The sequence below is a fragment of the bacterium (Candidatus Blackallbacteria) CG13_big_fil_rev_8_21_14_2_50_49_14 genome, from assembly GCA_002783405.1.
In the GTDB taxonomy this organism is placed as follows: Bacteria; Cyanobacteriota; Sericytochromatia; order UBA7694; family UBA7694.
Window position 1 is genome coordinate 1 of sequence record PFGG01000075.1, and the last position, 230686, is coordinate 230686.

185 protein-coding genes, 1 tRNA gene, 1 other RNA gene and 3 pseudogenes (1 of these 190 cut by a window edge) are annotated in these 230686 nt (G+C 48.8%); 94 read left to right on the forward strand and 96 right to left on the reverse strand.

Translation table 11 applies throughout. The annotated features are described in order from the left end of the window. Positions 1-682: 682 nt before the first annotated feature. Together COW20_21440 and COW20_21445 are read left to right on the forward strand one after the other, a co-directional pair. Positions 683-766: pseudogene (locus COW20_21440) on the forward strand (septum formation protein Maf). Positions 767-990: 224 nt separating this feature from the next. Then, the gene (locus COW20_21445) at positions 991-1245 is read left to right on the forward strand and encodes a hypothetical protein (GenBank protein PIW44927.1); all 255 of its coding nucleotides are present in this window, start codon (positions 991-993) and stop codon (positions 1243-1245) included. Between the two features lie 199 nt (positions 1246-1444). Here COW20_21445 and COW20_21450 read toward each other — a convergent pair whose 3' ends face one another. The 18 genes from COW20_21450 to COW20_21535 all read right to left on the reverse strand — a co-directional run bounded on the left by COW20_21450 (position 1445) and on the right by COW20_21535 (position 23431). Next, positions 1445-2281 (reverse strand): hypothetical protein, encoded by an 837-nt coding sequence (locus tag COW20_21450; protein ID PIW44928.1) that lies wholly within the window; start codon positions 2279-2281, stop codon positions 1445-1447. Between the two features lie 26 nt (positions 2282-2307). Next, positions 2308-4020, reverse strand: a complete 1713-nt coding sequence (locus COW20_21455; GenBank protein ID PIW44929.1) for a hypothetical protein — start codon at positions 4018-4020, stop codon at positions 2308-2310. Further along, entirely contained in the window at positions 4010-4816 is an 807-nt protein-coding gene (locus COW20_21460; GenBank protein ID PIW44930.1) for a hypothetical protein, read from the reverse strand. The genes COW20_21455 and COW20_21460 overlap by 11 nt, the downstream gene beginning before the upstream one ends. A 1-nt stretch (position 4817) precedes the next feature. Beyond that, the gene (locus COW20_21465) at positions 4818-5501 is read right to left on the reverse strand and encodes a hypothetical protein (protein ID PIW44931.1); all 684 of its coding nucleotides are present in this window, start codon (positions 5499-5501) and stop codon (positions 4818-4820) included. Positions 5502-5505: 4 nt separating this feature from the next. Next, entirely contained in the window at positions 5506-8484 is a 2979-nt protein-coding gene (locus COW20_21470) for a hypothetical protein (GenBank protein ID PIW44932.1), read from the reverse strand. Then, complete coding sequence (locus COW20_21475) at positions 8475-9707, reverse strand: hypothetical protein (GenBank protein PIW44933.1); 1233 nt, start codon at positions 9705-9707, stop codon at positions 8475-8477. Before COW20_21475 ends, COW20_21470 begins: the two co-directional genes overlap by 10 nt. Before the next feature lie 358 nt (positions 9708-10065). Then, positions 10066-11397, reverse strand: a complete 1332-nt coding sequence (locus COW20_21480; protein PIW44934.1) for a cell division protein FtsZ — start codon at positions 11395-11397, stop codon at positions 10066-10068. 232 nt (positions 11398-11629) lie between these two features. Then, positions 11630-12457, reverse strand: coding sequence for a hypothetical protein (locus COW20_21485; protein ID PIW44935.1), 828 nt, complete (start codon positions 12455-12457; stop codon positions 11630-11632). 5 nt (positions 12458-12462) lie between these two features. Further along, complete coding sequence (locus tag COW20_21490) at positions 12463-13392, reverse strand: UDP-N-acetylenolpyruvoylglucosamine reductase (protein ID PIW44936.1); 930 nt, start codon at positions 13390-13392, stop codon at positions 12463-12465. Beyond that, complete coding sequence (murC, locus tag COW20_21495; GenBank protein PIW44937.1) at positions 13331-14812, reverse strand: UDP-N-acetylmuramate--L-alanine ligase; 1482 nt, start codon at positions 14810-14812, stop codon at positions 13331-13333. The genes COW20_21490 and murC overlap by 62 nt, the downstream gene beginning before the upstream one ends. Then, on the reverse strand, positions 14806-15918 hold the full coding sequence (gene murG / locus COW20_21500) for an undecaprenyldiphospho-muramoylpentapeptide beta-N-acetylglucosaminyltransferase (protein PIW44938.1): 1113 nt from the start codon (positions 15916-15918) through the stop codon (positions 14806-14808). Before murG ends, murC begins: the two co-directional genes overlap by 7 nt. Beyond that, on the reverse strand, positions 15915-17225 hold the full coding sequence (gene ftsW / locus COW20_21505; protein ID PIW44939.1) for a putative lipid II flippase FtsW: 1311 nt from the start codon (positions 17223-17225) through the stop codon (positions 15915-15917). Before ftsW ends, murG begins: the two co-directional genes overlap by 4 nt. Next, positions 17155-18519 (reverse strand): UDP-N-acetylmuramoyl-L-alanine--D-glutamate ligase, encoded by a 1365-nt coding sequence (gene murD, locus COW20_21510; protein PIW44940.1) that lies wholly within the window; start codon positions 18517-18519, stop codon positions 17155-17157. Before murD ends, ftsW begins: the two co-directional genes overlap by 71 nt. Beyond that, positions 18519-19517, reverse strand: a complete 999-nt coding sequence (locus tag COW20_21515) for a phospho-N-acetylmuramoyl-pentapeptide-transferase (protein PIW44941.1) — start codon at positions 19515-19517, stop codon at positions 18519-18521. The genes murD and COW20_21515 overlap by 1 nt, the downstream gene beginning before the upstream one ends. Before the next feature lie 95 nt (positions 19518-19612). Continuing rightward, on the reverse strand, positions 19613-20170 hold the full coding sequence (locus tag COW20_21520) for a hypothetical protein (GenBank protein ID PIW44942.1): 558 nt from the start codon (positions 20168-20170) through the stop codon (positions 19613-19615). Positions 20171-20174: 4 nt separating this feature from the next. Continuing rightward, complete coding sequence (locus COW20_21525) at positions 20175-21767, reverse strand: hypothetical protein (protein PIW44943.1); 1593 nt, start codon at positions 21765-21767, stop codon at positions 20175-20177. A gap of 9 nt (positions 21768-21776) precedes the next feature. Next, positions 21777-22490, reverse strand: a complete 714-nt coding sequence (locus COW20_21530) for an ABC transporter permease (GenBank protein PIW44944.1) — start codon at positions 22488-22490, stop codon at positions 21777-21779. Continuing rightward, positions 22487-23431, reverse strand: coding sequence for an MFS transporter (locus tag COW20_21535; protein ID PIW44945.1), 945 nt, complete (start codon positions 23429-23431; stop codon positions 22487-22489). Before COW20_21535 ends, COW20_21530 begins: the two co-directional genes overlap by 4 nt. A gap of 245 nt (positions 23432-23676) precedes the next feature. Between COW20_21535 and COW20_21540 the strand changes: the two genes are divergently transcribed. Continuing rightward, positions 23677-24858, forward strand: a complete 1182-nt coding sequence (locus tag COW20_21540) for a hypothetical protein (GenBank protein PIW44946.1) — start codon at positions 23677-23679, stop codon at positions 24856-24858. Positions 24859-24904: 46 nt separating this feature from the next. On the opposite strand, the gene COW20_21545 is transcribed toward COW20_21540, so the two are convergent. The 4 genes from COW20_21545 to COW20_21560 form a co-directional block, all read right to left on the reverse strand. Further along, complete coding sequence (locus COW20_21545; GenBank protein ID PIW44947.1) at positions 24905-27391, reverse strand: ATP-dependent Clp protease ATP-binding subunit ClpC; 2487 nt, start codon at positions 27389-27391, stop codon at positions 24905-24907. Positions 27392-27579: 188 nt separating this feature from the next. Next, positions 27580-28167, reverse strand: a complete 588-nt coding sequence (locus tag COW20_21550) for a hypothetical protein (protein PIW44948.1) — start codon at positions 28165-28167, stop codon at positions 27580-27582. A gap of 196 nt (positions 28168-28363) precedes the next feature. Continuing rightward, positions 28364-28657 (reverse strand): 4a-hydroxytetrahydrobiopterin dehydratase, encoded by a 294-nt coding sequence (locus COW20_21555; protein PIW45131.1) that lies wholly within the window; start codon positions 28655-28657, stop codon positions 28364-28366. A 229-nt stretch (positions 28658-28886) separates the two neighbouring features. After that, positions 28887-30098 (reverse strand): hypothetical protein, encoded by a 1212-nt coding sequence (locus tag COW20_21560; protein ID PIW44949.1) that lies wholly within the window; start codon positions 30096-30098, stop codon positions 28887-28889. 411 nt (positions 30099-30509) lie between these two features. Between COW20_21560 and COW20_21565 the strand changes: the two genes are divergently transcribed. The 4 genes from COW20_21565 (at position 30510) to COW20_21580 (ending at position 38601) form a co-directional block, all read left to right on the forward strand. Further along, on the forward strand, positions 30510-35150 hold the full coding sequence (locus tag COW20_21565) for a hypothetical protein (protein ID PIW44950.1): 4641 nt from the start codon (positions 30510-30512) through the stop codon (positions 35148-35150). Position 35151: 1 nt separating this feature from the next. After that, a complete protein-coding gene (locus COW20_21570; GenBank protein ID PIW44951.1) occupies positions 35152-36048 on the forward strand; it encodes a hypothetical protein in 897 nt (298 codons plus the stop codon). A 52-nt stretch (positions 36049-36100) separates the two neighbouring features. Continuing rightward, positions 36101-36673: a glutathione peroxidase gene (locus tag COW20_21575; protein ID PIW44952.1), complete on the forward strand. Its 573-nt coding sequence runs from the start codon at positions 36101-36103 to the stop codon at positions 36671-36673. 563 nt (positions 36674-37236) lie between these two features. After that, positions 37237-38601, forward strand: a complete 1365-nt coding sequence (locus COW20_21580) for a hypothetical protein (GenBank protein ID PIW44953.1) — start codon at positions 37237-37239, stop codon at positions 38599-38601. Here the strand turns inward: COW20_21580 and COW20_21585 are convergent. Genes COW20_21585 through COW20_21600 form a run of 4 tightly spaced genes read right to left on the reverse strand, consistent with a single transcriptional unit; the run spans position 38595 to position 42317 of the window. Then, positions 38595-39860, reverse strand: a complete 1266-nt coding sequence (locus COW20_21585; protein PIW44954.1) for a serine hydroxymethyltransferase — start codon at positions 39858-39860, stop codon at positions 38595-38597. The genes COW20_21580 and COW20_21585 overlap by 7 nt on opposite strands. Continuing rightward, complete coding sequence (rpiB, locus tag COW20_21590) at positions 39850-40299, reverse strand: ribose 5-phosphate isomerase B (protein PIW44955.1); 450 nt, start codon at positions 40297-40299, stop codon at positions 39850-39852. The genes COW20_21585 and rpiB overlap by 11 nt, the downstream gene beginning before the upstream one ends. A 9-nt stretch (positions 40300-40308) precedes the next feature. Continuing rightward, entirely contained in the window at positions 40309-41433 is a 1125-nt protein-coding gene (locus COW20_21595; protein PIW44956.1) for a hypothetical protein, read from the reverse strand. Between the two features lie 20 nt (positions 41434-41453). Further along, the gene (locus COW20_21600) at positions 41454-42317 is read right to left on the reverse strand and encodes a hypothetical protein (protein PIW44957.1); all 864 of its coding nucleotides are present in this window, start codon (positions 42315-42317) and stop codon (positions 41454-41456) included. A gap of 125 nt (positions 42318-42442) precedes the next feature. Here COW20_21600 and COW20_21605 point away from each other — a divergent pair, with 125 nt between their 5' ends. The 4 genes from COW20_21605 to COW20_21620 all read left to right on the forward strand — a co-directional run bounded on the left by COW20_21605 (position 42443) and on the right by COW20_21620 (position 44611). Beyond that, a complete protein-coding gene (locus COW20_21605; GenBank protein ID PIW44958.1) occupies positions 42443-43291 on the forward strand; it encodes a hypothetical protein in 849 nt (282 codons plus the stop codon). 112 nt (positions 43292-43403) lie between these two features. After that, complete coding sequence (locus COW20_21610) at positions 43404-43670, forward strand: 30S ribosomal protein S20 (protein PIW45132.1); 267 nt, start codon at positions 43404-43406, stop codon at positions 43668-43670. Positions 43671-44020: 350 nt separating this feature from the next. Then, complete coding sequence (locus tag COW20_21615) at positions 44021-44284, forward strand: hypothetical protein (GenBank protein ID PIW44959.1); 264 nt, start codon at positions 44021-44023, stop codon at positions 44282-44284. A 39-nt stretch (positions 44285-44323) separates the two neighbouring features. Further along, on the forward strand, positions 44324-44611 hold the full coding sequence (locus tag COW20_21620; GenBank protein PIW44960.1) for a DUF370 domain-containing protein: 288 nt from the start codon (positions 44324-44326) through the stop codon (positions 44609-44611). A 35-nt stretch (positions 44612-44646) separates the two neighbouring features. Here the strand turns inward: COW20_21620 and COW20_21625 are convergent, their stop codons facing one another. From COW20_21625 to COW20_21640, 4 genes and pseudogenes are all read right to left on the reverse strand, one after another. Next, positions 44647-45522: a cation transporter gene (locus tag COW20_21625; GenBank protein ID PIW44961.1), complete on the reverse strand. Its 876-nt coding sequence runs from the start codon at positions 45520-45522 to the stop codon at positions 44647-44649. Between the two features lie 55 nt (positions 45523-45577). After that, positions 45578-45973, reverse strand: a transfer-messenger RNA (tmRNA) gene (ssrA, locus tag COW20_21630). Between the two features lie 45 nt (positions 45974-46018). Then, a complete protein-coding gene (locus COW20_21635) occupies positions 46019-46777 on the reverse strand; it encodes a hypothetical protein (GenBank protein PIW44962.1) in 759 nt (252 codons plus the stop codon). 398 nt (positions 46778-47175) lie between these two features. Next, positions 47176-48258: pseudogene (locus tag COW20_21640) on the reverse strand (transposase). Between the two features lie 205 nt (positions 48259-48463). On the opposite strand from COW20_21640, the gene COW20_21645 reads away from it, so the two are divergent. The 5 genes from COW20_21645 (at position 48464) to COW20_21665 (ending at position 55395) form a co-directional block, all read left to right on the forward strand. After that, a complete protein-coding gene (locus COW20_21645) occupies positions 48464-48781 on the forward strand; it encodes a hypothetical protein (protein PIW44963.1) in 318 nt (105 codons plus the stop codon). After that, a complete protein-coding gene (locus COW20_21650; GenBank protein PIW44964.1) occupies positions 48781-50004 on the forward strand; it encodes a DUF4032 domain-containing protein in 1224 nt (407 codons plus the stop codon). The genes COW20_21645 and COW20_21650 overlap by 1 nt, the downstream gene beginning before the upstream one ends. A gap of 389 nt (positions 50005-50393) precedes the next feature. Beyond that, complete coding sequence (locus COW20_21655; protein PIW44965.1) at positions 50394-52583, forward strand: sodium-translocating pyrophosphatase; 2190 nt, start codon at positions 50394-50396, stop codon at positions 52581-52583. Between the two features lie 7 nt (positions 52584-52590). Then, the gene (locus COW20_21660) at positions 52591-52791 is read left to right on the forward strand and encodes a hypothetical protein (GenBank protein PIW44966.1); all 201 of its coding nucleotides are present in this window, start codon (positions 52591-52593) and stop codon (positions 52789-52791) included. A gap of 18 nt (positions 52792-52809) precedes the next feature. Continuing rightward, positions 52810-55395, forward strand: a complete 2586-nt coding sequence (locus COW20_21665; protein ID PIW44967.1) for a hypothetical protein — start codon at positions 52810-52812, stop codon at positions 55393-55395. On the opposite strand, the gene COW20_21670 is transcribed toward COW20_21665, so the two are convergent. Together COW20_21670 and COW20_21675 are read right to left on the reverse strand one after the other, a co-directional pair. Further along, complete coding sequence (locus tag COW20_21670) at positions 55392-56567, reverse strand: hypothetical protein (GenBank protein ID PIW44968.1); 1176 nt, start codon at positions 56565-56567, stop codon at positions 55392-55394. The two genes, COW20_21665 and COW20_21670, sit on opposite strands and share 4 nt — an antisense overlap. Before the next feature lie 121 nt (positions 56568-56688). After that, positions 56689-57585 carry a hypothetical protein gene (locus COW20_21675; GenBank protein PIW44969.1) on the reverse strand — a complete coding sequence of 299 codons (897 nt, stop codon included), beginning with the start codon at positions 57583-57585 and terminating at the stop codon, positions 56689-56691. Positions 57586-57806: 221 nt separating this feature from the next. On the opposite strand from COW20_21675, the gene COW20_21680 reads away from it, so the two are divergent. Then, entirely contained in the window at positions 57807-59192 is a 1386-nt protein-coding gene (locus COW20_21680; protein PIW44970.1) for a signal recognition particle protein, read from the forward strand. After that, positions 59192-60142 carry a formylglycine-generating enzyme family protein gene (locus tag COW20_21685; protein PIW44971.1) on the forward strand — a complete coding sequence of 317 codons (951 nt, stop codon included), beginning with the start codon at positions 59192-59194 and terminating at the stop codon, positions 60140-60142. The genes COW20_21680 and COW20_21685 overlap by 1 nt, the downstream gene beginning before the upstream one ends. Positions 60143-60146: 4 nt before the next feature. Here COW20_21685 and COW20_21690 read toward each other — a convergent pair whose 3' ends face one another. From COW20_21690 to COW20_21710, 5 genes are all read right to left on the reverse strand, one after another. Further along, the gene (locus tag COW20_21690; GenBank protein PIW44972.1) at positions 60147-61700 is read right to left on the reverse strand and encodes a hypothetical protein; all 1554 of its coding nucleotides are present in this window, start codon (positions 61698-61700) and stop codon (positions 60147-60149) included. A gap of 220 nt (positions 61701-61920) precedes the next feature. Further along, positions 61921-62478 (reverse strand): hypothetical protein, encoded by a 558-nt coding sequence (locus tag COW20_21695; protein ID PIW44973.1) that lies wholly within the window; start codon positions 62476-62478, stop codon positions 61921-61923. 123 nt (positions 62479-62601) lie between these two features. After that, on the reverse strand, positions 62602-63444 hold the full coding sequence (locus tag COW20_21700) for a hypothetical protein (GenBank protein PIW44974.1): 843 nt from the start codon (positions 63442-63444) through the stop codon (positions 62602-62604). Beyond that, on the reverse strand, positions 63434-63802 hold the full coding sequence (locus COW20_21705; protein PIW44975.1) for a hypothetical protein: 369 nt from the start codon (positions 63800-63802) through the stop codon (positions 63434-63436). Before COW20_21705 ends, COW20_21700 begins: the two co-directional genes overlap by 11 nt. Positions 63803-63857: 55 nt before the next feature. After that, positions 63858-65255 carry a hypothetical protein gene (locus COW20_21710; GenBank protein ID PIW44976.1) on the reverse strand — a complete coding sequence of 466 codons (1398 nt, stop codon included), beginning with the start codon at positions 65253-65255 and terminating at the stop codon, positions 63858-63860. A gap of 181 nt (positions 65256-65436) precedes the next feature. Here COW20_21710 and COW20_21715 point away from each other — a divergent pair, with 181 nt between their 5' ends. Continuing rightward, on the forward strand, positions 65437-66579 hold the full coding sequence (locus tag COW20_21715) for a cystathionine gamma-synthase (protein PIW44977.1): 1143 nt from the start codon (positions 65437-65439) through the stop codon (positions 66577-66579). A 3-nt stretch (positions 66580-66582) separates the two neighbouring features. On the opposite strand, the gene COW20_21720 is transcribed toward COW20_21715, so the two are convergent. The 4 genes from COW20_21720 to COW20_21735 all read right to left on the reverse strand — a co-directional run bounded on the left by COW20_21720 (position 66583) and on the right by COW20_21735 (position 70316). Continuing rightward, a tRNA-Leu gene (locus tag COW20_21720) sits at positions 66583-66663 on the reverse strand. A gap of 32 nt (positions 66664-66695) precedes the next feature. Next, on the reverse strand, positions 66696-67640 hold the full coding sequence (locus tag COW20_21725) for a hypothetical protein (GenBank protein PIW44978.1): 945 nt from the start codon (positions 67638-67640) through the stop codon (positions 66696-66698). Positions 67641-67827: 187 nt separating this feature from the next. Further along, complete coding sequence (gene feoB, locus COW20_21730) at positions 67828-70029, reverse strand: ferrous iron transport protein B (GenBank protein ID PIW44979.1); 2202 nt, start codon at positions 70027-70029, stop codon at positions 67828-67830. Then, positions 70026-70316 carry a hypothetical protein gene (locus COW20_21735; GenBank protein ID PIW44980.1) on the reverse strand — a complete coding sequence of 97 codons (291 nt, stop codon included), beginning with the start codon at positions 70314-70316 and terminating at the stop codon, positions 70026-70028. The genes feoB and COW20_21735 overlap by 4 nt, the downstream gene beginning before the upstream one ends. Positions 70317-70873: 557 nt before the next feature. Between COW20_21735 and COW20_21740 the strand changes: the two genes are divergently transcribed. The 6 genes from COW20_21740 (at position 70874) to COW20_21765 (ending at position 81027) form a co-directional block, all read left to right on the forward strand. After that, on the forward strand, positions 70874-71218 hold the full coding sequence (locus COW20_21740; protein PIW44981.1) for a hypothetical protein: 345 nt from the start codon (positions 70874-70876) through the stop codon (positions 71216-71218). A 3-nt stretch (positions 71219-71221) separates the two neighbouring features. Then, positions 71222-72382: a hypothetical protein gene (locus tag COW20_21745; GenBank protein PIW44982.1), complete on the forward strand. Its 1161-nt coding sequence runs from the start codon at positions 71222-71224 to the stop codon at positions 72380-72382. Between the two features lie 217 nt (positions 72383-72599). Further along, positions 72600-74279 carry a hypothetical protein gene (locus COW20_21750; protein PIW44983.1) on the forward strand — a complete coding sequence of 560 codons (1680 nt, stop codon included), beginning with the start codon at positions 72600-72602 and terminating at the stop codon, positions 74277-74279. A 158-nt stretch (positions 74280-74437) separates the two neighbouring features. Then, positions 74438-75532, forward strand: a complete 1095-nt coding sequence (gene rseP, locus COW20_21755; protein PIW44984.1) for an RIP metalloprotease RseP — start codon at positions 74438-74440, stop codon at positions 75530-75532. A 7-nt stretch (positions 75533-75539) separates the two neighbouring features. Next, positions 75540-76526, forward strand: coding sequence for a hypothetical protein (locus tag COW20_21760; protein PIW44985.1), 987 nt, complete (start codon positions 75540-75542; stop codon positions 76524-76526). A 4-nt stretch (positions 76527-76530) separates the two neighbouring features. Next, the gene (locus tag COW20_21765) at positions 76531-81027 is read left to right on the forward strand and encodes a hypothetical protein (GenBank protein PIW44986.1); all 4497 of its coding nucleotides are present in this window, start codon (positions 76531-76533) and stop codon (positions 81025-81027) included. A gap of 100 nt (positions 81028-81127) precedes the next feature. Here the strand turns inward: COW20_21765 and COW20_21770 are convergent, their stop codons facing one another. After that, a complete protein-coding gene (locus COW20_21770) occupies positions 81128-81757 on the reverse strand; it encodes a hypothetical protein (GenBank protein ID PIW44987.1) in 630 nt (209 codons plus the stop codon). Between the two features lie 311 nt (positions 81758-82068). Here COW20_21770 and COW20_21775 point away from each other — a divergent pair, with 311 nt between their 5' ends. The 3 genes from COW20_21775 (at position 82069) to COW20_21785 (ending at position 86912) form a co-directional block, all read left to right on the forward strand. Then, a complete protein-coding gene (locus tag COW20_21775; GenBank protein ID PIW44988.1) occupies positions 82069-83784 on the forward strand; it encodes a hypothetical protein in 1716 nt (571 codons plus the stop codon). 147 nt (positions 83785-83931) lie between these two features. Then, positions 83932-84561: a hypothetical protein gene (locus COW20_21780; protein ID PIW44989.1), complete on the forward strand. Its 630-nt coding sequence runs from the start codon at positions 83932-83934 to the stop codon at positions 84559-84561. Then, positions 84558-86912 carry a DNA internalization-related competence protein ComEC/Rec2 gene (locus tag COW20_21785; protein ID PIW44990.1) on the forward strand — a complete coding sequence of 785 codons (2355 nt, stop codon included), beginning with the start codon at positions 84558-84560 and terminating at the stop codon, positions 86910-86912. Before COW20_21780 ends, COW20_21785 begins: the two co-directional genes overlap by 4 nt. 65 nt (positions 86913-86977) lie before the next feature. Here the strand turns inward: COW20_21785 and COW20_21790 are convergent, their stop codons facing one another. Further along, entirely contained in the window at positions 86978-87607 is a 630-nt protein-coding gene (locus COW20_21790; GenBank protein ID PIW44991.1) for a hypothetical protein, read from the reverse strand. A 346-nt stretch (positions 87608-87953) separates the two neighbouring features. On the opposite strand from COW20_21790, the gene COW20_21795 reads away from it, so the two are divergent. The 4 genes from COW20_21795 (at position 87954) to COW20_21810 (ending at position 92256) form a co-directional block, all read left to right on the forward strand. Next, positions 87954-89744 carry a hypothetical protein gene (locus COW20_21795; protein ID PIW44992.1) on the forward strand — a complete coding sequence of 597 codons (1791 nt, stop codon included), beginning with the start codon at positions 87954-87956 and terminating at the stop codon, positions 89742-89744. Positions 89745-89775: 31 nt separating this feature from the next. Beyond that, the gene (locus COW20_21800; protein PIW44993.1) at positions 89776-90366 is read left to right on the forward strand and encodes a hypothetical protein; all 591 of its coding nucleotides are present in this window, start codon (positions 89776-89778) and stop codon (positions 90364-90366) included. A gap of 312 nt (positions 90367-90678) precedes the next feature. Further along, positions 90679-91419 (forward strand): hypothetical protein, encoded by a 741-nt coding sequence (locus COW20_21805; protein PIW44994.1) that lies wholly within the window; start codon positions 90679-90681, stop codon positions 91417-91419. A 645-nt stretch (positions 91420-92064) separates the two neighbouring features. Further along, complete coding sequence (locus COW20_21810) at positions 92065-92256, forward strand: hypothetical protein (protein PIW44995.1); 192 nt, start codon at positions 92065-92067, stop codon at positions 92254-92256. Between the two features lie 47 nt (positions 92257-92303). On the opposite strand, the gene COW20_21815 is transcribed toward COW20_21810, so the two are convergent. Further along, positions 92304-94193, reverse strand: a complete 1890-nt coding sequence (locus COW20_21815; GenBank protein ID PIW44996.1) for a hypothetical protein — start codon at positions 94191-94193, stop codon at positions 92304-92306. 20 nt (positions 94194-94213) lie between these two features. After that, positions 94214-95371: a hypothetical protein gene (locus tag COW20_21820; protein PIW44997.1), complete on the reverse strand. Its 1158-nt coding sequence runs from the start codon at positions 95369-95371 to the stop codon at positions 94214-94216. Positions 95372-95441: 70 nt separating this feature from the next. Here COW20_21820 and COW20_21825 point away from each other — a divergent pair, with 70 nt between their 5' ends. The 6 genes from COW20_21825 to COW20_21850 all read left to right on the forward strand — a co-directional run bounded on the left by COW20_21825 (position 95442) and on the right by COW20_21850 (position 102560). Continuing rightward, positions 95442-95666, forward strand: a complete 225-nt coding sequence (locus COW20_21825) for a hypothetical protein (protein PIW44998.1) — start codon at positions 95442-95444, stop codon at positions 95664-95666. Positions 95667-95671: 5 nt separating this feature from the next. Continuing rightward, positions 95672-96067, forward strand: a complete 396-nt coding sequence (locus COW20_21830; GenBank protein ID PIW44999.1) for a hypothetical protein — start codon at positions 95672-95674, stop codon at positions 96065-96067. Then, positions 96067-96444 (forward strand): hypothetical protein, encoded by a 378-nt coding sequence (locus COW20_21835; GenBank protein PIW45000.1) that lies wholly within the window; start codon positions 96067-96069, stop codon positions 96442-96444. Before COW20_21830 ends, COW20_21835 begins: the two co-directional genes overlap by 1 nt. A 79-nt stretch (positions 96445-96523) precedes the next feature. Then, on the forward strand, positions 96524-98251 hold the full coding sequence (locus COW20_21840) for a glycoside hydrolase (GenBank protein PIW45001.1): 1728 nt from the start codon (positions 96524-96526) through the stop codon (positions 98249-98251). Between the two features lie 212 nt (positions 98252-98463). Continuing rightward, a complete protein-coding gene (locus COW20_21845; GenBank protein PIW45002.1) occupies positions 98464-101190 on the forward strand; it encodes a hypothetical protein in 2727 nt (908 codons plus the stop codon). Positions 101191-101315: 125 nt separating this feature from the next. Further along, on the forward strand, positions 101316-102560 hold the full coding sequence (locus tag COW20_21850) for a hypothetical protein (GenBank protein ID PIW45003.1): 1245 nt from the start codon (positions 101316-101318) through the stop codon (positions 102558-102560). Between the two features lie 48 nt (positions 102561-102608). Here COW20_21850 and COW20_21855 read toward each other — a convergent pair whose 3' ends face one another. Genes COW20_21855 through COW20_21865 form a run of 3 tightly spaced genes read right to left on the reverse strand, consistent with a single transcriptional unit; the run spans position 102609 to position 106786 of the window. Continuing rightward, a complete protein-coding gene (locus COW20_21855) occupies positions 102609-105479 on the reverse strand; it encodes a hypothetical protein (protein PIW45004.1) in 2871 nt (956 codons plus the stop codon). A gap of 2 nt (positions 105480-105481) precedes the next feature. Next, entirely contained in the window at positions 105482-106408 is a 927-nt protein-coding gene (locus COW20_21860; protein ID PIW45005.1) for an ABC transporter ATP-binding protein, read from the reverse strand. Beyond that, complete coding sequence (locus COW20_21865) at positions 106409-106786, reverse strand: GntR family transcriptional regulator (GenBank protein ID PIW45006.1); 378 nt, start codon at positions 106784-106786, stop codon at positions 106409-106411. Between the two features lie 116 nt (positions 106787-106902). Here COW20_21865 and COW20_21870 point away from each other — a divergent pair, with 116 nt between their 5' ends. Next, complete coding sequence (locus COW20_21870) at positions 106903-107646, forward strand: hypothetical protein (GenBank protein PIW45007.1); 744 nt, start codon at positions 106903-106905, stop codon at positions 107644-107646. A 31-nt stretch (positions 107647-107677) separates the two neighbouring features. On the opposite strand, the gene COW20_21875 is transcribed toward COW20_21870, so the two are convergent. After that, the gene (locus tag COW20_21875; GenBank protein ID PIW45008.1) at positions 107678-109462 is read right to left on the reverse strand and encodes a hypothetical protein; all 1785 of its coding nucleotides are present in this window, start codon (positions 109460-109462) and stop codon (positions 107678-107680) included. Between the two features lie 322 nt (positions 109463-109784). Here COW20_21875 and COW20_21880 point away from each other — a divergent pair, with 322 nt between their 5' ends. The 5 genes from COW20_21880 to COW20_21900 all read left to right on the forward strand — a co-directional run bounded on the left by COW20_21880 (position 109785) and on the right by COW20_21900 (position 115311). Further along, positions 109785-110195 carry a DUF2147 domain-containing protein gene (locus COW20_21880; protein PIW45133.1) on the forward strand — a complete coding sequence of 137 codons (411 nt, stop codon included), beginning with the start codon at positions 109785-109787 and terminating at the stop codon, positions 110193-110195. Positions 110196-110396: 201 nt separating this feature from the next. Next, complete coding sequence (gene raiA, locus COW20_21885; GenBank protein ID PIW45009.1) at positions 110397-111038, forward strand: ribosomal subunit interface protein; 642 nt, start codon at positions 110397-110399, stop codon at positions 111036-111038. A 17-nt stretch (positions 111039-111055) separates the two neighbouring features. Then, on the forward strand, positions 111056-112894 hold the full coding sequence (locus COW20_21890) for a long-chain fatty acid--CoA ligase (GenBank protein ID PIW45010.1): 1839 nt from the start codon (positions 111056-111058) through the stop codon (positions 112892-112894). 108 nt (positions 112895-113002) lie between these two features. Next, complete coding sequence (locus COW20_21895; GenBank protein PIW45011.1) at positions 113003-114127, forward strand: hypothetical protein; 1125 nt, start codon at positions 113003-113005, stop codon at positions 114125-114127. After that, positions 114124-115311: an MBOAT family protein gene (locus tag COW20_21900; GenBank protein ID PIW45012.1), complete on the forward strand. Its 1188-nt coding sequence runs from the start codon at positions 114124-114126 to the stop codon at positions 115309-115311. Before COW20_21895 ends, COW20_21900 begins: the two co-directional genes overlap by 4 nt. 118 nt (positions 115312-115429) lie before the next feature. On the opposite strand, the gene COW20_21905 is transcribed toward COW20_21900, so the two are convergent. The 4 genes from COW20_21905 to COW20_21920 all read right to left on the reverse strand — a co-directional run bounded on the left by COW20_21905 (position 115430) and on the right by COW20_21920 (position 118774). Next, positions 115430-116347: a hypothetical protein gene (locus COW20_21905; GenBank protein ID PIW45013.1), complete on the reverse strand. Its 918-nt coding sequence runs from the start codon at positions 116345-116347 to the stop codon at positions 115430-115432. 78 nt (positions 116348-116425) lie between these two features. After that, entirely contained in the window at positions 116426-116746 is a 321-nt protein-coding gene (locus COW20_21910) for a cupin (GenBank protein ID PIW45014.1), read from the reverse strand. 4 nt (positions 116747-116750) lie between these two features. After that, a complete protein-coding gene (locus COW20_21915) occupies positions 116751-117572 on the reverse strand; it encodes a hypothetical protein (protein ID PIW45015.1) in 822 nt (273 codons plus the stop codon). Further along, entirely contained in the window at positions 117569-118774 is a 1206-nt protein-coding gene (locus tag COW20_21920; GenBank protein ID PIW45016.1) for an anhydro-N-acetylmuramic acid kinase, read from the reverse strand. The genes COW20_21915 and COW20_21920 overlap by 4 nt, the downstream gene beginning before the upstream one ends. Before the next feature lie 142 nt (positions 118775-118916). Here COW20_21920 and COW20_21925 point away from each other — a divergent pair, with 142 nt between their 5' ends. Then, positions 118917-121115, forward strand: coding sequence for a cyclic nucleotide-binding protein (locus COW20_21925; GenBank protein ID PIW45017.1), 2199 nt, complete (start codon positions 118917-118919; stop codon positions 121113-121115). On the opposite strand, the gene COW20_21930 is transcribed toward COW20_21925, so the two are convergent. Further along, entirely contained in the window at positions 121112-121678 is a 567-nt protein-coding gene (locus COW20_21930; protein PIW45018.1) for a glutamate synthase, read from the reverse strand. The genes COW20_21925 and COW20_21930 overlap by 4 nt on opposite strands. A 326-nt stretch (positions 121679-122004) precedes the next feature. On the opposite strand from COW20_21930, the gene COW20_21935 reads away from it, so the two are divergent. After that, positions 122005-123096, forward strand: coding sequence for a hypothetical protein (locus tag COW20_21935; GenBank protein PIW45019.1), 1092 nt, complete (start codon positions 122005-122007; stop codon positions 123094-123096). Positions 123097-123202: 106 nt separating this feature from the next. Here COW20_21935 and COW20_21940 read toward each other — a convergent pair whose 3' ends face one another. Continuing rightward, positions 123203-126517 (reverse strand): hypothetical protein, encoded by a 3315-nt coding sequence (locus COW20_21940; protein PIW45020.1) that lies wholly within the window; start codon positions 126515-126517, stop codon positions 123203-123205. Positions 126518-126653: 136 nt separating this feature from the next. Between COW20_21940 and COW20_21945 the strand changes: the two genes are divergently transcribed. From COW20_21945 to COW20_21990, 10 genes and pseudogenes are all read left to right on the forward strand, one after another. Next, complete coding sequence (locus COW20_21945) at positions 126654-127019, forward strand: hypothetical protein (GenBank protein PIW45021.1); 366 nt, start codon at positions 126654-126656, stop codon at positions 127017-127019. A 2-nt stretch (positions 127020-127021) separates the two neighbouring features. Beyond that, positions 127022-128053 (forward strand): hydrogenase expression/formation protein HypE, encoded by a 1032-nt coding sequence (gene hypE, locus COW20_21950; protein ID PIW45022.1) that lies wholly within the window; start codon positions 127022-127024, stop codon positions 128051-128053. 80 nt (positions 128054-128133) lie between these two features. Beyond that, entirely contained in the window at positions 128134-128604 is a 471-nt protein-coding gene (locus tag COW20_21955) for a hypothetical protein (protein ID PIW45023.1), read from the forward strand. Continuing rightward, positions 128570-129121: a 16S rRNA processing protein RimM gene (gene rimM / locus COW20_21960; GenBank protein PIW45024.1), complete on the forward strand. Its 552-nt coding sequence runs from the start codon at positions 128570-128572 to the stop codon at positions 129119-129121. The genes COW20_21955 and rimM overlap by 35 nt, the downstream gene beginning before the upstream one ends. Further along, positions 129121-130269, forward strand: coding sequence for a hypothetical protein (locus COW20_21965; protein PIW45025.1), 1149 nt, complete (start codon positions 129121-129123; stop codon positions 130267-130269). Before rimM ends, COW20_21965 begins: the two co-directional genes overlap by 1 nt. Beyond that, complete coding sequence (locus COW20_21970) at positions 130218-130892, forward strand: thioredoxin (GenBank protein ID PIW45026.1); 675 nt, start codon at positions 130218-130220, stop codon at positions 130890-130892. The genes COW20_21965 and COW20_21970 overlap by 52 nt, the downstream gene beginning before the upstream one ends. A 67-nt stretch (positions 130893-130959) precedes the next feature. Further along, the gene (locus COW20_21975; protein ID PIW45027.1) at positions 130960-132696 is read left to right on the forward strand and encodes a hypothetical protein; all 1737 of its coding nucleotides are present in this window, start codon (positions 130960-130962) and stop codon (positions 132694-132696) included. A 2265-nt stretch (positions 132697-134961) separates the two neighbouring features. After that, positions 134962-135066 (forward strand): annotated as a pseudogene (locus tag COW20_21980) (endolytic peptidoglycan transglycosylase RlpA). 132 nt (positions 135067-135198) lie between these two features. Next, positions 135199-136269: a UDP-N-acetylglucosamine 2-epimerase (non-hydrolyzing) gene (locus tag COW20_21985; GenBank protein PIW45028.1), complete on the forward strand. Its 1071-nt coding sequence runs from the start codon at positions 135199-135201 to the stop codon at positions 136267-136269. Beyond that, the gene (locus tag COW20_21990) at positions 136266-137321 is read left to right on the forward strand and encodes a hypothetical protein (protein ID PIW45029.1); all 1056 of its coding nucleotides are present in this window, start codon (positions 136266-136268) and stop codon (positions 137319-137321) included. Before COW20_21985 ends, COW20_21990 begins: the two co-directional genes overlap by 4 nt. A 71-nt stretch (positions 137322-137392) precedes the next feature. On the opposite strand, the gene asnB is transcribed toward COW20_21990, so the two are convergent. The 4 genes from asnB to COW20_22010 form a co-directional block, all read right to left on the reverse strand. Continuing rightward, positions 137393-139249, reverse strand: a complete 1857-nt coding sequence (gene asnB, locus COW20_21995; protein ID PIW45030.1) for an asparagine synthase (glutamine-hydrolyzing) — start codon at positions 139247-139249, stop codon at positions 137393-137395. Positions 139250-139680: 431 nt separating this feature from the next. After that, positions 139681-141270, reverse strand: coding sequence for a hypothetical protein (locus COW20_22000; protein PIW45031.1), 1590 nt, complete (start codon positions 141268-141270; stop codon positions 139681-139683). Between the two features lie 65 nt (positions 141271-141335). Next, positions 141336-142121 carry a crotonase gene (locus tag COW20_22005; protein ID PIW45032.1) on the reverse strand — a complete coding sequence of 262 codons (786 nt, stop codon included), beginning with the start codon at positions 142119-142121 and terminating at the stop codon, positions 141336-141338. 8 nt (positions 142122-142129) lie between these two features. Further along, positions 142130-144094 (reverse strand): hypothetical protein, encoded by a 1965-nt coding sequence (locus tag COW20_22010; GenBank protein PIW45033.1) that lies wholly within the window; start codon positions 144092-144094, stop codon positions 142130-142132. 36 nt (positions 144095-144130) lie between these two features. Between COW20_22010 and COW20_22015 the strand changes: the two genes are divergently transcribed. After that, on the forward strand, positions 144131-144901 hold the full coding sequence (locus COW20_22015) for an rRNA methyltransferase (GenBank protein PIW45034.1): 771 nt from the start codon (positions 144131-144133) through the stop codon (positions 144899-144901). After that, positions 144898-145668: a twin-arginine translocase subunit TatC gene (gene tatC / locus COW20_22020; GenBank protein PIW45035.1), complete on the forward strand. Its 771-nt coding sequence runs from the start codon at positions 144898-144900 to the stop codon at positions 145666-145668. Before COW20_22015 ends, tatC begins: the two co-directional genes overlap by 4 nt. Positions 145669-145674: 6 nt before the next feature. Here tatC and COW20_22025 read toward each other — a convergent pair whose 3' ends face one another. Together COW20_22025 and COW20_22030 are read right to left on the reverse strand one after the other, a co-directional pair. Next, positions 145675-146436 carry a hypothetical protein gene (locus COW20_22025; protein PIW45036.1) on the reverse strand — a complete coding sequence of 254 codons (762 nt, stop codon included), beginning with the start codon at positions 146434-146436 and terminating at the stop codon, positions 145675-145677. Continuing rightward, positions 146415-147476, reverse strand: coding sequence for a hypothetical protein (locus COW20_22030; protein PIW45037.1), 1062 nt, complete (start codon positions 147474-147476; stop codon positions 146415-146417). The genes COW20_22025 and COW20_22030 overlap by 22 nt, the downstream gene beginning before the upstream one ends. A gap of 82 nt (positions 147477-147558) precedes the next feature. Between COW20_22030 and COW20_22035 the strand changes: the two genes are divergently transcribed. From COW20_22035 to COW20_22060, 6 genes are all read left to right on the forward strand, one after another. After that, a complete protein-coding gene (locus COW20_22035; GenBank protein ID PIW45038.1) occupies positions 147559-147870 on the forward strand; it encodes a hypothetical protein in 312 nt (103 codons plus the stop codon). Between the two features lie 44 nt (positions 147871-147914). After that, positions 147915-152069: a hypothetical protein gene (locus COW20_22040; GenBank protein ID PIW45039.1), complete on the forward strand. Its 4155-nt coding sequence runs from the start codon at positions 147915-147917 to the stop codon at positions 152067-152069. 1 nt (position 152070) lies between these two features. Then, entirely contained in the window at positions 152071-153669 is a 1599-nt protein-coding gene (locus COW20_22045) for a sodium transporter (GenBank protein PIW45040.1), read from the forward strand. 120 nt (positions 153670-153789) lie between these two features. Beyond that, on the forward strand, positions 153790-155223 hold the full coding sequence (locus COW20_22050) for a voltage-gated chloride channel (GenBank protein ID PIW45041.1): 1434 nt from the start codon (positions 153790-153792) through the stop codon (positions 155221-155223). Between the two features lie 2 nt (positions 155224-155225). After that, entirely contained in the window at positions 155226-155531 is a 306-nt protein-coding gene (locus tag COW20_22055; GenBank protein ID PIW45042.1) for a DUF4286 domain-containing protein, read from the forward strand. A gap of 37 nt (positions 155532-155568) precedes the next feature. Continuing rightward, positions 155569-155907 (forward strand): hypothetical protein, encoded by a 339-nt coding sequence (locus COW20_22060; GenBank protein ID PIW45043.1) that lies wholly within the window; start codon positions 155569-155571, stop codon positions 155905-155907. Here COW20_22060 and COW20_22065 read toward each other — a convergent pair. Then, positions 155894-156310 carry a hypothetical protein gene (locus COW20_22065; protein PIW45044.1) on the reverse strand — a complete coding sequence of 139 codons (417 nt, stop codon included), beginning with the start codon at positions 156308-156310 and terminating at the stop codon, positions 155894-155896. The two genes, COW20_22060 and COW20_22065, sit on opposite strands and share 14 nt — an antisense overlap. 222 nt (positions 156311-156532) lie before the next feature. On the opposite strand from COW20_22065, the gene COW20_22070 reads away from it, so the two are divergent. Continuing rightward, positions 156533-157522: a malate dehydrogenase gene (locus tag COW20_22070; protein PIW45045.1), complete on the forward strand. Its 990-nt coding sequence runs from the start codon at positions 156533-156535 to the stop codon at positions 157520-157522. 60 nt (positions 157523-157582) lie between these two features. Here the strand turns inward: COW20_22070 and COW20_22075 are convergent, their stop codons facing one another. The 6 genes from COW20_22075 to COW20_22100 all read right to left on the reverse strand — a co-directional run bounded on the left by COW20_22075 (position 157583) and on the right by COW20_22100 (position 163062). Next, positions 157583-158278, reverse strand: a complete 696-nt coding sequence (locus COW20_22075) for a hypothetical protein (GenBank protein PIW45046.1) — start codon at positions 158276-158278, stop codon at positions 157583-157585. Between the two features lie 137 nt (positions 158279-158415). Next, on the reverse strand, positions 158416-159399 hold the full coding sequence (gene holA, locus COW20_22080) for a DNA polymerase III subunit delta (GenBank protein PIW45047.1): 984 nt from the start codon (positions 159397-159399) through the stop codon (positions 158416-158418). After that, positions 159396-160835 (reverse strand): TIGR00159 family protein, encoded by a 1440-nt coding sequence (locus tag COW20_22085; GenBank protein PIW45048.1) that lies wholly within the window; start codon positions 160833-160835, stop codon positions 159396-159398. Before COW20_22085 ends, holA begins: the two co-directional genes overlap by 4 nt. Positions 160836-160926: 91 nt before the next feature. Further along, the gene (locus COW20_22090; GenBank protein PIW45049.1) at positions 160927-161463 is read right to left on the reverse strand and encodes an inorganic pyrophosphatase; all 537 of its coding nucleotides are present in this window, start codon (positions 161461-161463) and stop codon (positions 160927-160929) included. 4 nt (positions 161464-161467) lie between these two features. Then, entirely contained in the window at positions 161468-162181 is a 714-nt protein-coding gene (locus COW20_22095) for an NAD-dependent protein deacylase (protein ID PIW45134.1), read from the reverse strand. Positions 162182-162222: 41 nt separating this feature from the next. Next, entirely contained in the window at positions 162223-163062 is an 840-nt protein-coding gene (locus COW20_22100) for a purine-nucleoside phosphorylase (protein PIW45050.1), read from the reverse strand. A gap of 138 nt (positions 163063-163200) precedes the next feature. On the opposite strand from COW20_22100, the gene COW20_22105 reads away from it, so the two are divergent. The 4 genes from COW20_22105 to prmC are packed head-to-tail and all read left to right on the forward strand — an operon-like array spanning position 163201 to position 166662. Further along, positions 163201-164433, forward strand: a complete 1233-nt coding sequence (locus COW20_22105) for an MFS transporter (protein ID PIW45051.1) — start codon at positions 163201-163203, stop codon at positions 164431-164433. A gap of 24 nt (positions 164434-164457) precedes the next feature. Beyond that, complete coding sequence (locus tag COW20_22110; protein PIW45052.1) at positions 164458-164643, forward strand: hypothetical protein; 186 nt, start codon at positions 164458-164460, stop codon at positions 164641-164643. Then, positions 164640-165788: a UDP-N-acetylglucosamine 2-epimerase (non-hydrolyzing) gene (locus tag COW20_22115; protein ID PIW45053.1), complete on the forward strand. Its 1149-nt coding sequence runs from the start codon at positions 164640-164642 to the stop codon at positions 165786-165788. Before COW20_22110 ends, COW20_22115 begins: the two co-directional genes overlap by 4 nt. Beyond that, positions 165694-166662, forward strand: a complete 969-nt coding sequence (gene prmC, locus COW20_22120; protein ID PIW45054.1) for a peptide chain release factor N(5)-glutamine methyltransferase — start codon at positions 165694-165696, stop codon at positions 166660-166662. Before COW20_22115 ends, prmC begins: the two co-directional genes overlap by 95 nt. A 36-nt stretch (positions 166663-166698) precedes the next feature. Here the strand turns inward: prmC and COW20_22125 are convergent, their stop codons facing one another. Then, positions 166699-167751, reverse strand: coding sequence for a hypothetical protein (locus COW20_22125; protein ID PIW45055.1), 1053 nt, complete (start codon positions 167749-167751; stop codon positions 166699-166701). A 222-nt stretch (positions 167752-167973) separates the two neighbouring features. Between COW20_22125 and COW20_22130 the strand changes: the two genes are divergently transcribed. From COW20_22130 to COW20_22145, 4 genes are all read left to right on the forward strand, one after another. Continuing rightward, entirely contained in the window at positions 167974-169395 is a 1422-nt protein-coding gene (locus tag COW20_22130) for a hypothetical protein (GenBank protein ID PIW45056.1), read from the forward strand. A 22-nt stretch (positions 169396-169417) separates the two neighbouring features. After that, positions 169418-171067, forward strand: coding sequence for a hypothetical protein (locus COW20_22135; GenBank protein PIW45057.1), 1650 nt, complete (start codon positions 169418-169420; stop codon positions 171065-171067). 47 nt (positions 171068-171114) lie between these two features. After that, the gene (locus tag COW20_22140) at positions 171115-171627 is read left to right on the forward strand and encodes a DUF1993 domain-containing protein (protein ID PIW45058.1); all 513 of its coding nucleotides are present in this window, start codon (positions 171115-171117) and stop codon (positions 171625-171627) included. A gap of 84 nt (positions 171628-171711) precedes the next feature. After that, entirely contained in the window at positions 171712-172026 is a 315-nt protein-coding gene (locus tag COW20_22145) for a hypothetical protein (GenBank protein PIW45059.1), read from the forward strand. Positions 172027-172083: 57 nt separating this feature from the next. Here the strand turns inward: COW20_22145 and COW20_22150 are convergent, their stop codons facing one another. Continuing rightward, on the reverse strand, positions 172084-174603 hold the full coding sequence (locus COW20_22150; protein PIW45060.1) for a hypothetical protein: 2520 nt from the start codon (positions 174601-174603) through the stop codon (positions 172084-172086). A gap of 100 nt (positions 174604-174703) precedes the next feature. Here COW20_22150 and COW20_22155 point away from each other — a divergent pair, with 100 nt between their 5' ends. Together COW20_22155 and COW20_22160 are read left to right on the forward strand one after the other, a co-directional pair. Beyond that, entirely contained in the window at positions 174704-175612 is a 909-nt protein-coding gene (locus COW20_22155; GenBank protein PIW45061.1) for a hypothetical protein, read from the forward strand. After that, complete coding sequence (locus COW20_22160; GenBank protein ID PIW45062.1) at positions 175609-176055, forward strand: hypothetical protein; 447 nt, start codon at positions 175609-175611, stop codon at positions 176053-176055. The genes COW20_22155 and COW20_22160 overlap by 4 nt, the downstream gene beginning before the upstream one ends. A 5-nt stretch (positions 176056-176060) precedes the next feature. Here the strand turns inward: COW20_22160 and COW20_22165 are convergent, their stop codons facing one another. The 3 genes from COW20_22165 to COW20_22175 are packed head-to-tail and all read right to left on the reverse strand — an operon-like array spanning position 176061 to position 178921. Next, the gene (locus tag COW20_22165; protein ID PIW45063.1) at positions 176061-177185 is read right to left on the reverse strand and encodes a hypothetical protein; all 1125 of its coding nucleotides are present in this window, start codon (positions 177183-177185) and stop codon (positions 176061-176063) included. 45 nt (positions 177186-177230) lie between these two features. Continuing rightward, on the reverse strand, positions 177231-178235 hold the full coding sequence (locus COW20_22170; protein PIW45064.1) for a hypothetical protein: 1005 nt from the start codon (positions 178233-178235) through the stop codon (positions 177231-177233). Beyond that, positions 178232-178921, reverse strand: coding sequence for an N-acetylmannosamine-6-phosphate 2-epimerase (locus COW20_22175; protein PIW45065.1), 690 nt, complete (start codon positions 178919-178921; stop codon positions 178232-178234). Before COW20_22175 ends, COW20_22170 begins: the two co-directional genes overlap by 4 nt. 119 nt (positions 178922-179040) lie before the next feature. Between COW20_22175 and COW20_22180 the strand changes: the two genes are divergently transcribed. Further along, positions 179041-180354 carry a hypothetical protein gene (locus COW20_22180; protein ID PIW45066.1) on the forward strand — a complete coding sequence of 438 codons (1314 nt, stop codon included), beginning with the start codon at positions 179041-179043 and terminating at the stop codon, positions 180352-180354. Between the two features lie 44 nt (positions 180355-180398). After that, a complete protein-coding gene (locus COW20_22185; GenBank protein ID PIW45067.1) occupies positions 180399-181922 on the forward strand; it encodes a hypothetical protein in 1524 nt (507 codons plus the stop codon). Positions 181923-181924: 2 nt separating this feature from the next. Here COW20_22185 and COW20_22190 read toward each other — a convergent pair whose 3' ends face one another. From COW20_22190 to COW20_22200, 3 genes are all read right to left on the reverse strand, one after another. Next, entirely contained in the window at positions 181925-182305 is a 381-nt protein-coding gene (locus COW20_22190; protein ID PIW45068.1) for a hypothetical protein, read from the reverse strand. A 142-nt stretch (positions 182306-182447) separates the two neighbouring features. Next, positions 182448-183446, reverse strand: a complete 999-nt coding sequence (gene menC, locus COW20_22195; GenBank protein PIW45069.1) for an o-succinylbenzoate synthase — start codon at positions 183444-183446, stop codon at positions 182448-182450. Positions 183447-183505: 59 nt separating this feature from the next. Next, positions 183506-185524 carry a hypothetical protein gene (locus tag COW20_22200; GenBank protein ID PIW45070.1) on the reverse strand — a complete coding sequence of 673 codons (2019 nt, stop codon included), beginning with the start codon at positions 185522-185524 and terminating at the stop codon, positions 183506-183508. A gap of 413 nt (positions 185525-185937) precedes the next feature. Here COW20_22200 and COW20_22205 point away from each other — a divergent pair, with 413 nt between their 5' ends. Beyond that, positions 185938-186294: a hypothetical protein gene (locus tag COW20_22205; GenBank protein ID PIW45071.1), complete on the forward strand. Its 357-nt coding sequence runs from the start codon at positions 185938-185940 to the stop codon at positions 186292-186294. Here the strand turns inward: COW20_22205 and COW20_22210 are convergent. Then, positions 186291-186890: a hypothetical protein gene (locus COW20_22210; GenBank protein ID PIW45072.1), complete on the reverse strand. Its 600-nt coding sequence runs from the start codon at positions 186888-186890 to the stop codon at positions 186291-186293. The two genes, COW20_22205 and COW20_22210, sit on opposite strands and share 4 nt — an antisense overlap. Beyond that, on the reverse strand, positions 186890-188098 hold the full coding sequence (locus COW20_22215) for a nuclease (protein PIW45073.1): 1209 nt from the start codon (positions 188096-188098) through the stop codon (positions 186890-186892). Before COW20_22215 ends, COW20_22210 begins: the two co-directional genes overlap by 1 nt. Positions 188099-188533: 435 nt before the next feature. Here COW20_22215 and COW20_22220 point away from each other — a divergent pair, with 435 nt between their 5' ends. The 6 genes from COW20_22220 to COW20_22245 all read left to right on the forward strand — a co-directional run bounded on the left by COW20_22220 (position 188534) and on the right by COW20_22245 (position 198821). Next, complete coding sequence (locus tag COW20_22220) at positions 188534-189019, forward strand: hypothetical protein (GenBank protein PIW45135.1); 486 nt, start codon at positions 188534-188536, stop codon at positions 189017-189019. A gap of 415 nt (positions 189020-189434) precedes the next feature. Beyond that, the gene (locus COW20_22225; GenBank protein ID PIW45074.1) at positions 189435-189875 is read left to right on the forward strand and encodes a 50S ribosomal protein L13; all 441 of its coding nucleotides are present in this window, start codon (positions 189435-189437) and stop codon (positions 189873-189875) included. Between the two features lie 16 nt (positions 189876-189891). Beyond that, positions 189892-190290, forward strand: a complete 399-nt coding sequence (locus COW20_22230) for a 30S ribosomal protein S9 (GenBank protein ID PIW45075.1) — start codon at positions 189892-189894, stop codon at positions 190288-190290. A 190-nt stretch (positions 190291-190480) separates the two neighbouring features. Beyond that, a complete protein-coding gene (locus tag COW20_22235; protein PIW45076.1) occupies positions 190481-192661 on the forward strand; it encodes a hypothetical protein in 2181 nt (726 codons plus the stop codon). A 142-nt stretch (positions 192662-192803) separates the two neighbouring features. Then, positions 192804-197573: a hypothetical protein gene (locus COW20_22240; GenBank protein ID PIW45077.1), complete on the forward strand. Its 4770-nt coding sequence runs from the start codon at positions 192804-192806 to the stop codon at positions 197571-197573. A gap of 171 nt (positions 197574-197744) precedes the next feature. Continuing rightward, a complete protein-coding gene (locus tag COW20_22245) occupies positions 197745-198821 on the forward strand; it encodes a type IV pili twitching motility protein PilT (GenBank protein ID PIW45078.1) in 1077 nt (358 codons plus the stop codon). A 95-nt stretch (positions 198822-198916) separates the two neighbouring features. On the opposite strand, the gene COW20_22250 is transcribed toward COW20_22245, so the two are convergent. Beyond that, entirely contained in the window at positions 198917-199675 is a 759-nt protein-coding gene (locus COW20_22250) for an NUDIX hydrolase (protein ID PIW45079.1), read from the reverse strand. Between the two features lie 8 nt (positions 199676-199683). Here COW20_22250 and COW20_22255 point away from each other — a divergent pair, with 8 nt between their 5' ends. Then, positions 199684-202281, forward strand: a complete 2598-nt coding sequence (locus COW20_22255; protein PIW45080.1) for a hypothetical protein — start codon at positions 199684-199686, stop codon at positions 202279-202281. On the opposite strand, the gene COW20_22260 is transcribed toward COW20_22255, so the two are convergent. Further along, entirely contained in the window at positions 202278-203156 is an 879-nt protein-coding gene (locus COW20_22260) for a hypothetical protein (GenBank protein PIW45081.1), read from the reverse strand. The genes COW20_22255 and COW20_22260 overlap by 4 nt on opposite strands. 97 nt (positions 203157-203253) lie before the next feature. Between COW20_22260 and COW20_22265 the strand changes: the two genes are divergently transcribed. Next, positions 203254-205047, forward strand: a complete 1794-nt coding sequence (locus tag COW20_22265; GenBank protein PIW45082.1) for a hypothetical protein — start codon at positions 203254-203256, stop codon at positions 205045-205047. Here COW20_22265 and COW20_22270 read toward each other — a convergent pair. Both COW20_22270 and COW20_22275 read right to left on the reverse strand, forming a co-directional pair. Then, positions 205029-206198: a hypothetical protein gene (locus COW20_22270; protein PIW45083.1), complete on the reverse strand. Its 1170-nt coding sequence runs from the start codon at positions 206196-206198 to the stop codon at positions 205029-205031. The genes COW20_22265 and COW20_22270 overlap by 19 nt on opposite strands. Further along, positions 206198-207379, reverse strand: coding sequence for a hypothetical protein (locus COW20_22275; GenBank protein ID PIW45084.1), 1182 nt, complete (start codon positions 207377-207379; stop codon positions 206198-206200). The genes COW20_22270 and COW20_22275 overlap by 1 nt, the downstream gene beginning before the upstream one ends. 331 nt (positions 207380-207710) lie before the next feature. Here COW20_22275 and COW20_22280 point away from each other — a divergent pair, with 331 nt between their 5' ends. The 4 genes from COW20_22280 to COW20_22295 are packed head-to-tail and all read left to right on the forward strand — an operon-like array spanning position 207711 to position 211356. Then, positions 207711-208643 carry a hypothetical protein gene (locus COW20_22280; GenBank protein ID PIW45085.1) on the forward strand — a complete coding sequence of 311 codons (933 nt, stop codon included), beginning with the start codon at positions 207711-207713 and terminating at the stop codon, positions 208641-208643. Positions 208644-208652: 9 nt separating this feature from the next. After that, positions 208653-209411, forward strand: a complete 759-nt coding sequence (locus COW20_22285; protein ID PIW45086.1) for a hypothetical protein — start codon at positions 208653-208655, stop codon at positions 209409-209411. Beyond that, positions 209408-210523, forward strand: coding sequence for a hypothetical protein (locus COW20_22290; GenBank protein ID PIW45087.1), 1116 nt, complete (start codon positions 209408-209410; stop codon positions 210521-210523). The genes COW20_22285 and COW20_22290 overlap by 4 nt, the downstream gene beginning before the upstream one ends. Beyond that, positions 210514-211356, forward strand: a complete 843-nt coding sequence (locus COW20_22295; GenBank protein ID PIW45088.1) for a hypothetical protein — start codon at positions 210514-210516, stop codon at positions 211354-211356. Before COW20_22290 ends, COW20_22295 begins: the two co-directional genes overlap by 10 nt. Here the strand turns inward: COW20_22295 and COW20_22300 are convergent. The 3 genes from COW20_22300 to COW20_22310 all read right to left on the reverse strand — a co-directional run bounded on the left by COW20_22300 (position 211305) and on the right by COW20_22310 (position 214601). Continuing rightward, complete coding sequence (locus COW20_22300; GenBank protein ID PIW45089.1) at positions 211305-212489, reverse strand: hypothetical protein; 1185 nt, start codon at positions 212487-212489, stop codon at positions 211305-211307. The two genes, COW20_22295 and COW20_22300, sit on opposite strands and share 52 nt — an antisense overlap. 64 nt (positions 212490-212553) lie before the next feature. Continuing rightward, the gene (locus tag COW20_22305) at positions 212554-214002 is read right to left on the reverse strand and encodes a hypothetical protein (protein PIW45090.1); all 1449 of its coding nucleotides are present in this window, start codon (positions 214000-214002) and stop codon (positions 212554-212556) included. Further along, the gene (locus COW20_22310; protein ID PIW45091.1) at positions 213999-214601 is read right to left on the reverse strand and encodes an RNA polymerase sigma factor RpoE; all 603 of its coding nucleotides are present in this window, start codon (positions 214599-214601) and stop codon (positions 213999-214001) included. The genes COW20_22305 and COW20_22310 overlap by 4 nt, the downstream gene beginning before the upstream one ends. A gap of 37 nt (positions 214602-214638) precedes the next feature. Between COW20_22310 and COW20_22315 the strand changes: the two genes are divergently transcribed. Further along, positions 214639-216909, forward strand: a complete 2271-nt coding sequence (locus tag COW20_22315) for a hypothetical protein (protein ID PIW45092.1) — start codon at positions 214639-214641, stop codon at positions 216907-216909. Beyond that, positions 216854-217882, forward strand: a complete 1029-nt coding sequence (locus tag COW20_22320; GenBank protein ID PIW45093.1) for an alpha/beta hydrolase — start codon at positions 216854-216856, stop codon at positions 217880-217882. Before COW20_22315 ends, COW20_22320 begins: the two co-directional genes overlap by 56 nt. A 5-nt stretch (positions 217883-217887) precedes the next feature. Here the strand turns inward: COW20_22320 and COW20_22325 are convergent, their stop codons facing one another. Both COW20_22325 and COW20_22330 read right to left on the reverse strand, forming a co-directional pair. Then, positions 217888-219570 (reverse strand): hypothetical protein, encoded by a 1683-nt coding sequence (locus COW20_22325; protein PIW45094.1) that lies wholly within the window; start codon positions 219568-219570, stop codon positions 217888-217890. Beyond that, positions 219563-220606 (reverse strand): hypothetical protein, encoded by a 1044-nt coding sequence (locus tag COW20_22330; GenBank protein ID PIW45095.1) that lies wholly within the window; start codon positions 220604-220606, stop codon positions 219563-219565. Before COW20_22330 ends, COW20_22325 begins: the two co-directional genes overlap by 8 nt. Positions 220607-220734: 128 nt before the next feature. On the opposite strand from COW20_22330, the gene COW20_22335 reads away from it, so the two are divergent. Continuing rightward, the gene (locus COW20_22335; GenBank protein PIW45136.1) at positions 220735-221208 is read left to right on the forward strand and encodes a hypothetical protein; all 474 of its coding nucleotides are present in this window, start codon (positions 220735-220737) and stop codon (positions 221206-221208) included. 78 nt (positions 221209-221286) lie between these two features. On the opposite strand, the gene COW20_22340 is transcribed toward COW20_22335, so the two are convergent. From COW20_22340 to COW20_22380, 9 genes are all read right to left on the reverse strand, one after another. Next, entirely contained in the window at positions 221287-222408 is a 1122-nt protein-coding gene (locus tag COW20_22340) for a hypothetical protein (GenBank protein PIW45096.1), read from the reverse strand. Between the two features lie 3 nt (positions 222409-222411). Beyond that, entirely contained in the window at positions 222412-222717 is a 306-nt protein-coding gene (locus COW20_22345; protein PIW45097.1) for a hypothetical protein, read from the reverse strand. 100 nt (positions 222718-222817) lie between these two features. Continuing rightward, positions 222818-223540 (reverse strand): hypothetical protein, encoded by a 723-nt coding sequence (locus tag COW20_22350; protein ID PIW45098.1) that lies wholly within the window; start codon positions 223538-223540, stop codon positions 222818-222820. Between the two features lie 9 nt (positions 223541-223549). After that, positions 223550-223909: a hypothetical protein gene (locus COW20_22355; GenBank protein ID PIW45099.1), complete on the reverse strand. Its 360-nt coding sequence runs from the start codon at positions 223907-223909 to the stop codon at positions 223550-223552. Between the two features lie 12 nt (positions 223910-223921). After that, positions 223922-225085: a hypothetical protein gene (locus tag COW20_22360; protein PIW45100.1), complete on the reverse strand. Its 1164-nt coding sequence runs from the start codon at positions 225083-225085 to the stop codon at positions 223922-223924. Positions 225086-225101: 16 nt separating this feature from the next. Further along, entirely contained in the window at positions 225102-226253 is a 1152-nt protein-coding gene (locus COW20_22365; GenBank protein PIW45101.1) for a hypothetical protein, read from the reverse strand. Between the two features lie 87 nt (positions 226254-226340). Continuing rightward, positions 226341-227807 (reverse strand): hypothetical protein, encoded by a 1467-nt coding sequence (locus COW20_22370; protein PIW45102.1) that lies wholly within the window; start codon positions 227805-227807, stop codon positions 226341-226343. A 65-nt stretch (positions 227808-227872) separates the two neighbouring features. Next, positions 227873-228934, reverse strand: a complete 1062-nt coding sequence (locus tag COW20_22375) for a hypothetical protein (GenBank protein PIW45103.1) — start codon at positions 228932-228934, stop codon at positions 227873-227875. After that, the gene (locus COW20_22380) at positions 228931-230130 is read right to left on the reverse strand and encodes a hypothetical protein (GenBank protein ID PIW45104.1); all 1200 of its coding nucleotides are present in this window, start codon (positions 230128-230130) and stop codon (positions 228931-228933) included. The genes COW20_22375 and COW20_22380 overlap by 4 nt, the downstream gene beginning before the upstream one ends. A gap of 221 nt (positions 230131-230351) precedes the next feature. Here COW20_22380 and COW20_22385 point away from each other — a divergent pair, with 221 nt between their 5' ends. Then, positions 230352-230686, forward strand: partial view of a threonine--tRNA ligase gene (locus COW20_22385; GenBank protein ID PIW45105.1) — the beginning only. The gene runs 1423 nt beyond the window's last position; only the first 335 of its 1758 coding nucleotides appear in the window; the start codon lies at positions 230352-230354; its stop codon lies beyond the right edge, outside the window.

Genomic DNA, 230686 nt, shown 5'->3' on the forward strand with positions numbered 1-230686 from the left:
TGTCAAAAAACTTAAATCGCACCCCGAATCTCGTGATTCAAGGTGCGAAGAACTTTCATTCTGAACTACTGAACCAAAGCAAACACGATAAAATTCATAAAATGAAAATTTAAATTAAATTATATTTAAAAATTAAAGCATATGGCTAAAAATGAAAAAATGCCCCAGGTATTTTACCTGGGGCTTTCAACAGGGTGTCTAAATCAAAGGCAAAACGCCTTATTATTAGCTATCTTTAGAACCGGAATCCTTGGAGCCACCATCTTTGGAACCACTGTCCTTAGAACCGGAATCCTTAGAACCGGAATCCTTAGAACCGGAATCTTTGGAGCCACTGTCCTTGGCGGCAGGAGTGGGTGTCGGTGTAGGAGCTGCTGCAGGAGGTGTGGCAGTAGCGGGATAACCGCGATAGATGATTGCTTCAAAGGTTTTCGCTGAACGTGCAGCTGCTTTATTGGGAACATAAGCAGTCACACGCAGTTTCAAAGCATTTGAATCTTGGCCAGGGGCAGTACCCGCAACCGTTGGGTTGGCAACAGAAGTCTGAAGTTCAAACTGGCCTGCGCCGTCAGCGGTATCGTAAAGGGCCCCACCTTTTGTTACTTTGGTTTCTCTCCAGGAGACAACCTTTACACCATAACCCGCAGTACTGGTAGAAGGCGTGGTCACAGCAGGGGGAGTACAACCTGAACTGGTGCCACCATCTTTAGAGCCACCATCTTTAGAGCCACCATCTTTAGAGCCACCATCTTTAGAGCCGCCGTCTTTACCGGCAGCACAGGGGTCGACCACAGGAGCGCAAGCACCCAGGGTATCACCGGCATGGCCATCGTGTCCATTCCAGCCAGCAGCAGCCACTTCAAGGGTTTGTGCATTTGCAGGATTTCCAGGGGGAACATGGCAAATGGTGACTTTCGCACCACCGTCTTTAGAGCCACTGTCTTTAGAGCCACCGTCTTTGGAGCCGCTGTCTTTGGAGCCGCCGCCCCCTTGAACAGCAGAGAAACTTTTAAAACCAGAAATTTGCTTCGCATCCGCTTCCTTCTCAATCAAGAACTCGGCATGAGCATCAGCTGCAAGTTGAGCGGTTGGATTATTTTTTTTGTACACAAGACCGACATACTTAGAGAGACCTTCTTCAGCAACACGAACGGCATCTCTGCTGCGGGTATCATGCGCAATATCTTTGGTACCACCAGAAATCTGATAGACCAGTACGCCACCAGCAATCAAGACAACAGCTGAGAGCGCAACAGCTGTTACCAAGGCAAAACCTTTTTGAGACTTTCTTTTACTTACCATACTAACCTACCACCTTTTGGATTTCATCTTTACGTTCTAATCATATGATCTAAAACACAAAAATAGAATATAACCAGGGTTATAGATTGGGGTATATATTGAGCATTCAATACAGCTATAACCCTGGTATAGATCCAAAAAACTAAACCAACGGAGGGGGGGAGTCAAGGTTCTCTGCACTTTCTGGAAAAGCTGATGAAACAACACGAACAGACCAATTTCCAGCCTGGCTGGTCAACTGTTTCAAAAATGCCAGCATAATCAGGGTATTGCCAAACATCTCACTGCACTCTTCAATCAAAATCGACAGGTGACTGATCACATAGGTTTTTACCCCCAGAGAAGCAGCCAGATGGGTATAGATACTTTCCACCCCTTCAATAAAGTCAAGCACCACAGCAAAACCATAAAGTGAAAGCCCTAAAAACAAAAGAATCTTTTGCTCACGGCTATTCAGGTTTTTCCACATAAACCACATCACAAAAAAGCCAATGCACACCAAAGCAGGTACAAAAACCAACTGCCAATGAAAACTGGGAAAATGTTTGACCAATTCAGAAAAAAAGCCGCCCCCAGAAGCGCCTCCTCCTTTAAAGGTTTCTTCAACAGCGGTACCAATCCGCTCATGCAGACGGGAACCATCGTCCAAGGCCAGATAGCTGAAAAAACTGGCAATAAAACCCCAGCCCCAGAGCACAAAACGTTTCAGGGTCTGCTTTTGTGTCAGCAGAACAGCAAAAACGCCCCAAAGCACAAGCGCAATACAAAACAACTGTATACTCGAAAACCAGTTCACCAGACCATCATCCTGAGAAACATTGACCAGGCGTTGCAGGGCCCCAATCGAGGTCCATTCCAGATAGTTCAGAAAAATATCCAAAAGCGCAAGAACCACAATCACCCCCCCCCAAAGCCCGGCCAAAGCATTGAGTACCCAGGATTCTTGAATACAAAAACTTATTTTCTCAACCGGTTTCATAGTTTCTCCCTCTTGAACTTCAGAATTTAATGTAAACGGGCTAGATCTTGAGGGCCTACCTCAAGATTGCGGGAATAACGGTGAGGCAAAAAAAATGTAAACTGACTGCCCTTGCCCTCTTCACTGACCAAACGAAGCCACCCTCTGTGCGCTTCAATAATCTGACGACAGAGATAAAGCCCCAAACCCGTGGATAAATCTGCCTGGGCATTGTCTTTGATCAAACGATTGTTGCGGTTATAAAAATCAAAAATGGTGGTTTGCAACTCTTCGGGAATGCCTTGTCCATTGTCTCGAATGACAACCTCTACCCCCTCAGAACTAAATTTGCTGTGAATGGATATCACGCCATTGTTTTGGGTATATTTGATCGCATTCGCTACCAAGTTTTTCAAAACACGCGAAATCTCCATCCGATCAAACATCAACGGTGCAGGATTTTTATCCAGTGCCAAAGCAATTTCAATTTGTTTGGCCTCAGCTAAAGGACGCAAACCTTCAACAGACTCAGAAAGCAAGCCATTGAGATCATCTTTCGCCAAAAACAAATTGATCTTCCCCAATTCATATTTTTGAACATTGAGCAGGTTGGTAATCAAATTGAGCGAGTTATTACAATGTTTAAGCATCATATTGATCAAGGTAATGCGTTGTTCCCTTGAAATATGATCCTGATCGCGAATATTTTCAAGCGTACGAGAAATAGCGATCAAGGGGGTTTTTAAATCATGGGCAATCAGCGAGTGAACCTTTTCTTTTTGTGCCTGTTGAGAATAGAGGTCATCCATGATTTGCCAAAACTGAATGGCGATATCACCCACTTCATCCTTGCGCTCAAGTAAGTCTGTAATATTTTCTTTGTTGCGCTTCAGGATGGCATCCATCAAACTTTGAAAGGGTGAAATAATATTTTTTGAAATATAATAACTAAAAATCAAAAGAATAAGCAAAAAGAAAACAGAAAATACGGCTAAATTGACAACCATCTCTAAGATAATCTGTTTTTCAAAATCTGTGGGTTGTAAAAGCAAAATTTTCAATTGTCCATTGCGAAAGTCAATGCTGCGATAATTGGCTTTAAACTCTTGGTTCTGGCCTTTCAGAATAAATAAACCGGAGCTGACCAAATTCGAAATCAAACGGTTAATCGAAACTTCAAAATCAATTTTTTGAAGACTTTTGATCAAATCGGGATCGCTTGAATACAATTGATGGGTATTCAAATACAATAAAACCGCCTGCCCATTCTCGTGATACAAACTATTGAGTACAGGATTCAATAATTTTCCTACCACCCATTCTCTTTTCGAATCAAGCACCCTGCGTGTAAAAATAAAAAAATCTGTTCCCGCAGCAAGCAGAAAAACCTCACCAGGCTCCAAGGACGGTATTTGATGGGCTTGAATCTGCGTGTAGGAGGTCTTCACCCGATCTGCTTGATTTTGTTCTTGAAGCATGATCCAATCAAAGCTTTGATTCTTGAGCAAAAGCGCCATCTCCTGCTCTAGCTGAACAGAAGACAAGGAATTCAAGATTTCAAGACGCTGTGTTTCATTTTGAAATTGCTCAAGAAAATTTTTCAAAATCAAATAATTGGTATTTAGACCAGAGTCTAAGGTCTGCTCCGTTTGTTTATAGACAATTTTTTGCACACCCAAACTGGAAATAAAATAATTAATAAAGAGCGAGAACAAAGTGATCACAACAAAAACAATAAAAAACTTATATCTAATTTTCATGATTTTTCTGACACGGTCCTTGAGGTAAAAAACAACGCAAGCTAAAATAATGGGAACAAAAGGCCCGCTCAATCTGTTCTGCAGGTTGACCTGCAAAAAGCGCGCCGGAATAGAGCAATTGAATCAAACGCCGATCCTGTTCAGAATATTTTTGCACCTGTGTCCAACGCGCTTCAAAAATACTCTCAGGCTGATCTCGGGTATCATTGAACAATCCCAAACTCTGGGTCAGTTCTTCGCGAATTAAATGATTTCGCTCTGCCTGGCTAATTTTATTGGTCGAAATTAAAATTCGGGCAGAATAGAGGCGATCATCCTCTTGTTCCACACTAAAAAAACCTTTGTTATGCGCAATATAATAGGGATCCAAAAACTGAAAACGACGGTAAGGCGCAAAGATAATTTCAAGATTGTCTTGTTCAGAGGGTTCAGAGCCTGGTTGCAGCGTCAGTTTAATCTTTTGCTGAAGCTGATTCAATTCATTCACCACCGCTTGCAAAACCTGTAAATCTTCAGCAGTGGGCGAGCCTTTAATACGAATAAAAATATCTTGCTCCCAAAGCATCAACTTTTTCAGAGGTTCTCCAAATTCAAGCCCCAAAGCAATTTTCTGAAGACGCTGCAGATCCTCACAGGGAAATTTTTCTTTGGCCTCTAAAAGCATGAAGGCAGAAGGAATAAAAAAACTCAAACACAAAACAAAAAAACAAAAGACAAGCACAAAAGCAAGCGTAAAAATTCGGGTTGAGCCCCTCGAAAACTGGCTAAATGCCGAAATTTGAAAGCGCGGCTTCATTCTAGGCTGAAAGAAGATTACTGGCCATCGCTTTGACAATCGCTTCACTGCGATTCGATACGCTCATTTTTCTGAGAATATTATTCACATGCACTTTCACCGTGCCCTCAGATATAAACAGCTGATCTGCAATATCCTTATTCTTATACCCTTTGGCTATCAAGGTTAAAATTTCAAGCTCACGTTCTGTCAAGACTTCTTTCAAAGGAGAAGTCGTTGAAAATTTAAGCGGAACGGTGTCTGCAGGACTCTTTTCATCCTGTTGCAATTCAGTCAAAACATATTTGGCAACCGTAGGTTGCATCAGGGTTAAGCCATTGGCAGCCATTTTAATCGTTGTATAAAGTTCTGCTGGGGGAATATCCTTCATGGTATAGGCATTGGCTCCCGCTAAAAAGGCACGGTAAAGCGATTGATCGTCTTCGATCGAAGTAAGAATGACCACATGGCTGGGAAGCCCCCGATCCTGAATCGCCTGGGTAATTTCAATCCCGCTCATCCCAGGAACACGGATATCCAACAAAGCGACATCGGGCCGATGTTTGGTGATCAAATCCATTCCCTCTTGGCCATGGCCTGAGGTTGCCAAAATTTCAAGATCTGCATAACAGGACAATGCGCCACTGATACCAGCCAGCATGAGTTCATTATCCTCAACAATCACCAAACTAATTTTCTTTTGCATTTTCTCAGATCTCGCTCAGGATAGATTTTTTTAACCATTTCAAAGTTTCTTTACTCTCAGGATCTTGTTTTAAAGAACGCTCAAAATAAGACTTTGCTGCTTTATATTCTTTTTGGGCAAACAATGAACGCCCCATCCAATAGGTATAAAGCTCATTTTCTTTTTGAAAAGACAAGGCTTTTGCAAAGGACTTTTCTGCCCTATCAAAATCCTCTTGAAAATAATAAAGACGCCCCAATCGGTACCTTGCCTGGTGATAAGCCGGCGCCTGCTTCAAGAGCGTCTGCAATTGCTCTTCACTGTCCAGAAATCTGTGCTGCTCAAAATACATTTCAGCCAAAGTATAGCGATAATCCTGATTATCAGGTGATTTATCAAGTGCTTTTTTCAAATACAGCTCAGCATTTTGAATATCGTTTTCTTCTCTAAATAATTTCGACATTTTATAATATACATAGCCTTCTTCTGGAAAAAGCGTAAACATTTTACGCCAGACCTGATTGGCCAAAACCTTTTTGCGGTAACGTTCCAACCACTGTGCATATTGTTTTCCAGTTTCAAGACTGGGATGTTGTTCCCAAGCCAATTGATACTCTCGCAATAAACGCGCTTCGAGCGGCTGACCAAGTTTGGGATCCGCCTGATAGGCTTGGCGAATAAAACTTTTGATAAAGGAAGAATTGCTCTGAAGCTGGGTAAAGTGGGTTGCTAATTTTAAAGGATCCGCAGGGATTTGCGCACGCATCTGCTCAATGGAATAATTTTTTTCAAGGTAATGTTTAAACGGATCTATATTCGCGTCAGGGGAAAGTGCCGACATGGCAAACTCTAAATTGGGCTTATCGATTGAATTTAAATCTATATTTTGAGTTTCTGAATGTTCATCCAAAAAACCAAAGGTATCCGTTGATACAATCGCATACTTAATGCTGTCAAGGCTGCGCCCATGCTTATTCATAAAAAATTCTTTCAAAACCGTGTTCTTTTCAATTGCTTCCTGTTGGTGCAATGCAATCGGTTGATTGGAACAAAGCAAAAGAAAATAGGAAGAGCGAATCATCGCTGTCCAGGCATATTTGAACTCCGAATGCAAAGATTTTAAAATAATTTTAAAACCCTCTTCGCCAATGCGATTGTCAATCCAAGTGGTATAAACCCCATCGGGCTTTAAACGGCTTTTGATATGACGAAAAAAATCAACTGTATAAAGCTTACTTGAACTGAAATAAAGCGGAGAAGTGACCGTATTCAAGATCAAATCGTATTTTTGTGGCGTGTTTTTGAGATAGCGAATGCCGTCATCCAAAATAATCTGCGCGCGCGGATCGTGGGCAATATTAAAATTATGTTCCTTCATATCGTCTTGATGTTCGACAATCACAGGGTTGATCTCGACAATATCCGTCTTATCAAAGACCTGGGTCACAGTACTGCCTGTGGAACCACTGCCCAAGCCCAAAACAAGCGCATGTTGTGTACGGGGAGAAACCAGGCTGGAAAGCGTTCCCACCATATATTCAGCCGCAGAATTCAAGGCCATGCTGATATAGCCATTTATAAAAAAGAATTCCTGATCTCCCACCTTGTTGATTGAAAATACATCTTCATATTTGCGGTACTGACTGCCCCATTTGTATTCCCCCATTTTTTGGCGCAGGGTATCCTCACGGCTAAACGCTTTATAACTGAGATACAAGAGATTTTCATTCCATAAAGAAAGGTAGGCACCCAACCCTAAAAACAAAGCAATACTTACCAAAACCATATTTTTTCGGTTGGGCCAATCATAAATCACAGCGGCCAAAGCCAAAAGCGAAAGAATAATCAATAAAATTTGACCATAATTAAAATGGCTATGAATATACAAAACCATCAAAAGATATCCAAAAGCATTGGCAAGACTTGAAACAAAAAGTAAATGACCTGATTCTTTCGCAACTTCCGATTCATCAGAAGTCAGAAGGGAAGGTATTGCTGCACCAAAACCAATCGAAAGCCAAAGCATGAAACAGGCCAAAATCAACATTTTTAAAACAATCAGCGTAGACTCACTGAAGTGAGCATAAAACGCAGCATAGCGAAACACCAAGGGCTGAAAAAGCGCAAGAATCAAGACCAAGAAAAAAGTGCTGCTGATCGTAAAAAAACCAAAACTCAATTTCAAATAGCGGCTGAGTAAACTGCCCAGGGCAATGCCCAAAAGCACCAAACTGACCACCATGGCAAAGGTTTCATGAAAAGGGCCAAAAATAAACTCTGCGATTTTAATCGCCAACAATTGAAAAATGGCACTGGCGATACTGAGCAAACACAGTGCAGCCAGCAAACGCGGAGGAAAAGAAATAGAATCCTTTAGCTCTCTGACAGTCTTGGATTTTCTAAAGAAGCCAACCAAAAGCAAACCCGAAAGAAAATTCAAACACAGAATAATCGCAAGCGTCTGCATAATGCCATAGCTTCTGATTAAGTAGAACTCAATCGCAAAGGCCGTTACCGATGCACCAAAATTATAAATCATATAACTCAGGTCAAAAATTTTACCTGGAATCATTTCTTGAAATAAATCAGCAAACAGCGGCAAACTACAGCCAATCAAAACCGTGGGAATACACAAAAGCAAAGCACAAGCCAAAATCGTTAAAAGAATATTTCCTGCGGGCAAAACCTGATAAAAAAAGGCATCAAGACTGGGATAGAGGGCTATAAAAAGCAAAGCATAAAGTCCGATTGAGGCTTCAATCAGCCATAAATAGCCTTCCAGTTTATGCGCAATTTTTGTGCCGATGCCAATGCCCAATAGAAACATAATCAGAATAGAGGCATTCAATACAAAACTATTGCCAATAATATTGCCCAAAGCACGGGAATAAAGAATTTCATATGAAATCCCACAAAACCCAGAAATAAAAAGCGTTAAAATAAAAATAAATCTTTTAATTGGAAAAGCTGACTCTTTCGAAAAAGGAAGGTCTGCTATCCCCATACTAGAAACCTGTCGGGTCCTATTTTAGCCAAGGGCAATGCCAAAGTCTCCATTTTATCTGACTCGGGCTGATACACAATCAGACCACGGCCAGAGTCCAAGATATAAAAAGAACGTGAATGGGGATCATAAACCATATCTTGAGCGGCAGAGCCCCCGGTTTCAATTTTAGGCCCCCAGTTTTTGGTATAAAGATTGTATTGACGCAAATGATCAGCAAAAAGCACATAGAGTTTTGCATTCTGCAAAGGGGCCAAAACTTTAATCGGTTCACCTTCGGTTTCAAGCCGTTGTTCTTTTTCTTTTGATTGCGGGTCATACAGATAGAAATGATTCCCCACCAAGGAATGAATCAAATATTGACGAACCGAGTTCAGCCAGACTAAATGCGCACGTCGATACGTTCGCCCCAGTGGATAGGTGCTGATCAAAGCAGTTCCTGAAGTTTCATAAATCGCATTTTTGCCAAGAATATCAAAATGCCCGGTGTCTCGATTTTTAATCACCGTCACAGGATCTTTGAGTTCATCAGGATTAAAACAAGGGCTCGTGATTTGCCTGCGTGAAAGATTGATACAGATCAGGGTATTTTTTTCATCATTGACTGAAATTAGCTGATCCTCGCGCCGAGAGAGCGCCAAAGCCGTAGGCTTGGAAGTCTCTTGAAGCGGAATACGATGATCTAAACGCATTTGATTTAAATCAAACACTGCAATTTCATTTTTTTCTGGCAAACTGAGATACAAATGATGGTCATCCTCATCAAAAGCCATTTCCTTGGGGCTGGCTTCAAGTTCCACAATCTGCCCCCAGTTTCCTGATTTAAGGTTTAAGGTCGACAATAATCTGCTTTGTGAATTCAGCAGAATAAAATTAGTCCCTTCGTGACTGACGGGCTTTGTCTCTGGCACCATCGCAAAATTGAGTTTTAAAGTTTTGCCCTTTTCAATTTGCAAAGGTTGGGTGAGCTCTTCAAATCCATTTTTTTTCAATTTCAAAATATGCTCACCTGGGGCCACGTTATGAATTAAGAAATTGCCTGTTAAGGGCTTACTGGTCGCAACGGAAACCCCATCTAATTCAACAGCGACATCTCCAACCACAACCTTATTATCAGAAACATAGGTAATTTTCCCTTGAACCTCAGATTTGTTTGAGCAAGAAAAAAGACTTAATGTAAAAAAAAGAGATATAATAAAAAAGAATTTATTTGAATTTCTCATACTACTCATTAAAAATCAATAATACGTATTATTGATAAAAAATTTTGCTAGAATCTAAAAACCAAGATTTCAGACATAAGCAATTATTGTATTCAATTCGTTCAATGAACAATCAATCAACAGCTTTTAAAAAGAATCAAATACACCCTCGAAACAACAACGACGCTGCAAAAAATTACACCCTCAGTTTTGATTATATCAATCCACATTATAATTTCGAATAAATTGTTAGAATAAATAACGCTCGCATTTTGAGTCTGAAATACAAATATTAAGAAATATTAAGTATCCTCCATTGCGCAAATGAAACAGCCCCATCAGCCATGAGCTGATGGGGCTTGTTTAAAATGAACGCATTTTAGCGATGGGGGCGAAGAAAAGGAGGCAACTCCAAAGGGTCATGGGCTGGCGGTGGCGCAGCGGCAGCAGGAGGAACAACAGCAGCCGGAGGAGCCGACGCGACAGGGGGAACGGCCACAGGAGGCGGAGCAGCAGGAGCTGGCGCAGGGGCAGCAGCCTGAGGAGGCGGAGCAGCAGGAGCTGGTGCAGGGGCAGCAGCCTGAGGAGGCGGAGCGACAGGAGCTGGCGCTGGCGCAGGGGCAGCGGCCTGAGGAGGCGGAGCGACAGGAGCTGGCGCAGGGGCGGCAGAAGGCGCTTGATAGGCCGGTGCTGCCGGTTTATGTACAGGCGCGGTATAGCGGGCTTCCTGTTGCTGGCGTCGCACCCCTGGCCGTTGACCATTGTTAAAACCTGTTGCAATCACGGTGATTTGAATCTCACCCTGAATCCGGTCATCAATCACAGCACCAAAAATAATATTGGCATCAGGACTGGCGACCCCATAAATGACTTCAGCTGCCTCATTGACCTCATACAGGGTCAGGTCAGCACCCCCGGTGACATTGAAAATAATTCCGCTGGCCCCCTCAATCGAGGCTTCCAAGAGAGGACTGGAGATTGCGGCACGAGAAGCCTCAATCGCACGTCCTTCACCGCTGGCGTGGCCAATGCCCATCAGAGCAGAGCCTGCATCTGCCATAATCGCTTTAATATCAGCAAAGTCGACGTTGATCAGACCTGGGATGGTGATAATATCAGAAATACCCTGGACCCCCTGGCGCAGAACATCATCAGCGACCCGAAAAGCTTCTTGAATAGAGGTGCGTTTTTCAACCACAGAAAGCAATCTGTCGTTGGGAATCACAATCAGGGTATCTACTTTTTCACGGAAATTGTTGATCCCATCTTCAGCCTGTTGCCAACGTCTGCGTCCTTCAAAGGTAAAGGGCCGTGTCACCACCCCAATGGTTAAAGCATTGTTCTGACGTGCAATTTCCGCAACAATCGGTGCGGCACCAGTCCCAGAACCACCGCCCATACCACAGGTAATAAAAACCATATCAGCACCCTCAAGTGCTGCTGCAATATCATCACGGCTTTCTTCTGCCGCTTTCGCGCCAATCGCAGGGTTACCACCAGCCCCTAAACCTCGGGTGACTTTTCCACCCACGGCAATGCGCTTTTCAGCCTGTGAAAAAGAGAGGGCTTGCGCATCAGTATTGATTGAAATAAATTCAACACCATTTAAACCAGAGGAAATCATCCGGTTAACGGCATTGCCGCCACCGCCCCCTACACCTATAACTTTAATATCTGCGACAGATGAGAGTTTTTTTCTTGCTGCTTCCATGGTTTTACGACCACCTTTACTTCCTTGGCTGGGGGAAACTTTCCGGTATCTTCTTCACACTCCAGATCTGTCCTAAGCCCTGATTTCACAAGGGCCAAGTATTCGTCATAACGTGTATTCATTCAGATACAAACGGACAAAGCTATTTAAGCCTGTATATTCAGACATTTTAACATACCATGACCCCGTTTAAAGTCTGGATTGTCAGGACATTTACAGCAAAACAAGACTTTCACTCAGGAAGCACTGAAGAAGGAACTTTGGTCTTAATCACGGGATGTTTCCAAAAGCGCAAATCAATCGATTCTACCAATTGTGACTGTTTGGCCGTAATTTGAGTCAGAGAAGGCAAAAGCCCCAATTTAAGAGAAAGCTGTTCAGGTTTTCCCAACCAAATAGGGGAATTGATTTCGGGGGTACGTAATATAATATTCTCAGGATTGGAGAGATTATAAACGCCCTGGATCGGGAGTTGCTTTTTCTGATAAAGCCCATTGAGCAAATTCAGAATATTCAACTGCGTCTCTGGCAGATGCCCCATTTTCAAGATTTTCTTGTCTACGCTCGCCAAAACAGTATGGGCAGGCGTACTGGTATCCGGAATATTCAGTAAAACCCCTTCTTCATCCATCAGCGAGGAGTGTTCAGGCGTGTACACCTGTGCATTAGGACGTTCAAAAAACAATCTGTAAGTAGGTTTGCGCTCAATGACAAAGATATTGACAACGGTCGGAAAAAGCGAACGCTCCACATTCACAGATTTGAGCAAGGGGTAATCCATCAATTCTTTCTGTAGAACCAAAGGATTGACCTGCAGCAAATGCTGGCCCATCAAATGTTTGCCGTCAAGATAACTCAAAACAAAACGGGTGGAATAATGGCTCAATCCATGGGGTCTGACCTCTTGAATCTGCCAAAGCGAAGAAGTCCAAATCTGCCACAAAATACTACTTAAAAGCATCGCAGCCATGATTCGCCAATAATCCGGCACACGCTTTTTGCGTTTTCTTGAAGGGTAGGCTTCAACGGGCTCAGAAAAGGGAAGTTCCGGAGAGGCCACGGGGTTCAGAATTCGCCCAAAAAAATCACTTCAGGCTCCAATTGAACCTGATAGTGTTCCCAAACTTCAGCCTGCAGAGATTGAATCAATCGACAGGCATCCTGGGCCGTAGCCTTGCCCAGATTGACAATAAAATTGGCATGGTCAGGAGAAACCTGTACCCCACCAGAAATACGTCCTTTGGCTCCCAATTGCTCAATCAAGCGACCCGCAAAATTATTCGTCGGGTTGCGAAAAATACTGCCCGAATTGGGCAGTCGAATATTGTGCTGGGGCTGGCGGCGCTCATCCGCCCGCTGAAAGTTTTCAGCGATCAAGGCAGGGTCTGCCGGTGTGAGTTTCAATTCTGCTTCCAGCACGATTTCACCATTGTACTTATAATCGCTCCAACGGTAGCCATGTTCAATTTGGGCCTTGGTACGCACCACGCGTTGTCCCAAAGGCGTTAAACTGGTCACACTTTCTAAAACATCAAAGGTTTCTGTATGACAGGCCCCTGCATTCATGACCACCGCCCCTCCCAGGGTACCGGGTATCCCCCAAAGCTTTTCAATTCCCATCAAGTTCATACTCATGGCTTTGCGTATCAGCGTTCCCAGACGGGTTCCCGCTTTAACGCGCACACGACCTTCAGGGTGAATTTCAAAACCCGAAAAACGATGGGTAATATGCATAACAATGCCCGGCAAGCCCTGATCAGAGAGCAAGACATTGGAACCCCCTCCCAAAACTGTCAGCGGAATGCTTTGAGACTGGGCAAACTGTACGATTCTTAAAATTTCAGCTTCACTGGCAGGCGCCACATAAAACTCTGCAGCGCCGCCTATGCGCCAGGAGGTATAAGGCGCAAGCGGTTCTTGTTCACGAAAAGTTTCAGACAACTTTTCGTTCTTGATGCGTACGGCGGACAGGTGCATAGACAATCTTCTGCTCATTCATTTTTTCAATCGAATCGGAAGACTTGGCTTGTAAGTTTCCCACCAGGTCATACGATAAATCGGTAATATTTCCAGCGCCAATGGTCAGAACCATTTCATCTGGAATCAGGTTTTCAAGCAAATAGGTCTTGATTTCAGGCAAAGAAGCAAAATAAAGCACCTCTTTGTCAGGATAAGTCTGGCGAGTCTTTGCAACCAAATCCAGAATTGAAACCTGAAAATCTTCAGGGCGCTCAGAAGCCGCGTAAATATCTGTCAAAATCACCCGATCGGCCAATTCAAAAGAATCAGCAAAGTCCTGAAGCAAGGCCTGGGTCCGACTGTAGCGATGGGGCTGAAAAGCAACGCTGATATGACGGTTCTGTAATTTAGCCGTGCTGAGCGTGGCCCGAATTTCAGAAGGGTGGTGCGCGTAATCGTCAATCACCGAAACCGTATCCAGCATGCCTATCAATTGAAATCGCCGTTTGACCCCTTGATAAGAGGCCAAAGCGGTTCGGATAGCCTGAGCAGAAACAACGCCCAGACTGTGGGTGGCACTCAAAGCAGCCAAGGCATTGTAGATATTGTGAATGCCCGGAATTTTCAAATCAAACCAGCCCAGAGATTCGCCCCGAACTTCAACTTCAAAGCGAGATCCTGTCGGTGATAATTCTTTCTGAACCACGCGGTAATCCGCATCAGTGGCTTCAAGTGCAAAACCAAGGGTACGCAAACGCATCGACTCGGGCAAACGCTCAAGCAAAAGACGCACCCCTGCATCATCTAAATTCACGACCAAACGCCCGTTTTCAGGCTGACGGCTGACAAATTCTGCGACAGCCTCAATAATCTCATCCAGACCCTGGTAGTGATCCAAATGGTCAACTTCCAGATTGGTAATCACAGCCACTTCACTGCTCAGACGGCGCAAAGACTGATCGCTTTCATCTACTTCGGCCACAATAAACTCACCTTGGCCAGCCAGGGCATTGGTGCCCAATTGGGGGACTTCGCCGCCAATCACCACAGTGGGGTCGAGCCCCTGCTCGACCAGAATCAGCGAAGTCAAAGCCGACGTGGTGGTTTTGCCGTGTGTGCCTGTGATCGAAAGACTGCGTGAGGTCTGCAAAAGGTAATTTAAAACCTCAGAACGGTGAATGATCGGAATATGCCGTGCACGGGCTTCCTGAATCTCAGGGTTTTCTTCAGAAATAGCCGTAGAAACGACCACATACTCTGTTCCTGCGGGCACATGCTCAGCGTGGTGGCCCACCGCAATTTGAGCACCCTGTGCTTCTAAACTTTGGGTCAGGGCATTGTGCTTTAAATCGGAACCACTGACCTGTTTTCCGCGGGCGGCCAAAATTCGGGCCAAACCACTCATGCCAATGCCCGCAATGCCAATAAAATGAATCTGTTCAAAATGCTTCAACATGCAAAAGCCTCTTCTTTGGGGGTGGAAATCATCTCAAGTACCAGCTGGGCAACTTTCTCTGCGGCAAGGGGGGAGTTCAGCCGACTACAATTTTCGCGCATTTTGCCCAATCTTTCTGTATCTGTAATTACATCCCGAATCACGGTTCCCAGGGCGCCTTGCTCAAGTTGTGCTTCCGAAAAAAGAATCGCGGCACCCGCCTGGTCCAAAACCTGCGCATTGTCCAACTGGTGGCCCCCACCAAAGGAACCGGGAATCAGAATAGAAGGGATCTGACACGCCAAAAGCTCCGCAATACTTGAAGCACCCGCTCTGGAAATCACCAAATCGGTGCATGCCAGCAAATCTGGCATATCGTCTACATAGTTTAACAAACGGTAACGGGGGTGAATAGCATACTCACCGGCAGCTTCACGCACTGCCGCTTCATTGCTGGCCCCACAGACATGTACAATCTGAAGGTTTTCAAGCGCCAATAGCTCAGGCAAAGCCCGAAGCAAGGCCAGATTCAATCTTTGCGCGCCTTGACTGCCGCCAATCAAACTCACGGTTTTGCAGTGGGCATCCAACTGAAAACGCTTGAAACCCGCTTCGCGGGAACCCTCTAAAATCTCAGGCCGAATCGGGCTGCCCGTCACACGGCTCAGGGGGCCTGCGGGAAGATACTTCTCTGTTTCAGCATGTGCCAAAGCAACGGCCTTGGCAATCCGTGCCAAATACTGATTGGCTTTACCAGGCACCACATTGGTTTCCAATAAAATCACAGGAATTTTTTCCTGCCAGGCCGCCACAATCGCAGGCACGGTGATATAGGAGCCCAAGCCCAAAACGGCAACCGGCCGCTGTTTGCGAAGATTCTGGCGCGCCATACGGATACAGTTCCAGAGCATTTTCAAGCTGCGAACAGGCTGATTTTTTCGCAGTTGCTGAACCGGCAAGCCGACAAAAGCAAAACCTTCAGCGGGAATTTTGTCTTTTTCCATGCGTGAATCTGAACCCATAAAACGAATTTCACAGCCCTGAGCCTGCAGCATACGTCCCACCGCTAAACCTGGATAAATATGCCCGCCCGTGCCCCCGCAGGTAATCAGAATCTCGGGTTTCATGAATTTTGTGCCGCCTGTAGGTTTTTATCCGTCTGACGGGCGGGAGGCTTCAGTGCACTGGGCACATAGCGGGAGATATTCAAAAGCAGACCCATCGCCGCCAAATTTACAATCATCGAAGAACTGCCAAAACTGATAAAGGGCAAGGTCAAGCCGGTGGTCGGAATCGAGCCACTGACCACCGCCAGATTGACCCAGGCCTGCATCACGACCATGCAGGCCAAACCCATGGAGAGAATTTTCAAATAGGGCGTGGGCGCTTTGACGGCAATGGCCGTCCCCCGTTGTGCCAAAAGAATAAACAAAAGCAAAAGCAGGCAAACCCCGACAAAGCCAAATTCTTCAGAAATCACAGCAAAAATAAAATCGGTATGCTGCTCAGGCAAGTAGAATAATTTTTGTACACTTTGGCCAAATCCATTGCCAAAAAAACCACCGGAGCCAATTGCGATTAAAGACTGAATCAGGTGAAAACCTTTCCCCTGAGGATCCGACCAGGGGTTGAGCCAAGAGGTAATGCGCGCCTGTTGGTAGGGGGTACTCCAACTCATAATAAAAAACCCCAGCCCCCCTGAAATGATCAGGGCGGCGACTTTCCAAAACTTCATCCCCGCAGCGATATAGAGAATTAAAACAGTCCCCGAAACCACAATCGTGGTGCCCAAATCGGGCTCAGTCAAAATAATCATTAAGATCGCTGCGACAGGTGCTAAGATTTCAAGTTTTTCACGTCGTCTCAAGCTTTGCGCCATGGGATGCCCCAAAATCGCAGCCAGGTACATCACCAAGACAGGCTTGGCAATCTCAGAGGGCTGAAACACCAACCCCATCAGATGAATCCAACGGGAAGAACCTTTACTGGTAATGCCGATACCTGGGATATGCGTTGCCAGCAGCAAAAGGATGGAGGCAACCATCAAAGGCTTGATATAGCGCGGCAATTTATAAATATCGATTCGAATCGCAAAGAACATGGCCACCAGCCCCAAAGCCACCCCAACCAACTGCTTTTTAAAATAATAGCTGGCATCTCCCATCTGAGCCTGGGCAACATGCGCACTGGCACTGAGAATACTGACCAACCCAATTGCAATCAGAATCACAATAATATTCAAAAGCGCATAATCAATATGGTGATTGGGGCCCTGTTCCTGCAAAATCTGGTTGGCCAGGGCAGAAACAGGCTCAGATTTCATCCGTCGGGCGCGTTCTTGGCGTTTCATGTTTTGTTTGGTTTTAGGGGGTGAGCGAAGCAACACAGGCTTTAAAACTCTCCCCTCTTTTTTCAAAATTGGCGAACATATCATAACTGGCACAGGCGGGAGAAAGCAGAATATGATCACCCGGCTGAGAAAGTTCCCAAGCCTTCTGAACGGCATCCTGCAGGGAAGTCGCCATGCTGATTTGATTATACTCCGTTTTATGAAGTTCCTGGGCAAAATGCGAGGCCGCTTCACCCAGCAAAATAACATGTTTGACACGGTTCTGAATCACCTGGGCCAAAGGGCAAAAATCCCCCCCTTTGTCACGGCCTCCCGCCAAAAGAATCAAAGGGGGCTCCAGACTTTCAAGCGCCTTGATTGTGGCGAGATAATTCGTGGCCTTGGAGTCGTTGATAAAAACACGCCCTTGCAAATCTGCAATTTTTTCAACCCGATGGGGAATGCCCTGAATCCGTTGAATCGCGCTGAGCACTGCCGCCTTCGGAATCTTCAGCAAGGCGGAAACAGAAAGCAAAGTCAAATAATTTTCATGGTTGTGGCTGCCCAAGAGAGGCAAATCACGCAAAGCGATCACCGCTTCAGGGCCCTGTTCTGTCTGGCGGTAAAGTTGTCCGTCCTGAATCCAGGCCAAAACATCGGGCCCCGGATGCAGAGAAAACCATTGAATATTTTTCTGAAGTGTTTCAGGTATTTCCTGACACCAATCATTGTCCCAATTGCTCAAAGCGAAGTCTTCTGCCTGTTGAGCCTGAAAAATACGGCATTTTAAAGCAAAATAATGCTCCATGCTTTCATGGCGATCGAGATGGTTGGGGTAGAGATTTAAAAGAATACCGATTCGAGGACGAAAACTGTAAGTGGTTTCAAGCTGAAACGAACTCAATTCAGCCACCACCCAATCCAATGGCTGATCGACAAAAGAAATCAAAGGCGTGCCGATATTGCCTCCCAAAGCGGTGCGAAAACCAGCCTCTTCAAGCAAAGCGTGAATCAAGGTCACGCTTGTGGTTTTGCCATTGCTGCCGGTCACGGCAATCACGGGAACCTGCAGAAACTGGCCTGCCAGCTCAATTTCGCTGATCACAGGAATACCCTGCTCTTTGGCCACACAAAAGGGATAAGCGCTTAAGGGAATGCCAGGACTGGCAATCATGGCTTCAGCAGATGAAAGCAAGGCCGCACTGTGCCCACCTTCTTCCCAGGCAATCCCCAGCGAATCCAGCTCTGCTTGAAGGGTTTGAGGAATCAAACCCTGGTCACTGACGCTAACCTGATTGCCCAGCCCCTTGAGAAAACGGGCAGCCGCAATGCCACTGCGGGCAGCCCCCAAAACGACCACCCAGCGATTTTTCCAAAAACTTGCTTGACAGGCTTTCATCAGGGCAACCCATGTGTTCCGTAATAGCCAATAAACGAAATCAGGCAAAAGAGAACGGCGACAAAGCTGAAACGGTTTACCACCTGGGTTTCTTTCCAGCCCCCCAATTCAAAATGGTGGTGCAAAGGGCTCATGCGAAACAGACGTTTGCGCGTTTTTTTGAAATAGGTCACTTGAAGCACCACGGAAAGTGCTTCTGCCACGAAAATAATCCCCACCAGTAAAAACCAAAGCTCAAGATGCCCCAAAACTGCCATCACGGCAATAATTCCGCCCAAGCCCAAAGATCCCGTATCCCCCATAAAAACCTGGGCCGGATGGCTGTTATACCAGAGAAAGCCCAAACAACCCCCAATTGTAGACAGCCCCAAAATAACCCCAGGCAGCATCAAGGGGTCGTTTAACCCGCCCTTTAAAATCAAAAGGGCTGTCAAGGTCGCCAAGGTGACCAAAGCCACGCTCGAAGCCAAGCCATCCAAACCATCGGTTAAGTTCACGGCGTTGGTGGTTGAGACAAAGAAAAGAATCACAAAGGGTACAAAGAGCCACCCCAAAGGCAGATCTGCCCCCAAAAAAGGCAATTCAGTATAGGGTGCATGCTGCGGGGGGCCCCATTGCAAATAAGCCCCCAATAAAAAACCCACAAAAATCTGGCCCGCCAGTTTTTGTTTCGGGGTAATGCCCTTGTTGTTCTTCAACCAAATTTTTTGAAAATCATCAATAAATCCCACAGAGGTGGTTAAAACCACCAAACCTATCAAAATCAGGGTATGGGGGGTGGGGCGGGAAAAGAAAAAAGTCACCAACAGCAGGGGAATCAGGAAAATAATACCGCCCATGGTGGGCGTTCCCCCCTTGCTCAAATGAGACTGGGGGCCTTCTTCACGAATATGTTGCCCCAGTTTAAGTCGGCGCAAGATTTCTACCGCATAGCGGCCAAAAAATACAGCTAAAAGAGCTGTTAAAGGAACAGTGCTTAATGCCAGGAGGGTTTGCATGCCAAAAGAATCGCTTCCGCAAGGTCGTCTTCTTCATGATAGACCACCCCCCTGACCAGCATCTGTGATAAAAGTGCCCCCGGCACAAAAAATATTTATTTTTGTGCCGGGGGGCTGGGAGAAGCACTGGGCACAGGAGGATGCGCCAAAAGCCGCTCCATTTCTTCAGGCAGATTGACATAGCTCAGCAAAAGCTGCTTTCCATCTTCAGAAAGCACATAATACCCCGAGTTAATCGGGGTTTTATTGCCAAGCAAAAACTGGCGTACTCCCTGCGAAGTTTTGAGTTCAAGCTTGAGTCGCGGGGGCTCCAGGCCAAAGTCTTTTTTTTCTGAAGCGTTCAAATTCGGTTCTACCACTTGGGCCGCAGGCCAATCTTTGAGATGATCCACAAAAGTATCGAGCAGAGCCGCATCAGCCAATGTTTTTTGGGGCTCCAGCAAGTGCCATTGGCCTTTGGCATTTTTTTCTGCCACCAACCGCTGGCCAGCCTTTTCCAGCGAAAAGCCCCTGACTTGGGCCGGCTCCAGTTGTAAAATCTGGGTTTCTGCTTTTGCCGACTCTGCAGGCACAGGCTGACGCTCATAGAAAAAAACATAAGCTCCGAGCCCCAAGAGAAGAGCCAACATCGCCAAAGTAGAAGCAGGTTTCATACGCTTACCTCCGTTTCCACCAAACCCCGAATCCAAACAGCAGCATCAGCAAGGGCATGCCCACCACTGACAGGTAAAAAACCAATTGGTTTTGCCCGTTGGTCAACTCCAATTGCTGGCTGGCCTTGTCCTTCGGGCGTATCGCGATCAGATCATCCTGTTCAGCCAGCCAGGCCAAACTGTTGAGAAAAAGATCCGAATTGCCCACCAGACGTGAAAAACCATTGCTGGCAAAAGTCGTATTGCCCAATACCACCAAACGGGCTTCGTTTTTTTTCTGCGCTGTAGGTTGTGATTTATCTGTGGCAGCGGGTTGCTTTTCTATGCTCAAGGCCACCGCCAGGGACAAGGGCCCCGAAGCTTCTCCGGGCTCCTTTTTAATCACGTTATTTTCTTTCAGATTGGTTTCAGCCCAGCTTTGTGCTGAAGACTTGAACAATTCAGTGCCCGTCACGCCCGCAGGCGGTTTTTTGAGTTCGACGGTACGCACCAAAGGAAAAAAGGTAATCGCTCCCCGCATTTCTTTGGTCACCGGATGAAAGGCATATTCTGTAATGGCGGGAGCCGAAACATCATTTTGAATATTGCGCCCGGTATCAATCACCAGGTTATTGCCAATCACCACCCCATACTGAGCAAGCAAAGATTCCAAGCCACTCTGAACACGGGGGCGCAGTGTCAACAAAACACGCCCATTCTGATTCAGATATTCCTGAACCGCTTTGCGCTCTTCTGCAGCCAGCGGTTTTTCTGGCCCGGCAATCACCAAAACAGCAGTGTCCTTGGGTACCTGATAGGCATGATCCTGCAAATAAAACTTTTCGCTTTGATAATGTTCGCTGTCCAGCACCTGCTTGATCACACTCAAGCCCTGACGCACATCATAATCCTCTGGATTGAGTTCACCATGCCCCTGTAGAAAGCGCAAAACAGGCTTGGTTTCACGGGTAATCGCCAGAATTGCATTGGTAAGGTCCTGTTCCTGCGTACCTTGAATCGTTTTACGGGTAGCCCCCTGCTCCAGCACAATGCTGCCATTGAGAATATTGCCGTAGCGCATGGCCAAAGCGGGTTGCCTTTCTGGGTCAATAAACACAAACTCCAATTGCTCACCGGCCTGCTCACGGTAAGTTTCAAGTAAATTCACCATTTCCTGGCGCATGGAATTACTGACCGTGTAAAAGGCCGTTATTTTAAGCTTGGACTTCAGATTTTTGAGAATTTTGGTGGTCTGCTCAGAAAGGGTAAAACTCTTATTTTGGGTAAGGTCCCAGCGCTGAGGATGGCGATAACCCAGATAATTGAGCAAAATCACCACCCCCACAAAACTCAGACTGAGGATAATCGCATTGGCTCCAAAACGGGCCTGGCGGGTTTGTGAAAAACCATAAAGTTGCTGACGACGTTCAATCGTCAATGCCGTGATGGCCATTCCCAGCAAAACCAGACCAGCCACGCGCAAAATCTCAGCCAGACTCTGGTAATCCGGTAAACGCTCCAAGCCCAAACCTGTTCCCAGGCTCAGAAGGCCCAAGAACCCCATCACCAGACTCAGGCGTATCAGAGAAAATTTTGAAGAAACTGTGTTTTGAGGCATCTGTATCTCCTATCTCCAACGACGGGTTTCAAGCGAGCGCACGGTCAGAAACAAAAGCAAACCAATCACGCTCAGATAATAAATCAAATCACTGCTGTTGAGCACACCCTTTGAAAAACTTTCAAAGTGACTGTTGAGTGAAAGATAATTCATCAAACTTCCCAATTCAGCCCCCACCAGACTGCCTGATGAGCCGAGAAACCAGAGCAGGAGCGAAATCGAGAAAGAAGAAACCGCAGCAATAATCTGGTTTTGAGTCCAGGTTGAGGTCAGCATGCCAATCGCAAGGAACGAGCAGCCCATCAGAAAAAGTCCCAGATATCCTGTTAAAATCGGCAAGATATCCGGCTTGCCCAAGACCATCAGCAGAATCGGGAAATGAGCCGTTGAAAGCAACATTGCACCCAAAAGCAGGGCAATCGCTAAAAATTTACCCATGACAATCCCGGCATCACTGATCGGCGAGGTCATCAGAAGTTCAAGTGTTTTATTGCGTTGCTCTTCCGCAAAAAGCCGCATGGCAAAAAGCGGGCTGAGCAAAAGTAAAATCACGGTCATATTGGCAAAGAGATAACGCATCATCGCAATATCTTTGCTATAGGCCAGAATCATGGCAAAGAAATAGCCTGAGATCAAAAGAAACATCGCCATCACCACATAGGCAATCGGAGAGGCGAAATAAGCTTTAAGTTCTTTGAGTGAAAGTGCCCAAATCTGTGTCATGCAGAGGCTCCTTCCTGGGTCACCAATTGAATAAAGACATCCTCAAGCGTGCCACCGGCCGCTTGCAGCGAACGCAAGCCCCAATCACGGGCCACCACCTGGCGGGCCAGTTCTTCCTGAATATCTGTCTGGCGGCTGTGCAAACGAAAACTGTGCAATTCGCCCTGACTGTGTTCAAAGCGCCAGGATTCAAGCGCAGGCATTTGACTTAAAAATGCTTCAAGCTCAGCCAAAGGGCCACGCACACATAGCGAGATCTGCTGCAAGCCAGAATTTCTGGCGATTAGGTTTTCAGGGCTGTCTTCAGCTAAAATCCGCCCTTTGTTGATAATGATCACGCGGTCACAGGTCATTTGCACTTCTGGCAAAATATGCGTGCTCAAAATCAAGGTATGCTGCCCCCCCAAGCTTTTAATCAGCTTGCGGGTTTCCTGTATCTGTTTGGGATCCAAGCCAATCGTGGGCTCATCGAGCACAATCACCTCGGGCCGGTGAATAATCGCCTGGGCCAGACCCACCCGCTGGCGGTAGCCCTTGGAGAGCTTTTGCGGAGATTTGTTTAAAACATCGGTAATCCAACAGGATTCCGCGACCTCATCAATACGTGCCTTGCGTTCACGGCTGTTTTTCAAGCCTTTCAAACGCGCGACAAAATCAAGATAGGACTTCACCGTCAACTCGTTATACAAGGGAGGGGTTTCGGGTAAATAGCCGATCTTTTTACGTGCTTCCATCGACTGGGTTACGGTATCACAACCCGCCACTTCAATCACGCCTTCACTGGGAGCCATAAACCCTGTAATCATGCGCATGGTCGTCGTTTTGCCTGCGCCATTAGGGCCCAGAAAACCCAGAATGGTTCCTTTGGGAACTGAAAAGCTTAAATTGTCGACGGCTGTATGATGAGAGTAATACTTTGAAACATTTTTGACTTCAATCACTACTGTCACCTGCTTTTGGTTGTTCGTTGAAGCCAGAACTCAAGCCTGAGCTTAAGCTCCGAACTTAAACTCAAATATTAAACTCAATTTGTTAAATAAAAAGAATGCATAGATTACTATTTCATTAAACCTGCATCAATGGTCTATCATAACAACCTCTTTATTTTTTGACAATAGGATCAGCCGAAGTGTTCAACTAGGGTTTATATACAGCCCAAAAGCAGAGCAATGCTATACTTAAGGGCATGAAAATCACAGCCCCCCTTCTGGTTATCTTTCTAACAGCCATCTTCCTGTTTCTGGCAGCCACCAATATTCAAGGGGGGTGGCTCTATGTGGTCGATGCACTGCTCTGGAGCGTGGTCTTTCTGGCTTTTGTACTGCCGTTTTTACAACTTCGCCGCCTGCAACTCAAGCGTCATTTTTTAAATCAGGCCGTAGCTGAATTTCCTGTCAGCGTTGAACTGACCCTGAAAAACCAACGCCGCTGGCCCTTGATGTTTCTCAACCTTGAAGAAGGCCCGATCCAAAACCTGCGCACGGGCCAAACCCTGCAGCCTGATACAGATAAGTTTTTTGCGGTCTCAGTCGGCTATGGCGAAGAACTGAGCTACCCCTATTCCTTCGTTCCCCCCAACCCTGGGGTTTTCAGTTTTCAATCGGTACACACCGGCTCCTTTGGGCCCCTCGGTCTGCTCGGCCTCTATTGGAAACAAAACCTGCCCTCTGCCCTGGTGGTACTGCCCATTCAGGCCGAAGTTAGCTCTCAAAATCTGCTGGAGGAACATTTTCAGGATATTCGCCAGGCCCGTCGCCGCAGCCATTCGGCTGAGGATATTTCCCATTTTCGCAGCTACCAGCCCGGCGATTCCCGCCGGGCAATTCATTGGAGAAACTCAGCACGCTATGGACAGTTGATCGTCGCAGAGGCCCGCGAAGAGCCCTTTCAACAGGCTTTGGTTTTATTCAATACCGAACAGAAACAAGCCAACCCAGCCTTTTACGCCTTGGTTCAAGAAGCAGAAAAGGTCTGCAGCCATTTACTTGAACATAAAATGGAAATTTTCTGTCAGGCCCAGGCAGCCGAACCCACTTTCTGGAATCAGCTTCAACTTTCAACCCCTCCGCGCAGATTATCAGCTATTCGCACTTGGGAAGGACTGAGCTATTGGCTGGCCACCCTGATGCCCGATGCCCAGGAAAGTTTCGACCGCCATCTCAGCCACAATCCTGTCAACAGCGAGAATATGTTGATCATCCTGTTTTGCACCGAACTGCCCAGTTTTGAAAGCCTGCGCAACCTCGCCCAAGGCAAAGGCTCTTCGGGTCTGGCTCCCCTCTTGATTTACTGCACAGAACCCGTTCCCTCTCTGCCAGAAGATTTAGCCAGTATTCTTGAAATTCGCCACGTTGAAGCCCAAGCATAAAGGCCTCCAGGGCTTGCCTGGAGGCCTTTGAAAAAAGTGCTCTAAATCAGTTCGCTGATTCAACCGGCTCTTTTTCGGGTTCAGCAGTCTCTTCGGGTTCGTCAGGTTCAAAATAAATTGAACTGTCTTCACGCGATTTGAGCACCAGCGGCGTATTGAGGGGAATTTTACCCAACAATAACTCCTCTGAAAGGGGATCTTCAATCCGCTTGGAAATGGTCCGACGCAGGGGACGGGCACCTGATTTTTCATCATAGCCTTCGCGTCCGAGCATATCCTTGAGGCTGACATCAAAGGTCATTTGAATATCCGCTTCCTTCAGACGCTCTTTCACTTCAACCAGCATGATATCCACGATTTCGCGAATTTCTTCTTTCTTCAGCGGATGGAAGACGATCGTTTCCGTCACGCGGTTGAGAAACTCAGGGCGGAAATTCTGCTTGAGTTCATCCATCACGCGCTCACGAATCCGTTCGTAACGGCTTTCTTCTTCGCTGCCGCCTCCGGTATGGAAACCGAGACCGCCGCCGCCCTTTTCAATTGCACGGGCGCCAATATTGCTGGTCATGATCAGGATTGTGTTTTTGAAATCCACAACACGGCCTTTGGAGTCACTGAGACGGCCGTCTTCCATGATTTGCAGCAAGACATTGAAGGTATCGGGGTGCGCTTTTTCAATCTCGTCAAAGAGAATCACCGAATAGGGTTTGCGACGCACCATTTCTGTCAATTGGCCCCCTTCTTGAAAGCCTACATAGCCAGGTGGAGAACCAATCAGCTTAGAGACTGAATGGCGTTCCATATATTCTGACATATCCACGCGAATCAAGGCATCTTCAGAGCCAAAATAGAAAGAAGAGAGCACCTTCGCCAGTTCAGTTTTACCCACCCCACTGGGGCCCGAGAAAATAAAGGCGCCAATCGGACGCTTGGGATTCTTCAGACCAGCACGGGTACGGCGAATGGCTTTGGAAATGGCAGTAACCGCTTCATGCTGACCAATGATCCGTTCATGCAGAACATCTTCCATTTTCAAGAGCCGTTCGGTTTCACCTTCGGTCAACTTGGAAACAGGGATCTTGGTCCAGCCAGCGACGACTTCAGCAATATGGTCTTCATCCACAACCAATTGCTGGGTCTGGCCTTTTTTATCTTTCCATTCAAGCGTCATTTCACGAATCTGATCACGAATGCTTTGCTCCTGATCTCTCAGGTTGCCAGCACCTTCAAAGTCCTGATCGCGAATCGCTTCTTCTTTTTTCTTGCTGACTTCTTTCAGCTCTTTTTCAAGTTCCTTGGCCTCAGGTGGCAGCAAGGAGTTGCGCAAGCGCACTTTTGAGGCAGCTTCGTCCATTAAGTCAATGGCCTTATCGGGCAAGAAACGGTCTGAAATATAACGGTCAGCCAAACGAGCTGCGGCCACCAGTGCCTCATCCGAAATTTTAAGCTTGTGATAGGCTTCGTAGCGATCACGCAATCCCCAGAGAATCGAAATCGTATCTTCAACCGAAGGCTGGTCCACCATAATCGGTTGGAAACGACGCTCCAGAGCAGCATCACGCTCAATATGCTTGCGGTATTCATCCAAGGTAGTAGCCCCAATACACTGCAGCTCACCCCGTGCCAAAGCCGGTTTGAGAATATTGGCAGCATCCACAGCACCTTCGGCAGCACCGGCCCCAATCAGGGTATGCATTTCGTCAATCACAAGAATAATATTGCCCGCATTGCGGATTTCTTCCATGATTTTTTTCAGGCGCTCTTCAAATTCACCGCGATACTTGGTACCAGCCACCAAAGAGCCAATATCCAACATCACCACGCGCTTATCGGTGAGGATATCGGGCACGGTTCCCGAGGTAATCATCTGGGCCAGGCCTTCAGCAATCGCCGTTTTACCCACCCCAGGCTCGCCAATCAGAACCGGATTATTCTTGGTTCTTCGACCCAGAATTTCTATGACACGCTGAATTTCTTTTTCTCGCCCAATCACAGGGTCGAGACGGTTGTCTTCAGCCTGTTGCGTTAAATTGGTTCCAAACTCATCCAAGGTGGGCGTTTTGCTACGCGCAGAGGTAGACGAAGAAGTGGTGGTCGTGGTTTCACCCAGCATCCGAATCACGGTCGAACGCACACGGGCCAGCTCAACGCCAACGTTTTCCAAAACACGAACGGCTACACCTTCCCCTTCCCGAATCAGCCCCAAGAGCAGATGCTCAGTGCCGATATAGTTATGCCCCAGTTGGCGTGCTTCATCCCAAGATAGCTCGAGAACACGTTTCGCACGCGGCGTAAACGGAATCTCCACAGCAACAAAACCTGACCCACGGCCAATGATTTTTTCGACTTCTACACGGGCATCGCGCAAAGTGACGCCCAGACTTTTGAGCGTTTTGGCTGCAATTCCGGTACCCTCACCGATCAGTCCCAAGAGAATCTGTTCGGTGCCTACAAAATTATGACCCAGCCGGCGGGCTTCTTCCTGTGCCAGCATGATCACCTTGATGGCTTTTTCGGTAAACCGCTCGAACATTGTTTGCTCCTTGCGTTTGTCTCTGTAGGCGAAAAGTTTACACCTAGTTTCTATTAAACCTATTCTATACCATACTTGGCCTATCTGATACTACATCATTTCAGGACTTACCTGTTTGGATGTCTTCAGAAGCCCATTTCAGAGAAAAAAAAGACCCGGCGATGCCGGGCCTTTTTTTTCAAAAGATTCTATTTCTTGGCTTCAGGATTGGTCATGGCAAAGGCCACCAGATTTTCAAAATCTGTACGACGCAGATAAGTCAGCTTTTTGCTGCTGTACCAGGGCTTGCTCAGATAGGTATCAAAATTGGCAGCCACACCGGGCAAAGTTGAAGCAGCAGCTTCTTCTTTCATCAATTTGCCATCATTGTTTACATCCAATTGGTCAAACAGGAAAGAAGCTGTTGCAGTCAACTGCATAATATCCATGACCTTGCCAAAAATGCCAGGAGACATTTCACTCGCGGTCAAACGACCATCTTTGTTGCTGTCCATCTTGCGGAAATGCTGAAACTCAAGCGGAGTAGTGACAGGGAATTCATCGGGGGTAATGAATTTATCTGCATTTTTATCTTTGGCAGCAAAAGCTGCTTCAACAGAACGTTTAATTTCTTTATTAATCCCCAAAACAGACTGAGCTTGAAGCTGAGCTGCCGCTTGAGGTGCTGTAGCAGGAGCACGCAAGGGAATTTGGGCAAGGGGCAAAGCACTGTTTCCGCAAGCGGTTAATACGCTGAACAACATAGAAGCAGAGAGAAGAGCGGCTAATTTATTCATCCTGACAAACACCTCATAATCACCATTTATTATGGGATCAATATCGCAGAAATGTCACAAAGTCTTGCTATTAATTAAACAAATATTAAACTTTATTTAACTAATCATTGAGAAAAGCGGGCCCAAAATAACCCCCGGACAATTCTGTTCCGGGGGTCATTCGCCTGAAGAAAAAGGCTGTTTCAGCCCCATCAGGCTATTTCAGCCAATTAAAAGATTCGATGGCCTGAGCCAGTTGAATATCTTTTTGCGTCACCTGATTGCCTGCGTCATGAGTCGTTAAGGCCAACTCTACCTGACCATACACATTCTTCAACTCAGGATGGTGATTCAATTCTTCAGCATGAAAACTCAAGCGCACAATAAAACTGACAGCTTCGCGAAAATTCTGAAACTGAAACTGTTTCGAAAGACGGTGGTCTTCATAATGCCAGCCGGGAAGGCTTTGCAAAGCAGCGATAATTTCTGATTCTGATAAGGGGGATGACATGGAATGACCTCTCTGAAGTTCTAATTTGGATTCTTGAACAGTGCCATGAAAAGATTGCATCGGCATGGCTGGCGCAAAACCAAAGAGCAAAATCGTAACAAATGTAACAATAATGCCTGAGCCAAAAGGCAAGGCCCCCAACATCAGAAACAGAAAAACAATCAACGAGATCATCAAGGTTCCTACCTCCGGAAAATTTGTTTCAGCCATGATTTATTTCAGCCTAGATTTAATGAGGTTTTCCACCGGCAGGCACATAAAATTCAGGCTCAAACATCTTTGGCCGTACACGCATCAGTTCACGGGCATCCTGCACAGAATAGCCTTGAGAAATCAGGGTGATTAATTCTGCACTGGCCTCCATCGAATAGGGATAAAAGGCCGAAGCAAAACTGATCTTCTTATTCTGACTGTATTTGACGGACTCACTCAGCTCCTGTACCACCAAGGGCAAAAGATTTTCAAAAAAGCGTTTGGCCTGTGGGTCTTTGCCACTCTCTCGGGCGGCCAGGTAGAGATCCGCATTGTATTTTGGAAACTCGCGCAGATTTTTCTGTTGTTCGGGAAAAATACGAGTGGGATTATCATCGACCAGAACCACGTGTTCCAAAGTCTCGTCGATCATACGCAAATCTTTGGATAATTTGACAGACTTGCTGTCACGCACAAGATGGTTGCGGGTAAAAACGCCTTTTAAAAAACGACGAAAAGGCTGCCCACCTATTTTTAACTGATCTATCAGCGCCAGTGATGATTGATCTTCTTTGGCTGTAAATACAAGAACGCCCTTACAACCAGGTATTTTTACAATTTCTTGTAAAGCTTTTTCCCAACCAGGGGTCATTGAGACATAGTCTGGGCTGCGCAAGGGGGGGCGCAGGATTGAATCCAGGGTTGAGAGTTTAAAGTCATAGTATTTTGACCCTTTCTCACCACTCTGATACCAATGCTCCAGCAAAGTTTCATCCATATCAAAAACAGCATAAAATTCATGGCCCTGTAATTTTTGAGGCACAAATCCGCTCTCAAAAACTTTTTCATTTTTCACCCTGTAAACAGCTTTTTGCAAAGCAGCCAAAACCAGGGTGTCGTGGTTTTGAATCAAAGCTGTGGAAAGGCCAGCTTCTTCTGCAGCTAAAAAATCAGGGTTCGCGTCGAGTAAATCTTTCATCTGGTTCTGAATTTCAATGGCCTCAAGACGCGAGTACCCATCTTTGAGCATCAAGGAAATATTTAAATGCCCCCGTGAGAAGCCCTCTTTATACCAGGCGGGCATGGGCTCAAGCAGATACTTTCCCAACGAGCGATCCAAACTTTCGGCATGGGCTGTCAAAGGAGAAACCATACTTAACAAGACGCTCAGAATAGCAAGCTTTTTAAGACAATTCATAAACACGCGCCTACTTTTCATTTTTTTTTCAGAATAGCAAAAACCATCCAACTCTGTCAGCTTGCCCGCTCAAATTAAAATCCCTTCCTGGCCAGCTTCTTTTCAACATTTTAAAGACCATCCCAATACACTATAAACTTTTTTAATTATTTAGCTTGCGTTTTTGTAACAAATTGAATACAATATCAATTGTATTGTCAGCAGCTAAGTAGCTTTGTTCCTGCTTGTTTTAAAGACAATGTGCCTGACCTCCTGGGTCACAGTCTGATCGAAGCAATATCGATCACCCTTTACAGTGTCTTAAAAACGAAATCAGAAATAAGGCAAAAGAAGTTAGCCCTTTGCTAGCTTCTTTTTTTATTTTTTTGGCTTTAAATTCAATACAAAGTTAAGCTCAAATTAAATCTCATTCAGATCTGGACTGATTAAACCTATAATTTCGCCAGTGAGGTGGTTAAATTTATGAGTTTCGTCAACAACAGCAGTTCAACAGGTATTCAATTTATTGGCAGCACGTCAGAAGCTGCCCGCATCGGCAAGCCCGCGTCAAACCCGGTCACACCAGCCACGGCCCCTGTGGTTCCCCAAAGCACAGATCAGATCGCACAGAGCGCAGGGCACGAAGGCCAAGCCAAACCCGTCAGTTTTTTAGATGGTTCCCCAAAAACCCTCCAGGTAAAACAACTCCTGGCGCAGGGAAAATTTGACGATTTGGTTCCCCTCTTAAACAGCATGAATTCCCGTGAACTGGCAGATCTGCATTTAACCACCCAAGAGATCAATAAAATCGCAGATGGTTTGGGCAAAGGCAGCCTCACCGCCTCTCTGCCCCTGATCGGCTCCTATACCACCGAGGAGCAAAATGCAGTTCAACGCCTGATCAAAGCTTCAAATCACCTCTCCGTCAACCAAAAAGTCTATCTGCTCAAAGAAAATATTGGCCCCGGTGCCGTGCTGGAATATATCCAATCGGCCCGGCCTGCAGACCTGAAGCAGCTTTCCGTTGCCAACCGACAAATGGCCCTGAGCGTTTTAGATCCTGGCAGCTCAATCTGGGGAACCGTCTCTGGGGCTGCCACAGAGGTCGTCAGTCGCCGAGCGATTGGCGGCGAACGGATCGAAGATCGGCTCGCTGGACAGATCTTAAAATCGGCCAGAAATGAAAAAGAATTGCACGATCTGCTCGGACAGTTAAACCAGTTCAGCCGGGATGACGCCACCTATCATTATGTGATGTCACTTTCCCCTCAAGAGCTCAATGGCCTCTCCGATGCCATGAAAAAAGAATTGCTTCAACATCTTGTGGATACTGGCGTTCAGCTGCCCTTGATCCATATCGATCTCAACAGCATCGCCAATCTTGACGAAACCCTCAACATGACCTTTAAAGAACATGTGCAGGCAGCCCGCCTGCTGTATACCGCTCTGACCCCTCAGGCCCAGCAGAGCAAAGAAATACAAACCATCGTCAGCAAAAGTGATGCTTTGATGCAGGAGCTTTCACAATTGGAAAGCGCGATCAAAAAAGATCAGGCGGCAGGAAAACTCACCCAAGAAAAAATTCAGCAATACCGCCAACAGGCCCAAAGTCTGCAAAGCAAATACCCAGACAACCCGCAAATCAAACAAAAAGTTCAGGAATTATTGGGCACCCTGACCCAGTTGCAAGCAGGTCTACAACAGGCAGCCGGCAGTCAGGTCAGCGTCCTCAAAGACCTGGAACAAATCCGGGGCAGCATCAAACAATACAGCAATGCGCTGCAAAACTCCCGCAAAACCCTGGACCAGCTCAAAACGTCCTTGCCCCAAGCACAGCAACGCTTGGAAAGCAGTGAACAAGCCTTGCTAAAACATTACGAAACGCTGATCCAAAGCCGCAAAAAATTTGAGGGTCTGGAACCCCGCTACGGACAGGTTTTACAGGAAATGGAAGCCGCCCTGCAAAACCCACGCACCCAAAAAGGCAAACTCGCACAACTCGAAAGCCTGAATCAACAGCTGAAACAAATCGAAGCCCAAATGGATCGGCAAAATCAGTCCTATCAAAGCATTCTGGCAGAAGTAAACAGCACAGGCGAAGCCCTGCAGACCGATATTACCCGTTATAACCAAGCGGCAGAACAGGTCAACAGTCGGCGTCAAGAACTGCAAACTCAACAGACCAAACTGGAACACAACCTGAGCAATTACCAAACCCAAGTCAGTCGTTTGGAAAAAGGAGTCACTCAAGCCAAAGATCAACTGCAGGAATTGAAACAGGCGGGCGCCCAAGCAGGGGATCTTGCCAGCCTTGAAACCGAAATCACCAAGATCAAAACAGAAATTGACGCCCATAAAAAAAGTCTGGCCAGTGTTCAGACCGACTACACCCGATACCTGGGTCCTGAAGCCGAAAAGCTGGTTCAGAGCCAAAACAGCCAAAGCTCAGAGTTTAAAGCACTCGAACCGAAAATTGAAGCCGCCGAGACCAGTCAAGGCATCATCGCCAGCATTGCCCAGGGCATTGATGACGGGTATACCTACCTGAAAGAGAAAATCAGTCAGGTATTGGATGGCGCAAGATCCTTTGTTTCAGATTGGCAAACCCGTCTGAGTTCAGGAGAAACCATTTCCAGCGCCAATATTCAAGATTTTCGCAAGCAATTGAATACCCAAATTCAAGAATTGGAAGCCCGCCGACAGGACTCTCCTGAAGAAGTTGAAGCCCAGATTCAAGCCTTGAAAGCCTTGGAAACCAGTGTGAATCAATTGGAAAGCCAGCTCAAAACCAGCGATCAAGTCGCTGGAGAATTGGGTCAAAGCCTTGAGAACCTGAAAACCAGGCAAACTCAGATTCAACAAGAACTGAAAGCAACAGATGAAGTGATCGCACTTTCAGAACAGGCCCTGAAACGCAACTCAGAGAAGATCACTGCCCTGCAGGCAGAGATTTCGCAGTTTCAAGGTGAGCTCGGCAACTACAGTCAAGATATTATGAAATTGAAAGTTCAATTGGATGCGCGTCAGAAGGAATCCGCTGCCGCGCAACAAAATTATGCCGAAGGCAAAATTTCAGGCTCAGATTTAAGCCAAAAATTAAAGGCCAGTGAAGCAGCACAAATCAGCCTGAAACAAAAAATGGAGAGCCTTTTTCAAGCCATGCAACGTGTGCAGGGGCAAATGGATGTCAGTATTGAAAGCCTGCAAGCACAACAAAAAAGTTTGGGCCATGAACAGACCAAACTCCAAAACGCGATTCAAAAATCGGAAAGTCTGCGTACTGAATTAACCCAAGTCAAAGACAGCAACCTGCAAAAAATAAATACAGCCCAAACCACCCTGCAAAACCTCCAATCGGATGCAGCAAAATATCCCGCGATTCAGAAAAAAGCCCAGGAACTGCAAACCTTGGTGGGTACTCTGGGCGCAAAGAACCAAGAAATTGACAGCTTGATTGCAGGAACCAATCAGACCCTGGTGGAGGTTCTGCCTTTAAATCGAGCCCTGGGAGCAGCAGGCGAAAAAGTTCAAACCCTGGAAGCGCAGTTCCAGAGTCTGAAACTGACGCAGTTGGCCACGACCCAACAATCCCTTGATCACGTCAGCCGGGAATTTTTAAAATTGCAGGAAACCGCTGGCTCTCTCCGCAAAGAAGCCGAACAACTGGAATACAGCCTGCACAACAGTCAAAAACCCTTTGCGATTCAAGAAATGCAGACCCAGATCGATCAGCTGATTCAAAAACAGGGAATTCCTTCAGCACAGGTAGAACGCTTACTGCAGCTCAAACAGGATCTCGAATCACTGCGAAAAACGCGCCAGGAAGGCGATTTGGCTTTAAGTGCAAACCGAGCCGTGCGTCAACACCACCATTCGGATTATACTGCAGCGCAAGCAGCGGTCAGCGACGTGCGCGCCCAGGTCGCAGCGATCGAATCGACCCTTTCACAGACAGAATCTGAGGTCAAAGCAGGTCAGCAGGATATGCTGAAGATGCAGCAGCAGATGCTGGAAATGCGCAAACAACTGGGCATACATTCTGGAGCCTACCAGGAGCGTCTTGAGCGCTATGAACACTTGCTAAAAAATGGGGGCAATCTCAGTGAAAAAGATGTAGCTGAACTGCAAACCCTGGAACAAGAACTTTCTGGCATGGAACAGGATTTGGCCAACCAATCAGACACAGTGCGTGAAAAACTGGCTGGTTTCAATATGCTCAAGGCAAAGATCAATCAACAGATTGACAGTTTGCGTGAAAAAAGCCAAACCCTGCTGACTTTGCGGCAAAATCTCAGTGTCAGCCTGAATGCTCTGAAAGACTCTCGCGCCAATCTGGCCACCCACCAGGTCTCACTGCAAGCACAACGCGATGATCTGGCCTCACGTCTTTCTGAAATAGAGGCCATGCTGCGCACCTATCCAGGCACACGTGAACTCTTGGAAATTCGCGATCAACTCCGTCAGGAATTGACAGAAACAGATCAATTGCTCACCCAATACCATGCCGAACTGAGCCAGACAGACCAAGATATTCATGCCAGTGAAAAACTCATTACAGGGATTGACGAAACGCTTGAAAAATCCAGAACGATTCAAGAAAAACTCACGCTTTTAATCTTAAAATTGAATGATCTGATTCAACAGGGAGAAGCGCTTGAACACGATCTGAATGAAATGCAGGAAACCCTCAAAAGCCAATCCAGCGATGAAAAAGCCACACGTGAACACCTGGAAAAAGGAAAAACCCTGCCCAAGCCGTCCCCAGCGGCCTCAGCCAGCCCTACAGCCAAAGCGGAAAAACGTCCAAGTCCAGAAACCTCTACAGCGCTCAAAAGCGTACAAAAGTTTTTTGATGAAAGTCTCTCAGGTTTGATTCGCCAGCAGAAACGCAACGAAGAAAAACGGGAAAATGAGCATCAAGAAAAACGGGAAGAATTTATCAAAGTTCTGGAACAACAGATCAACGCATCACGTCAGTATGATCATTCCTGGAAAGAAAAAATTGAGCAGCAGGCTGAACTTGAAAAGATCACTGAACTCATGATTCAAAAATCTTTTGCGGGCCAGAATATGCCTTCTGGCCTGAATATTCTGGGAATCAATACAGCAGCACAAGAAGCATAAAATGAAAGCACGTTATTGGTTTGGGGGCTCGGTTTTATTCATTGCCGTAATCGGCGGAACAGGTCTGGTTCTTGGCCCCAAATGGCTGATGCGCAATGCAACGCAAAAACCCGCAGAAGTCACGACCTTTGTTTCACGTCCCGCTGCGGAACCCGATTTGCGCAGTCAAATGTCCCAGGCCCTGCAGGAACCCGCTGAAGCAGCCACTCTGCCTCAAAGCCAAGAACCCAACAGAATCCCTCAGAATACGGTTCCCGCTCAGCGCGAAGAACAGAGAACAGCTCAACAGGCATCCGTCTCAGACGAAAGACTTCAGGCGCACACACAAGCAGAAAGGTCCCCGCAAGCCTCTGTTTTACCAGCAGAACAAAACCGAACAGAATCACGCTCAGAAACGCGTGCAGAAATTCCCCCTCAATCACAGCCTGCCAACGAATCCGGCAAACGTAATTTTCAGCTCAACTTGAGCGAGAACCAGATTGCCAGCATGATCTACAATGGTCTGTACACAGGAACAGTGCCCGAATACCGCCCCTCCATTCAAGGGGTTTCCGTACAGCTACAAAATGGGCGAGGCCGCATTACGGTTGCACTTCTGCCCAAATACCTGCCCGATCATTTCTTTAAAAACCTGCCTGGCGTCACCCGCGAAACACCGACCATTTATCTGGGCGGAGAATTGGGTCTGAGCCTGAATAACCAAACCATTTCTCCTGAAATTTATTCGCTTTCCCTGGGCAGTCTGAAAATTCCCGCCCCTTTTATTAAAGCCATGGTCAAACACCAGGTACAGCAGCAGGTGAAACAAATTACCCAATTAGAGTCCGGACAACAGGCCATTCTCGATGCCGTAAATCTGGAGCAAGGAAACCTGACAATTCAGGGGCATGTCGAATAAACCAAGCCCCGTCAAGGCTTATACTAGGAGAATCACCTCCTGGAGACCTGCCATGAAAAACCTGATCACCGCTCTGATTTTGGCCACAGCCGCCTCACTCGCTTCATCAGCCTGGGCCAAAGATACAGCCTGCCCCGCCTTACTCAATCACAGTTTCAAAAACTTGAAAGGAAAAACTGAAAACCTCTGTCAATACCAAAACAAGGTGGTTTTGGTCGTCAATACCGCCAGCTTTTGTGGTTATACGCCGCAGTATAAGGATTTGCAAGAACTCTATCGCAAATATCAAGCCAAAGGGTTGGTCATTTTGGGCTTTCCAGCCAATGATTTCGGTCGTCAGGAACCGGGTTCCGACAAAGAGATTTCAGAGTTCTGCACAAAAAACTTTCAGGTTTCTTTTCCCATGTTCAGCAAAAGCTCGGTCAAAGGCACCGCTATCAACCCACTCTTTACAGAGTTGAAAAAACGCACAGGAGAAGCCCCGCTTTGGAATTTTCATAAATATCTGATTGATCGCAAAACACAAACCGTTTTAAGTTTTAACAGTTCAGTTTCACCTCTGGCTCCTCAGTTTATTCAGGCGTTGGAGAAGATGCTAAAAGATGTGCCACAATCTGCACGCTGATCTGAATCAAAGTCTCGGGTATTGAACCGGCCAGCTAATCAGATCTTAGCTTCTGGAGTGCCCGATCGGGCTGGCCTGAACCCCTCAAAGCAAAACCCATGGCAAGAGGAAAAGCCATGGGTTGAGAAAGCGTTTATTAAGGGGGATGTTTTAAATCAGCCCTTATTGTTGGGACGCCGTAGTATCACTGCTCTCAGAACTTTCAGTTTCTGAATCACTCGCCTCACTTGATTCTCCACTGCTGGTGGTATCCGGCGTTTTATAGAGAATACCTGTTTCAAGTTGAGTAGAAGCCAATAAATCATGGCGGTTTTTCTGCGCCAGAGTCATGCTGTCCGCTGGGGTATAAAAGTTTGCGCGATAAGCCGTTGTTTCTCCATGCCCGCATCCTACCAAGAGTAAAAAGCAACCGGCAGAGAATAATATTTTCGACAACATACATGCGCCTCTTAAATATTGTTTTACTTTATCTTAATCTTAATATAGTCACGCAGAGCAAGGGACATGCTTAAAAACTTCGGATTTTTCAGAAAGAATTAAGATTAAGTTTACGATAAGATAGCATGAAAAGATCGATAATTCCTCTCAGCCTGCCTCTCCTGCTTTCACTTTTGACTGCTTGTGGCAAAACCCAGCCCGTGGGTGTAATCGACACAGCCCCTTTGGCCGTTCAACAGATAGAATCATTAGAACGGGCTGTAGATCACCTCAATACCTCGCTGAGCCAGATTGAAAAAAAATCTCCCACAGGAGTCAAAGCAACAGAGTCCATGAATCTTTCCCAACCAGAGCTCCCTGAATCTGATCCCCTGTTGCAGGCAGCAGCATCCTCGCTCCCCCTCGAAACACAGAGTGAAACAGAGACTTTATTGCCCCGTTTAGATGCAGAAGCTCCCCTGGAAGAACTGCCGACAGCCCAAGCTCTTTCAGACACGGCCACAGAGGGCACCGAAAGTACGCGTACCCGGAAAGAAAAACAACTCCAAATCGATGTCTATGATGGATACGGCACCACCGCCAAGCTCACCGTCAGTGGGCGCTTATTTTCAGATCGACGCCTGGACGCCGTCGAGGAAAAAGACAGCCGCTTGAAAAATCTGGTCAAAACCTCACGCCGTTTTGTACTGAATGAAGCTGAACAGGTCTGGTTGACCGTCAGTTTGGGCTCGGAAATCAGGGAAGTGCTCACCAATGACGAGGGTTTTTTTGAAGTCAATTTTGAGCATATCGAAGATCTGCCCCTGGGGCTTCATGCAGCCAAAGTCAGCCTTTCAGCCCGAAATATCAAACGCTACCAAGCCCAACCCAGCCAGGGTAAATTTATCCTGCACAACCCAGACTCTAACCGTTTGGGGATTATTTCAGATGTTGACGATACCATTTTGCAAACCAACGCCACCAGCAAAATGCGCATGTTGAAAACCATTTTTCTCAGCAATTATAAAACCCAATTGCCCGTCGCTGGCATGAGCGATCTCTTCAGAGCCATTCACCATGGCCCTGAAGGCGACGGCTACGACGCTACCCATTATGTCTCCAGCAGCCCCGACAATCTTTACAGCCGCATCAACCTCTTTTTGGATTACCGTAATTTTCCAGAAGGTTCGATTGACCTCAAAAATGTGGGCCTGGGCAAAGACAATGATTCGCTTTTCGACCATGAAATTTATAAAACAGGCAAAATCAGGCGGATTCTTGAAACCTACCCACAGCGCCGTTTTATTCTGTTTGGTGACAGTGGAGAGCGCGACCCTGAAATTTATCGCCAAATTGCCCAGGAGTTTCCGCAACAGATTGTGGCGGTTTATATTCACAATGTCACAGAAGAAGATCCCTTCAGTTCGCGCTTTCAAGGCCAGATGCTGTTTACTGAACCCGATAAGGTGAAAAAGGATTTGCTCAGTCGGGGCTTGATTTACCCCTATTGAGGTTGAACGTTCGCATAGACCGGGAATTGACGGCAAAGTGCAGCCACACGGGCCTGAACCTGGGCACAAACTTCAGCATCCTGGCTATTCAGCAGAATATCTGCGATACATTCTCCAATTTCCTGCATTTGGGCTTCCTGCATGCCTCGGGTTGTCACGGCTGGTGTGCCAATCCGCAAGCCACTGGTCACAAAGGGACTTTTGGGGTCATTGGGTACGGTGTTCTTATTCACGGTAATTCCCACCTGTCCCAAAGCCAATTCCATTTCTTTACCGGTTTTGTCCAGGGGACGCAAATCCAGCATCATGAGATGGTTATCTGTTCCGTCTGAAACCAGCTTTAAACCCCGTCCAATTAGCGCCAGCGCCAAAGCCTGGGCATTGTTGAGAATCTGCTGCTGATAGGTTTTAAAATTCGGTTGCAGCGCTTCATGAAAAGCCACTGCTTTGGCAGCAATCACATGCATCAGAGGCCCCCCCTGTAAGCCCGGAAAAACAGCCTTGTCAATTTTAGCTGCCCAATCTGAAGAGCAGAGAATCATGCCCCCCCGTGGCCCACGCAGGGTCTTATGGGTGGTTGTCGTGACAAAATGGGCATAGGGAATCGGGCTGGGATGCAAACCGGCCACCACCAAACCGGCAATATGGGCGATATCTGCGAGTAAATAAGCTTCAACCTCATCCGCAATCCGACGAAACGCTTCAAAATCAATCGTGCGGGCATAGGCACTGGCCCCGGCAATGATCATGGCAGGCCTAACTTCCAGAGCCTTTTGGCGCAGTTCCTCATAATCAATCCGACCGGTTTCAGGATCCACCCCATAAAAATGGGATTCAAAATAAAGCCCTGAAATATTTACAGGGCTGCCATGGGTCAAATGTCCCCCATGGGAGAGATTCATGCCCAAAATTTTATCACCGGGTTTGAGGGTGGCCAGCATGACCGCCAGATTGGCACTGGCACCGGAGTGGGGTTGGACATTGGCATGCTCTGCGCCAAACAAGCGCTTGGCACGCTCACGGGCCAGTTCTTCGGCCTGATCGACAAACTCACAGCCACCATAATAGCGTTTGCCTGGCAAACCCTCGGCGTATTTATTGGTAAGACAACTGCCCTGTGCGAGCATCACAGCGGGGCTGGCAAAATTTTCAGAGGCAATCAGCTCAAGGTGATCTTCCTGACGTTGCCATTCACGTTCAATCGTTGCCGAAAGTTCAGGATCGGTTTGAGCGATCAAATGAAGCCATTCAGTCTGCATGGGCCTGCTCCAGTGCGGTAATTTTATCAATCCGGCCTTGGTGACGGCCCCCTTCAAAGGGCGTTTCCAACCAAACCTTCAAAATTTCTTCAGCCATCATGGGAGTGGTTAAACGCGCCCCCAAGGCCAAAACATTGGCATCATTGTGTTCACGCGATAAGCGGGCTGAAACGGGCTCATTGCAAAGCGCCGCACGAATGCCAGGCATTTTATTAACTGCGATGCTAATGCCAATGCCAGAACCACAGACCACAATCCCTCGCTCAGCCTGGCCAGAAGCCAGTCGTGCAGCCACCTGGGCTGCACTGTCGGGATAATCCACTGAAGCGCTTGAAAAAGCCCCCACATCATAGGTCTCATGGCCGGCTTGCTGAAGAACAGTTACAAGATGCTGTTTGAGTTCAAAACCCGCATGATCAGAACCGAGTACTATTTTCATAGACACTAACTAGCTTTGTGAAGCAAAGAGCTGCATACGCACTGAAAGCAGTGTTCTTTGACCGGAAAGGCGCAAGAGCCCCCAATTGACGTCCTGGGCGGCATCAATCACGAGAATAACCGAGTTGCTGACAATCAGCAGCGTTTTGGTGCCATTCTCTTTTTCTACCAGAATCTGCTCAACCCGTCCAGACTCAGCATCTTTGGGAAGATTTCGTTCAAAGTCATCGACGGTTTGCACGAAAATACTGGCCATGGTTTTGATATGTTCACTCAGTTCATCATGATCCGAAGTCGAACGATCCTGCACGATCATCTTGCCGGTACGGTCCACCAAAAAGGCACTGACGACGCCTGGCAAACGCAGCAAAGGTTGCAATTTATCACTCACAGATTTTGACATAAACTGGCTGGGACGAAACGCCTGACGTTCCACAATATCAATCGTGCCTGAGTCCAGCATTTGGTAAATCACTTTATTGGCCACATAAAAATTAAGTCCGCTCCAAAGCACCACGTCTTTGGCCTTTTTATGGCTATCCATTAGATTGTAGATTTTTTCTTCTTCAGGACTTAAATTCAAATCGCGACGCTTGGCCGGTTGTTTGCGGAACAGTTGGGTTGGCAAACCAATCCGGGAACGAATACGCCCCCAATCGGGCCCATACTCGGTTAAAAAGTCAATCCAAGGATAACTCAGAGGCAAAAGCTCCGGCGCTCCAATTTTGGGTTGGCCACCTTCTTTCAACTCATAACCGACCTTTTCCCAGTCAAGAATACAGAACAGCGCTTCAGAAATCTGAAAAGCGCGAATATAACTGATCACCTGTTGGGGAACGGCCTGATTTTTGATCAAAACACTGTCCAGCATGGAATCCTGAAGATAGGTGGGCCCTTCAACCTGCTGCATTAACTCATCCAAACGCTCTTTGGTCACCAGACCGAGGGTCAGAATTGCTTCTCCCAAGCTCGTGCTCTCTGAGGAACGCGCGTAGAGAATATTTCCTTCTTTCATCCAAACGGTGGCGAACATGCTGCTGGTATTCGCTTCAAGGGCGCCGGTAAAACCATTTTCATGCATAGACTGCATGATTGCAATCAAGTCCTGACCACCCATCGTCTCGGCAAAACGCATAGTCTTTTTCTCTAACTCCTTTATTCCGTTCTGGCAGGTTGAGCGTCCATTTGTGTATTCCATTGATACCAAGTATCGGTTTTGCGCAATTGCGCTGGGTCAAGCGTGCGAACCTGAGCCAGCCCCGCATCTCCCATTGTAATCTGCTGATTCTCAACAATCTGTAGCCATTGTTCCATACTTACTTCGACAGGACCCGGAATGACCCGCACCGGCGAAGGGATTTCATGCACTGGAGAATCAACCTGTTTGGGCTGTTGAAAGCCCTTTGAAGATTCTTGAGGTTGAGAAGAAGGCAAGGACGCCGGCATTTTCTGAAATAATTCACCCAGATGTGACTCTGGCATCTCGAAGGGGCGATGGATACCCACACTGCCCTTGAACACAGCCGTCTGCGTCGCAGTATCGCTCACTTCTAAGCTATAGGTCGTACCCAAAACAGCAGCCACAGAATGGCGCCCGCGTACAATCATTTTCTTTTGCGGAGCCGGACGCACCTGATTCCAAACCTTGCCCTTATTCAAACGGGCCATGGTTTGTCTTTTCGCGGGGTCGTCACTGATCAGAAGCAAATGGCTGGCTGAACCAATTCTCAGACGGGAACCGTCTGAAAAAGTAAGCTCGACACGCCCATTGCTGCCTGTGGTAACACTCTGACCAGGCTTGACCAATTGCCCTTTTTTAACATTGGTCTTGCCTGAAATATAAGAAACACGGCCACCAGCAGTCACTTTAAGTGTCCTAGGAGCCATCAGGAGCGGACTTAGCATCAACAGCCCCACCAGCAAAAGCCGAAAAGGACTGCGCTCTGTTTTTTTCATGCTGTATTCATCCATGCGCAGGTATTCTGGAATCCAGTAAGTATGGTACATATATAGTAGCATGTCAAAATCAAATTGACCCTGAAAATTTTACAGGCTTCAGTCGCTGAAAATCAGCCGGAATCTGAATCAAGACTCTAGACCTGTCAAAATCTTAAAAAAAAGCAAGCGTTTGGAGGGCTGTTTGGATGAGCGAAGAAAAACCCGGAGATGCAAATTCTGCATTCAAAGCACGTTTGGATGCCTTGCGTTCAAAAGGAGCTCCCAATCCCCCGGCACAAACCCCTTCTCTCAGAGATCGTCTGCAGCAGGGCGGCCCAGCCCCTTCGGGCGCAGCCAATATTCGCTCAAGTATTCAGGAGCGTTTTCGCACGAAACAAGCCGCTTCTCCCCCCACTGCAGCTCCGCAGTCTCAAAAAACGGAAACGCCCATTCAGTTTGAAAATCTTCAGGAAATTCCAAATACTCCTTCCCACAAACAGGAGGAAGAACGGACTGAAAGCTGGAATATGGAACAGGGCGGCATGTGCCCTTCCTGCCAATCCTTTAATAATGGAGGGGTGGCCTTCTGTAATTCCTGCGGTTATATGTTGCTGCGCAGTGAAATAGAAATTGAAGTGATTACCTCTTATCCTTTACAGGAAATCAAAGGATTGGCACATACCTTTGTCAATAAGCTCAAAGAGCTCAATATCCGCACCACTGAGGATATCCTCAGAGTCGCCAGCAACCGCAAAAACCGAGACATGATCTCAAAACGAACAGGTCTTTCTGAACGCTCAATCCTGAGATTGGTGCATACTGCAGATATCTGCCGAGTACCTTCAATGGGCCCTGAAAATGCAGCCATGCTTGAATTGATCGCCATTACCACCCTGGCCGAAATGATGAAACTCAAACCGCTCGAACTTTACAATAAAATTCAGCAGGCCAAGATCAAAATGAACCAACAGGGCATTCTCTTTTTACCCACGAAAAAGCAGGTGGCACAATGGTTTGAAGAAGCATCCGAACTGCAACCGATTAAGATCATTTAGCATTTTTGGCTTTACTCTCGGCAAAAGAACAGATCCTGTGTTAAGATGATCTCTCATTGGTTAATGATTATCATTGGATGAATGTGATTTTAAAAAAGAGGTTTTTGATTCCATGGCGAACTATAAATCTGCCAAAAAGCGCATCAAAGTAGCTGATCGCAACCGTGTGCAAAACTCCCTGGTCAAATCCCGTGCCCGTACCGCCATGAAAAAAGTAGTCCGTGCCTTGGGTGATAACAGTACTGATCTGGAGTCTTTGACCAAATTGGCCGTTAGCGAACTTGATAAGGCCCAAGCCAAAGGTGTTCTGCACAAAAATGCAGTCGCCCGTCACAAGAGCCGCCTTATGAAAAAAGTGAACGCGACCGCTCAAGCCTAATCAGCTTTCGTAAAAGATTTTGGCCTGCAATAGACACTCTATTGCAGGCTCTTTTCATGTCTGTATCTTTCGTTCAGGTCTTTCTCGACCTGTAAACCCGGTTCAAAACGGCACCAAAGCACTTAAAACTTAATCTTCTCTTGAACAAAACTATAAGAACGCTACTTTTAAAAGCTCGGAAGGGCCAATTAATGTTTCTTTTTAGACAAAGAAATCAACACAAAATCAACAATTTTTGAATAAATTGATTTACCTGGGTTGTATCTTCTTTGTTTTGAGAGTTGCCTTGGTTATAATGATTATCTATTAAAATACCATGCGATACAGACTCATTAGGAGACGTACAACACATGTTAAATATTGGTTATGGAAATATTGTTCCCCTCAATCGGATTATTGCCATTGTTTCCTCTGATTCAGCGCCCATCAAGCGTATGATTCATGAAGGCCAAAAAACCGGCAAACTGGTAGATGCCACCTACGGACGTAAAACACGCAGCGTGGTGATCACCGATTCCGGTCATATCGTGCTTTCTGCATTTACCGCTGATTCTTTGGCCAAGCGTGCAGATGGTTCCTATAACGAAAGCAATTCCCGCAAATCGGATGACTAATCATCACCTGATTTGCCGCGCTTTTTGAGGAGATAAATCATGCTAAATATTGGTTATAATCATCAGGTCGTGATCGATCAAATCATCGCCATTGTGGCGTCAGATTCTGCACCGATCAAACGCCTGATTCACCGCGCCAAGGATGCGGGAAAACTTTTTGACTGTACCAAGGGGAAACGCACACGCAGCGCCGTTGTGACGATGGACGAAGATGTTTATCTTTCGGCCTTCACTGCCGATTCTCTGGCCAACAGAATGGAAAGCGCCTACCACCTCAGCAAAGTAGTCAACGATCAATCCAATTGGATTCATCCCTTCTACCGGTAAATTTCAACACTTATATAAAGAGCCCGTGGAACTTCCTAAGGAAGGTCTGCGGGCTCTATATGTATGGTAGCGTCCAGAAGACCCGGAAACGCTGAATGTAGAGCATCTTTAACCTGATGAGAAAGCTCATGCGCCTGCGTCACCCGCAGATTGGGGTCCACCCAAATATGCAACTCCAGATAAATCGCATCAGACAAGCCGTGGGCCCGGATCTGATGACAATCATACACCCCTGACACGGCTTTGACTTTTTCGCGCACAAGCTCGCGATCAATTGGGGTTTGGTCAATTAAAATTCCCAGATTTTCACGAAAAAGCTGTACCGCCATTTTGCCAATCACCAGGGTAATCCCGAGAGAAACCAAGAGGTCCAACCAATACCAGCGCAGGGTAATCGCCCCCAATGAAACCAAAACAGAAAGTGAAACCAAGACATCGCTGCGGGTATGCATGGCATCCGAAAGCAAAAGGTGGCTGTTGAAGGCTTTGCCCGCACGGGTTTCATACCAAACCACCCAGAAATTGATCAGCACCCCCACCACCATGATCACGAATGAAAAAACTGAAACCTCAGGGGTGACAGGAGCCGAAAGCCGTGAGGCCACTTCTTTAATAATTTCCAGACAGGTCAGCCCCAACATCACGGCGATCAGCATTGAGGCAACGATTTCAGCCTTGCGGTGCCCATAGGGATGATCCTCATCGGGAGGATCAAAGGCATAGGCCACTGCTACAAAGCCCACGATATTGGAAGTGCTGTCCATTAGGGAGTGAAAACCATCAGCCACCATGCTGAGGGTATGGGTAAAATAGCCATAGCCCAGTTTGGCCAGGGCAATCACCAGATTGAGCACAAACGTAATCGCCAAAACCCTTACAATCTGAGACTTGCGCACACTTAAATCGAGCATATCATCATTCCTGTCTAAAAATGCAAAACGGGGAAGAAATCTTCCCCGTTTGCTTCAGTGGAGATGGCGAGAATCGAACTCGCGTCCACGCAACCCACTATACGAACGTCTACAGAACGTAGTCTGTGTATTAAAAATTTCATCTGGATTCACTCCCACAGACAGGATCAAATCCAAACTAACTGATGATCTTTCTGTTCAGCTTATCAGTATCAGCTAATCAGGCAACCACTATTTAGGCCCACTCTACTTCCGTGGCCCGAAGCAGAATGGGGCTTTCCTTTATTTAGGCAGCAACCGCCACGCGAGCGGGTGCAGCTTTCAACGAAGGAAGGGCAAACAGATTTTTCTTGTTTGCGTTTAAATTTTTGCCGATAGTTTTACGAGAACATCGACATTCTCGGCCCGCAGTCCGTACGATGATGTCAAGTGTCGAAGCCTTTACATCCCCGTGTAGGTTTATCTTAGCACAGCGATTTTGTGCAATACAAGCGGATCAGTCGAGGTAGTCGGGGTAAGGCAGAATGGCCTGGGCGTCAAAATAATAAAAGGTTTCAAGCGAATAGGGCCCAATGCCCATCGACTTCAGCTGAGCTCCCACCGGATGCTTGCCAAAAACCACCATTGAGGCTTCAGGTGAACGCGAAGAGGTCAGTGAACACTGCATTTTGACCTTGTTTTCGCAGACAATATTCTGCTTGATCGAGTAAAATTTGAGTTCTTTGTCCTGCTCACGCACGTATTCCGGGCGCTTGACGCGCAGGGTGAGAATCCGCTCTTCTTCAATCAGCTCAGTTTCCTGGGTACGGGGGTCGAGCATTTGATGGTTGATTTCAGCCAGAAAAATCGGGTAGCCCCAAATTTCGGTGCGGGCTTCAAAGGCTTCGCTGCTGGAAACCCCTTCTTTATAAATATAAAAGCCCTTATTGCCCCACGACTCTTCAAACCAGAGCGGCAGATAGGAAGGGGCCGGCCATTTGCCCAAGGTGACGGGAATGGCAATCGCCACCGAACGGTAAGGAGGAATGGAACCGTGCTGCACATGGGTTTGAATCATGGCCAGCGCACTGCGGTTATTGCCTCTGCGCACGGGATGCACCCGTTCATGGGGCATCATGGGCAAGAGAGGCTCTAAGCCACATTCAAAATAGGAAACGACTATTTCAGAACGGTACAGGCGAATCGGCATTTCAATGCCCGACTGCCCATCGGTCGTGACCTGAAGATCCTCAAAGATACTTTTGTGCCTGCTCATGCAGGTATTTTAACATCTTTCAGGCAGAGCCGAAAGAAGCAGGTGGCTGGAACAGAGGATTCTCACCCCGAGAAAATTCTGAGATAAAACTTTTTTCCCAGACCCCCAAAATCTCTTTTGAAGACATAAAAGCCCCCACTCCTCTTCACAAGGAAGAAAGCAAGAGGAGCCTAACCCACACTTCAAACAATCGCTTTGGAAGGTCTCGTAATCCGATCTCAAATCATGTTACGCTGTGTCTGACATCCTCCCCCCCTATAAGGAAAGAGGTTCCTGATTCAACGAGCGAACTTGTTTAAACTCTGTTCCCAGATTCAGACAGCGGTTCATCTCTTCTCAGGCGTTTCGACATCTCTGTGATGCCCGGTTTCTGTGTGCCCCACAGTACCGATCAATGCTAATCCTTTACTAAGTATATTCAATGCAGCATTGTGGTCTCGGTCTAGTTCTAAACCGCACGAATCACAACGATGCACCCGTTCATTCAGACTTTTTACAACCCTTTTACCACAACCACTGCAAGCTTGACTGGTATGATGGGCAGGAACTAAAACCAAAGCTTTGGAAAAAACTTGACTGAAATACTCTAACCATCGCTTAAGTTGATGCCAGCTTGCATCAGAAATTGCTTTTGCTAAGGTGTGGTTTTTCAGCATATTCTTTATTTGAAGATTTTCAATGACGACAAAATCGTAAGATTGGTACAACGCCCTCGCTGCCTTAATGGCGAAGTCTTTACGCTGTCTTTGTACTTTCAAATGTTTTTTAGCCAAGCGTTTGATTTGTTTTCTTCGATTGGATGAGCCTTCTTGTTTTCTTGAAAGTTTGCGGTGTTCTCGTTTAAGGGCTTTTTCTGACTGTTTCAAGACCCTGGGATTTTCTAGGATATGACCAAGGCTATCCGTCCAAAGATGTCTGATGCCCATATCTAAACCCACAATAGAGCCTGTGCTTGCAAGGCATTCTTTGCGGTCAATATCTAAACAAAATTGCGCATAATACCCATCAGCACGGCGCACAAGACGTACTCGCTTAATTTGATCTTGAAAGCCATTCAGGCATTGTTTGCCAATCAGTTTGAGAGTGCCAATGCCACACTTATCTGAAAAAAGAATTCGTTTGCAGCCTTCAACAAGCTTCCAGCCAGAGCGTTTGTACTCAACAGAACGATTATCCTTTTGGAATTTAGGATAACCCTTTTGACCGGAAATCTTTTTCTTACAATTTTCAAAAAAATTTGAAATAGCACTCCAGGCTCTTTCCGTGGCTTGCTGTCTGGCTGTTGAATTCAGTTTATCTGAAAATTCAAACTCTTTAGGAAGAGAAGCAGCCAGTTTGTAGAGATCATTCTTGCCTGCACCCCGGTTATCGACCCAATATCTTACAGCTTTGTTTCTGATAAACTGCACAATACGAATGGCCTCATCTATTGCTTGATATTGATGAGGTTTGCCTTTGAGCTTGAATTCATACACTAACATAGGGTTATTATACAAAAATTCAGACCCAATCTGATAGTGTTAAAATAGCTCAATCTGATAGTGTTAGAATAGTTAGTAAGATGTTATTATCACCCGTCTAACGATTGATACGCCTTTTATCTCATACCGACACCCCAAAGGTGCCTGAAAAGAAGGGGCCTGACGGCGTATCCAGTAAAAGCCGCAATTAACAAGGAGTTTCACGATGGTTCCCAAATTTTTCAAATACGCCCTGACCCTGCAAGCCGAGCTTTTGGCCATGGTCAGCGAAGAAATTCACAACAAAGCCGAAGATTTCGTGCGCCAGAATTCCGATGAAGGCTATGAAGCCTACCTTTCACAACTGGTCGACAATATCGAAAAAACCGTAGACACCCTGGCCACCCCCTTGGAGCCCCTGATTAAAACCGTCAACAAGCTGCAGGAAGATTTGCACCTGGGCACGCCCATGTCCCTCTCAGAAACCCTCGATCGCATGACGGAACATGTGCGCAGCATGCGTAAAAAACCTGAAGAAGCCTGATTCTTACAGCAACCGTGACCTTTATCTCCTCTTTGCGCCCAGGGCACCCCGATTTTCTCGATCTGCCCTGGGATCAGCCCTTGGAAAAATGGGTCGGGCTTTGCCCCCGGCTTGAAGATCTGCCTGTCGGCCTGAGCCGTCATCCGGTGGTTTTTGTAAGCTATCCCGAAGGGCTCTATGCACTGAAAGAACTGCCCGAACAGCTGGCTGAAAAAGAATACAATCTGCTGCGCCAGATCGAAGAGAAGCATCTGCCCGTGGTGCAACCCGTGGGCCAGGTCATTTTGGCCAAGCGCAGTGTCTTGATCACCCGCTATCTGGATCATTCCCTACCCTACCGCAGTCTGTTTTTGCGCCAAAGCTTAAAGGGCTATCGCAATTCTCTGCTCGATGCCATTGCCAGTCTGCTGGTGCAATTGCATCTGGCCGGCGTGTATTGGGGCGACTGCTCACTATCTAACGCCCTCTTCCGACGCGATGCCGGGGCTTTGCAGGCCTATCTGGTCGATGCTGAAACCTCAGAAATTCACGAAACACTATCCGACAGTCTGCGTTCCTACGAGCTGGATGTCATGGAAGAAAATATCAGCGGTTCGCTGGCCGATCTGGCCGCCATGGGCGCTTTGCCCGAAGACTATCCGATTTTTGAAACCGGCGCCTATATCCGTGAGCGCTACGAACATCTCTGGAAAGAGATCAACCGCGAAGAAATTGTACGCAAAGAAGAAACCTACCGCATCCAGGAGCGAATCCGGGCTTTAAATACCTTGGGATTCTCAGTCGACGAGGTCGTGCTGCAACCCGCCTCAGATGGCGAACGCCTGCGTATGCGCGCCCAGGTCACAGATCGCAGCTTTCACAAGGAAATGCTGCATGCCCTGACCGGCCTCGAAGCAGAAGAACAACAGGCCCGCAAAATGATGAACGAAATTCAGGAACTGCGGGCCCACCTCGTCAACCAAAACAACCGCAGCACCCCTGTCAGCGTCGCGGCCTATAAATGGCTGAATGAAACCTACCAAACGGTTTTAGACACGATCAAAAGCAAGCAGATGCAAGCCGACCCGCTGGAACTCTATTGCCAGGTTCTGGAACACAAATGGTATCTCTCCGAACAGGCCGCGCAGGATGTGGGCCACCAGAAAGCGCTCGAAGACTATCTCACCCACATTCTTCCCAGCAGCACCGAACTCTCTCCACCCCTGGAGAACGAAAAAGATTAAGATTTGGTGATCAATTCTCTCACGTTTCGTTAAAAATCGTGTTAAATTGAAGGATGGTTCTCTGCTCTAATCTGAGCTATTCTCTGTCTTTTTCGCCGCCTTTTCAGATCTTGGCCGCAAGGAGTTGAATCCTTGGGGGCACGCTCAAGGGTGAAAAAAACCAGAAACATGACAGCATCTATGAAAAATACACGAAACTAGAAGAAAGGATTTGGCAAACGCACTACCATGAAGAAAACGTCCATTTCTGGCCTCTTACAGATGACCGCCTTGCGCCCCCTGCGCATGACCCGGTTTGAGGCTGGGCAAAGATCAGCCCATTCAGGCCCCATGGCCCGGACCCGTAGTGTCGTTCATGCCAAAACGGCAGACGTGGAGGCAGTATTTTAATGCAATCTATGATTCTTTTTTTAATTCCCATTTTGGGATTGTTGGGCTTGGGCGTAATGGCCTATAAGTCCGCATGGGTCAGCCGCCAGGACGCGGGTGATGCCAATATGGTTGAGCTCTCAGGCTATATTGCCGAGGGGGCAATGGCCTTCTTGAAAGCAGAATGGAAAATTCTGAGCTATTTCGTCGTGATCGCAGGCGTTTTGCTGGCTTGGTCAGGTACTTTGGTGCCGACCTCTTCGCCTATCATCGCCGTATCCTTCGTGATCGGCGCGGTCTTCAGTGCCACCGCTGGCTATTTTGGCATGAAAATTGCCACCAAAGCCAATGTACGCACCACCCATGCCGCCCGTACCGACCTCAAAGGCGCTTTAAAAGTAGCCTTTACCGGGGGCACCGTCATGGGTCTGGGTGTGGCCGGCTTGGCTGTTCTCGGCCTGGGCTCGCTGTTTATCGTCTTTTATAATGTTTACGTGGTCAGCACCGGTGGTACAGTCAACGGCGTGGCCATGGAAAAAGCGCTCGAAGTACTGGCGGGTTTCTCGCTCGGTGCTGAATCGATTGCACTCTTTGCCCGTGTGGGCGGCGGGATTTATACCAAAGCCGCTGACGTGGGCGCCGACCTGGTTGGCAAAGTAGAAGCCGGCATCCCTGAAGATGACGTCAGAAACCCAGCAACCATCGCAGATAACGTCGGTGATAACGTCGGCGACGTCGCCGGCATGGGCGCTGACCTCTTTGGTTCCTATGTCGCCACCAACCTGGCCACCATGGTACTGGGCCGTGAAATCACAGTCAGCGATAATTTCGGAGGCTTGTCCCCGATCCTGCTGCCCATGGTTATTGCCGGTATGGGCATTATCTTCTCAATTATTGGCTGCGCGATGGTGAAAATCTCCGACGATAAGGGCGATGTACAGAAAGCACTGAATCTGGGCAACTGGACTTCCGTGATTCTGACCACGATTGCCTGCTTTTTCCTGGTGAAATGGATGCTGCCGCCTAGCATGTCCCTCAGAGGCCATGAATTCACCAGCATGGGTGTTTTCCTGGCGATTCTCGTGGGCTCGATTGTAGGCGCTCTGATGAGTCTTGTCACCGAATTCTACACCGCCATGGGCAAACGCCCCGTACTCTCGATTGTCAAACAGTCGGATACCGGAGCCGCTACCAATATTATTGGCGGCTTGTCTGTGGGCATGGAATCCACCTTGATTCCCACGATTATTCTGGCTGCTGGGATTTACCTCTCTCACCACTTCGCAGGTCTCTATGGGGTCGCCATTGCTGCTGCCGGCATGATGGCCACCACCGCCATGCAATTGGCGATTGACGCCTTCGGCCCGATTGCGGATAACGCCGGTGGAATCGCTGAAATGAGCGGACTGCCCAAAGAGGTACGTGCCCGTACCGATATCTTAGATGCCGTGGGCAATACCACTGCGGCAACCGGCAAAGGCTTTGCGATTGCCTCTGCAGCACTGACCGCGCTGGCACTTTTTGCAGCCTTTGTCGGTCTGGCAGGTATCAGCTCAATCGATATCTACAAAGCCGATGTTCTGGCGGGTCTCTTCGTCGGGGGTATGATTCCCTTCATTTTCTCTTCGCTGGCGATTGCGGCTGTGGGCCGTGCAGCGATGGAAATGGTGCAGGAAGTACGTCGCCAGTTCCGCGATATTCCCGGCATCATGGAGCACAAAGCCAAACCTGAGTACGACAAATGTGTCGCGATCTCAACCCAGGCTTCGATCAAAGAAATGATGCTGCCCGGCTCGATTGCCCTGATCACCCCCGTAATCGTGGGCTTTGCCTTCGGCCCTGAAGTTTTGGGCGGCCTGCTGGCGGGTGTCACCGTTTCAGGCGTACTGCTCGGCATGTTCCAGAACAATGCCGGTGGCGCATGGGACAATGCCAAGAAATCCTTTGAAGCCGGTGTTGAAATCAATGGCAAGATGGAATACAAAGGCAGTGATGCCCACAAAGCATCCGTGACGGGAGATACCGTTGGCGATCCTTTCAAGGATACCTCTGGCCCCTCCATGAATATTCTGATCAAATTGATGAGTATCGTGGCCTTGATTATTGCCCCGCATATCTCCGTCAAGGGAGCACATTCCGGCCATGCCGCAGCTCCGGCACAGGTTGAAGTCGTTGCCCAGGCAACCACACCCCATGTCGGTCTGAAGTAGATTCGGGATGCCCCGGCTCCTGTTCGCAGTTGGCAAAGGAGGGGTTCAAAAAAACACTCCTTTGCCAGCGCTTGTACTCGGCGAGGCTTTCGTAACCAGATTGTGGATACGAAAACCTCGCCTTTATTTTTTATCCCCCTGTTTCAATTTCCCAGGCCAAGCCCAGACCTTTCAAGCGCCCTTAAGGGCCGATCTCCCCAAAAAATGACCCACAGGTAGCTCACGCATGCTCTATTCTTTCTCAGCATTTACCGACCGCTCACTCCCCAGCCCTGGCCGCAAGGCCGAATCGCTGCTCTGGATGGTCAGACAGGGCTTGCCCGTGCCCAATGGTGCCTGTCTTTTGCCAGAGGCCTGTGAACGCTTTATTCAGAGTCAGGGCTGGGAATCTCTACTGGAAGCCTTCTGGCAGGGAGAACTGCCTTTTTCCGAGCTTGAAAAGCGCTTTGAAACCGCTCCCTTGCCCGGCCCGCTGAAAACAGCCCTGAGTACATTTTTAGAATCTCACCCCAACCAGCATTGGGCCGTGCGCAGCAGTGGCTTGCTCGAAGACCTGGAAGGCGCTTCTTTTGCGGGGCTTTATCTTACGCGCCTCAATATCCGGGGTCAGAGCGAACTGGAAGACGCTATCAAAGCCTGCTGGCTCTCGCAATACCATGAACGGGTGCAACACTATATCCAACGCCAGAACCTCGACCCCCGGCAGGTGCAAATGGGTGTGGTGCTTCAAGCCATGATTCCGGCAGAAAAAAGCGGCGTGCTTTTCAGCGTCAACCCTCTCAAAGGACGCGATACAGAAATGCTGATTGAGGCAGTCTACGGCCTTGGCGAAGCACTGGTAGGCGGCGAAGTCACGCCTTCTCAATACGGCTATGACTGGTCCAGCAAAACAGCAACCGAACGCCGTATCGGCGAGCAGAGCCGACAATTGCTCGCCATCCCCGAAGCCCCCTTTACCACTTGGCAGGAACTCAGCACAGAACAGAGCCAGACCTCCGTTTTGAGCCCTGCTGAACTGGAGAAACTGGTAGCCTTGGCCCTTCAGGTGCAAAGCACCTGTGGATATCCTGTAGATATTGAATGGGTCTTTGCCCAGAATCAATTCTGGCTGGTGCAGACTCGCCCGATCACCCGCCTGCACTACCAGGAAATTGCAGGGGAATGGACCACCGCCGACTTCAAGGATGGTGGGGTTTCATCCTCGGTTTGTACGCCTTTTATGTGGTCGCTCTATGACTATATCTGGGAAATTACCATGCCTGCCTATCTGCGCAAAACCCATCTGCTCGCACAGGAATCGGAATCTGCGCTGTGGGGAGACATGTTTTTTGGCCGCCCCTATTGGAATGTGGGCGCAGTCAAAGCCGGGCTCAAAGCCCTGCCAGGTTTTGTCGAGCGTGAATTTGATACGGATCTGGGCATTGAAGTCAGTTACGAAGGCCAGGGCTATACCACTCCCACCACGCCCAAAACCATCTGGCATGGCCTAAAAGTACTCTCCGCACTGGGAAAATCCTTTCAAGCCCGCCTGCAATTTTGTGAAAGCTTCGCCCCCAAGCAGCGTCAAAAACTGGAAAGTTTAAATTCAACCCAGGTCAAAGATTGGGACGACAGCCAGTTTTTCAGTTTTTATGCCGACGTTTTGCAAACGGATTATTTTCAGAGTGAGTCGGCTTATTTTTACCTGATCTTTGACAATTCAAATGTCACCACCCTGTTTAAAGACGCCCTCAAGCCCTATCGTGAGCGTATCAACTACCTCAATCTGATTTCAGGCCTGCGCGAAGTTTCGCATCTCAAACAAAACCTGGCGCTCTGGGATTTAGGCCGGAAAATCAAAGCAGATCCAGGGGCACTGGCCTATTGGCAGGAGACGCCCATTGCCGAGATCCATACCGCTTGGCAAAGCCAGGCTCCCCAACCTTTGATGGCTGAAATCACCGCCTTTATTCAGGAATTTGGCTACCATTCTACGCGTGAACTGGATCTGTTGGTACCCCGCTATAACGAAGACCCCAGTTTTGTCTTTGAAAGCCTCAAACACTTATTGCCGCTTGATCAGGCACAGGATCCACGGGTCTTGAACCAACGCCAGCATGAAGCCTATCTGCTCGAGCGGGAACGGCTGCTCCAAGGCATTCCCTTTTGGAAACGCAAAAAAATCCAGGCCCAATTGGATCAATTGCGCAGCTTTCTTTGGTGGCGCGAAGAACTGCGCGATCTTTCCTCACGCATGTATGAGCGCATCCGGCACTTTACCGTCGAACTGGCCCAGCGCTTACACCGGGCAGGTCAAATCGCAAGCCAGGAAGACGTTTTCTTTTGCCCTCTGTTTCAATTGCTTGATTTTTTAAACGGCAAACTGAGCCAAGCCGATTTTTCGGCCCTGATTCAACGCAACCGCCTTTATTATGATTCATTCCGCAATTTTACCAACCCCAATGAGATCGGCAGCCGTTATACCGGCGAAGAGCAAGCCCAGAGTACGGGCAGTCTGCTCAAGGGCGTGCCCTGTAGCCCAGGCGAAGTCACAGCGCGGGCCCGCGTAATTGTAGATATTTACGATGCCGACCGGCTTGAAAAAGGGGATATCCTGATTACACGCTTTACAGATCCTGGTTGGACCCCTGCCTTCAGTCAAATCGCCGGGGTGGCAACAGAAACCGGCGGCCTGCTTTCGCATGCCGCCGTGATTTCACGTGAATATGGGATTCCTGCGATTCTGGCGATTCCGGGCTTAACCCAACGGGTCAAGGATGGTCAAAGGATTCGCCTCGATGGCAACCGAGGCGAACTCGAGCTGCTGGACTAAGCCGCGTTCTCTTCAAGCTGTTCACTGAACTGCTCGATCGATTCACATTCCAAAGCAAGATCAAAGAGTTTATCCAAACGGGTGCCCACCTCAATTTTCTTGAGCAGATTGTGCACCCGACGGGGCACCTTGCTGAAACGCTTTTTGAGAATCTGGGCAATCCGTTTGCGTGAGCTTTCCTGAACAGCTTCACGAATCGCCTGGCGATCAGATTCAGGGCTTTCGGCATCCAGATCTGTCTCTTCATCTTCGTCCTCACTGCTTGACGGTGCAGGAATTGAAACAGATTGCGCTCCGCCCTTTTGCTGAATAGTCTCCTGAAAACCGTTGAGCACACCCATCAGATGCTCCATTTCACCGGCCAGGTCATCATGGTTGCTTTGCAGTTCTGCCAGAGCAGCTGCACTGGCATAGGCTTGGGCATAGGTTTCAGCCAAAAGTTTTTCACGGGATTCTTTTTCTTCAGCCTGCTGATGCAGGCTCAGGCGCAAAGCCCCCACTTCCTGCTGAAGTGCTTCAAGTTCCTGCTGAGATGCCCCCTGGGGCTCACGGTAAGGCACACTGGCCTGCCATTGGGTTTGAAAGCCTTCTGTATCTTCAGAAAAACTGTTTAAGAATTCAGAATGCGCTCCCAGAGCACCATGCACGGCATCAAAATCAGGCAAGGCTTCGGGAGCTGTCAAAGCCTGTTCCTGTAAATTTGCGAATTCCTGAGCAGTTTGCTTAAAGAGTGTGAACTGCTCTTGAAATTCAGCGTTCAGCTCTTGAAAACCCTCTTGAAAAAGCTCTGGAGAGCCTTCACGCATGACTTCTGGCTGCAAAGTAGCCAGAGCAACTGCTTGTTCCTGATAGCGCAGATTCAAATCAGCGCATAAACGGGCACAGTCCAAAAGAGGATAAAAATCGGGTAAAACAGAAGAACTGGGCTCAGCAACAACAGACTGGCGAGCAGCCCACAGCCGATGAACCGTATGCAGGGCATGTTGAAGGGTTTCAACCTCATGTGCCAGGGCATGGGTCTGGCCCCGCAACAGGTGAACTTCGCGGCTCAAATGCCACTGCTGCTCATCTAGATAATCCTGCGTGTGTTTTAGTCTTTCAACCAGAAACTGACGTTTTTCTTTCAGCTCGGTACACAGATTCCAAAGCGTCTGTATTTTCGTGTTCTGCATTGTGCTCTCTGAACTTTCCTGGTTTGCTTTCCCTGAAGATCTCTGTCAAGGGGATATACAACGCCTATTTTACCCTGTTTGCAAAAAAAATCCAAACGAGGACGCCAGGATTCTGATGGCTTTAACCCATCAGGGTTTTGGCGGAACTGGCCTCAGGACAATGCAGCAAGGAAAAGTACAAGATTTTATGCGCCAGCTCCTGTGGGGTTTCCATATAGGGACAATGGGTAAAATGCGCAGGTTCATGTAGTTTGACATGTCCTGGCAAATGGGTTTTAAAAAAGTCGAGATGGTTTTCAAGAATCCGATCCTGTTTTCCCCAAATCAGCAGCGCAGGTACCTGAAGTTCCTGAAGTTCTTCGGGTTGGAGCAAATTTTCAGTATGAAATTGAGCAATCAATTCACGCAATTCAGGCCGGGAAAAACGCTGACGCACTTCCTGAGCTATCAACCAACGGTAAAGCGGCGGTTTATTATACAAACGGTCCACAAAACTGGCGGGATTAAAACGGGTATGATGCGAAAAAATTTCTTCTAGTTGCTGAAGCTGTTCCCCTGTAATCCCCGCTCCTCCAGGTGAAGAGAGAATCAGCAAGCGCACCTTTTCAGGACTGCGGTTGGTAAAGCGTATCGCACCCAGTCCACCCAGCGAATTGCCGAACAGAATCACGGGTTCCAGGGGTTCGACAATGCGTATCATGGCCTCATAAAACTGCTGGCTCATGCTGGCGTCTAAAATCCCCGTCTGGGGCACATCACTGTAGCCGTGAACGGGCAAGTCCACGGCAATGATTCTTTTTGAATATCGGCGCAAACGTCTGAAAACAGGGGCCAATTCAGCAGCATAGGCACTCAGACCATGTAGAAAGATCATTGGCGGTAAACGCCCGAATCCTTGCGCCTCATAATAATGAATCTTTCCCAGAGAGGTTTCAGCATAGCGGCTGGCATAGCCATCCAAGCGCAAAAGTGTGCGGTAGCTGTCCTGTAAAAACTTTGAAAGCTTGGGAGTGGGCATCGCTCAGGCTCGCTGAAGCAGGAAAGAGATTAACTTTTTGCGCCGATAACGCAAAGAAAAACCGTGTGTAAAAAACCGTTCAGACATAGGCCTCAATGTGCAGGGGATATTGGGATTCTGGATCGACAAAATCAATTGTAGCATGTGCCCGAAGTGGTTATGTGCTATGATGAATCCTGTTATTTTATTATTAATTGCGCAGATATCAGGATGAACTGAAGATGTTTGAAAACCTGTCCGAGCGCTTCCAGGATGTCTTTCATAAAATCTGGGGCCATGGCAAAATCACTGAAGAAAATATTTCAGAGGCGCTGCGCGAAGTTCGCAGGGCCATGCTTGAGGCGGATGTCAATCTCCAAGTCATTAAAGGACTGATTGCCCGCATCAAGGAAAAAGCCCTGGGACAGGATGTTCTCAAAAGTCTCTCACCAGGCCAAGTTTTTATCAAAATCGTCAATGATGAATTGGTCGCCCTTTTGGGTGGCGAACACGAGCCGCTCCGTTATTCAGGTTCTCCCGGCATTATTATGATGGCCGGCCTGCAGGGTGCAGGCAAAACCACCACCTGTGGCAAATTAGCAGCTTATCTGCGCAAACAGGGCCGTCGCCCCTTGCTGGTAGCGGCGGATATTTACCGCCCAGCGGCTATTCAACAGTTGATCATTCTCGGCAAACAGGTGGGCGTACCGGTTTTTGACCTGCCTGATGCCAAACCGCTTGATATCTGCAAAGGTGCGCTGCAGGAAGCCAAAAACAAAGGCTACGATACCTTGATCCTGGATACTGCTGGCCGCTTGCATATTGATGAGGTTTTGATGGATGAACTGCGTTCAATTCGCAGCGAAATCAAACCCCACGAAATTCTGCTCGTCGTCGATGCCATGGTCGGTCAGGATGCCGTCAATATGGCAAAATCCTTCAATGAGGTTTTGGAACTGACAGGCATTGTCATGACCAAAATGGACGGGGATACCCGTGGTGGGGCAGCACTTTCAGTTAAAGAAGTCACCGGCAAACCGATCAAATTGATTGGCATGGGCGAAAAACTCGACGCGCTTGAAAATTTCTACCCTGAACGCATTGCCAGCCGTATTCTTGGCATGGGTGATGTGGTTTCACTGGTAGAAAAAGCACAGGAAGTCGTCAATGAAGAAGACGCGAAAAAGCTCGAAGAAAAACTGCGCAAGGCCAATTTTACACTCGAAGATTTTCTACAACAAATGCGTCAAATCAAAAAAATCGGCTCCCTGGAACAAATTATTGGCATGATTCCAGGAATTGGTGGAAAACTGGATCGCGATGCGATTGCAGGGGGTGAGCGCCAACTCAAAGTAGTTGAAGCCATCATTCAATCCATGACGCCTGAAGAACGCACACATCCAGAAATTATCAATGCCAGCCGTAGAAAACGCATCGCCAAAGGCAGCGGCAATACGGTTCAGGAAGTCGCTCAACTGCTTAAACAGTTCCAGGAAATGCAGAAAATGATCAAAAAGCTGTCAGGCAGCGGTCTTTTTGGCGGAAAGCCCAAAAAGAACATGATGCGTAAACAGCAGATGCAGGCCATGCGTTCGGCCATGAATAAACAATTTCCAATGGGTAAGTAATGAAAAAACGCCTGATTCCTCTGATTGCACTGATTTTAACCGCTTGTCCGGCCAATCCTCCGGCCAACCTCACCCCATCGGCCTCTCCAACCCCCACGGCAAGTCCTACACCCGTTCCTACGCCGGTGCCTACAGCAACGCCTCAACCCACAGCTGAGCCCACCACCACGCCCAGCGCAGAACCCACACCAACCCCCAGCCCGACTCCCTGGCCGGGAATCGTCTCCTCGCCAACACCTTTGCCCGTCAGTACCACCAATAGCATGGGCATGAACTTTGTGCGCATTGAAGCTGGCGCCTTTATCATGGGGTCTCCCAGCACAGAAACGGGACATACTTCAGATGAAACCCAGCGCAGCGTGACCCTGACCAAACCCTACCTGATTCAAACCACTGAAGTGACACAAGCTCAGTGGAAAGCCATTATGGAAAATAATCCAGCCCAATTTCAAAAGCCTGAAGATTTAAACCGCCCAATTGAATCCATCACTTGGGATCAGGTTCAGGATTTTCTGGCCCGTTTGAATGCAAAGGGCCCTGAAAAATACCGTCTGCCCACCGAAGCAGAATGGGAATACGCTGCCCGCGCAGGCGCCACAGGACTGTACTTCTTTGGGGACAATGCACGTTTTCTCAAAGACTTCGCCTGGTTTGTTGAAACCAGTGGCGATCCCCCCATGCCTCAGCCTGTTGGCAAAAAACGCGCAAATCTCTTTGGTCTCTATGATATTCAGGGCAATGTTTCTGAATTCGTGGCAGATAATTATACTGGCGAGATCAGCTCCGCTCCTCAGGTCGACCCGGTTGGCCCAGCAGCATCAGCCCACCGCCTTTACCGCGACTGCCACTATGCTCAACCGGCAGAGGCCTGTCGCTTAGCCGCCCGCCACCTGATCCGGCCAGACTTTGTGCTCAAAGGCCAGGTCGGATTCCGACTGGTGATGGAGTAAGCCCCTAAACCCTGCTGACCAAAGAACGCTGACGGCGATCCAGACAACGAAATTGGATCGCTTCAGCCAAATCGCTCAAGGCAATCTGTTCTCTGGCCTCAAGATCTGCCAGGGTACGTGCCACTTTTAAAATCCGCTCATAAGCCCTGGCACTTAAATCCAATTTTTGGACCGCAGCCTGTAAAAACGTGCGTGAATCACTATCCAAGCGGCAGTAATGCTGAAGATCACGTGGCAAAATCTCGGCATTCGTCTGATAAGCATGGGCAGAGAAACGCTCTCTTTGCAGTTCTCGGGCCTGGATCACGCGCTGACGGATATCCACACTGGGCTCTGACAGACGCTCCTGAACCAATTCCTGCTTATTCAGACGCGGCACCGACAGATGAAGGTCAATCCGATCCAAAAGCGGCCCCGATAACCTGCTCCAATAGCGTTCGATCTGACCTGGCGTACACACACAAAACTGAAGCGCATCGCCCTGATAACCACACGGACAGGGGTTCATGGCCGCTAGAAAGCAAAAACGGGAAGGATAGGTCACCGAATGCCCCGCACGGGCCAAAGTCACCTGTCCTTCTTCCAGGGGTTGGCGGAGCACTTCCAGCACCTCACGGCGAAACTCCAAAAGTTCATCCAAAAACAAAACCCCATGATCTGCCAAAGAAATTTCACCGGGACGGGGAATGCTGCTCCCCCCCACCAAACCAGCGATGGTAATCGAATGGTGCGGTGCACGAAAAGGGCGCTCCCGCAAAAGGCCCCTTCGTTTTTTCTGTCTGAATTGCCCACAGATACTGTGGATTTTGCTCACCTCCAAGGATTCATTCAGGCTTAAAAACGGTAAAATGCTGACAAAACGCTTGGCCAACATGGTTTTGCCCGAACCCGGAGGCCCCACCATCAAAAGATTATGCCCCCCTGCCGCCGCGATCTCCAAGCCCCGTTTTACAAAAGCATGTCCTTTGACCTCAGCGAAATCCAGTGCTGTTTCAGGTGAGGATTGAAACAAACAAGGTTCAGCAGGTTTTAAAGCTGAAAAATGCTCTGGATTCTGAAGAATCGCAAGGGCTTCCTGCAAGCTGTGGGCGGGATATACCTGAAGATCAGGCACCAAAGCGGCTTCAGGCGCACTCTCAGCCGAAAGCAATATGTATTTCTTACCGGCCTGGCGTGCCGCCAACGCCAAAGCCAAAGCCCCCTGAACCGGCCGCAAGGTACCGTTCAGGGAAAGCTCTCCTGCAATCACCCATTCATGAATCGCGGCACAGGGCAATTGCTCCGATGCAGATAAAATGCCCAAGGCCACCGCCAGGTCAAAATTGGGCCCCGTTTTACGCGTACTGGCTGGCGCCAGATTGACCGTGATTTTAAGAGGGGGGAAATTCAATCCTGAATTGCGAATCGCACTGCGTACCCGCTCACGGGCCTCCTGAACAGCGGTATCCGGCAACCCCACCAAAACCATACCGGGTAAACCGTAGGATAAATCCACCTCTATATCCACAAGATAAGCCTCAACACCATAAATCGCAGCGCTGTAGATCGTTGCCAGCATAGAAAAACTCCTTTTTTTTCAGACTAGCATCGCAAAACCCTGTTCATGGGGTGTTAAAAGCGCAAATCATGGATTTGTGTATCCTAAGTGTTAATCAAGCCGGCTTGATACCCAACTGAAACACTCAGAAAAAGCAAAAAACAGAAAAGACCACTCAGAAAGTCTGAGGGTCTTTATCTTGTCTTTTAATTGGTTGGGGTGGGCGAACCCACCTGACTAATTAATTGGTAACGGTCAAACGTACTTTGGAAGAACGGCGGCCTTTTGCGTCACCTTTACGTTCAAAGGTCACTTCAATTTCGTCACCGCTGGTGGGAGCGCCAAAATCTGCAACCCAAGTAAATTCAATTTTTGTATCGACAACACTCAAATTAAACAGGGAAACATTATTTTCTTTGCTCACGCCATCAACAACCAAAGGTATTGTTGCTGAACTTGCCTTTACCTGTAAAAACTGATAGCTATCCAAACTACCTAAACCGCTTCCAGTAATGGCATATGTATATCTGAATTTATCACCTTTCATTGCAGTAGCACCTGTAATCTGGGCATCAGCAGTGGGGTCTGCAGTGGGGGTCGCAATGGGAGCCGGCGTTCCAGGAACGCTGCTGGGGGTTGCAGCAGGAGTCGGTGTAGCGCTCTCAGCAGGTGAGGGCGATGCTGCAGGACTTTCTGTTGCGGAAGGGCTGGTAGAGGGTTTGGGATTCTCAGCGGGGTTAGGACCACAAGCCACCAGAGCGAGGGTAAGGCTTGCTGCGGTCAGTATAGATTTTTTCATGCTCATTTTCTCCTTGCAAATCTGTCTTGAATATGATTTCGTGTATTTTGATATTCGGCGCTTTTCGCGTTCTATTAAACACTGTAGTATACCTGACTTTGTTGGGATCGTCATCCTACAGGCTCAGGCGGTACCTCCTTCAAGCTTCTTGAGTCGGGCAATTGCCTTGTCCAGAAAGCTTTTCTGACTGGGTTGGCCCTTCGCTACCTCGATATATTTTTTCCAGGTAGCAATGGCTTCCGTTTTCATTTTTTCCTGCTCATAAAGCTGAGCGAGGTTATATAAAGCGCTCAAATGGCTCCCATTGGCCTTGATCGCTTTTTGGTAATGGTCAATGGCTTTGGAAATTTGATTTTGGTGTTCAAAAAGATTTCCCAAGCCATAAAACGCATTGGCATCCTGGGCATTGATTGCCAAAACTTTTTGAAAATAGCTTTCCGCCTCGGCGTATTTTTTGAGCTTTTCATAGCCATAGGCAATATTGGTCAAAAAATCTTCGCGTTCAGGAAGCTGTTCAGACAATTCTTTGAAATAACTTACCGACAAAGCATAATCCCCTTTGCCAAAGAGCAGCATCGCAGCACGTTCTTTCAGATCCTGATCCCCAGGATAACGTTTAAGCCCTTCCTGCAAAAGCGAAAGGGCTTTATCTGCTTTTTTCTGCATTGCGAAACATTCACTGACCTGCAAATAAAGCTGCAAGAGATCCAGCTTACGGGCAAAAGCCTGCTCGCCTGTTTCACTGCACTTCTGCCATTGCTGGGTATAGGCATAGGACATGGCCAGTTTGGCCAACGCCGCACTGTTATTGGCATCTTTTAGCTGAACCTGCTCAAAAAGCGGAATCGCTTCTTCAAATTGATTTTTAATAAAATGTGCATTCGCTTCTTCATAAAGCTGCTGGGCAGAGGGGCTGCAAGCCACCAATGCCAGGCTGGAAAACCCGATCAAAAGCTTAGATTTCATTGAGACGAATTACCCGAAAAACCTTGCCATTTTTTTCAAGTCGCGCAAAATAGCCATTGGAGCGATAAGGAACTTCCTGCCCTTTTTTCAAGGATTTAAAATCTTCAATATCATTCCAATCCACCATATAGGTGATATTGTCATCCAAGGTTACAAAATAAGCGTCCATGGCGCCATAATTCAACTCTGTTTTTTTGCCCGACTTGAGATCCACCTCAAGATAAAGGGCAACCCGAATATTGGGCTCCAAAGAAAAATCAACGACTTTGCCTTTGCCGCGTTCCTGCCCCCCGGGATCCAAACTGGGATTCTCACAGGCTGGCAAAAAGCATAAAAACACAAGCAAAAGAAAATTCAATATGTTTAGAAATTTGCGAGATGAGTGCTTCATAAAAACTAAATTTCTCAATACCCTAACTTGATGTTTCTGTTATACGCAAACGATAATGCGCCTTGTCATAGAGATACAGGTTGCCTTTGGTATCAAAACCAAAGGTAGTGGGTTGAATTTCTATTACCTTCAGATCGAGCAATGAAGTCACATATTCAGTCGTTCGCCCATTGCCAGCCACGTCCTGAATGAACCCATTGGCCTGAATCCGGCGGATACGATTGTTACGTGAATCGATCAAATACAAAAGACCATCCGGGCCAAAATTTAATTCGGTAGGATAATAAAAATTGGCCAAAAGCGAAGCAAAATTATCGCCATTATAGCCTTCCTGGCCTGAACCGGCATAAACATCCATCCTGTCATTCTGAATCCGGCGAATGGTATTGGATTTACTAGTAAAATAAACACCGCCATAGGGATCACAGGCAATATAGGTAGGTTCTTTCAGGCGTGCCTTATAGGCCGGGCCGCCATCCCCTGAGGTTTCACCGATCGGGATATAGGAGGGAACTTCATCATCTAAACGGCCATTGCCATTGGTGTCCACCACTTTGGTATCAGGCGTATATTGCCCTGCAACCGTTGACATTTTGCCCTCTGGTGTCACTTTGCGAATCAAATGGTTGCCCGTATCGGTGATATAGAGATTGCCAAAGGGATCCAAAGCCACGTCAGTGGGTTGATTCATGCTCTGCTCAGTCGCAATCCCATCCCCGGTAAAACCCTGGCGGCCATTGCCAGCCACAACCGTATGTGTAAAATCTTTTTTATCCACCCGAATCACCCGGTGGGCATTCTGCTCAACAATATAAAAATATCCGTTTTTACGGTCAAAAGCCATGCCCGTGGGCGTATTCAAATCGGTTTTGCGTACCCAAAACAGGCGATAATCAGGTACAAAATTCACATTGGTGGTGGGACGCGTAATTTCTGGGGTGATATAGACCAAACGCCCATTGGAGCGATCGAGCATCCAGATATTGCCTTCATTATCAGCTTCAATCGCAGTCATATTCTCAGGCATGGGGGCAACATCTGTACGGGAACCATTTTCTGCAGTGCCGGGCTTATCAAGCCCCGCAATGGTTTTCAAACGCACAAACTGAATTTCAGGCAAAAGGCTGGGGCCGGGCACAGGCGTGGTCGTAGGCTGGGGAGAGGGTTCAGGGGTGGGGCTGGCCGTAGCCTCAGGGGAAGGTGTTGCTGTAGGTTGAGGAGTAGCAACAGGTTCAACTGTGGGCAGAGGGGTTGGAAGCGCAGAGGAAACCGCAGTTGGAGAGGCCGAAGGCACAGGTGTATTAACCGGCGAAGGAGAGGGGCTAGAGCCCGTAACAGGAAGCCCAGGCTGACAGGCCACCAGGAACAAAAGCGCAAAACCTGCGCTCAGTTTATGAATTGTCAGCTGCATATCTGCCATGTTCAATTTTCCTGTAAAATTTCGTCTGCTATATTCTGACGTAGAAAAAGGCTGGATTGTTCCCTACTGCTCTAGGTCAGTAAATACATTATGGATCATTTTAAGCCATTGCGTCAGTGATTCCTGACCTCCTGTTACAATATCTAAACCATTCCGCATCTTCTAAGGAGAAATTACAGCCATGCGTTTTGCCACCCGTGCTATTCATATCGGCCAAGAAGCCGACTCTGCAACTGGCGCCACTATTGTTCCGATTTATCAAACCTCAACCTATACACAAACAGATATTGGCGAACACAAGGGATACGAGTATTCCCGCACGGGCAATCCCACGCGCGCCGCGCTTGAAAAATGTCTTGCCTCCCTTGAAGAAGGCAAATTTGGCCTGGCCTTTGCCTCTGGCATGGCAGCCACCAGTACGGTGATCTCACTGCTGAACGCCGGGGATCATGTGATTGCCTGCAATGATCTCTATGGTGGAACCTACCGGGTTTTTACCAAAGTTTTCAATCGTCTGGGCATTGCCTTTGATTTTGTAGATGCGCGGGAAATTGAAAATATTCAAGCAGCCATTCGCCCAGAAACACGTATGGTCTGGCTCGAAACCCCCACCAATCCCCTGCTGCGTCTATCAGATATTCAGGCGATCGCAGAACTGAGCCAGCAACGGGGTTTGAAACTGGTGGTCGATAATACCTTTATGAGCCCCTATTTTCAACAGCCCTTAAAATTAGGCGCCGATCTGGTCGTTCACAGTACCACCAAATATATTGGGGGGCACAGTGATGTGATTGGCGGAGCTGTCATGACAAATGATCCTGACCTGTACGCGCAACTTCAATTTTTACAGAACAGCATGGGAGCCGTTCCTGGCCCCATGGACTGCTGGCTCACCCTGCGGGGCCTCAAAACACTGGCCCTGCGGATGCAGGCCCATGAAAAAAACGCCTTGAGAATTGCAGCGTTTCTCGCCACCCACCCCAAAATCAGTCAGGTCTATTATCCTGGCCTAGACTCTCACCCCCAGTATCTGCTGGCAAAAAAACAGATGAGTGGATTTGGTGGCATGATCTCTTTTGAGGTTACCGGCGGCATTGAGGCCGGAAAAACAGTTGCCCGCTCCACCCAGATTTTTTCTCTGGCAGAAAGCCTGGGAGGAGTCGAATCTCTGATTGGACATCCAGCCACCATGACCCATGCCGCTATTCCCGCAGCACAACGTCAGGCCGTAGGCCTCAGTGATGGCTTGATTCGTATTTCAGTGGGAATTGAAGATCCTGAGGATCTGATTGAAGATCTAAAACAGGCTTTGGAAAGAGTTTGAAAATGCGGGTGAGAGGACTTGAACCTCCACGCCCGGAGGCACCAGATCCTAAGTCTGGCGCGTCTGCCATTCCGCCACACCCGCAATATTCCTATACTATCACAGGTCTGTAGAATTTAAACGGGATCGGCGCAGAAGGTGATCGGGTGTTGATAAAAAAAACGATGCACCGCCAAACAGTAATGCGCTGAAAAATTCTGAATGACCTGCTCACGTTGCCCCTCATCCAGGGGCTTAGCAGCCAGGGGAACGTCTTCAGGAAGACTGAGCGTCATGCCGCAAATTTCAGAACTGTCAACAATGCCAAAACGTGCTCCGGCCTCAAAATACTGTTGTAAATAATGGCTGTCGAGATTATTTAAATGGGGATTGCTGCCCTCAGGAGCGGCGGTAAAGGTTCGGGGTTGGGCAATCAAAATCGGATGCAAATGGAAACAATGGGCCACAAAACTGTTGGCATCCTGCCATTCATAGACATGAGAAGGCCAAGAGGTAAAGTTTTCAGCGTCTTTAAAACTGGCAGAGAAATGCGGATGGGGATATTGTAGCGCCAAGCGCACCAAAGCACCTGAAGACAATTGAATCAAGCCTTCTCTGCGAAAAGCATCAAGCGCCTCTGTGGCCTGAAAATGAAGGCGCGGCCCCGCCAAAAGAATCAGATCATACTGAGGAGCCAATGCCAGCAGCTTCGCAAAACTGCCCACTGAATACAGATTATCCGCTGTCAGCGGAATAAAACCCGCACCATGGATTCTTGCCAGTTCCAAAGCATCCGCGTAACAGCCACTCAACAAGGTATGCTTATAAAAGCGGTGGGGCTGATGTGCGGGTATTTCAAAGATATTCCATTGCAACTGAAATCTTTGCGATAAAACTGCAAATAGGGGATCCGCTTCAATTTTTTGCCGCGATTCAGCAGTGGTATAGAAAAAAATCACAGCATTTGCATCAAAGGGGCCTTGGCTGAGGTTGCCAGGCGCTAAAAGTGAGGGCAAAGCCCAACGCAGAAAAACCTCAGTATAACGTTCGCCCCAAACAGGCAAAGCCAAGAAATAACGCATGTCTTAACGCATCTGCAGGGGCGTTTCACCTGTTGCTGGAGCCACCGGGCATTCACAGCCGGAACCACAGGAGCGTTTACTACCCGGCTTAGGCCCCAAGGTTTTACGGTAAAGATAGGCTGAAGAAAGCAACATAATCGCAATAATCAAGCTATTTTCAAACATCAGCATTTCTCCTGCAAACGATTCATGTCAACCCCAACAAGCGCCCCAGATTATAGACCAGAGCGGCCACCGTATAAGCGGTTCCGGAAGTCAAAAACAAAATAAAGCCCAGATAAGCATGGCCAAACTCATGGGTGACTGCCCCCACAACAGAAATACAGGATAAAAGCAGCAAATTAAATACCATATACGAAAAAGCCGACAAAGGAGTAAACTTTTCTCTAATTCTCAAAGTAAGCGGAGAATCTTTTTGCGTATTTTCCATAACAAAGGTATTGGGCAAGAGATTGCCGATTAAGTTATTCAAGATCGCTTTGCCAGCTTTCCCAAAAGCATTCAGTTGTTCAATGATGTCCTGCTGAAGCGAGCGGTCAGCGGCTGTTGCTTCAGCGCTCTGAACACTCATGACCACCCCAAGCGTACCCACCACCATTTCTTTGGCCATAAAACCCGGCAGAATCGACGCAACGGGCTCCCAGTGGTCGCCAAACCCCAAGGGCTTGAACAAGGGCGCAATACTTTGGGCTGAGCGGGCCAAAACCGTTTCTGAGGTGGGAGCACCATAGGGCAAATTCACAAGACACCAGAGCAAAATCATCGCCACGGCAATGACAGTTCCTGCCTGCTGGATAAAGGCGCGGGTCTTGATCCAAATCGAAGCCCCCAGCATTTTAAAGGTGGGCACCCGGTAGGGCGGCAACTCCATCAAAAAAACCGGTATTTCAGACTTGAATTTTGTTTTTCTCAAAACCAGGGCCCAAAAAATCGCAACCCCAATACCGGTTAGATACAAAAGCAAAATGACCAAGGCCTGGTACTGTTCAAAGAAAACCGAAGTAAACAGTGCGTAAATTGGCAGTTTGGCACCACAGGACATAAAGGAAAGAATCGCCACCGTGATCTTGCGATCGGTCTGGTTTTCGAGGGCCCGACTGGCATAAACAGCCGGTACGTTGCAGCCAAACCCGACCAGAAGAGGCACAAAGGCCTTCCCATGCAAGCCAAAACGAAACATAAAACGGTCCATTAAGAAAGCAGCGCGCGCCATATAGCCACTCTCTTCCAAAATCGCCAAAAAAAGATAGAGAAAAACCAAAATGGGTACAAAACTAAGCACCAGACCCACCCCACCAATCACCCCCTCTTTTAAAAGCGAGATCAGAAAATGGGGGAAATGCAGACTGAGCAAAAGATGCTCGGCCCAATAAGCTAAAAAACCATTAAAAAAACCATCGACGAAATCCACCAGGGGGGTGCTGATATCAAAGGTCATTTTAAAAACCAGATACAAAACCCCCAAAAAGACCGGAATGCCTGTCCATTCATTTAAAAGCACGCGATCCAGTTGATCTGTTCGGTCATGTATATTTTGAGCGGGTTCCTGAAGAATCTGCCCTACCAGCCTGGCAATGCTTTGATTGCGTGACTGACTGATACGTTGCGGAAGCTCCTCCAAAGCAGCAGAGTCTTGCTCTGCCTTCTGGATCAGGGGGAGCAGAGATTCTCCATAGAGTTCCTGAAGTTTTTCAAGCGTTTGGGGCTCTTGTTCCAAAAATTGAAGGCTGAGCCAACGGTTGGCTTTGAGAGGCTGCTTAAGCGCTAAAAGCGAAGCCAGCTCCAGGGCTTTCTTTTCTATCTCTTGCTCTAACTCAGGCGAATATAAAAAGGGTTTTGCCGGTTTTTCAGCATTCAAGGCCGTGAGTGCAGCCTTTAAAAGAGCGTCTGTTCCCCACTGGGTAGGGCCAATCGTAGGCACAACCGCCAGCCCCAACTGTTCAGAAAGCTTGTCTGTATCCAGCCGAAAACCTTTTTCCTGAAATTCATCCCACATATTCAAGGCCATCACCAAGGGAATTTCCATTTCCAGAAGCTGAGCAGTCAGATGCAAGCCTTTCTCAAGATTGCTGGCATCGATCACATTGATAATCAGATCGGGAGGAGTGGTCAGCAAGAAATCACGGCAAACCCTTTCTTCAAGGGTATAGGGTGTCAGACTATAGGTTCCAGGCAAGTCGATCAGACGCAGTTGGTAATCCCCATAGGACATGGTTGCTTCTTTTTTTTCAACGGTGACACCGGGCCAATTGCCAACCTTGAGGCGACTGCCTGAGAGCGCATTGATCAAAGCGGTTTTGCCTACATTGGGGTTACCAGCAAAGGCAATGACCAGTTCACGGGTTTGTCTGTCCGGCTGAATTGAGGAAGGAGAGGTTGACACGGTCAGACTCCAGGAAGAGCCTGCTCACCCAAAATCACAAGTTCCTTGCATAAACGAAAGGCCAGACGTGTCTGGCCTGATTTGAATAAAAGAGAAGATCCTTGATTTTTAAGGATGGTCACAGTTTTACCGACAACAACCCCCATAGACTCCAAACGTTTAGACAATTCTTTATTGCCCTGAATACGCAGGATTTTTACGCTTGTTCCCGAGGGAAAAGAAGACAGATGAAGAATTCCATCTTGTCCGGAGGGCGTTTCATACAGTAAATTTTGTGCTGCCAGCATCATCATATTTTTATATTTCGATCAGGTCTGCTGATCATTTCTTCTTGTTTTTATAAGGTGTTCTTTTGATAGAGAACTTGAATCTAACATAATCAACCCCCCGAGACTTGTCAATAAATTAGATCTAACAAAATCCATTAAATACGTTTATTAATTACTCATATTAAAATTTAAATAAAATTTAATAACGTAAAATATCAATTCAATTCAATATATAAAAACAAAAATTATTCTCATTATTTATTTCAAAAAAATTATTCCTATTTATTTTAATATTTTTTTACTTAAGAAGTCTCTTAAGATAAGTCAAGATCTCAAAAACAGACCCTTACGAAAAAATTGAATAAATAAAATATTTATTTAAAGATAATAAATAATATTTTATCAATCAGAATAAACACCACTATTTTCAAGATATATAAAAATATATTTTGCAATAAAAAATATTAATATAATCAATATAATAGATATTTTTTAAACGTAATAAAAAGATATCTATTGATTTTTAAACGTGAATTCTCTAGACTAAAAAAATATCTCCCTCAGAGAAGGACAGAAAGAAGATGCAAAAACACAATGCAGAAGAGCGGTCTCACCCCATTGCTGAAAGCCTTCACGGCGAAGTCAGTTATTGTTCCTGCTGCAAGCAATATCAACTCAAGTTCAAAAACATCGGCATTCCCTTTTCAAAAAAAGGACTTGAATCTTTTAAAAGCGTCTTAGAACAGAGCTATTTAAATCTGGCCCTTGAACAAAATCACAATCCCACGCTCAAAATTCGCTGCGCAAACATGATGCTCTCCTTTAAACTGGAAGAAGCAGATGAAATTCTGGAACTGATCAAACAGGCCCAAATCGAAACCGTTCGGGCAGAACTTGAATATCTGTATCAACTACCGGAAAGTTAAAGCGTGCGCATTGAAAAAATCTGTATTTTGGCAATTGGAACAGAACTGAGCGAAGGTCAAATTATCAACAGCAATGCCGCCTGGCTCTCAAAAGCCTTGATAGAATCAGGTGCAAAAGAATGCTGGCACCTCACGTTGGCGGATGATCGCGAACAGATCCTGACGGGTTTAAAAATCGCCAGCCAACATGCCGACATGCTGATCCTGACAGGGGGATTGGGCCCCACTTCAGATGATTTTACCCGTGAGGTTCTCTCAACCTGGCTGGACAAACCCCTGATTTTTGATCCGGATTCTTGGACACATTTAGAAAATCGGGCCCAACTGCTTAAGTTTCAACTTTCGCCGTCGCAAAAACAACAGTGCTATTTTCCTGAAGGGGCCACCATTATTGTCAACCCCGCAGGAACAGCCCATGCTTTTCTCTGTCATCGCCAGAACCAGCCGATCTTTGTCTTGCCTGGCCCCCCCTCCGAAATCCAAAAGATTTGGGAAACCGATCTTGCCCAACGCTTGCATCAGTATCTGCCTGGAAAAGCAGAGCAAAAACTGTACCGTTGGCAATGCATGGGCCTGCCTGAAGCAGATTTAGGCGACAAAACAGAAGAGGCCCTGAAAGGAAGCCTCTTCAGAATTGGCTACCGGGCCCACAGCCCCTATGTTGAAGTAAAAGTCTGGGTTCCGGCTGAAAAAGAAGCTCAGCCCTGGCTGGAAAAGCTTGAAACAGCCTTAAGCCCTTGGGTTATCGTGCGCAATGAAGAGGATCTGGGCAGCCATCTGGTTCAAGCTTGTCAAAAATTTAAGCGGGTCCGCTTATTAGAATCAGGGAGTCAGGGTCGATTCCAACAGAGATTGGCCCCCTATCTCACCCCCTCAGCCTTTCAGACGCCCTTTCAAATTGAAACGCTTTATGGCGCGCCGCTGGATCAGAACGAAATTTTCAAACTGCTTGAAAAAGAACGCTCAGACGAGCTTCTCTTTTTGAGTTTTTGTCAGGCTTCTGCCTCAAGCTGGTTGATTGTCCTTCAACAGGGGCAAGTGCTGCAACAGGAATTTCTGAGCAGCCCGTATCCAGAGGAACAAGTCTCAAGAAACCTGGCCGTTCTGATTGAAAAAACGCTCCTGCGCTGGTCAGAATGGTTAAGCCACAAACTTGAAAAATAATGCAGAGACAATGGTTTCAGACCGGGCTTTTTAAACGAAAAATTTGATAACCTGCCTGTTTTCATAAGCTTGTGATAAAATCAATGTGATCAGAAGTAATCAAAGAAACCTTCTGAAACACTCTAAAAATAAAGTCAGGAGCATTCAAGCTGACAGCAATTTTCCCCTTCACCTTGTATTTAAAGTGCCGGGAGTTAACAGCACGAGTGCAAACTGTATGAAAACCCAATCGTTACCCCCTTCTTTGCGTCCTCGCAAATCCAACCGTATGAGTATCTGGTTCAGAGCGCTTGTGGCCATGGCCATTGTCTGTGGCGCGCTTTCTGTGGGCAGTGTGATTGGGGTTCTGGCCTCGACCTTTGGCCAACCCACGCAGAACAACAGTCTGGCCGAAAATGATCTGATTCGCCAATTAACCCGAAAAATCGAAGGTCTGGGTCAATTCTCAGGCAGTCGAACCTCAGGCCAGGAAACGGGTAAAGAGGGCACCAACCTCGACCCCTGGACTATTCTTACCAATTTCAGACAATTGGATCGAAAAATCAATATTCTTGTTTTGGGCAGTGACTATAATTACGTACGCGGAAAAAAAGTCAGCGATCAGGAAGCCGGCATTCGCAGCAGAACAGATACGATTATGCTGGTCAGCCTGGATCCCAACCGAGGAGACGTCAGTATTCTATCGATTCCCCGTGATACCCGCGCTCTTTTAACAGGTCACCATTACGATAAAATCAATGCGGCCATGGTCTATGGCGGGGTCGATCTTGTCAAAAGCACGGTCTCTGATCTGACAGGCGTGCCGATTGATTATTATATGGCCCTGAAAGTAGATGGCCTGATCAATATGGTGGATATTATCGGAGGCATTAAAATCTACGTGGATAAAGACATGTACTATGTCGATGAAACTGCACACTTGGGGATCAATATTCACAAAGGCTGGAAACGCATGAGTGGGGAACAAGCCCACCAATACGTGCGCTTTCGCAAGGATGAGCTGGGCGATATTGGCCGTGTTCAACGCCAACAAAAATTCATCAAAGCCGTTCTTGACCAAATGCTGGTGCCCACCTCCTGGATCAAAATTCCTGAACTGCTCTCCCGCCTGAATGAAAATATCGAAACAGATATTCCCAACGAAATGCTGGGACAAATAGCGCGTTTTGGCATGAGCAGCAACAAGGACAAAATCAGAATGGTCATGCTGCCAGGGGGTTTTTCAGGCAGTGCTTACCAAGCCAGTTACTGGTTGGTGAACTATGAAGCTGCGCGGGAAGTGATTACAGAACTCTTTCCTGAATCAACTCTTGCCAATTACCAACTGGCAGCCCAGAATTTGCCTGCCCCATCTCAGGAAGAAAGCATGAAACGTTACCGTGTCTCGGTTTGGAATGGAACCAATGACCTGCAAACCGGTCGGGAGGTCGTGAGAAGATTGCGGGAAGCAGGCTTTAATGTCTGGGCAATACGCAAAGCCCCCGCAGAAAGTCTGGTCACCCGCTATGTCGCGCAAACAGGCAAAACAGAAGTTTTGCCCTATCTGCAAAGAGCCCTTGGTTTTGAAGGTGAACGCGTTGCCGCCAGTGTGGGTGATTTAATTACTGAATTTACAGTGATCATTGGTGAAGATTTGGTTCGTCATATGCAGGCACAACCACCAGCGAATTTAAGCCAACCCCAGAGCCAACACTCCCAAACCCAGCTGGCCCCAGCACAGCAAAACAGCTATGCCCCCAGAACACGCAGAAGAAGACAAAGACCCCGCCAAAGCAGCGTGCAATCAGATTATGAACAAAACAAGCCAAGAAACGCTGCTCAGGAAGAATCCCGTTTCGAAAACCCACCTGTACCAGAATACGTCGAACGTTCAACCGTAGATCCCCTGTACAACTGACGCCAAAATCAGCTCAAAAGAGAAAGCGGACGGAATCCACAAATCAGATCGGCCTTCTTCCTGCCTGCGGATTAGATCCGGGAGCAGAGAACAGCATGGTATACTGCATGGAAAACTTGATGCCTGACAGGATTTGATTTCAGAGAAACGGAGAAAAGATCCGCTTGAACCTCCCGCATATTATATTGGTAATTTTCGTTTTGGCCTTATTGATTGCTTTTCATGAATTTGGTCATTTTATTTGCGCTAAATCTCTGGGGGTTCCGGTCAAAATCTTTTCCATCGGCTTCCCACTGGGTTCTCGGCCCTTGCTTCATTTTCGCTGGGGAGAAACCGATGTTCAGCTCAACCCCCTTCCACTGGGCGGATTTTGCGCCTTCATGGATGATGAAAACCATGAAAAAGACGAAAATAGCGAAGAACAGGATTCTTTTGCACCGGGTGATAAGCGTTTTCTGAAAAACAGAGCGATTTGGGAACGTGCAATTATCATTTCAGGGGGCGTAGTTGCCAATATGATCGTTGCCTATGCGATTTTATTGGGACTGGTCGTTGGCACCGGAGTTCCCGATTTCAGCGCTTCAGGAGGAGTTTTTGTTGGCAATGTAAGAGCCGACGCTCCGGCTTTTAAAGCAGGGATCAAATCGGGTGATCAGATCAAAGCCATTGACGGCAAAGCGATCTTAAGCGTCGCAGCCATGCAAGCAGCTGTCAAAGCAGGCAAAGAAAAGCCGCTTAAAATTACCGTACAACGTGTCAATGAAACCCTGGAACTGACAGCCACACCCGCCAGCAATGGAACCATTGGGGTTGAAATTCAGGATGTCGCCAAGAAACGGCCCGTATCTGGCGTGGGTGAAGCTCTCGGACAATCCTGGAAAGACCTGCTGAGCATGTCAGCCATGCTGCTGGCCGCACTTTGGAAACTGATCTCGGGCGCTTTGCCTCTGAATCAGGTGGGAGGACTGGTTGAAGTCGTGCATATGGGCTCAAAGGTCTCCCAAACTGGATTTACACAGCTGATGTATTTTGCTGCGCTGATCAGCATTGAACTGGCCATTCTCAATATTTTGCCCGTTCCGGCCCTGGATGGCGGCCATCTTTTTTTATTGAGCATTGAAGCGATTCGCGGCAAGCCATTGACCCGCGCCTTTGAGGAAAAGCTGCATTACGCAGGCTTCTTTGTGCTGATGGCACTTGGTGTTTTACTCATTTTTAAGGATGTCTGGGGCTTAACCCTGGGGAAAGGATAATTCATCCATGGCGCTTCGTATTATTCGCAAATCCACCTCTCAAAGTCATGTAGAAATCATTCGTGGCACAGCCACAGACAGCAAAGCTTCGTTCAGTGTGCTCTGCTATCTTCAAAAACAGGAGCAGCTCGAAGCCTTTAAACGCTTAATCTATGAAAGCAAAGAAATCTCAGAACACGCTGAAATCATCTTCATGAAAAGCACTGAGGTCCAAGAGGCACTGCGCCCTCATTTTGAAGCCCTTCCCCACAATATTAAACTGATGAGCGCACCTGAAAAAGCCTCTCTCAGCCGCTGTCTGCGCACCTTGGTACAAGAAGCTGGCACAGATATCTGTTGGTATCTGCCCTGGGCCCCTGCCCCTGAAGAACTGAATTGGCTGCCCGAAGCCCTCAGTTTTCTTAAATCCAATCCCAACCATGCCGCTGCAGGCCCCATTCTCTACCACCAGGAAAAACTGATCTCCGCAGGTCAAAGCATGGTTCTGGATATGCCGACCCACCAACTGAACCTGAACCAGAACAGCTATACCGTCAATGCCGGCAAAGAAAAAATCTGGAATATTGGCAAAGACATTGCCCGCACAGACTGGCAAAGTCTAAAACATGGCTATGCCCCCGTTCCCGCGCTGCCCCTTGAACTTTTACTTTTCTCCCGCAGCACCTACCTGGGCCTGAGTTGGGAAGACTCCAACTGGGCTGCCGAATGGGTTTCACAGGATATTTGCATTGGCCTGCACCAACAGCAGTATTGGGTGCATCTTCTGCCTTTTTATGTCCAAGCTCCAGAACCCGTCCTTCAAGATCTGCTTACCAACAGCGTATCGATGCCTGACACCTTTGCCCAACGCTGGCGCCCTGTTTTTCGAGAAACCCTCTTTGATACCTACCCTGTTCTGGGACTGAAAGAGACATCAGAAAAAAGCTTTCAAGCCCAGCCCCCCCAGGAAACCGATCCTGTGGCCTCTTATTTTGCAGCGTTGAAAGTGAGTTAAACGGATGTCCATCAGTCTTATTGTTTATTGCTCTCAATCCCCTCTTTTGGCGGAACGACATCTGCTCCACAGCCTGAAGCAGCAAAAAGAAACTGCTTTGGATGTTCAACTCTATTATGAAAAAGGCCTGACCCTGCCCGAGGATCTGCCTAAAAACTGGATCCACGAAGAAGTAGCGCCCCAGACACCGCTGGCACAAATTTGGCAAAAAGGGCTTGAAAAAGCACAGGGCGACTGGGTCTGCTTCAGTGAACCCGAAGTTTTTTACCACCCACTGCATTTCGCCAGCGTTCAAAAAACATTGGAAAAGCATGCCGAAGCACAGGGGCTTTATGCACATTGCCAGTTTATTGATCGGGAACTCTACCCGCTTGAGCAAGAAACTCCCAGTCTGAAAAGCGCTGATTGGAAAAGTTTTTTTATCGCTCAGGATGCTTATCTTCCTTTGGGAGCTTTTGTCTTTAAACGGGAGAGCCTCAAACCAGAAAGCTTCAAGCCTGATCTGAAATACTATCTTGAAGAAAACCTGCTGGCTGACTGGACGGCTCAAAATAACCTGATTGAAATGCCCATTTGCAGTGTTTCGGCCATTCCCCAACGCAACCGCCCGGTTCCCCTGATGGAAAAAGTAGAAGAATTTATTGCGATCTTCAGATCTTGGCTGGAAAAATATCCGCTTGAATCTCTGGTCCTGCCTTCTGCTTTTCCTGAAAACAGTCAAGACAAGATTCATGCCCTGCGCTCGATTTTACAGGCCCTCTATAACCGGGGCCTGTTGGAAGAAGCCAAAGGCTTCAGTGAAAAATACCGGGAAGAACTTCTGTCTGCCAAAGTAACTCACAGTCTTTGGATTTATGCCGAGCAGAGCCCTGTATCAGAATTGACGAAACAGGCTTGGGCTCAAGAGGTCGCAAACAAGCACTATCCCATTTGTATCAAGCTCAGCAACAAAAAAAACCCACGGTTTTCAGGCACCCAAACCCGTTTCAGTTATCAAGCGGGTATCGCTGAAATCAGCATCAGCAATCTCTCAAGCGAAGAGCAAAACAAAGCCCATCGTAATTTTTCAACCGAAATTCTCAGCCTGGTGAAAACACAATTGGAACGTTACACACCGGACTGGGTGCATTTCAGCTCCTTTCAACTGAGCTCCTTGCATATGCCCCAATTTCTGGCAGAGCTGAATATTCCTGTCTTCTATAGCTTGTCGGATGATTCGCTCTTTGAGCTTCGCCGCAATTTAAGGGAACCTGAAAACGAAAACCATTGGAAACAGATTCGCAAAGAAGAAGCCGAGGCCTTGAATAAATTGCTTCAACGTCTCTTTGAAGAAACAGCCAGCTGTATTTTCGTAGAAAAACCCCAAGACTTGGCCCAACTAGAAGATTTGGGGCTAAAAACCCCCAAAATTCAAACCATCCATCAGGCCCAAGATCTGCTGGCACGGTGCAGACAAAACCTGGTCTCACATGCTGAGAAACCTGAAGTTCCCTCTTTTGGACTCTTGTATCAGGCACTTACCCAGAAAACACTTGCGGAACAAGTGATCCAAGATCAGGAAAGACTGAAAGAGTGCCAGCAGATTTTAACCTTTGGTACCGAAGAGCGCGCGCTGCTGCGCACCCTCAATGCCCAAAACATTCCGGCCACGGGCCTTGAGTTTTCTGCCAAAAGTGTTGAAAGCGCACAGGAACAGGGCCTGCAGATTATGTCTGGAGGAATTGAAAAACTGGGCCGCTATCTCCATCTCTTTGATGGTTTGCACAGCGCCTATACCCTGGAAGGCATGGCCCCCTGGGATGTCGTTCAATTCCTGAGGAACTGCAATCTGGCCATGAGAAAAGGCGGGCGTCTGGTGCTCAGGCACCTGGATTCTCAATTCAAAGGCCCTCTCGAACAGGGCTTTTGGATGGATGAACACCACCAGCGCCCCTATCCCACGGCTCTCTTGGAAGTTCTGCTCAAGCATTTTGGTTTTCAGGTTCTGGAAACCGTCAGCGAAGAAAATGACTGGCAGGATCATTTGATCGACGCCTATCTCAAATTTCCTTCTTTGCCCCTGCTCAGCATGCCGGTTTCGACACAAAGCTTTGCCGAGTACTGGAAGAGCCAGCTCTTTTCGGTGGTGATTCCTGAAAATGCAAAAGCCCTCGTGATTGGGCCCCATATTCAAAATACCTGGCTGATGTACCGTGTACAGTGCGAAAGCATGCTGGGCATTTCGCTCAACCTTTCCGAAATTACGCCCAAACACAAACCCGGCTCTCCTTACCAGATTCACTACAGCCGCCATTTATTGCAAACCTTGGATCGGCTCAAAGGACAGTTTGACGTGATCCTCTGGCAGGGTGTGCCCGAAACCTTTCAGCCTGAAGAGCTTGAGAAAATCCTGGCCCGCACCCGTGAACTCTTGAGCCCCGATGGAAAACTGCATATTCAAAGCATGCAACTGCAAGCTGAAAACACGCTGTTTTGGGATTGTCTGCTAAATCGCCGGCCTTATCCCCAACTGCCAAGCTTGCTGGAGTCGGCAGGTTTTGAAATCAGCACACACAGCCAAAGCCAACAGCATCTTTCGATCAGTTGTGGCCGACAAAGTACTGAAACACAGCCCCTTGCCCCGCAAGCGCGTGAGCTTCCTGTTTTGGCTGCCTGGTATGAAAAACGGGCCGAGCAGGTCTGGCGCCCCCAGAGCGTCGCCGAGGTGATGGCCCAAGCCGCAGAGTCACATCGCTTTATCGCTTTGGAAACCCTTTTGCAGAATCTTTCCCCTGAAGCCCTTGAAAAATTTATGCTGCAGCTTCAGCGAATTTTAAAACCGGGCGGAGAACTTCTGCTGCGCCTGAGCAAATTCAACGCCGAATTTTGGCAGAGCAATCAGGTTTGCAAACCCTACCCCCAAGCAGTGGCCAATCAGGTGCTGCAAAAATTTGGGTTCGTGCGTGAAAATGCCTGGGAAACAGAATCTGAATTTATCTGGTATGGCCGCAAATTAATAAGCCCGGCACCTGCCAAACAACAAACAAAAGCGCTGTCTGTACTCTGGCAGGGAGACCTGTTTAACTACCACAGTCTTTCTCTGGTCAACCGCCACTTGGCCGCCACACTGCTGGAACAGAGTGATTTGGATCTTGAAGTCAACACCTTCAGCAATAGCAGCTTTGAGCCTCAGCCAGGCAGCAGTTTTTACGAACTGAAAACCCATGTCTTCAAGCCCTTGCTCAAAAGCCCCCAAACGATTATCCGCCACCATTGGCCGCCTGATTTTGAAGCCCCCAAACGCCCAGGACATTGGGTCATTATCCAACCCTGGGAATTTGGTTCGATTCCAGAGCGCTGGATCTTCAATATGAATAAATATACCGATCAGGTTTGGGTTCCCAGCCATTTTGTCAAAGATTGTTATATTGACAGTGGTTTGGCACCCGACAAGGTCAAAGTGGTGCCCAATGGCGTCGATACGGATGTGTACCATCCCAAAACCCCCGCCCTCAAACTGGCAACCCAGAAAAAATTCCGTTTTCTCTTCGTCGGCGGCGGCATCTTGCGCAAAGGCATTGATGTTCTGCTCCAGGCCTTCGCCGAAACCTTTACCCAACAGGAAGATGTCTGCCTGGTAGTCAAAGAGTTTGGCGCAGGCACGGTCTACGAAGCCTTGAATATTCCAGAGTGGCTGCAGGATTACCGTACCAAAACCCCCAATATGCCAGAAATTCTGCATCTGACCGAAGAACTCTCTCTTGAAGAAATGCCTTCACTTTACACAGCCTGTGACTGTTTGGTGCACCCTTATCGTGGAGAGGGCTTCGGTCTGCCGATTGCAGAGGCAATGGCCGCAGAAAAACCTGTGATTGTGACAGGTTTTGGCGCTGCACTCGATTTCTGCACCCCCGAAAATGCCTATCTGATTCCCGCTGAAAGAAAACAGTTCCCCGAGAAACAGATTGACCAAACCCTTTCAACCGTGGATTATCCCTTCTGGGGAGAACCCAATTTAGAGGCCTTAAAGGCTTTGCTGCGCCATGTCTATGAAAACCGCAAAGAAGCCAAGAAAAAAGGCAAAGAAGCACGCAAAACCATTCTTGCGAACTTTACCTGGAAAAAAGCCGCCAGCATTGCCGAGGAAAACCTCAAAGAACTGGCAGAGAAACCCATTTTTCGCTATCAACGCACGCAAATTTTGGGACAAACTTTGGGAGAGGCCTTTCAGCTCTTTGCCCAGGAACAATACCAAGCGGCGATTGAAAAATTTGAATACGTCATGCGGATTGACCCCTACCAGCCAGACGTGGCCTATAACCTGGGCATTGCCTATATGATGCAGCAGCAATACGAAAGTGCGCTGAAGTACCTGAGCCAAAGCCTGAGAGAAGGCGAATGTACCGCTGACCTCTGCTATGCAATGGGTACAACCCTGCGGCATTTGGGCGACTACCAAACCGCCGAAGAGTTTCAAAACAAAGCGCGCCAGCTCGATCCGAGTCTGTTCGCTGGCGCTTAATCAGCCAGGCTATCAGCAGGTGCAAGCTCTTGCACCTGCTTTTTTAAGACAGAAAAAAGACCGGAAATAAATTCCCGGTCTTTGCGTTTGTTGCTATCGCTTAGAAAGCAGCGACGCGGTGATTCAGGCCCATGCCACCTTGATAGGCAACCAGCTGATTTTCTTCAGCAAACTTCACCATAGCGGTCAGTTTCTGTTCGAGTTCAGCAGCCATTTTCTGTTGGTCTTCAATAGAAGCCATACCCATTTTGGCTTGGTTCATGAAATAAGCATCGACCACATTCCAAATCCAGATGCCCAGAACCGCAGCATAGATCACCATGCCGATAATTCCAGCCATACCAGCGGCACCCGCAACATTACCTGTTGAAGCTGCGCCAGTTATAAGCAGGGGAACCAGTACACTAGCGGCGATACCCAGTAAAACGGGAGCAAAGAAGAAGAGCAAGCCCTTCATCATATCACCCATCAGGAATTGTCCAAGACCAGAAATGGGGATGGACAGGATCCAGAACCAGGATTCAATTTTCATACCACCGAAACCGGTAGCAGCAGCCATCTGAAAATTATCATTAAGCAGAGCCATTTGTGGGTTTTCTGCAAGACGAATGACTTCTTCAGCACTGGGTGCGACGGTATCTTCAGCATGAACAGCTGCCGCCCAGACATTTGACTGGAAAGCAAAGACCATGGTCAGAAGCACCATGAATGCAGCAATGCGCTTCAGCATACGCTTTCTCCTTTATTTTGTAATAGCAAACATATCCTATGATAAGGAAAAAATGAAAAATGGCAACTACGCATAGCGTCAAGGCTTTAAAATTCCACACCAAAACGTAGCTTCCTGAATTGATCTTAACAAACAAAGCAAAAGCCTCAGTAATGCCGAACACAGACCCTTGGGAGAATGCTCTGGATCAGGTATGATAATAAAATAGAGAAAATTTTTTCACTCTGGCACGCATCCTTTGGGGCTGATCGGGGTATAAGAATAATAAATGTATATTAAATCTGCCTTAAGAAAGGTGGCTCAGTACGCTCATGCCAAATATCCGCTTCTCACCTGTGCAAGGACAGGTTGCGGACTATGTTCTCAACCATCCCACGGCCAGCCCATTTAAAGCCAACAATATCTCGTTTCATATTGGTGGTCAGTATTTGTCTGATTTTTCAGACAAGGGAATCAAAAAATTTGTTGAAAAAAACAATGATGATCTCTCTTTCAAAGAAGTTGGATCTTTTATTCAGTCTGTAGCCGCCAATGCGCCGCAAATGGCCGGTGCCAGTTTTGATCTGGCCGATAAGGAATTGGGTCTTTACAAAAAAGACGAAGTCAAGCAAGACCATATCCGCACAGGTTTCACCCTTGAAACCCAATCGGGCAATTTGCCTTCAAAAGGCGTGGTCTTTTTCGATGCCAGCAAAGCCAGCTTTCCACTTCTGAATGCCGAAAAAGCCGTAAAAACAGCTGAGCAAAAGCTCAAAGAAGCCGAAAAAGGCTTGAAAAAAGCTGAAGATAAAGTCGAAGATGCCCAGTACCTGCGTCAGCGGCTTGTCGATTTTCTGGGCAAAGATTCGCCCAAGGATCTGGCCGAAAAACAGGCCCTGATCAGCTCACTTGAAACCACCCTGACCGATCTGAAGTCTGAACACGCTGAATACAGCCAAGAGCTGAAACAGCTTGAAGAAGAACACAATAATCAGACTCCCAATCCTCCCTCTGGCTTGGATCAAGCCACCCGTTGGCAGCGCATGACCCAACTCAAGCGCGCTATCAGAGGCCTGGATATGGAGATCAAAGACAGCGACAAAGCTGTGGCTGCCGCTAAAAAAGAAATTTCAGAAAAACAGGGCCCCCTGAGTTTCATGGGCATTGGCAACAGTTTGTCTGAACTGCATGAGCGCAATCAAAATCTGAGCAAAGCCCAGGATGGACTGAAAACAGCGCGTCAGGGTCTCGACAGTGCCCGCCAGGAACTGGATGCAGCCAAAGCCCTGCGCGATCGGATTCTGCGTGGAGAAGGCATTGGGGGCCCAACCCCTGCTCAACCCGCTGAACCGACTCCAGCACCGGCTCAACCCAAGCCGCCCACTCCTGCGCCTGTCGCAGAAGAACCCACCCCGGCTCCAGCCCAGCCCAAGCCCCCGGCTCCTGCTCCCGTGGCAGAGGAACCCATTCCCATTCCCCCCGTGGATGAAGATATTCAGCCCCCGGCTCCAGCCCAGCCGCCGACCCCCGTGGCGGAGCAACCTGCGGCTCCCGCTCAACCACCTGCACCGGTGCAACCAGCTCCGGCCCAGCCCGTGCCCGCTCAGCCCAGCGCACCTGTGGTGGAAGAAAGCTTTATTACCGGTGGGCGCTATAACCCCCTGGTCACCGATTTAACGGGTGCAGGCGCAGCGCCTCAACCGGCCCAACCCGCTCCTGTCGCTGCGGAACCTCAACCCGTGGCTCCTGCTCCGGCGCAACCGGCTCCAGTACAACCTGCGCCTGTTCAGCCCGCCCCCGCTCCGGCACAACCAGCTCCCGTCAGTGGCGTCAGCCCCGTGGGTTCTGTCAGCAAAATTCTCTATACCGTGAAAAAGGGAGATACCCTCTCTTCCATCGCCCGCAGCGAGCTGGGCAATTGGAAACGGTGGCCTGAAATTGCTGAAATGAACCGCCCGGTGATTGGTTCGAGCAATACCCACTGGATTTATCCCGGTCAGGTCTTGACCTTGCCCCCTCTGCAACTCAAGCCCCGCCCTACCAGCTAGGTAAAAACCATCAAGAAGCGGCCTTCGGGCCGCTTTTTTCATGTCAAAAAAGTGTTCTTAAAGCGTCAAGAAGGCGCCAATTAAGCTTTTTCAGTTCAGCGGCTATGCTGATCTCCATACACAGATTTGTTCAAAGGAGATTTGCTGATGCCCTGGCGTTGGTTTTTACTTTCACTGCTTACTGCCACATTTATTGCTTTTGGTTGGATTTGGATCGAACCCTGGTTTTTTCCTGCTTCTGAAGCCCATGAAAAAACCGAGTTGGCTTCGGTGCAACCCGCCACCGTGCTTCAACCCGGTACCCAAGTGTTGATCTCAGGGGCCATCAAAAAACCAGGCCTGTACCGCATTCCCAAGGGGTCTTTGGTCTATGACCTGATCCAAATCGCAGGTGGCCTGACCCCCGAGGCCGAAGTGTCTCAAAAACTGCTGGAAACACGTGTACCCGAACAGGGAGAAGTGAAAATTCCGGCAGCTCAGCCCCCGGCTCCCTCCGCCGAGACAAGCGCTGACGAACCCGCACCCAAATCGCGTAAAAAAACCACCCGAAACCGTCACAAGGCCTCATCCAGCCAAGCCAGCCCTGTACGCAAACTGGATCTGAACCGGGCCACCGCCGCCGAGCTTGAAAGTTTGCCGGGGGTTGGCCCCAAAATGGCCCAACGTATTCTCGCCTGGCGCAAGGCACATGGTGAATTTTCAAGTGTGGATGAACTCACCCAGGTCAAAGGCATTGGCAAAAAACGCCTGAAAGAACTGCGCAGGTATTTTAAATGAATCCCAGCGTGATTTTCCCCCTTTTGGCCTTTGCCCTGGGCATTGGAATTTCGGCCTGGCCGATGCAGGCCCAAGTCGGCAGTTTGATGATACTTGGCCTTTTGCTGGCCCTGTGGGGAAAGTATCAGCGCTTCTGGCTCAAACTCAGTTTGCTCTGCCTGTTCTGCAGCCTGCTGGGGTTTTCATGGGCTGTGTTTCGCACCCCCCACCCCAGCGCCCAAGACCCTGTGCTTTATGCCCCCGCAAAACAGATCTCCCTTTCAGGCCGGGTGCTCAGTGCCCGCAGCAGCGAGGGCAAACTTTCACTGCGCCTGAAAGCCCATCAATTGAAGCTGAAAGGTCAGACTCTCAAGGTTTCGGGTCAGGTGCAGGTTCAACAAGCGCTTCAGGCACACGGTGCACAGGCCCCAGAGCCACCTGCCCCCGGCAGCGAAATTCAAGTCACGGGCTCACTCGACCGTCCTTTACCGGCCTTAAATTTTGGCGATTTTTCTTACCGCGATTATCTGGCCCGACAAGGGGTCTTCAGCCTGTTTCGAGCGCGGGAACTAAAAATTTTGAAACAACCGTCGCCTGTTTCCCCTCCCTTTTTGCTGCACCGCTTGCGCCAAAAGCTGTATACCGGTTTTGCCCGTTCTTTGCCCTCTGAGCACGCCGCTCTCTTGGGCAGCCTGATCTTAGGAGAAGAGGCTGCTTCGGTTCCAGAAGCTCTGAAAGAACGCTTTCGCAAGGCTGGTTTGCAGCATGTCCTTGCAGTTTCAGGTTTTCAGGTGCAACTGCTGCTTTTGGCCTGGCTGGGAATCTCACGCCTGCTGCGCCTTTCCCGGCGCATGAGTGCTCCACTGGGGGCCGTTTGGATTTTTCTGTATATGGCCCTTACCGGTTTTACCCCCTCGGTTTTGAGAGCCGGCCTGGTGGGCTGCCTGGGGCTGATCGCCTGGAGCTGTTTCCGTCGGATACACGCGCTGCAGGCCTTGATTCTGGGTGCGGGACTTTTGCTGGTCTGGCGCCCCCAAATGCTGTTTGAAGTGGGTTTTCAATTTTCGGTGCTGGCCACGCTGGGCCTGATCTGGGGAGCCCAGTGGGCCGAGGCCAAGCTCGACTTTTTACCCCTGCCCCTGGCCCAAACCCTGGGGGCGCTGCTCACCGCCCAAGCCTGGGTTTTGCCCGTACAGCTCTATCACTTTGGCGAGGTTTCGCCGCTGATTATTCCCGCCAATCTTTGGGCCAGTCTTTTTGTCAGTCTGCTGACCTGGATGAGTCTGGCAGGCATGGGGCTGGGGCTCTGTCTGCCCACCCTTTGGAGCTGGCTGGCACCGCTGATCAGCTTCAGCACAGGCCTGTTTCTGAATGGGGTGGTCTTTTTAGCAGCCTTGCCCCTGCCCAGTTTGAGTGGCCTGTATCCCAGCGGATTTCAGGTTCTGCTCTGTTTAAGCTGCCTGCTGATTCTACCCTGGCTGCATAAAAAACAATGCCCGCCAATTTTACTGGTTTCGCTTCTGCTGCTGCCGCTCTTGAGCGGTGCGAACCTGCTCAAAGAACAACAGGGTTGCCCCCTGCGTGTCACCTATCTCTATGTGGGCCAGGGCGATGGCATTTTAATTGAATACAAAGGCCAAACTGTTTTAATCGATGCCGGCCCCCGCCAGGAAAAAGAGGGAAAGGTTTGGGATGCCGGTCTGCGTCATATTTTGCCCTATCTCAAACGCCGGGGCATTGCCCGTATCAACCACGCCCTGATCAGCCATGCTCACCAGGATCATGCCGGAGGCTTTTCAGGCCTGCTGGACAGTCTGCCCATCGAGCAGTTCTGGGCTCCGGCAGAAAGCCCCGCTTCAGATAGCTATCTGGCTCTGCTGCGTAAAATTCAAAGCCACCATCTTCCCCTGCACTTTCCCAAGCAGGGCGAAAAACTTGTGCTGGCCCCTGATTTGGAGCTGATCTTCTGGCAGGGCCAGACAGAAGCGGGCGAAGACCACTCACATGGCCCCAATAACCAGTCGCTGGTGGTGCAGATGCGTCACCAAAACCTGCGCTTTTTATTTGCCGGGGATATTGAAAAAGAAGCAGAAAACGCTCTGCTGGCCTCGGGTTTAAACCTCAAAAGTGATATCTACAAAATTCCCCACCACGGCAGCGATACTTCTTCGCAATCCAAGTTTATTGCCGCTGTCGCCCCACGGGAGGGCATTGTTTCTGTGGGGGTGGGCAATCAATTTGGGCACCCGGTCAAAGCGATTCTTGAGCGTTATGCACAGCAGGGAAGCAGGGTCTGGCGCACCGATCAGCAGGGCGCGGTCTGTGTTTGCAGCCAGGGAAAAAGTTATCAGATAGGCTCGGTTCAGAAATGAAGACTGGCAAAGCGTTCTTAACGAATCACCAAACCAGATAGGTGCATAGAATTTATCAATAAAGTCTAATTTTTCAACTCATCAAGCCTTTGACAGTCTGCTTTTTTAGCAATGCGTCTGAGATAAGTTTTAACCGTGTTAATGCTCAGGTTGAGTTCACTGGCGATTTGCGCTTGCTTATGGCCCTTTCTGAGCAAACTCAAAATATCAAGTTCTCGTGTACTCAATTGACGCTTCCAGTGTTCTTGCTCTGAAGACGCTCTGCTCTTTTGATGCATCTGCACATAGACCGAGGGATCCCAGCAAATTCCACCCTTGAGTATTTTATCCAAGGCCTCTTCCAGTTGATCCAAAGTGGTTCCCTTCAACATGTAACCTTGAATAGGGTGATGGGCTGTGTCTTTCCACTCTAGCCAATCATCATAACCACTAAACAGAAGAATCCGAGGGGGTGCGGGTAGATCCTTTGCAAACAGAGCAATCTCCATGCCATTCATATCCGGGAGCTGCAAATCAAGGATCAGTAAGTCTGGGGAGTGAGTTTTAAGGATTTCAATCGCTTGACTCCCAAGTCTTGCTTTGCCCAAAATCTTGAAACCATAAGGCAACTCACAACTGTGGGTAAGCCAATTTTCCAAGAGATTTAAGGTATTCAGGTCATCATCAACAAGTACAACCGTAATTTCTTGACGCATTTTTTCTGTAACTCTGCCCAAGGTGATACATAACTTTACATACTATTTCTCTAGATGAAACGAAAAATTAATATTACTTTACATCTGAAAAATAGACCTAAAAATCTGAGTTTTCACTTTTTTAAAAAAACCATAGAACACTTGTGAATAATAGCTTTCAAGGTCATTGATTTTGTTCAAGCGACATAAAAAACACCCCTCAAAAAAGCAAAATCCGGTGTCACCCAGTGGGTGACAGACAGATTAATTTCTTAATGCTATAAACATGTATGTGTTTTGAATTTTTATATCGTTTTACATTCTTTCAATCACAAATCGCCAATTTTTGAAGGGAACATCTCTGGGCATGAAAAACAAATATTCTGTAGGTTTAAATTTAATCTTGGCCACCAGCTTATTTTTAGGAGCTTGTGTTCCTCAAAATACTCAAAACACACCTGTTCAAAATCTAACTGTTCAAACAGAAAAAATTCAAACCTCAAATTTCTTGCTTAAACCCACTTCTATTTCTAAGGGTAGTGTAGACTCTACAGAATTACCTGTTCCTAGTTTCAAAACTCAAGCATTTGCCTCCTCCCCCTCACTTCTCAACGGGACTGCTGGTTCTGCAGCAAGTAGCCCTTATTGGTTATTTAGAGGGTATTTTCTCTTAGGATCTACGACAGTTATTAAAGCGACACTTAATCGTACGTTGACCTGTCAAAGCGAATTTTTACCATCCACCATCTATATCTACGATACTGGTGAAACAAGTAATCCCTTCTCAGCTGGTTTTGGTTATGTTCCTGACCTTCAAGGGTACGATGGTCAATATATTATTAATATGCAAGACGAAGTAGGCAATCAATATACCTATAATGTTCTCTTAAATAATGGACGGCCAGCTCCTGCAACATGTGGTCCCATCACAGCCAGCCCTTCACCTTCTCCGACGCCCTCTCCTTCTCCCTCATCTGGAGGAGGGGGCGGTAATAGTGGAGGGGGAGGTAATGGTGGAGGAACCCCGAGTCCAACACCAACTCCACCGATCTGGAATCCAGAAGAAGTTTGTAAATCTAAAGTTTGTGATAACTTCAAGCGAGAAGATATCAATGCTCTTCTGAATAGTGTTAATGAACTTGCAAGAAAATATGAACAGCTTACAGGAAACTCTGAACCATTAAATAAACTTAGTTTACTTAATGAAGGTTTTAATATAAAAGCCAATTCTAGCGATAGGATTTTACTTGATGGAATTATTGAAGCCTTGGAAGAAATGCGTGATAGTGTTCAAAAAAATCTTGAACTAGCGAACGAAAAGATTGCGGCTCTTACTGTCGAAGTAAATCAGTTAGAACAAGACATTGCAGCACTTAATGTTCGACTTGAGAAAATTAAAAAAGCCCCACCCTCACAGATAAGTTCAAACACTAAAGGAGAGCTTATCTCTTCACTATTACAAGAAAAACGCCCTCTTGATCTAGACTACTCACAGAAAGCTGGGAAACTGGATACTCTTGTAAGCGAAGCAACATCCTTTGAAGGAATGCTTGAAATCGCTGGAGATAACGAAACTCTTGCCCAAACAATCATTAATTGTATTATAGGGGATTGCTACCCAGAAAATGGTTCAGGTAAGGGGGTTAATAATCCTGACGCCCCTGGATGCTTTAGAAAACTTACAGGAAGCCAGCCAATTGATCTCATAGGAAAAGATGGTAATATTATTAGGTCTTATACAACAGCTCAAGGCCGGTCGTATGAAGGTCATGGCGTAAACGCTCAGCCAGATCCAGCAATATTTTATCAGGATGAAAAGGTAATGGGAGAATTGAATGCATCTTGCTACAAGCCCGATGTAAATATATATCAAACCAGAACAAATATTGATTGGATGAGGGCTGGCTATGCCCCTTGCGATGCCAGTGGGCTTAGTGATAAAAGAGATAAAGGACTTACTGTTCAAATTCACCATTTTAATCAAGACCCCAATGGACCTTTTATTGAAATTTCAACAGTGATCCACCAACAAGTCTCTCATCCAAATAATGTAAGCACGATTCATCATGATAGTTTTAATAGATTAACTTCAAAATACTGGCGATTAAGAGCAAAACAATTGACTGAAGGCGAGTCTTCAGTTAGCTGCTCACCCTAAATATAAATAAAAATCATGGAAGAGAATTTCTATGAGTATTGAGCGATTAATTAAAGCTTTTGAACTTGAAAAACGGATTCTGGGAGCGGGGGATAAAAAATGTCCGCTCTCAGCTATCCAGGCTGCTGAAGAAGAACTGGAGATGGTTTTTCCTCCGACTTACAGATACTACCTGGAGCATATCCACCTCAATACTCATACCCCTATTTTTGGTGTTGAATTGACTGAAGATGGGAGACTTAAAGAAACCAGCTCTGTCTTTGTCACCTATGACCTCAGAAACTATGAAGATCTACCTGATGAGTACGTTTTGATTGGTCAGGAGAGTGATTTTCAGCATGTTTTAGATACTAGTCAGGTCAATGAGGCAGGAGAGTCTCCAGTCATCAGTTGGCATGAAGAACATCAACAGGTTGTTTACCCCGATTTTGATTGTTTTTATTTGGAAAGAGTGGATGGGGAAATATATAACGCTATGTGTGATAAGGCCGAAGAACATAAATTAAGTAAAGAAGAGGTTCTTGCTTATATTCAATTACATGGAGATTTAGGCCTTCCATCTGCAGAGCAGCGCTTTCTGAGAGTCAATTGGGACTCGTTATTAAACTACTATGCTAAGTAAAACTTAATATTATAGAAGAATTAATTTTTGTATCAGCATCATACTTTCAGAAGATTGAATTACTACTAAAGCGAAGCCAATTCTTCCTGTCTCAGAGAAATCCCGAGTGTGTCCTGAATCCGTTTTAAAGTAGAGGGCTGAATCTGGCCTTGATTTTTCTCCAACCGAATCACAGTCGCAGGAAAGGCCTTACTCTCTGACCAAGCAATCAGGTAAAGGTCAGATCAAACAAGTTCGAAAATGCTAAAGTTATTGTAAAGCTCTGTAATCGCTACAAATCCAATTATCCAAATCCATAAAGAATAAAGATTTATGCCAGATTTAAAAAAATTCTATTCTACACGCAATCTAAAGGGTTTAATGAACCCTTCTAAAATTCATGATTTGTCACTTGCTATGGCAGTCTTGCATGTATTGATAGAAGTAGATCCTGCCTTTAGATTTTTTAATCTAATGCACAAGGATGAGATCAGTTCAGCATTTTTGTTTATGACAAACAATTCAGGAGATGACGGATTACTTGTGTTTGGGGAAAATAAAAGTGAAGCCTTATTTTTAGGCTTTGCTCATGAATCGGCTCTTTCTGATGGGTATTACGATCTTCTCAAAAACATGAGATCAAAAATACCGCATAATTTAATACCACTCTATGATTTTGCTGGTAAACAATTATTGGATGCAGCAACATTCTGTATTTGGTATAACCCAACTCTTCATCAATGGGAAACAGCGAATACTAATTTCCCTTTTTTATCTAAAGATACTCAAAAACTGGGACTCAATTCTTTGCCGGACTATCCCTGGTTTATCGATTATATTGATGGTTCAGCCTATTTTCTTAATTGTTTTGATGGTCAGCCAGAAACATTTAAAGAAGAGGTTGATGAGAATTTTTACACTCCAGATGTAATAGAAAGCTTTGACCTAAACGTTATCCAACAGGTCTATGCTCATCAACCCATTAGTGAAAAAATGGCTCGTTCAATGAATCCAAATGCTGATTGGGAAAAAGTTAAAGAGGAAGTCGTTTCCCTAGGATATCCTATTCAATAAAATTTGTTTTGCTGCCCCTCAAAATTTTAATCATTGGCAATATTGCTAAAAACACTCCTCCACCCGCAGAGAAATCCCCAGAGTATCCTGAATCCGTTGTAACGTAGCGGGCTGAATCCGGCCTTGGTTTTTCTCCAACCGAATCACAGTCGCTGGAGAGGCCTTACTATCTCTCCACGCAATTGGGTAAAGATCAGTTTGACAAGTAGGATAAGTTTGAGTAATTGTTTAAGAACAAAACAAAAAGGAACTTTTAACTTGAAACTAAAAACATTTCAACCTTTTTTAGTTGGAGTATTCCTGCTTTCCCTCGTAAGTTGTAATCCAAACTTACGCAATGCTCGTTGTGGCAATTGTACGGGACCAATCTTAACCATTCACTTTGACCCACCAATAAGGGAAGATATTGAAATTGAGATCAAAAGTGACAAAGAAAATTTCATTAGAAAATGTGAACTTTCACCTCAAAACATTCAACTATTTGATCCTGAGCCTAGAGGAAATTGTGAAGGAGAACATATAAAATTGGAACCATCCCCGAGCACACCATCTTCATCTCCTTCGCCTTTGTCTGGAAGAATCCCCCCCTTACCCACAGTTACTCCCTATCCATCGTACAGACAAGTGAATTTTACTAAATATACAGTGAATCAGTTTCAATCAAATCAATTTGAAGTCATTGTTAGAAGCCTTCAGGGTAAGATTTTAGAGCAAAAAATGTTTGAATTAAATTTTGAATTAAACCCCAGTTGTGGGGCGGAATTTAAAAATTGCTCGGAAAAAGATATCACACTTCATTTATCCAAACCCACTGAACCAAACCCAACACCCAGTTAAACTAGATGCTAACGAAAATCACTTTAAGAAAACCCAGCAGCCCCGTATCAGGCGTGATGACGCATACTGTGGGCCAATTCCCGTGAAGCCCCCATCAAATCACTTTGCAGCTCCCAAACCGAAGAAGGACGCCCCTTGACCCGGTACCCCCTGCGCACATGCTCCTGGCACAACCCCAGCGGATCTTCAATTTCAAGCTGGGCAGGGCCGTAGCTCAGCAAAGCTGGAGCTGTCGCATCGAGACGTTTGGCCTGGTAATAGGCATTGAAGTCATGGGGCAAAGACAATTGCACAGGAAAACTTCGTCCTTCACCCGGCATCAGCGCTGCTTGAATCAGCAGCAGCATGTCCATTTGCGCATCTTCCTGCACCTGGGGATAACGGGCCAGGGTATAGCGTTTCAATTCGGCATAAAAAGCACCCCAAGCGTTGGCACTGCGTAAGCTTTCACGCAATTCAAAATGCGTATTGATCACGTCATGGGCAGGAGAATAGGCATCGTAAAGACCCGGCAGCCAGGTATAGCCCTCTAACTGGGGAATATCCAGCAAAAGCTGGTCAAGATAATCAATCGGATCCAGGCCATATTCCCAATCCAGCCAGGACTGCCAGTATTTGAGCATGCCATAGGCATGGGTACAGCGGAAAAGACGGGCAATCTGTTCAATCTGGCGCATATCTGCATCCGAAATATCACGGGTCGACAAAAGCATGCCTGTTGAGTCGTATTGGATCTGCCATTGATTCAGATAGTCAGGGTCAGCCATGGGGCTGTTGGGCAAAACCACGGTGCGAAAAATCTGCACTTCAATATCCTGATAAAAACAAAAACGCAAATCCTGCTTAAAGGACGCACAGGTGCTGCCCGGCAGACCAATCATGAGCTGGGTACTGAGGGGCAAATGCTTGTCTTCAAAGGTTTTGCGCAGTTTATCGTATTCGCTGGTTTTAATATTGGTGCGGTTTACGGCCTTCAGCGTGGCTTCATCGCGGGATTGCAGAGAGACAATGCCGCTGCTGAGCAGGCCCGCGTCAATCAGGATTTCAATAATATCCACCAGATGCTTTTTGGTGTTCTTGGCATAATTGGTCACAACCCGAACAGGATAGCCATATGTTTCTTTGGCCTGACAGATAAAGCGGGTGATTTCAACATCGCGTTCAAAAATGCCAAAATTGGCATCGGTAATCCAAAATTCAGAAATTTTATGCTGCCCCAGCCATTCAATTTCAGCTTTGACACGCTCAAGATCATAAAGTCTGATCTTTTGCAGGGTGGCTGAGCCCCAATCACAGAAAGTGCAGCCATAGGGGCAACCACGGTTGGTTTCCAACGCGGCAGAACTCCACTGTGAATAATCGAGGCTTTCAAAAATACCATTGAGATAGGGCGAGGGATAGAGATTGGGGTTTTCAGCACGGGCCCGTGCGGCGGTTTTGACCAACTGCTCACCCACTAAAAACCCCAGCCCTGGAATTTTTTCTGGCAAGACAGGGGTTTCAGCCCAAAACTCCAGCAGTTCGGTAATCGTCACTTCGCCTTCGCCATGCACCGCAAAATCCACTTCGGGGTGCTCCTGCAGAAAGGTTTTACAGGTTTCAAAATAGGCAGGGGTATCCGGGCCCCCATGAATGGTCAGCGACTGGGGAGAATGCGCTTTGACCCAACGCGAAATCTCAAGATTGTCGGGGCGGGTCCACATATAGTTTGAAAAAAGGCAGATTCCCGGGCCATGGACGGCCATTAAAGCTTGCAGCTCTTCACGGGTAGCCGCAAAACGGGGGGCCGTATCAAAACGCTGCGGGTCAAGATGTTCTGCTGCATAGCCCAGAATCAGGCCCAAAGCCAGGGGGGCCCATTGGGGCGTGGGATGAATACAATACAGGGGAATAGGATTCTGGTCTGCAAATAATTGAGCCAGCACGGTTTCTTTCACTTCAATCGGCCTTTCTGTACTCAATTCAGACGGTAGGTCTGATAGGATTCTTCGCAGGGATTGCCCAGAGAAACTTGAATTTCGCCACTGCGGGGCTTGATCACGACCGAACAGGTCGTTTCAAAATAATCACCATGTCGGCAGAGGGTATTGTCATTGCCAATCCCCAAACGGTGATGGTCACTCAAATAGGCCTTGAGATCTTCTTCATGAAACTGAATACGGGTGCCGGTCAATTCGTAGAGCCGGTCAAAACGAGCTTCTGAAGATTCGTGTACACGTTTACCCGCCAGCTCTGGCACACTCTTTTTATGGGAATAATAGGCATTGACGGGAATATCGTGGGGAACCAAGCCCGAGGTTTGGTAATGGTTGGTGGCAATTAACAGATTCTGTTGCACCTGTTTAAACTCCACCACTCCCGATGAAATTTCGAGCAGAAACATTTCTCCCTGGGCATCGAGAATCGTCATGATCGCGCCCCCGGCCTGCTTGCCGTCTTTGAAAAAATCCACTGCCTGACGGGCGGTTTCGCAGGTGCGCAAAGCTTCTTGTACCCGAATCGAGATCGGAATCCAGTCTTCGGGCTGGGTTTGGCCATAGCCATAGTTATAGGTGATGGCGACACCGGCCTGATTGAGGCCCGTATGGCAGCCTGTCAGCGGCATCAGGGTCAGGTCCAGCGAGGCAAACCCTTCACTGGGAACGGTTTTACGAACCAGATTGGAAGTGCGCAGGAAAAAAGGATAATCAAAATTCTTGACCAGAACAGGTTCTTCTGTGGCTGAAAAAGCAGCGGGAATCGCCAAAGAAGAACAGGCTCCCAACTGAAAATCGACGGAAGCCAATAAAATTTCGGCCGCACAGACAAAGGCGAAACGGTTCAAAGGCAAACCACTGCCTGCAGCCAGGCCTTCCATCTGCTCAAGATAAGCGGGGTAAGCCTTGCGCAAAAACGGCAGGAACTGCCGCCTGGCCTGCCACGAAGCCAGCGAAACCGCCCAATTCTGTGGCAGCCAACGGGGCTTTAAAAGCCCAAAGGTTTCTGACTGAAAAAAAGCGTTAAAACACAAACCCAGAGAACGTTGAAGTTCCTTGCCCTGGGTTTTACCACGCTCAAAGGGCGTGCCAACACACGCCAAAGGCTGGACGGTTCTCTGAAGTGCCTGCGAACTCATTTTTGGGCCCAATTTGTATTCATGCTATAATTATATACCAGCACAAAAAAGAGATACTACTGCCTTTACCATGCGCCACGTCATCAGTGATTCAAATTTTCTGAATGGTAAGCCCTATTTGGGCGGAATTCGCCTGTCTCTTGAAATGATTTTAAACGAATTTCTGCAACGCAAAACCATCCATGAAATTGTGCGCAAATATCCCCAACTCGCTGAAGAAGATGTGCTCTTTGCACTGCAATACGCCATCAAAACCGTCAACGCCCATCCTGAAGACGCAGATATCCAGCGTTAGCCCCCATGCGCCTGCAAAAATATTGGCTTCTCCTGCTCTTGAGCGCCTGTGCTTCAGTACAAACACCCGAAGAGGTTGAGCGCAATTACCCCTACCGCGATGTCAGCCGTGTCTTGCAGCGCGTAAGAGCAACGTTTCCTGAAGCACCAGACGCCTATTTCTCAATCCATTATCAGGCGGGCAAGGTCAATAACAAAGCCTATCTCGGCATTTCACAAATCCGTTTGTATTGGCCCGCCAACCAATCCACAGCACCTGTGCTGGGGCGCTTCCGGCAGCTGATGCAAGAATTTCAGTTCGAACAATTGGAATGTCTCTCGGTTGAGACCGGGCGCGAAGTGCATTTTACCGGCCTAAGCGATCCTCTGCGCGAAATCGTGCTGGATACGGCCTGCGGTTAATGAAATCTTGTCTGATGCTCAGTTTTTTACTCAGTGCCTGTCTGCATTTGCAACCCACCCCAGAATCGTCGCCCACCCCCGACAGCCTGGAAAACCAACTGCGTAAAACCTGGCCCCAGATCGAAGCCCTGCAAAGTGAACACTGGCCAGAAAACAGTGGCCATCTCAGCCAATTGCTCAAAAAGGTAGAGTTCAATCTGCCCCAAAGCGCTGGGCAAAGCGAAGCGCAGTTGCGTGAGCAGGCGCGTGAGCAGGCGCGTGAAAGCCTGCGCGAAATCTTGCAGGCCCAAGCACACCCCGAAGCCGACTGCATTTCAGTTCAGGCCCAGTTGAGCGAAAGCCATTGGCATCTGACCCTCGAAATTGTCTGTCGCTAAGCCCCAAAGCTTTGACACCCGGACCTTTCTTCCGCTAGAATCAGTGCTGGTTCCCCAAAACAATCAAGGATAGCTGCTGATGCAACCGCTTTATATCGCCTTTATCTGGCATATGCACCAACCCCTCTACCGAGACCCTGAAAGCCAGTATTATATGATGCCCTGGGTACGCCTGCATGGGGTCAAAGACTATCTCGACATGGCCACCATTCTGGAGAATTACCCTCGGATCCGTCAGACCTTTAACCTGGTGCCCTCGCTTTTGGAGCAACTTCAAGATTACGCCGACGGGAACGCCGAAGACCGCTATCTCAACCTGAGCCGGATTCCTGTTGCCGAACTCAGCAACGATGAAAAAGAAGAAATTCTGCATAATTTCTTTGACCTGAACTGGGATCAGATGGTTCGCCCCTATCCCCGTTATCTGGAACTGGCCGAAAAACGCACAACCCTCTTTCACCACTACCAAAATTATTACCAGGTCGCAGAACATTTCAGCGATCAGGAGTTCATGGATCTGACCGTTTGGTTCAACCTGGCCTGGATTGACCCGGTTGTGCGCCGCCAAAGGCCCGAATTGCGTGCCCTTGAAGAAAAAGGCCAGGGCTTCAGTTCAGAAGAGCGCAAAACACTTTTGGCTGCCCACCAAAGCCTGATTCAGGAAATTTTCCCCACCTATAAACGCCTGCAGGCTTCCGGCCAGATTGAATTGACCACTTCGCCCTATTACCACCCCATTCTGCCCCTGCTGACCGACAGCACCTCAGCCCTGGAAGCCCGCCCCCATCTGCGCCTGCCCGAGCAGCACTACCTGCACCCAGAAGACGCCATCGCCCAACTGCACAAAGGCCGGGATTTCTTTACCCATTGTTTTGGCCAGACTCCCCGTGGGGTCTGGCCTTCGGAACAGAGCCTGAGCCCTGAAATTGTGGCCCGCATCGCCGAAGAGGGCTTTAGCTGGGCCGCCAGCAGCGAAGGCATTCTCTGGCATACCCTGGGCGTACAACCCCACCGCAACAGCCAGCATATTCTCAATTTAAGTGAATATCTCTACCGGCCCTATCAGGTGCAGGTCGAAGGACAAGCCCTGAATCTGGTCTTCAGGGATATTTTTATCTCAGATCAAATTGGCTTTAACTGCTGGAAAGGCGACAATGAGCGCAATGCCCACCATCTTTACCAGCATATCAAAGGGATTCAAACCAATCTGAGCCAGAAAGAGCCCTATCCCTATCTGCTCACCATTGCTCTGGATGGCGAAAATTGCTGGGAATACTACCACGAAGACGGCCACCATTTTCTCAATACCCTTTACAGCCTGCTGGAAAAAGATCAGAGCCTGGAATGCGTCACCGTTTCAGATTATCTGGACCGTTTCCCGCCCCAACAGGCCCTCGATACCCTGCACAGCGGTTCCTGGATCGGCTCAGATTTTCGCACCTGGATTGGCGATCCCACCAAAAATCTGGCTTGGGATTTTCTCAAAACCACCCGCGATTTTCTGGTTCAGAACCAAGACAGCATCGATCCAGAAACCCGCGCCAAAGCGTGGGAGTGCATCTATATCGCCGAAGGCAGTGATTGGTTCTGGTGGTTTGGAGAAGGCCATAACAGTGCCCATGACCACCTTTTTGATGCTGCCTTCCGGCGCTACCTTGAAGAGGTCTATCTGCTGCTCGAACAGGAAGTGCCTGAATGGCTGCAAATCCCCGTCGAGAACCAAATCGACAACCCCGCTCCCCAGCTCAGGCATTTGAGTACACCGATCAGTACCATGCAACCTGCCAATGAGTATTATCACAGCTAGAGCAGTTCCTCCCGGCAGAGAGTTTCTCTGTCGGGAGCACCAAACCCAAGCACTTCTCGCCACAGACAGACTCAGCTTCCCCCACGCGCATTTCAATCCCAAAGCCTTAAAAAACTGTAAAAGACGTCAGAATTTAACCTTGTCAGGGATGTTTTTTCGTTTTTCAATATGAGATAATAAAAGGGAATGATTTTTCCTGGAGACGTTTTGAAATGCAAGTCAACAAGCCCGTATCCACCGATCCTTTCAAAAGCAAACCTGCTACCTCCCCCACCAGCGCACCGGATCCTTTTAAAACCAAACCCTCGGGCAGCACGCCCGCCAGCGGCCTGAAAGAAGGAGATGGTTTCAATGCCAGCCAGAACGACCTGATCGGCAAGCACTCCGCGATTGGCGCAAAACGCGCTGAACTGCTTGAAAAAGTAGGGGTGAGCAGCCTCAAAGAACTGGCCCGGCGCAATCCTGAACATCTGGCAGCCTCGCTCAACGAAACCAATCAAAAATTGGGCATCACCAAGGAAAAATATTCGGCAACCACCGTTCAGAAATGGGTGGATGAAGCCAAAGATCTGGTCGCCAAAGAAATTCCCGCCAGCACAGATCCCTTCAAACCCCAGCCCAATCAACCCAAACCCGGCAATGGCACAAGTGGTGGCAATGCCGGTGTCGACCCCTTCAAACCCAAACCCGGCAATGGCAACAATGGCTCTCCCAGCGGGGTAGATCCCTTTAAGCCCCAACCTGGCTCCGGCACAGGGGGCGCAGTCGGCGTCGATCCGTTTAAGCCCCAACCGGGCCAAAACAATACGCAACCCGTCGTGCCAGTTGAAACCGAAGAAGATCGCTACCGCAGCGCCGAAAATACCTACGACAGTGGCCGACTGCATGAACTCGCTTACGACGACAGCCCCCGTGTGCGTGCGGCTGTCGCAGGCAATCGCTATACCCCCCAAGCCACCCTGGATCAACTGGCACGGGACCGTTACCCTGAGATTCGTGCTCAGGTTGCTGCCAATGGCGCAACCTCAGCCTATACCCTGACCCAACTGGCTGGCGACCAGGATTTACAGGTCAGAGATCTGGTTTCACGCCGCAAAGATTTGCCCAGTGATGCCCTGCGCCGTCTGGCCCATGACCCCAGCGGCGATATTCGCCTGCGGGTCGCTGGCCATGCCCGCCTGCCCCAGGAAGTCATGGAAAGTCTGGCAGGTGATGCCAACAGCAATGTACGTCGAACCCTTGTTCAGCGTGATGATTTGCCCACCCATGTTCTGCGCCGTTTGGCCAAAGACCCCGATTCCAGCATTCAACTCTCGGTACTGGCCCACCGCAATACCGACGCCTCAGTTTTGTCAGAAATGGGTTCCGACAGCGACAGCCGGATTCGCGCCGGAGTCGCCGCCCATCCCCGCGCCACCGAAGCCATGCTCGTCTATCTGGCTGCCGACAGTGACGCCAATGTCCGCAGTGCGGTCGTCAAAAATAGCAATACGCCCAGCCGGGCCCTGGCAACCCTGACTCAAGACCCCAACCCCGCCACCCGACTGGCCGTGGTCAACCACCGCAACGCCAGCCCCGAAATCTTCGACCGCCTGCTTGAAGATCGTGAAGGCAGTATTCGCATGGCCATCGCCCAACGCACCAGCAGCGAAGATCAACTGTCTTTCCTGGCCCAGGATAGCTCAGCAGAGATTCGTCAAACGATTGCCAGCCGCACCCATCAGGCCGATACCCTGGCTGGCCTGGCCCAGGACAAGGAATCCGGCGTACGCCGGACGGTGGCCACCAATGGCAGCACCCCTGCCAGCACCCTGGCCAACCTGGCCACAGACAAAGATCCTGCCATTCGCGGCAGTGTTGCAGTTCACCGCAACAGCTCCGAAAAAACCCTGCTCAAGCTCGCAGGGGATGAAGAGGTGAATGTGCGTTTGGCCGTCCTGCGCAGCCCCAATTTGACCCCCAATGTGCGCAAACAGGTCTTGGACAAAGGGCTGAGCCCTGAAATCACCCAGCAATTGCTGGAGGATAGCCGCACGCCCACCGAAACCCTTGAGCAGCTCAGCAGCCAAACCACCACAGATGCTGCCCGTCAGCGCCTGATTTATCATCCCAATGGCAATGAAAAGACCCTGCGTGCGGTCATGGCCCAACCCTTGGGTGAATCCCTGCAACTGACCCTGGCAGGCAATGAGCGCACACCGCAACTGGCGCTGGCTCTGCTGGCGGAAAAAGCTGAAAATGATGGGGTTCAGGAACGCCTGCTGCTCAATAGCAGTGTGCCCGCCAATCTGCACAAAACCATTCTGGACAAAGGCCTGGGAGCCGAAGCCCGACTCAATCTGGCCAAGAACACCCAAACCCCTGCGCCCGTCCTGAGCCGTGTCGCCAGCGAAGCCGAGAATGACGCCCAACGCCTGGCGATTATCCGCAACACCAAAGCCACGCCAGACATGATGCGCACCGTGCTGGGTCAACCCCTCAATGCGGCCAGCAAAACCAGCCTGGCGCAAGACACGCGCACCCCTGCACTGGCGCTGGAAGCCATCTCCAAAGACCCTGTCACCCACAAGGATTTGGCCCGCAACAGCAGCACCCCTGCTACAGCCCTGCTCAATATTGCCAAGGGCAATGACAGCCAGAGCCAATTCTTGGCAGGCTTTCACCCCAACGCCAATGCCGCCGTGGGAGATGCCCTGGCCAGCAGTTCCAAATGGGAAGTGCGTTACGCGCCCGCCAAAACCCAGAAAGCCTCAGCAGCAAGCCTTGCCAAGCTCAAAAAAGACAGCAACTCCTGGGTCAAAGACATGGCCAATAAGAGTACCCCCTTCTTTGGCACGGGCTGGATTCAAAACGGCAAACTTGAAAAAGGTCTCAAAGCCGCCGGAATCAATGTCGAGGAACTCGATCAGCGCAAGATTCCTTTCAAGCTGACCGACTAACCCCCCAGCTCCTCTTCAGCGCTGAGCGAAAAGTGCAATCACTTTCTGCTCAGCGCTGTTTTGCCAAGCAGAGGGGGCCAGCGAACACGCCCCAGAGTTCCTGAGAGATATGCTAAATTGAAATCATGATCACCTGGATACAGCTTATGATTCCGCCCGTCATCGGTGCAGGAGTGGGGTATTTTACCAATGACCTGGCTGTGCGCATGCTCTTTCATCCCCTCAAGCCTGTGTATATCCTGGGTAAACAACTCCCCTTTACACCCGGTCTGGTGCCTGCGGAACAGACCCGTCTGGCTGAAAAAATTTCGCATTTAATCGTCAAAACCCTGCTGACGGAATCGGATTTTCACCACCTGGCCCAAGCATTGGTGACCCATGAACGCCTTGAAAAAGCTGTTCATCTCAGCGTGGAGGCCCTGTTGGAAGAAATGGGGCAGCCTCAAAAACTGCAACTGCTCTCTGAGGATATCGGCGAAGCCCTGGCAGCACTGATTCAACGCAGCATTCCGGCTCTGATCGAAAACCTCTCTGAAAAAAGCCTGACCCCTGATCGGATTCGGCTGGTGCTGGATCGGGTCATGGACAGCGTACTGGAGAACTTTACCCTGACCCCTGCCATGGCCCGCTTTCTGACGGAACGGATCATGGCCAGTGTGCTGACCCCCGATCATTTGCGCAAAAGTTTGATCAGCCTGCTCACCCCAGCCAATATCGCCGCAATTGATGAACTGGCCAAAGCAAAAATGACGGGCAAATACGCCGTCTTGCTGTTTTTTGTCAATCTGCCCGAGGTGCTGACCAAACTCAAGGTCTTTTTGGACACAGAACCTGAACGGGCCGATGAAATGCTCAAGGAAATTCTCTTGATGATGCGTTTGGATGACGTGATTTCAAGAGGCCTGCTGCGCTTTAACCCCCGCGATATGTCCTGGGAACATCTCAATCACTTCAAAGAAAACCTGGTGCATTGGATTCATGACTACCTGAGCCACCACTATGACGTGATTATCCCCCCCCTATTTGAAAAAATGGACTTGCCCTCGTTGACCCGCGATCTGATTCAACGCTTCAACCCCCAGGATATTCCCCCGGCAACGATCCACACCATCAAACGTGAAATTACCCGTTTTATTGAACGCTATCTGGATGAAAAGCTTTTTGAGCTGGTGGAGCAGGCCCTCGAAGTGGCAGATATTCAAGGCGTAATTGCAGAAAAAATCCGCAATTTCTCCCCCCTGCGCATGGAAGAAATTATCATGGAGGTTTCACGCAAGGAACTGGGCATGATTGTCACCCTGGGCGGCATTCTCGGCTTTGTGATTGGGCTGGTACAGAGTGGCCTGCTGCTGCTCATGGGAGGCCTCTAAAAATCTGGCCCAGGCAGAAACCTGGGCCAGACATCAAGCGTCAGAAAACTAGCGCATCTTCACCGCCTTCTGAATGACTTGCTCTGCCGCCAGAAATTCAGGCCTCCGCAATTCAGCTGGCAAGGTCTTACTCAGCATCAGCATGGCATAGAGCTGGGGCCAGGAGCGGTGATGGGACAGATTCAAAGCCCCATTTTTCGCATAGGCCAGCGCGAAGGTCTGCAAGGCCTGGTGCAAACGCTTCAACTCAAGCTGAATCTGGGGCTGAGCGGCAAAAGCCTGCTCTACCAGGGGCCAATCCAACTCAGGCTCGGTGCTGCGCAAGAGCACATGCAAGCCAGAATCTTTGCCAGGCTTGGGTTCCAGCAAGAGCAAAATGCGATGAACCAAATACTGCTCCGTATCATAGGCATTGCGATAATAGTAGCTCAGACGATAGACATCATCCGAAAGATAACGCCAGGGTCTTGCCAAATTTTGAGCCAGTTTCAAAGCCGCCTGTTTGCTTCCTGCCTGGCGCAGGGCCTCTGCTTTCCAACCCCGCAAATCGCCACTTGAAAAATAAGGCAAGGCTTTTTCAGGCTGATTCTGAGCCAGGTACCAAGCCCCATGCCAAACATCTGGCTGACGACCCGTGGACACCTCTGGTGCCTGACAGGCCAAATTCACCGAGTTCAGCTTCCTCCCAGCAGAGAACCTGCCCTTCAGCGCTTTAAAATAGGTTTGAAGTGATGGCAGAGTTAAGGCGATTTGCTTGTCAGCACACAATTCTGGCCGTCTTCTCAGCAGCGAGTTGCCCCAAAGTGCAGCCTCTGGCAAGGATTTCTGATCTGCCTGAAACTGAATCTGGGCCGAACGCTGATAATAAGCCAGGGCCTCGGCAGACAAACCCGCCTCCTGTGCCACGTTTCCAGAGCGGAACCAGGCCTCTCCAGCCTGGGCCGGAAAACGCAAGGCCAAGTCTTGCAAAGTCGCCAGGGCCTGACGGTATTGAAGCAGGTTCTGCTGAAGCTCAGCCATTTGCAGCAAATCCTCTGGCTGCGGAGCCTGTTTCACCACCTCTTGCAGCGCTTTCAGAGCCGCCTGGGGCTGACTCTCTAACTGAGCCAGTTTTGCCTGGATGCGCACCTGATTCATTGCCAGGCCCTGTTCTCCCGCCTTGAGCCAGAAACGGGCCAAGTCTGAATAATAGAGTACCTCTTGCCGTGCGTCTTCATCCTGGGCATAGCGCCGGGAACCGGGCCAACTTGATTTCAAGCCTGTCTCCAGGGCTGATTCAGCCATCAACAAAGCAGCATCAGCATCCCAGGGGCTCACCAAAAGACGCTGAAGACCCACTGTGGAATTCAGCCTGCGACGTTCTTCCCAAGGATCGCCCCAATCTTCGGACTTTGTATCTTTCAAGTAAATAAACTTGATAATATCTGAGCTTAAAAGCCAGCGGTCAAAGGCACTGCGGTGAAAAGCCCCTTCAGACTGACTGATCAGACGCGGCAGCGGTTCAGCTTGAATACCCCCATAGGCAAGCCCACAAAACAGGATACCAGGCAGCGCATAATGGCGGCCCGCCCGCAAAGCGATCTGAAGTGGGGCTTTTAAAGGCTCCCAAAACCCCTGGCGAAAGCGGTAAAGATCGTAGAGACGAACCAATAGCGCCATTCCCCAAAGCAGCCAGGCTGGCCAGGCGGGTGTATGCAAAACAGCCAGAAAAGCCACAAAGAGCGCCGGTGCAAGGGTGATACTGAGGCCAAATAGAAAAATACCTCCCCAGAGCAAGACTTCGCCGCCCAGCAGGAAGAAAACAGCAACTTCGCACCAGGCACCAAGCTGCAAATACTGCCAAATCTCAGGCTGAAACCCGCCCAAGATCAGGGCAAATCCTGCCAAACCCAGCAGTAAGCCACCTTGCAAGGCCCAGCCTCCAAGATATTGCCCAAAAGCGTTCTGAGGTCGCGAGGCCCAAAATTCCCAGTATTTTTGCCCCAGCATGCGGGGGGGAATCAAGAGAATCATGGCCCCCATTCCCACACAGCCCCCCTGCAGAATCGTCAGATAAAGGGTATCGATGCCTGTGGCAGTTACAAAAGCCGGATTGCGCAGAAAAATCAGGGTCAGCACCAGCAGCCCCAAGCCTCCCACAAACAGCAGTTGTAAATAGGTTTGACGTGCAGGCTGGGTAAACAGCACAAACTGCTGCAAACGGCCCCGCCAGCCTCTGGCTGTGGCAAAAGAGCCGCTGCCCGCTCTCGGCGCAAGCAAACGGGTGAGTGTTTCACTGCTTTGTCCCAAATCCAGCGAAGCGTCGATAAAGAGATCGCCCTGGTATTGAAAAATCTGACGGTAGAGCAAGAACAAAAACCCAAACCCTCCTCCCCAGGCAAGCACCCTACCCAAGGGCAGCCCCCAGGCCTGCCAATCTGAGAAATAAATCAACCAGAGCAGCAGCAGAGCAGCGGGCAGACTCAAGGAAAGCAGTTGCGCCGGTGAAACACACATCAAAAGCGCAAGAATCAGGCTCATGCCGATTACCAGCAGCGTGCTTTCCCAGGAAAGCTCACGCCCGGAATCATAGCGCAGGGATTGAGACCAATACGTCAGGCCCAGTAAAACCAAGCTGATTCCTGCCCACCAGCGCAGATATTCACGGCGAAGCAATGCCAGCAGTTCCATACGTTGCAGGGAACGGGTCTGCAGCCACTCCCCATACAGGGTCAGAGAAAGCAAAGGCAGACTGAGCGTCAACAGTGCCACCCGGATACTTTGACTGAAAAAGGCAAACCCCCAGCGAAACAGATCAAAGGAGCGATAGCCCCATTGATTGGGAACTTCCAAAAGACCCTGAATCAGGGAAAAACTTGAAAGCAAGAGCAGCAAGACAAAAGCCAGCAAAAGACTCTTGCGAAAACTTTGCCGAAACAACGCTATGGGGTGGCTGGACATAGAGCACCTCCGGCTGTTAGGGTGGATGTGTAGATAATAAAAATCTCCTCCAGTGAGAGGGGGCTGTGTTCAATACGCACCTCCGGAAAACGCCGGAGGAGTTTTTCTTCTTCGTTTGCAGACCAATTTTCGTGAATCAGTTCCAGATAACCCGCATAGGCTTTGCTGTGGACAATGCCCTGAAAATCTTTCAAATCAGAAACCTGTAGATTTTTACTGAGCAAGGTCACTCTGCGGCTTTGCGCCTTGAGGGCCTCCAAGGATTTTTCGAGCCGCATCTGCCCATTGACCACCAGGCCAATCTGGTCGGAAATTCGCTCCAAATCGCTCATCTGATGTGAAGAAATCACGATCGTGGTGCCTGATTCGTGAATCAGCTCAATCATGCTTTCCAAAAACTCCTGACGCGCCAGGGGATCCAAACCACCGGCAGGCTCATCGAGAATCAAGAGACGGGGACGGTGCCCAATCGCCAGAATCAAGGCCAGTTTTTGACGATCTCCACGCGAAAGGCTGAATACTCTTTTCAAGGGATCCAGTTCCAGGCGCTTCAGCCATTGCTGAACATAGGCCGCATCCCAGGCCGGATAAAAAGACCCGTTATAGGCCAGAATCTGATCCACACGCAACCAGGGAATCAGTTGCATGCTGTCTGAGCTATAGCCCATCTGCTGACGTAAATGCAAGGGCAAGACTTCTGGGCGGTGCCCCAAAACCGCTACCTCACCCCCCGTCGGACGAATCAGGTTCATTAAAATCCGCAAGGTGCTGGTTTTGCCTGCGCCATTGCGCCCCAACAAGCCGTAAACACAGCCTTCGGGAACCTGCATATCCAGGCTCTTTAAAGCTTTTTGACGACCGTAGGCCTTTTCAAGCCCCTTCGCCGCAATCACATATTCAGACGCCATTTAAGGAAGAACCTCCTGCCAGTTTTTTTCAACCAAGTTCACGGCCTCTGGGCAGCTAAACCCTAACCAGGCCATATCTTTACCAAAGCGACCCGCCAGTTCATTGCCCTGCTGATCGCGATCCTGCGCTGATTGGGTCAGCGCAGATTCACTCACAAAACTGCCCCTGCCCACACGCGTTGTGAGCAGACCTTCGCGTTCCAATTCGCGAATGGCCTTGGCCACCGTATTGGGATTGACCCGCAATTGCAGGGCCAGATCCCGAATCGTGGGCAAGGGGTCACCCGGAGCGAAAACGCCCAAACCAATGGCATGCCGGACTTGCTCCATAATCTGAAGATAAATCGGCGTGCCACTTTCCGGATTAATACTCAGCACAGTATCTCCTTTCACATTTTATTTGTACTATTGTACTAGTCAAATAGTACAATAGTACAATTCAGATTTCAAGCCTGCCTGAGTAAATAACTTGATTATCTGCAAAGGCTTCGGCTATGCTTAACCAGGAAAGCCTGTCAATAAGCAGAGGAGCAGAAGAAATGATTCAGAATTCCCACAAACGGTTAAAAAAATCTTCGCTCTACTTCAAGCAAAGCCTCAAAGCCCTGTGCCTGCTCACCCTTGTCTTCACGCCCGGCTGCGCATCTGAAGAAGTTCAGGGCGAAGGCGAAGTAAAACAGGAAGAACGCACCCTTGAAAACTTTCAAGCCATTGCCGTAGAGCACAACTATACCCTTCAAATCGAAAGCGGCAAGCCCCAGAAAGTCACGGTTGAAGCGCCAGCAAACCTGCTCGGTCAGATCGAAACCAGTGTACAGGGCGGAACGCTGAAAATCACCAACGCCAAGGGCATTCATTTTCGCTCAAGTTCGCCCTTGAAAATCAGCATTTCAGTGCCTGTTCTCAACCGTTTGGAAGCTTCAGGCGCATCCAATCTGACCCTGAATGGGATCAGTGGCCCCGCTTTTTCAATGCAACTGGATGGGGGCCACCAGGTCAGGGTTCGTGGTGGAGAGCTTGAAAAACTCACGATCAAAGCTGCGGGAGCAGCCAATATTGAAACCTTCATGCTACGCGCCCAAAGTGTCGATCTTCAAGTGAGCGGCGCAGCAGCAGTACGTGTGCGTGCCGAAAAACAGCTCAATGTCGATGCCAGCGGTGCCTGTAAGGTGGAATACACAGGCAACCCCCAAATCACTCAGAAATTATCTGGTATGAGCGAGTTGCACAAGCTTTGAGAGAATCATGTCCGTATGGAGCTGGGCCGCCTTAACGAGAATAGGGCAGCGCAATCATCGCTGAAACGGGGTGTTGCTGAACAAAACGCATGATAATGGCTCCTCCAACTCCCATCATGATCAGACCGAGAAGCGGCTGAGGTTCGAACTGAGCACTCAAAAGCACGACCAACAACAGCAGAAGATTGTAGCTGGCATGCGCCAAAATGCTGACCTTCAAACTTCGCGAATAGACATAGAGCACCCCAAACAGACGTCCGACCCAGGCCAGATAGAGGATAGCCTGAAGATGCATCAGCCCAAAATAAAGTGAAGATTTAAACAGGGCTTTAGGAAGCGTCGACTTTGATGCCAAACGGTGCAGTAAAAGACCTCTGAATAAAAACTCCTCGACAATCGGAGCGATCACAACAGCCAAGAGCAAAACCATCAAATTGTGTAGATTGTCACGGGGGAAAAGTACAGGGCGCAGAAAGATATTTTGCGCAGCATTGGCATCATGCCATTGAAAAACATGAATGATTCCCAAAATAAAGAGCACAAGCGCGCCACTGAGTTTCCAAACCCAGTGAGAATCAAAATTTTGCTCAATAGGCCCTAGAAAATCTTGAAAATGAAAACCTGCCCTTTCAAAAAATCTGCTCATTTTGGAAAAAAGAATCGTATAGACACCCATAGCCCAAAAAAGAGTAAAAAATGTCAATTGACTCTTTTCCTCAAAGAACACAAGCTGTTCACTGTTGAAATCGACTTGAAAAAACAAAAGATCCAAGAGATAGACGCATAGAAAGCTGAGGAAAGTCAAAATCAAAAACTTCAAGAGCCCGGAGGAGAGGCGGATCTCGGCAAAGTTTCGATGTTCTTTCTGAACATACACCTTGAGAGGCCCAGAAATAAATCCCTGATGCAAAAGATGTTCTAAAAAAGGACATGTCATTGTTTTCACGTTGGACGGAGGCGGAGCTTTAAATATTTGAAGGTCAAAATCTTTCCTCCAGAGTTGAAAACAGAAGTGAAACATGAAGGCGAGCAAACACAGGGCACAGACTCCAGCAACGATTTGAAGCCATTGCGGAATAACGACAAGATCCCACTTCAAAAGATACAGCCCATAACTGAAGCCTGCTATCAGGACATTTAAGAATTGATGAAACAGCAAGGTTCTTCTCAGACTGGTTTTCCACAGGTAATGAAAACCGAGAAAAGCGCCAATTAAGCTCCCCTGCAAGAAAAAAGGCTGGTAGAGATAGGCACTCAATAAACAGAGGAAAATAAAGGACAGCGCGGGAGACAGGCCGCGCTCCAAAAATCCGCGAAAAATACCCAGCAGGCCCAACCAGGCAAACAGCAAGGGCTGAACAAATGCGAATATGACAAGTACAAAAACGAAAACGAAAGGCATCTCTTTAAAGGTTTCAAAATATCTAAAAAAAGCTTGAAAATAAATGAATTGATTAAAGTCATGCGAAGGGATCAACCCTAAAGAAAAACTGAAAAGCAGCAAGACTCCTCCCCAAAACATCCATTCTGTGGATTTGGAACGCTGTCCGCCTGTTCTCAGGGGCCCATGAAAAAGTGGCCAGCGTCGAAGACCTAAAGTTAACGCTGCAGGAAAAACGAAAAATAATTGAATTGAAAACCCGAGTAAAAACCAGATATAAAATGAGACAGAAACAGGGTTACAACCATGATCATCTCTAAGTAAAGCGTCAAAGCCATAGAGGTTCAGCATCAGCAACATCAAAAATAAAAAGGCCAGCCAACCCCATTCAAAATTAGGTTTGCGCTCAGAAATGACAGACTGTTTTTTGCCCATGATAGACCCAACCCATCTCAAATCATCGATTTTATGCTTAGCCCCCTAATTATAAGAGGCAGATCAGAAAACGCAAACTGACAATGGTGGATACAACACAAAGCCACTGTTTCTGTACGGTTCAATTCTACTCACAGCGAGAGTAAGGCTTCGGTACCCGCCTTCTGTAAAATCTGAACAGCAAGATTTTTTTGCATTCTGCCTGAATAAAAGTTAAAATATTCTAATTAAATAATCATTTTAGACTCCGCTTTAAATGAGAATTCTTCAAAAAGGATCGTCACCCATGCGCAAAACCCTTCAGTCTCTTGTATTTGGTTTCATGGCTCTGCTTCTGATTTTACCCAACTCTGCCCTGGCAATCTCAGCCGATGATATTCTTGGGGTTTGGGTCACCGTCAATGGCAAATCCCATGTTGAAATTTCAAAAGCCAATGGCCATTATGCTGGCAAAATTATCTGGCTGAAAGAACCCCTGCGCAATGGGAAGCCCAAAATGGATGATAAAAATCCTGAAGCCAGCCTGCGCAGCAAGGCCCTGATAGGTCTGATGATTCTGCAGGGCTTTGTTTTTAAAAACGGAGAATGGGTCGATGGCAAAATCTATAACCCCGAAGATGGCAAAACCTATTCCTGTCAAATCAAGCTGCAAAACGCGAAAAGCCTTGAAGTACGCGGCTTTGTCATGGGAATGCCCGCCTTTGGCAAAAGCCAGATCTGGACCCGCAAATAATCGTCGGCCCAGAAGAGCTGAATCAGATGGCAAAAAGAGTGGCGAGATCTACTCCTGCTATCACGCGAAACTGAGTCACGTTCTATATTTCATGCTATAATAAAGCGTCTGTAAACATCTGAACCAAACACCCAGAAGGAAGGAGCAGATATTCTTTCCGAACAAGCCTTAAAACTTTCAGGAGAGAATAAAGCAACACTTATGAAATTTATTATTCACGGAAAAAATATGGAAGTTACCGATGCCCTGAAGAGCTATGTCAAAGAAAAGCTGGGCAAAATGGAGAAATATAGCCGCCATATCGTCGATGTCAATGTGGAATTAAGTGTCGCCAAGAACCCACGTATCAAAAACAACCAGGAAGTCACCGTCACAACCTCTGTCAACGGCATGATGCTGCGCTCTGAAGAAAAGAGCACCAATATGTATGCTGCCATTGATCTTGTGGGTGATAAACTGGAACGTCAGCTCAAAAAATACGAACGCAAGCGCACTGAGCACAGCGCCGTAAAAACAGCTGTCGCCATGGGTGAACTGGTAGAAGACGAAGAAGAAGAGACGGCCGAAGGCGCACCTGCCGCGAAAAAAACCACGGCAAAGAAAAAGGCTGCGGCCAAGCCTGCTCCCAAACGCAAAATTAAAAATGAGCGTTTGGCGATCAAACCCATGAGCCCTGAAGAAGCCGCAGCTCAAATGGAGCTGTTGAAATACAGTTTCATGCTGTTCCGCAATCAGGACAGCAATGAGCTGAATATTATCTTCAAACTTGATGGTAAGAACAAAGAGTATGGCGTCATCATCCCCAATGAATCGGTGGATGAAGCAGTTGTCATGCGTGTTTAAGGCTTAAGCATCTGAAAATGTCAAGGAGTGCCACCATGAGCGACGTCTTCCTCTTAACCAAACATTTCTATGATACGGCTGCGCGCTTCAGCAGCAAGCCGGCCCTGATGGAAAAAAAGAACGGAGTTTACCGTTCCATGACCTATCAGGAAATGAAAGAACGGGTTGAACAGGTTGCCGCCTATTTGCTCAGCCACGGCCTGGCCCACCAGGATCGGGTGGCTCTCCTTGCTGAAAACCGCCCGGAATGGCCGATTGCCGATATGGCCATTATCAGCTCGGGTCTGGTCAATGTGCCAATCTATCCCACCTTGACCGCCCATCAGCTTTTGTATATTCTCAATGATTCTGGTGCTCGCGCGATTGTGGTTTCAAAACCCGCGCAATTGCAGAAGATCGTCGCCATTCACCACGACTGCCCTCAGCTCAAGCTGGTGATTGTCATGGATCCGCCTGAAACCCTGCCTGAAATGAGAAATATAGAAGTGGTCAGCCTGCACAGCGTGCTGACAGAGGGTGAAAAGCTGCTCAACCAGGAAGGACGCGCCAAGCTGGATGAACGCCTGAACCACGCCCATGAAAGCCATAGAGTAAGCATTGTCTATACCTCTGGCACCACCGGGGATCCCAAAGGCGTGATGCTCAGCCATCGCAATTTCGCCAGCAATGCCCGTGGCGCAGTCAAAGCCCTGGGTTTTGACAGTTCCCAAACCTCGCTTTCGTTTCTGCCCCTCTCTCATGTTTTAGAGCGCGTGGTCAATTATGCCTTGCAATTCTGCGGAGCCACCATTGCCTATGCTGAAAGCATTGATACGATCGCACAAAACCTGCAGGAAGTACACCCCTCCGCTTTTGTAGCCGTACCCCGGGTTTTTGAAAAAATCTACAACCGCATCATTCAAAATATTGAAACCGAAAAACCGCTCAAGAAAAAAATCTTTTATTGGGCACTGGAAGTAGGCAAACAAGCCGCAGTTTACACCAGCCGGGGCAAACCGATCCCCTCAGGCCTGAGCTTCAAACATAAAATTGCCGACAAGCTCGTCTTTACCAAAATTCGTGAAAAAACAGGAGGCAACCTCAAATTCGCAGTTTCAGGCGGAGCCCCTCTGATGCGTGAACTGGCTGAATTCTTTTTCGCCGTGGGCATCAATATCTACGAAGGCTACGGTCTAACCGAAACCAGTCCTGTGATTTGTTGCAACCGCCCTGGAGCCGCAAAATTTGGCTATGTCGGCCTGCCAATTGAAGACGTAGAAGTTAAAATCGCACCCGATGGAGAAATTCTGGCACGGGGGCCCAATATCATGGAGGGCTATTATAATAAGCCCGAGGCCACCCGTGAAGCCATTGATGAAGAAGGCTGGTTTCATACCGGGGATATTGGCGAAATCGACAGCGAAGGTTATCTCAAAATTACCGATCGCAAAAAAGAAATTATTGTCATGTCCAACGGCAAAAATGTGGCTCCCCAGCCGATTGAAAATGTGCTCAAAACCAGCCCCTATATTGAGCAGGCTGTGATGCTGGGCAATAACCAGAAATATATGGCCGCTCTGATTCATCCCAGTCTGGACATGCTCGATCAGTATGCCCGTGAACATAAAATCAGTGTGAGCAGCCACAAAGAGCTTTTAACTCACCCTGAAATTCACGGCTTTCTTGAAAAAGAAATTCACCGCATGATGGCCGATTTCGCCCGCTATGAGCAGGTCAAGAAATTTGCCCTGATTGAAGAAGAACTGACCCAGGACAACGGCTTTCTCACGCCCACGCTGAAATACAAACGCCGCTTGATCAATGAGCATTTTGCAAAAACGATCGATGGGCTTTTTGCCGAGGGCAGCCGCGTTTAAAACCAGGCCCAGAAAATCTGAAAAGGCTGCTGAAAAGCAGCCTTTTTGAGTTTCAGACATGCGCAAAGTCACTGACAATCAGCCCCTCCATCTGGCAGGCTGTCTGGTATGAATGCTCCGTTTTCATCGGGTCGGCGTTTCTTTCGCACCCTCTTCTTTTTTTGTTTGACCCTGATCCTCTCTGATCTGGGGGTCAGGCTCTGGCTTGCGCCGCATTTGGATTTAAACTTTAAACAAAATTACCGCCTGCCCGCCGATCAGGAACTGGCCTGGCTGCCCTTTTATCTCAACCAACTGGCACAATCACAACAAAACGATCTGGTGTTTATTGGCTCTTCTCCCACCTACGGAATTCGCATCAAAGACCCCAATCAAACTTTTCCGGTCGCCAGTTTAAAAGCTCTGCAGGCACACAACCCGGCCTTCAAAAACTGGCAGGTGTATAATCTTTCAGCCAAGGGATTTTTGGTCGCCGACCAGTATTACCTGCTGCAAAAATCCCTCCCCAGTGCCGAAGCTGTGGTGATTCAACTCAATTACCATACCTTCAGTCCCCGTCTGCTCAAGGAAACCCGCATCCGCCATCCAGAATTACCTGAAAAACTGGGGCTGGACGTCAGCGAAAGTGAAGCTGCGCTTTTGGGGCTGCGCCCCAGCCCGCCAATAGCCTTTAACCGTTTCTTTCGCCAGGGGCTGAACCAAATCTGGAGCTTTTACCGCCTGCGCGAGATTTTAGCAGCGTCCTGGCTGGGCAATACCCCCGAGGGCTGGGCCTATCAACAATATGAAAAGAGGCTGGGAACTCAGGCCACAGACACAGATGAACGCTTGCCCTTTCTGGACCTGCCCCCCGCCCAGCAAATGATGGCTCTGAAACGTTTTGGACAAAATATTGGCTTTCAGCTCTCCGAGGATAATTCAGAACTGCAAAGCCTGCGTTTATTGCTGAAAAGCCTGAAAAAAGCGGGCAAACCCGCTCTTTTCGTAATGGGCCCCTTGAATGTCGAAGCTCTGGATGCCTATGAAGCCCTCGACTGGAAAAGCTATGATCGCAGCCTGGCCACCCTGCGGCATGAGATCGAACAGGCCGGTTATCCTCTTTTGGATATCAACCGCACGGCCCCTTTGCCTGCCGATCAGTTCTTTGATTTGACCCATACCCTGGTCGGAGAGGCCATGGGACAAAAAATCGCAGCGGCCCTGCAGCCCCTTTTGGCGGTGCAAAAACCATGATTTTTAACGAAGCTCTCTACGGCGTTTTTCTACTCTTTTCAGTCGCTGTCTTTTTTCTGCTGCCCCTCAGTTGGCGGGCGGGCTGGCTGGCCCTGACCGGGCTGGTTTTTTATGGCTGGTATGGAGGGCCCTTTGTCTGGCTCTTTCTGGTAGAAGCCCTGCTGGTTTATGCCGCGATGCGCTTCTTTCGGGGACACAAACAGATTTTTGTCCTGTTTTTACTGCTCAGCATCGGAGTCTTGGTCGGCTTTAAATACCGCAATCTCTTGCTGGGAAGCTGGTATGAACTGCAACATGCCCTGAGCGGCAGCGGCGTACCCACACTTCAGCATTTTGTCTTTCCGCTGGCGATCTCGTTTTTCAGCTTTGAATTTATTCATTACCTGATCGACTGCCAGCGGGGCAAAATTGGCCCCCACCGTCTGCGCGATTATCTCGCTTTTATTCTGTTTTTTCCCACCATGGTGGCAGGGCCGATTAAACGTTTTCAGGATTTTGTGCCCAAGCTGAACCAAGCCCGCTTTGATTGGGAGCATCTGCGCATGGGGCTTTTGCGGATCGTGGTGGGCATGGGCAAAAAAATGGTGATCGCCGATTCTCTCGATCTCTGGGTACAGCCCTTGCTGTCTGAACATACAGCCCAATCTGCTTCGGGACTGACACTCTGGATTGCGCTTTTCGCCTATTCAGTCAAAATCTATACGGATTTTTCAGGTTATTCAGATATCGCAATCGGCTCTGCCCGTCTGTTTGGCATTGTGGTACCCGAAAATTTCAATTGGCCCTATCTGCGCCGCAATATTGCAGAATTCTGGCGGCATTGGCATATCTCACTCAGCAGTTGGATCACCGACTATGTGTATATCTCGCTGGGCGGCTCACGGGTTCGCTTTCCCCGCCTGCTGCTCAACCTGGTTCTGGCCCTGGGAGTTTCGGGTATCTGGCATGGCGCAGAATGGCATTTTCTGGTCTGGGGACTTTACCACGGAATGATGCTGGCCTTGCACCGGATTTTCAGAGACAAAATCAGCCCCCGCCTGCCAGTTCTGAAACGCATAGATCGCTTTCTAAAACCTGGCTATACACTGCTGACTTTTGTTTTGGTCACCCTGGGCTGGGGCCTGTTTATTATGCCCGTTTCACGTTTTGTGGGCCTTTTGCCCCGCCTGCTGGGCCTGAATTGAAAGGAGAAGCCATGTCTGAAGGATTACAAGATGCTTTACTGGGTACAGGAGCAGCACTGCTGCTGCTCCTGGCTCTGTTTTTTGCCAGCGGGGGCTCGAATTTTATCTATATCGATTTCTAAATTTCGCCGTCTACCAAGGCCTGAAAAAAGCCCAAGCTTTCGTTTTTCTTTTTGATCACCAGAACTGGCACCTTGAGATCAAGCTTGATCAGCTTTTCGGTCAAGCTGCCCAAAAACATAGCGGTAATATTGGTACGGCCTTTGGAACCGGCCACCAGCAGCTGACAATCCAGATTTTTCAGCCAGTCCCGCATTAAATGAGATTTTTCATTTCCCTCGGCATCCGCAACATGGGTTTCAATCGTGTTGCCTGCTAAGGACAAATTCTGAATAAATTTCTGCATATCCTCTTCAGCATAGCGCTGCATATCGGCCGAAAAGGCCTCGTAGCTCATACCCGTTTTAGCATAGCCTGCGGGCACATCAAAAAGATTGAGCACATGAATTACATCCCCATCAACCACCGACGAGAGTTGGACAGCCGTTTCAAGCGCCTGACGGGAATGGGGGGAAAAGTCAGTGGGAACCAAAATATGGCGAATATTCAAATCAAAGGTTTCGGGCACGAAAAGCACAGAACAAGGGGAGCGACGCGCCAGTTTTTCAGCCAGCAAATCGGGGTGCGACTCATCGTCACGTTTGCCCACCACCATCAAATCGGCGAGTTTGACTTTGCTGTGATGTACCAGGGTATTCAACAATTCCCCTTCAAGCACATCGTATTCAAAATTAATTTTTTCGGGCAGGCTCAGGCATTGAGAGACAACTGCCTGCATCTGTTCCTGCAAGGTTTCATCCAAGGGTTGCAATTCTGGATGCTCACGCAAATAGCTTTCCGGCAAGTCCAGCTTTTGGGCCACATGAATAAAATAGATCTTTTCAATGGGCAGGCTTTTACAGAGAAACTGGGTATAGGTCAAAACCTTTTCATCCAGAGAAGTTAAATCGAGCGCGACCGTCAGGCGTTTGATCATCTTGGAAAGCCACTTTCTATCAGGGTGCTGCCTATCATTGTAGCAAAATACCGTCTCATGCGCAGAAGGCTTCAAGAGCTAGTTTGCGCTAAAATGCAAAGCCAGCCAGATACAAACTGGTTGGCTGCTCGTATATTCCACGCGGTGCCGATGGTGGGCAGGAATCAAGAGCCAATCCCCAGTCTGAAGTTCCTGAATTTTGCCATTTTCGAAACGCAGATGCGCTTGCCCCTGCACCAGCAGGACCCATTCATCCTGGGCCTGATCATACCATTCACCAGGGGGCGTGATCTGTCCCTGTGAAATAATCCGCTCAAGCTTGGCCCCGCCAAACGTGCAGAGAGTTTCAAACAGTTCGCTCTGTGGCAAAGGCTGGGGCAAATCAAAGAGATTTTTCACTGCTCTATTTTTTAATAAATTCAGGATAAGCCTCTGATTGCGGAATCGCAATCAGATGGGCTGGAGCGGTCAGAATCTGAATCGTCATACTGCCTTCAGGGGGCTCCGATTCTGAATAGCTGATTTTGAGTTCTTCACCCACTTGCTCAACCTGCTCAATCGTCACGGCATAGCCACCGGTACTGCGTTCACCCATAAAAATGGCAACGACCATTTCTGAATGAAAATCTACTTCGGGCAGCTGCTCTAAGGAACCATTGTGCTCTTTCCAAAGCTGGCGGAAGGTTTCCTGATCGCGGGCAATCACAAAGCGGGGCTCAGTAACACGGCTGTTGCTGACACGGGAAAGGGTTCGCATAGAGATAAGATCCTTTTTTTGAAGTGATGGGGCGGGCGCATCGGCATTGACAAAGTGCACGGGCAAATTTTGCCCCCTGGGAAGGATGACAAAGCAGGCCGGAGCTGTGAGTACCATGGGCACCAGCTGATTGCGGGCCGGTTTGGTTTCGCGGTAACGCACTTCCAGCGCCTCTCCCTGCTGGAGAATCTCAGCAATCTGCACCTGGTAACCCGCCGTGGCCCGTTTGCCTAAAAAAACCGCGACAACGCGATCCTGTTTAAAATCAACACGGGGCAACTGCTCAAGACTGCCCTGATGCTCTTTCCAGAGTTCCTGCCAGGCTTCGGGGGTCTCAACCACAGCCGTGCGAAAAGTTAAAATCTGGCTGTGCACCGCCTGTTGCAAGGGCGTAAACCCCTGTGTCTGGGCCACAACAGGTAAATTCAGACCCAACAGCAGGGTCAGCAGCAAAAGTTTAGATTTCATGCTTGAAAGACCTTCTTCATCAGCTTCAAATAATTGCGACCCGGTTGAATTTTGCCCATTACCGTGCTGCCACGGGCCCCTGTCACAGCGGGCAGATTATTCGGCAAACCCATCAAACAGGTATAGGCCAGACAGGCAAAGGCAAAGGCTTCCTTGGCATCTGAAGAGAGGCCAAAATGTTCAAGCGGCAAGACTTTCACCGGCTTCATCAAATCAGCCAGCATCTGCATCAGGGTCAAATTATGTACACCGCCCCCGCTGACCACAAAGCGTTCAGGGAATTCTGGCAGAAACCGGCGGCAGGCCTGCTCAATGCTGTGGGCGGTTAAGGCCGTGGCCGTGGCCAAGAGGTCAGCAGGGGCCAAGTCCAAAGCTTCTCCACGGGCTAAAAACCAAGCCGTATAGGCATCGCCAAAGATTTCGCGCCCCGTCGATTTGGGCGGCACTTCCTGAAAATAAGGCTGCTGCAAAGCTTCCTGCAAAAGCGCGTCGGATAAAACCCCCTGGGCGGCCCAAGCCCCTCCCAAATCCCAGAGTTCCTGCCCCTGGCTGAGATGGCGGGTCAGACTGTCAATCAGCATATTGCCCGGCCCGGTATCAAACGCCAGCATTTCACCCGCGCGGCCCAACCAGGTGAGATTGGCAATGCCGCCAATATTTTGCAGGCAGACCGATTGCTGGGGATCTTGAAAAATCAGGGTATCGACATAGGGCACCAGCGGCGCCCCTTGCCCCCCCAAGGCCATATCCGCAGGGCGGAAATCAGCCACGGTGGTCAGGCCGGTCATTTCAGCAATCATAGCGGCATCGCCCAATTGCAGCGTGGAAGCAATTTCGCCCACGCCCGGCGGCAAATGAAAGAGGGTTTGACCATGGGAGCCGATCAAATCAATCTGATCACAGAGCAGCTGATTGGTCTTGCAAAATTCAGCAATGCTCTGACCAAACCAGGCGCCAATCTGCATATTTAATTCACAGAGTTCATCAACCCGGCTGGTTTCGGGCTGCATATTGCGCAAAAGCCGGACCCGCAAATCGGCAGGCATGGGAAAGGTATCAAAGGCCAGAATCTCATACTGCAAACGCTGATCCCAGGCCAGGTCGCAGAGACAGAGATCCACGCCATCGAGCGAGGTGCCCGACATCAATCCCAAAACCTTGAGGCTGGGACGGGAAAGTGCATCTGAAAAAGTGTTTGACATAGCCCCTATTGTACCCTCTGCACAGGCCAGCGGGTAGCCTCTTTTGGGATTCCGTCAGGTGCTGGCTCCCCTTGAAAAGTACAGTCCCCACAGGCGAAAGCCCTGTGAGCAGGTATAATAAAAGCCAAGGAATAAACTCAGTATGCAGATTCAAAACAAAGGTTGGGCCGGAGATTTCTGGGGCGGTCTGGCGGCCATGTTGGTAGCGCTTCCCGCAGCCATCGCCTTTGGTGTGACCATTTTTTCTGCTGTGGGCGCATCCTTTGGGGCCCAGGGCGCGCTGGCCGGAATTTTGGGGGCCGTGGCGATCGGTTTGGTCGCTGCTTTTTTTGGCGGGGCTCCCCGCCTGATCTCAGCCCCCTGTGCACCCGCTGCCGCAGTTCTGACAGCCTTTGCCCTGGAGCAGAGCAGTAAGCATACAGACCCCTTGCGAATTCTATTGATGATGACCCTGATCGGCCTGCTGGCCGGTCTGCTTCAGGTGATTTTTGGCGTTTTGCGTTTGGGCCGCCTGATCAAATACATGCCTTACCCGGTCGTCAGTGGCTATCTCAGCGGGGTGGGTCTGGTGATCATTCTCAGCCAGGTGCCCAAATTTTTAGGGGCCCCCAAGGGCAGCGAACTGCAGGAAGCCATCCTGCATCCTGCCCATTGGCATTGGCAGAGCATTGCTGTGGGCCTGGTAACAGCCGGGGTGATGCTGCTGGCCCCCAAGCTCACCAAAGCGGTGCCAGCTGTAATTCTGGCTCTGGCCGCAGGGATTCTCACCTATTTCGGTCTGGGTCTGGTAGACCCTGCCCTCTGGGTTTTGCAGGGCAATGTGCTGGTGGTGGGACCTGCCGCCGGAAGCAATGTTGGTTTTCTCTCTGCCTTTCTGACACGCTGGCAGGCCATTGCAGCCTTTGAACCCACTCAACTCAAAGATTTATTGGTGCCAGCTACCACTCTGGCTGTTCTGCTCTCGATTGATACCCTTAAAACCTGCGTGGTGCTGGATTCTTTAACCCGTACCCGGCACAATTCCAACCGGGAACTGATCGGGCAGGGCCTGGGCAATCTCTGCTCGGGTGCTTTGGGTGGAATTCCCGGTGCAGGCACGATGGGAGCCACTTTGGTGAATATTTCCAGTGGCGCACACAGCCGTTTTTCAGGCATTTTTGAGGGTGGTTTTTCCCTGGCTGCCATGCTGGCCCTGGGGGCCTTGATTGCCTGGGTGCCGATTGCAGCCCTGGCCGCCATTTTGATCATTATTGGCGTGCGCATGTTCGACCGCAAAAGCCTGCATCTGCTCAAATCGCGCTCCACGATTCTCGATTTTGTGGTGATTCTTGCCGTGGTGCTGGTGGCCGAAACCATCAGCCTGATCGCGGCTTCAGCCGTTGGCATTGGCCTTGCCATTTTTCTGTTTATCCGCGAACAAGTACACAGTTCCAACCTACGCCGCAAAAGCTATGGCAACCAAATGTTTTCCAAACAGATTCGCCTGCCCGAAGAACGCCAGATTCTTGAAGCCCAGGGCCAGCAAACGGTGATCTTTGAACTGCAGGGCAGTTTGTTTTTTGGCACCACCGATCAGCTCTATACCGCTCTGGAACCCGACCTCAAAACCTGCAAATACATGATTCTGGACATGCGCCGGCTGCAATCCTTTGACGTGACCGCCGCGCATATGCTGGAGCTGATTGCGGATATTCTTGCCGAACAGGGTGCCCAGCTGATTTTCACACATTTTCCCCGCAGTGTGCCCACCGGCCAGGATCTTGAAGAATATTTTACCGAGGTGGGCCTGGTCAAAGAAGAAAGTCCTACCCGTATTTTTGCCGAGCTGGATGCCGCCCTGGAATGGGTCGAAAACCAGATTTTGGATGAAGCCCGTATCGAGCAACCCACTGAAAAACCCTTGGAACTGCGCGAAATGGATCTGTTCAAAGGCCGCAAAGAAACCACAATTGCCGCCCTCGAAGCCTGCATGCAAAGCCTGGCCTTTAAACCCGGAGAGCGGATCTTCGCACGGGGTGAGCAGGGCGATGAACTCTTTCTGATCCGGCGCGGAGCCGTGCGGATTGAACTGCCGATAGAAGCCGAACAGAAACACCATATTGCCAGCTTTGGACGGGGTGACTTTTTTGGTGAAATGTCATTTTTAGACCAGCAGGAACGCTCAGCCGATGCCGTGGCCTCAGAAGAAACTGAGCTTTATGTACTTTCACGCCAGGATTTTGATCGCTTTGCCGATGAGCACCACAAACTGGCGGCCAATCTGCTCGAGGGCCTGGCCCGCGTGCTCTCGATTCGCCTGCGCGATACCAATAAAGAACTGCGGGCCCTGCAAGCCAGTTAAAGCTGGGGTTCCAGGGTCAGAACGTGCCGAACAGTGACTGCCCCGCGCAAATCGCCCTCATGGTAACCTGTGGCCTGATCTTGGGGATAATATTTTTTCAAAAGGGCCTGCACCTCGGGCTTGATTTTTTCGGCTGGCCCATGGCATTGTAAACAGACAGCCTGAATCTTCAAGGGCTTGAGATAGCGTAAAACCTGCTTTTGCCCTTCCTGTACCACTTCAAAATGCTCTTCGGGAATTGCAGTCGGATTTTGGCTCCATTGCTCCAGCACTTTTTGTTCATAGGCATCGGGCTGATTCTGCGGGTTGCGGCTGCGCAGTGAAACCCTGCGGATTTCAACCCCTTCTGTTTCTGCGATTTGGGCGGCAATGCCTGGAGCCACCTGGTGACAGACCTCAACCGCTGCTGCGGGGCCTTGGCTTTGCAAGGCGGCTTTGAGAGTGCTTTGCAATTGGGTCAGCAAAGCGCCAGCCGCAGAGCGAACCTGCTTCAGTTCAGATTCGGGGGGATGTGCCGCCCCCATCAATAAAATCAGGAGTGAAAGCCAAGCTGTTTTTTTCATGTCAACGCCCTCCGTCTCTATACAATACAGTATACCCTATAGACCTGTATCATAATCAAACAGACCTAAAAAAGAGATCTGTGCTTCTGTTATAAAATTGTTATATTGTATTAATTGCCAAAATCAAGCTCTGTCTTCAAAAAATAAATCTTTTTACAGCTCAAACACATTTTTATGGACTTAAATTATGACAATGTCATCGGAATATTACAAAAACAAAAGATTGACAATCGCTTTTGAAATGATATCCTAATTTCAGCAAGTAAAAGCAAGCGATTGAAGGGCCCTGGTTTAAACCCATGAAAATCCAGAAATTCGATGCTGGTATGTTTATGAGAAAAAGCATCCAGCTTCTGCTCATCTGTTCTCTGCTGGGAATGGTACTGTCGAGCTGTAGCCCTGTGGCCAGCTCAGGAACCGTCAGAAAGAAATACAAGCAGGATATCAACCGGGTGCAGTGGTCACCGGATGGACAGTTCTTGGTTTTTGAATACAGCAATAATATAGATCCTGGCCATTCATACGCGAAAGAACAGACTTACGCATATCAATACAAATTCAACACAAAAAATATTAATCTAATTAACAGTTATGGTTACGCGTGTTTTTATACATCTTCCAAGCCAACAATTTCCTACTTGAGATCACAAACTAATCCATATACTTTATACGAATCTGATTTGGAAGGAAATGAAAAAGTTGTTTCACTACAAAAGCCTATTGAATATCCCCAGGGTCTTAAATACATGGATCCAGCACAAATCATATTATTTGAAAATGTTGGACCAAAAAATAGACTTTTAAAACTCAATCGCTCAACCCAAGAAATCACGCCCATCGAGCCAGACGAATCCGTACAAAAGTTTATCCAGGAGGAAAAAATTTCTGATTACGAGATTAAGCATGTCTTTGAAAGAAATGGCATACTGCGACTGGTTTTACAGGCCAGCCACAAGGTTGAAGGCTTACCCGCCAATGAACACCCTCCGGTGACCTATGCCACGGCTTTGCTTCAAGAGAGTAAAATCACCCAAATTGAAAAACTCTATCACCTTGAAAAGCCTTTTGGCGTAGATGTGTTTTTCTGGGGGCTCTCTCCAGACAATAAGCTGATCTTTGGCACCGTTAAAAATTTACCCCCTCTGGAATACTTTGAATATGACTATGAAAAACACCAGCGCAACCCACGGCCTGACCTGAATAAAATCAATGACCACCTCAAAGACGGCCGCATTCTGAAACCCGAAGCGTTTTCGCCAGATTTCACCAAACTTGTGTATATTCTGGCTCGCTCAGAAGACAGAGATAAAAATCCAATTCGGGATTTTATCTTGCTTGATCTCAAAACAGGCAAAGAAGAAACACTTTTTAATATCAACACCACATTTCCCAAGGGCGATTTTACATGGAGTTATTAAGAAAACAGGCTATAGCCTTTAGCATGAAAAAAAGTGTCTCCAGACAGATTCTCGGCCTGGCCCTTGCAATCGCTGCTGCCGGTCTGAGCAGTTGTGGGCCTGCTGGTTAATCAGCCTGGAGCAGGGCCAGCATGTCTTCAGCACTCACACTGTGCTGCCCTTCAACGGTTTCAGAGTAAATCCCCGCCACCAAAGCCTGTTTGCGGGCCTGCAGCGCCAGAATTTTTTCTTCAACCGTTTTTTCGGCAATCAGTTTATAGACAAAGACCTGCTTCTCCTGGCCAATTCGCCAGGCCCGGTCGGTGGCCTGGTTTTCAACCGCCGGGTTCCACCAGGGGTCATAGTGAATCACGGTATCGGCAGCCGTCAGATTGAGGCCTACGCCCCCCGCCTTGAGGCTGATCAGAAAGATCGGCACTTCACCGGCCTGAAAACGATCCACTTCGCGTTCACGGTTGCGGGTTTCGCCGGTCAAAAGAGCGTATTCAATCCCCAGTTTTTCCAATTCTGCTTCAATCAGACGCAACATGCTGACAAACTGTGAAAAGATCAAAATGCGCCCACCCTCTTCGAGGATTTCGGGAATCATTTCCATCAGGGCCAATAATTTGGCAGATTTTTGCACGGTCTGAGCCTCATGCATGGCCAGCAGACGCGGGTCACAGCAGAGCTGACGCAGCTTGAGCAGGGCATCGAGAATCGCTATCTGGCTGCGCTGCAAGCCCAGTTTCTGCACCTCTTCACGCACACGGGCATCCATGGCAACGCGCAGGGTTTCATAGAGATCACGCTGCTTGCCTTCGAGGGCAATATAGCGGATAATTTCGGTTTTTTCAGGCAGGTCGTCCAAAACCGCCTGTTTGGTGCGGCGCAACAAAAAGGGGCGGATCCGATCCTGCAACTGCAAGCGCCGGGGGGCATCGCCCAATTTTTCAATCGGCGTGCGAAACAAACGGTTAAAGCGGTCCAATGGCCCCAAAAATCCAGGCATCACGAAACGGTAAATCGACCAGAGTTCCGCCAAATGGTTTTCCATCGGCGTGCCCGTCAGGGCCAAACGCTGCTGGGCCTGAAGCTGAAACAGCGCCTGGGCTGTTTTTGAACTGGGGTTTTTAATATTCTGGGCTTCATCCAAAAGAATCAGGGGATAATTGAAGCGTTTGTGTACTGCCAAATCCTGGCGTACCAGGGCATAGGTCGTAATCACCAGATCATGCTCGGCAATCCGCGCCAGATCCGCGCCACGCTGCGTGCCATGCAAAACCAAGGAGCGCAGGTCTGGGGCAAAGCGGGCGGCTTCACGCTGCCAGTTAAACAAGAGGCTGGCTGGCACCACCACCAGGGCAGGCCCCGTCAAACGTCCTGCATCTTTTTCAAGCAAAAGATGCGCCAAAGCCTGAATGGTTTTGCCCAAACCCATATCATCGGCAAGCACACCGCCCAGGCCAAAGGAGCGCAAAAACTGTAACCAGTTCAGGCCCTCCTGCTGATAAGCGCGCAGTTCGGTTTGCAGACCCGCAGGGGGTGCCACAGACTGAATCCCTTCAAAGGCCTGAATACTCCGGCTCAATTCCTGAAGATAGTTCGCCCCCTGCCAGTTCAGATCGGGGTCATTGAGCAATTGATGCAGTTGCAGACTTTCACTTTCAGAAAGTTCAAGCTTGCCCTCTTCATTGAGGGGTTCTTTGTCATAGAGTTCGATCAGGGTTTCGAGAATGGTCAGCAGGCGCTCTCCCGGCACACGCACCCAACGGGCCTCACCCAGGGGCAAAAGCACGCTGGACTGGGCCAGCATGGCCTCACGCAATTGCTGGGGGCTTTCGGCCTGGCGCAGCAAGCTGACCAGAATCGGCAGCAGATTGATCTGCTCCCCTTGAATTTCAATCCCCAGACTCAGCTCAAACCAGCCGTTTTCAGAGGGTTGCCCCAACTCACCAAACCATTCTTCGGCCTCGTCAATGCGCAGAAACTGTTCTTCACGCTGAATCTGCCAGCCTGCCTCTTTCAGACGGGGCAGGCCCTCGCGCAGAAACAGATCCCAGTCCATAATCCGCTCCATTAATGAAGAAGCCAGAAAACCAAAACGCAGAGGGGGCTCTGCCGCACGGCTTTCTTTCCAGGGCAGGGGCTTGAGCTTTAAATCCTGGGTTAAAAATTCAATCGCGGCCTGCTCCAAGGCCAGATCGCGATAAACCCGCAAGCGGCTGCCCGCCTGGTAAAGGGTCTGCACTTCACGTTGCACAGAAGTGCTGATGCGGGCCCCGGCATAATCAAACTCAAGCAGGGCAATAGGCTGAGGTTCTTCTTCCAGGCCAGGCGTAGCGGCCAGGGTCAGTCTGAGATGGGGCACAGGCTGCACCCCCTGAATTTCACGCTGTTGAATTTCCAGCCCCTTGGGCAGAGGCAGTTGCAGTTTGGGCAAACGCTCATGCAAACGTGGCACCAACGATTCGAGGGTCACCCGTGGAATTTCGGGGGCCTTGAGCAAATGCGCCAATAAGCGCGGCTCCAGTTCAGACTGCAAAAGCCCGACCTCTCCCCGTTCCAAATCGAAGTAAAACAAGCGGGGGGACAAAAGAATCTCTGTGCTGGGGGGGGTAGAAACCACCCGCATGCGCTCACCACGGCCTGTGCTTTCCCAGCTGACTTCCAAAGCACGCGGTTCACCCGCCAGAATAATTTTGCCCTGGGGTTCTTCCCAATGGCAGCGGCCCGTGGCCAGAATTTTTTCAAGGGCCAGAAAACCCAGATTGCTGTTGAGCGGAATCGGGGGTTGGCTGGAAGACCCCTGGTAAGAACCAAACCGGCCAAAACTCTCGGCCCGCAAAAGCCGGGCGATTTCCTGATCCTCTGGCAAAACGCCCTCGGGGGGCGAACTGCTGGTCAAACTCAATAAATCCTGAGAACGGGGTTTGCCCCAGCTACCATTGCGCAACAACTGGCTGCGCACGACCCTGACCTGGGCCAGCTTATCTGCATCTAAAGAGAGCAGATAGAGCAGGTTGGAAGGGCCACCCGCCACCGTTTTAACTTCGTTTCCGGTGGAGGCATCTAACTGCAACAAGGTTTCCAGCCAACGCTCAACCGGCGAACGGCCCACGCTTTTCTGGGTGGGCCGGCTTAAATCACTGCGCAGATATTCATAGGCCACCGCCGCACAATGTTTGCAATCACTGCCCACCGGGCAGGAGCAATCCCCCTGCAGCCAGAGGTCTTCGGATTCAGCCAAAACCGTCAGGCGTACCCGATAGGGTTTGTGGCGGTTGCCGCGTACCTGGGCTGAAATGACCAGGCCCCCGGAACGCTCTAAAAGGGAGGTGATTTCAACGCGCTTTTCTTCTTGGTAAGCCGCTCCACGCTGGGCGTAGACGCTGCCAAAATTTTGAATAATGCCCGCAGCACTCAGACTGGGTAAGGACATGCCATACTTCTCTTCTCTCTGATTCAAAAACTCAAACGTGCATTATACCGTGGAAGTCAGACCCAAGGGTACCGGATGCAGTCTTCTTTTCAGAAAGCCCCTTGCCACTCCTGGCGCTTCGAACCACAATAGAGGTATGAAAATCACCACTGCAAAAGTTTTTGCCCTGATTCTTTTTATAATCTTTTCGGGCATGATGCTGCTCTATCTCTGGATTGGCAAGTTGGGCAGCGAAAATCTGCAGGCCGATAAACTGCTCAGTCTGCAAATCAACGCCCAGGATGCCCTGGAACAGAAACGCCCCGATCTGGCCCTGAAATATTTTGACAAGGCCCTCAAGACCTTGGGCGACAGTAACGATAAGGCACGCGCCGCCGTGTTTCATGAGGGCCGGGGCCTGGCGCTGAGTGGGCTCAAACGCTGTCCTGAAGCCCAAAAAGAATGGAAAGAAGCCTGCCAATTGGGCCGCCAGGAAGCCTGCAAACGCACCTGCAGCCCCTAGCCATGTCAGATTTTAAACTTCAATGCCCGCTGCCCCAAGCCCCTGAACAGGTTTTACTGGCCCATGGGGGCGGAGGCCGTCTGATGCAGAACCTGCTACAGAAACAGATTTTTCCGGCCCTGCAGTCGGATTGGCTCAAGGCCCCCCACGATGGCGCCCTGCTTGCTGAAGGGCTGGCTTTTACCACCGACAGCTATGTCGTCAGTCCGCTTGAGTTTCCAGGGGGCGATATTGGTTCATTGGCAGTCTTTGGGACCGTCAATGATCTGGCCATGTGCGGGGCGCGCCCCCGCTGGCTGAGTCTGGCGCTGATTCTCGAAGAGGGTCTGCCCTTGGAACAGTTGCAACGCATTCTTCACTCTATACAGCAGGCCGCCGGGCGCTGTCAGGTAGAAATCGTCACGGGCGATACCAAAACCGTTGAGCGCGGCAAAGGCGATGGCCTGTTTATCACCACCACAGGGCTGGGCACCCTGCTCAGCACCCCGCCCCCTCACCCCTCACGGATTCAGACCGGGGACGCGATTTTGATCAATGGCGATCTGGGCCGGCACGGTCTTGCCGTTTTGGCTCAGCGTCAAAAACTGGAGCTGGAAGGCCCGCTTTTCAGTGACTGCGCTCCAGTTCACGCCGAGGTCGAAGCCCTGCTGCAGGCTGGCATTGAGCTGCGTTGCCTGCGCGACCCGACCCGAGGCGGCGTAGCCTCTGTACTGCATGAACTGGCCCAAGCTTCGGGCTTGAGCTTTCAACTCGAAGAGACCTGTCTGCCCCTGCATGAAGAGGTGCAGGCCGTCTGTGAAATTTTGGGTTTTGACCCGCTCTACCTGGCCAATGAAGGGAAATTCCTTGCTTTCGTGCCAGCCCCCCAGGCCGAAGCGGCCCTGCAGATTCTCAAGCATTTCAATTCCGAAGCGGCCCAGATTGGAGCCGTCACGCAGGCCAGCCCCACGCCCACAGTGAATCTCAAAAGCCCCTGGGGCACCACCCGCACCCTGGACCTGCTCAGCGGAGAACAGCTGCCACGCATTTGCTGAGGGGCGCAAACACAGGTCTTTGCTGCTCTTTTGCGATTTATCCCAGCCTGAAAGAAGACCTCATGCTATAATGCCCACCATTGGCAATTATTTGTTTATCTGAGAAAGGACGAGTTTTCGTGGAATCCATTCAACTCAAACGCCCCGTCGCAATTAAAGCGATCGTCACTGAAAAATTCAAGAGCGAAGCTACCAAAGAAATTCAGCAGGCCCTTCAAAATTTTGATTTGGCCCTGCAACAACTCGAATTCCAGGGCAAACGCGCTCTGGCCGATATCGACAAAGATCCCCAGATTCCCCAGAAAGAAGATGCCAAGCGCCAGATTGGTGCTCAGGTAGATCAACAGCGCAACCAGATCAATGCCCAAAAAGCTGAACTGCTGCAACGTCTGAACATGATCTCTCAACTGGAAATGGACAGTGAGTTCCTCCAGGCCACCGTTGACAATTATGTCACCGTGAAAGTTGGAGACAATCTCTATGAAAAGATGTCCAATACTGAGGTAGTCGTCAAGGATGGAATTGTTGTCGAAATCCGCGGCCAAGAATAGCGGATTTATCCTGATTGGCAAAGTTATTGCCGCTCATGGGATCAGGGGAGCGCTGAAAGTTAAATCTCTCAGCGACTTCCCTGAGCGTTTTTTAGAGCTGGAAGAAGTTTTTCTCAGCACCACTGAAGACGTTCAGAATCCCCAGTGCATGCAGGTTGAAGATGTTCAGGCCCAAAAAGGGGACCAATGGCTGGTCTGGCTGGATCAAATCCAGGACCGCAACAGCGCTGAAGCCCTGGGCAAACCCTTTCTCTGCGTGCCCGCTGATCAAGCCTTTGAATTGCCCGAAGATACCTTCTATGTCGATGATTTAATTGGTTATTCGGCCTTTTCTGAAGAGGGAACGCCCTTGGGCGAAATCAGCCAGGTGATTCAAGGCCATCAGGATCTGCTGGAATTGCGCACCCCCGATGGCAAACGCCATCTGGTTCCCTTCGTCAAAGCACTGGTTCCTGAAATCCAGGCCTCAGAGCGCCGTCTGATCATCCGTCTGATCGAAGGCCTTTTGGATCTGTAATGCGGCCCCTTATTTTTCAGGGGCCGGTTTATGGAGCATCCGGTTACGCCACGGCAGCCCGTCGTTTTTTATTGGCCCTGCAGGCCCTTCAAGTTACCCCCATTGGTTTAAACCCCCTCACCTGGAACTGTGGCTTTGATGCAGGTGAATCCCGCCAGGATCTGCTGAACCTTCAGCAGATGGAAAAAACCCTGGCAGAGCTCCCACGCTCCCAGGCCTGTCTTTTGCATTGGAGCATTGCCAGTGAATTTCTCGGTCGCCAGGGCTGCGCTCAGGCGATTGGGCACACGGTCTTTGAGACCAACAGTTTGCTCAAAGACTTTGTAAGCGGTGCCAACCGCATGGACGGCCTGATTGTACCCACCCAATTCAATCAGAACTATTTTCGTCAGGCCGGGGTGCAGGTGCCGATGGGCTTGGTCCCCGAAGGGGTCGACAGCGAACATTTCAGCCCCGACGGCCCCGGCTTAAAAGTACTGCCCCAGCGCTTTACCTTTTTATTTATGGCCCAGCTCTCCTACCGCAAAGGGCTGGATCTGGTTCTGAAAGCCTTCCTTGAACTCTTTGCAAAACATGATGACGTGCAATTGGTGATTCGCAGTTATCTGCGCGACAGCACCCCCAAAGATCTGGATCAGGTGCGCCAGTTTATTAAAGCGTTCAGAGATCAGGAATTCAAAGGCCAGCAGAACGGGCATATTTATCTGCTCAGCAATGTGGCCGACAGCTATATGCCCGCGCTGTATCGCAGCGCCAATGTTTTACTGGCGCCACACCGTGGCGAAGGCTGGGGCTTGCCCATTTCAGAGGCCCTGGCCTGTGAAGTACCTGTGATTGCCACCGGCTGGGGGGGAATTCATGAATATTTGCAGCCCGATCACGCCTGCTGGCTGAACTATACACTCGAACCCATTCCCCCAGATGTGCCCGACCTGTTTTTAGGCGGACACCTGAAACAGGCCCGCGCAGAAGGGCATCTGCTGGCAGAACCTGATTACCAGCAGTTAAAATATGCAATGTGGGAGATGTATCGCAATTATTTTGTCTACAAAGCCCAGGCCATGCAAGCCCGTGAATTTCTGCAAAAGCATATGTCATGGCAGCAAGCCGCGCAAAAGTTTGTCAAATGGATGGAGACTCAAGCATGAGCCAATCTCAAAATAGCCCCCAATGGATCAAATACAGCCTGATTTCTCTGGCACTGCTGGCTTTGGGAGTGGGTTTCGCCATGAAACTAAAACAATCTCCACCAGCCAGCAAGACAGAAGCCCCCTCTGCACCCGCTACAGCAGAATCGATAGATGCTGGCAGTTTAGAGGGCAAAACAGCGCCCGAATTCAAACTGAAACGTTTTGACGGCCAAGAAGTCAATTTGGCAAACTACCGTGGAAAAATTGTCTTTCTCAATTTCTGGGCCACCTGGTGCGACCCCTGCAAAGAAGAAATGCCCTCCATGCAACGCCTCTACCAGAAAATGCAGGGCAAGCCCTTCGAAATTCTGGCCGTCAGTCTCGACCAGGGTGGAAAACTCGCAGTCGATGCGTTTATGAAAAAAAACAAAGAAGCCTTTACCTTCCCCATTCTCAACGACTCAGAACAAAACACCTCAAAAAAGCTTTACCACACCACCGGCGTGCCCGAAACCTTCATCATTGGTGGCGATGGCAAAGTGGTCAAGCATGTGATCGGAGCTTACGAATGGGACAGCCCCCAGATTCTTGACTATTTCGAAGGCCTGCTCAAAAAACTGCCTCCTGCTGGCAATGTTTAGGCCAAGCTTCAGCAGGCGTTTAAAACGCCTCCCCACTTTCGTGCTCTTGGGCTTATTGGGGTGTACCATGCCCCTGCCCGTGAGCAATACCAATCCCAAAGAAACCATTCTGCCCGACAATACAGGCAATCTGCCTGATTCTACCAGTTTTCAAAGCCGTTTGATTCCGCTTGAGGATATCAGCGCAAAAACAGGAGTTTTTGATGGTAACAGTCTGGCCTATCTGGATCTGAATGCCTGTGGCACCGATCCCCGCTGCACAAACGAACTGACCACCCCGCTCAACCTGCTGGATGTCTATGAATTTGTCTTCAGCAACAATAATCCCGTCTTGGGCCAGTTCCCGATTTTTAACCCCCCTGGCCCAACAGAAAAAGAAAGCCCCTTTCGTCGCATTCACAAAGTAATCGTACCGGATACCTACCAGGCCAATACCATCCGTTCCTCAGAAGATATTGCCGCCAGTCAGTTTCGCATTGAAGCCAGTACACAGGTCCTGAATCTGCCCCTGGTCTCCAAGACAGGAGATCCCACCGTTAATCTCAAAATAAAACAGGCCTGGCTCAATAACCAGGAAATTCAGTATGTTGATTTGGGTTCAGTCCCCTTTTCTGCCAGCAATAATCAATTGGGCGTGGGGCTGATTTATTTTTTACGCAATCACGATCGCACCAACCTGCCCAGCAATCCCGCCCCGATTTTTGATACCTTGCCAGGAGATCTGCTCTACAGCCCGATTCGCCAGGTCTTCCGCGCGGTCTCTGAGAATCAGATTGTCACCCCGGAAGGCGATCCCACCCGGGGAATCCGTTCACAAAAAGAATTGCTTCAAGCCGTCAACCAAGGGGTTCTGCGCCTTGAAGATACAGGGCGATTCTTTAATTACCCGATTCTAACAGACGCCCTCTTACCCGAGCAAAATACAGAAATTTATGGACTGTATCTGAATGCCCTGCAAGAGCTCCCACCTCCCCCCCCTGATGCCCATTACGCACTGTGGACCAGCAATAAAAAACAGGAATACCGGCTGCTCTTGCGTTTTCACGCCACAGGCTCGACCCTACTCGATCTGCAAAATCAACCGCAAAGCCTTTCAGAACCCGTCTTTCGTTTTTCAAAACAGGAAATTGCTGAAATCAGCAAGCTGATTGTCACCCTTGAGACCACGCAGGCCCAAACCCCCTCAAACACCTTACTCTTGGAAAACAGCACACCTTCCAGCCAGGGAAGCTGGACTCTGCGTCCGCCCTTCCAAGAGCGCTATTCCCACCTGCAGGAGGGCAGCTTTATTCTGGCAAACCCCACAGATACACGCTCAGAATACAGCAGCAGCGGTATCTGGTTCGCCAAACGCATCACAGAGAATACAGGTCTGCCGCTCTCTCAGGAGCTGGAAGCAGGTCTTGTGCTTTCAAGCCCACCTGAAGGCTGGATTTACCAAGGCTGGGTACTTTATCAACGCTCTCCTGAAATCTGGCTGCCGACCGGACGTTTTACAAATCCCGCCCAAAAAGACAACTTGTCTCTTTATTCAGGATTTCGAACCGGCTATCCCTTTCCTGGCGAAGATTTTATCAAAAGCGCCCCGGCCAATACGATTTTTCCGTTGAACCTACCCAGTACGGGTGACAGTGAGGTTGCAGTTTCGCTTGAGCCCATTGCAACAGAAACCCAACATCCCTTCCTCCCGCTTTTCAAAGCAGCACTGCCCAAAGGCACCCCCTCTTATACCCATCTCAAACTGCCTCCGAGCAAACCGCAAGAACTGCAGATCACAGCCGAACTGCGCCTTGAAACCCCTTAAACCAAGCCACGATTAATAAAATTATATTGAATATTTATTTGTTTTCTGTTAAATAAAACAAGAGAAACAAGCCTTTTCAGGAAAAGATTGATACGCGGGCTTCTATTTTTTAATAACCCCCCTATGAACTGACCGATATTAAAGAGAGGTTTTCCTATGGACTTCAACCGCCTTGCGAGTGGAGCAGACGCCAGCATCAGCAAGCAGCTGGCAGAACAGCTTCTTTCCAATTCCCTGTTCCGTGATGCGGCTTTTAAAGCCAACCAGCCCAAAGAAGAAAATGAAACAGATAAAACCCAAGCGCCAGTCAATACTGGCTTGGACAATCTGCTCAATGAATTATCCAGCGCCTTGAATCAAGCCATGAATGGCGCTGAGGCCTCTTCAATTCCCACCTCCTCTGGTTTTTACAACCCCCAAAGCATTCAGGATCTTTTAACCCATCCTTTCATGCAAAAAGTATTGCAGCAATTGCCCATGGAAGACGCCCTCGGCATTCAGGTGCTCTTGGGCCAAGTCGATGCAGATGTCGCCGAAAATGTCGTGGACTTGCTCAACGCCCTGCCCTCTTCAACAGTGGCAAAAGTAGAAAGCGTTCTGAAGAATTTAACCCCCGAACAGCTCGAAAAAGGCATCGCCTTCTTTCAAGCCTTGTTTGCTCCCGATGAAGACACTATTTTTCACCAACGTGAAAATGGCGATGTCTACTATAACAGCAGCAATATTGCCGCTGTTTCTGGAGCCGACCTGGATTCGTTCCTGCGTCTTTCCTACTATATCAGCCAACGGGGACAGAGCTTCAGCCATTTTCTGGATGCCAGTACCGAGGTGCTGCAAAAAGGCGATTACGATGATTTTCGCCGCTTTTTGGAAGTGGGCACCCTGGTGCTCTTCCGCAATGAAGACATGGATAAATTCTATGATTTTGGCTCCAAAATTTTGGATAAAAGCCCCAATGACTATGAAGGAAATGCCTTTCAGGTCTATATGACCCTGGCCCATGGCGGCAGCCTGCAAAACTATATCGATATCGCCAATAACTTAGAAACCACAGGCTTTGAAGGCCGCAACAATCTGGTGGATCTGACACGGGTAGTGGTCGACTTTAGAAACCAAGGCTGCTATACCCCCTATCTCTTCCAGATCATGGCTGAAGAAGCCAAAAACGGAGGCGATCTGCGTGAGTTCATGACCAATTATATGGTTGAGCGCGGCATGATCAGCACCAAGCCCGATCCCCGTGCCTCACAATATGATCGAATTGAACGGATTGATGGCGAACCGATGGTGATCAAGAAGGGCGAAAAAGCAGCCCTCTTTGCCCAAGCCATCAGCACCCGCGAAGGGCTCCTGCCCGAAAGCGTACTCTTCTGGAGTTCCAAAGAAGAAGGGCCCCTGATGCATGGCAGCAGCTATCTCGATCTCTCTAAATTGGGAGTAGGTGTGCACCATATTGCCGTCAAAATTGGCAACTATGCCGGTGGCACAGATACCGCGATTAAAACCGTGATTGTGGAAGCCGCTGACGGTCAAAGTGAAGATCTGCCCACAGAAGAAACCACGGTCACAGGGGGCAACACAGAGTCCCAAACCGGCATTGTGCTTCCCGACAACGGCCAGATCAAAATCACCGTAAAACAGGGTGACGCGGGCCTACCTTCGGATCTCTATATGCGCAAAAACGGTCAGAATGAAGAAATCGCTAAAAACGCCCAAAACAGTGCGGGCACAACCGTCACCAAGAATGTGAGTGCCGGTGATCGCCTTGATTTCTTTATTCGCACCAAAATGGGCAATTACAGCTATGACCATGGCACAGACAGTGAAGACTATAACGGCCATGCCTATGCCAAAGTTGAACAAATCGGTGAAAATAAATGGCGGGTCTCCTTTGAAGATTTGCCCGGCAATATGACCGATTGGGATTATAACGATGTGGTCATGGAACTGGAGTTTGAGGCTGCTGCCCAGGCAGAAACAGATTCCGGACTTGACTCAGGCGTAGCAGTAACAGCGTATAGCAGTGAAGAAACCATTCAAATTACGCGCGATGCCTTAAGTGCCTTGAACACGGGCGGAGGAGCCTTCAGTCAATATGCTCAACTGCTGAACGAACGCTATTATAAGGCGCTGGATTCCTTGGTCAGCTATAACCAAGAGTATATGGATAAACTGATCGACAATCTGAGCGATATGGAAAACAAAGAAGACGAATTAAAAGCCTTCTTTGCAAAAGCCTTAACGGATCTGACAGGTGAAGCACCTCCAGCTCCTGAGCCAGCCCCCGCACCCGCACCCGCACCGGCTCCAGCTCCTGAACCAGGACCTGAAAGCACGCCAACGGTTATCCGTCGCGGCGGTTACGGCTAAAAAGATTTAAAAAATCTAGGTACATAGCTTTGCCCCCTGCCTCAAGCAGGGGGTTTTTTCTTGGAATTGCCTGCTAATGAATTTAAAATTAGACTTTAAAGGGTATGCTAAAATAGTTTGAAGTTAACACAAATGAAAATATTTACGATCATCGGAGCCAGGCCCCAGTTTATCAAAGCGGCTGTAGTCTCCAGTGCGCTTGAAAAAGCTGGAGTCCAAGAAATACTGGTTCATACAGGTCAGCATTTTGATGCAGATATGTCGGATATTTTTTTTCATGAGCTGGGCTTAAAACCTCCTGCTTATCATTTGGGCATTGGGGGGTTATCTCATGGGGCCATGACAGGTCGCATGTTGGAATCCATTGAAACACTGTTAATCAATGAAAAGCCAACCTGTGTACTTGTCTATGGAGATACGAATTCAACCCTGGCAGGCGCTTTGGCTGCTGCAAAACTACATATCCCCATTGCCCATGTCGAAGCGGGAATGCGCTCTTTTAATCGCCAAATGCCCGAAGAAATTAATCGCGTACTGGTCGATCATCTTTCAGACTATTTATTTGTAACAAGCGCCAAACCCATCGAATTGCTGGCCCAAGAAGGCATCACACAAGGTGTTCATTGCGTAGGTGATGTCATGTATGACGCGGTCTTAACCTTTACTGCGCTGGCACAAAAATCTCAAATTCTCAGAAGATTAAAGATTAAAGCAAAAAAATATGGACTCGTGACATTACACCGCGCCGAAAACACAGACTCCCCAGAACGCCTCAAACTTTGGTTAAACCAGTTGGAACGGCTTGCTCAAGATTTAGAACTGGTGTTTACAGTTCATCCCCGTACTTCAAAAGCAATTCAAAGCATACACCCTGATTGGCATCCTAAGGGAATACTTTTAGTTGAACCCCTCGGCTATCTGGATATGCTAGCCCTCCAAAGTCAAGCCAGCTTGGTTATAACAGACAGTGGCGGATTACAAAAAGAAGCGCTTTATGCCAATACTCCCTGTCTGACCCTACGCAAAGAAACTGAATGGGTAGAAACCCTAGAGTGCGGATGGAATCAATTGATAGGAAATAATCCAGAAGAACTTGTTTCAAAGGCCAAAATCCTCATGAATTCCTGTGCTGAGGCACAAGCACCTCAACTCTATGGAGACGGCACAGCCTCAAAAAAAATTGTAGCAATACTCACTAAATGAACCCTCGTCCTCATATTCTGATGTTGGGCCAGTATCCCCTCGAAACCTTGGATTCAGCCCCCAAAATACGCACTTGGTTTCTCTGGAAAGCATTAGAACAAATCGCTGAAGTAACCTTTGTTACGGGAACCAGAAAAAGCCGTCGCGCCCCTCTGATTAAATTAATCAGACAAGGCAACCTTAAGAAATTTGATGCTGTTTATCTGGAAGCGGCAACCTCTACCAGTATGGAAATAGATCTCTTACTTTTATTCCTACTGAAATCAGCAAAAATTCCAATTGGGATTTATATTCGAGATGCCTATCCTCTATTTGGGCTCAGTCCGGTGACAAATCTTAAGGAATTGCTTCTAAATTGGGCTTGGTACATTTCCCAATGGTTCTACCGTCAAGTTGCAGATATATTATTTTTTCCAACACAAAGTTTAGCTGATTGTTTTGATTTTAAAAATAAACAGCTCTTGCCTCCAGCATCCCAGACCAACTTAGTTAAAAGTATTTACCAAGGACCTTTTGATACCCTATTCTTTGCCGGAAATCTAAATCAAGAAAATGGTTGGTCTTTTTTAAAAGAAACGATGGAAAAAATTTACAGGGTTCAACCCTCCATACGTTTGTTAGCCTTAACACCCACACAACTCGAAGATAATTATCCTTGGCTTGAAATTCGCAGAGGTGTTCTAAAAGATATTCTAGATGACTTACCGCGTATTGCTGCAGCTCTTATTCCTCGCCCACAAACTGCATATAATAATCTAGCCATCCCTGTAAAACTTATGGATTATTTTTCTTTGGGTTTGCCCGTCATTTCAACTCCCTGTCTTGAAACAGCCAAAATTATTGTAGACAACAATCTTGGCATAGTCTCTGCTCCAAATGAGTTTGATAAGGCCTCACTCTACCTTATACAGGACAGAGACAAAAGAAATGAAATTTCAAGTAATATTATTCAAAATTTTCTATCTTCGAATAGCTGGGATAAAAGAGCTTCTGATTTATTGTCTATCCTTCTACAAACCCAAGATAGATTTTCCTCCAAAAGAATGGATTGACCTGTTAAAAAATTTTCTGTTCAAATTACTTAAAGTTGAAATCGATCACACAGAAAATTTAAAATTACGTTTTAGCTATCTATAAATCTACGTAACCACAATTCTAAATTGATAATTTTCCAAATCATTTGAGATATATCGTCAGATTTTCCACTTACCCATTGCTCATAAGCTTCAAGTACCCGTTTTCCATTCCAATAATGTCTCTGTTGAAAACGAGAATCGTTCAAAATTTCTCTTACAAAGGGTTGAAGTGTTTGCCTTAGCCAAGTTTGTTGTGGGACCACAAACCCAATTTTAGTTTTTCTCCATTGGATTTCAGAAGGCAAGATACTTTCCATCGACTGCCGCAAAATCCACTTGGACCAACCTTTTTGAATTAAGTAAAATTCAGGCAAGGAAAAAACAAATTGCACCAATCGATAGTCAAGAAATGGAACTCTTGCTTCTAATGAAAAAGCCATAGAATTTCTATCTTCATATCTTAATAATTGGCTAAGACTTGAATCAAGCAGGTTATAAAGTTCATTTTTAAGAATTTTCGGATAAGAATATTTATAATTTTCAGCTCGCTTCTGGCTGTAAATTTGAAGAAACTCTTTATTGAGATAGGGCCTCATAAGGGTTCTACTTTCCCAATTATGAATCAAACGAGGAAAAAACATACGCCCAAAGCGTCTCATCGTTTGCAGAGGAGCACTGAATATTTCAGGAGCAACCTCGCCATACAAACGGCTCCAATTCATTTCTCGCAATAAATCTGCCCAAAAAAAACTATGAAAGCCATAACCGGCAAGAACTTCATCAGCTCCTTGGCCATCTAGCAATACTGTAATCCCCTTGTTTTTAGCCGTTTTCATAACCATCCACTGGGCAAAGATGCTTAAACTAACAAAAGGTTCATCTTGATAGTAAATAAGTTTTTCAAGATCTTCCATCAAACTATTTTCATCAGGAAATACAAAATTTCTGTTTGCTCCTGTATTATTAAGAACAAACTCCATAAATGGACGCTCATCAATATTATTTTCTTCAAAGCAAGCAGAAAATGTCTCTTGTTTATATAAAGAAGATTTTTTTTCTTTACTCAAAAGTTGGTTCGTCATACAAACAATGGATGACGAATCTAATCCACCACTAAGACAAGTGCCAATGGGAACATCACTTCTCATTCTCAAACGAATGCTATCAGCAAACAGAAATCGAAATTCATCTACAGGATCAGAATAACTCAAAGCAATGTCCTGGACCGTTGCTAAATCCCAATAACGCCATACTCTTTTATTTTCACGATCAATCGCCAATGAATGAGCAGGTTCTAACTGAAAAATTTCTCTTATAAATGTTTTATCTTGATAATTTGCAAAATTATGATTTAAATATAAAAAAACAGATTCATTAGATATATTTAAATCCAATTCTTTTATGGCACATATCGCTTTCAATTCTGAAGCGAAATAAAAACAACCATTTAATATGGAATAATAAAATGGTTTAATTCCAAAACGATCTCTACTGCAAAATAATTGCTTACGTTTTTCATCCCAAATTGCAAAGGCCCACATCCCATTAAATTGGTTAACACAATCGGCACCATACAATTGATAGGCAGCCAAAATCACTTCAGTATCGGTTTCTGTTTGGAAAATAAAACCTTTTTCTTTAAGATCTTGTTTAAGTTCTATATAATTATAGATTTCACCGTTATAAACAATCCAATAACGCCCATCGGCGCTAGACATCGGCTGATGTCCAGCCTCAGATAGATCAATAATAGACAACCGTCTATGCGCCAAACCAATTGAATCATTCAAATAAAGGCCATCATCATCAGGACCTCGATGTTGTATAGCAAGAGCCATTATTTCCAATTGAGAAGGGTCTATAGAACCTCCATTTAATTTAAAAACCCCGGCAATTCCACACATACGTAGTTACTCAATAATCCTTGAATTTAAAAGCTTTCTATTTTGCAATAGGTACTTATGGCTTTATTACAGTTCTTTTAAAACTCTCATAAAAAATAAATTTAGTAATCGCCTTAATATACTAATCAGGCCCTTCGATATATGATTTAACAAAGCAAAATTTTTCTTCTTATCTCGAAAGCAAATGCCTTTAGCTCTGTAATACTGACATTCATGATACTCCTGCGGTAAGATGATAGCAAAACCAGTCAAAAACTTTGGAGATTGAAATGTATGGGTACCCCTGAAAGTACTTTTGTTGTTGCAACGGTTATCACCCTGATTCTAACTGCGCTGGTAGCAGGCTCAACTTTTCTAGCCCGTATTGGCAAAGTCAAAGGCGAATAAGCCCTTTCATTGAAACACTTGAAGCTCTGAACAGACTTCCTCCCTCATGCAGAGGGCAAAACCGTTTCATGAGAGCGTTTCAACAGCCAACTGGCAAACGCTTCGGAGAATTTAAAATTCTGATTCTGAAAAATTTCTGGTTGGCTGTTGATGTAGTGTAAGAAAAAATAGATATCCCTTTCACTGATATTGCGAAAAATCTGACGCATGGGACGGCCCTTATAAGGACCTTGTGAAGGAGCGGGAAACTGGGCGACCAAATCAATACAGGCCCGCACATCCTCCATTGCTTTTTCCATAAACAAACGCTCAACTTCTTCTGGCGATTTACCGGTTGCGAGCACCATCGCTTTTTTCTGAACCGTCAGAAAACGAATATTCTGTTTATAAAGTGGGAAATAGTTCAGCGCAGGAACTTCTGGGAAAGGCTCTGTAATCACTGTTTTATGCGAACGCTTCAAAACCCAGCTTGCAAAGGCCTCGGAAAATTTGAATTGCTTGTCTTTAAAGGCCCCAGGATGCGCCTGAACATAATGCAAAAAGAAATAAACATCCTGCTCACGACTATTTTTAAAGAGATAGGCCATGGGAATGCCCCGGTACGGCCCTTCTTTGGGATCAGGTAATTTTTGCACCATTTTAATGCATTTACGCAAATCTTCCAGCGCTTCCTGTAAAAAGCGCGCCTCTAGATCGTGCTCTGAACCCTCAGAGGGAAGAGGGTTCTTTTCAAAGCTCAAAAAGACAATGCCCTCTTTCAGCAAAGGCCCATATTGAACAGGGGGAACAGGCGGCACCTGATCCAAAAGACTGCTCTCAGCAACGGGCGCAGCAGCCACAGGGGCTGGCGGCGGTGAAGAAGAGTGAACAGAACCCACAGGGCGCGCCTGGGGCTGAGAGGGCAAAGGTTCATCTTCAAAATCCTGATCTTCCATTTCTTCAGCGCGTGAGGAAGATTTTTTCCCCCATCGGTTGATCATGCCCACCATGCGATTGCCGACCTTTTTCACCCCTCCCACCACAGAAGCAGAAAGTTTATCCCCGATTTGACGGATATTATCGCCAATTGAATCTGCCGCAGTTTTCACATTTTCAGCGGTTTCATCGATTTTTTCGGCAATGTCTTTGATATTGGTCTTGAGTTCAGTGGTTTTATGGCTGTTGCCAGAATTTAAACTTCGTGTGCGTGAAGGCATTTCAGGCTGTTGTTCGGCCTGTCGGCGGGCCGCCTCAGCAGCTTCCTCGCGTTTCTTTTTTTCATCTTCAGCAGCCAGTTCATTGTAGCGACGGGCCCTTTGAATACTCGGTTTATTGACACGGGTAATCTGTACTTTGGGCTTGGCTTCGACAACAGGCTTGGCAGAGACCGGTGAAAGATCCGCAGGTGTAATCACTGACAAAGGCGGAAGATCACCATAAACAGGCCCTTGAACAGGTGGCGAAGGATCCTCTAAATTCTCAAGATCTTCTACCATATGCATTTCCTGCGGCTCAAGCAAAACCTCTTCTTCAAAGTCCTCGCCCAAGGAATAGGAATCCTGAGAGATCACCGCATCGGCAGCACTCCAGTCACGATAATACTGAGGCCCCGAATCTCCACGCAGGGAACGGGGAGGACGTTTCTGCTCTGCCATAATCTGCCCTTGCCTTTTCTAAAAATCGGAAAAGTTTTCGCTATAATCAGTATATCAGAGGTGATCTAAGCGTCCTGCCAAACCGCTGGCCGTTTTTCGAGAAAAGCTTGAAGCCCTTCACGCGCATCGCGGGTATGCAAATTTTGGGAAAGCATGCCCTTGAGATAAGGCAGCGCCTGGTGAATATCCATTTCTGACATGGTATAAAAGGCTTCACGCCCCAACTGTAAGGTTTTGGCACTTTTGGTACTGAGTTTCTGTACCAATTCAGACACCTTGAGATCCAGTTCTTCAGCAGGCACAGCATAATTGATCATGCCCAATTGTTCGGCTTCATGGGCAGAAATTTTGTCACCGGTAAAGATCATTTCCAATAATTTTTTGCGGCTCATATTGCGAAACAAAACAGGCATGATCATCATCGGAAACAGACCAATCTGAATTTCAGGCGTTCCAAAACTTGCATTTTTAGAAGCCACAACTAAATCACAGGCCAAAGCCAAACCAAACCCACCTCCCAGGGCAAAACCATTGACCCGCGCAATCGTGGGCTTATTGAGCTTCATCAAAAGTTCAAAGAGTTGCAAAAGACGCTCACGAAAGGCGTGTTCATCCATACTGGCCTGGGTTTCATTGTAAAAGCTGTCAATATCTGCACCGGCACAGAAAGATTTCTCGCCAGCTCCTGTAATCACCACCACCCGTGCAGCATGATCTGCCTGCGCCTTTTGCAACGCCGCTAAAAGCGCATCCAACAAGGGAATGCTCAAGGCATTCAAACGCTGGGGGCGTTGAAGGGTCAGCCAGGCGGCTTTTTCTTTCAGGGTATAAGTGACGAGTTCTTCTGTCATGATCTTTCCTACCAGTCTTTTTGATCTGATTTTTTGGCATTCAAAAGTTTTTCAAGGTCTTCAAGCGGACGTGTCAGCAAATCCTCAGGCGTCAGCGCATTGTCTTGGGATTGAAAACGCTGAAAAAACTGTCTTGAGCGGTTCTCTTTTTCATTTTCCTCCATCGACTGCAGAAATTTTTGAACTTCCTGATCACTGAATTGATTTTGCGCCTGAGATCCTGATTGTCCTTGTTCTTGCGGTTTGGAGCTGCCTTGTCCTTTGGGCGGAGCAGAGGATTTGGGCTGGGGTTTTCCTGAAGACTTATTTTGCTGATTCTTGCCCTGCTGCTCTTGCTGAGGAGTTCCCTGATTCGCATTTTGTTCTTGCAAAGCCTGAAGCTGGGCCTGCACGAAATCCCGGTTCTCTTGTGCCTGACTGTCCTCAGGGTTGATGGCCAAAGCTTTTTGATAGGCCTCTAAGGCCTGCTGCCAATTCTGTTGGGGATCAGCCCCCTGATGCCCCTGGCGGTAATAGCTATTGCCCAGGTTATACCAGGTTTGCGCCAGCTCACGGGGATTGCCATCTAAACTCAAGGCCCGGCGATAGGCCTCACTGGCCTGATCATATTTTTTCTGCTGGTAAAGCGCATTGCCCTTATTATAATAAAGACGCGGTTCAGAAGGAGCCGCTTGAATCCCCTGTTCAAATGCCTGAAAACTTTGTTCGTATTTTTTTTCACGGTAGGCTTTTTGAGCTGCACGATCCGCCAGAAAGGGGGCCCAAGGCCAAATCCAAGCACTTTGCAAAAGAAAAAAGCAGCCAACAACCATTCCCTGCCGTAAAACACCCCTTAAAAGACGGGGAAAAATCCATCGCGAAGACATACGTTCAAACCACTCCACACTCAAAACTTTCAATCGCTCTATTATTTTCGCAAGCAGGAACTCCCACCCCCACAAAAGCAAAGCCAACCCCAAATACCATTGGAAGCGTTCCTCATAGCTGCGCAGTTCTGTTCCTGAACCCGTTCCAAGCGGCAACTCACGTCGCACCCTGTCCAATTCACGCAAAAGCCGCAAAGGTTGTTCCACATGCGCATAAGCCCCCCCGCCTGCGCTGGCCATGCTTTTCAGCACCCCCTCATTGAGACGGGTGACAACGGGTTCCCCCTGATATTGTTTATAACCGACCGAGCCCCAATTGTCATTGGCTTCAGGAATTCTCGCTCCGCCTGTGGTGCCCACCCCCACGGTAAAAATTCGCGTGCGGGCTGAACGCAATTTTTTAACGGCCTCAACGGCATTGCCCTCATGGTTTTCGCCATCACTGAAGATGATCAAGACTTTCCCACGCTCAGAGCTGCGCTCAAAGCGCTCTTTGGCAAGTTGGGTCAAGGCAGGAATATTGGTACCCCGTGAAGGCAACATGGCTGGGTCGATATCTGTTAAAAGCGTATCCAATGCTGCATAATCATTGGTAAAGGGCACCACTGAAAAAGCTTCTCCTGAAAAAACAGCCAGCCCCACCCGATCATTGCTTAAACGGCTCAAAACCTGACGAATCATCTGCTTGGCTGCTTCCAGGCGATTGGGATACAGATCGGCAGCCTTGCTACTGTCTGAAATATCCAGCGCCATGAGTAGATCAATTCCTTGATCCTGGCTTTCAGCCAAAACAGGTGGTCCTTGAGGACGGGCCAAAGCGATCACCAGACAGGCCAGAATCATCAAGTGCAAGCCCAAGGGTAAAAGATACTGTAAGCGCAGGGGTTGAAAGCCTTGTCTTGGCCAAAGATCCTTTGCCACCCAAGTTTCAAAAGCAGTGTGCTGCTGCTTGCGATAGCGAAAACCCATCCAAAAAAATAAAGGAAAGGCCAAAAACAAAACCAGCACGGCGGGATAAGCAAGCCGAAGAAAGCCCAGATGCAGACTGACCCATCCTGTCAGCACCAAAAGGGTAAAAACAAGGAAGTACCTTTGCACTAATCGCATCGCCACCTCTCCAGCCCTGGGGTACAATGAAGCACGATGTATCTTTCTAGCCGTTCAAATCCAAAAATTAAATATATACGTAGCTTACACCAAAAAAAGCATCGCGATCAGCAGAATGAGTTTCTGATTGAAGGTCAAAATCTGGTTGAAGAAGCGTTACAAAGCAACTGGCCGCTGGTTCAGGTGCTTTATCTATCTTCGGTTTCACGCCCCGAGGCAGCTGCTGGAGTTGAATGTCTGGAAGTTTCTGCAGAGGCCATGGCCTGGGCCAGCACGCTTGCTTCACCCCCTGATTATCTGGCGGTCGCAAAGCAACAGGCTATTCCCACGCCCCAACATTGCCACCCTTGTATTTTGGTGACTGCTCCCCTGCAAGACCCGGGCAATCTGGGAGCACTGCTGCGCTTGGCTGATGCCATGCATCTGACCGGCGTCTGGGTGGTGGGTTCTGGAGTTGACCCGTTTCACCCCAAGGTGATTCGGGGCGCCATGGGCTCAGCCCTGCGTGTGCCCATTCGGATCCTGGATTCCAGCAAAGAGCTGCTCCAATTGAAAGAACAGGGCTGGCAACTGCTCGCCACAGATGCGCATGGAAAAGCCTCAAGTTTTTCGCTTGCCTTTCCTGAAAAAACAGCTCTGCTCTTGGGCAGTGAAGGGCCTGGTCTGCCAACTGAACTGGCTGAACTTGCAGATCTGAGCGTGCGGATTCCGATCCACACCCAGGTTGAATCTCTGAACGTGGTGACTGCTGCCGCCATGTTACTGCATGAATATTGCCGTCAATACCCCTTGGAAACACAGCGATGAATACGCCCCACGATGATCCCCGTGAAATGAGTTTTATCGGGCATTTGTCCGAACTACGCAGGGCACTTGTCATTTCTGCCGTGGCAGTTCTTGTGGGGGCCATGGTTGGATTCTATTACCACAGTTGGTTTTTACAAACCCTGATGGGCCAGATCCCCGATGTGCGCTTCGTGATAGTTTCTCCTGCTGAAGGGCTCAGCGCCGTCTTGCGCCTCTCCATTCTGCTGGGACTTTTTCTGGCTCTGCCCGTTATTCTGCGCGAATTTTTCTGGTTTATTGGCCCCGCCTTTACACCCCGTCAACGTCTGCTGCTGATACCCGTTACCCTGGCGAGCTATGTGCTTTTTGTTTTAGGGGTTCTGTTCTCCTATGGCACACTCTTGCCTCTGGGGGTGCGTTTTCTGATTGGATTTACTCCCCCAGGCATTCAGCCCATGCTCTCGATTGGACGTTATATTGATTTCAGTACCACTCTACTATTTGGTACCGGCCTGCTCTTTCAGGTTCCTGTTCTGATGCTGGTTCTGGCTCTGCTGGGCGTCGTCAGACAAATTCAATTAAAAACGCGGCGTAAATATGTCTATTTTGGCAGTTTTGTCGTGGCAGCAGTGATTACACCCTCTGTCGATATTCTGACCCAGTCCCTGCTGGGGGGAACCCTGATTTTTCTGTTTGAATTGGGCTTGATTCTGATGGGCTTTGCCGAACGCTTACATGGAAAAACAGGCTCAAAAGAAGAGGCGTTCGAAGAAGAAGACGTCAAATAATTGGCTTCAATCGGCCAACATCTGAAAAATACCACTTTCCTGAGACAGATAGGATAACGAAAAAAAAGCAACATGTATTGGATTCCAATTATCCTGTTCTTTCACAAAACGCAGCATATAATTAAAATTTAAGCGAATACTGGGATTTAATTGCCAAGCAACCCCCACCACACTGCGGTTTTGATTCAGCCCCTCATTTAAATCAAAGAAAAACTCACTCGAAACAAAAGGCGTCCACACCCGATCCGGCGTATCAAAACTAAAGGCCAACCTGTTGCGATAGCGCCAACGCTGTTCCTGAGATCGGATTCTGTATTCAAGGCGTTGACGGTTGGCCCAGCTCAACCAGGGAAGCAAACGTCCTCTTAAGAGGGGTTCGAACTCCAAACGATGTTCTTCGACAAACTGATGCTCAGGCAAGCGCTGATTCGCAGCCTGGGTGAAATGGGTTGCCACACTGAAATTGGGAGTAACCTCCCAAATTGGCCCCAAACGCCACAGCAATTGGTGCATTTCAGGAAAAACAGGCCCCTCCTGTAACTCTGTATAGACACGAAAGCGATCGGGAATGAAATCATGCCAACCCAACTTCGCTTCTGGCTCAGAAGTCAGCGTCAATTGAAACTCACTGGCCAGCCAAATTTCAGATTTAAAAGTCTGTGCTTGAGCAGCTGAGCAGCCAAAACTGAAACTGAGACAGAGAAAAATCAGGTTGCAAATTGGGGAGGCCTTCAAAATTGAACGCTTCAGTGTTTCTGTACCAACCATTTTTGATAATTTTCATAGACAAAGGGTTGAACAGGCTTTTTAAAAATTTCAATCGGTGTGCCCACAGGGACATGGCTGAAAACCCATTTGGCACCCCCAATATTTAACCACTCCCCATCTTTCTGAACCCATTTATTGCTGAGTCTTAAACAGCCATGAGAGGCGGGCGTGCCCAATAAATAAAGATAGGATTCGCCAACCAGCCCATGGTTGCCATATTCAAAGCTGAAATTGGGCACAAGAATGGTGGTCCAAAAGGGCATGACCGATTCATAAAGCGTCGATTTCGGCGAGGCGATTTTGGGCCCCAGCTTAAAACGGCCTGTGGGTGTAATTTTACCAGGCGCCGCACTGGAGGTGAGTAAACGCTGAACAATTTCACCTTTATAGGTGATCAGATAATACTGACGCTGAGGGGCATCCGCAGACATAGAATGGTAAATATTCACCCAAACATGCCAATCCTGGGGATTTTTCTCAAAATCAGAGTCTGTTTCACGCGGAAAAACCGTCGCCGGAAAGGGTTTGCTGTAAACCCGCAGATTGCGGGGTGCAACTCCCGGATATTGAAGCTGCACGCGTAAATCCTTGCGACCAGGGGATTGAAAAATAAGCTCGGCTTGCGTCACACCACTGGCAGGGATTTTAAAGCGTATCTTTTGTTTAGACAAAGGCATTTGATTATAGCCAAGATCGGCATAGCTGATCTCTCCTTCAAGAGGAAAAGCAGAAGCTGGAAGAGAAGCTGCATTTTCAAGCGAAATACGCAAAGAACTGCGCACTCCTTCTGTAAAATCAGGCAATTCTACTTTTAAACTCAATTTCAAAGGCCCAGAGGTCGGGGTTGAACTGGGCAAGGGTGTAAAAACAGGAAAGGGCGTTGGACTGGGGCTTTGAATGGGTTTTGGGGTGGTAGAGGGAATAATTTCGGGGTAATCGCTTAAATCTGGAGAGGGAACAGGCTCATAGGGTTGAGCCCAAGCAGGAAGATAAAATGATGTTAAAAGTACGCTTGCTGTGATGGCAAGAAAAATTCGCATGTAAGGGTTCCAATCGTCAGGGATAAAGTGTGATTTTCTCTAGCTCAAGAGGTTATTCTTTTACCTTTCTCATGATGGTACAATGCGCAGGGGATGTCAATCAGATAGTCAGGCAATTCCCGGGAATTCTGACAAAATGGAGCAATTGATGGGGCACGGTCTGGATTTGGCCTTTAGCATGGTTTCACCCATGATTTTTGGTCTTTTTTTTGGATTGTATCTGGACAAAGTCCTGCATACCCAACCGCTCTTCATGCTGAGCCTTACCCTGTTGGGAATCGCAACAGGATTTTGGAGCATTTTGAAGCAAGCGTATGGAATTCGCCCCGCCTCTGAAGACACTGCAAAGATCGAAACTGAAAATAAAACGCCTCACGAAAACAAAGATCCTTAAAACTTGGGCTTGAATCATAAAACAGGGACAGACGGGGTAAAGATATGGCACGCGGAGATATAGATGAGCGCATTCTCAAACAGGCCTTAATTGAGCGTGGCCTGGTAGAAGCCTCAGCCCTTGAAAATCTGGTCAATGAGCAAAAAGAACGTTTTCAAACCGTCCAAAAAACCTTGCCTGGTTTTTCTTTTCTGATCAATCTCGATAAACATTCCCTCGAAATTCGGGACACCATTTCTGGAGAGCTGAAAAAATCACTGGTTCTCAACGCAAAGGCCGAAGCCTATGATCCAGATAACTGGGAAACCTGGGGCAGTTCCCCCCTGCTCGCCGACAAAACAGATGGCACCCTGACCACACGCCAGGAAAGGGGCCCGCTCAATATCTACGGTCTGATTACTTTTCCTGAAGGAAGCTATCTCTATAATAATGGCCGTCTGGATACCGAGTTTCTGGGGCTGAGTGACCATGCTTACTTTAATGGGCTTTACAAAGGAAAACCCACAACCGCGCCCTATGACCTCTTTCTTTCCCGCGATCATTCACAACTCTGTATCACGGATCGGGGTGCTGGCACCTTGCGGATTATTTCCACAACCGACTTCAGCGAAAAAGGCCCCTTTTCGATCCGCGAGCCGGGCAGCAACCTGAGCCTCAATCTTGCCCAGGATACCGCACACAAACGAATTTTTATTACCGACAATCAAACCTCTAACCTCTATATCCTTAACCAGGAGACGATGAGCATCGAAAGACAACGGGTCGGTTTAGGGGTTCTGGGCAATATTTTACTGACCCCCGACAGTCAGCACCTTTACCTGCTCACCCTAAAACCCAATCAAAATCTCGTCTATTTAAATACCCACAGTTTTTCCCAGGAAAAAACCGTGAAGTTAAAAGGGGATCTGTTTAAAGCCAATAGCAGTGACCCCGCCGATCTGATGGCCCTCTCCCCAGATTTAAAACAATTGCTGGTCATGAGCTATTTGAATGACCCCACCCCCTTCACACCGATTATCAGCGTGCTGGAAACCGACGGCGTAAAAACAGTCAGACGCTATTCAATCAAAGAAGAGGGCAAACCCAGTCAAATCGCCTTTGCGCATAAAAACCCATTTTTGGAACATGCCCGCCGTCTGGAGGACATGCTGGTCGATGCCCGTTTAATTGAACCGCGCGCGCTTTGGGAACTCAAACGGGAACTCAGAGAATTGGAAGGTCTTGAACCCGAAGAAGAAAATACAGGCAGTTCACGTGGCAAAGAGTCTGCTGAAGAACCTGAAGCAGCCGACAAAGAAGAAGTTCAGGAAACAGCCCCCGAAGAAACACCTGAAGAAAAAACAGACGAACCTGAATTTTTAGAAATAGAACAGCATATTATTGATATCGCCGTCCTGCGCAAAGATCAGCAGAACAAAGATGAACTCAATCTGACCCCCAACAAAGCCCCTAAAATTGATCTGCCTCGAGAAGCCCTCGATGAAATCATCGATATTATGGTGCAAACTTTTCAAAAACAGGTTGACGAAGAAATCAGCGACTACCCCGATGTCATGTCCCGCCTGCGCGAAGAAGCTGAAAAAGTACGGCAAGAACTGGAAAACTTTGATTCTGTGATTGTACAGGTCGCCGATCTGTTCGAAGGCAAGTCCTTGCGCACAATTATTCTGCGCGAAGCAATCGTGATGATGCTGGACCTGAAAGCATCGATCAAAGAAGCGGGTGTGCGCACCGTTCCCACCCATTGCCCCAATTGCCGTCAACCCCTCTTGGGCAGCTGGGATTGCGAAGCCTGTGGCTTTGAAATTGACAATGCTGAACGCTCTTTTAAACGCAGAACCGCCTCTGCCGAGGCCACTGCCAATTTGGCCCGCGGTCAGATCCTGGTTCCAGACCCTCTGGGTTTGCGAATTCTACAACTGAATCCGTTTAAATTTGTAAGCTGGAACCTCGACCCCGATCAACTCTCCTGTGATTACCCCGTAGACTGTCTGATGCTGCCCAACAATAACCTGCTGCTGGTGGATAAAGACGGGCATAAAATCATGGAGATCGGCAGCCGGGGCAAAATTTTCTGGACCTTTGATGCCCATGCCTCTGCCCGGCATCGTCTGAATGAGCCAGTTCGCATTACCTATCGTTTTGAAGATGACCATTCCTTACGCTACCTGATCGTAGACCAGGGCAATCACCGGGTTTTTGAAACCGATAAGAACCACGAAATTCATTGGGAATTCGGCGTTCAAGGCGAAGAAGGGGAGCATGGAAAATATCTCGATACGCCCAGCGATATTCAATATACCCATGACAATACCTACCTGATCGCAGATACTGGCAACCACCGCGTGATTGAAGTCAAAGGCAGCACGATTGAACGGGAATGGGGCGAAAATCTGGGGCTCAAATCGCCGACCTGTGCTCAACGCCTGCTCAACGACCACACCCTGATTCTCGATGCCGGCAACTACCGTTTACTTGAACTCGACAGCCAGGGCCAAATCCTACGCGAATCGACCTATTTTACCCGCGAAATTGACGAGGAATTCCGGGTGGTGCATCCGATTAAAATGATTCGCCTGCTCAATAAAGACATTTTGATCATGGACGAAGACAAGCTGATTCAGGTCATGCTCAATCACAACAAGCTGGTTTGGTACTCCAAACTGGATGATCTGGCTTTCCAACCCCAGGTACAGGAAGGCGAGGTGGTCATTGATGAGTTTGGCAATGAGCGGCGAATCTACAAAGTCATCGATCACGGTGAAATGAAACCCGTACGCCTATCGCAAAAAATCAATTTCAAACGCATGCAGAAACTGATTTCAGCACGGCTCTCCAGTGCTTTAAAACCCGGCGAAGAAGAAGATCCCGATAAAATGAGTTCAATGGCTGCCGATCGCCTGCGCAGCCTCTTGGCCAACCGCAAAGCCGAACAGGCCAAAGCGATGCAGGAACTCAATCTTGAAACCTTCCAGCCTTCGGCGATTTTTCAGAAACCTGATCTGGAACTTCCCAATATCCGCCGTTACTGTATTGATAAACACCACAATGCCTTGATTCGAATTAACCGCAAAGGCGAAGTCAAATGGCACTATGGCTTTGAGGTGGGGCAAACCCTCTCTCGCCCTTTTCATATTGCCGAAACCAAGCGAACACTCCTGGTCTCTGATACGGGCAATAACCGCGTGCTGGAAATCTCCAAGGCCGATAAGGAAGTGATCGCCGACTTCAAAGGGCCCGCCGACGCTCCACTTTCTGGCCCCCGCAGCGCCAACCGCACGGCGATGGGCAAAACACTGATCGCCGATCAGAAAAACAAACGGATCATTGAACTCGATGCCCGTGATCGCATCACCTGGGAATTCAGCAAAGCCAGCCATATCTCTTCTCCCCAATATGCTGAAGAAATTGAAAGTGGAGACGTGCTCTTTGCCGATTCTATGCTCAACAGTATTCGTCAGGTCGACCGGGAGGGCAATCTACGTTGGTCTTACGGCAGTCGCATCAAGGGAACGGGTCCGGGGCAGCTTTTCGCGCCTGAATTCGCAACCCGTTTGAGCAATGGCAATACCCTGATCGCAGATACCCGCAACAACCGGGTCGTAGAAGTGGAAATGAATGGTTCACTGGTTTGGTCCTATGAAGGACGTGGCCGGCAGAAAATCCTCAATCCCACCCGCTGTGAGCGCACAGAAGAAAACACGACCTTGATCATATTCAATAATAACCGTGAAGTGATCGAAGTCGATGCCAAAGGAGAAACGCTCTGGTATTTCCGCATGGGCAACGATGTGTTTCTCCCACCTGTACAGGGCATGGGCAGCAAGCAATTGGTTGAAAAACTCAGCACCTACTACAATCCGATTGAAAAACGCCTGATTCGCATGGCCGAGAAAGACGGCATGAAAGGGGTCGAAGTGCATGTCGCCATGCTCGACAATGTTCAGATGAAATCGGTGCGCGCCTCCTTGGTGCTGATGGCCCTTGAAAACTCTGGCACCGTGATCAAAACCTTTCCCACCCCCGAAGAAATTCTGGCCGATAAATTTGGGAAATTTATGATCGTGGCCTTTATTCTAAACCCCGGAATCAGCCTTGAAACACTTGAAGCCGACGTATTCACCATTGCGGAGATAGAATCGGTCAAAGTGGAAGCGATCCATTTTGAAGATGCTTCCGCTCCAGGAGCCGGTAAATAAAATGCAAACCCTTGATTTAATCGTGATCGTGCTCTATTTTGCAGGAGTGGCTGCGATTGGCTATTTTTCAAGCCGCAAAAGCCTGACGGATAGCAAATCCTATTTCCTCGGCGGGAGTGGGGTGGGTTGGATGGCAATTGGCGCCAGCCTCTTTGCCAGCAATATTTCTGCCGAACATTTTATTGGCTTGGCGGGCAGTGGTGCAGCGGGAGGTCTGGCCGTAGGCCAATTTGAATGGTTGGCTTGCTTAATCCTGATTCTGCTGGGCTGGCTTTTTGTGCCCTTTTATTTGCGCACAGGCGTGTTTACCATGCCTGAATTCTTGGAATTGCGTTTCAATCGCCAGTGCCGAACCTATCTCTCTGCGATTTCTTTAATCGCCTATGTCTTTACCAAAGTCAGTGTCGCCGTTTACGCAGGCGCTTTGGTGCTTAAAACCATTTTGGGCTGGGATATCTGGCTGGGAGCAATTGTTTTAATCGTAGCCACGGGTGCCTATACGGTTTTTGGCGGACTTCGGGCGGTGATCTATACCGATTTTTTTCAGGCTTTTGTTTTGATTGGCGGGGGGCTGTTTTTAACGGTGGCGGCCATCAGCCAGGTCGGCGGACCTTCGGTTCTGTTTCAGAAATTGCCCCTGGGTTTCTTTAATCTTTGGAAAGGGGTTTCACACCCCGACTTTCCCTGGACCGGCATCCTTTTTGGGGCACCTATTTTGGGAATTTGGTATTGGTGCACCGATCAGATGATCGTACAACGCACCCTGGCGGCCAAAAATATTTCAGAAGCGCAAAAAGCGACACTTACGGCAGGTTTTCTCAAGCTTTTACCTGTTTTTATCCTGGTTTTACCAGGTATGGCCGGGCATGTGCTTTACCCCCAGGTCAAACCCGATGAAATTTACGTCACGCTCGTTCACAATCTCTTGCCGACAGGCATCAAAGGTCTGGTCGTGGCGGGTCTGTTGGCGGCTTTGATGAGCTCACTCTCAAGTGTGTTTAACAGCAGCTCGACCCTGGTGGTCATGGATTTTTACCACCATTGGCGCCCCCAGGCCAGCGAAAAAGAACTGGTAAGAGCAGGTCAGGCCTCAACCCTGGTTCTGGTCGGAGTCGGCCTGCTCTGGTTGCCACTGATTGGTCTGATGAGCAATCAACTCTATCTCTACCTTCAATCTGTTCAGGCCTATATCTCCCCCCCGATCGCAGCAGTTTTTCTGGCCGGACTGCTCTGGAAACGTGCCAATGGCCAAGGCGCCTTTGCCGCACTTTTAACCGGTTTTGTTTTGGGCAGCCTGCGCTTTGTGGCCGAAATTTTACTCAAACTTCAGAAAATAAGCCCAGAAAGCTTTTTAGGGGCGTATGCCAGCATCAATTTTTTACATTTTGCCATTCTGCTTTTTGTGGTCGCAGGCAGCGTGCTGGCACTGGTCAGCCTGCTTACCCTTCCACCAACAGCCAGTCAACTGCAAATTTTCGCCTCCACAGAGGGCCCCACAGAAACAAACAAAAAGGCCCCCAACGCTGCCGCCCTCTTTTTAATTCTGATTGTTTTGGCAATGTGGTTTCTACTCAGTCCTTTGATGGGTTTTAAGGGCTAAGAGCAGGCCCACAGAAAGCACACTGTATGCTGGAAATGTGATGATTAATTCCTTATAACAAGCGGAAGCCTGTTACTATAGAAACAGTTACCTCTCACATCAACCCGCCACAAGGTTGCCATGTCTCAACCCAGACCGTTTCGTAAAACACTTTTAGAAGAAACCCTGCTGATCTCGGATCTCTTCAAATGGACCCTTTATGCCACCCTCACAGGCAGCGTGATCGGTACGGGTGTATCCTGGTTCCTCAAACTGCTACACTGGTCAGAAGGAATGAACCACGGTCAACTCTGGCTGCTTCCCATCGGCTTATTCGTAAGCAGCCTTTTGGTCTATTATCTCGCACCCGATGCCGAAGGGCATGGTACCGAAAAAGTCATTGAAGCGATTCACAAGCATGAGGGAAATATTCGTCTGCGGGTCATTCCTGTCAAACTTTTGGCCACCTTGGTCACCCTGGGTGTGGGCGGTTCCATCGGCAAAGAAGGCCCCAGCGCACAGATTGGTGCAGGTTTAGCCTCAGCTCTGGCCAAGCTTTTCAGTTTCAGCATCAGCCCCCGCGACCGCAAACGTTTAGTGGTTTGCGGGATCAGCGCGGGGTTTGCAACGGTTTTTGGAACCCCTGTAGCAGGTGCGCTGTTTGCGATTGAAGTGCTTTTCCTGGGCCGGATTGTCTATGAAATTCTCTATCCTTCTTTTGTGGCCAGTATTACTGCCTTTTATTTGGGACAACTCTGGGGAAACCATTATCTGCACTTTGATCCGGGTCTCCTGCCCAAACTGAATGAATGGCACGTTTTACAAACCTGTCTGTTTGGCTTGCTCTGTGGGTTGGTGGCTTTGTTCTTTATAGAAACCCTCAAAACAGTTGAGCATCTCTTTCATTCGCTTAAAATCTGGAAACCCGCCAAGGGTCTGATTGGGGGGGGGATACTGGCCCTTCTGGCCTGGAGTATTTCACCCCTTTACCTGGGCTTGGGCATGAAACCGATTGCGGATGCACTGCAAGGCAGCCCCATGCCCTGGGATGCCGTCTTCTGGAAAACCATCGCGACCTCTCTGACCCTGGCCACAGGCGGCAGTGGCGGCGTGATTACCCCGCTCTTTTTTCTGGGAACCTCGCTGGGGAATACCTTCGCACAGTGGTTCGCGCCTGAGCATTTGGCCTTCTTCTCGGCGGTGGGCATGGTGGCCGTCCTGGCTGGTGCCACCAATACCCCCTTGGCCTGCTCTGTACTGGCCATGGAACTCTTTGGTTCTGCCATTGGCCCCTATGCCGCAGCTGCCTGTATTGCCAGTTTTGTCATTGCAGGTTATCGCAGTGTTTACCCTTCTCAGGTTTTAGCGATCGAAAAAAGCAGCTATCTGCGCACCACCCAAGGTAAAACCCTGGCAGAATCCTCTATTGCCATGGATGTTGAAAGTGGTAAAATTCCTGCGTTGATTCAAACCTTGGGGCATAACAGCCGCCATGCCTTTTTCAGGCATCAGTTTTCGCAAACCATGCCCTTACACCCCTCTGACGCGGAGCCCCCTTTTTCAGAAAGGAAATAAGCATGATTCTTTACAGTGTAACCGTTTCTTTGCCAGAAACCCTCGCCGCAGAATGGCTGCAATGGCAAAAAGAAATCCATATTCCTGAAGTACTCGCCACCGGTTATTTTAAACACCATCAAATGCAAAAATTATTAGAGCCTGTGATTGAGGCTGGTTTTGTGACCTATAATATTTTATATACAACCGATTCGCTTGAAAAACTGAACAATTACCGCATGCATGAGGCGCCAAGATTACAAGCCCAGCATCTTGAGCGCTTTGGCGAGGATGTTTTTGCTGTGCGTTCCGTTATGGAAATTTGTTGAGCTATACTGAAGCAAACCATCTGAAAGAGGTAAGCCTGTGGCGAATATCGTGCTCTTGGATGCCCAACTCAAAGAGAAAACCTGGCAGATCGAAGACGGCTCACTTCAGATAGCCAAGGTTATTCCCCCTTTTAATGACCCTGTTCCTCTCGGTTATGATCGCGAAGTCGCTGCACGTGAGGGGTATCGGGTCAAGTGCAAAATTTTCTTCAGCAAAAATCCAGAAGAAAACCATGAACTGAGCTTTATTTATCTGGGCCAGCAAAAAAGAATTTTCAATCTCTCGATCCCAGCCAAACACCGGGTAGAGGACTTAACACCTTTACTCCAGCAGATTCAAGCCCAGCTCCTGGCTGAAAATTCTAGCGGCTCTTGAGCGCCTCAATCATTTTGCGGGCATGGTTGACAGACAGATGCGTATGGGCCTGATTCAGGGCCTGCGGAGTGAGTTTCTCGTAATCCCCTGTTGAAGCCACGCGCCAGGTGCCATCTTGGCTTTGATGCATCAGCACAAAATAAAGGGCCTGCGCCTCAGGTCGGGTCACGCGCACCAAAACCCAAGGTTTGCTGACCACCAATTCTTCGGCATAACAGACAGGTTTTCGATCCCCGCCACAGATCTTGGCTTCTGCCAAGGCCTTGATTTTTTCACGGGGTTTATCCAATGCCTTGTCCAGGCGGTTCTGCAAATTACGAATATCGCGGGTCTGCGCAAAAGCGCCCAAGCTCAGATTCAAACCCGACACAATCAATAGGGTGGCAAGCAAGGCCTGTTTCATGGGAAGCATCCTCTCAGGTAGGTGTGGGCTTATTCTAGCAGAAGCAGGCTTTCGTTCTCAAGTTTCAGTATTCAACCGATTTCCCTTTTTCAGCACGAAGATCTCTGGCCAATCCAATAGAGAGAAGACGGGCATGCTAGAATGAGGTGGCTTTCTCTCTCGACAATCAGCCGAGCCAAAGCATTCAGAGAAAGAGCAACTATCAAGCGAGGATCTTTTTTTATGAGTCGCAAATCCGTAAAAGTAGCCATTACTGGTGCCGCAGGCCAGATTGGCTACGCCCTTCTGTTTCGTTTAGCCTCTGGTGAAGTTTTTGGTCACGAAGTCGATGTGCATCTGCAACTGCTCGAACTGACCCAAGCCCTGCCCGCCCTGGAAGGGGTCAAAATGGAGCTGGATGACTGCGCTTTCCCAAACCTGGCCTCTATCACCTGCACCGATGATATGCGCGTGGCCTTCAAAGACGCTGACTGGGCATTGCTGGTGGGTTCTGTGCCCCGCAAAGCCGGTATGGAACGCAAAGACCTGCTGAATATCAATGGCGGGATCTTTACCAAACAGGGCCTGGCCTTAGACGAAGTCGCCAGCCCAGACTGCAAGGTACTGGTGGTAGGCAACCCCTGCAATACCAATGCCTTGATCGCCAAAAGCGTCTGCAAACGCTTACCCGCCCAAAATTTCTTTGCCATGACCATGCTCGATCAAAACCGAGCCTATTCACAAATTGCAGAAAAAGCAGGCGTTCACAGCACCGCCGTGAAAAACGTCGCGATCTGGGGCAACCACTCAGCCACCCAATACCCCAATTTCTTTGATGCCACAGTGAATGGAAAACCCGTACCTGAAGTCATCAGCGACCACGAATGGCTGAAAGGCGAATTCCTGAGCACCGTACAACAACGGGGAGCCGCGATTATCAAAGCCCGTGGTGCCTCTTCTGCAGCTTCTGCAGCCAATGCGGCCCTCGACACCGTTAAAAACCTGATCAAACCCACCCCTGCTGGAGAATTTTTCTCTGTGGCTGTCAGCTCTGATGGCAGCTATGGTGTGCCCGAAGGTTTGATGTTCAGTTTCCCAATCCGCACCGATGGCCACAACTGGGAAATCGTTCAGGGCATTGAACTGAATGATTTCTCACGCGAAAAAATTGGCGCCACCCAACAGGAATTACTGGAAGAACAAGAAGCTGTCAGCGAATTACTCGGCGGCTAAATAGCTTTCAAACAGATCAAAAGCGGCAGAACATTCTGCCGCTTTTTTTTAAGCCTGAGACTAAACTTCAATCCTTTGCAGTTCAGGTGTGAAACAGGCCTCACTGTTCACGGCTTCCAGGCCGGTTTCATTCCCAGAGGGAATCAAGCGCAGAGCACAGGCAGATTTGGTATTTAAAAAGATCCGAAAACAGACCTCAACCTCGGTGCAGGTGGGAATGCGCAATAAACTGCCTGAAAAATGTCCGGGTTGTACATCACCGATCAGAATCACGGCATCGGGTTGTTCCAAAACCTCAAGATCCAGAGAGACCTCCCGCGCATCAACAGTCTCAACCCTGATCTGGATACGTTGGTAATCCAGTAAAGCAGGCAAGGGTTTGCAGACTATCCCTGCCGTCACAAGCTCAGAAGTCAAAGTACGCTCTTCATAAAACCAACGCGCCTGTTCGTGCAAGGTGCGCAGCAAAGGGGTAGGGGATTGCTCGGCACAAATATCCGAGAGAGAAGGCGCTTCGCAACGTACCCTGACCTCAGCACGCGGAGCCACAGGATAGACCTTTAAGGGGGCCAGCTTAAACAGATCGGCCTCCCGCAAAGGGGCCATCGGTTTGGGCAAAGGCGGCAAAGAGACCTCTGGCTCAGTCCGCAGAGAAACAGGCAATTGCAAAGGCGGACGATCGGCCTCAAGCGCAGAATCAGCAGCCAAACCAGGAAAAAATGCAGTGTGCAGAAGTTGTTGAACGCGACGAAGCATGAGCCCTAAACCTTGCTATTTGGAAGATATTGTCAGCAGCCTGTCATTTTAAGCTGCCTTGTGGATCCAGCATAGCATTGGGGAAAGGTTTCAGGCTGTGAGGGATCGCCCTGAATTTAAGACGGATCGATCACAGATCAGGCCACCGCCTGAATAAACTCATGGATCCAGATCTCCAAAGCCAAGGCAGGATCCAAACGCAAGCCCTGACGCATACGGGTTTGCAATTCCAGCAGGCGGCGCACTTTCAAATCCAGTTCAGAGAGGGTATAGCCCTGCCAAAGTTCCAAATTTTTCTTGAGCCTGAAACTGTGCTGCCCCAATTCCTTAGCAATCTCTTCAAGCCCCCATTTCTGAGCCTGCAAACTCCGCGCCCGATAAAGCGAACGCAGATTGGCAGCCAGAGACGCCATCAAGGCCTCCGGGCTTTCACGCAAAAGCTGGTGCTGCAAATGATTCTGCGCCAAATCCTCACGCCGACGGGCCAGCATATCCAACAGACTGAAGACATCTGCCTCTGTTTGGGCCACCAAAACCCTGACCTGGGTTTCTTCCAAGAGTGTTTCTTCACCAAGATAGGTCAATAGTTTATCAAGGGTCTGGTGCAGAGCAAATTTATCCACCCCCAAGGCCTGGCCCAAATACTGCAAAGCGGGCCGGGTAATCCGCTTGCCAGCTTTGCGTAATTCTTCTTCGATCCAGGGATAGAGTTCTTTTTCTATATTCCAAGATTTGATCGCTGGAAAATCAAGATGTTGAATTTGTTTTAAAAGATTTTTGGCTTCTTTACGGCGCTTATCAAGACCTTCACTCATGATGACCATCAGATTTGGCGTTTCAGGCTGATGAGATTCAAAATAAGCGAGCAGAAACCCCATCAGCGTATTGAGGGCTTCAGGAGAGCGTTGAAATTCAATCAGCAAAATGCGACATTCCCCCCAAAAGGGCGGTGTCAGCCAACTTTCCAGCAGCACAGAGGGTTCTGTATCATCTCCATTAAAACGTTCGAGATTCAAATCCCGCCATTCGGGCTCCAAATGACGTTCCAAGAGTCCTTGAAAATATTTTTGGCGCTGCCAGTGATCTTCACCGGTTAAAAGATAAATTCCCGCACTGCTCATAGGGGCGGTGAAGGATGGGGGCCAGGTTTGGAGATCGGCTTGCGCCGGATCAAATGCAGATCGACCGTACGCGGCCGAATATCTTTGAACTGAATATCCGGGGGCAAGGACACCGCCAAAGGCAAAATCTGATCTGGCTTTTGATTGTTTTTCAATTCTACATACACACGCAATTGAGATAAGTCGAGATTTTTCAAGGCATCTGACTTGCCACTGACAATCACGGTGGCCTGGGCCGGTTGAATTTCAGCCTGAACCTCTTCATTGTTTTGAGACAAGCCAATCGGAACCAAAATTTCTTTGGTATGTTGTTCGAGATCCAAACGGGGAGGGGCTGTGGACTCTGTACCCAAGCCAATCGCAAGCCCCCAGATAATCGCAATCAGAATCGCGATAAAACGCAGATTAAACAGAAAGCTATCTGAGAAACGCCGCAAAAGACCCGTAAAGGGGCTGGCAGGAGAAGCTTGCAAGGGGCCGGAAGGTGTATTGGGAAGATCGCTTTCGGTTTGGGTTTTACGCAAAGGCAGCCAGCCCCAAAAGCCGGGAGCCCGCTCTTTTTGCTCGGTTCCCTGCATCTGGTAAATTTCAAGCAATTTGCGCTCCAAGGTCTCTTCACCCAGATTGCGGTGAATTTTGCCCTGTTCTACCAGCGCAATACTGCCCGTTTCTTCTGAAACCACAATACAAGCAGCATCTGAGACGTCGGTAATCCCCAAAGCGGCCCGGTGGCGCGTGCCCCAATAAATACCAGCCGGTGATTTGAGCGTTTCAATCAAAGGCAAAACCACCCCTGCCGCCATCAGGCGATTGCCCCGCAAGATCACGGCCCCATCATGCATCGGCGTGCCTTCATAAAAAATCGTTAAAAGCAGCTCTTTGGAGACTTCCCCATCAATCGGATAGCCCGACTCAAAGTATTCATTCAAACCCAATTGACGCTCAATCACGATCAAGGCCCCAATCCGGCTTTCAGACATTTCCTGCACGGTATTGATCAGAATATTGATCACGCCAAAGAGTTCGCGCCCCTTTAAACGTTCACTTTGAAAAAGCGAAAGCCCGCGACCCAACTCCGACAAAGCCCGCCTCAATTCGGGTTGAAAGACCACAGGGATCGCAACAATTACCAGGGTGGCGGCATTTTGTAAAACAGAGGTCAGGATTCTCAATTCCAAAAAGGTATTGGCAATAAAATAAATAATCACCAAAAGCAGAAAACCCCGGATCAGATGAGCAGCACGGGTCTCTTTGACAAAGGAAAAAAGCCTGTAAAAGACAAAACTGACCAATGCCACATCCAACACATCCTGCCAGCGCAATGACGTGAAAAAATGGGTTGCCAGTTCCCAGAGGCCCTGCAGGGATTCCACTGAAGCTTTCCTTTCCCGCTCAAGTAAGGTTTCAGCCCCTCTAAAAGGGCACCTTAGTCTTATTCAAATATTAACAAATCCGGAGACGAATTCATGCCTTCTCTCAGTCTAAACTGAAGCGCCCTTGAACTTCGGTGATCGATACGCGCAGCGCTTAACCAAAAGCCTGCTCGTAAAGTGCGACCGCATCGCGCACAATTTGTTGTGCTTCTTCACGGTGCACCCATTTTTCGATGACCACCTGCTTGTTTTCGAGCTTTTTATAGTCTTCAAAAAAGCGTTGAATTTCAACGGTGGTGTGAGGCCCCAACTCAGAAATATCGCGAATATGATTGACTGACATATCATGGGTCGCCACCGCGATAATTTTATCGTCGTGTTCCTGGTTGTCCTGCATTTGCATGGCCCCAATCACGGTAGCTTCTACGATACAAAGCGGTTGAATTTCAATCGAACAGAGCACAAGAATATCCAGGGGATCTTTGTCATCGCAATAGGTATGGGGAATAAATCCATAATTGGCGGGATAATGCACAGCAGAAAACAGCACCCGATCCAAACGCAGGAAACCTGTTTCTTTGTCTAATTCGTATTTGGCCTTTGAACCCTTGGGAATTTCAATGATCGCATTGACGGTTTCAGGCAGGCCCTCGCCAGGGGAAATAGCATGCCAGGGATGATTCTGAGTCATTTGATTACTCACCTTCTGTCGTATTCATGAGATCCAGCAAGCGCGGAAAAACCTGGCCCGAAGGCCCTTGCAGCAGAAGATCGGCCTGTGTGGTTAAATCTGTAGGCTCGAGATTGACTTCAATCACTTCGCCCCGATGCACCTGCAAAAGTCCAGAAACAATCCAGACCATGCCCGATGTACCGGCCACCACAATCAGCTCCGCCCGTGCAGCTGCTGCCTGGGCTTTGCGCATGCGCTCGCCATCATACACTTCTCCAAACCACAAAACATTGGGACGCGCCAAAGCACCGCAGGAACAGTATACTGGAAGTACTTGCAAAGGGAGATGATCTTCCCAGATTTTTCCTTCACGGGTACAACGCAATTCCCAAATACTGCCATGAATTTCGACGATATTGCGGCTGCCGGCCTGCCGGTGGTAGCCATCCACGTTTTGGGTGACCAGGGTGAAATCAGGAATTAAAGTCTCAAGCTCTGCCAGGGCAAAATGCCCTGGATTGGGCTGATTCTCCAAAAGCGCCTGGCGGCGTTCATGGTACCAGCGCCAGACCAATTCAGGGTCGCGGCGAAAGCCTTCAGGCGAAGCCAGTTCTTCGGCGCGAAACTTTTCCCAAAACCCGCCTGCTCCCCGAAAAGTAGAAATGCCACTTTCGGCAGAAACACCGGCTCCCGTAATCACCAACAGAGACCGAACGCCACGGAGCTTTTGGGCCAGCTCAGACCAACCCGCTGAATCAGCGAGGGTCAGAATCCGGGTCACAAATTACGCAGCAGGGCCTGCAAAAGCCGATCCAAACGGGCTGAGCTTTGCTGAGCAACCTGCACAACCTCTTCATGGGAGGTATTGGCCAGGGCAGAAGGGTCATAGGTTACATTGGTCACGCAGGAGAAACACACTACATCCATGCCCAAGGCCTGGGCCCAGATCGCTTCAGGAATCGTAGACATGCCCACAATATCTCCACCCATGCGGCTGAAGAGTTTGAGTTCGGCATGGGTCTCATAGGTGGGGCCCAAAAGACAGACATAGGTACCCTGACGCAAAGCCACATCTGCACTGTGTGCCGCTTGGCGGGCTTTTTCAAGCAATTCAGGATTATAACCATAATACATACGGCCGCCCCCCGTTTGAAGACTGAGATAAGCCCGTTCTTCCTGGGTGACAGGTTGCCAATAAATATGATCGCGGATCAAAACAAGATCGCCAGGCGTATAGTAACGGTGAATGCCGCCGGCGGCATTGGTTAAAATCTTGGTTTTAATACCCATGGCATGCATCAAAGTGGTTGGAAATACGACATTGGACCAGGGGTGTCCCTCATAGCGATGCAGACGGCCATGGAAAATTGCCACGGATTTGCCTTCAAATTTGCCCAGGGTAATTTCCCCCTTGTGGCCTTTGACAGAGGCTTTGGGAAAGCCCTGAATTTTTTCGTAGGGCACCACTTCCTGGTCTTCCAGGTTATCAAAAATTTGGATGCCAGAACCCAGAACAATGGCGACTTCCGGGCGAATGGAGGTTTGGCTGAAGAGGCTGTCGCGCGCTACTTCAGCAGGTTCAAAAAGATTTTCCAGGCGATATTGCTGTATAGTCATGAAATCCCATTATTGTTTTTTCAGTTTTCTCATTATAACGTGATTGTGAAGGTTTGGTGAGTCTGGCCCCCGCAAAGCACAGACAGGCTCCCCTGAATCGGGTATTCTAAAAACACGTCACTTCAGAAAGCATGCAGCATGCAAAACAAAGAGAAGAGATCCTCTTCACGATTTTCACCGACCGTCTGGCTGGTGGCCTGGGTCAGTTTATTCACCGATATTTCAAGTGAAATGCTCTACCCTGTCATGCCCCTTTACTTGCGCTCAATTGGGTTTTCTGTTTTTTGGATAGGTCTGCTTGAGGGGCTGGCTGAAGCCCTGGCCGGTTTGAGCAAGGGCTATTTTGGCAGACGTTCTGATCTCAGCGGCAAACGCGTCGCTTATGTGCGGGGGGGCTATCTGCTCAGTGCACTCTCCAAACCCATGCTGGCCCTGTCTGGCGCTTTGCCGTGGGTTTTCACGGCCCGCCTCAGCGATCGCCTGGGCAAAGGACTACGCACCAGCGCCCGTGATGCCCTGCTTTCAGCGGAATCCTCAGCCGAAAACAAGGGAAGGGTCTTTGGGCTGCACCGGGGCATGGATACCTTGGGAGCCGCAATCGGCCCCCTGATGGCCTTGGCCTTTCTCAGCCAATGGCCAGGGCACTACCAGCCGCTTTTCCTGCTGGCCTTTCTGCCTGCCTTGGCTGGCGTAGGGTTGACCCTGCTGCTACGCGACCCCCCTCTCAAAAACGCCGCAAAAACGGCAACGCCAACCGGCTTTTTAGCCTATCTCGGCTATTGGAAAACGGCCTCGCCAGCCTATCGGCGTTTGCTGATCGGCCTGCTTGCTTTTGCCCTGTTTAATTCTTCAGATGCTTTTCTCTTGTTGCGGGCCCGTGAGCAAGGCCTTTCCGAAACCGGTGTTTTGGGGCTGTATATTGCCTATAATCTGATCTACGCGGCAGCAGCCCTGCCCGCCGGAAGTTTGGCCGACCGCTGGGGTATGCGCCGGGTTCTGCAAGCGGGCCTGCTGATTTTTGCAGGGGTTTACGCAGGTTTCGGCTGGGGGTTCAAGGGCCCTGAATTGCTGGGGCTCTTTGCACTTTACGCACTTTATGCCGCCTGCTCGGAAAGCATTGCCAAGGCCTGGATTGCCCAATTGGTTCCACTGGAAGAAACCGGCACAGCCCTGGGGCTGTTTCTCAGCCTGGCCAGCCTTGCCACCCTGCTGGCCAGCACTCTGGCGGGACTGCTCTGGCAGTGGGGCTTTCCGGCTTTGCCCTTTCAGGTCAGTGCCTTGGGCAGTCTGGGCGTTTGGGGCTATTTTGTTCTGAATGGAAAAAATATGCCTGAAGGCATCACGCGCTCAGGCAATCCGCTCAAAAAATGAAACCAAGCAAGATGCTCTTGATACTTGCAACAAAGCTTAGGCGGGATAGCGAAAGCCCTCACTGACTTCACAAGACACAAGCGCAACAGAGCCTCTTTCGCCGAGACAAAAGCAGTTCCCAAGCACGCTGAAACCTATGCTAAAATGCCTGCAATCTCAAGCCTTGACTGGGTTGCATACAAGGTTCTATACAAGGGTAAGCAAAAATGAAAAAAATTCTCGTGGTATTTGGCACCCGCCCCGAAATTATTAAAATGTTCCCCGTGATTGAAGAACTCAAACGCAGTGAATTCAACTGCCAGGTACTGACCACCGCCCAGCACCGCGAAATGACAGATATGTTCATGCAAACCTTTGGCATCCAACCCGATATCGACCTCGACCTGATGCAGGATCGGCAAACTCTGCCCGATCTCACCGCTCGGATTATGCAGACCATCTCCCCTGTGCTGGTGGAACACAAACCCGATATGGTGCTGGTTCAGGGGGATACCACCACGGTCATGGTCACCGCCCTCGCGGCGGCCTATCAGCAGATTCCCGTCGGGCATGTCGAAGCCGGTTTGCGCACAGACCAGCTGTTTAACCCCTTTCCAGAAGAAATCAACCGCCGTCTCTGTGGACAATTGACCCGCCTGCATTTTGCCCCCACTCCCCGATCAGAGGCTTCCCTGCTGGCCGAAAATATTCCTGCAGAATGGATTTATCGTACAGGCAATACCGTCATTGATGCCATTTTGCGCATGCATGCCCGTCACCCCGATTATAATTACCCTGCCGAAATCGGACTGGATCTCAGCCAAGGGCAACGTCTGGTACTGGTCACCGCCCACCGCCGGGAAAACTGGGGCCTCCCCCTGGAGCAGATTTGCAAAGCATTGCTTTCGCTCTGTGAAAGCTTTCCCGATCTGCGTTTGGTCTTTCCTGTACACCGCAACCCCGTGGTACGCGAAACCGTCTTTCCGATGCTGGGGGAGCACCCCCAAATCCGCTTGATTGAACCCGTGGATTATATCCCACTGATGGATTTGATCCGACGCAGCAGCCTGGTTCTCACCGATTCTGGCGGAATTCAGGAAGAAGCGCCCTCATTGGGCAAACCGGTTCTGGTCATGCGTGAAACCACCGAACGCCCCGAAGGGGTGGAAATGGGAACCGCCAAACTGGTGGGCACCGATCCTGAAAAAATCATCCGTGAAGCCACGCATCTGCTTCAGGACAGCGAAGCCTATGCCCAGATGAGCCGGGCGATCAATCCCTATGGCGACGGGCGCGCCGCAGAGCGGATTGTACAGGCCCTGCGCCACTATTTTGGGTTGGGAGAACGCCCCGAAGCCTTTGATGCTGCTCATTGAAGCCCAGACCTGGTTGATCCAAACCCTGATCAACGCAGGCATTGAACCTGCCGAAGCCGAAGCCGAAAGCCGCTGGATGCTGCTTGAAACAGGCCTCAGCGCCGTACAGATGCGCTTGAACCCGGATCAGCCCCTGTCAGCCGCAAGCGAAAAACAACTCAAGCAAATGCTGGAGCGCCGCCAAAAACGGGAGCCCCTTCAACATATTCTGGGCCATCAACCCTTCTGGGATCTGAACCTGAAAGTCAGCCCCGACGTGTTGATTCCCCGCCCCGAAACCGAAGAATTGGTGGAACTGGCCTTGGCCTATTTGCCCACCCAGGGCCCAGTACAAATTGCAGATATGGGTACCGGCAGTGGCGCAATCGCCCTGGCCTTGGCGCAAACCCTTCAAAAGCGGGGGCAGCCAGCCGAAATCTGGGCAAGTGATCTTTCAGAAGGGGCTTTGGCCGTGGCCCAAGAAAATGCCCAGCGCAACCAACTTGAAAAGCGTGTGCTCTGGCTGCAAGGCGATGGGCTGACCCCTTTCTTCAAGCAGGCCCTTCAGCTCGATCTTTTGGTTTCCAACCCCCCCTATATCCCGCTCAAAGATTGGCAAGAACTGGCCCCTGAGGTCAAAGACTTTGAACCCCGTCTGGCTTTAACGCCTGGTGAAGACGCGCTCCTTTTCTACCGCCTGCTGGCAAGCGAAGGCTCCCATCTGCTCAAAGCTGAAGCCTGGCTCTGCGTGGAATTGGATCATGGCATGGCTCAGGCCACCCTGGCTCTGTTTCAAATCCCAACCTGGCAAAACGCTGCCTTAAAAAAGGATCTCAGAGGCTGTTGGCGTTTTCTGTGCGCGCAAAAATCCCCCTCAAAACATCACAGCCCCTGAAGTTCAGGGGCTGTGGAAAAACGGTGGAAAAACGGTTTAGAGCGTAAAAGCTGAGGCCGGGAAACGGGGATTGACGTCCAATTGCTCAAGTTTGGCAGAATAAACCAATTGGGTTCCCTCATACATTTCATGGACACGGGGCAACCAGGTTTTGGAATCAAGCCCCAAATGCTCTTTGCTGATGCGGTTATCAAAATGATTGTGGGTGATGATTTCAAGCACAATCACCTCAGCACCATTCTGAGTCATTTTGCCCAGAACACGGGTTTCAGCTCCTGGCTGGGTCAAACGGGTGACGGTAGAAGTCAAATCAATCTGGCCAATCAAATAGCCACGACCCGATTTTACTTTGGCATCGCCCATTGAGAGCGTAACGGGAACCAGACTGAGCAAACCACTGGCACGTACCCGTACCTGATCATTGCCATTCTGATACATCAGTTTAACCCCCTTGCGGCTGGAGTCTGAACTTTGCAGCACTTCAATCTTGACTTCGCCGGGCTTGCGGAAATAATACTGAATTTTCGCCTGCCCCGGAAGCGTGCCTTTTTCAAAGGTTGAAATCGTGGCTGACATGCCCTGCAAACCATCGATCGCCTGACGGGCCTTGCTCAGAAATTGACTGGCCTGACTCACCGCAGGCGTTGTGGTTTTCGCGGGTGTTGTGCTTTTGGGTGCCTGGGTTACAGCGGTTTTGGTCGGGGTCGTTGCCCGTGTCGCCGTCTTGGCCTGGGTGGGCTGTGCAGTATTCAGATTTTGGTTTGGATTGGAAGCATAGCTGGTCTGTTGGGCAGGGGCAGCATAGCCATTCAGGTTCTGTTGTGTGGGCTGGGCATAGCCATTCAGGCTCTGGGTGGGGGCAGCATAACCGCTCATTCCTGGTTGGGCATAAACAGAAGGCGCAATCCCAGGCTGGTAGCTGTTCTGAGCGTAAGCGTTCTGACCATAGGCGGCCTGTCCGTAAGCTTGGGCATAACCTGTCTGAGCATAGGGCATAGCACCATAAGGGGAATACGCGGTATTCATGGTACTGCCACAGGCAGTTAAGAGCAGGGGAGCCAACAGCAGAGACAGGCTTTTCAATTTCATGGACAGACCTCTTCCAACACGGTAATAGTATAAGTTATGTGAAAAAATAGGATCTACCTGACCAACAAAAGGATAAGCTCTATTTAAGATCGTGTAAAAGTTTAGTTTTTTGCAAGGAGAATGGCGCTTGGCCCCGAAGTTTCCTGAAGGTCGGATTGAACTGTGCTATACTCTACATGGATTCCGCATTTGAGACGTTTTGCGGAGTGGTTGCGCAACTGAATGATTGAAATATCCAGCAAAGAAGCACGAGAGTTGATCTGCCATACCTGCGGTTTTGCCAATATGATTGGCGAAAAATACTGCAGTGAATGTGGTGCGCCGTTGATCCATGAGCCCGTCCGCGTTGTGGAACTGGTGCGAGAGGAAGCAGAGGAAGCACCCGTACTTTCACCTGCCACAGCAGAACCCGAACCCTCAGAGCCTCCGCCCCCAGCTCCACGGAATGGACAACGTCCTGGCCCCCGCAAGGACAAACAGGTCTATTGCCGCTATTGTGGTTCAAAAAATATTATTGGCAATAAATACTGCCATGAATGTGGTGCACCCTTGGTTTCACATACCCACCCCAATCAAAGTGTTCAGGCCACGCAATCAGCAGTACGGGCCCGAAAATCCTATAAGCCCGAAGATGATGAAGATGCAGGCCCTGCGCTGCTGCCTGAAAATGCCGTTCTTCAAGGCCGTTACCAAATCACCAAACTGATTGGCCAAGGGGGCATGGGCGCCATTTATCTTGCCGATGATTTACGCTTTTCACGGCGTGTGGCTGTGGTCAAAGAAATGCTGGATCATTTTGCCGACCCTGAACAACGCCGAATTGCCACCAGCAATTTTGACCGTGAAGCCGAAATGCTTGCCAATTTAAAGCATCCGGGCATTCCTGAGGTCTATGACCGCTTTACCGAAGGCAACCGCCACTACCTGGTCATGGAGTATATTGATGGCTCCGATCTCGAACAACGCTTGATTTCTCAAGACAACGCTCCCTTTGAAGAACAAGACGTACTCGATTGGGCCGTGCAAATCTGTGAAATCCTGGCCTATATGCATGAACAAGACCCACCGATTGTTTACCGTGATATGAAACCCGCCAATCTGATTTTGAATAAAAAAGGCAGGATTTATGTCGTGGATTTTGGCATTGCCCGCCACTTCAACCCCACCAAAAAAGGTACCATGATTGGCACCCAGGGCTATGCGCCGCCCGAACAATACCGGGGTCAGGTAGAGCCGCGCTCAGATATTTATGCCCTGGCAGCCACCCTGCACCATCTGCTGACCGGACGTGATCCCCAGGGGGAAGCGCCCTTCAGTTTCCCCGCTTTGCGGGAAGAAAATCCTAAAATTTCACCGCAGACCGACAAGCTCGTTGCACGTTGTTTGAGCATGGAGCCTGAAGCCCGCTTTAAAAATGCACGTGAAATGATGGAGGCCTTGCAAAAAATCAGTGGTCGTCGCAACAATATCGCTCCGACCACGATTCCAGGAACCGTTCCGATTCAATCCCGGGGCATTTCCACAGCCTTGATGAAGTTGGGCTTTTCACACAAGCTTTTTTCATCTGAATGGCTTTTACGTCTGAATATTATTCTGCTCAGCATCATCGTCATCCTCTTGGTGATGCTTTTAGCTAAAAACTGAACCGGAAAGGGAACCGCAGCGCGTGTCTGTACCAGAAAAACCCGAAATTCAACGCCCCGCCTCCAGTCCCTCGGAGCCCTCTCTGGAAGCGGGTTACCGCTTACGTAACCGTTACCGTATTGACGCCTTTTTGGAAGTCAAAAGCGGTGCCAGTCTCTATCGGGCCACCGATGAGGTCACCAATCTGACCGTAATTGTCAAAGAAAAAAATCATGCCGGCAGCGGTTTGATTTCACAGGGAGCCCTTAAAAATCCCTGGTATGACGAATTTACGATTTTGCGTTCCATCAGCTACCCCACGGTGGTCAAAGCCGTGGATATGTTTGAAGAAAATCAACGGTATTACCTGATCATCGAACAACTCGAAGGCCGGGATTTGGGCTTTTTCCTGACCAAGGAAAAAGTCACCGTTCATCAGTCCTGCGACTGGATGATTCAGCTCTGCCAATCGATCAGCCAATTACACCGCCGCAAAATTGTCCACCTCGATCTCAACCCCCGCTGCGTGGTCGTCACACAAGACCTGCAACGGGTACGCCTGACCGGCTTCAGCCGTGCCCTGCAATTGCCGATTATGTTTCCACTGCAGGGCAATACCCCCGGTTATTCAGCCCCTGAATTAGAACAGCAGGGCAAACGCATGATCGATGAACGGGCGGATATCTATTCGCTGGGCGTGATCTGGCATGAATTGGTCACGGGCTGCAGCCCGCTCCGCCACCGCCGTGATGAAGATGGGCTGGTGATCTTCCCTGAGGTCACCTATTATGTGCCGGATATCAACCCCCAGATCAACAGTATTATCATGAAAATGATTGATACCGAGCCCAAATACCGTTATCAGAATATTGATGAGGTCAAACGGGCCATTCTCAGCCTGTTTCACAATACGCCCTTCTATGCCAGTTTTATCACCGATGTGGGCATGGTCAGAGAAGCCAACGAAGACAGCTATTTTGTTCAGGACTGGCACTATGTCAGCCAAACCCAACGGCAAAGCTATGGCATTTTTATCGTAGCCGATGGCATGGGCGGCGCCCAGGCGGGTGAATATGCAAGCGCCTTGGCCACCCGTGATGTTTCACAGGTTATCAACAGCCGTTTTGAACAGCTCAAAGATCACCCCAACCGGGAACTCAATATTCCTGAAATTCTGGAAGAGGCTGTCAAAAAAGCCAATCGCAGCATTTATGATGCCGCCAAACGCAACCCCCAATACCAAGGCATGGGCACGACCGTCACCGCTGCAGTGGTCTACCAGGGCATGCTCTATATCGGGCATGTGGGGGATAGTCGGGCCTATTTGATTGCCCGCCAGGAAATCGAAAAAGTCACCCGCGATCATTCGCTGGTGGGACGTTTGCTGGAAATTGGCCAAATCACAGAAGAAGAAGCTGCCATTCATCCCCAACGCAATTTGATCTACCGCTCATTGGGGGCCTATCCCAACGTAGAAGTCGATCTCTATGAGCGACCTTTTGTACCAGGCAATTGTCTTTTGCTCTGCTCTGACGGCTTGGTCGAACATGTTAAAGATCCCGAAATTCATCAGGTGGTCACCCAGGCCAAGGACCAATGGCGTTCGTGCAACCAATTGGTGAATATGGCCAATATTCGGGGAGGCGACGACAATACCACAATTATTATTGTGTATATGGACGACTTGCGTTAATTTACAGCCCCTGATCCGTACTTAAGATTCTGAGGAGAATAGATCCGATGTATTATGAAACCCTGCAAATATTTGCCAAAATGCTCTTAAACCTCTCTGCCTGGTTAGACAAACTCGAAGCCTATGCAGAAGAACGCAAATTTGACCCTGCCAACCTGCTCACCGCCCGCCTGGCACCCGATCAGTTTCCCTTGATCCGTCAGATTCAATCCAGCTGTGACAGTGCAAAATTTGCAGCTTCACGCCTAACAGGCCGTGAAGCCCCCAGTCACCCCGATACCGAAACCAACCTTGCTGAACTCAAAAGCCGAATTCAGGCCACCGTTGACTATTTGCGCAGTTTTGACGAAACTGACTTCAAAGATTCAGCCGAGAAACAGGTCGTCCTGCCCTTTTTTCCGGATAAATTTCTGACAGGCCAAGCCTATCTCCAGGAATTTGCCCTGCCCAATTTTTATTTTCACCTCAATACCAGCTATGCCATCCTGCGTCACAATGGCGTCTGCATCGGCAAGCAGGATTATATCGGCAGCCTGCCCTTTCAAGAACTGCCGGCCTGAAGCCTTTTTGTTCAAGCGGAGGCTATCCGCTATAATAGGCAAACTGGATTTTAACAAGCAAAATAAAAGCGAAGGAACCATTCAATGTACAAAACTTTTTTAGCGGCCAGCCTGTTTTTTTTAGCAGCCTGCAGCCCTGCAGCCAACCAGACAGGAAACCCCATTACAGATGCCGCGATTGATGCCATCGTAGTTGAAGCCAATAAATCCTGTGTAGAAGAAACCACAAAAACCTCAGGCGCCGAAATGGCAACCAAAATTTGTGGCTGTGTTTCAACAGAAGTTGGCAAAGAGCTGAAAAAAGATCCTTCAGCGGCAACGGATAAAACCAAGCTCAACAACCTGATGCCAGGCGTCACCGCCACGTGTATCAAGCAGATTCAAGGCTCCAACAGCTAAAACCTGCCCCCTCCTGAAATAAGCCTCAGTTTTTCTGGGGCTTATTTTTTTGCACCCTTATTCATATTTCAACGCTTCAGCAGGTGCCAGATGGCTGATCTTCCAGGCTGGCCACAGCCCCGCCAACAGAGAGGCACTTAGGGCAATGCCCAAGGCTTGAACATAATAACGGGCCTCAGGCACAAAATTGAGCAACCAGCCAAAGGAACGCAAATTAATCACATAAATCAAAGCCCAGGAAAGCCCTGTCCCCAGCGGCAAAGCCAAAAGCCCTGCCGCCAAGCCCATCAAACCACTTTCAAGTAAAATCAGACCACTCAATTGCCAACGGCTTAAACCCAAAGCCCGCAAAAGCCCAAATTCACGGGTACGTTCCAGTTGCAGAGACAACAGGGTACTGAAAATCCCCATAAACGCCACAACCACTGCCAAGAGTCGCAAAGCTCCCGTAATCGCAAAGGTGCGGTCAAAAATTTCCAAAGCCCCCTCTCGCAAGGTTCGATTGGATTGAATTCGCAAACCAGGGTATGCCACCAGTTGCTTTTCCAATTCTTCTCTGAGTGGCTCCAATTGCGCTGGTTCACGCGCAAAAACAGCCAAGGAATCCAGCTGGGAATCCTGCCAAAATTGGCGGTAAAGGGTATCGGCCATCAACAGTGTATCGCGTCCGGCACTGAAATCATGAAAAATACCCAAAACGGGAAAGCTGCGCAGCCCCTGTTCAGTATGTAAACGCAGGGTTTGCCCCGGTTCCGAACGCAATTGATGGTGGTAGGCAAAGGGTTGAGAGACCAAAACCCCCCCGGCCTCCATTCTCTGCCAAAGTGTCGTCTGCGGCCCCTCCAACCAGACATAGGGGCGATCCCTGGCAATATCGTGGCTGAGAGACACAATCTGAATCGCGCCATAGCTTGCTTCATTCAGGTTGTGGTGGCGGGCCGACTCCACCCCCACCACGCCCGGAAAGCGTCTAAGTTCCGCCAATAAAGCTCTGGGCAATCCAGAACTTCCTGGCCCGGAGCTGATAAAAATATCTGCTGAAAGCGTACGTCCCAACCAATCCACCAAGGTCGAGCGAAAACTGCCAATCATCATATTCACACTGACCACCACTGCCACGGCAACCATCAGAGCAGCCACAGAAACAGCGGTGCGGCTTAAGGCCCGCAATAAATTGCGCGCCGCCATGCGGGCCATCAGACTGAAAGGCCCCAAGACCAGAGAAAAGCCCAGCATCAGCGGACGCATCAGCCCAGGCACCCAAAGCGCGCTGCCCACCACCACTGCAAAAAAACCACTGAAACTCAAAAAGAGTCCTTGACCAGGCCAGCCCATCAAGACCAGGCCAGCAACCAAACACACACAACCGGCCCCAAACAGAAGAGGAATCACACTTTCTACCCGTTCTTCTAAAGCAGAGCGTTTCATCACCCCCACAGGATGGGTTTGCGACGCCTCCCAGGCAGGCAAAAGACTGGCAGCAGAGGCGGCAAAAATACCGGCAAAGAGACCTTTGAACAAACTCCAGACAGAAAGACTGAAGGCCGAAACTTCAAGCGTGAAATAGAGATCCTGAATCGTACGCAAGACCAAAGCCAAAGCAACCTGTCCCAGAAAAATACCCAAGCCCAGCCCCAAAAACAGCCCAATCAAGGTCAAAAAAAGCGTTTCAGACAGAACCAAGCCCAGCACTTCACTGCGTGTGACTCCCAAACAACGCAGCGTAGCCAGCAAAGGCCGACGCTGCAGAACAGAAAAACTAATCGTGTTGTAGATCAAAAACATGCCCACCAAAAGCGCCAAAAGACTCAAGGCGCTCAAATTCAAACGAAAAGCACGGGTCATGGCCTGCATACTCATCTGACGGCTGCCCGCTTGCTCCAACCGCAAAGTAGGCGGCAGGCTTTTTTGCAGCATAGCAATCTCTTCGGGTTTTAAAATCAAATCGATTTCACTGAGAAACCCCTGCAGACCTAAAATCTGCTGGGCCAAACCTGGATCGCAAAGCACCACCTGGCGCAGACCTTCCTGTTCCCATTGATTCTGAGGATTCAAAATACCCGCGATTGTCAGTTTCCATTCTTTTTCAGCCACTTTCAAGCGCAAAGGACCCGTCGCAAGTGTCTGGGCCCATTGTTTCGAAATCAAAACAGCCGCTTCCCCTGTCAAGAGGGGGCCCCAAACAGAAAAATCCGTGCCCGAGGGTCTGTTCAACCAGGTTCGAAAAGGCGCTTCAGCAAAGGGATCGACCCCCAAAATCCGAATATTTTTAAACGGTTTTTCAGCCAGACGGGCTTCGCCGCTGACGATGGGGGCCGCCACCAGCAAAGGAAACTCTCGCCTCAATTTGAAATAAAAAGCCTCAGGGATGCCTGCTTTTCCCCCCAGCAGGCGATGCGTTGCCTTGCCGCTGAGCGTTCTCGCTGAAATAGCAAAGGCCCGCTCAGCTCCTGTATTGGCAAGATCAATCGCAATCACCACGGCCACGCCCAAAGCCACGCCCAGAATCAACAGACAGGTCTGAAGCCAGTGGCGACGAAAATAAGCAAAGCTGATACGAAAAAATAAAGACTGCATATTCTATTCACGGTAAGCCGATAGTGGGGTTCAAGGCAAGCAATTTAATCCAAGCTCAGCATGTGCTACGATAATTTCAAATCGTAAAAAGCAGGACAGCATGAAAATCATTGTCCAGCGAGGGGCAACGCTTCCATTCAGTGACTTGCCAGCGCATTCTGTGGCATTGGATGGTTATGTGCAGGGGCCGGCCATTGATGTCATCAACCACCGCTACAGTTTTGATCATCACGCTGGCTGTCTGCGTCTGGTGACCAAAGCCACCTGCGCGCAGGTACTGGATGCATTGATCTTGGGGTTGGATCCCCGTGAAATGACCATTTATCTGAATGATATCGATGCCGACACGGTACTGGCTGTCTGGCTGCTTGAACACCCGGAAGAAGTCACCGATCCCCGCGTGCGCAATTTGGTCGAAGATGTCGGCAATATCGATGCCCACGGCCCTTCCTATTTTCCCTTTGTCAGAGATCAGGAACTGTGTCAGCGTTTTTTTAAAGGCGCAATGGAGCCTGAAGCCATCGCACGTCGCGAAGGAGCTTACGCCACCACGGATCTCTACCTGCTTTTGCAGGAGTGCCTGGAACGCATTGATAAACTGATCTTTCGCAATAAGCGTTTTCCCCTGCCACGCGATCGCAAAGCCCCTACTTATGAGATCACCCACCAGGGACACGGCTGGATCATGACCCGCAGCAATGAACGTGTTTTTGGCACCCTTTACCGCGATGGCTATACACGGGTTGTGGCCTATCATCCCATGGAGGTGCATTTGCCCTCAGGCGAGATTGAATATTCCTGGGCCTATACCATCGCCAAACAATCTGACCTGGTCAGTGGTTTTCCGATCTCCAAAATCCTCACCCGCCTGGCTGAAATTGAACCGGGCTGGGGGGGAGGAAGCAGCATTGGCGGAGCCCCCCGCTTGGCCAATGGTTCACGCAGCTTCCTGCACCCTGATCGGGTTTTTGAATTGATTGAAACCCTTTTAGAGGAACCTGAAACATGAGTTTTATTCTGCTGCTGCTTTACCTGCTCGAGGTCGGGGTCGAAGGCTATATGTTCCGAATTGTGCTGGAGGGCTGCAAAGATCGCCCGGTCAAAGAGGTTTTCGTGGATATCTTCGCCGTGAATATGGTCACCCTGGTCCTGGTCGTATTGGTGCTTGGCAGGGTCTTGGTCGGCCTTGATTTTAATATGGCGATGGTGTCTTCCTTTCGCACCGCCATGATCGTTCTGCCCCAAACCCTTGTCAAGGTTTCATTGTTTACGATCCTGGCCGACGCCATTGTCCTGCCCCTCTATCTGCATATCCGTTATCCTGGGCGTTACGATCCAGTCGATACCGCCTTTAAAGCCGGGATCATGAATATGCCAGCCATGCTGATCGCTGCTGTACTTTGGATTTTCACCGAATTAATCAACGAATTCCTGCTCTGGATTCGCCTTTAACAGATCTAGCTGTTGCGGCGCAAAATCTCAATCGGTTCAGCCCGCACCGCTCTGCGGGCCGGAAAAAAGCTGGCAAGAATACAGATTACGAGGGTCGCCAGGGCCACCAGAATAAAATCCTGGGGCTGCATTTGCACCGGCAGATAATCCAAATCATAGACATCTCCGGGAATGCGTACCGGAAAAAAAGTAAGGTAGAGCGAAGCGCCAACCCCCAAGAGAGAGCCACTCAAGACCCCCACCACCCCAATCACAAAACCCTGGGCCAGAAAAATCAAACCGATCTGATGTCGGCTGGCGCCCAAGGCACGCAAAATACCAATATCCATGGTTTTCTCCATGACAATCATCACCAGGGTATTGGCAATCCCAATCATGGCGACCACAATAATAAACAGAATCACGAGAAAAATCACTTTTTTCTCAAGCGCCATGGCACTGAGCAGACTCTTGTTGCTGTCCATCCAGGTGCGCAGATAAAGGGTCGGAAAAGCCTCTTGAATTTGAGAGGAGATCGCGTGCACCCCAAAGACATCCTTGACCTTGACCGCAATTTCACTGGCCACATCTTCGGTCTGATAGAGCACCTGTATTTGTTCAAGCGGCATCAGCACAATCCGCACATCCAGCTCATACAACCCCGAATGAAAGACGCCGGTCACCGTAAAAACAGAGGTTCCCTGGGCGGTGATCAGCTCAACCGTATCCCCGATAAACAGCTGAAGTTTTTTCGCCAGCTCCGACCCCACCACCAGACTGGCCTTACCAGGAACCTGCCATTTGCCTTTGGTTAAATAGGTTTTCAGGCTTTTTGCAGCATCTTGAGCGCTCACCCCATAGACCAAGGTGCCTGTGGTATGCAGCGGGTTGCGAATCAAGGCCTGCTGTTTTTGTAAGGGATAGGCGCTGATCACCCCTGGATAACGCAAAATTTGACTTTGCAGGGTTTTGTATTTTGAAAGATAATCCTCAAGGCCCGGTTTCACGCTGATATGCGGGGTCGTACCTAAAATTTTCTCCACCATATCCGATTCAAAGCCGTTGGTCAGCGAAAGCGCGGTGGTCAGAATCATCACCCCCACAGCCACACTCAGAACCGAGACCAAAGTCTGCTTCCAACGGGTGCGCAAATGTTTCAGGGCGATAAAAAGCGTCGGGTGAATGGGAAAACTCCTTCAGTGGCTGTATTCCAAGGGTATCAGCAAACTGTTCTGACTGACCAGTTTGAGGGCATGGGTTTGCTCCAATTCTGGCAAAACTTTCTGAATTTCAGCGGAAGTCAAACGAATCAGCAAATGCGCACTGAGTTCCGCAGCCAAGGCATTGGGGCGGGTAATACTGAGTGCCAGCCCCTGTTCAGTTGGCTGGCCGGTACGGGCATCCAACAGATCATGGTAGTTTAAGCCCCCATAGGTAAAGGTATTGCTCAAAACACTGATCCGCGCCAAGGCCTGATCCTTGACATAGAGATACGAGAAAACGCGTCCCGGCATTTGCGGGTGGGGCATGGCCACCTTCCAGGCCTGAGCCCCGGGTGGAACCCCCTGATAATAGCCCACCTCGCGTGTACTGAGAGCCGCCACCAAACCCGATTTTTTCAAAAGCGGAACAGCCCGATCAATCAAAAACCCCTGCAAACCGGGTCTGAGATTGAGGCGAAGATTTTTTTTTGAAATCTGCAAACGAAAAGGGGACTCCATCAACTTCAGCGCAGAGGCATCCAAAAGCGGTTTTATTTTTTCCCAATCAGCCGTTCCCGGCAAATGATAATTAAAAGACCCTGGCACAAATCCCCAAAGCGCATAAAGAGGTTGAGAAGTAGGGTCTAAGGCTCCCTGGCTCAAACGGTGGTAGTTCAAAAGCGCTTTTAAAAAATTGAAGAGGGGCTCAGAAACCACCACAGGCTCAAGTTGGGCTGCTTTTTCAAGTTTTTCAAGGGCAGGCTCAGCAAGAAGCGGCACCTGAAGTTTGAGTTCCTGCCAGATATCTGTCGCCAGTTTCTGAGCCGCACCCGCTTGGGCACTGTAAACCTCAAGCTGAAAAGCAGCGTCTAGAACCTGTTCGTGAAAGACAAAGCGTTTGACTGGATCGCCGCTGGGCACAGGGGCTTGCGCCCAGACAGGCAAGAAAAAGATCAGACCCAAACCCCAGAAAAAAAGCAGGGCTTTGTTCACACTCAAATTTCCGCGAAGGGATCAGCCATGCGCGCAACAAAGCGGCGGGCAATCAACTGGGGGCGCGTAATCGCCGAACCAACAACCACGGCATAAGCCCCCAATTCCTGCGCCACCATCGCCTGTTCCGGCGTCCAGATTCTGCCCTCCATGATCACGGGCAGTGAAACAGCTTGTTTCAAAGCCTGTAAAAGTTGAAAATCAGGCTCCTTCTGTTGGCGGCTATACGGGGTATAACCTGACAAAGTGGTGCTGATACAGTCGAAACCCAAACGTTCAGCTTCTTTGCCCTCTTCCAGCGTGGAAATATCTGCCATCAGGCACACGTCTTTCACTTTCAAGGCTGTGACGATCTGTGCCAGAGATTCTCCACCCGGTCGGGGACGCGAGGTGGCATCCAGGGCCAGAATATCCGCTCCGGCAGCCAGAATTTCTTCAGCATCTGCCAAAGTGGGGGTAATATAGACTTCACTCTTGGGATAGGTTCGCTTCCAAAGCCCAATCACGGGAGCCTCGACCTGCATGCGCACATGCCGGATCGTCTCGGGCCCATTCAGGCGCAGACCCTTGGCCCCACCAAGAAGAGCAGCCTGGGCCATGCCCGTAACAAAACGGTGATTATAAAAAGCCTCATCAGCCTCTGGCTGACAAGAAACGATCAGAGCGTGGTGTAAAGTTTCAAGATTAAACAAATATTAACCTCAATTAATACATATCTTTAATTTGATCCGACAAGTCTGAACGACAGCGTCGCTATATAGATACTAGCAGTTTATACGGTATTTGAATCTAAAGTAGAGGGCAAAGAAAAATGAAAGTCAATCAGATTAAAAAACTCAGCAAGCCCCTGTTGGTTGGGCTGATCGGCAGCACCCTGCTGCTGGCGACTGGCTGTGGCAAGCGTACCCCGCTCGTCAGCGATGTCGCCAGTTCAGAACCTGCCGCAGGTGTTCCTGGCGTAGATCCCAATTTGGGTTCTGGCATTGGCGCTCCCGCACCCTATCCCGGAGACAGCAACAGTGATGGCTATTCTGATTTGCCCCAGCAGCCCACTGATATTCCTGAGCCCCTGCCTGCTCCTACTACCCCCGTACAACCCGGCGCACCGATCACAATGCGTGCCGTTGCAAATACCACTGCTTTTGCTCTGCCCCAATTCAGCAACCTCTTCCGTATCAACGGTGTCTATGTCTATATCCACCTGACCTGGCAGCCTGTGACCAACGCTGCTGAATACTGGCTCTATAAAGGCCGTATCCCCGAATTCAACGAAGCCCGTCGTGAAACCGCTTACGCGATTGTTCCCGCTGGTTTTGCCCGTGCAGGTTTTAAGGATGGCCTTGAAGCCCCCAACCTGAACGGTGGCAGCCTGCTCGACAAACTTCAGCGCGGTTTCAATATGATTACCAATCGTCCTGGCGTTCAGTACGATTACAAGGTCATCGCAGTAGACGCCAATGGCATTCCGATGTCTGAATCCCCCATGGTTCAGAGCGTCCCCCTGGCGCCGATCAGCTCTCCCAAGCTGGATCCCGCCGCTGATACCAATACCCGCAACCCCCTCTTCACCTGGAGAGATGGTCAAGAAGGCACCAAGCCCGATGGTTACTACACCATGGTTTTCCCCTCCGTGCAGTTTACCAATGGCACCTTGCCTCCTACCTCTATCGCCTACTGGAGCGTTTTCCGCCCCGCTGGCACCAACGTGGTTCGCTATGGCGATGACAGTTCCAATCTGACCTCTTATAGTGGCACCTTGCCCTTTGACATCACCTTCACCCTGGGTGCGGGCAAGAATTATTCCTGGACTGTGGTAGGTGTCAAAACCGATACCGGCGATATGAAAACCGCCAGTGCCATTTCACGTAGTTGGAGCGGCTTTGGTAACTTCCAAATTGCAGCAAATGCTGCTCCTCCTGTGGTCACTGCCAACAGCGTCCGCCGTCGGCAACAACAGGGTGGCGTGAGCAGCTTCGCAGCTCCCCGTTATGGACAGGCTCCTGTGGGCCAGACCACCTATGGTCAAGGTTATCCTCAGCAGACAGGTTACCCCCAACAGTATCCTCAACAACAGGCTCCGCGTGCTCCCCAGCCGCAGATCCCCACCAATGCACCCCGCTTCTAGTTTGAGTTACAATAAAAAGTAATCAAACCCAATTTGGAGGCGCCATGCAAGTCAAACGACTGATTCATCTGCTCACTGCAGTTTGGATCAGTCTTGTCTTTTTGCTCGCCTGCCGCCCCAGCAATCTGGTGGATGGGGGCATTCTTGGCCCCGGCATTCCTGTTTCGCTCACCATTCAAGTCGTCGATGCCCTGACCCTACAACCCATCAGTGGGGCCCGCATCACCCTCAAAAAAGATGGGCAGAATATTGCGCCCGATCAGGCCTCTGATGGTTCTGGGGCCGCCGTATTTACCAATGTGCCCTCGGGTGATGGCTATAAAGCCTTTGCAGGCAGTGTCAGGGGCTATACCCCAGCCGCCTCCCCCGCAATCAAACTCACCCAAAATGACAGTGTACAAATTGCCATGTCACCGAGTGTCAATTCCGGCGCCGGTCTGGTAGCGGGCTCGGTCAAAGATGCAAGTACCCAGGCCCCGCTGGCAGGGGTTTCTGTCAATCTGGTGCCCATGGCGGGTCTGGCCAGCTACCGTGCCCCCACCCCAAGAGCGGGCGTGCAGCAAATGTCAGTGCCGCGTTATCCCCCCTACCGAATTCAACAGGTTCCACCAGTGCCCGGTGGCAGTGTGGTTCAAACCGACGCCTCCGGCCAATTTACCTTCAACAGTGTTCCCGGTGGCGCTTACCAGGCTGTTTTTCAAATGCCTGGCTATAAACAGATGACCCGTGACAATATCGTGGTCACCCCCGGTGAAAGCACCACGATTGAAACCGTCTTCATGAAATCAGGCTCAGGCACGGGCAACAGTGCCGGCAATATCCTGGTCGTCGAATCAGGTCGCGTGGTGCAAATGAATGCCCAAAACCAGATTATCTGGCGTTTTGCCACGCCCAATCCCTCTTCGGCCACCCGTCTGCCCGATGGCAATACCCTGGTCGCCGATGAAAGCGCCAGCCAAGTCTGGTCGATTGGCCCCGATGGCAGCATCCTTTGGAAAATGGGCAGCACCTTGGGCCTGATCAATACCCTCTCTGGGCCGGGCTGGGTTTCAGCGGCCAAAGACGGATTGTCTTTTCTGATCACAGATACCGGCAATAACCGCATCCTTGAAATTCAAAACGGTCAAATTGTCTGGGAATTCAAACAAACCCTCTTGCGTCCCCGTTCAGCCACCTATATTCCCAATGGCAATATTCTGATCGCTGACACAGGCAGCCGAAGAGTGATTGAAGTAACCCGCAATGGACAGGTAGTCTGGAGCTTTTTAACCGATATGTCGGCCCCTGTGCACGCTGTTCGTTTGGAAGACGGCAATACCCTGATCACCGATGCGGGCTATAACCGCGTGATCATGATCAACGCGGCCGGACAATCCGTTTGGTATTTTGATGGTTCAGCCGATCCAGCCGGCCCACTCAACCGCCCCCGCAGTGCCATGGCCTCTGCTACCGGTACCTTCTTGATTTCAGATACCGGCAATAACCGCATTCTTGAGGTCAATCGGCAGCGTCAGGTGGTCAATGCCCTTTCCAATTTTGCGCACCCTCAGGTCATTGAACGGCTTTAAAATCAAGCCGGGACAGGCACTTCTCCCTTAAGCCATTGGCGAAAAAGACGTGCATTTTCAAGGGTCAAAGGATAATCTTCCTGCGGTTCAATCCAAAAAGAACAGACCTCGGAGATCAATTCATCTTCCCATTCAAAGATCTCTGAGCGGGTCAAGGTTTCAGCGATCAGTCTGAGATCTTCAGGGGGCATAATTTCATTCAAAACAGAATCACAAACCCGTACCAGATCAAAGGGTTCTAAAATATACACAGTGTTCATATCGCGAAAGGTATAGTGAAACGACTCGTCTTCATCCTGTTCGCGTGCCAGTTGCAGAACATCCTGCAAGTCCTGGGCATCAATTTCTTCCAGAAAAAATTGGTGTAATGCGTTTTCTAACATCTCATTGTCTCTTCTTTAGTATCATCAATCCGCAACAAGCGGTAGGCAGCATAAATCATAAAAGGGGGGAACCAGGTGGCAGGTGTTCAGCACAAAGCTTGCTGCACGCTCTCCCTACAAGAGCGACCTGCTTACGTGGATTTCAAAATTGAATCTTTTTTAAATAAACTGTGTTCAGCAGGGGCTTGTCAAGCATTTTAGGCTCAAGAATCAGGGCTCCGGCTTGAATCCGAAAAGGAGAAGCCAAAAAAGAATCTGAAAAAACACGCCAGGTATCCAAGCCGGCGGGCAAAACGGGCTTGAGTTGAGCAGCACGCAGGGCAAGAAAACCAAGTCCCCAGGCACTTTCAAAAACACTGCTGAGGGTGAGGGTTCTGTTTCTGGCACGGGCCGCCTGAATCCAAGTCTCTGTCTGAGCAGCCCCCAAGAGCATGGGCTTGAGAACGATTCCAGCAAGCGTATGCCAAGGCAAATGCTCGGGCTGAAAGGCCATCAGACTCTCATCCAGCACCAGTGACCAAGCCGTCTCTTGGGCCAATACCGACAGATCAGCCAGATCACGGAGAGGCTCTTCTATATAGGCAAAGGGTAGATCCTGCCAAGCTTGGGCACGGGCCAAGGCTTCAGGTAAATTCCAGCTGCGGTTGGCATCCAAGCGCAGCTGAATATCTGAAGCTGTGGCATCAAAAATCGCGTGAACTCGCCGGGTATCCTGAAGCAAATCCAAAAATCCCACTTTGAGTTTAAAACACCGGTAGCCCTGGGCATAATAAGCCGCACTCTCTTGTGCCAGGGTCAGGGGATCCGCTGCTGTTAAAAGTGCATTCAAAGGAATCTCTACGCTGTGAAGCTCCCTGCGAAAAACATCGTCCTGGGCCATTTTCAGCCCCCAGGCCAAAGCGGGGAAGCGCTCTGCGCTTGAAGGACGGAGATCCTGAGCATTCTGAACCAGCCAGGTCTGAGCCTCCTGAAGTGAATCCGTGCTTAAACCTGGAAAAGGGGCAACTTCACCCCACCCACGCGAACCATCGCTGCGCCTAATCTCAAAGAACAAACCCTGACGCGCTTCTAAAAGCCCATATTTCATTTCTAGAGGAACCCGCAAGGGCAGATGGTATGACCAGAGTTTTTTTAATTGCATTGTACAAACAAACAGGGTGGGCCCTTGAACCCACCCTGTTGAGTTTTCACCTTATCAGTTTAGGGACAGGTCCCGATCAGGCCTGTGGCAGAAGCGCCACCCTGAGACTTGGACCATTGAGCCGTATTGGAAAGGCCAGTACTGTCACCATAGACCGTGTACATGCGTCCATCCAGCGTACCCGCAAAGATCGTACCATCACTGCCAATCGTAATACTGCTGCGAATCGGTCCGCCTAAATTTTTGACAAAGCGTTGAGAAAGAGGAGAGGTCGCATTGGTTCCATTGATAGAATACAGCAACCCACCTTCGGTACCGACATAGATAATGTCTTTTCCGTCAGCCCCTTTGCCAATCGCAGGGGCAGAAAACTCAACCACATTGCCCAAACCAAACTCCAGAATCACTCCTGAATTGGTACCATTATAAGAGGTAGGAATGGCTTTTAAAATCCCATTTTCAGAGGCCGTATAGACGGTTCCATCCGAGCCAATCACGGGATTTGCATCTCCCTCACCGACAAAAGCACGCCAGACTTCAGCTCCAGTAGTCGGGTTGACCTTGAACAGGGTTCCCGTTTCATTCATGACATAAATCATGCCCTGATTATCAACTGCCAGCGGGGAGTTGAGGGCCATGTCCAAAGCTGTGGCATTCACATTGCACCCCCCTGAAGTACAGACTTGAGTGGGCGTGAAGGTCGTGACAGCGCCGCCCGTTAAACTGGTAATTTTCAAACCATTTTGTGAACCCGAAATCACCCGGTTATTGGTTTGATCCACCAAAGGAGAAGCGTAGCGAGATGTTTGTGTTGCGGTTGTAGGAAAGCCAGTCGGCAAACCAATCGTCGGAATCAATTCGGTCATCGCACCCGTGGCTAAATTAACCTTGACCAAACGGCGATCGTTGGTTTGCATATAGACATTGCCCGAACAATCTATCGCAGGCGCACTGTATTCAAAATTTCCTCCCGCGGTTGCCACTGGAAAATTGAGATTCTTTTCAGCAAGAGCCAAAGGGTTTGAAATATCAATGGCATGAATCTTGCCCGCACTGTCGCCAAAATAGACCACATTGTTAAACAGAGCAGGAGGAGCAGTTACCGTTAAAGAACTCACCCCCAAACTCAATGAACTTTTCTGCACGCCATCAGGCCCAAACACATAAAATTTATTGCCCGCAGCAAAATAAGAATTGCCGCTTGCATCTACCAAGGGCGTAGATGATACCTGCTGATTGAGAGACAGACTCCATTTTTGAGTTCCTGCCGGCACACTGAAACTGGGATTGACGTCAAATACGACATTCCCAGTCGCGGCCGGATTCGTTCCACCCGTCGTTCCACCCGTCGTTCCACCCGTCGTTCCTCCCGTGGTGCCACCTGTGGTTCCACCCGTGGTTGTACCACCTCCTCCTCCGCCACCTCCGCCTCCGCCGCCACCACCACCACTGGTGATGCCGCTGTTGGAGATTTGAACTTTCAAGGCCGGAGAAAAGAGAATCTCATCATTATGAAGCGTCACTTTTGTCACCACTTCATAATTGCCATCAGTCAACAAAACAGTATTGATTTGATATTTAAACCCGTCTCCGCTGACCAACCCTCCAATCGGGGTAAAATTTCCTACGGGTAAGAGACGGTACATATACTGCACGGTTTTTACATTCTCACTACAACTCAAAGAGGAACTCACATTCAAATAGCCTTGAATCACATCTTGTTTATCCAAGGACAGGCTGGTTCCGTCTACGCGCTGACCATTGATACTGATCAAAGGAGAACAAGCCACACCATTATTGGTTAAGTTTGGGTTTGTAACAGGAGAGGTGGGTTCCGGGTTGCCAGAAGTGCCACTCACAGGGCTGGCTGAAGCCTGAGGCGTGGTGGAAGAAGTTCCTCCATTTGAACCTGTATTTTGCGCAGCACCTGTATTATTACCAGTATTTGCAACAGACTGCACAGGAGAAGGATTCTCTGTATTTCCCTGGGGTTGAGTTACAGGTGTCACACAACTTGCCAAAGCAAAACTAACCGCCAGGCTAAAGGCCCATTTATCCTGAAACTTAAAATTAAACATAGTCTCTCCATCTCCTTGTTTACATTGAGAGCCCCGAACAAAACCTTCCATTTTCATGCTATGCCAGCTGGTGACGCGTATCAAGAAGGAAGGATTGCTTATTCCTTGATACGTATCAAGGAATAAATCTGCTCGATATATATTAATATATTACTATATATTATCATAAAAATGAGAATCTACCGTATCTGATTTATCGTAAAATAAGAAGAGTTCTTGCACGGCTTAAAAAAATAAAATTTTTTTTTTAATATAGGCTTAAAAAACAAATGTTCTCCCAATTTAGTGGCTATTTAAGGATTATCTCTCTAATCGTCGTGCTCTGTAGCTGTGCTCCCAGCACAAAGCCGCAAAAAACGCCATCCTCCCCCTCTTACTTTGGAGCCGCTTTCACAGTTATCACAAACAGCTGTATGCCCTGTCACAATCACCAAACCCTGCCTGAAGTAATTGTCAAAACACAATCATTAAACGCGCAAAACATCGCCGGTGAATCACGGATACGTATACTCAAAGAATTAAAGGAGCTACGCACAGCGCAAGCTTCTGGCAGCCCCCTCAGTTTCATGCGTGAAGAAGATTTAAAAAATCAATTTCTCGCTATGCCAGGAGAATTTTATAACCTATTGGAAAAGGGAAACATGCCCCCCTCTTGGGCTCCTGAACTGATGAAGCAGATCAAATGGCCCTATTACAAGCCCCTGACGCCTAAAAACAGAGTTTTACTCCTGCAATACGCAAAACCCTATTCTGAAAAATATTTGCGCTAAAGTTGTAAACGCGCAGCAATCGAACGCAGACGTTCATATTGGTCCTTCAACAAATAGGCCAATTCTTGCCCTGCTTTGAGCAAAAATTCGGAATCTCGCCCACGCACCTCCCAAATTTGGCGAATAAACGCAGCGACCACTTCATCATGTACGCCTGGAGCTTCGATTAAATTGCGCAGACAGAAAAGGCGCTCACTGAAGCGGATCACCTCGTCAGAATTGCAGGCAAAAGTAAAATCGTGAATCTGAGGAGGATAGGGTGGGAAATGCTGATAATAAATACCTTTTTCCCAATAGCCCACAATCAAAGCTCGAAACTCCAAACTTAAAAGGTCAAAGATCTGGGGCTGTTGCTCCCTGAGTTCCCTCCGCGTCAAATTCAAGGCCACCGGACGGTGAACCCCATCCATGCTGCGGGTTTCAACATGGGAAACCACACCCAGAATATACAGCCCATTCTCTTCACCACGGGCCTTCACCAAACGTCCCAAGCGAGGCGATTGACGTTCACCGGTCTCTGGGTTTTGAAGTGCCTGCGACAAGAAATGGATCGTGCTGGCTTCGATTACTTCACCAATATGTTCAAAGGCCGTCATCAGACTATTCCTCGTCTTTTTTTCAATTCTTTACGTGAAACCTGAATCCCGATCTGGGCATCTGCCAATTTACGAGAAAGTAGGGCATAAAATTGAGCGCGATCAGAACTTTTAACCACCGCCTGATTATGTGCTTCAGCCAGGGCAATCGGGTAACCTCTGCCTTTTTCTACCTGACTGAAAACATATCCATGCACAGCCATCAACCACTCGGGCCGATCAGCCACCCATCTCGGAATTTCAATTCTGGCAACCTCAGCACCACAATGCAGATAAAAGAAACAGAGTTCATGCCCCTGAAGTGGCTCCGGCGTAGTTGCCAAAGGCGTAAATAAAGGAGAACGTTCCCCCAAATCCAATATATCCTGCCAGAGCTGCCGGTCAGGGAAAGGAGCCAAGCCAGAACAGGGTTCTTGCCCTTCGGTACAAAGTGTTTCGCAAGTCGGCCGCTCATAAGGACAGCGCTGCAAACGTAAAAAATTGATCACTTCCGTACGTCTGGATTGACTGATATAAGCGCAAAGCGGAATCCCTTGGGAACGGATCTGATTGAAAGCTCCAGCCAAACGTTTAAAGGCTGTCATCTGCAAAGTTTGGGGCAAGGCCATCAATTCAGGCAAGAGACCTGTCAAACTTCCATCAATCATGGCAAGAACAGGCCTTTCAGGCCATAGACGACGGGTCTCTACACAAAGCTCGGCCAACTCCTCAAACTCTTTTAAACCGCGTTCCAAGCCAATCCATTGTTCTGAAACCCCAACAAACTGGCGACGAACCTGGGTATAGAGATCCTGCTCACGGTGATAAAGAAATGGCTCACTCTCTTGCAAAGGGCGCTCACCCGTTCCATAAAGGTAGCGGATTCGCCCAATATTGACCAGATAACAGGGGCTGATTTCATGACGGCTGGGCACGATCTGTGAGCCATCCGTCGCCAGAACAATATGCTGTGGCGCAAGATCGGGCAGCGCAGCCCGATGATTTAAGGGTTCCAAAGGACGTGCCGAACCCCAAGGAAAGTCTTTCGCCTGAAGCAGTTTTTCAACCAAGCTTGCTTCCTGAAGCAAGGCCCCATTCCAAGTCTGCCGAACCAACGCGCGACGTCCATCAAACAGAGAAGCTTCTTCACGAAAATCAAAAGCAGCGTGACGCATTTGGGAAGCAAGCTTCGCTAAATTCAACATCTGAATCCACTGAAAACAAAACACCGCATTTTTAAAAAGAACATCCTACACTTTCTCATCTCAACTGACGCCACGTCGGCTCAAATACATACAGCATTATACTCAAAAATGAAGCATCTTCCCCCGTACAAGGCAGCAGAAACACAAAAAAACTGATAAAAATATTAAATTTAGATCCAGATCTCGATCAGGCACAAAAACAAGTAATAGCAACAAATTCAACTTAACCAAATTAAAAGCCAGAAAAAAAAATAACTTGATTCGCAAAATTTTACACTTTAAGATGAATAGGTTTTCAAATATTTGGGAAGTATAATGATGGAGTTGAGAAACAGAAAATGAAATCTGATCTCTCAAGATCTGAAAGAGTTGTCGGTTGTGAATCTTTAGTTTATATCTGTGGTTGTGAACCGAAATATTTATTATTTTAAGTGAGGACTTATCTGAATGATTAAAAATCTGAAAAAACAAAAAGGGTTTACCCTGATCGAACTGATGGTCGTAATCGTGATCATCGGTATCTTGGTTGCAATTGCATTGCCCAACTTCATTGGTGCTCAAGACCGCGCCAAGATCTCCAGCATTAAAGCCAATATGCACACTGTACAAACCATGCTTGAAACCTACGGTGTTGATTGGGGTGGTACCTATCCAATTGGAGCAACTGCACCTGCTGACTTGATCACTGAATCACGCACAGCATCAAACCCTTACTATAAGGATTTTGTCAATCCTTTTACAAGCCAAGGGATGGGTGCTACAGGCGGTACCGCAAGCAACTCCTTTACTACTATTACTGCCACAACTGCAGCAGCGGCTAATATTGGTCGTGTATTGTTAGATGCTGGTGTTACCAGCAATACCAAATACTACCTGTATGGTGGAGACAAAGTTGGAGCTCTCTTAAAAGACAAGGGCAACAACTTCTATCTGTCTAATAGCTAATAACAGCTTGTTTTTGTAGCGAAAAAGGAGATCTAAGGATCTCCTTTTTTTAGTTTTCAGCTTAGAAAACAAACGAAAAACCCTCAGTGGAAGGTTAAAATACTTCCCTTTTTCGATCTTTTCTGACAAACTGATACAGTTGAGTGTTGTCCTCATAGAGGATTACCTAGCCCTGAGCGCACTCCAAAGAATAAACTCTACCTGAGTCCTGTTCTAAATTTTCTAACTGAGCCCAACGGTCTATCAGAACCCCTTCAGGTTAAGAAGATTTGAACTTCAGAGTAAATGAAAGCTTGATCTCGGTAGCACTTGTTGTACAATGTGTGAAGGCTCAAGCACGGCTCGCTTTTAGAATTTAAGAGGGTGAGTGCAATCAAGTGCCCCGCCCGAACAAAATGGATACTGGATGGAAAGAATGAATACGACGTACAGCGCAAAAAAACATGAACTGTCCAAAGAATGGTTTGTGATCGATGCCAGCGGACAAACGCTGGGCAAACTGGCTGTTCAGGTCGCAAATATTCTTCGTGGCAAACACAAACCCACCTATACCCCCCATGTGGATGCCGGAGATTTTGTGGTCGTGATCAATGCAGAAAAAATAGCTGTTTCCGGAAAAAAACGGGATCAAAAACAATATATACATCATACCGGTTACCCGGGTGGATTTCGCTCTGTAGCTTTTAAGGACTTGCAGGCCAAGCATCCCGACCGGATTATTTTTAAGGCTGTGAAAGGCATGTTGCCCCATAATCGTTTGGGACGCCAATTGGTCAAAAAGTTGAAAGTATATGCCGGTGCTGCGCATCCGCATGAAGCTCAACAGCCCAAAGTTTTTTCACAGGCCAGTAAATAGGAAGAAGGAGTAAATCATGAGCGTACAGTATTATTGGGGCACCGGTCGTCGTAAAACAGCTGTAGCCCGTGTGCGTCTTCGTCCTCAAGGCGAAGGCCAAGTGATGATCAACGGGCGTCAATGGAAAGATTATGTTGGGGGCAGCCCCCGTTTACATGCAGACCTGCATGCGCCTCTGCGTCTGCTCAATTTGCAGCATAAATATGATGTCATGATCAATGTCAACGGTGGCGGTATTCACGGACAAGTTGGCGCCATGCGTCACGGTATTGCCCGTGCTTTATTGGAAGTAGATCCTAGCTTCCGCCACAGTCTGAAAAGCGCAGGCTACCTGACCCGTGACCCTCGCGTTAAAGAACGTAAAAAATATGGTCGCAAGAAAGCCCGTAAGCGCTTCCAGTTCTCTAAACGTTAATTTTTCTGGAACTGGTGAATCATCTTGTGACGTCAAGAAAACAGAGAGAAGTTATTTACTTTTCTCTGTTTTCTTTCTGTTTAAAATTTTCTTTGTCTGCTCTGGTGTTCAGGTTCCTGTTTGAATCAAAAACACCAGAGAACAGATTTTTGAGCTTGTATTCCTGCACAAAATTGTCAGGATAAAACATATGCGAACCACCACTCAAACCTATTTAATTCCCATCGGTTTAATTCTCCTTCTTTTTTGGTCTGCCTTGGAATATGGAGGCCGTTATTTGTACGGGCAAACATTGGCTCAAACCCTTACAGGAGGTATGGTGCTTCTGTTTGTTCTCCATCAAATTCGCACGCAAACAGCTCAAAATCGCTACCCGCTGATTCTTGTCACTGGGCTTTGGTTTGGGGCATTGGTTCTGGCCTGGATTTTTTCGATCAATCGCTTGGCCAGTTTAGAGGAACTGCTCCGATATTTGATGTATCTGCTGCTTCCCCTGCTGCTCTTTTTTAATCTAAAATCTCAGCGCATGTTGAATAGCCTGTCACTTGCACTGGTCTTCGCTGCGCTTACCATTTGCGCAATTGGCTGGTTAAATAGCTCTGGGCAAGACAGCAAACTCACTTCGACCTTCAATCGCACCAATGATCTGGCCGGCTATTTAATTATCGTGATCCCTCTGGCTCTCCACCTGACCTTAACCCTTGCCAAAACAAAATCCAGACTTTTTTTGGGCGCTATCAGTGCAATTCTTACCTCCAGCTTAATTGTGACTCAATCACGAAGCAGTTGGCTGGCCTGTCTGGTATCCCTGCTGATTCTAGCCTATTTTCACAGAGATAAATTCAAACGCCCTGAAACGCCTTGGCTGGGAGGCGTGATGCTCTTGCTAATCTTAGGAGGTACTGCGCTCAAATGGGATCATTTGGCCCCTCGTATTCAAACCCTGCTCAGTCTCAGTATTTTGCAGGAAAATGCAACCGCCTGGCGACTTGCTTTACTCAAAGGTGCTTGGCAAATCTTTCTTGATTTTCCGATCCTGGGAACAGGCCCCAATACCTTTTCTCTGATTTACCCCAGCTATCAAAACCAGTTAGGCTATTATTCAATCAATCCCCACAATTATTACCTGCAAATACTGGCTGAGACCGGTTTTTTCGGCTTCCTGGCAGCTCTGCTCTATATCGTCTATTTAATGCGTACCATCAAAAAGACAGGCAATCCACTTATGCCTGGGGTCATTGCAGGTCTCTCAGCCTCTTTATTTCACACAGGTTTTGATATTGATTGGAGCGTCAGTGCAATTCCCATTATTTTCTTTTTCCTAGCAGGTCTGGGTTTGGCCAAACCGCAGGAAGAGAATGATGAAAATTTTATTCCCTCCCCCAAAGCACCAGCCTCCAAAATTCTTTTTCAAAGTTTGGGGTTGTTTGCGGGTTTGGCGCTGATGATCTTACCCACCATGAACCAATCTTCTGCAAATGCTTTTGCAGAGGCAGCCTCGGCCCATGAACAAAATGATAAACAAAAAGCACAAGCGGCTTTAGAAAAAGCCATCCGTCTGGCTCCCTGGCCTTCTGGCCGACATCATGCCTTGGCCGCACAAATCGAACTAGAGAAAAAAAACTACAGCAAAGGGCTCGCGCTAATTGTAAAGGCCATGGAACTAGACCGTTACAATACTGAATACATGAAAATAGCAGCAGACCTACTGATCATACTGGGAAAAAATCAAGAAGCAGAAACTCTGCTTAATAAACGAATTCAAACCGCACCTTTTCACCATCCCAGTTACTATTCTGATCTGGGTGATTTTCTCTGGCAAAATAAAAAACCAGAACAAGCCTATCAATGGTACATAAAAGGCTCCCAAATCTTTACAGATCAAAAGCTAAAGCGATATGAGCACTATACACCCTCCCACCGCTTTCAACTCTTTATGCTCTATCAACGGCTTGCGCAACTCAGTCTCTTTCTCAAAAAAACGAAAGAAGGAGAGACCTTTGCCAGCCAAGCACAAGATCTGCTTAAAAATGCGGGGGCTGATATGTTTGTAACATCAGGTCTTAACAATCCCATCCAGGCGATCAACCATTACTGGAAAAACCTACGAAACGATTCAATAAAATTAAGCCTGCGCCCCGAAATAGACATTCCAGCTCCTGGCACGGATATCGAAATCAAACCTCAGGAGATCCTGTTTTTAGAAGCAAAACGCAATATCTTTAGTGCATCACTGGTTTATACACTTCCCATTCGCCCCAAAGGGAAACAAAACTGGAGTCTTTTATATCTGCATGACGATCTGCAGGGGACTTCAGATGGTTGGAAAATCGTCAATCGCATGGTCTTATCCCCCATCAAAAAACCATGAAAAAAGGTTTACAGCTCTTTGTGGACACAATGAGGCTCAAAGAATACAACTGGCACAATTAGATCAGAAATTGGGACCTTGGTTGAAGCCCACTCAACACCCAACGCAACAAACTCTGCCTTTTTAAAAAAGATAGAATTCAATGCCCTTGGAGCAAGTGGGGTATACTGAACAAGAGTTATTGTCGGGCCAAAACACACGATTCATGAAGATCAAACAAAATTCACTGCACTATTTGCAACTCCTTTCTAAAATATTTTGGGGATGCTTGCGTGCGGGAGTACTGCTGTTCATGGCCCTTTTCGCTACGCTCCTGATTTTAGTGCAGCACCCCCCCCCCTTTCTTCACCGTTTAATCAAAGAACAAGCTGCCCTTCAGGCTCAAGCCCAGACCGGTCTCCCCCTCAATATGGAGCGAATCTCAGTGCTGAAACTGCGGCCTTGGGCACAAACCCTTGAAATTGAAAATCTTCGCATATGGGGTTATCAAGGAGCTTCTCAGCCTTTTTTGGTTTTGCCCCGGCTCCGATTGGAGCTGGATCTTTTCAATTATTTATTGCACAAACCCGCCAGAAACCAACTGATCTTATCCAATCCGCGTTTTTTTATTTTGCGGGATGCCACAGGTAAACTCAATGTCCGTCCTCGCCTCAAACCGGGCAAAAAAGAAGAGGAAAAAGGCCCGCGTCCCTTTTTGCCGCAATTTTTGCTGCGTATAGAAAACAGCCGGGTACATTATCAGGATCAGGATCGGCACTATCCTTTAAAAACAGCCCTTCGTTTTCCGCTTTTAAAGGCCGAGATCAAAGACCAGGAACACCTTGATTTTTCTGCCCGTTTGCGCAGCCGTTTAAGCGATCTGGACGCCCAGGGCCAATTGAATATTTGGAGTGGCCAAACAGAAATTCAGGCAGAACTCACCAATCCAGATTTAAAGCCAGCCGCCGCATATGCAGTCCGGGTCAAGGATTTAAAGATCAGCCAAGGAGCCGTGGCGCTCAAACTCAAGGCCCACTGGGAAGATTATCAACTGAAACAATTGCGCTACCAGGGCCATCTCTCAGTTCAAGCTTTGAAAGCCCGTGTTCCTCTGTATCGCTTACCGCTCAGGGTTTCAACAGATACCTATTTTACCCAGGATCTGCTCCAGATTAACGCCCTGCACCTGCAAAGCCCACAACAAGACCTCAGCGCGCAAGCCCTTCTCAGCCACTATCGCCAACCAGAAAAAATGCAGATCGAAGCAAGCCTTCAGATTCAAAATCTGGATCTTGGCGAACTAAGTTCATCTCTGATTCATCCGGCCCTTCAAAGCTTTCGCGAAATGAATCCCTCAGGTAAATTGCGTTCACGCCTGCACGTGAATGGCACCCTTCGCAATTTAAGGGTTCAGGGAGAAGCCGAAATGCCTCAGGCCAATATTCGCAAAATTCAGATTCAACATGCCAAAACCCGCTTCAGCTACGGAGACAATCAAGTCAAGATCCCCCATTTTGAAGCCCAGGTTTTTGAAGGACAAATCGCGGCACAAGCCGCATTACAACTGGGTAAAAATGCCCAAATTCAAGCTGAACTAAAAGCCCGAAATGTCTCTTTGGCCCCCATGAAGCAAGCCTTTGCGCTGACGCTTCCCCAGGACTACTCCCCGATCGGGCGCGTCAGTTTAGATGCCAGAGCCAATGGTTCGTTGAGTTCACCCCATGCCAAGGGGCGTCTCACATCAAGCCAATTAAGTTTTCCTGGCAGTCAAAAACTCTCAAGCCTGCAAAATATTGCACTCAATTTCGACTATAGCAAAGCGCTTACCCTGGGCAGCCTGCAAACCCAGGCGGCCGATATGGGAGTCCTTAAAATGGCGCTGCGCTTGAAAAATATGAATGAAATTGAAGCATGGCTTGAAAGTGAAAACCTGCCCCTCACCACAGTGAACAGATGGGCTCCGTCGCCCTATTTCAAGCAGGGCACCGCACGACTCAAGGGGCATTTAAACGGTTCTCTGGCAGACATCAAGAAAAATTGGCAGACCCTTTCTGCTCAAGCGCAATTGGAAACACAGAATATGCGTGTTTCCTATCCCCTGAATAAAACGCAGCCTCCCCTGGATCAACACCTGGATCAATTCAAACTGGATCTCGATTGGCAAAATGGGCACGCCCATTTCAAAGAATTGATCCTGGCAGAAAATGAATCTGTTCTCAAGGGCTCTGGCAGCGCTTCTTTGAGCGCCCTTCAGGGGCAAGACTGGTCCCACGCCCTGCAGGCCCATCTGGACGGAAAATTGAATACCTTGGATTTTCCTTTTCTCAAAAATTACCAGGTCGAGCAAGGTCAATTTGAAATCAGCCTGGACGTACAGGGAGCCCCAAACCGCGACTTTCAGATCAGCCTAAAAACCCAGGGCCATGATCTGGGCTTAAAAGGCATCCGCCTGGCAAGCTTGGGATTGGAAGGAAAATATGCGGGTAAAAAACTGAAGATTCAACAGGCCCATCTGCAACAGGGAGAAGATCGGGTCGATCTCAGTGGACAGGTCGATCTCAATGCCCCAAGCCCTGTTTTAAATTTACAGGCCAATAGTTACCGTTTTGATATACAAACCCTCTTAACCCTTTTACCACCAGACATACGCGCCCAGCTCGACAACCGCAAAAAAAATCTGGAAACACCTCCAGCCGACAAAGCGCCCCCGCTCTATGCCCTGCCCATGGTGCGTGAAAGAATTCTGTTCAAACCTGTCCTGGGCGATTCCAAACTGACTGAACTCAAACCCGAAGAATTGGCAATCCCAATGGGAGAACTGATCGAAGATCATTGGAACCGTTGGAAATTTCCCCCCGCCACTCTCGCCAATCGAAATGAAAACAGAGAAGAACCCCTGTCGCTGGGCGAAAGTCTGGCAGGCAAACTCTCGCTCGACTTGCAGGTCACAGGCAGCTTGGCCAATCCTCAAATTGCAGTACAAGGCCTGCTTCAAGAGGCCCAGGTACAAGACACCCAGATTTCAGAAAGCTATCTGAACGCAAAATACAGCAATCGACATATCACCCTGAACAAGGCCTATTTACAAGAAGCTGGCGGCAGTATTCTGCGCGCCTCTGGCGAGATAGATTTAGACAAGGAACTGCAACTTGAACTGCAGGGAGAAGGGATCAGCCTAAAAATTGCGGACCCTTTTCTCAAAGGCAAAACACGGCTTGAAGGCGGGCTCAACTTTTTTGCAGTGGCCTCTGGCAGCTTGAAACAACCTGAAATTTCAGCCCAAATGACAATTGATAAACTCTTGATGAATCAACTCTTTTTCGATCGTCTCGACAGTATTTCAGGCTATCGCAATGGCTATCTGAAGGATCTGCGTGTAGAGCTCAAATACGGCAACCAGGAGATCGTGGCCTATGGCGACTTTCCGGTTACCGATCTCAATAAACCTGTCGATCTGACCTTGAGTTTGCAGGATGACAGCTTTGGTCTGATCAACCTGTTTACAGGGGCTCTGGACTGGCGCAAGGGCAAGGGGGCCGTTCTGGTCAGATTGGTAGGCAGCCCCCGCAAACCTGAACTGGAAGGCACTTTTCGGATAGATCAGGCCACGGTTTATCTGCCTTCACTGAAAGAAACCATGAACAATATTGATATCAAAGGGGAAGTCTTTACCCAAAAAGTTCATATGGACTACCTACGCGGTAAACTGGCGGGGGGCAATTTAGAAGTCAAAGGTACGATGGATCTGCTCAATCTTTTGCCTTCGTTTCTCAATCTGGAAGCCAATGGTGAAAATCTCTTGATTCGCTATACCATGCCAGGGCTTTTAACCACACAAACAGCCGTCAAAGAAGCCAAGATTAAAATCAAGGGTTTGGTCAGTCAGCCCGTGATCAGCGGCAAGGTCAGCCTGGGTAAAAATGGCGAAACCACCTTCCCCTTTCTAAAAGATCGCCAGGATTTGCCTACCTCAAGTGAGGTCAAAGATGAAAGCGGAACCGTCAAACCTCCCCGCTTTTTATTTGGAGGACTCAAGGTTGAAATGCCCTTTGAGTACGGCTTGCATTCCCCCATTTTTGATATTCCCATTTTTTCAGAAAAAGGACTGAACTTACGCCATTGGGGGGGACAAATGACAATCACGGGCGATATCAAAGCCGAAAAAGGCACCCTCTATCTGTTTAACAATGCCCTCAAAGTCGATAAAATGGATGTCAATTTTCCCAAAGTGCGCACGGCAGTGGGTGAAACAGTGGGTATCAACCCCGATCTCAAAATTGAAACCAGCTTCAATGTCAAAGGCGCAGAACAGGCCGTTAAAGCCTTGATGACAGGCAAGCTTGAAGATCTGAAAAAAAATGAAATGCGTTTTGAATTCTCGAACAAACAGGGTCTGACCGATACGCAAATCTTTAACCAGATCTTTGGGGGAGAGGCCTTCACAGGTTTGAGTCAGGGCGATATTGCAGGGGTTGCGGCCAAATTCAGCGATGTCTTCCTGCGGGGGCTCTTCAACCCACTGACTTCCCGCCTGTCTGAACTCTTGGGCTTGGAAGAACTCTCCTTTGGCATTGTCGGACAATCTGTCAGTGGGCCGGTTTTCAGTTTCAATATCCGCTCCAATCCCTTTTTTCTGGTCGAAGATCTGATTGAGGAACGCCTCAAACAACTCAATTTTCTCAACCGGATCCGGATCTCGGGCGAAGGCACCCTTTCAGATCAAGCAGTCTACAAACTGGGAGGCAATTACAGTGTCAACGAAAATTGGGCATTGGATTACCAGTTTAAATCCAATGAACAACTGCACAAGGTCACCATTAAAGGTTCCTATAGCCTGCCAAGCGTTCTGGAGTGGCTGGGCTATTGGCGCAAACGTTTCAATGGAGAATTGCCTGCCCCCACCCCTTCTCCTGAACATGACGAGAATTCCTAAAGCCCTTCAAAGCAATCTGTTTTCAGAATTAATTTTTATAAACGCTCTTTCTCTGGGGGATTGGGTCTGCCTGTGTTCCAAGCTATAATGTCTGATATTGTAAGATCCATAGTTCTAAGGGTATAAATAGTTACTTGCAAACAAGGTGAATATCACAAGGAGTCAAATGAGATGGCAAAAATTGACAGTCTTTTCAAAGTATTGGTAGAAAAAGGCGGTTCGGATCTTCATATTTCACCCAACAATCCCCCATTGATTCGTGTCAGTGGTGATTTGATTCCCATCATGAATCAAAAGCTGACCGAAGACCAAATTCGCCCCCTGCTCTATGAAATCATGGATGATTTCGGCCGCAAACAATTTGAAGAAACCAATGATTTGGACTTTGCCTACAGTGTTGATGAATTAGGCTCCCGCTTTCGTGCCAATATTTTTATGGAACGCAAAGGCCTGGGTGCCGTTTTTCGTGTGATTCCCACCAAAATTCTCAGTGCAGAAGAATTGGGCTTGCCCAAGGTCCTGACCGAGTATTTCTGTCATCTGCACAAGGGCCTGGTTCTGGTCACGGGTGCGACAGGCTCCGGTAAATCAACCACCTTGGCCGCCATGGTCGATTATATTAATAAAAATCGCTCCGATCATATTTTAACCGTTGAAGACCCAATTGAGTTTGTGCACAACAGCCAAAAAAGTCTGGTGAATCAGCGTGAAGTCGGCAAAAACACAAAAACCTTTGCTTCAGCGCTCAAGGCGGCTCTGCGTGAAGATCCCGATGTTATTCTGGTCGGTGAAATGCGTGACTTGGAAACAATTGAATTGGCCATTACCGCAGCAGAGACAGGTCACTTGGTTTTCGGCACCTTGCACGCCTCTTCCGCTCCCAAAACCATCGACCGTCTGATCGACGCTTTTCCCACAGAAGCCCAGGAACAAATCCGTGCGATGTTGGGAGACAGTCTCAAGGGAGTCGTTGCTCAGCAGCTGCTGAAAAAGAAAGGCGGAGGCCGTGTCAGCGTTCAGGAAATCCTGGTGGGAACCCCCGCTGTCGCCAACCTGCTGCGTGAAGGCAAAACCTTCCAAATACCTTCAATTATGCAAACCGGCCGCAAAGATGGTCAAATGACCATGGACCAAGCCATCGAGGAGAAACTCAAGGCAGATCTGGTTACACCAGAAGAAGCCTATCTCAAGTCTCATGACAAGAGCCGCTTTAAACACCTGCTGCCCAAAGACGCGCAGGTCGAATAAGCGGTTTAAAATGCCAAAAGGCTCTCTGAAAAATCAGAGAGCCTTTTTTCATGAGCTTCTTGAATCAATTTCGCGCCCGAAACAGAGGGAAGATTTTAAACCCCAGTCAAACTGCGGGGAATTTTAGGATCGAATACATTTTTATTGTTCAGTTGAATTTCCAGGTTCTCATTTTGCTTAAAGCGATAGAGTTTGGCGGGTTTTTTTGAAAATTCCTGGGTAGTTTCTTCTGTATCCTCAAGGATATCCAAAAACGCAATTTTTTTACGGAAATTCCGTTTGTCTATTTGTTTATTTAAAATAATTTCATAGACCCGGCACAGTTCCGGCAACGTAAACTTGTCGGGCAAAAGCTGCAGCCCCAAAGTGGTATACCCCAACTTATTGCGTAAGCGCTGCAGAGCAAGATCAATAATCCGCAAATGGTCAAAAGCCAGTGATGGCAGCTGATAAACTGAGTGCCAGCGCACTTCACTGACTGCCTCAGAAGGGCGCAGGGTAAATTTTTCAGAGCTGACCAAAGCATAATAGGTAATCGTAATCACCCGGGCCCGTGGATCACGGTCAATTTCGCCAAAGGTATAGAGCTGTTCAAGATAAACATCATCCACATTGGTTTTTTCCTTGAGCTTATGCAATGCTGCGTCTTCCAGACTCTCAGCCATTTGCACAAAGCCCCCCGGAAGAGACCAATAGCCCTGAAAAGGCTCCATATTGCGCTGAACCAATAAGACTTTCAGATCTTCCTGCATAATTGTAAAAAGAACAATATCTACGGTAACAGCCGGATGTTGGTACTCCAGGATGTCGATAGCTCCAGTCCTCACTTTGCATTCACAAAAAAATTCACCCATGTCATAATATGATAGGTTACCTGAAAGGATCAAGCATCAACGTGGCACGGAATCCCTCGACGGAAGAGATTTCCACAAACAGTAACGTCATCTGGCTTTCCGACGCAACCCCCAAGAATTTGCCTGTCATTGGCCTCAAAGCATTGAACTTGAGCATTCTTCAGCGTCTGAAACTGCCTGTTCAACCGGCGTTTTGTATTACCACCCATGCCTATCGGCGTTGTCTGGAAAGTTTTGGAATTGTTTTGGATCAATCCCAGAATATGAATTTTCAGGAAGCGTTACAGATGGGGCGTCTAATTCAGCATAGTTTTTTTAAATACCCGCTGCCTGTTGATGTCTTGAGTGATATCCGCAATGCCTATCGGCAGCTGACCCACCCTCAAGAAGTTGCTGTTGCACTTAGACCTTCTCTGCCCTATCCTGATCCCTTTTTTGCCAAACGTCTGCGCCCGATGTTGAATATACGCGGCATGATCGAATTCGAAAAAGCACTCAAAATCGCCTGGGCCTATATCTGGCTCGACGAGATTGTCGCCTATCGCTTCTCCCAAGAGACCCTGACCCAACGTTTGGATGATCTCGCGATCATTGTACAGCCCTTTGCACAACCCGTAGTTTCGGGCAGTTTGCTCAGCTTTCATCCCGGCAGCAACAGCGACCAGGAAATGTTAATTGAAGCCGCCTGGGGTCAGAATGAAGCCGTCAGCCGTGGCCTTTTAAGCCCAGATCAATTTATCTGGCAACGCTTTTTAAAAAAAATCAGCCGCCAAACCATCGCCAGCAAGCCCTTTTATTTTGCAGTTGAAGAAGACGGCAGCTTGGCCCAGCGCGAGCTGGAAGTCAGCCGTCAAAAACAGGCCAGCCTGAATGAAACAGATCTGCTGATTCTGGCTGAAATGGCAGAAAAAGCCGTGGCAGGCTATAAACGCCCCTTGGAATTGGAATGGATTAAAACCGAGCGAGGCTTCCAGTTTATCCAGGCCCAGACACGCCAACAACCGACCACCAACGTGGTTCAGGAATCAGAATGGGAAAAACTGGACACGGTGGCCAGCTACTTTCGCCAGCCCTTTTCCCCCCTGGGCTGGAGTTTTTTACACCCCTTGCTTGAGCAGGCTTTAAAAAACACAGCCGACTATTTGGGTATCACAGGCTTACCTGAGCCTGCTTTTCGCCTGATCAACTATACGGCACATTGGCATCAAAGCATTCCCAAACTCTTTCAACAGGCCTTGGTCAGTTACCAAACAGACTTAAACGAGCAAGCGCGCTGGAAACAGTTCTGGCAAGTGGGCAGCAGCTTTTACAAAGCGCAACATACCTGGCGTACCCTCTATCAAGAATATCTTGAAAAGATTCAACGTTTCTGGGAAAATGACCCGGCCGGAGGAGAAGCAGAAGTCCTGCTTCAGGAAATGGACAACCTGGCTGACAGTGTTCAGGGTCTTTTAGATGCTTTGCTGATGGTGCGTTGTCTGAATCTGACCGGTCAACCTCTGCTGACAGGACTGCTTCAAGACTATTTTCAAGACCAGGAGCATCCGCCGGTCTATGATATCCTCTTTCAAGGCTTGCCCGGACGAAAATCACAAAGTCTCAGTCAAATGGATCTGATGCTTGAAAAAATTCACAGCGAACCCCGTTTATTGGCACTTTTCAAGAATCAACCCGCCCACACCCTGTGGGATCAACTGCAAAGTCAGGAATCCGGGCCTGAATTTCTCAATCTGATCAAGGAAAGCTTCGGGCTTTACGGCTACTATCGCACCGGTCTGGATCCCCTTTACCCTTCTTGGGTAGACGCCCCTCACAGTATTTTGCAAGAATTACAGGAAGCCATTCAACACCAGCGTATTTTCTGGGATACACGCATTCCAAACCAACGCGAAGAACTGACCCACTTGATCTTTGAGACCATCGGCCCCTGGAAATTGCCCGATATTCTTCTGATCCGCATTATTTTGCATTTAACCCAAACGCTGAGTATGACAAGAGAAGACGAGCCCTATTTTATTTCAATGTTCCTACCCGTACTCAGACGCATGATGGGAGGAATCAGTCGTTTTTTGCCCCTGGATTCACAGCAGGATATTTTTTACCTTGAAACAAACGAAATTCGCCATCTGCTTGAAACCCCCTTGAATGCCTTTCGCATCAAGGAGTTGAAAGAACTGATTCAGGCCCGCAAATATGAACGAAAAATCGGCAATAAATTGGGAAATCAAGCCCGACAAAAACTGGAGTCGCTTGAGTTACAAGGTCTACCCGCAAATACAGGCCAATATTTGGGCAAAGCGCGAATTATCTTGCGCAGTGACGACCTGAAAGAACTGCGCCAAGGAGAAATCCTGATTACAGATTATTTTGAGCCAGCCTGGGAACCCGCATTGGCCAAAGCAGGTGCCTTGGTGATGGAGTTGGGGGGATCTCTTTCACATGGCGCTCAACTGGCACGCCAATACAAACTGCCCGCCATCGCCTGCCTGCCCCAAGCAACCCGCAAACTCAAAAATGGTTATGTTTTACGTTTAGACGGCACAACCGGACAAATCTCAGCCTATCAAGCTGAAGCACTCGAAAAACAGGAAGACTTCGTCTCCTAGCCACTTGTGCGCAAATCCTCAGGTACGGCCCTTACCATTTTCGCAATTTCTTGCGCCAACGAAGTTTTCAGACCTGTTTCGCGCAGTAATTTTTCAGCACTTAAGGAAACATCGGCCGGCCGGGGAGCAGGTAAATCTGAGGTTTTAAAAGAGCCCGGCAGAATCAAATCTGTATTTAAATTCAGCGCTTGTGCCAAAGCCATGCCCGCATCCCAACGGCTGCGGCGTTCTGAAGCCAGATGATACACCCCTTCAAGCGTCCAGAGTTGCTCCAGCCATTCCAGAAGTGTGCCCACATAGAGTGGCGCATTAAATTGATCCTGAAATAAACGCACTTCTTTGCCCCTCTGAAGCGATTCCACCAACCAGCGCGCAAAAGAAGTTTTTCCTGTGGCCCACCAAGAAAGAAAGGTAAAACGCAAAATCAAAGCCCGAGGCAAATCTTGAACCACCTGCTCAGCCAGATATTTGGTGCGGGAGTAATGGTTAATCGGCTCTGGCAAATCACTTTCGCTATAGTGCCCCTGGGCCCCTGAAAAAATATCATTCGTAGAAATATGAATCAGTTTGGCCTCACAGGCTTCAGTAGCCAAACGAACAGCCAGAGCGGTCTGTACATTTTTCTCAAAGGCCACGCGGTAATCACGCTCACAGCCATCGACATCGGTCCAGGCCACGGTATTAATAATCAAATCGGGCTGAAAACGCTCACACAGGCTCAGGGTCGCAGAAATATCCCGCAAATCCAAAACCGTCAATTCACTGCCTGGATGTTGGAAACAGGTGCCCAGGACGGTATAGCGTTCTTTTAATGACTGAAATAAAACACCCCCCAAGCCTCCAGATGCCCCTGTAATCAGGATACGTTCGTACATAGCGCTCTCCCCTGGTGAATTCTATCTTTTCAGGATACTATACAGATATGCAAACTGGCAGTCAGGTTTCTCGAACACCCCATCAAACACGCTTAGCATGTCTATCAACGAAGTCTTAGATCAGGCTTTTGAAGCCCTTGAAAACAAACACTATGCAGAAGCCGCCGATAAATTTCAAACCGTACTGGCGGCCGACCCTACTCAGGTCGAAGCCCTGCACTATCTCGCGGTCTGCCAGCATGCCCTAAAAAACACAGCACAGGCACGGGACTTGTTTATTCAAGCCGCTCAGCTCAACCCTTCGGATGCAGATATCTATCATAATTTTTTCACCTGCGGCTACGAACTTTATGGCCAAGGGCTTTATGCCGAAGCCATTGCCTATTTTTCAGCCATTATTGAGCTCAATATGGACAATCTTGAGCAATCCTGGATTTATTTGGCCCGCTCGCTCAGACACAGCAACCAGGCCAACGAATGCGCAAACGCTTTAAATCAGGCTGTGCAGCGTTATCCCAATAATTTTCCTTTGCGCTTGGAAAACACCTTTCTCTTTCCTCAAATTTATTTTTCAACCACAGAAATTGAAGGCTGGCGAAAGAGATTTCTACAGAAGCTTTCCGAGCTCGACAGCTATTTACAACCTGAACGCATAGAAGCCATTCAGGCCAGGGGCATTGACTGTGACAGCCCTCTTTTTGGAATTTTCGCCCAAGGCCTGAACGAACGCGAAACCACCCAAGAAATTGGCCGGATCTGGGAAAAAATGGTGCCCGTAGCGCAATCAACGCCCCCCCCACGTCTTTCAGCATCCGATAAAATCCGAATTGGCATGGTCTCGCCTTCTTTTTGGAATCACTCCACCATGCATTATTTTCTGGGGGTGATTCAAACCCTCGCCCAGGAAAAAGATCTGGAACTTACCGCCTTTTATCTGGGCGGCAACCAGCAGGATGCCATCACCGACAGGATCAAAGCCACGGTCTCCCATTTCGAGATTCTGCCTTGGCATCTCGATCCCTGTCTCGAAATTCTCAACCGCTGCGCGCCCGATATTCTGCTTTATCTGGATATTGGCCAGGATCCTTTTCTCTATTCTTTGGCCTCCAATCGAATGGCCCCTGTCCAATGCGCCATGACCGGTCTGCCCATGACCAGTGGCCTACACAATCTGGATTATTATCTTTCTGGCAAAGCCTTCGAAGCCCCCCAGGCCCAGGCCCATTACAGCGAAAAACTGGTTCTGTTTGAAGGGCCGATTGTGACCTATCTGCCGCCCCCTACGCCTGAAAGAATCAAAACACGCACCGAACTGAGCCTGCCGGAAGACCGCCACCTATACCTTTTCCCCATGACACTCTTTCGGGTCGATCCTGAATTTGAACAGATTATTCCTGAAATTTTACGCCGCGATTCTGAGGCTGAATGGCTGTTTATCAGCTATCGGGGTCTGGAAAAGGTTCTGCTTGAACATTATCAAGGGGTTTTTCCTGAGCTCTGCGACAGAATTCACTTTTTACCCTGGCTCAGCCAACCTGATTTCCTCAGTCTCATGGCCCAGGTAGATGTGATCATGGACAGCCTGCGCTTGGGGGCTGGCAACCTGGCCTTTCAGGCTTTCTGGATGGATACGCCCCTGGTCACACTTCCCAGTGAATTTCTACGCTGTCGGATCGGCACAGGCCTTTACCAACTGATGGGCCTTGACGACGGCATTGCCCATGACCAACAGGATTATATTGAAAAAGCACTGAAAATAGCAACTCAGCCAGCGTACCGTCAGGATTTACGCCAACGTATCCGGGCAAGAAAACAAATTCTCTTCAATAATCCAATTTATACCCAAGAGATGGCCGCCTGGTTCCGCACTGTTCACGCCAGCAAGGACTGACCCGCTTGCACGACTCTTTTGCCTTCGCGGGTTAAACAGGCACGCTGCACAAGCAAATCCACAACTTTTTCCTGTAAGGCCTGATCCAATAAGCTTTGCAAAGCCCCAGTCTCAGTCAAAGCCGCATGAATTTCGGCAAGCGTCATCTCAAATCTTTCAGCAAAGGGTTTTAAAAGCAGCGCCAATTCTTCAGCGCGGATCTCAAGTGCTTCCTGCTGAACAACTTCACGCACCACCAGGGCCAGACGTAAATCGGCATAATCCTGTTCAAAATTTTCAGGTTGCTGACGCCAGAGTTCAAAAGCCCGGTCCCGTTCGCCCTGAGATAAGCTCCAGGCCGCTAAAGCAGCTCCTTCTTCACGGTTCCAGCGCGCCAACTGCTGTGCAATAAAGAGGTCTTCAGGAATCTCAATCTGCGCAAGCTCAGCCAGGCTGTAAAGCAGCCCACGCCTTACAAATTGCTGCCATTGTGCCTGATAGCGCTCAGAAAGCTGCGCTTGTAAGTTTGAAAAAGCAGCCGCCCAATCCACTCCCAGACCCGAAAGCGAGGGAAAAGCATCATCCAAAGGGGGGAGTGCCAAAGCCTCTACTTTCTGGAGATAGACGTGGCAATTCGCTCCGCTTGCGCCAGGCAAATCCCATTGAAACTGATGCGATTCGCCCGGCTTCAAACCCACGAGGTTTTGAAAAAAACCGGGGGCAATCAAATCATTCCGTACCCTGCCAGCATAAGACTGGCAAGCTCCCGGCAAAGGTATTCCCGCCACTTCAGCATAAAAATCAAAACAAATACGATCCCCCTGTGCCACAGGCCGCATGACCTCTTCTGCCTGTGCCAGCGCATATTGAAGCTCAATCAAATGGGATTGAAGCAGTTCCTCTGTCACTTGCTGAACAGGCGGAAGCTCGAGAGTCAAACTCAATTCAGGCAAATAAACGGGGGGAAAGACCCTGGCCAACACAGACACGCCCCGATCATCCTGCGACTCTATCTGGGGCAAATCCCAGAGCTGACGCCCCTTTTGGATTAAAAAGGCATCCAGTTCCAGAGCCAGCCAGTTTTGTACATCCTGTGGAGGCAAATCAGTCGGCAAGGCAAAATATAGGCGGTAATGCCCCGGGCTTTCTTCTAAAACAGCAACCGACGACATCAGGCGAACCCTAACCAGCGTGTCGCACTCCCCAAATAGGAGCTGGCTGAACTGACCATGCTGCTCACTGAATCACTGACTTTGGTTCCTATGGTATTCCAATCCGTATTCACAAGCGTCTGCACAAACTCTGCCCCGGTATAAACCGCGGCACTGGCATAGCCCACCACTCCCCCGGCCAATTGGCCTGCACTGGCAGTCGTTTTCACAACCTCAAGCACAGCATTGGAAATATTCAGTGCGGTGGGTTTATCAATCGCCAATTTCACCTGGCCTACCATTTTGAGAAACTGATCTCCCAACGCAATCAAGTTGGCACCAGGCACCACGCTTTTTAAAAGTTTATCAATCGCCCGTGTCAATAAATGACCGCCAGGAACCAGCTCAATACTGGCCTTCAGATCCTTCAAAAATTGGGTTACCTGGCTGCCAGCCTCATGCAAATTTTCAAGATTGGGTTCATCCCACAATTTTTCACAGGCTTTCAAACTGGCTTTGCCTGAACAAACCGCATTCAGAGGAGCCAAAACCTTGCCCGTCCCCTTTGCAATTGCAGAATGACCGCTGAGCTGAGCTGCTGTTTGTGTGACGCGTGTGGCTGAGCGAAGATTTTCAGCGCTGATTTTACCATCCATCAGCGCCAAGGATTGGTCAACATCCTTTTTGCTGGATAAAACAGTATCCACATCTTTCAAGGTTTTTGACATTCCCGATCGGCTGCCTATGGCCTGCTCCAAACGGCTCAAGGTCTGCGTGCCTGACTTGAGCGTATCCGCAGTCACTTCTCCCTTCATCAAACGGGCGGTTCCCTCTAAATCAGAAACCACCTGCATACCTTGCTTATAGCCCGATTTGAGGTGTCCCATCTCTGTTTCGGCCCGTTGCAGATCTTTTTCAAGCGAAGATCCAGCTAAACCACTGGCCAAATGTCCGCTCCGACTTTGTAAAACAGAGGCGTTCTGTCCTTGCAGATCGTGCTCCAATTTCCCTACGGCTTCAGAACCCGTTAATTCTTTCAGACGGTGGGTTTGATCTGTGCTGGATTTAACCTGCTCTAACATGCGCTGAGAGGTATTCAAAGCAGGAACCTTGGTTTTGGAAACAGGGGTACCTGGACTTGGGGGCAAGGGCGCACTTAGGGGGTCTGCCACGCGTGGTACAGAGGAATGGATTTCAGGCATGCAAATCTCCTTGGCTTAGATCATGATATTTCTTATTGTAAATGTTCAAGCTGAAATTTGCAGCTTATTTTTCAAATTAATTCAATACATTTTATAAAGATAAAGAAGGGGTTCAGGCTGAAAATTCAAGATTACTAATAGACATTTAAAGCCAATATCGCTTGTTTTCGAGAATTTAAAACAAAGAAATAGAAGTATAAAACCTTTCTGACAAGTAGAAATTCAGGTCTTTGTATTCTTAAAAAAAATAAGTACAATACTAAAATCTGTGCTCCAGAAAAAAACCAAGCATCCTGTCTGATCTGAATTGCAAACAGAGAGGAAATTTCACTTGAATCTGAAAGAACTGGCCCACCTGCGCCAGCGCGCCAGCCACCTGGATCAAAACCGCCATCATCAGGCCCGCGAATTCTATTTGTCTGGGCTTAAACTGCTTGCGGCAGCCCAACAAGAAGGCTATCAAAACAACAAGCGCCTCACCGAAGCTCTGACTCAGTTTTTACAAGCCCTGCGGCTGCATCACCGCGATCAGGGCTCTGCTCTGGCTGCGGCCTATATCTTTGGTCTGGCTGGCAATCTGAACCAGGCCCAACGCTACCTGCGTCTGATTCTCGAAGTAACACCCCAGCATCCAGAGGCCCTAAAACTGCAGGCGCAACTGAGCCAACCCTTTACGCAGCCCCAAACAGAGCCAACACAGCCAGCCTCAGCAATACCAGATCATGATGCACTCTATGATCTTTTGGCCGAAAAAATTCACAAAGAGATCCACAGTCTTCACCGCCAGGGCATCTTTGTGCCTGTGCTTGAACCCGATGCCTTGGCTCAATTGGCAGAAGACACCGAGAATCGAAAAAACAACTATGCCTGGCTCTGTGAACAGAGAGAACGCGTCGAAACGGAAATAGACACCAGTGATTTGGCACAGGCGATGCAAATACTCGAAAAAGCATTGAAACGCCAAGAAGGTATTTATGAGGCCTCGCTAAAAATGCAAGTCCTGGTTCCCCATCTTCAGGAGTTCGAGCGAGAAGTCATCACCGTGACAGTGGCCATGCTCAAATCACCGACCCTCGAACGTGTCAAAGAAACAGAGGTCCAACTCGAAAACATGCTGGATCGCTGTGATACTCTGGCCGATCAGATTGATGAACTTGAAAATAAGGGTTTTAGCCACAAAAATCTGACGGATCTTTACCATCTGCTGGTGGTTCGACTCGAACATCTGCAGGATAAGCTGGATGAGGTGATTCCCCTGCGCTAAACTGAAGGCATGCGCCCCAAGGAGAATCCCATGACTGTGCAACTTGTTCCGATTCAAACGGGAGATGGCTCCTATACGTTTTACAATGTACACGAGAATATCTATTTCCGCTCCCTGCAAGGAGCCCGCGAAGAAGCCCGCTATGTCTTTCTTGAGGGGACCCATCTGCTTGCCCAAAAACCCGATTGGCAGGTGCTTGAATTGGGCTTGGGTCCGGGTATGAATTTTCTGGTTACCGCAGAAGCTTTTTTAGACAAACAACCTGGCGGCTGTTTACGCTACCATGTGGTTGAAAATGCGCCCTTAGAAGCAGCCCGCTTAAATCAGCTGCATTATAGCCAATGGCTGAAAGAGCCCCAATTATTCGAGCTGTTGAAATCTGTGCTTGAACAGGCCAAAACAAACAGCCACTGCCAAGCCCAGTTTCAAAATATCGAACTGGTGCTTTATCACTGCTCCTGGGATCAGGTCGCACTCCCCCCTAAACTTAAATTTCAAGCCCTTTATCACGATCCTTTCGGCCCGGCGGCAAACCCCGAAGGCTGGAATCAGGCTTGTTTTGATTGGGAAGCACAGGCTTTAAGTGAAACGGGTATTTTAGCAACCTATGGAGCCGCCACCGCCGTGCGCAAAGCCATGGCAAAAGCAGGCCTGCACCTGGCTTCTCGCAAAGGTTCAGGCAATAAACGGGAAATGACCCTGGCAGCAAAAAATGCTGAAGTGCTGAGTGACTACAACCTGCTTTTACGGGAAAAATATCTAAAATGACAGCGATTGCCATTATCGGAGCTGGCTTGGCAGGTTTGGGGCTGGCCCATGCCCTGCTGGAGGCTGGTGTTTCAGCCCAAACACTTGAAATTTTTGAGTCTCGCCAGCCCGGAGCAGGGGCTTCTGGTCTGCCCGCAGCCCTGATGCACCCCACCCCAGGCCGCAGTCTGGAACCCAAACCTGGCTATTGGCAGGCCTATCAATTCAGCCAGCATTGGTTAAACAAGCTGCAAAACACAAATGACACCCCCCTCTACCAAGCGCTGTCCCTCTTGCGTCCGGCCAGCACAGCTCAAACCCTGCAACGCTTTCAACGCTCCCAGGCGCGGCTCAGCCCTGAACTCCAGCAGCATATTTATCCGCTCTCAGCCCAGGAAAGAGCTGATTACAGCCTGTTTTATCATCTGCCCGAAAACAATTTTATGGTGCAACCCGCTTTTCAGGTCTGGATGCCTCGCTTAATCCAGACCCTTTTACACAGACTTCAACGTGCAGGAGTCAAGCTCAGAACAGAGCAGGTCTTAGAATTGCAACCAGAGGAGGGGGGCTGGCGCTTAGAAACTGAAGTCAAACGAGAAAGCTTTGCTCAGGTCATTCTGGCCCCCGGTGAAGAGCTGCCCCAATGGTTTCCTTTGCTGCCCCTGGAACGTATTCGGGGCGAAGTGTTGCGCCTACGCTCTGCTGCGTTTTCAAAACTGCCTGCCGCACTGAGCAGCGGGGGCTATTTGATGCCCTTGGGCGGTGAAGAGGCTTTGGCCGGCCCGACTTTTTACCCTTGGCATGAAAAACGCGAACAAACCTGGAGCATTGCTGAAATCAAAGCTCCCCTGCAAAGCTATCTGCCTGAAATTGAACAGGCCGAAGTCATGCAGATTTGGTCAGGTGTGCGCACCCTCGTCCGCCATGATCGGGAACCCCTGGTGGGCCCCGTACCCGGCAGCCAAGGCCTGTTTGTTTTTTCAGCCTTTGCCACCAAAGGACTCCTGCAGATGCCTTGGCTGGCCCAGGCCCTGGCACAGATACTGCTCCATCAAGACGCCGATTTTCCACAGATTTTCCACAGTTCTCGTCTCAAACAAGAGCTGTGGCAACTGCAGACCCCATGTCGCTGAGTGTGATTGTTTTGACCTCCCCTGGCCGGGAAGATAACCTGCGAGCCTGTTTAAGCGCGCTAAGCCAACAAAATCGACTGGCAGAAAAAATTCATATTGTGGACGACGGTTCCCAACGGGGCGCAGCCATTGTTAAAGCCTTTCAGACAGAACTGCCCCTGAGCTATGACTGGCGACCCCATGACTATTGCATGAGCCGCTCTTATAACCGGGCGGTGAAGGCCCTCTCCAGCGAAAGACTGGTTTTTCTTTCAGGAGATATCCTGCTCAACCCCCAGGCCCTGAGCTTTTACCACGAATACTATCAAGCGCTTCCACCCAGCGCGATTTGGGGATATTTTGGCTCACACAAACCTGAAAGTGTTACCTCACAACTGATTCCTGGTCGTCAGGTCAATATTCGCGATATCCGCCTCTGGTTTACCCCAGAGGAAAAACTTACCTGCCCCCCTGAGATGTTCCAGCATCCCCAGATTTACGCCTGGGGAGGAAATTGGGCCCTCTCCCGCAGTCTCTTCACCGCAGCAGGGGGCTTTGATGAGCGATTCAGCGGCTGGGGCTATGAAGACGTCGCCTTTGCCAATCGTTTGATCGCACAGGGGGTTCCTCAGGCCTTTGCAATTGATGTTTGGGGCGAGCACCAAGTTCACCCAGAGGGCGAAGACAGCGCTGTGGCGAAAAAAAACCGTGAACGGATTGGCCCTTTGGCCCCCAGCCGTCATGAACCAGGTCTGCTCTTTCACCCCGGCCGCACGGATCTTCCCCAGCGCTTAATCAAGGATTATGGCGTGGTCGCCCAGGTCTCAGGGCGGGGCACAGAGGGCGGCCAATAAGACTGCCCCCGGTTGTGACAGACCTGGTACAAAAGCGATTCCCACTCCCAAATACGCACCTGCCAGGTATAGGCTGTATTGGCATATAAAACCTGACGGCTGAGACGATTCAGAACTTCTTCAGGCTCTTTCAACCAAAGCATCAGCGCATCGGTCAAAGCTGAAAGGTAGCGACGGGCATAATTCTCACGGGGCTCAGGTGGTACCAATTTGGCAAAACCATTTGTGGTTTCAGGCAAGGCTCCCATCTGTGTCGTAATAATATCGCAACCACAGGCCATGGCCTCCATTACGGCAATACACGAAGTTTCACTAAAGGTATTGGGATAGGTCAGTAGATGCACTTTGGACAATTCCTTGACCAATTCAGGCTGGGGCAAAGAACCCACCAACTCTACATTTTCAGTTTCCCGACAACGCTGGTAAAGCTCCTGTAGCCAAGGCTGCTCCTCAGATTCTTGGTAAGTTTTCAATGAAGAAAAAACCTTCAGCTGCAATTGCGGAAAAATTTCGCGCATCAAAGGAAAAATATCGATTAAGACCGCCAATCCACGCCCAGGCACCGAGGTATAGGCCAAAGTGGGCACTTTTGCTTTGGCCACAGCCAAGGCCGCTCGGTCAGGAAAAAGATAATGAAAATCAGGTGCAATCGCGTTGCGGCGAATACTGAGGCGCTCAAAAGGTAAATTGAATTTCTGCCGGTAAGTATCCAATTGCCAGCGACTGACAAAGATAAAACGATCCCAGGCTTCTTGAACCTGCACATGCTGTAAAGCCACCATACTGGCCTCATCGACGGCATGTTGGGTCCACAGTAAAAGCGGGGTATTCTCTGGTAGAAAAGGCCGCACCGTGATTTGAGGTTGCAAAGAATTTAAACTGATCACAGCATCAAAATGCCTATCGGCAAAAATAGCTTCGGGTTCTTCTGTCAGGGTCAGGCATTCCACACCACGGTAATGCCCCGGAGTCGTGGTGGCATTGAGCAAGGTCACCTCATGCCCCCGTTCTCCCAGCGCAGCCATCAGATAGCAAAGCGCAGACTGAGATCCTCCCAAAGGAATCTGGTAGGGGCTTTCCGGCGTATAGTCCATATCCCCGCTGTCAATAAAACAAAGCTTGAGTTGAAACATCTTCGTCTCGTTTCTGAGGAGCTGAGCACATTATACTCTGCTCCTCAGCAAGACAACACTTTGCTTAGGTTTCTTCCTGATCGGCAGGAGCCACGGCAGGGGGTTCTGGCTTGCGCAATCGGCCCAGTAAGGTTTTGATCCCCACTCCTGCCGTTAGCAAAGCCGCGAAGAGCAAAGTGGCACGGAATAAATCCTTGCCCCCCATCGCCAAGGGGAAAAAGAGCAATCCCAAAAGATAGGCAATCGACAAAGCCCGAGGCGAAAGCAATTCCAAACGGGTCACCAGAACCAGCTTCAAGAGCAGCCAGATCAACCAGGCACAGCCAAAATAGATCAACAGAGGAGGCAGGAAGACCAGAATATTGACCAGCATGCGCAGAGTATCCTGCAAAGCGCGGTTCAAACGTACCCGCAACTGCTCGCCCACATCTCCCAAGCTCCAGAAACGACTGGGGGCTTTCTGGGTTAAAACCAAATCCAAAGAAGCCATGCGCAACATCTGTTCAAATTCCTGACGTTGCAGTTCCTGCTCACGCAATTGACGCTTCAAGGCACGTTGCTGTGCTTTATTCTCTTTGTTTTCATTCACTTGCGTTTGCAGATCATCGATTTCAATTTTCTGGCGCTGCAGTTGCAGCCAGAGATCTTCACTGCGAATCTGTTTGCTGCGCACTTCTCCGGTTTTTTCAATCTGCTCTATCACGGTTAAGAAATGCTGTTTGGGCACTTTCAGACTGATCCGCGCAGTGGCAGTTCCCTCTTCAGGACGCGACATTTCTGAACTGACAATATAGCCCCCATGCTCGGTCATCAATTTGCTGACGCTGCTGAAAGCCTGGTCTAAACGGGCAACCTCAACACCCAGGGTTGCGCTTTTGACCAAATAATCGGCCTGATTATACCCCTGCAGAATAGGAATTTTTCGCGCCTGATTGTCCTTTTTCAAAGCTGGCGCAGCGGGTCTTTCTTCCTTGGTTTTGGCATCTTCTGCCAGCAAATCCTGACGGGCAGCGCCCAAAACCATCGGTTCTTCCGTGACGGCTTTGTCCTGATCCCGCTCAACGCGATTGGCATCCTCCAAGAGGGGTTGGTTCTGAGCAATCAAGCCCTCATTGCGTGCTGCCACACGTCCGCCACCCGGCAGGGTTTTGGCGCGGCTGGTATCCAAGCTCTGGGCCTCGGTCTGTTCTTGTACTCCTGTCGGTGCTTCTGCTTGCAACAAAGGTTGCCCCGTTTTAAGAACGCCGGTGGGAATGAGCAAAGCGATCACCAGTACCGCAGCAGCCACAGAAAGTGCGGGAGGAGACTTCAGCTGCCGCAAAAGTCTGAGTGCCCAAGACTCGCTCACAGCAGGCGTCAATTGAGGTTGAAGCTCTGTCCAAAATTGCTCAAAATAATCAGCCGGAGGCTCCTGCTTGAGACTTTGCAAAAGGGTATGCAGGCCCGGATCAGCAGGAGGATCCTGCGTCCACTCCTCAGACTTTTCTGAATTTTCATCAAAAACGGGACTCATGGGGACTCCCCCTTGTTGGCAAAATAGGGTTGAAGCAGTTCCTTTAATTTTTTCCGGGCATAGTGCAAACGCGAGCGCACCGTTCCGGCTGGGCACTCCAATACTTCAGCGGCTTCAGCACAATTCAGCTCTTCCAGTTCCACCAGTGTTACCACATCCCGGTGCTCAGGAGAAAGCGTTTCGATGGCCTGCAAAATACGTTGACGAATCTCTGCCCGTTCGAGTTGTTCTGGCAGTTTTTCACCACTTTCACCGGTTTCAAGCAAAAAGGTTTCAGGTTCGGTTGGAAGTTCGCGCCGAAAACGGGAACGCAAATGGTTTCGGGCCGTATTCAGGGCAATTCTATAAAGCCAACTGCGAAAGGCCTGTTTATTCTGCAATTGAGGCAAAGCGCGATGCACCTTCACAAACACCTCCTGCAAAATATCGTTTACATCCTCATGCTGAGGAATCATGGCATGCACCATAGAATACAGCTGCGGCATAAACTCCTTCACCACCTCTTTGAAGGCCTGTTGATCGCCCTGTTGTGCCCGGTTCAGTTTTTGGATCAGTTCGTTGTTCACATCTGTCCGTTTATTATTATCGGGTTGTATCATTCATGACCCTGCCCGTTGAAAAAGTGTTCAAAACTCTGTGAAGATTTTTGCATTGCTAACAAAATCTGCTGCAGGAAGTGTACCGTATCTCTTGCAGCAATGTGAGTTCAAGAATAGGACAGCCTGGAGTAGAATAAAAGAAACGTGCTCTCCTCAATGGCACCAGAGTTCAAGCAAAGGAACCCCCTTGAAAACCAGATTAAGAAATCCAGCTTTCTTCCGCGCGGCCCTCTTACCACTTATATTCTGCCTGTTTTTAGGCTTGAGCAGGCCAGCCCAAGCTGCTCATATTGGCTATTATTTTGGCACCTTCGATCCCCTACACAAGGGCCATTTGAATTTGGCTCAAGCAGCCATTCAAACGCTGAAGCTCGATAGCTTGTATATCCTGCCCAATTACAGTCCCACCCACAAACCCGGTGCCAGCTCCTTTATGCACAGATACCATTTGGTTCAGATGGCCTGCCAACGTGAGCGCCATTTCAAAACCTTGGCACCCGAAGCTTTTAGTAAAGCCTATCAACAGGATCCCCAAGACCCGATCCGCCCTATCATCGCAGCAATCCAAGCCCAGGAAGGAGCAAAGCATACGTTTTATCATATCAATGGCACCGACTCCTTCAACAAAATGGTAAGCTACCATAAATTGCCGACCCTTCAAGAAAACAGGATTGTTGCGGTCTTTCAACGCCAAGGCTACCAGGCCCAGGAGACACCTGAAGTTAAGCGCTTAAAGCTGGCGGGTAAAATTCAATTTTTTGACACCGCACTTGAAGCGGGAAGCTCAACCCAAATCCGGAAGCAAATTCAAACTGGAAATTTAGCCCAGGCAGAAGCCTCTCTGCCTGACTATGTCTTGCATTATCTGCGGCGAAATCAGCTCTATGGCTGGAAAGAAAAAGAGCTGGAGCTTGAAACGTTCAAGCGTCAAATGTCCCCAGGATACACCGCTCAGCCCCTTCAACCCCACAACAGCTCGTACGCCTTTGAAGAGCACCCGCTTCAAACGCTGATCGATCCCGAATTGCTGGAGAATCCTTTAAGTTTACAAGTGGATCCCTATTTGGCAGCAAAAATTCCCAAACCTGTCTATGACTTGCTTTTACACCATTCTGTCAAGTTGATGATCGTGGGCGGCCTTTACCCCGATACTTTGCCTCTCTTGAACCGCTTGGGCTTCGAAAAGTTAACCGCTTTTTCACCCGCTCAAGAGCGGATTGGCCTATACTATCTCTTTGGCTACCAGGCGGGTCAACCCACATTGATTCTCACCCATCTCTTTGGAGAAGATCGTCTCTTCCACACGGTTTTAGAGTATGCAAACCTCTTCTACCGCCACCTGATTCCACTTGATCAGATAAAAGTTTACACGCAAGACAACACAGCTTCACTCACTCAACGTCTCTGCCAAACAGCCCTGAAAGATCTTGAAGCCCATTCTCAAACCACTGTCCTGATAGGCTACCATGGTGCCTTTCAGCATCTATTTTCTGATCTCACGCTGTATCTGCATCACCTGAACACCGCCACACTCAATGGCCTGAGCTTGGAAGAACTCGACCAGTTTATTCAAAAGCAAAACCGCCAATTGCTGAACCCGCCTCAATTGGGAAGCCCTTATTTCCCTTATTGGGAATATCGCCTGCCCTCAGGGCAACGCTTTATTTCCTTTCGCAATACCTATGGCGCTGCCAGCCAAGCCTTGATCCAGACACTGTATCAAAAAGGCTTTCGACGTTTTGTCGTGTTTGGCAATGCCGGGGGGCTTTCTGACAAAGTCAAACTGCATCAGATCTATGCACCCACTTCAACACGTTTTCAAAGACAAACGCTCACGCTGAATAATCAAGCAACATCAGACTATCCCGCCGCCTCTCTGGTCAAAGTGCGTTCCGTCTTAGAAGAAACCCAGTATTGGCTTCAGATTCAACCCCCCACAGATTTAGTGGATGTTGAGAATTTTGATATTTTTGCAGCCCTGCAGAACAAAGAAAACATTTCTCTCTATTCAGCCGTTTTGGTGAGCGATCTGCCCGGCAAGCAAGACATTTCGACCAAACAGGAAGACAGTCCTGAAATGATCGCCTTAAAGAGGCAGTTCTTTTTTAGAATCATACTCAAGAGTCTTCAAGAGATATCTTCCTCACCCAAGCGTTTAGACGCTCCACAAACGCAGAAAACAAGCGCACTCTTTTCTCTGCCCCTTCGCAGAGATAGTAAAATAAATCAGCTCCAAAGAAAAGCTCAAAAACATGCAAGAATACGCCTTCACCCCAGAAAACATCGTCAACTGGCTGCTTGCCCCTGAAATTCCAGCCCAGGTCAAAATTCCACGCATCATCTGTGAAGGTCGTCGTCTCGATCCTCGGGCCTGGCTCTTGGGCGAACTGATCCGATTGGGGAATCTGCCAGAACAAACGATTTTTTTAATGCGCGAACGCTACCAGGCAGGTGCCGCGCTCTTTGAGGATCCGCCCACAGAAATCAACACAGAAGATCTGAATTGCCTCAGCCCCAACACATCAATTCCCTTGCGACTCTATCGACCCAATACAAGCCAAGAAAGCCTGCCCTGTATTCTCTATTTTCACGGGGGCGGCATGGTGATTGGCAGTATTGAAACCCATGATGGCTTGTGCCGACGTCTGTGTAAGGGCACAGAGGCCGCCGTTTTGTCTGTGGATTATCGTCTCGCCCCTGAAAACCCTTTTCCCGCTGCTTTGGAAGATGCTCAATCCGTTTGGCATTGGCTTCAAAGCCAAGCCACAGAGAACAAACTCTTGCCCCACAAAATCGCAGTCGCTGGAGACAGCGCCGGGGGAAATATTGCCGCCTCACTTTTACAGGATTTGCTGATCAGCGGTCAAGCCAGCCCCTGCGCCCAGGTTTTACTCTACCCTTGGATCGATATGGGGTTCGACTGGCCCTCCATGAAAAGCATGGCCGAAGCCCCTGTCTTGAGCACCCAAGACGTGCATTGGTTTCAGGAACACTATCTGCCCGCTTGGGCCAATCCCCAAGCTCCCCGGCTCTCACCGCTTCAGTCTTCTGGCCGCGCACAAGAGCCACCAGCTTTTGTTTTAACCTGCGGCTTTGATCCCCTGCGCGATATGGGCAAAGCCTATGCCGAAAGCCGCAGACAGGAAAATATTGAAGTTTTTTACCATGAAGCCCAAGGACAAATCCACGCTTTTCTTCAGTCTCCCCGCGTTTTGCCGGAAGCACGCGAAGTCATGCGGATGCTGTGTCAATGGTTGAAAATGCAGTTTTCTCAAGATTGAAAAGCTTAAGCCCGTGGAAAAGACAAATGCCAGGCTGTCCCCTGAGAAAGAGGAAGGCGTCGACACTGTCCTTCCAATTGATGCGCCAGACGCTCTACCAAGTGCAAACCCAAACCCGAGGAATAATCGTCAGGCAAACCCACCCCATTGTCATTGATTTCAAGAAAAACACACTCATCAAGACTGCGCAGTGAAATCTGAATACGGGCATCGCGCTGCTCTGCTGAAAACGCGTACTTAAAAGCATTGGTTAAAAGTTCATTCACGATCAAGCCACAGGGAATGGCTTGATCCATGCTCAACGAAAGCGGCTCCAATTCTTCAAGGATCTGTATCGATCCCCGTTCTGCATATTGCAGGTACAGCTCACGGCATAAAATCTCTAAACATTCACGAAAGGGAACCCGCCCCGAAAACCCTTGGCGATAGAGTTCTTCATGCACCAAAAGCATGCTGTGCAAGCGGTTTCGCACATCACGCAAAGGTTCAAGCACCTCTGCACGCGGCAAACGGCGCATCTGCATATTCAAAAGACTGATCATGATCTGAAAATTGTTTTTGACCCGGTGGTGAATTTCCTGTAAAAGCAGTTCACGTTCATGCACCGCATTTTGAAGCAATTCTGCCTGCATGCGCCTTTGGCTGATATCTTTCATTGAACCCAGCATGCGCACAGCAAGACCTTCTTCATCTTTGAGAAAAAGGCCCGTATCTTCAACCCAGACATAGGAACCATCCCGACGACGCAAACGATACTCCATGCAGAAATGGCCATCAGCATGTGCCGCCTGATCCAACACTGCCAGGGTCTGAGCACGTTCCTGTTCATGAATCATCGATTCCCAAACTTCAATATTGACGTCTTGATAAGCTTCGCTCTCAAAACCGGTAATTTTTTCGATTGCTCCGACCCACTGAATCTCACCACTGAGCACATCCCAATCGTAAACCATTTGCCCTGTTTGCTCTGCTACCACACGATAACGCTGCTCACTGTCCTGAATTTTAGCCTCCCAACCCCGACGGGCAGAGATATCACGTGAAACCACCACAAACGCAGAAATTCCAGGCACATCCAACAGACTCTGACCCACCGACTCCAGGTGAACATAGCCCCCCTGTTTATGAATATGCCGATACTCAAACATAATCGGCAAGCCAGGATGCTCATGGCTCCAAAAAATGGCCTGCCGGACCTTGGCCTGATCTTCAGGGTGCACAACCTCTAAAGGTCCCTTGCTGCTGAGTTCTTCTGGACGATACCCTGTAATCCGCTCCAGAGAGGGGCTGAGGTAGCGGGGAGAGCCATCGGCATTGAGAATCACAAGAATATCCGCCAAATGCTCCAAGAGCTGGCGAACACGGGCTTCGCCAATCCGCAATTCCTCAGACTGCGTCCGGGCCAGAATTTCAAGTTCCACAAACAAAGCAACGGGATCCTGAAGCACGTGATTCAAGCAAAAAAAACAGAGCGGCACAGCCTGCTGAACTTTGTTTTTAAACCCTTGAGTTGAGGCTCGCAAAGACTCCTCAACCACAAGCAGATGGGGTGCATACGCCAAGCTTTCAGCCTCATGAAGCTGGCCAAAACAAGCCCTCAGGCGATAGCCTCGGTTTGTCAGCAATTTCGCCAGGGCATCGCGGGCCTCACCTGCAGGAGCAATCAGGAGCAGCGAAGCATTAAACACCGCTCAGATTTTCCTTTGCGAAAAAGGCATGCTGAATCGATTCAACCAATTTTCTGATCGCCCCAGAAACCGTTCCTGCGGCCAAAAGCTCTGGCAGATTTTTTCGAACTTGCTCGGTAAATTCAGCATCAGCGAGTTTTTCCAAAAGCAACTCATATTCTCCATCAAACCCCAGAATCAGATTCTGATCCGGCCGGGCCCAAGGGGCCTCCTGCTGAAAAAGGCTTAAATAATCGCGATGTAAAAGCACAACGGGAATGGTGCCGACAATCGCAGATTGAACAGTACGGGCCGTATGAAAAAAATAGCCTGAACGGGGTTGCAATTGAAAACGGAAAATATTGGCGGCATGATAGCATTGGCGAAAGGTAAAGCTCGTCTGATGACCCTCAAAATGAAGTTTCTGCTGCGCAAGAAAATAGTCGATCTGCTGCGAACGCTGCCAGGCTTCGGCATTCAGACGGGAATAGACCCAAGCTTCGGCTTTGCCCAGATAGAGCAAGCCCTGTTTTTTTTCAGACCAAGGCAAAGCCACCCCGCGAAAAAGCTCAGGATCAGCCAAAGAATACAAATAGCGCTCAAAGGACTGTCTGTATTTTTGCTCCGAAGGCTGAAAATCCAAAAGACTATTATAAAACACGCTGTGGGGCACAAAAGTTTCAATAAATTGTTCATGCTGACGCGCTGCATTTTTGTATTCATCCACATAAAAGGCCGCAGGGGAATAAATCGGCTCAGAGGTGATCAAACTGCGATAGGCATAAGTCTTCTTGATCTTTTTCCAGGCCTGTAAAAACTCTGCCTGAAAATGCTGGTCTGCGCCACAGACGATCAGAATATCCGCATCAGAACGGTTGAACAGTTCCGGGCAAAGACAAAAATCATCAAGTCCTGAAATCAAACCCGGCTTCAAACCGTGCTGCGCAAGTTTCTCCACCAAAAACTCACCATGTGAGGGCATATACATTGCCTGATGGGTTTCCTGATGGGGGTGTTTCAGGTTTTGTTTTTGCAGGACAATATCAAATTGAAGCATAGCCTATTCTAGCCTGTTTCAAAATTCATTGAGGAAAATCAAGAAATATTTATGACCAAAATCAATACCTTTACATGCCTTTTGTCTTAAAATCAAAAAAGAAAAAGAAAGGAGGCTTACTTGAAGCTATGTCATTGATCAAATGGAACGATCGGGATTTTAGCTTTCCTTCAAGTCTGACTTCCTGGGTAGATGATTTCCTGGGAAAAGATTTCTTTGGCAAAGATTTTACAGGTGTCATGGAAAAACTGGGCCGCATGGGAACCAGTGTTCCTGCTGTCAATATTCATGAAACACCTGAAGCATTTAGCTTGGAGCTGGCGGCTCCGGGTATGCAAAAGGATGAGTTTAATATCTCAATTAAAAATAAAGTATTGACGATTTCTTCAGAGAAAAAACAGGAAAGCGAAGAAAAAGATCAAGAAAAAAACTATCTGCGCAAAGAATTCAGCTTTAGCTCTTTCAGCCGCAGTTTTGATTTGCCTGAAAATGTAGATGCAGATAAAATCAACGCACGCTACGAAGAAGGCATGCTACATGTTTTGCTCCCCAAAAAAGAGCAAAAGCCCGAAGAGCCGGGCCGAAAAGTCGATATTCACTAAATTTTAAACACGTACAGGCTCCCGCCTGTTATCATCTTCCCTCCCCGGCAGGATATCTGCCGGGGTTTTTCTTAAAAACTAGCGCCGAACAGACGCTCGTTTCAACTCCAAACGACGTTTGACTTCTGTTTTAATCGCATCCAAACGATGATAGACCTCATCACCGGGACAGCTTTTGGTGCTAAAATCACGGTGCCCATAGAACTCCTGGGTCGAAATTCCATATTCAGAAGTCAGCCAGGTCACCAAATCCAAAAGTGCGGCATAGGCTTCTGGAGTCACGGGATCTTGACCGGGGTCAAAATCACCAATCAAGCAAATCCCCACTTTGCCAGTATTGGGGGTAGAATGGGCCCCCACCACTGTTTCAGGGCGCCCTTGATAAATCACGCCATCAGGGCCAATCAGAAAGTGGTAACCGATATCCATCCAGTTATTATCCACCATGTGAAATTTCTGAATGCCACGAATCGTCAGATCTTTCTGATACTGATCACTGCGGGGTTTCCAGGTATGGTGAATCACCAGTCCATCTGGCGTATGGGGCGTGTATTCTCCCTTGGGAGGTACAGCTTTCCAGGCTTCCCGTGAAACCACTTCGGGTTTTGGCCACAGTCCCTGGGTTTTAAGTGCGGGAGGAATCGGTGAACGGTTCAGGGTTTTGCCAAACTGAAAGGTCATGCCTTCAAAAACAGGCATTTGGGAGGTCTGAGCGGAATTGAAGATCACCTGATACTGCACAAAACGGGCTGACTGTGGCAAAATCAGGCTGCGTTCCTGAATAAGCGGCAACCAATCGCCCCATGCCTGAGCGTCATTGCTGACACGTGCAAAAATACGAAGACCCGCACCTGCAGGAATTTGGGCTGTCCAAGCTGGCATTAAGGCATTGAAAGCAAAGGGGGCCTGATAAGCACGTGAAAGATAACGTCCCTGGCGCGCATTGCTTTTGAGCAAAAGCCGTCCCTGCGTTTGCAGATCAAGATTTTCTTTCACCACGCCCTGATCAAAATCCCGAAAACGGTTTTCAGTCCAGCGATCAGCTGCTCCATCGACCTCAAACAAAGGCAGAAGCTCAGCGGCCCGTGACTGCGCCTGAAGGGCCGTTGGTGGCAGCGGTTTTAAAGTGGCAATGGGTTGACAGGCTGTAGCAAGCGCCAAAAAAAGTGGAAAAAATTTCCACACAGCGTGATTTGACATGAATTACTCCCAGTTATCCTGGTATTGTGAGGAGCCCTGCTCTGCGACAGAAGAAGAAAGATCTTCATTGGAATAAGTGGCCCGCTGCTCTGGAGCAGAATCCACCTGAACAGTTGTTTTACCTGCCGTCCGGCTCACAGAAGCAGCGGAAACCGCCTTTGTCGTGCGGGGAGCAGAAGCTCGGCTATAGGCTGCAGCAGGAGAATATCCAGAAACAGAAGGGCTGGTTAAAGTAGGCGAAGCCTTGCTGCAGGCCATGAAAGGAGAGAGACTCAAAGCTGCCAAAATCATTAAAAAAGGTGTACGCATATTCTTAAAACCTCAACTTTAAACACGTGTGATACTGAAAGTATCGAGCTATTCATTGAAAATATTCTTAAAAAAAGAATAAGGAGGAAGTAAGAAACGGTTAACTCTGGGGTTTCGGATTTTTAAAAAGGGCCTGCACGGCCCGCTCAAGCGCAAGTACATGCATGTCTTCCAAGGGGGCATCCAGACGTGAAATCAAAGTTTCTGCCATGCCATAATGCGTATAGCTTTCTTCTTTTTTATCTAAGTGAAAACAAACCCGAGCCAGCAAGAAACGCGCTCGAATTCTTTCAAGTGGAGGCAATTTTTCCTGTTGCAGACCCTTTTCATAAAAGCGCAGGGCCTTGTGGGAATTGTTCAACTCCAGTTCATAAAGTTCTCCAGCACCTAAATAATTTTCGTTCTGCTCATAATAAAAGGCCAGGCGAGCGGGGAGCTTTTTTTCTTTAAAAAGGGCAAGCGCCTGCTCAGTCTTGCCCATTTCCATCAGCAATTGGCCCACCTTATTCCAATCTTCGCCCTTCTCATAGAATTCAAGCGACAGACGTAAATTGCCTGCCTGCTCATAGGCAAAAGCAGCCTGACGGGCAAATACGGAAGAACCCTCCATTAACTCCTGCCAATGATACACCCGGGAATAAAGCCAAGCGCTTTCAGCATATTTTTTTTTGGAAAGGCACCAAGCCGCCAGCGATTTGAAAAGAGGAGTTCCCAAGGGACTGTAAATTAAAAAACCCAATACCAGGAGTACCAAAAGAGAAAAAGGCACAAAAAACATAAGCGCCGAGAAATTTAAAATCGAAGCCATATGTTCCTGTTTCATGGTTTTTCTTTACCGCCGAATCACCAAAAGTCGTTCCCCTTCCTGCTGAAGGGAATACTGTGCTTCAAATGACTTTTTCAAAGATTCAAGCCAATCAGGATGCGTTTGATCGGTTTGAGAGATGCGGTACTCAGCACGGTTGCCCCCTGACTGAAGCAATTCCAATTCGAGGCCTTCCTTTTGCATGGCCTCTTGAAAAACACGCCGGGCTTCGCCATTTTCATAGCCCTCTAAAACCAGGGTAAAGGTTCCTGGAAGCAGGGTTGAATGACTGATAGACTCATCAGGAGGTGCTGATTTCTGCAAACAGGCTGGAAACAAAACCAGGCTGAATAGGCAAAAGAGTAAACAAATTCTTTTTTTCAACACGGCCACGATCTCCTAGCGTGAAACAGTGAAATAGGCACTGCCCAGATCAAACTGCTGCACCGCCAGCCCTATTTTAGCCTGAAGCGACTCTTCGAGTAAATCAGCCAAGTCTCCCAGGACGCCAGAATATCTGACCAGATAGGCGCCATCAGACTGTAGCTTCAAATCACGCACATGTTCACGCAAACCCGCTTCAAACTGGGATTTTTGACTGCCTTTTAACCCTTTAACCACAAGCCGGTACTGATTGCCTTGGGCGACATTCTGCTTCCAATGACGCAAAAGATCTTCCACGATCAAAGGCATCACACCCGCCACAGATTCTTCAATCACAATCTTGGCGCTCACATCGAGGCTGCCTTTAACAGCCAGCGCTTCAGGCTGACCTTTGCCATCGAGGCGCTGATAACTTTTGCTAATAAAAGGCGAACCTGAAGAACTCTCAAAAGCCTGAACCAAGACAGGGCTTTGCACATAGGTATAATCTCCGCTGCGCCCTACCACTTTGGGATCAATCTCAATTCGCATATAAAAATCGGCTTTTGCCTTTAGTGCCAGGGCCTGGCTCAAACGCTCACGGCTGCCTGCACTTTGAGCCACCACCTGATCATCTTTCTGCAGGCCCTGCATGACCTTGCCATCGACCACTTTGAACTGTTGTTCCAAAAGGTAGTTATTGATCCGATCCACTGACCATTGCGCATAATTGCTGCGCTCAGCAGGGTCTTTGTAATAGGCCATGATCGTAGGGAATTTCAGTTGTGAACTGAGTTGCTTGGTGCTCGAAATAATCCCTGCTTTTTCAAGATCCGAGCGCAAAGTCTGCACCTGAACCTCGTAGCGGATTTTATAATAACGCCCCCCGCCTTCACTGCTGCCCTTGCTCAAAATTTTCAAGCGCTTGATATATTTCTCACGCTGGGCAAAGACCTGCTCCTGAACTTTGGCAAAAGCCTGTCTTTCGGCATCGGTCTGAACCAGAGTATCCACAACAGCCTGCAGTGCTTTCATTTCAGCATCTGCCATGGCGGCATCGGCATTGCTGCCGACCCCCATGGTTTCAAGCTCTTTCACTGCATAGTCCAGATTTTTAACATCGGCATGAACGGCAGGGGCCACTCCCAATGAAGCACAAAGCAACGCCAGCCCCAAACAATAGCTTAAAAATTTATGCATGGTGCAGCAAATCCACTCAATTCTTCAGAATAAAAATGGCACGACCGCCACGAATCACCGCTTCATCGTTTACAAATTTCAGGCCTTCTTCTTCTGCCGCGTCAATCAAACTGTCAAAGAAATCCACGGGTTTGGTAGTGGAATAGACACTGAATTCAGCATGGCTTCCGGCAGCATTCAATTGCTTCACTTCGGTTACGCCATCGCCGTCTTCAAGTAATTTTTTAAATACACGGCGCTCTTTGCCGCCCTTATAGCCATCCAAAACCACGATATATTCCTGGCCATTGGTCAGAACATCTTGCCAGTGTGAAGAAACCTGACCCAAGGTTTTTTCCATTCCGGCAGAAACAGCAGTGGCCACAGCGGCCTTGGCATCAGCGACAGAATTGGCACGCATAATGCCATAGCCTGTATCACTTCCAAAAATCTGGCCGGTATAGCTATTGTACATTTTGGTTGAAACACTGGCTTTGCCACCTTGAATGCTGCCATAGGTGGTGACATAGATATCGGCTTTGAGCTTATTGGCAATCATTTGCGCAACCTGATCAAAATTGGATTGCTGAACGGCTCCTGAAGCTTTTACAATTGCGGCATCTTCTTTGCGCAGCTTTTCAATCAGCCAGCCATCGACCACCTTATAACCCCGTTTGAGCAAGGAACGGTTCATGGCTGTTACAGCAAAATCATTGACTTCGTCCTCAAGGCGGTTGCGACCTTTATACCAGCCCACCACAGAAACTGTCGGATGCCCCACATTGCGGAATTCAGAACCGACCACATCTTTGACATCCTGCTGCAAAGGCTGGGTGGACACTTCTACGCGGTAAACCGCAGAGACCACTCCGCTGCTCTTGCTTTCGTTCAGCATTTTGAAGCTTTTGATAAAGCCCTTGCTATTGGTGCGAATTTTATCACTCTTGGTGACATAGTTTTCAACAACCGTATCGGCTTGAACATAAACGCCGACGGCTTGCGCAATGGCATTGCGGAAGGCATCCAGACGGGCCGCATCCGCAGAGGTTCCTTCGCCCGTGACCGCTTCAATCACCACCACAGGCTTGATCCCTTTGGCTGCTTGTCCTGCCTGACCATTGACGGCCCATGTACCAGCCAAAACAGCAGCTGCTAAAAAAGTATTTACGATACGTTTGTTGAGCACCATCTAAATCACTCCTCGATTATCTTCAATAATTTATTCGTTATGCCTAAAGACGCTAAAAGCATCTGAATCGGTTCCATTCAGATCCGACTAAAAAGTATAACCCGCGTAAAAAGCCAGGTCAGGGCCTATACTTTGCAGGGGATTTTGATACAAGGGTTGAAAGGGTTGGGGAAATCCTCCCGTGTTCATAATCCATTGTCCGCCATCAAAATAGCGAAAACCAGCATCTAAACCCACCGAAAATTGTGGGGTAAACTGGTAAGCAGCCCCTACCAACGCCGTCCCGCCAAAAGCCATGGCCGAAGGATCAGGCTGCAAAGGATTGGGAAAGGGACTGGTGGCCTGCATCAACAACCCGCCCAAAAGCCCACCTCTCACTCCCAGATTAAAGCGCCATTGCCCAAAAGCAAAGCGTTTCATAATACCCAACTCCGCATTATAGGCCAAGAGTTGGGCTGAAGGGTTGGGCAAGCCGCCACCGGGAATCCCCAAACCAGGAAAAGAAGGCTGAGCCAACAAGAGATAGGCTGACTGTGGCAGGGTCGCCCCCCCTGAAAGCGTCAACAGAAAATCAGGCAAACCAAACATGGCCCCGACATCATACTGCAGTTCCAACTGCCCCTGGGGCACAAAGTATTGAGGCACAAAGCCCAACATGCCCAAACTGGTTGTGCCGACTTTCAATACGGGGGTTAAACCCAAACCAGAAAACGCAGCAACTGTAGCTGTTTCTGGTTTTTTCCCGCCCAATTCCTCAACACTCTGCAAGGCCACCAAAAGGGATTCGAATTGTACGGGATTCATTTGCTGAACCAATTCAGACTGTAAATAATCCACAGGTTCCGCTTGGGGAATATCGCGAAAAGGCTGAACCCGTTTGAGGGTGTCTAAAACCAAAGAAGCCTGGGCAGGATTATCTAAATCCACGGCCACCCCCGTGGCTTGGTTGACAAGCGCCAAAAGACGCTCCATGTCTGGGATCGGAATTTCTTTATGAATGGTCCAGGATTGGGTTTGCGCCCCGGCCATCTGAGCATAATCTCCTGCTGTGCGAAAAACAGACAGGCTCAAGCCCAATACAGACTCTACATCAATGCTCCAGTATTCCGTGCCATCTTCCTGCTGACGCCGGTGTGGCCCCGTCAGCGCCAAGGGGCTCATTGTCCAGGCAGGAACCAGAGCCAGGCTCGTTTGCGCCAAACGACGCACATCCAGACCCGGCAGTTCGGCCTCGGCCACACGTACCAAAGAACTGTCCTGAAGCAGGGGCAGTTCTCCTGCATGTTCTTTTTGCCAGCGTTTAAATTCGGCCAGAAAAGGCCCTGGAGGAGAAGACAGGGAATAATTCAAAAGCAAAAAATCAAAATCTGCATATTTCTGTTTGAAAGCTTGAATCAAGGCCTGATTCAGAGGCGTATCCTGGGTGGGCAAGAGAGAAACCTGCCGACGCTGAGCAGTACTTGCAGCAGCTGGGCGAACAGGTAAAGCAAAGTTGAGGGCTGGCACAAAAATAGCCAATGAAAGGGCTACCCTCACAATCGAACGGGTCAGCATAACGCGCACTCCTTAGTCTAATGGACCTGTTTGCAGACTACCATAAAAGCGAAAGTCCCAAAAGATCAGGAATGCTTATCAAAGGTCACCGTAGGCTTAAAGAACCCCTCTGTCGAGACCGTCTCCTGACCTGTGGGCAGCTCCAATTTCTCTAGGGTATCGCGTACCATCAGATAATCTGCCGTTAATTTTTTAAATCCCAAAGCCGTAATCGCATCCTGTTTGGCGCGCTGGCATTCATAACAGCCAATCAGAACAGGATTGACAGAAACCAAAGCCAGTTGTTGCAAGGCATATTTCAACAAAGGCTCAGCCAAATGCCCATGCCCTGGGTGAACTGTCATTTGAATCACATGGGGCAGCGAACGCAACTGAGCAAAAATATCCAAGGATCCCACCAAACGCTTGTGATGATCCTCTACCACCAGATGCAGGGCTTGTGAACGCTTCAAAGATTTTTTCAACCATTCCGCCCCCAGTTGTAGCGGCCCCAACGATAAATCCTGGGGAGTACGCTCTTCCACCACACGAATATAGGGGGGAATCGCATCCTGATAGAGCTCCCACAAGGTCTCTGTATCACTGGGGCGGCGAACCCGCAAGCCTTCAGGTACCTTCAAGGTGTCTTCGGGTTCCCGAAACTTGCCCAAACGCTTGGGAGCCAATTTGGAATAGGTAAGCGTCGAATAACGACGAAAACCCAGTTTTTCGTAAAGCTTGATCGCTGGGGCATTGGCAGTATCTACCTCAAGCGTAAAGCGCAGGGCTCCAAAGGCCAGATAATAATCAAAGACCCCGTTTAAAATAGCCTGGGCCAAACCCCGCCCGCGAAAATCAGGGTGAACCGCAATATTATCAATATGCCAGCGCGTCTGATTCTGATTGCGGGGAGAGACCTGGGCCATCGCCGCTATTTTCCCATCCTCTTCCAGTACGTGCACGGTAAAGACATGCTGATAGGGATTCGGAAAAAGCGATAAAACTTTCACAAAGGGATAGAGTGATTCTATCTTTTCAATCCGCTGAACGATATTGACTTCGCGTTGCTGGTATTCCTCAGTAAAGGCCAGCTCAAAGATCTCTTTGATTCCCCCAAAATCCCGTTTGCGGGCGGGCCGGATCTTCATGAATGGCTTTCAACCTTGGCAACTTTGGCAGAACGCACGACCACGATCGGGGTTTGCTCTGCGGAATTGCCATGGGGATTGCTCAACAGACTGGCTGCCAATTGTTTGGGATCCACATTTTTTGTCGCAGCAACAATCGCGGCCCGGCGAATATTGTTCACATCTGCAATTGCCGCTTCAAGACCCGTACGCGCCTTGACTTCATTGACCACCGACTGGGCATGGGCAGGCCCCAAGACAATGTATTTATCATAGGGGGGCATGGTGCCGGTTAAATCATCAATCAACTCAGAGGGCATGCCTGCCACCCGGTAAAGCCAACCATGCTTACGAAAAGCGACTTTCATAAAGCCCCCCACAGCCACGCCGGTCAGCATCTTGGGCAGCCCTACCTCATTGATCGCACTTTGCATGCCATAGGCCGAAGACAAACTGCCCACATTGGGCACCAAGAAACACAGGCGGCGGGCCCAAAAACCAGGGCGCACATGTTCATCGGGAATCATATAGCGACGTTGGGTCACCGCCACAACGCTTTCGGCCATGACCACCACGTCCCCAGATTGGGCGATGGGGCTGACATATTTGGCAATCACATCTGCCATATTGTCGGCATCGGTCAGGATATGGGTTTTGACAGGAATCAGGGTCACATCCCCTTCGGTGATGGGTTCAGGGGAAGCTGAAACCTGCTGTTCAGGAATCAAGACAATTTCTTCATGTTTTTTGAGCTTGTTGCGGCGGCTGTAAGTAATATAGTCAAGGTCGATCACCACGGCATGGAGCTCTTTCAGCCTTTCAAGATCTCCACTGCACTCGACAGCCAGTTCAAATTCCAGGGTGCTTTGGGGGGTGAGGATATATGCTGGCCAATAGCCATCTTCACGGGTTTCCTTATGCCAGGGACGAATCGTCGCCGTAATCTGAAGGGCTGCCGGGTCAGGCAAAGCGGCTTTGCCTAAAATACGGACCTTGGCCTGCACATCTACCACCGTGCATTCATATTTGCGACTGAAGTTACGAATTGGAATATTGGTGCGATAAATACGCTTATCAGCTGCATAGTTATGAATCCGCCAAGGATGACGGTGAGCCGGTAACATCAGACAGGGTTTATTATCACGGCTGCGATACCAGAGTTCAAACGCTCCCAATATCCCCCCTACTCCCAGTGCAACAGCAAGACTCTTTTTCATGGCGCTCTCCCTCATTAATAGCAATTCAGCCAGAACCTGCCACGAAACACTCAAGCAAAAGGTTCGGAACAACCAGATTCCAGACTTTACCTATTATACTCCAAGGCGGATCCTGGAAACAAAAGCATAAGCCTCTATCCTGCTGCAAGCAGGGAACAAAATAAGGTATTCTGAATCATTATGAGAATCCACATTTTTAGTTTTGGCACAGAGGTAGACCCATGGACGAGAATATGATCGACAGAGAAGATCCCCAGTACCAATTGCACTGTATTCGCCACTCAGCGGCGCATATCATGGCCCATGCCGTGCAGGATCTGTTTCCTGGCAGCAAATTCGCAATTGGCCCCGTGATCAAAGATGGTTTTTACTACGATATGGATCTTTCCCGTGCCCTGACTACCGAAGATCTCGAAGCGATTGAAAAACGCATGAAAGAAATTGTCAAAGAAAACAACCCCTTCATGCGCGAAGAGTGGGACAAAGAGCAGGCCATTCGCTGGTTTGACGAAAATGGTCAGAATTTTAAACACGAAATCATCGACGGTATTGCCGA

Coding starts and splice junctions, on each gene's coding strand:
- COW20_21450 (PIW44928.1), bottom strand. CDS start 2,281: ATGAAACCGGTTGAGAAAATAAGTTTTTGTATTCAAGAATCCTGGGTA.
- COW20_21455 (PIW44929.1), bottom strand. CDS start 4,020: ATGAAAATTAGATATAAGTTTTTTATTGTTTTTGTTGTGATCACTTTG.
- COW20_21460 (PIW44930.1), bottom strand. CDS start 4,816: ATGAAGCCGCGCTTTCAAATTTCGGCATTTAGCCAGTTTTCGAGGGGC.
- COW20_21465 (PIW44931.1), bottom strand. CDS start 5,501: ATGCAAAAGAAAATTAGTTTGGTGATTGTTGAGGATAATGAACTCATG.
- COW20_21470 (PIW44932.1), bottom strand. CDS start 8,484: ATGGGGATAGCAGACCTTCCTTTTTCGAAAGAGTCAGCTTTTCCAATT.
- COW20_21475 (PIW44933.1), bottom strand. CDS start 9,707: ATGAGAAATTCAAATAAATTCTTTTTTATTATATCTCTTTTTTTTACA.
- COW20_21480 (PIW44934.1), bottom strand. CDS start 11,397: ATGGAAGCAGCAAGAAAAAAACTCTCATCTGTCGCAGATATTAAAGTT.
- COW20_21490 (PIW44936.1), bottom strand. CDS start 13,392: ATGAGCAGAAGATTGTCTATGCACCTGTCCGCCGTACGCATCAAGAAC.
- murC (PIW44937.1), bottom strand. CDS start 14,812: ATGTTGAAGCATTTTGAACAGATTCATTTTATTGGCATTGCGGGCATT.
- murG (PIW44938.1), bottom strand. CDS start 15,918: ATGAAACCCGAGATTCTGATTACCTGCGGGGGCACGGGCGGGCATATT.
- ftsW (PIW44939.1), bottom strand. CDS start 17,225: ATGATATGTTCGCCAATTTTGAAAAAAGAGGGGAGAGTTTTAAAGCCT.
- murD (PIW44940.1), bottom strand. CDS start 18,519: ATGAAAGCCTGTCAAGCAAGTTTTTGGAAAAATCGCTGGGTGGTCGTT.
- COW20_21515 (PIW44941.1), bottom strand. CDS start 19,517: ATGCAAACCCTCCTGGCATTAAGCACTGTTCCTTTAACAGCTCTTTTA.
- COW20_21520 (PIW44942.1), bottom strand. CDS start 20,170: ATGAAACCTGCTTCTACTTTGGCGATGTTGGCTCTTCTCTTGGGGCTC.
- COW20_21525 (PIW44943.1), bottom strand. CDS start 21,767: ATGCCTCAAAACACAGTTTCTTCAAAATTTTCTCTGATACGCCTGAGT.
- COW20_21530 (PIW44944.1), bottom strand. CDS start 22,490: ATGACACAGATTTGGGCACTTTCACTCAAAGAACTTAAAGCTTATTTC.
- COW20_21540 (PIW44946.1), top strand. CDS start 23,677: ATGAAAATCACAGCCCCCCTTCTGGTTATCTTTCTAACAGCCATCTTC.
- COW20_21545 (PIW44947.1), bottom strand. CDS start 27,391: ATGTTCGAGCGGTTTACCGAAAAAGCCATCAAGGTGATCATGCTGGCA.
- COW20_21550 (PIW44948.1), bottom strand. CDS start 28,167: ATGAATAAATTAGCCGCTCTTCTCTCTGCTTCTATGTTGTTCAGCGTA.
- COW20_21555 (PIW45131.1), bottom strand. CDS start 28,657: ATGTCATCCCCCTTATCAGAATCAGAAATTATCGCTGCTTTGCAAAGC.
- COW20_21565 (PIW44950.1), top strand. CDS start 30,510: ATGAGTTTCGTCAACAACAGCAGTTCAACAGGTATTCAATTTATTGGC.
- COW20_21570 (PIW44951.1), top strand. CDS start 35,152: ATGAAAGCACGTTATTGGTTTGGGGGCTCGGTTTTATTCATTGCCGTA.
- COW20_21575 (PIW44952.1), top strand. CDS start 36,101: ATGAAAAACCTGATCACCGCTCTGATTTTGGCCACAGCCGCCTCACTC.
- COW20_21580 (PIW44953.1), top strand. CDS start 37,237: ATGAAAAGATCGATAATTCCTCTCAGCCTGCCTCTCCTGCTTTCACTT.
- COW20_21585 (PIW44954.1), bottom strand. CDS start 39,860: ATGCAGACTGAATGGCTTCATTTGATCGCTCAAACCGATCCTGAACTT.
- rpiB (PIW44955.1), bottom strand. CDS start 40,299: ATGAAAATAGTACTCGGTTCTGATCATGCGGGTTTTGAACTCAAACAG.
- COW20_21595 (PIW44956.1), bottom strand. CDS start 41,433: ATGCGTTTTGCCGAGACGATGGGTGGTCAGGACTTGATTGCAATCATG.
- COW20_21600 (PIW44957.1), bottom strand. CDS start 42,317: ATGCTACTATATATGTACCATACTTACTGGATTCCAGAATACCTGCGC.
- COW20_21605 (PIW44958.1), top strand. CDS start 42,443: ATGAGCGAAGAAAAACCCGGAGATGCAAATTCTGCATTCAAAGCACGT.
- COW20_21610 (PIW45132.1), top strand. CDS start 43,404: ATGGCGAACTATAAATCTGCCAAAAAGCGCATCAAAGTAGCTGATCGC.
- COW20_21615 (PIW44959.1), top strand. CDS start 44,021: ATGTTAAATATTGGTTATGGAAATATTGTTCCCCTCAATCGGATTATT.
- COW20_21620 (PIW44960.1), top strand. CDS start 44,324: ATGCTAAATATTGGTTATAATCATCAGGTCGTGATCGATCAAATCATC.
- COW20_21625 (PIW44961.1), bottom strand. CDS start 45,522: ATGCTCGATTTAAGTGTGCGCAAGTCTCAGATTGTAAGGGTTTTGGCG.
- COW20_21635 (PIW44962.1), bottom strand. CDS start 46,777: ATGAGCAGGCACAAAAGTATCTTTGAGGATCTTCAGGTCACGACCGAT.
- COW20_21645 (PIW44963.1), top strand. CDS start 48,464: ATGGTTCCCAAATTTTTCAAATACGCCCTGACCCTGCAAGCCGAGCTT.
- COW20_21655 (PIW44965.1), top strand. CDS start 50,394: ATGCAATCTATGATTCTTTTTTTAATTCCCATTTTGGGATTGTTGGGC.
- COW20_21660 (PIW44966.1), top strand. CDS start 52,591: ATGCCCCGGCTCCTGTTCGCAGTTGGCAAAGGAGGGGTTCAAAAAAAC.
- COW20_21665 (PIW44967.1), top strand. CDS start 52,810: ATGCTCTATTCTTTCTCAGCATTTACCGACCGCTCACTCCCCAGCCCT.
- COW20_21670 (PIW44968.1), bottom strand. CDS start 56,567: ATGCAGAACACGAAAATACAGACGCTTTGGAATCTGTGTACCGAGCTG.
- COW20_21675 (PIW44969.1), bottom strand. CDS start 57,585: ATGCCCACTCCCAAGCTTTCAAAGTTTTTACAGGACAGCTACCGCACA.
- COW20_21680 (PIW44970.1), top strand. CDS start 57,807: ATGTTTGAAAACCTGTCCGAGCGCTTCCAGGATGTCTTTCATAAAATC.
- COW20_21685 (PIW44971.1), top strand. CDS start 59,192: ATGAAAAAACGCCTGATTCCTCTGATTGCACTGATTTTAACCGCTTGT.
- COW20_21690 (PIW44972.1), bottom strand. CDS start 61,700: ATGCTGGCAACGATCTACAGCGCTGCGATTTATGGTGTTGAGGCTTAT.
- COW20_21695 (PIW44973.1), bottom strand. CDS start 62,478: ATGAAAAAATCTATACTGACCGCAGCAAGCCTTACCCTCGCTCTGGTG.
- COW20_21700 (PIW44974.1), bottom strand. CDS start 63,444: ATGAAATCTAAGCTTTTGATCGGGTTTTCCAGCCTGGCATTGGTGGCT.
- COW20_21710 (PIW44976.1), bottom strand. CDS start 65,255: ATGGCAGATATGCAGCTGACAATTCATAAACTGAGCGCAGGTTTTGCG.
- COW20_21715 (PIW44977.1), top strand. CDS start 65,437: ATGCGTTTTGCCACCCGTGCTATTCATATCGGCCAAGAAGCCGACTCT.
- COW20_21725 (PIW44978.1), bottom strand. CDS start 67,640: ATGCGTTATTTCTTGGCTTTGCCTGTTTGGGGCGAACGTTATACTGAG.
- COW20_21735 (PIW44980.1), bottom strand. CDS start 70,316: ATGATGATGCTGGCAGCACAAAATTTACTGTATGAAACGCCCTCCGGA.
- COW20_21740 (PIW44981.1), top strand. CDS start 70,874: ATGCAAAAACACAATGCAGAAGAGCGGTCTCACCCCATTGCTGAAAGC.
- COW20_21750 (PIW44983.1), top strand. CDS start 72,600: ATGAAAACCCAATCGTTACCCCCTTCTTTGCGTCCTCGCAAATCCAAC.
- COW20_21760 (PIW44985.1), top strand. CDS start 75,540: ATGGCGCTTCGTATTATTCGCAAATCCACCTCTCAAAGTCATGTAGAA.
- COW20_21765 (PIW44986.1), top strand. CDS start 76,531: ATGTCCATCAGTCTTATTGTTTATTGCTCTCAATCCCCTCTTTTGGCG.
- COW20_21770 (PIW44987.1), bottom strand. CDS start 81,757: ATGCTGAAGCGCATTGCTGCATTCATGGTGCTTCTGACCATGGTCTTT.
- COW20_21775 (PIW44988.1), top strand. CDS start 82,069: ATGCCAAATATCCGCTTCTCACCTGTGCAAGGACAGGTTGCGGACTAT.
- COW20_21780 (PIW44989.1), top strand. CDS start 83,932: ATGCCCTGGCGTTGGTTTTTACTTTCACTGCTTACTGCCACATTTATT.
- COW20_21785 (PIW44990.1), top strand. CDS start 84,558: ATGAATCCCAGCGTGATTTTCCCCCTTTTGGCCTTTGCCCTGGGCATT.
- COW20_21790 (PIW44991.1), bottom strand. CDS start 87,607: ATGCGTCAAGAAATTACGGTTGTACTTGTTGATGATGACCTGAATACC.
- COW20_21795 (PIW44992.1), top strand. CDS start 87,954: ATGAAAAACAAATATTCTGTAGGTTTAAATTTAATCTTGGCCACCAGC.
- COW20_21800 (PIW44993.1), top strand. CDS start 89,776: ATGAGTATTGAGCGATTAATTAAAGCTTTTGAACTTGAAAAACGGATT.
- COW20_21805 (PIW44994.1), top strand. CDS start 90,679: ATGCCAGATTTAAAAAAATTCTATTCTACACGCAATCTAAAGGGTTTA.
- COW20_21820 (PIW44997.1), bottom strand. CDS start 95,371: ATGAGTTCGCAGGCACTTCAGAGAACCGTCCAGCCTTTGGCGTGTGTT.
- COW20_21825 (PIW44998.1), top strand. CDS start 95,442: ATGCGCCACGTCATCAGTGATTCAAATTTTCTGAATGGTAAGCCCTAT.
- COW20_21830 (PIW44999.1), top strand. CDS start 95,672: ATGCGCCTGCAAAAATATTGGCTTCTCCTGCTCTTGAGCGCCTGTGCT.
- COW20_21835 (PIW45000.1), top strand. CDS start 96,067: ATGAAATCTTGTCTGATGCTCAGTTTTTTACTCAGTGCCTGTCTGCAT.
- COW20_21840 (PIW45001.1), top strand. CDS start 96,524: ATGCAACCGCTTTATATCGCCTTTATCTGGCATATGCACCAACCCCTC.
- COW20_21845 (PIW45002.1), top strand. CDS start 98,464: ATGCAAGTCAACAAGCCCGTATCCACCGATCCTTTCAAAAGCAAACCT.
- COW20_21850 (PIW45003.1), top strand. CDS start 101,316: ATGATCACCTGGATACAGCTTATGATTCCGCCCGTCATCGGTGCAGGA.
- COW20_21860 (PIW45005.1), bottom strand. CDS start 106,408: ATGGCGTCTGAATATGTGATTGCGGCGAAGGGGCTTGAAAAGGCCTAC.
- COW20_21870 (PIW45007.1), top strand. CDS start 106,903: ATGCTTAACCAGGAAAGCCTGTCAATAAGCAGAGGAGCAGAAGAAATG.
- COW20_21875 (PIW45008.1), bottom strand. CDS start 109,462: ATGGGCAAAAAACAGTCTGTCATTTCTGAGCGCAAACCTAATTTTGAA.
- COW20_21880 (PIW45133.1), top strand. CDS start 109,785: ATGGCTCTGCTTCTGATTTTACCCAACTCTGCCCTGGCAATCTCAGCC.
- raiA (PIW45009.1), top strand. CDS start 110,397: ATGAAATTTATTATTCACGGAAAAAATATGGAAGTTACCGATGCCCTG.
- COW20_21890 (PIW45010.1), top strand. CDS start 111,056: ATGTCAAGGAGTGCCACCATGAGCGACGTCTTCCTCTTAACCAAACAT.
- COW20_21895 (PIW45011.1), top strand. CDS start 113,003: ATGAATGCTCCGTTTTCATCGGGTCGGCGTTTCTTTCGCACCCTCTTC.
- COW20_21900 (PIW45012.1), top strand. CDS start 114,124: ATGATTTTTAACGAAGCTCTCTACGGCGTTTTTCTACTCTTTTCAGTC.
- COW20_21905 (PIW45013.1), bottom strand. CDS start 116,347: ATGATCAAACGCCTGACGGTCGCGCTCGATTTAACTTCTCTGGATGAA.
- COW20_21915 (PIW45015.1), bottom strand. CDS start 117,572: ATGAAATCTAAACTTTTGCTGCTGACCCTGCTGTTGGGTCTGAATTTA.
- COW20_21920 (PIW45016.1), bottom strand. CDS start 118,774: ATGTCAAACACTTTTTCAGATGCACTTTCCCGTCCCAGCCTCAAGGTT.
- COW20_21925 (PIW45017.1), top strand. CDS start 118,917: ATGCAGATTCAAAACAAAGGTTGGGCCGGAGATTTCTGGGGCGGTCTG.
- COW20_21930 (PIW45018.1), bottom strand. CDS start 121,678: ATGAAAAAAACAGCTTGGCTTTCACTCCTGATTTTATTGATGGGGGCG.
- COW20_21935 (PIW45019.1), top strand. CDS start 122,005: ATGTTTATGAGAAAAAGCATCCAGCTTCTGCTCATCTGTTCTCTGCTG.
- COW20_21940 (PIW45020.1), bottom strand. CDS start 126,517: ATGTCCTTACCCAGTCTGAGTGCTGCGGGCATTATTCAAAATTTTGGC.
- COW20_21945 (PIW45021.1), top strand. CDS start 126,654: ATGAAAATCACCACTGCAAAAGTTTTTGCCCTGATTCTTTTTATAATC.
- hypE (PIW45022.1), top strand. CDS start 127,022: ATGTCAGATTTTAAACTTCAATGCCCGCTGCCCCAAGCCCCTGAACAG.
- rimM (PIW45024.1), top strand. CDS start 128,570: ATGGAATTGTTGTCGAAATCCGCGGCCAAGAATAGCGGATTTATCCTG.
- COW20_21965 (PIW45025.1), top strand. CDS start 129,121: ATGCGGCCCCTTATTTTTCAGGGGCCGGTTTATGGAGCATCCGGTTAC.
- COW20_21970 (PIW45026.1), top strand. CDS start 130,218: ATGGCAGCAAGCCGCGCAAAAGTTTGTCAAATGGATGGAGACTCAAGC.
- COW20_21975 (PIW45027.1), top strand. CDS start 130,960: ATGCCCCTGCCCGTGAGCAATACCAATCCCAAAGAAACCATTCTGCCC.
- COW20_21985 (PIW45028.1), top strand. CDS start 135,199: ATGAAAATATTTACGATCATCGGAGCCAGGCCCCAGTTTATCAAAGCG.
- COW20_21990 (PIW45029.1), top strand. CDS start 136,266: ATGAACCCTCGTCCTCATATTCTGATGTTGGGCCAGTATCCCCTCGAA.
- asnB (PIW45030.1), bottom strand. CDS start 139,249: ATGTGTGGAATTGCCGGGGTTTTTAAATTAAATGGAGGTTCTATAGAC.
- COW20_22000 (PIW45031.1), bottom strand. CDS start 141,270: ATGGCAGAGCAGAAACGTCCTCCCCGTTCCCTGCGTGGAGATTCGGGG.
- COW20_22005 (PIW45032.1), bottom strand. CDS start 142,121: ATGACAGAAGAACTCGTCACTTATACCCTGAAAGAAAAAGCCGCCTGG.
- COW20_22010 (PIW45033.1), bottom strand. CDS start 144,094: ATGCGATTAGTGCAAAGGTACTTCCTTGTTTTTACCCTTTTGGTGCTG.
- COW20_22015 (PIW45034.1), top strand. CDS start 144,131: ATGTATCTTTCTAGCCGTTCAAATCCAAAAATTAAATATATACGTAGC.
- tatC (PIW45035.1), top strand. CDS start 144,898: ATGAATACGCCCCACGATGATCCCCGTGAAATGAGTTTTATCGGGCAT.
- COW20_22025 (PIW45036.1), bottom strand. CDS start 146,436: ATGGTTGGTACAGAAACACTGAAGCGTTCAATTTTGAAGGCCTCCCCA.
- COW20_22030 (PIW45037.1), bottom strand. CDS start 147,476: ATGCGAATTTTTCTTGCCATCACAGCAAGCGTACTTTTAACATCATTT.
- COW20_22035 (PIW45038.1), top strand. CDS start 147,559: ATGCGCAGGGGATGTCAATCAGATAGTCAGGCAATTCCCGGGAATTCT.
- COW20_22040 (PIW45039.1), top strand. CDS start 147,915: ATGGCACGCGGAGATATAGATGAGCGCATTCTCAAACAGGCCTTAATT.
- COW20_22045 (PIW45040.1), top strand. CDS start 152,071: ATGCAAACCCTTGATTTAATCGTGATCGTGCTCTATTTTGCAGGAGTG.
- COW20_22050 (PIW45041.1), top strand. CDS start 153,790: ATGTCTCAACCCAGACCGTTTCGTAAAACACTTTTAGAAGAAACCCTG.
- COW20_22055 (PIW45042.1), top strand. CDS start 155,226: ATGATTCTTTACAGTGTAACCGTTTCTTTGCCAGAAACCCTCGCCGCA.
- COW20_22065 (PIW45044.1), bottom strand. CDS start 156,310: ATGAAACAGGCCTTGCTTGCCACCCTATTGATTGTGTCGGGTTTGAAT.
- COW20_22070 (PIW45045.1), top strand. CDS start 156,533: ATGAGTCGCAAATCCGTAAAAGTAGCCATTACTGGTGCCGCAGGCCAG.
- COW20_22075 (PIW45046.1), bottom strand. CDS start 158,278: ATGCTTCGTCGCGTTCAACAACTTCTGCACACTGCATTTTTTCCTGGT.
- holA (PIW45047.1), bottom strand. CDS start 159,399: ATGAGCAGTGCGGGAATTTATCTTTTAACCGGTGAAGATCACTGGCAG.
- COW20_22090 (PIW45049.1), bottom strand. CDS start 161,463: ATGACTCAGAATCATCCCTGGCATGCTATTTCCCCTGGCGAGGGCCTG.
- COW20_22100 (PIW45050.1), bottom strand. CDS start 163,062: ATGACTATACAGCAATATCGCCTGGAAAATCTTTTTGAACCTGCTGAA.
- COW20_22105 (PIW45051.1), top strand. CDS start 163,201: ATGCAAAACAAAGAGAAGAGATCCTCTTCACGATTTTCACCGACCGTC.
- COW20_22115 (PIW45053.1), top strand. CDS start 164,640: ATGAAAAAAATTCTCGTGGTATTTGGCACCCGCCCCGAAATTATTAAA.
- prmC (PIW45054.1), top strand. CDS start 165,694: ATGGCGACGGGCGCGCCGCAGAGCGGATTGTACAGGCCCTGCGCCACT.
- COW20_22125 (PIW45055.1), bottom strand. CDS start 167,751: ATGAAATTGAAAAGCCTGTCTCTGCTGTTGGCTCCCCTGCTCTTAACT.
- COW20_22130 (PIW45056.1), top strand. CDS start 167,974: ATGATTGAAATATCCAGCAAAGAAGCACGAGAGTTGATCTGCCATACC.
- COW20_22140 (PIW45058.1), top strand. CDS start 171,115: ATGTATTATGAAACCCTGCAAATATTTGCCAAAATGCTCTTAAACCTC.
- COW20_22145 (PIW45059.1), top strand. CDS start 171,712: ATGTACAAAACTTTTTTAGCGGCCAGCCTGTTTTTTTTAGCAGCCTGC.
- COW20_22150 (PIW45060.1), bottom strand. CDS start 174,603: ATGCAGTCTTTATTTTTTCGTATCAGCTTTGCTTATTTTCGTCGCCAC.
- COW20_22155 (PIW45061.1), top strand. CDS start 174,704: ATGAAAATCATTGTCCAGCGAGGGGCAACGCTTCCATTCAGTGACTTG.
- COW20_22160 (PIW45062.1), top strand. CDS start 175,609: ATGAGTTTTATTCTGCTGCTGCTTTACCTGCTCGAGGTCGGGGTCGAA.
- COW20_22180 (PIW45066.1), top strand. CDS start 179,041: ATGAAAGTCAATCAGATTAAAAAACTCAGCAAGCCCCTGTTGGTTGGG.
- COW20_22185 (PIW45067.1), top strand. CDS start 180,399: ATGCAAGTCAAACGACTGATTCATCTGCTCACTGCAGTTTGGATCAGT.
- COW20_22190 (PIW45068.1), bottom strand. CDS start 182,305: ATGTTAGAAAACGCATTACACCAATTTTTTCTGGAAGAAATTGATGCC.
- menC (PIW45069.1), bottom strand. CDS start 183,446: ATGCAATTAAAAAAACTCTGGTCATACCATCTGCCCTTGCGGGTTCCT.
- COW20_22200 (PIW45070.1), bottom strand. CDS start 185,524: ATGTTTAATTTTAAGTTTCAGGATAAATGGGCCTTTAGCCTGGCGGTT.
- COW20_22205 (PIW45071.1), top strand. CDS start 185,938: ATGCCCTGTCACAATCACCAAACCCTGCCTGAAGTAATTGTCAAAACA.
- COW20_22210 (PIW45072.1), bottom strand. CDS start 186,890: ATGACGGCCTTTGAACATATTGGTGAAGTAATCGAAGCCAGCACGATC.
- COW20_22225 (PIW45074.1), top strand. CDS start 189,435: ATGAATACGACGTACAGCGCAAAAAAACATGAACTGTCCAAAGAATGG.
- COW20_22230 (PIW45075.1), top strand. CDS start 189,892: ATGAGCGTACAGTATTATTGGGGCACCGGTCGTCGTAAAACAGCTGTA.
- COW20_22235 (PIW45076.1), top strand. CDS start 190,481: ATGCGAACCACCACTCAAACCTATTTAATTCCCATCGGTTTAATTCTC.
- COW20_22240 (PIW45077.1), top strand. CDS start 192,804: ATGCCCTTGGAGCAAGTGGGGTATACTGAACAAGAGTTATTGTCGGGC.
- COW20_22245 (PIW45078.1), top strand. CDS start 197,745: ATGGCAAAAATTGACAGTCTTTTCAAAGTATTGGTAGAAAAAGGCGGT.
- COW20_22250 (PIW45079.1), bottom strand. CDS start 199,675: ATGGGTGAATTTTTTTGTGAATGCAAAGTGAGGACTGGAGCTATCGAC.
- COW20_22255 (PIW45080.1), top strand. CDS start 199,684: ATGATAGGTTACCTGAAAGGATCAAGCATCAACGTGGCACGGAATCCC.
- COW20_22260 (PIW45081.1), bottom strand. CDS start 203,156: ATGTACGAACGTATCCTGATTACAGGGGCATCTGGAGGCTTGGGGGGT.
- COW20_22265 (PIW45082.1), top strand. CDS start 203,254: ATGTCTATCAACGAAGTCTTAGATCAGGCTTTTGAAGCCCTTGAAAAC.
- COW20_22270 (PIW45083.1), bottom strand. CDS start 206,198: ATGTCGTCGGTTGCTGTTTTAGAAGAAAGCCCGGGGCATTACCGCCTA.
- COW20_22275 (PIW45084.1), bottom strand. CDS start 207,379: ATGCCTGAAATCCATTCCTCTGTACCACGCGTGGCAGACCCCCTAAGT.
- COW20_22285 (PIW45086.1), top strand. CDS start 208,653: ATGCGCCCCAAGGAGAATCCCATGACTGTGCAACTTGTTCCGATTCAA.
- COW20_22290 (PIW45087.1), top strand. CDS start 209,408: ATGACAGCGATTGCCATTATCGGAGCTGGCTTGGCAGGTTTGGGGCTG.
- COW20_22295 (PIW45088.1), top strand. CDS start 210,514: ATGTCGCTGAGTGTGATTGTTTTGACCTCCCCTGGCCGGGAAGATAAC.
- COW20_22300 (PIW45089.1), bottom strand. CDS start 212,489: ATGTTTCAACTCAAGCTTTGTTTTATTGACAGCGGGGATATGGACTAT.
- COW20_22305 (PIW45090.1), bottom strand. CDS start 214,002: ATGAGTCCCGTTTTTGATGAAAATTCAGAAAAGTCTGAGGAGTGGACG.
- COW20_22310 (PIW45091.1), bottom strand. CDS start 214,601: ATGATACAACCCGATAATAATAAACGGACAGATGTGAACAACGAACTG.
- COW20_22320 (PIW45093.1), top strand. CDS start 216,854: ATGCAAGAATACGCCTTCACCCCAGAAAACATCGTCAACTGGCTGCTT.
- COW20_22330 (PIW45095.1), bottom strand. CDS start 220,606: ATGCTTCAATTTGATATTGTCCTGCAAAAACAAAACCTGAAACACCCC.
- COW20_22335 (PIW45136.1), top strand. CDS start 220,735: ATGTCATTGATCAAATGGAACGATCGGGATTTTAGCTTTCCTTCAAGT.
- COW20_22340 (PIW45096.1), bottom strand. CDS start 222,408: ATGTCAAATCACGCTGTGTGGAAATTTTTTCCACTTTTTTTGGCGCTT.
- COW20_22345 (PIW45097.1), bottom strand. CDS start 222,717: ATGCGTACACCTTTTTTAATGATTTTGGCAGCTTTGAGTCTCTCTCCT.
- COW20_22350 (PIW45098.1), bottom strand. CDS start 223,540: ATGAAACAGGAACATATGGCTTCGATTTTAAATTTCTCGGCGCTTATG.
- COW20_22360 (PIW45100.1), bottom strand. CDS start 225,085: ATGCATAAATTTTTAAGCTATTGTTTGGGGCTGGCGTTGCTTTGTGCT.
- COW20_22365 (PIW45101.1), bottom strand. CDS start 226,253: ATGGTGCTCAACAAACGTATCGTAAATACTTTTTTAGCAGCTGCTGTT.
- COW20_22370 (PIW45102.1), bottom strand. CDS start 227,807: ATGCTGACCCGTTCGATTGTGAGGGTAGCCCTTTCATTGGCTATTTTT.
- COW20_22375 (PIW45103.1), bottom strand. CDS start 228,934: ATGAAGATCCGGCCCGCCCGCAAACGGGATTTTGGGGGAATCAAAGAG.
- COW20_22380 (PIW45104.1), bottom strand. CDS start 230,130: ATGAAAAAGAGTCTTGCTGTTGCACTGGGAGTAGGGGGGATATTGGGA.